At 69.9% G+C, this 230,686-nt stretch carries 203 protein-coding genes, 4 tRNA genes, 3 rRNA genes and 3 pseudogenes (2 of these 213 running past the window's edge); 135 read left to right on the top strand and 78 right to left on the bottom strand.

Annotation, left to right across the window (positions count from 1 at the left end):
* The 3 genes from QE416_RS03000 to QE416_RS02990 all read left to right on the top strand — a co-directional run.
* Positions 1 to 325, top strand: the end of a protein-coding gene (locus tag QE416_RS03000; RefSeq protein WP_307313375.1) for an amidase family protein. 1,502 nt of this gene lie to the left of the window's left edge; only the last 325 of its 1,827 coding nucleotides appear in the window; its start codon lies off the left edge, out of view; the stop codon is at positions 323 to 325.
* Between the two features lie 94 nt (positions 326 to 419).
* Positions 420 to 507: transfer RNA gene (locus tag QE416_RS02995), tRNA-Ser, on the top strand.
* A 278-nt stretch (positions 508 to 785) separates the two neighbouring features.
* A complete protein-coding gene (locus tag QE416_RS02990) occupies positions 786 to 2,309 on the top strand; it encodes a hypothetical protein (RefSeq protein WP_307313373.1) in 1,524 nt (507 codons plus the stop codon).
* 558 nt (positions 2,310 to 2,867) lie between these two features.
* Here QE416_RS02990 and QE416_RS02985 read toward each other — a convergent pair.
* Entirely contained in the window at positions 2,868 to 4,310 is a 1,443-nt protein-coding gene (locus tag QE416_RS02985; RefSeq protein WP_307313372.1) for a VCBS repeat domain-containing M23 family metallopeptidase, read from the bottom strand.
* A gap of 392 nt (positions 4,311 to 4,702) precedes the next feature.
* Here QE416_RS02985 and QE416_RS02980 point away from each other — a divergent pair, with 392 nt between their 5' ends.
* Together QE416_RS02980 and QE416_RS02975 are read left to right on the top strand one after the other, a co-directional pair.
* Positions 4,703 to 5,992: an LCP family protein gene (locus tag QE416_RS02980; RefSeq protein WP_210076911.1), complete on the top strand. Its 1,290-nt coding sequence runs from the start codon at positions 4,703 to 4,705 to the stop codon at positions 5,990 to 5,992.
* Positions 5,993 to 6,087: 95 nt separating this feature from the next.
* Positions 6,088 to 6,176 (top strand) — tRNA-Ser (locus QE416_RS02975).
* Positions 6,177 to 6,415: 239 nt separating this feature from the next.
* Here the strand turns inward: QE416_RS02975 and QE416_RS02970 are convergent.
* Positions 6,416 to 7,168, bottom strand: a complete 753-nt coding sequence (locus QE416_RS02970) for an FAD-binding oxidoreductase (protein WP_307313370.1) — start codon at positions 7,166 to 7,168, stop codon at positions 6,416 to 6,418.
* Positions 7,165 to 7,755, bottom strand: coding sequence for a molybdopterin-dependent oxidoreductase (locus QE416_RS02965; RefSeq protein ID WP_307313367.1), 591 nt, complete (start codon positions 7,753 to 7,755; stop codon positions 7,165 to 7,167). The genes QE416_RS02970 and QE416_RS02965 overlap by 4 nt, the downstream gene beginning before the upstream one ends.
* A gap of 240 nt (positions 7,756 to 7,995) precedes the next feature.
* Here QE416_RS02965 and QE416_RS02960 point away from each other — a divergent pair, with 240 nt between their 5' ends.
* Complete coding sequence (locus tag QE416_RS02960) at positions 7,996 to 8,883, top strand: DUF808 domain-containing protein (protein WP_307313366.1); 888 nt, start codon at positions 7,996 to 7,998, stop codon at positions 8,881 to 8,883.
* A 174-nt stretch (positions 8,884 to 9,057) separates the two neighbouring features.
* Here QE416_RS02960 and QE416_RS02955 read toward each other — a convergent pair whose 3' ends face one another.
* Complete coding sequence (locus QE416_RS02955; RefSeq protein ID WP_307313365.1) at positions 9,058 to 9,618, bottom strand: flavin reductase family protein; 561 nt, start codon at positions 9,616 to 9,618, stop codon at positions 9,058 to 9,060.
* Between the two features lie 247 nt (positions 9,619 to 9,865).
* Here QE416_RS02955 and QE416_RS02950 point away from each other — a divergent pair, with 247 nt between their 5' ends.
* The 14 genes from QE416_RS02950 to QE416_RS02885 all read left to right on the top strand — a co-directional run bounded on the left by QE416_RS02950 (position 9,866) and on the right by QE416_RS02885 (position 34,399).
* A complete protein-coding gene (locus tag QE416_RS02950) occupies positions 9,866 to 10,849 on the top strand; it encodes an ABC transporter substrate-binding protein (protein ID WP_307313363.1) in 984 nt (327 codons plus the stop codon).
* 123 nt (positions 10,850 to 10,972) lie between these two features.
* Entirely contained in the window at positions 10,973 to 12,583 is a 1,611-nt protein-coding gene (locus QE416_RS02945; protein ID WP_307313361.1) for a sugar ABC transporter ATP-binding protein, read from the top strand.
* On the top strand, positions 12,580 to 13,623 hold the full coding sequence (locus tag QE416_RS02940; protein WP_267788251.1) for an ABC transporter permease: 1,044 nt from the start codon (positions 12,580 to 12,582) through the stop codon (positions 13,621 to 13,623). The genes QE416_RS02945 and QE416_RS02940 overlap by 4 nt, the downstream gene beginning before the upstream one ends.
* Positions 13,623 to 14,642 carry a sugar ABC transporter permease YjfF gene (locus tag QE416_RS02935; RefSeq protein ID WP_210076919.1) on the top strand — a complete coding sequence of 340 codons (1,020 nt, stop codon included), beginning with the start codon at positions 13,623 to 13,625 and terminating at the stop codon, positions 14,640 to 14,642. The genes QE416_RS02940 and QE416_RS02935 overlap by 1 nt, the downstream gene beginning before the upstream one ends.
* Positions 14,643 to 14,719: 77 nt before the next feature.
* On the top strand, positions 14,720 to 16,255 hold the full coding sequence (locus QE416_RS02930; RefSeq protein WP_267788249.1) for a sugar ABC transporter ATP-binding protein: 1,536 nt from the start codon (positions 14,720 to 14,722) through the stop codon (positions 16,253 to 16,255).
* Positions 16,248 to 17,285: a LacI family DNA-binding transcriptional regulator gene (locus tag QE416_RS02925; RefSeq protein WP_210076921.1), complete on the top strand. Its 1,038-nt coding sequence runs from the start codon at positions 16,248 to 16,250 to the stop codon at positions 17,283 to 17,285. Before QE416_RS02930 ends, QE416_RS02925 begins: the two co-directional genes overlap by 8 nt.
* A gap of 216 nt (positions 17,286 to 17,501) precedes the next feature.
* Positions 17,502 to 21,830, top strand: coding sequence for a family 43 glycosylhydrolase (locus QE416_RS02920; RefSeq protein WP_307313356.1), 4,329 nt, complete (start codon positions 17,502 to 17,504; stop codon positions 21,828 to 21,830).
* A 239-nt stretch (positions 21,831 to 22,069) separates the two neighbouring features.
* Positions 22,070 to 26,227: a LamG-like jellyroll fold domain-containing protein gene (locus QE416_RS02915; RefSeq protein WP_307313354.1), complete on the top strand. Its 4,158-nt coding sequence runs from the start codon at positions 22,070 to 22,072 to the stop codon at positions 26,225 to 26,227.
* A gap of 184 nt (positions 26,228 to 26,411) precedes the next feature.
* Positions 26,412 to 27,413 carry a LacI family DNA-binding transcriptional regulator gene (locus tag QE416_RS02910; protein WP_210076923.1) on the top strand — a complete coding sequence of 334 codons (1,002 nt, stop codon included), beginning with the start codon at positions 26,412 to 26,414 and terminating at the stop codon, positions 27,411 to 27,413.
* Positions 27,414 to 27,513: 100 nt separating this feature from the next.
* The gene (locus QE416_RS02905; protein WP_210076924.1) at positions 27,514 to 28,755 is read left to right on the top strand and encodes an extracellular solute-binding protein; all 1,242 of its coding nucleotides are present in this window, start codon (positions 27,514 to 27,516) and stop codon (positions 28,753 to 28,755) included.
* 28 nt (positions 28,756 to 28,783) lie between these two features.
* Positions 28,784 to 29,758 (top strand): carbohydrate ABC transporter permease, encoded by a 975-nt coding sequence (locus QE416_RS02900; protein ID WP_307313351.1) that lies wholly within the window; start codon positions 28,784 to 28,786, stop codon positions 29,756 to 29,758.
* Positions 29,758 to 30,573, top strand: a complete 816-nt coding sequence (locus QE416_RS02895; RefSeq protein WP_210076926.1) for a carbohydrate ABC transporter permease — start codon at positions 29,758 to 29,760, stop codon at positions 30,571 to 30,573. Before QE416_RS02900 ends, QE416_RS02895 begins: the two co-directional genes overlap by 1 nt.
* A 17-nt stretch (positions 30,574 to 30,590) precedes the next feature.
* Positions 30,591 to 32,339 (top strand): amylo-alpha-1,6-glucosidase, encoded by a 1,749-nt coding sequence (locus tag QE416_RS02890; RefSeq protein ID WP_307313348.1) that lies wholly within the window; start codon positions 30,591 to 30,593, stop codon positions 32,337 to 32,339.
* Complete coding sequence (locus QE416_RS02885) at positions 32,336 to 34,399, top strand: TIM-barrel domain-containing protein (RefSeq protein WP_307313347.1); 2,064 nt, start codon at positions 32,336 to 32,338, stop codon at positions 34,397 to 34,399. Before QE416_RS02890 ends, QE416_RS02885 begins: the two co-directional genes overlap by 4 nt.
* Before the next feature lie 53 nt (positions 34,400 to 34,452).
* Here the strand turns inward: QE416_RS02885 and QE416_RS02880 are convergent, their stop codons facing one another.
* The gene (locus tag QE416_RS02880) at positions 34,453 to 35,979 is read right to left on the bottom strand and encodes a CitMHS family transporter (RefSeq protein ID WP_210076929.1); all 1,527 of its coding nucleotides are present in this window, start codon (positions 35,977 to 35,979) and stop codon (positions 34,453 to 34,455) included.
* Positions 35,980 to 36,138: 159 nt separating this feature from the next.
* Here QE416_RS02880 and QE416_RS02875 point away from each other — a divergent pair.
* The 3 genes and pseudogenes from QE416_RS02875 to QE416_RS02865 all read left to right on the top strand — a co-directional run.
* Positions 36,139 to 36,537 (top strand): annotated as a pseudogene (locus QE416_RS02875) (histidine kinase); the annotation flags it as partial.
* Between the two features lie 70 nt (positions 36,538 to 36,607).
* Entirely contained in the window at positions 36,608 to 37,753 is a 1,146-nt protein-coding gene (locus tag QE416_RS02870; protein WP_307313345.1) for a sensor histidine kinase, read from the top strand.
* A complete protein-coding gene (locus QE416_RS02865) occupies positions 37,750 to 38,400 on the top strand; it encodes a response regulator (RefSeq protein ID WP_307313343.1) in 651 nt (216 codons plus the stop codon). The genes QE416_RS02870 and QE416_RS02865 overlap by 4 nt, the downstream gene beginning before the upstream one ends.
* 64 nt (positions 38,401 to 38,464) lie before the next feature.
* Here the strand turns inward: QE416_RS02865 and QE416_RS02860 are convergent, their stop codons facing one another.
* The 5 genes from QE416_RS02860 to QE416_RS02840 all read right to left on the bottom strand — a co-directional run bounded on the left by QE416_RS02860 (position 38,465) and on the right by QE416_RS02840 (position 43,948).
* Positions 38,465 to 39,748 carry an alpha-amylase family protein gene (locus QE416_RS02860; RefSeq protein WP_307313341.1) on the bottom strand — a complete coding sequence of 428 codons (1,284 nt, stop codon included), beginning with the start codon at positions 39,746 to 39,748 and terminating at the stop codon, positions 38,465 to 38,467.
* Between the two features lie 108 nt (positions 39,749 to 39,856).
* Positions 39,857 to 40,669, bottom strand: a complete 813-nt coding sequence (locus tag QE416_RS02855; protein WP_307313340.1) for a glycosyltransferase family 2 protein — start codon at positions 40,667 to 40,669, stop codon at positions 39,857 to 39,859.
* Entirely contained in the window at positions 40,666 to 41,673 is a 1,008-nt protein-coding gene (locus QE416_RS02850) for a hypothetical protein (RefSeq protein WP_307313339.1), read from the bottom strand. Before QE416_RS02850 ends, QE416_RS02855 begins: the two co-directional genes overlap by 4 nt.
* Positions 41,667 to 42,803, bottom strand: coding sequence for a glycosyltransferase (locus QE416_RS02845; protein ID WP_307313336.1), 1,137 nt, complete (start codon positions 42,801 to 42,803; stop codon positions 41,667 to 41,669). Before QE416_RS02845 ends, QE416_RS02850 begins: the two co-directional genes overlap by 7 nt.
* Complete coding sequence (locus QE416_RS02840) at positions 42,800 to 43,948, bottom strand: glycosyltransferase (protein ID WP_307313333.1); 1,149 nt, start codon at positions 43,946 to 43,948, stop codon at positions 42,800 to 42,802. Before QE416_RS02840 ends, QE416_RS02845 begins: the two co-directional genes overlap by 4 nt.
* Positions 43,949 to 44,056: 108 nt before the next feature.
* Here QE416_RS02840 and QE416_RS02835 point away from each other — a divergent pair, with 108 nt between their 5' ends.
* The 17 genes and pseudogenes from QE416_RS02835 (at position 44,057) to QE416_RS02755 (ending at position 64,730) form a co-directional block, all read left to right on the top strand.
* On the top strand, positions 44,057 to 44,947 hold the full coding sequence (locus QE416_RS02835) for a WcbI family polysaccharide biosynthesis putative acetyltransferase (protein WP_307313331.1): 891 nt from the start codon (positions 44,057 to 44,059) through the stop codon (positions 44,945 to 44,947).
* Positions 44,944 to 45,945, top strand: coding sequence for a glycosyltransferase (locus tag QE416_RS02830; protein WP_307313328.1), 1,002 nt, complete (start codon positions 44,944 to 44,946; stop codon positions 45,943 to 45,945). Before QE416_RS02835 ends, QE416_RS02830 begins: the two co-directional genes overlap by 4 nt.
* Positions 45,942 to 47,264, top strand: a complete 1,323-nt coding sequence (locus tag QE416_RS02825) for a glycosyltransferase family 2 protein (RefSeq protein WP_307313326.1) — start codon at positions 45,942 to 45,944, stop codon at positions 47,262 to 47,264. The genes QE416_RS02830 and QE416_RS02825 overlap by 4 nt, the downstream gene beginning before the upstream one ends.
* A gap of 563 nt (positions 47,265 to 47,827) precedes the next feature.
* Positions 47,828 to 49,349, top strand: a 16S ribosomal RNA gene (locus tag QE416_RS02820).
* Positions 49,350 to 49,768: 419 nt separating this feature from the next.
* Positions 49,769 to 52,878 (top strand): 23S ribosomal RNA (locus QE416_RS02815).
* 102 nt (positions 52,879 to 52,980) lie between these two features.
* Positions 52,981 to 53,097: ribosomal RNA gene (rrf, locus tag QE416_RS02810) — 5S ribosomal RNA — on the top strand.
* The 16S, 23S and 5S rRNA genes sit together here, the layout of an rRNA operon.
* A gap of 161 nt (positions 53,098 to 53,258) precedes the next feature.
* Positions 53,259 to 54,125: a hypothetical protein gene (locus tag QE416_RS02805; protein WP_307313323.1), complete on the top strand. Its 867-nt coding sequence runs from the start codon at positions 53,259 to 53,261 to the stop codon at positions 54,123 to 54,125.
* Positions 54,122 to 54,919 (top strand): hypothetical protein, encoded by a 798-nt coding sequence (locus QE416_RS02800; RefSeq protein WP_258027990.1) that lies wholly within the window; start codon positions 54,122 to 54,124, stop codon positions 54,917 to 54,919. Before QE416_RS02805 ends, QE416_RS02800 begins: the two co-directional genes overlap by 4 nt.
* Positions 54,916 to 55,953, top strand: coding sequence for an HAD-IIA family hydrolase (locus QE416_RS02795; RefSeq protein ID WP_307313319.1), 1,038 nt, complete (start codon positions 54,916 to 54,918; stop codon positions 55,951 to 55,953). The genes QE416_RS02800 and QE416_RS02795 overlap by 4 nt, the downstream gene beginning before the upstream one ends.
* A gap of 18 nt (positions 55,954 to 55,971) precedes the next feature.
* On the top strand, positions 55,972 to 56,133 hold the full coding sequence (locus QE416_RS02790; RefSeq protein WP_180993495.1) for a hypothetical protein: 162 nt from the start codon (positions 55,972 to 55,974) through the stop codon (positions 56,131 to 56,133).
* The gene (locus tag QE416_RS02785) at positions 56,130 to 56,930 is read left to right on the top strand and encodes a TlyA family RNA methyltransferase (RefSeq protein WP_307313316.1); all 801 of its coding nucleotides are present in this window, start codon (positions 56,130 to 56,132) and stop codon (positions 56,928 to 56,930) included. Before QE416_RS02790 ends, QE416_RS02785 begins: the two co-directional genes overlap by 4 nt.
* Positions 56,927 to 57,848: pseudogene (locus QE416_RS02780) on the top strand (NAD kinase). Before QE416_RS02785 ends, QE416_RS02780 begins: the two are co-directional and overlap by 4 nt.
* Positions 57,845 to 59,539, top strand: a complete 1,695-nt coding sequence (recN, locus tag QE416_RS02775; RefSeq protein WP_307313314.1) for a DNA repair protein RecN — start codon at positions 57,845 to 57,847, stop codon at positions 59,537 to 59,539. The pseudogene QE416_RS02780 and the gene recN overlap by 4 nt, the downstream one beginning before the upstream one ends.
* 257 nt (positions 59,540 to 59,796) lie before the next feature.
* Positions 59,797 to 61,494: a CTP synthase gene (locus tag QE416_RS02770; protein ID WP_307317841.1), complete on the top strand. Its 1,698-nt coding sequence runs from the start codon at positions 59,797 to 59,799 to the stop codon at positions 61,492 to 61,494.
* A 1-nt stretch (position 61,495) separates the two neighbouring features.
* Complete coding sequence (locus QE416_RS02765) at positions 61,496 to 62,074, top strand: NUDIX hydrolase (protein ID WP_307313311.1); 579 nt, start codon at positions 61,496 to 61,498, stop codon at positions 62,072 to 62,074.
* 1 nt (position 62,075) lies between these two features.
* Entirely contained in the window at positions 62,076 to 63,005 is a 930-nt protein-coding gene (gene xerD, locus QE416_RS02760; RefSeq protein WP_307313308.1) for a site-specific tyrosine recombinase XerD, read from the top strand.
* A gap of 84 nt (positions 63,006 to 63,089) precedes the next feature.
* On the top strand, positions 63,090 to 64,730 hold the full coding sequence (locus tag QE416_RS02755; RefSeq protein WP_307313305.1) for an ABC-F family ATP-binding cassette domain-containing protein: 1,641 nt from the start codon (positions 63,090 to 63,092) through the stop codon (positions 64,728 to 64,730).
* 250 nt (positions 64,731 to 64,980) lie between these two features.
* Here the strand turns inward: QE416_RS02755 and QE416_RS02750 are convergent, their stop codons facing one another.
* The 7 genes from QE416_RS02750 to QE416_RS02720 all read right to left on the bottom strand — a co-directional run bounded on the left by QE416_RS02750 (position 64,981) and on the right by QE416_RS02720 (position 72,736).
* A complete protein-coding gene (locus QE416_RS02750; protein ID WP_210072800.1) occupies positions 64,981 to 65,325 on the bottom strand; it encodes a LysR family transcriptional regulator in 345 nt (114 codons plus the stop codon).
* Positions 65,326 to 65,443: 118 nt separating this feature from the next.
* Positions 65,444 to 66,997 (bottom strand): GMC family oxidoreductase, encoded by a 1,554-nt coding sequence (locus QE416_RS02745; protein WP_307313300.1) that lies wholly within the window; start codon positions 66,995 to 66,997, stop codon positions 65,444 to 65,446.
* Entirely contained in the window at positions 66,994 to 68,388 is a 1,395-nt protein-coding gene (locus tag QE416_RS02740) for an alpha/beta fold hydrolase (RefSeq protein ID WP_307313296.1), read from the bottom strand. The genes QE416_RS02745 and QE416_RS02740 overlap by 4 nt, the downstream gene beginning before the upstream one ends.
* 251 nt (positions 68,389 to 68,639) lie before the next feature.
* Positions 68,640 to 69,542: an SDR family oxidoreductase gene (locus tag QE416_RS02735; RefSeq protein ID WP_307313293.1), complete on the bottom strand. Its 903-nt coding sequence runs from the start codon at positions 69,540 to 69,542 to the stop codon at positions 68,640 to 68,642.
* 70 nt (positions 69,543 to 69,612) lie between these two features.
* Positions 69,613 to 70,608 carry a LacI family DNA-binding transcriptional regulator gene (locus QE416_RS02730; RefSeq protein WP_307313290.1) on the bottom strand — a complete coding sequence of 332 codons (996 nt, stop codon included), beginning with the start codon at positions 70,606 to 70,608 and terminating at the stop codon, positions 69,613 to 69,615.
* A gap of 122 nt (positions 70,609 to 70,730) precedes the next feature.
* Positions 70,731 to 71,885 carry a Gfo/Idh/MocA family protein gene (locus QE416_RS02725; protein WP_267788182.1) on the bottom strand — a complete coding sequence of 385 codons (1,155 nt, stop codon included), beginning with the start codon at positions 71,883 to 71,885 and terminating at the stop codon, positions 70,731 to 70,733.
* The gene (locus QE416_RS02720) at positions 71,882 to 72,736 is read right to left on the bottom strand and encodes a class I fructose-bisphosphate aldolase (protein ID WP_307313285.1); all 855 of its coding nucleotides are present in this window, start codon (positions 72,734 to 72,736) and stop codon (positions 71,882 to 71,884) included. The genes QE416_RS02725 and QE416_RS02720 overlap by 4 nt, the downstream gene beginning before the upstream one ends.
* Before the next feature lie 127 nt (positions 72,737 to 72,863).
* On the opposite strand from QE416_RS02720, the gene QE416_RS02715 reads away from it, so the two are divergent.
* The 10 genes from QE416_RS02715 (at position 72,864) to QE416_RS02670 (ending at position 85,406) form a co-directional block, all read left to right on the top strand.
* Positions 72,864 to 73,856: an aldose 1-epimerase family protein gene (locus QE416_RS02715; protein ID WP_307313282.1), complete on the top strand. Its 993-nt coding sequence runs from the start codon at positions 72,864 to 72,866 to the stop codon at positions 73,854 to 73,856.
* Positions 73,857 to 73,946: 90 nt separating this feature from the next.
* On the top strand, positions 73,947 to 75,167 hold the full coding sequence (locus QE416_RS02710; RefSeq protein ID WP_307313281.1) for a LacI family DNA-binding transcriptional regulator: 1,221 nt from the start codon (positions 73,947 to 73,949) through the stop codon (positions 75,165 to 75,167).
* Complete coding sequence (locus tag QE416_RS02705; RefSeq protein ID WP_307313279.1) at positions 75,164 to 76,201, top strand: class I mannose-6-phosphate isomerase; 1,038 nt, start codon at positions 75,164 to 75,166, stop codon at positions 76,199 to 76,201. The genes QE416_RS02710 and QE416_RS02705 overlap by 4 nt, the downstream gene beginning before the upstream one ends.
* A complete protein-coding gene (locus tag QE416_RS02700; protein WP_307313276.1) occupies positions 76,198 to 77,592 on the top strand; it encodes an L-fuculokinase in 1,395 nt (464 codons plus the stop codon). Before QE416_RS02705 ends, QE416_RS02700 begins: the two co-directional genes overlap by 4 nt.
* A 2-nt stretch (positions 77,593 to 77,594) precedes the next feature.
* Positions 77,595 to 78,374, top strand: coding sequence for an ATP-binding cassette domain-containing protein (locus QE416_RS02695; RefSeq protein ID WP_210072821.1), 780 nt, complete (start codon positions 77,595 to 77,597; stop codon positions 78,372 to 78,374).
* Positions 78,371 to 79,453: an ABC transporter permease gene (locus tag QE416_RS02690; protein ID WP_307313273.1), complete on the top strand. Its 1,083-nt coding sequence runs from the start codon at positions 78,371 to 78,373 to the stop codon at positions 79,451 to 79,453. Before QE416_RS02695 ends, QE416_RS02690 begins: the two co-directional genes overlap by 4 nt.
* Before the next feature lie 43 nt (positions 79,454 to 79,496).
* Positions 79,497 to 80,483: an ABC transporter substrate-binding protein gene (locus tag QE416_RS02685; protein ID WP_307313271.1), complete on the top strand. Its 987-nt coding sequence runs from the start codon at positions 79,497 to 79,499 to the stop codon at positions 80,481 to 80,483.
* 213 nt (positions 80,484 to 80,696) lie between these two features.
* Entirely contained in the window at positions 80,697 to 81,569 is an 873-nt protein-coding gene (locus tag QE416_RS02680) for a class II fructose-bisphosphate aldolase (RefSeq protein ID WP_307313268.1), read from the top strand.
* The gene (locus tag QE416_RS02675; RefSeq protein WP_307313264.1) at positions 81,566 to 82,564 is read left to right on the top strand and encodes a 1-phosphofructokinase family hexose kinase; all 999 of its coding nucleotides are present in this window, start codon (positions 81,566 to 81,568) and stop codon (positions 82,562 to 82,564) included. Before QE416_RS02680 ends, QE416_RS02675 begins: the two co-directional genes overlap by 4 nt.
* A 31-nt stretch (positions 82,565 to 82,595) precedes the next feature.
* Entirely contained in the window at positions 82,596 to 85,406 is a 2,811-nt protein-coding gene (locus QE416_RS02670; RefSeq protein ID WP_307313262.1) for an FAD-binding and (Fe-S)-binding domain-containing protein, read from the top strand.
* A 37-nt stretch (positions 85,407 to 85,443) separates the two neighbouring features.
* On the opposite strand, the gene QE416_RS02665 is transcribed toward QE416_RS02670, so the two are convergent.
* The 3 genes from QE416_RS02665 to QE416_RS02655 all read right to left on the bottom strand — a co-directional run bounded on the left by QE416_RS02665 (position 85,444) and on the right by QE416_RS02655 (position 87,813).
* Positions 85,444 to 86,544 (bottom strand): NAD(P)-dependent alcohol dehydrogenase, encoded by a 1,101-nt coding sequence (locus tag QE416_RS02665; RefSeq protein ID WP_210072832.1) that lies wholly within the window; start codon positions 86,542 to 86,544, stop codon positions 85,444 to 85,446.
* Positions 86,545 to 86,698: 154 nt separating this feature from the next.
* Positions 86,699 to 87,280: a hypothetical protein gene (locus QE416_RS02660; RefSeq protein WP_307313258.1), complete on the bottom strand. Its 582-nt coding sequence runs from the start codon at positions 87,278 to 87,280 to the stop codon at positions 86,699 to 86,701.
* Positions 87,277 to 87,813: an RNA polymerase sigma factor gene (locus QE416_RS02655; protein WP_307313256.1), complete on the bottom strand. Its 537-nt coding sequence runs from the start codon at positions 87,811 to 87,813 to the stop codon at positions 87,277 to 87,279. The genes QE416_RS02660 and QE416_RS02655 overlap by 4 nt, the downstream gene beginning before the upstream one ends.
* Positions 87,814 to 88,227: 414 nt before the next feature.
* Here QE416_RS02655 and QE416_RS02650 point away from each other — a divergent pair, with 414 nt between their 5' ends.
* Positions 88,228 to 88,563: a hypothetical protein gene (locus tag QE416_RS02650; protein ID WP_307313253.1), complete on the top strand. Its 336-nt coding sequence runs from the start codon at positions 88,228 to 88,230 to the stop codon at positions 88,561 to 88,563.
* 77 nt (positions 88,564 to 88,640) lie between these two features.
* Here QE416_RS02650 and QE416_RS02645 read toward each other — a convergent pair whose 3' ends face one another.
* Positions 88,641 to 89,882: an HAD-IA family hydrolase gene (locus tag QE416_RS02645; RefSeq protein ID WP_307313250.1), complete on the bottom strand. Its 1,242-nt coding sequence runs from the start codon at positions 89,880 to 89,882 to the stop codon at positions 88,641 to 88,643.
* Between the two features lie 74 nt (positions 89,883 to 89,956).
* Here QE416_RS02645 and QE416_RS02640 point away from each other — a divergent pair, with 74 nt between their 5' ends.
* The 7 genes from QE416_RS02640 to QE416_RS02610 all read left to right on the top strand — a co-directional run bounded on the left by QE416_RS02640 (position 89,957) and on the right by QE416_RS02610 (position 96,870).
* Positions 89,957 to 91,309: an FGGY family carbohydrate kinase gene (locus tag QE416_RS02640; RefSeq protein ID WP_307313247.1), complete on the top strand. Its 1,353-nt coding sequence runs from the start codon at positions 89,957 to 89,959 to the stop codon at positions 91,307 to 91,309.
* A gap of 49 nt (positions 91,310 to 91,358) precedes the next feature.
* On the top strand, positions 91,359 to 92,246 hold the full coding sequence (locus QE416_RS02635) for a hypothetical protein (protein ID WP_307313244.1): 888 nt from the start codon (positions 91,359 to 91,361) through the stop codon (positions 92,244 to 92,246).
* 162 nt (positions 92,247 to 92,408) lie between these two features.
* The gene (locus QE416_RS02630) at positions 92,409 to 93,380 is read left to right on the top strand and encodes a LacI family DNA-binding transcriptional regulator (RefSeq protein WP_307317839.1); all 972 of its coding nucleotides are present in this window, start codon (positions 92,409 to 92,411) and stop codon (positions 93,378 to 93,380) included.
* A gap of 308 nt (positions 93,381 to 93,688) precedes the next feature.
* A complete protein-coding gene (locus QE416_RS02625) occupies positions 93,689 to 94,333 on the top strand; it encodes a helix-turn-helix domain-containing protein (RefSeq protein ID WP_210072847.1) in 645 nt (214 codons plus the stop codon).
* A 22-nt stretch (positions 94,334 to 94,355) separates the two neighbouring features.
* Positions 94,356 to 94,817, top strand: coding sequence for a hypothetical protein (locus QE416_RS02620; protein ID WP_307313242.1), 462 nt, complete (start codon positions 94,356 to 94,358; stop codon positions 94,815 to 94,817).
* Positions 94,814 to 95,737, top strand: a complete 924-nt coding sequence (locus tag QE416_RS02615; protein ID WP_307313240.1) for a hypothetical protein — start codon at positions 94,814 to 94,816, stop codon at positions 95,735 to 95,737. Before QE416_RS02620 ends, QE416_RS02615 begins: the two co-directional genes overlap by 4 nt.
* The gene (locus tag QE416_RS02610) at positions 95,734 to 96,870 is read left to right on the top strand and encodes a S9 family peptidase (RefSeq protein WP_267788156.1); all 1,137 of its coding nucleotides are present in this window, start codon (positions 95,734 to 95,736) and stop codon (positions 96,868 to 96,870) included. Before QE416_RS02615 ends, QE416_RS02610 begins: the two co-directional genes overlap by 4 nt.
* Positions 96,871 to 96,901: 31 nt before the next feature.
* Here QE416_RS02610 and QE416_RS02605 read toward each other — a convergent pair whose 3' ends face one another.
* From QE416_RS02605 to QE416_RS02585, 5 genes are all read right to left on the bottom strand, one after another.
* The gene (locus tag QE416_RS02605) at positions 96,902 to 98,362 is read right to left on the bottom strand and encodes a mannitol dehydrogenase family protein (RefSeq protein WP_307313236.1); all 1,461 of its coding nucleotides are present in this window, start codon (positions 98,360 to 98,362) and stop codon (positions 96,902 to 96,904) included.
* Between the two features lie 122 nt (positions 98,363 to 98,484).
* Positions 98,485 to 99,471, bottom strand: coding sequence for an ABC transporter substrate-binding protein (locus QE416_RS02600; protein WP_307313233.1), 987 nt, complete (start codon positions 99,469 to 99,471; stop codon positions 98,485 to 98,487).
* 63 nt (positions 99,472 to 99,534) lie between these two features.
* Positions 99,535 to 100,620 (bottom strand): ABC transporter permease, encoded by a 1,086-nt coding sequence (locus tag QE416_RS02595; protein WP_307313231.1) that lies wholly within the window; start codon positions 100,618 to 100,620, stop codon positions 99,535 to 99,537.
* On the bottom strand, positions 100,617 to 101,393 hold the full coding sequence (locus QE416_RS02590) for an ATP-binding cassette domain-containing protein (RefSeq protein WP_103205786.1): 777 nt from the start codon (positions 101,391 to 101,393) through the stop codon (positions 100,617 to 100,619). The genes QE416_RS02595 and QE416_RS02590 overlap by 4 nt, the downstream gene beginning before the upstream one ends.
* Entirely contained in the window at positions 101,390 to 102,079 is a 690-nt protein-coding gene (locus QE416_RS02585) for a nucleoside/nucleotide kinase family protein (protein ID WP_267788149.1), read from the bottom strand. The genes QE416_RS02590 and QE416_RS02585 overlap by 4 nt, the downstream gene beginning before the upstream one ends.
* 234 nt (positions 102,080 to 102,313) lie before the next feature.
* On the opposite strand from QE416_RS02585, the gene QE416_RS02580 reads away from it, so the two are divergent.
* Positions 102,314 to 103,042: an SDR family oxidoreductase gene (locus QE416_RS02580; protein ID WP_307313228.1), complete on the top strand. Its 729-nt coding sequence runs from the start codon at positions 102,314 to 102,316 to the stop codon at positions 103,040 to 103,042.
* 598 nt (positions 103,043 to 103,640) lie between these two features.
* On the opposite strand, the gene QE416_RS02575 is transcribed toward QE416_RS02580, so the two are convergent.
* Entirely contained in the window at positions 103,641 to 104,888 is a 1,248-nt protein-coding gene (locus QE416_RS02575) for a D-arabinono-1,4-lactone oxidase (protein ID WP_307313226.1), read from the bottom strand.
* A 63-nt stretch (positions 104,889 to 104,951) separates the two neighbouring features.
* Complete coding sequence (locus tag QE416_RS02570; RefSeq protein WP_307313223.1) at positions 104,952 to 106,112, bottom strand: ROK family transcriptional regulator; 1,161 nt, start codon at positions 106,110 to 106,112, stop codon at positions 104,952 to 104,954.
* Between the two features lie 305 nt (positions 106,113 to 106,417).
* Between QE416_RS02570 and QE416_RS02565 the strand changes: the two genes are divergently transcribed.
* The 9 genes from QE416_RS02565 (at position 106,418) to QE416_RS02525 (ending at position 117,569) form a co-directional block, all read left to right on the top strand.
* Entirely contained in the window at positions 106,418 to 106,903 is a 486-nt protein-coding gene (locus tag QE416_RS02565) for a glutathione peroxidase (RefSeq protein WP_210072869.1), read from the top strand.
* A 28-nt stretch (positions 106,904 to 106,931) separates the two neighbouring features.
* The gene (locus tag QE416_RS02560; protein ID WP_307313218.1) at positions 106,932 to 107,828 is read left to right on the top strand and encodes an alpha/beta fold hydrolase; all 897 of its coding nucleotides are present in this window, start codon (positions 106,932 to 106,934) and stop codon (positions 107,826 to 107,828) included.
* Between the two features lie 101 nt (positions 107,829 to 107,929).
* Positions 107,930 to 109,117 (top strand): xylose isomerase, encoded by a 1,188-nt coding sequence (gene xylA, locus QE416_RS02555; protein WP_307313216.1) that lies wholly within the window; start codon positions 107,930 to 107,932, stop codon positions 109,115 to 109,117.
* 269 nt (positions 109,118 to 109,386) lie between these two features.
* Complete coding sequence (gene xylB, locus QE416_RS02550) at positions 109,387 to 110,778, top strand: xylulokinase (protein WP_307313213.1); 1,392 nt, start codon at positions 109,387 to 109,389, stop codon at positions 110,776 to 110,778.
* Between the two features lie 256 nt (positions 110,779 to 111,034).
* The gene (locus tag QE416_RS02545; protein ID WP_210072877.1) at positions 111,035 to 112,045 is read left to right on the top strand and encodes a LacI family DNA-binding transcriptional regulator; all 1,011 of its coding nucleotides are present in this window, start codon (positions 111,035 to 111,037) and stop codon (positions 112,043 to 112,045) included.
* Between the two features lie 174 nt (positions 112,046 to 112,219).
* Positions 112,220 to 112,936, top strand: a complete 717-nt coding sequence (locus QE416_RS02540) for an L-ribulose-5-phosphate 4-epimerase (RefSeq protein WP_307313210.1) — start codon at positions 112,220 to 112,222, stop codon at positions 112,934 to 112,936.
* Positions 112,933 to 114,504, top strand: a complete 1,572-nt coding sequence (locus tag QE416_RS02535; protein ID WP_307313208.1) for a xylulokinase — start codon at positions 112,933 to 112,935, stop codon at positions 114,502 to 114,504. The genes QE416_RS02540 and QE416_RS02535 overlap by 4 nt, the downstream gene beginning before the upstream one ends.
* A gap of 23 nt (positions 114,505 to 114,527) precedes the next feature.
* A complete protein-coding gene (gene araA / locus QE416_RS02530; RefSeq protein ID WP_307313206.1) occupies positions 114,528 to 116,039 on the top strand; it encodes an L-arabinose isomerase in 1,512 nt (503 codons plus the stop codon).
* A 447-nt stretch (positions 116,040 to 116,486) separates the two neighbouring features.
* Positions 116,487 to 117,569, top strand: a complete 1,083-nt coding sequence (locus QE416_RS02525; RefSeq protein ID WP_307313202.1) for an SDR family oxidoreductase — start codon at positions 116,487 to 116,489, stop codon at positions 117,567 to 117,569.
* Between the two features lie 36 nt (positions 117,570 to 117,605).
* On the opposite strand, the gene QE416_RS02520 is transcribed toward QE416_RS02525, so the two are convergent.
* Positions 117,606 to 119,066: a deoxyguanosinetriphosphate triphosphohydrolase family protein gene (locus tag QE416_RS02520; RefSeq protein WP_307313199.1), complete on the bottom strand. Its 1,461-nt coding sequence runs from the start codon at positions 119,064 to 119,066 to the stop codon at positions 117,606 to 117,608.
* A gap of 334 nt (positions 119,067 to 119,400) precedes the next feature.
* A complete protein-coding gene (locus tag QE416_RS02515; protein ID WP_307313196.1) occupies positions 119,401 to 120,342 on the bottom strand; it encodes a LysR family transcriptional regulator in 942 nt (313 codons plus the stop codon).
* A gap of 146 nt (positions 120,343 to 120,488) precedes the next feature.
* Between QE416_RS02515 and QE416_RS02510 the strand changes: the two genes are divergently transcribed.
* Positions 120,489 to 121,721 (top strand): cysteine desulfurase-like protein, encoded by a 1,233-nt coding sequence (locus tag QE416_RS02510; RefSeq protein ID WP_307313194.1) that lies wholly within the window; start codon positions 120,489 to 120,491, stop codon positions 121,719 to 121,721.
* Positions 121,722 to 121,807: 86 nt separating this feature from the next.
* Positions 121,808 to 122,656 carry an alpha/beta fold hydrolase gene (locus tag QE416_RS02505; protein WP_307313191.1) on the top strand — a complete coding sequence of 283 codons (849 nt, stop codon included), beginning with the start codon at positions 121,808 to 121,810 and terminating at the stop codon, positions 122,654 to 122,656.
* 114 nt (positions 122,657 to 122,770) lie between these two features.
* On the opposite strand, the gene QE416_RS02500 is transcribed toward QE416_RS02505, so the two are convergent.
* Genes QE416_RS02500 through QE416_RS02485 form a run of 4 tightly spaced genes read right to left on the bottom strand, consistent with a single transcriptional unit; the run spans position 122,771 to position 128,352 of the window.
* Complete coding sequence (locus QE416_RS02500) at positions 122,771 to 125,155, bottom strand: glycoside hydrolase family 3 N-terminal domain-containing protein (RefSeq protein WP_307313189.1); 2,385 nt, start codon at positions 125,153 to 125,155, stop codon at positions 122,771 to 122,773.
* A 7-nt stretch (positions 125,156 to 125,162) separates the two neighbouring features.
* Positions 125,163 to 126,047, bottom strand: coding sequence for a carbohydrate ABC transporter permease (locus tag QE416_RS02495; protein ID WP_210072896.1), 885 nt, complete (start codon positions 126,045 to 126,047; stop codon positions 125,163 to 125,165).
* The gene (locus QE416_RS02490; protein WP_307313187.1) at positions 126,044 to 127,057 is read right to left on the bottom strand and encodes a carbohydrate ABC transporter permease; all 1,014 of its coding nucleotides are present in this window, start codon (positions 127,055 to 127,057) and stop codon (positions 126,044 to 126,046) included. Before QE416_RS02490 ends, QE416_RS02495 begins: the two co-directional genes overlap by 4 nt.
* Before the next feature lie 11 nt (positions 127,058 to 127,068).
* Complete coding sequence (locus QE416_RS02485) at positions 127,069 to 128,352, bottom strand: extracellular solute-binding protein (protein ID WP_307313183.1); 1,284 nt, start codon at positions 128,350 to 128,352, stop codon at positions 127,069 to 127,071.
* A gap of 175 nt (positions 128,353 to 128,527) precedes the next feature.
* Here QE416_RS02485 and QE416_RS02480 point away from each other — a divergent pair, with 175 nt between their 5' ends.
* The 3 genes from QE416_RS02480 (at position 128,528) to mmuM (ending at position 131,065) form a co-directional block, all read left to right on the top strand.
* Positions 128,528 to 129,529 (top strand): LacI family DNA-binding transcriptional regulator, encoded by a 1,002-nt coding sequence (locus QE416_RS02480; RefSeq protein ID WP_307313180.1) that lies wholly within the window; start codon positions 128,528 to 128,530, stop codon positions 129,527 to 129,529.
* A 178-nt stretch (positions 129,530 to 129,707) separates the two neighbouring features.
* Positions 129,708 to 130,214, top strand: a complete 507-nt coding sequence (locus QE416_RS02475) for a MarR family winged helix-turn-helix transcriptional regulator (protein WP_210072902.1) — start codon at positions 129,708 to 129,710, stop codon at positions 130,212 to 130,214.
* On the top strand, positions 130,211 to 131,065 hold the full coding sequence (mmuM, locus tag QE416_RS02470; protein WP_307313176.1) for a homocysteine S-methyltransferase: 855 nt from the start codon (positions 130,211 to 130,213) through the stop codon (positions 131,063 to 131,065). Before QE416_RS02475 ends, mmuM begins: the two co-directional genes overlap by 4 nt.
* Positions 131,066 to 131,192: 127 nt before the next feature.
* On the opposite strand, the gene QE416_RS02465 is transcribed toward mmuM, so the two are convergent.
* On the bottom strand, positions 131,193 to 132,101 hold the full coding sequence (locus tag QE416_RS02465) for a hypothetical protein (protein WP_307313173.1): 909 nt from the start codon (positions 132,099 to 132,101) through the stop codon (positions 131,193 to 131,195).
* Between the two features lie 91 nt (positions 132,102 to 132,192).
* A complete protein-coding gene (locus tag QE416_RS02460; RefSeq protein WP_267788116.1) occupies positions 132,193 to 132,666 on the bottom strand; it encodes an Lrp/AsnC family transcriptional regulator in 474 nt (157 codons plus the stop codon).
* 155 nt (positions 132,667 to 132,821) lie between these two features.
* Here QE416_RS02460 and ald point away from each other — a divergent pair, with 155 nt between their 5' ends.
* A complete protein-coding gene (gene ald / locus QE416_RS02455) occupies positions 132,822 to 133,907 on the top strand; it encodes an alanine dehydrogenase (RefSeq protein WP_307313171.1) in 1,086 nt (361 codons plus the stop codon).
* Between the two features lie 39 nt (positions 133,908 to 133,946).
* On the opposite strand, the gene QE416_RS02450 is transcribed toward ald, so the two are convergent.
* Positions 133,947 to 134,630, bottom strand: a complete 684-nt coding sequence (locus tag QE416_RS02450) for a response regulator (RefSeq protein WP_210072912.1) — start codon at positions 134,628 to 134,630, stop codon at positions 133,947 to 133,949.
* Complete coding sequence (locus QE416_RS02445) at positions 134,627 to 136,231, bottom strand: ATP-binding protein (protein ID WP_307317838.1); 1,605 nt, start codon at positions 136,229 to 136,231, stop codon at positions 134,627 to 134,629. The genes QE416_RS02450 and QE416_RS02445 overlap by 4 nt, the downstream gene beginning before the upstream one ends.
* A gap of 135 nt (positions 136,232 to 136,366) precedes the next feature.
* Between QE416_RS02445 and QE416_RS02440 the strand changes: the two genes are divergently transcribed.
* Together QE416_RS02440 and QE416_RS02435 are read left to right on the top strand one after the other, a co-directional pair.
* Complete coding sequence (locus QE416_RS02440; RefSeq protein WP_307313166.1) at positions 136,367 to 137,821, top strand: cation:dicarboxylate symporter family transporter; 1,455 nt, start codon at positions 136,367 to 136,369, stop codon at positions 137,819 to 137,821.
* Positions 137,818 to 138,651: an aldolase/citrate lyase family protein gene (locus QE416_RS02435; RefSeq protein WP_267788110.1), complete on the top strand. Its 834-nt coding sequence runs from the start codon at positions 137,818 to 137,820 to the stop codon at positions 138,649 to 138,651. The genes QE416_RS02440 and QE416_RS02435 overlap by 4 nt, the downstream gene beginning before the upstream one ends.
* A 150-nt stretch (positions 138,652 to 138,801) precedes the next feature.
* On the opposite strand, the gene QE416_RS02430 is transcribed toward QE416_RS02435, so the two are convergent.
* The 4 genes from QE416_RS02430 to QE416_RS02415 are packed head-to-tail and all read right to left on the bottom strand — an operon-like array spanning position 138,802 to position 141,278.
* A complete protein-coding gene (locus QE416_RS02430) occupies positions 138,802 to 139,359 on the bottom strand; it encodes a DUF1992 domain-containing protein (protein WP_307313163.1) in 558 nt (185 codons plus the stop codon).
* Positions 139,356 to 140,288: an oxygenase MpaB family protein gene (locus QE416_RS02425; RefSeq protein ID WP_307313161.1), complete on the bottom strand. Its 933-nt coding sequence runs from the start codon at positions 140,286 to 140,288 to the stop codon at positions 139,356 to 139,358. Before QE416_RS02425 ends, QE416_RS02430 begins: the two co-directional genes overlap by 4 nt.
* Before the next feature lie 46 nt (positions 140,289 to 140,334).
* Positions 140,335 to 140,865, bottom strand: coding sequence for a hypothetical protein (locus tag QE416_RS02420; protein ID WP_267788104.1), 531 nt, complete (start codon positions 140,863 to 140,865; stop codon positions 140,335 to 140,337).
* A gap of 2 nt (positions 140,866 to 140,867) precedes the next feature.
* On the bottom strand, positions 140,868 to 141,278 hold the full coding sequence (locus QE416_RS02415) for a DUF4383 domain-containing protein (RefSeq protein WP_103205818.1): 411 nt from the start codon (positions 141,276 to 141,278) through the stop codon (positions 140,868 to 140,870).
* Positions 141,279 to 141,530: 252 nt separating this feature from the next.
* Between QE416_RS02415 and QE416_RS02410 the strand changes: the two genes are divergently transcribed.
* From QE416_RS02410 to QE416_RS02400, 3 genes are read left to right on the top strand one after another with little or no spacing between them, the layout of a single operon-like run.
* A complete protein-coding gene (locus QE416_RS02410; RefSeq protein ID WP_307313156.1) occupies positions 141,531 to 141,959 on the top strand; it encodes a YdeI/OmpD-associated family protein in 429 nt (142 codons plus the stop codon).
* 43 nt (positions 141,960 to 142,002) lie between these two features.
* Positions 142,003 to 142,641: an asparagine synthase gene (locus QE416_RS02405; protein ID WP_210072924.1), complete on the top strand. Its 639-nt coding sequence runs from the start codon at positions 142,003 to 142,005 to the stop codon at positions 142,639 to 142,641.
* A 54-nt stretch (positions 142,642 to 142,695) separates the two neighbouring features.
* Entirely contained in the window at positions 142,696 to 142,905 is a 210-nt protein-coding gene (locus tag QE416_RS02400; protein WP_307313154.1) for a hypothetical protein, read from the top strand.
* 98 nt (positions 142,906 to 143,003) lie between these two features.
* Here QE416_RS02400 and QE416_RS02395 read toward each other — a convergent pair.
* Positions 143,004 to 143,076: transfer RNA gene (locus tag QE416_RS02395), tRNA-Arg, on the bottom strand.
* A 150-nt stretch (positions 143,077 to 143,226) separates the two neighbouring features.
* On the opposite strand from QE416_RS02395, the gene QE416_RS02390 reads away from it, so the two are divergent.
* On the top strand, positions 143,227 to 144,723 hold the full coding sequence (locus QE416_RS02390) for an L-serine ammonia-lyase, iron-sulfur-dependent, subunit alpha (protein ID WP_307313152.1): 1,497 nt from the start codon (positions 143,227 to 143,229) through the stop codon (positions 144,721 to 144,723).
* Between the two features lie 15 nt (positions 144,724 to 144,738).
* Here QE416_RS02390 and QE416_RS02385 read toward each other — a convergent pair whose 3' ends face one another.
* On the bottom strand, positions 144,739 to 145,170 hold the full coding sequence (locus QE416_RS02385; protein WP_210073036.1) for a MarR family winged helix-turn-helix transcriptional regulator: 432 nt from the start codon (positions 145,168 to 145,170) through the stop codon (positions 144,739 to 144,741).
* 233 nt (positions 145,171 to 145,403) lie between these two features.
* Positions 145,404 to 146,024, bottom strand: a complete 621-nt coding sequence (locus QE416_RS02380) for a histidine phosphatase family protein (protein ID WP_307313150.1) — start codon at positions 146,022 to 146,024, stop codon at positions 145,404 to 145,406.
* Between the two features lie 327 nt (positions 146,025 to 146,351).
* Here QE416_RS02380 and QE416_RS02375 point away from each other — a divergent pair, with 327 nt between their 5' ends.
* Positions 146,352 to 147,776, top strand: a complete 1,425-nt coding sequence (locus QE416_RS02375; RefSeq protein ID WP_307313148.1) for an HNH endonuclease signature motif containing protein — start codon at positions 146,352 to 146,354, stop codon at positions 147,774 to 147,776.
* On the opposite strand, the gene QE416_RS02370 is transcribed toward QE416_RS02375, so the two are convergent.
* Positions 147,686 to 148,249: a GNAT family N-acetyltransferase gene (locus QE416_RS02370; RefSeq protein WP_307313146.1), complete on the bottom strand. Its 564-nt coding sequence runs from the start codon at positions 148,247 to 148,249 to the stop codon at positions 147,686 to 147,688. The genes QE416_RS02375 and QE416_RS02370 overlap by 91 nt on opposite strands.
* Positions 148,250 to 148,315: 66 nt before the next feature.
* On the opposite strand from QE416_RS02370, the gene QE416_RS02365 reads away from it, so the two are divergent.
* The 3 genes from QE416_RS02365 (at position 148,316) to QE416_RS02355 (ending at position 152,298) form a co-directional block, all read left to right on the top strand.
* Positions 148,316 to 149,125, top strand: coding sequence for a Cof-type HAD-IIB family hydrolase (locus QE416_RS02365; RefSeq protein WP_307313144.1), 810 nt, complete (start codon positions 148,316 to 148,318; stop codon positions 149,123 to 149,125).
* A gap of 175 nt (positions 149,126 to 149,300) precedes the next feature.
* Positions 149,301 to 150,752, top strand: a complete 1,452-nt coding sequence (locus QE416_RS02360) for an amino acid permease (RefSeq protein WP_267788096.1) — start codon at positions 149,301 to 149,303, stop codon at positions 150,750 to 150,752.
* A gap of 118 nt (positions 150,753 to 150,870) precedes the next feature.
* Positions 150,871 to 152,298, top strand: coding sequence for an NAD(P)/FAD-dependent oxidoreductase (locus QE416_RS02355; RefSeq protein ID WP_307313141.1), 1,428 nt, complete (start codon positions 150,871 to 150,873; stop codon positions 152,296 to 152,298).
* Here QE416_RS02355 and QE416_RS02350 read toward each other — a convergent pair.
* Together QE416_RS02350 and QE416_RS02345 are read right to left on the bottom strand one after the other, a co-directional pair.
* Positions 152,198 to 153,061 (bottom strand): sulfurtransferase, encoded by an 864-nt coding sequence (locus QE416_RS02350; protein ID WP_307313139.1) that lies wholly within the window; start codon positions 153,059 to 153,061, stop codon positions 152,198 to 152,200. The two genes, QE416_RS02355 and QE416_RS02350, sit on opposite strands and share 101 nt — an antisense overlap.
* Positions 153,062 to 153,065: 4 nt before the next feature.
* Positions 153,066 to 153,554, bottom strand: coding sequence for a DUF4188 domain-containing protein (locus tag QE416_RS02345; RefSeq protein ID WP_307313136.1), 489 nt, complete (start codon positions 153,552 to 153,554; stop codon positions 153,066 to 153,068).
* A 95-nt stretch (positions 153,555 to 153,649) separates the two neighbouring features.
* On the opposite strand from QE416_RS02345, the gene QE416_RS02340 reads away from it, so the two are divergent.
* Entirely contained in the window at positions 153,650 to 154,264 is a 615-nt protein-coding gene (locus tag QE416_RS02340) for a MerR family transcriptional regulator (RefSeq protein ID WP_267788092.1), read from the top strand.
* A 46-nt stretch (positions 154,265 to 154,310) separates the two neighbouring features.
* Positions 154,311 to 155,279: a GNAT family N-acetyltransferase gene (locus QE416_RS02335; RefSeq protein WP_307313132.1), complete on the top strand. Its 969-nt coding sequence runs from the start codon at positions 154,311 to 154,313 to the stop codon at positions 155,277 to 155,279.
* Between the two features lie 125 nt (positions 155,280 to 155,404).
* Here QE416_RS02335 and QE416_RS02330 read toward each other — a convergent pair whose 3' ends face one another.
* The 3 genes from QE416_RS02330 to QE416_RS02320 all read right to left on the bottom strand — a co-directional run bounded on the left by QE416_RS02330 (position 155,405) and on the right by QE416_RS02320 (position 157,498).
* Complete coding sequence (locus QE416_RS02330; RefSeq protein WP_210073057.1) at positions 155,405 to 155,626, bottom strand: hypothetical protein; 222 nt, start codon at positions 155,624 to 155,626, stop codon at positions 155,405 to 155,407.
* Positions 155,627 to 155,728: 102 nt separating this feature from the next.
* Positions 155,729 to 156,718 (bottom strand): DNA-3-methyladenine glycosylase, encoded by a 990-nt coding sequence (locus QE416_RS02325; RefSeq protein ID WP_267788089.1) that lies wholly within the window; start codon positions 156,716 to 156,718, stop codon positions 155,729 to 155,731.
* A 60-nt stretch (positions 156,719 to 156,778) separates the two neighbouring features.
* Entirely contained in the window at positions 156,779 to 157,498 is a 720-nt protein-coding gene (locus QE416_RS02320) for a winged helix-turn-helix domain-containing protein (RefSeq protein WP_267788087.1), read from the bottom strand.
* Positions 157,499 to 157,934: 436 nt separating this feature from the next.
* On the opposite strand from QE416_RS02320, the gene QE416_RS02315 reads away from it, so the two are divergent.
* From QE416_RS02315 to QE416_RS02285, 7 genes are all read left to right on the top strand, one after another.
* Positions 157,935 to 158,234 carry a GNAT family N-acetyltransferase gene (locus QE416_RS02315; protein ID WP_116239305.1) on the top strand — a complete coding sequence of 100 codons (300 nt, stop codon included), beginning with the start codon at positions 157,935 to 157,937 and terminating at the stop codon, positions 158,232 to 158,234.
* Between the two features lie 91 nt (positions 158,235 to 158,325).
* Complete coding sequence (locus QE416_RS02310) at positions 158,326 to 158,535, top strand: hypothetical protein (protein ID WP_103205833.1); 210 nt, start codon at positions 158,326 to 158,328, stop codon at positions 158,533 to 158,535.
* Position 158,536: 1 nt separating this feature from the next.
* Complete coding sequence (locus QE416_RS02305) at positions 158,537 to 158,854, top strand: hypothetical protein (RefSeq protein WP_210073061.1); 318 nt, start codon at positions 158,537 to 158,539, stop codon at positions 158,852 to 158,854.
* Positions 158,855 to 158,972: 118 nt separating this feature from the next.
* The gene (locus QE416_RS02300; protein WP_267788082.1) at positions 158,973 to 160,127 is read left to right on the top strand and encodes an exonuclease SbcCD subunit D; all 1,155 of its coding nucleotides are present in this window, start codon (positions 158,973 to 158,975) and stop codon (positions 160,125 to 160,127) included.
* The gene (locus QE416_RS02295) at positions 160,124 to 163,216 is read left to right on the top strand and encodes an SMC family ATPase (protein ID WP_307313126.1); all 3,093 of its coding nucleotides are present in this window, start codon (positions 160,124 to 160,126) and stop codon (positions 163,214 to 163,216) included. Before QE416_RS02300 ends, QE416_RS02295 begins: the two co-directional genes overlap by 4 nt.
* Before the next feature lie 104 nt (positions 163,217 to 163,320).
* The gene (locus tag QE416_RS02290; protein WP_210073067.1) at positions 163,321 to 163,503 is read left to right on the top strand and encodes a hypothetical protein; all 183 of its coding nucleotides are present in this window, start codon (positions 163,321 to 163,323) and stop codon (positions 163,501 to 163,503) included.
* Positions 163,504 to 163,584: 81 nt separating this feature from the next.
* The gene (locus QE416_RS02285; RefSeq protein WP_373458831.1) at positions 163,585 to 165,087 is read left to right on the top strand and encodes an MFS transporter; all 1,503 of its coding nucleotides are present in this window, start codon (positions 163,585 to 163,587) and stop codon (positions 165,085 to 165,087) included.
* A 24-nt stretch (positions 165,088 to 165,111) separates the two neighbouring features.
* Here QE416_RS02285 and QE416_RS02280 read toward each other — a convergent pair whose 3' ends face one another.
* The 4 genes from QE416_RS02280 to QE416_RS02265 all read right to left on the bottom strand — a co-directional run bounded on the left by QE416_RS02280 (position 165,112) and on the right by QE416_RS02265 (position 167,192).
* Complete coding sequence (locus QE416_RS02280; protein ID WP_307313121.1) at positions 165,112 to 165,669, bottom strand: nucleoside phosphorylase; 558 nt, start codon at positions 165,667 to 165,669, stop codon at positions 165,112 to 165,114.
* A 165-nt stretch (positions 165,670 to 165,834) separates the two neighbouring features.
* On the bottom strand, positions 165,835 to 166,779 hold the full coding sequence (locus QE416_RS02275; protein WP_307313120.1) for an aldo/keto reductase: 945 nt from the start codon (positions 166,777 to 166,779) through the stop codon (positions 165,835 to 165,837).
* Positions 166,780 to 166,854: 75 nt separating this feature from the next.
* Positions 166,855 to 166,998, bottom strand: coding sequence for a hypothetical protein (locus QE416_RS02270; protein ID WP_210073073.1), 144 nt, complete (start codon positions 166,996 to 166,998; stop codon positions 166,855 to 166,857).
* On the bottom strand, positions 166,995 to 167,192 hold the full coding sequence (locus tag QE416_RS02265; protein ID WP_210073075.1) for a hypothetical protein: 198 nt from the start codon (positions 167,190 to 167,192) through the stop codon (positions 166,995 to 166,997). Before QE416_RS02265 ends, QE416_RS02270 begins: the two co-directional genes overlap by 4 nt.
* A 100-nt stretch (positions 167,193 to 167,292) precedes the next feature.
* Here QE416_RS02265 and QE416_RS02260 point away from each other — a divergent pair, with 100 nt between their 5' ends.
* The gene (locus tag QE416_RS02260; RefSeq protein ID WP_267788071.1) at positions 167,293 to 167,790 is read left to right on the top strand and encodes a DUF427 domain-containing protein; all 498 of its coding nucleotides are present in this window, start codon (positions 167,293 to 167,295) and stop codon (positions 167,788 to 167,790) included.
* A 45-nt stretch (positions 167,791 to 167,835) separates the two neighbouring features.
* Here the strand turns inward: QE416_RS02260 and QE416_RS02255 are convergent, their stop codons facing one another.
* A complete protein-coding gene (locus tag QE416_RS02255) occupies positions 167,836 to 169,896 on the bottom strand; it encodes an NAD(+) synthase (RefSeq protein ID WP_267788069.1) in 2,061 nt (686 codons plus the stop codon).
* Positions 169,897 to 170,004: 108 nt separating this feature from the next.
* Here QE416_RS02255 and QE416_RS02250 point away from each other — a divergent pair, with 108 nt between their 5' ends.
* Positions 170,005 to 173,553 (top strand): bifunctional RecB family nuclease/DEAD/DEAH box helicase, encoded by a 3,549-nt coding sequence (locus tag QE416_RS02250; protein WP_307313119.1) that lies wholly within the window; start codon positions 170,005 to 170,007, stop codon positions 173,551 to 173,553.
* Here QE416_RS02250 and upp read toward each other — a convergent pair.
* The gene (gene upp / locus QE416_RS02245) at positions 173,538 to 174,170 is read right to left on the bottom strand and encodes a uracil phosphoribosyltransferase (RefSeq protein WP_267788065.1); all 633 of its coding nucleotides are present in this window, start codon (positions 174,168 to 174,170) and stop codon (positions 173,538 to 173,540) included. The two genes, QE416_RS02250 and upp, sit on opposite strands and share 16 nt — an antisense overlap.
* A gap of 87 nt (positions 174,171 to 174,257) precedes the next feature.
* Between upp and tadA the strand changes: the two genes are divergently transcribed.
* On the top strand, positions 174,258 to 174,689 hold the full coding sequence (gene tadA / locus QE416_RS02240; RefSeq protein ID WP_267789348.1) for a tRNA adenosine(34) deaminase TadA: 432 nt from the start codon (positions 174,258 to 174,260) through the stop codon (positions 174,687 to 174,689).
* Positions 174,690 to 174,693: 4 nt separating this feature from the next.
* On the opposite strand, the gene QE416_RS02235 is transcribed toward tadA, so the two are convergent.
* Positions 174,694 to 175,623, bottom strand: coding sequence for an LLM class F420-dependent oxidoreductase (locus QE416_RS02235; RefSeq protein ID WP_307313116.1), 930 nt, complete (start codon positions 175,621 to 175,623; stop codon positions 174,694 to 174,696).
* Between the two features lie 35 nt (positions 175,624 to 175,658).
* Complete coding sequence (locus QE416_RS02230; RefSeq protein ID WP_210073090.1) at positions 175,659 to 176,771, bottom strand: alpha/beta fold hydrolase; 1,113 nt, start codon at positions 176,769 to 176,771, stop codon at positions 175,659 to 175,661.
* Positions 176,772 to 176,893: 122 nt separating this feature from the next.
* Here QE416_RS02230 and proC point away from each other — a divergent pair, with 122 nt between their 5' ends.
* Positions 176,894 to 177,739 carry a pyrroline-5-carboxylate reductase gene (gene proC / locus QE416_RS02225; protein ID WP_210073092.1) on the top strand — a complete coding sequence of 282 codons (846 nt, stop codon included), beginning with the start codon at positions 176,894 to 176,896 and terminating at the stop codon, positions 177,737 to 177,739.
* A 2-nt stretch (positions 177,740 to 177,741) separates the two neighbouring features.
* A complete protein-coding gene (locus tag QE416_RS02220) occupies positions 177,742 to 178,029 on the top strand; it encodes a DUF1905 domain-containing protein (RefSeq protein ID WP_307313111.1) in 288 nt (95 codons plus the stop codon).
* A 15-nt stretch (positions 178,030 to 178,044) separates the two neighbouring features.
* Here QE416_RS02220 and QE416_RS02215 read toward each other — a convergent pair whose 3' ends face one another.
* Both QE416_RS02215 and QE416_RS02210 read right to left on the bottom strand, forming a co-directional pair.
* Positions 178,045 to 178,716, bottom strand: coding sequence for a TrkA family potassium uptake protein (locus tag QE416_RS02215; protein ID WP_056224009.1), 672 nt, complete (start codon positions 178,714 to 178,716; stop codon positions 178,045 to 178,047).
* Positions 178,709 to 180,151, bottom strand: coding sequence for a TrkH family potassium uptake protein (locus tag QE416_RS02210; protein ID WP_210073097.1), 1,443 nt, complete (start codon positions 180,149 to 180,151; stop codon positions 178,709 to 178,711). Before QE416_RS02210 ends, QE416_RS02215 begins: the two co-directional genes overlap by 8 nt.
* A 68-nt stretch (positions 180,152 to 180,219) precedes the next feature.
* Between QE416_RS02210 and QE416_RS02205 the strand changes: the two genes are divergently transcribed.
* From QE416_RS02205 to QE416_RS02170, 8 genes are all read left to right on the top strand, one after another.
* Positions 180,220 to 180,615 (top strand): helix-turn-helix transcriptional regulator, encoded by a 396-nt coding sequence (locus QE416_RS02205; RefSeq protein ID WP_307313106.1) that lies wholly within the window; start codon positions 180,220 to 180,222, stop codon positions 180,613 to 180,615.
* Between the two features lie 139 nt (positions 180,616 to 180,754).
* A complete protein-coding gene (locus QE416_RS02200) occupies positions 180,755 to 180,946 on the top strand; it encodes a helix-turn-helix domain-containing protein (protein WP_103205849.1) in 192 nt (63 codons plus the stop codon).
* Between the two features lie 82 nt (positions 180,947 to 181,028).
* Complete coding sequence (locus QE416_RS02195; protein ID WP_003792170.1) at positions 181,029 to 181,127, top strand: 30S ribosomal protein bS22; 99 nt, start codon at positions 181,029 to 181,031, stop codon at positions 181,125 to 181,127.
* A gap of 82 nt (positions 181,128 to 181,209) precedes the next feature.
* A complete protein-coding gene (locus QE416_RS02190) occupies positions 181,210 to 181,503 on the top strand; it encodes a rhodanese-like domain-containing protein (RefSeq protein ID WP_210073101.1) in 294 nt (97 codons plus the stop codon).
* Positions 181,504 to 181,569: 66 nt separating this feature from the next.
* Positions 181,570 to 181,848, top strand: coding sequence for a glutaredoxin family protein (locus QE416_RS02185; protein ID WP_210073103.1), 279 nt, complete (start codon positions 181,570 to 181,572; stop codon positions 181,846 to 181,848).
* Positions 181,845 to 182,147, top strand: coding sequence for a Dabb family protein (locus QE416_RS02180; protein ID WP_210073105.1), 303 nt, complete (start codon positions 181,845 to 181,847; stop codon positions 182,145 to 182,147). Before QE416_RS02185 ends, QE416_RS02180 begins: the two co-directional genes overlap by 4 nt.
* Positions 182,148 to 182,256: 109 nt before the next feature.
* Positions 182,257 to 184,029, top strand: a complete 1,773-nt coding sequence (locus tag QE416_RS02175) for a S8 family serine peptidase (protein WP_307313101.1) — start codon at positions 182,257 to 182,259, stop codon at positions 184,027 to 184,029.
* Between the two features lie 1,092 nt (positions 184,030 to 185,121).
* Positions 185,122 to 186,021, top strand: coding sequence for a hypothetical protein (locus tag QE416_RS02170; RefSeq protein WP_307313099.1), 900 nt, complete (start codon positions 185,122 to 185,124; stop codon positions 186,019 to 186,021).
* 41 nt (positions 186,022 to 186,062) lie between these two features.
* Here the strand turns inward: QE416_RS02170 and QE416_RS02165 are convergent, their stop codons facing one another.
* A complete protein-coding gene (locus tag QE416_RS02165) occupies positions 186,063 to 187,127 on the bottom strand; it encodes an ATP-binding cassette domain-containing protein (protein ID WP_307313097.1) in 1,065 nt (354 codons plus the stop codon).
* A 74-nt stretch (positions 187,128 to 187,201) separates the two neighbouring features.
* A complete protein-coding gene (gene aspS, locus QE416_RS02160; protein ID WP_210073114.1) occupies positions 187,202 to 188,539 on the bottom strand; it encodes an aspartate--tRNA(Asn) ligase in 1,338 nt (445 codons plus the stop codon).
* Positions 188,540 to 188,598: 59 nt separating this feature from the next.
* Between aspS and QE416_RS02155 the strand changes: the two genes are divergently transcribed.
* From QE416_RS02155 to ccsB, 7 genes are all read left to right on the top strand, one after another.
* Positions 188,599 to 188,988: a DUF6264 family protein gene (locus tag QE416_RS02155; RefSeq protein WP_324289908.1), complete on the top strand. Its 390-nt coding sequence runs from the start codon at positions 188,599 to 188,601 to the stop codon at positions 188,986 to 188,988.
* Positions 188,989 to 189,088: 100 nt separating this feature from the next.
* Positions 189,089 to 189,814 (top strand): DedA family protein, encoded by a 726-nt coding sequence (locus QE416_RS02150; protein ID WP_307313092.1) that lies wholly within the window; start codon positions 189,089 to 189,091, stop codon positions 189,812 to 189,814.
* An 85-nt stretch (positions 189,815 to 189,899) separates the two neighbouring features.
* Complete coding sequence (locus QE416_RS02145) at positions 189,900 to 190,544, top strand: histidine phosphatase family protein (protein ID WP_210073118.1); 645 nt, start codon at positions 189,900 to 189,902, stop codon at positions 190,542 to 190,544.
* Positions 190,544 to 191,149, top strand: coding sequence for a TlpA disulfide reductase family protein (locus tag QE416_RS02140; protein ID WP_210073120.1), 606 nt, complete (start codon positions 190,544 to 190,546; stop codon positions 191,147 to 191,149). Before QE416_RS02145 ends, QE416_RS02140 begins: the two co-directional genes overlap by 1 nt.
* Positions 191,146 to 191,895, top strand: a complete 750-nt coding sequence (locus tag QE416_RS02135; RefSeq protein ID WP_267788042.1) for a cytochrome c biogenesis CcdA family protein — start codon at positions 191,146 to 191,148, stop codon at positions 191,893 to 191,895. Before QE416_RS02140 ends, QE416_RS02135 begins: the two co-directional genes overlap by 4 nt.
* Positions 191,876 to 193,591, top strand: a complete 1,716-nt coding sequence (locus tag QE416_RS02130) for a cytochrome c biogenesis protein ResB (protein WP_307313085.1) — start codon at positions 191,876 to 191,878, stop codon at positions 193,589 to 193,591. Before QE416_RS02135 ends, QE416_RS02130 begins: the two co-directional genes overlap by 20 nt.
* Positions 193,592 to 193,595: 4 nt before the next feature.
* Entirely contained in the window at positions 193,596 to 194,606 is a 1,011-nt protein-coding gene (gene ccsB / locus QE416_RS02125) for a c-type cytochrome biogenesis protein CcsB (RefSeq protein WP_307313082.1), read from the top strand.
* A gap of 150 nt (positions 194,607 to 194,756) precedes the next feature.
* Here the strand turns inward: ccsB and QE416_RS02120 are convergent, their stop codons facing one another.
* The 3 genes from QE416_RS02120 to QE416_RS02110 form a co-directional block, all read right to left on the bottom strand.
* Entirely contained in the window at positions 194,757 to 195,566 is an 810-nt protein-coding gene (locus tag QE416_RS02120; RefSeq protein ID WP_307313081.1) for an endonuclease domain-containing protein, read from the bottom strand.
* Between the two features lie 320 nt (positions 195,567 to 195,886).
* Positions 195,887 to 197,932: a YhgE/Pip domain-containing protein gene (locus tag QE416_RS02115; protein WP_307313079.1), complete on the bottom strand. Its 2,046-nt coding sequence runs from the start codon at positions 197,930 to 197,932 to the stop codon at positions 195,887 to 195,889.
* The gene (locus QE416_RS02110; protein WP_307313077.1) at positions 197,929 to 200,811 is read right to left on the bottom strand and encodes an MMPL family transporter; all 2,883 of its coding nucleotides are present in this window, start codon (positions 200,809 to 200,811) and stop codon (positions 197,929 to 197,931) included. Before QE416_RS02110 ends, QE416_RS02115 begins: the two co-directional genes overlap by 4 nt.
* A gap of 116 nt (positions 200,812 to 200,927) precedes the next feature.
* Between QE416_RS02110 and QE416_RS02105 the strand changes: the two genes are divergently transcribed.
* Positions 200,928 to 201,554: a TetR/AcrR family transcriptional regulator gene (locus QE416_RS02105; protein ID WP_307313074.1), complete on the top strand. Its 627-nt coding sequence runs from the start codon at positions 200,928 to 200,930 to the stop codon at positions 201,552 to 201,554.
* Here QE416_RS02105 and QE416_RS02100 read toward each other — a convergent pair.
* Entirely contained in the window at positions 201,541 to 202,542 is a 1,002-nt protein-coding gene (locus QE416_RS02100) for an o-succinylbenzoate synthase (RefSeq protein ID WP_307313072.1), read from the bottom strand. The genes QE416_RS02105 and QE416_RS02100 overlap by 14 nt on opposite strands.
* Before the next feature lie 16 nt (positions 202,543 to 202,558).
* Complete coding sequence (locus tag QE416_RS02095) at positions 202,559 to 202,738, bottom strand: hypothetical protein (protein WP_267788030.1); 180 nt, start codon at positions 202,736 to 202,738, stop codon at positions 202,559 to 202,561.
* Between the two features lie 94 nt (positions 202,739 to 202,832).
* Between QE416_RS02095 and QE416_RS02090 the strand changes: the two genes are divergently transcribed.
* Entirely contained in the window at positions 202,833 to 203,630 is a 798-nt protein-coding gene (locus tag QE416_RS02090) for an LLM class F420-dependent oxidoreductase (RefSeq protein ID WP_307313070.1), read from the top strand.
* A 39-nt stretch (positions 203,631 to 203,669) separates the two neighbouring features.
* Here the strand turns inward: QE416_RS02090 and QE416_RS02085 are convergent, their stop codons facing one another.
* Together QE416_RS02085 and QE416_RS02080 are read right to left on the bottom strand one after the other, a co-directional pair.
* Positions 203,670 to 203,849 (bottom strand): hypothetical protein, encoded by a 180-nt coding sequence (locus tag QE416_RS02085; RefSeq protein WP_307313068.1) that lies wholly within the window; start codon positions 203,847 to 203,849, stop codon positions 203,670 to 203,672.
* A gap of 64 nt (positions 203,850 to 203,913) precedes the next feature.
* The gene (locus QE416_RS02080) at positions 203,914 to 205,035 is read right to left on the bottom strand and encodes a Fic family protein (RefSeq protein ID WP_307313067.1); all 1,122 of its coding nucleotides are present in this window, start codon (positions 205,033 to 205,035) and stop codon (positions 203,914 to 203,916) included.
* Between the two features lie 184 nt (positions 205,036 to 205,219).
* On the opposite strand from QE416_RS02080, the gene QE416_RS02075 reads away from it, so the two are divergent.
* The 3 genes from QE416_RS02075 to QE416_RS02065 are packed head-to-tail and all read left to right on the top strand — an operon-like array spanning position 205,220 to position 208,279.
* On the top strand, positions 205,220 to 206,122 hold the full coding sequence (locus QE416_RS02075; protein ID WP_307313066.1) for a 1,4-dihydroxy-2-naphthoyl-CoA synthase: 903 nt from the start codon (positions 205,220 to 205,222) through the stop codon (positions 206,120 to 206,122).
* 16 nt (positions 206,123 to 206,138) lie between these two features.
* The gene (locus tag QE416_RS02070) at positions 206,139 to 207,296 is read left to right on the top strand and encodes an AMP-binding protein (RefSeq protein WP_307313064.1); all 1,158 of its coding nucleotides are present in this window, start codon (positions 206,139 to 206,141) and stop codon (positions 207,294 to 207,296) included.
* An 11-nt stretch (positions 207,297 to 207,307) separates the two neighbouring features.
* Positions 207,308 to 208,279: a 1,4-dihydroxy-2-naphthoate polyprenyltransferase gene (locus tag QE416_RS02065; protein WP_307313062.1), complete on the top strand. Its 972-nt coding sequence runs from the start codon at positions 207,308 to 207,310 to the stop codon at positions 208,277 to 208,279.
* A 70-nt stretch (positions 208,280 to 208,349) separates the two neighbouring features.
* On the opposite strand, the gene QE416_RS02060 is transcribed toward QE416_RS02065, so the two are convergent.
* Positions 208,350 to 208,685 (bottom strand): DUF4229 domain-containing protein, encoded by a 336-nt coding sequence (locus tag QE416_RS02060; RefSeq protein WP_210073150.1) that lies wholly within the window; start codon positions 208,683 to 208,685, stop codon positions 208,350 to 208,352.
* A 109-nt stretch (positions 208,686 to 208,794) separates the two neighbouring features.
* Between QE416_RS02060 and QE416_RS02055 the strand changes: the two genes are divergently transcribed.
* The 3 genes and pseudogenes from QE416_RS02055 (at position 208,795) to QE416_RS02045 (ending at position 211,903) form a co-directional block, all read left to right on the top strand.
* Positions 208,795 to 209,211: a PLD nuclease N-terminal domain-containing protein gene (locus QE416_RS02055; RefSeq protein ID WP_210073152.1), complete on the top strand. Its 417-nt coding sequence runs from the start codon at positions 208,795 to 208,797 to the stop codon at positions 209,209 to 209,211.
* Positions 209,212 to 209,214: 3 nt separating this feature from the next.
* Positions 209,215 to 210,991, top strand: a pseudogene (gene menD, locus QE416_RS02050) (2-succinyl-5-enolpyruvyl-6-hydroxy-3-cyclohexene-1-carboxylic-acid synthase).
* Positions 210,992 to 211,045: 54 nt separating this feature from the next.
* Positions 211,046 to 211,903, top strand: a complete 858-nt coding sequence (locus QE416_RS02045) for a polyphosphate kinase 2 family protein (RefSeq protein ID WP_307313059.1) — start codon at positions 211,046 to 211,048, stop codon at positions 211,901 to 211,903.
* Position 211,904: 1 nt separating this feature from the next.
* Here the strand turns inward: QE416_RS02045 and QE416_RS02040 are convergent, their stop codons facing one another.
* The gene (locus QE416_RS02040; protein ID WP_210074136.1) at positions 211,905 to 213,119 is read right to left on the bottom strand and encodes an isochorismate synthase MenF; all 1,215 of its coding nucleotides are present in this window, start codon (positions 213,117 to 213,119) and stop codon (positions 211,905 to 211,907) included.
* A 168-nt stretch (positions 213,120 to 213,287) separates the two neighbouring features.
* Here QE416_RS02040 and QE416_RS02035 point away from each other — a divergent pair, with 168 nt between their 5' ends.
* From QE416_RS02035 to QE416_RS02020, 4 genes are all read left to right on the top strand, one after another.
* Complete coding sequence (locus QE416_RS02035) at positions 213,288 to 213,851, top strand: DUF402 domain-containing protein (protein WP_267788018.1); 564 nt, start codon at positions 213,288 to 213,290, stop codon at positions 213,849 to 213,851.
* Between the two features lie 9 nt (positions 213,852 to 213,860).
* Positions 213,861 to 214,580, top strand: coding sequence for a demethylmenaquinone methyltransferase (locus tag QE416_RS02030; protein WP_267788016.1), 720 nt, complete (start codon positions 213,861 to 213,863; stop codon positions 214,578 to 214,580).
* A 61-nt stretch (positions 214,581 to 214,641) separates the two neighbouring features.
* Entirely contained in the window at positions 214,642 to 215,703 is a 1,062-nt protein-coding gene (locus tag QE416_RS02025) for a polyprenyl synthetase family protein (RefSeq protein ID WP_307313058.1), read from the top strand.
* Between the two features lie 44 nt (positions 215,704 to 215,747).
* Positions 215,748 to 217,121 (top strand): FAD-dependent oxidoreductase, encoded by a 1,374-nt coding sequence (locus QE416_RS02020; protein WP_210073164.1) that lies wholly within the window; start codon positions 215,748 to 215,750, stop codon positions 217,119 to 217,121.
* A 109-nt stretch (positions 217,122 to 217,230) separates the two neighbouring features.
* Here the strand turns inward: QE416_RS02020 and QE416_RS02015 are convergent, their stop codons facing one another.
* Positions 217,231 to 218,574: a dicarboxylate/amino acid:cation symporter gene (locus QE416_RS02015; protein WP_307313056.1), complete on the bottom strand. Its 1,344-nt coding sequence runs from the start codon at positions 218,572 to 218,574 to the stop codon at positions 217,231 to 217,233.
* Positions 218,575 to 218,723: 149 nt separating this feature from the next.
* Here QE416_RS02015 and QE416_RS02010 point away from each other — a divergent pair, with 149 nt between their 5' ends.
* The 3 genes from QE416_RS02010 to QE416_RS02000 all read left to right on the top strand — a co-directional run bounded on the left by QE416_RS02010 (position 218,724) and on the right by QE416_RS02000 (position 221,513).
* Positions 218,724 to 219,428, top strand: a complete 705-nt coding sequence (locus QE416_RS02010; protein WP_307313055.1) for a FadR/GntR family transcriptional regulator — start codon at positions 218,724 to 218,726, stop codon at positions 219,426 to 219,428.
* A 193-nt stretch (positions 219,429 to 219,621) separates the two neighbouring features.
* On the top strand, positions 219,622 to 221,325 hold the full coding sequence (locus QE416_RS02005; protein ID WP_267788008.1) for an AMP-binding protein: 1,704 nt from the start codon (positions 219,622 to 219,624) through the stop codon (positions 221,323 to 221,325).
* Between the two features lie 47 nt (positions 221,326 to 221,372).
* Positions 221,373 to 221,513 carry a hypothetical protein gene (locus tag QE416_RS02000; RefSeq protein ID WP_210073172.1) on the top strand — a complete coding sequence of 47 codons (141 nt, stop codon included), beginning with the start codon at positions 221,373 to 221,375 and terminating at the stop codon, positions 221,511 to 221,513.
* A gap of 221 nt (positions 221,514 to 221,734) precedes the next feature.
* Here QE416_RS02000 and QE416_RS01995 read toward each other — a convergent pair whose 3' ends face one another.
* Positions 221,735 to 222,223 carry a YajQ family cyclic di-GMP-binding protein gene (locus tag QE416_RS01995; RefSeq protein WP_210073176.1) on the bottom strand — a complete coding sequence of 163 codons (489 nt, stop codon included), beginning with the start codon at positions 222,221 to 222,223 and terminating at the stop codon, positions 221,735 to 221,737.
* Between the two features lie 88 nt (positions 222,224 to 222,311).
* Between QE416_RS01995 and QE416_RS01990 the strand changes: the two genes are divergently transcribed.
* The 3 genes from QE416_RS01990 to QE416_RS01980 all read left to right on the top strand — a co-directional run bounded on the left by QE416_RS01990 (position 222,312) and on the right by QE416_RS01980 (position 223,863).
* Positions 222,312 to 222,812 carry an FBP domain-containing protein gene (locus QE416_RS01990; RefSeq protein WP_267788005.1) on the top strand — a complete coding sequence of 167 codons (501 nt, stop codon included), beginning with the start codon at positions 222,312 to 222,314 and terminating at the stop codon, positions 222,810 to 222,812.
* Positions 222,809 to 223,690 (top strand): PfkB family carbohydrate kinase, encoded by an 882-nt coding sequence (locus tag QE416_RS01985; protein WP_267788004.1) that lies wholly within the window; start codon positions 222,809 to 222,811, stop codon positions 223,688 to 223,690. Before QE416_RS01990 ends, QE416_RS01985 begins: the two co-directional genes overlap by 4 nt.
* A gap of 88 nt (positions 223,691 to 223,778) precedes the next feature.
* Positions 223,779 to 223,863, top strand: a tRNA-Tyr gene (locus tag QE416_RS01980).
* A 58-nt stretch (positions 223,864 to 223,921) separates the two neighbouring features.
* On the opposite strand, the gene QE416_RS01975 is transcribed toward QE416_RS01980, so the two are convergent.
* The 3 genes from QE416_RS01975 to aztA form a co-directional block, all read right to left on the bottom strand.
* The gene (locus tag QE416_RS01975; protein ID WP_210073182.1) at positions 223,922 to 224,269 is read right to left on the bottom strand and encodes a hypothetical protein; all 348 of its coding nucleotides are present in this window, start codon (positions 224,267 to 224,269) and stop codon (positions 223,922 to 223,924) included.
* A 90-nt stretch (positions 224,270 to 224,359) separates the two neighbouring features.
* On the bottom strand, positions 224,360 to 224,611 hold the full coding sequence (locus tag QE416_RS01970) for a hypothetical protein (RefSeq protein WP_307313054.1): 252 nt from the start codon (positions 224,609 to 224,611) through the stop codon (positions 224,360 to 224,362).
* Positions 224,612 to 225,277: 666 nt separating this feature from the next.
* On the bottom strand, positions 225,278 to 225,928 hold the full coding sequence (gene aztA, locus QE416_RS01965) for a zinc ABC transporter ATP-binding protein AztA (protein ID WP_267788000.1): 651 nt from the start codon (positions 225,926 to 225,928) through the stop codon (positions 225,278 to 225,280).
* Positions 225,929 to 225,983: 55 nt separating this feature from the next.
* Here aztA and aztB point away from each other — a divergent pair, with 55 nt between their 5' ends.
* From aztB to aztD, 4 genes are read left to right on the top strand one after another with little or no spacing between them, the layout of a single operon-like run.
* Positions 225,984 to 226,838: a zinc ABC transporter permease AztB gene (aztB, locus tag QE416_RS01960; RefSeq protein WP_267787998.1), complete on the top strand. Its 855-nt coding sequence runs from the start codon at positions 225,984 to 225,986 to the stop codon at positions 226,836 to 226,838.
* Between the two features lie 31 nt (positions 226,839 to 226,869).
* Complete coding sequence (locus QE416_RS01955; RefSeq protein WP_307313053.1) at positions 226,870 to 228,084, top strand: ABC transporter; 1,215 nt, start codon at positions 226,870 to 226,872, stop codon at positions 228,082 to 228,084.
* 1 nt (position 228,085) lies between these two features.
* A complete protein-coding gene (aztC, locus tag QE416_RS01950) occupies positions 228,086 to 228,985 on the top strand; it encodes a zinc ABC transporter substrate-binding protein AztC (protein ID WP_267787996.1) in 900 nt (299 codons plus the stop codon).
* A gap of 31 nt (positions 228,986 to 229,016) precedes the next feature.
* Entirely contained in the window at positions 229,017 to 230,219 is a 1,203-nt protein-coding gene (aztD, locus tag QE416_RS01945; RefSeq protein WP_307313050.1) for a zinc metallochaperone AztD, read from the top strand.
* A 42-nt stretch (positions 230,220 to 230,261) separates the two neighbouring features.
* Here the strand turns inward: aztD and QE416_RS01940 are convergent, their stop codons facing one another.
* A protein-coding gene (locus QE416_RS01940; RefSeq protein WP_307313048.1) for a LysR family transcriptional regulator crosses the window boundary here: on the bottom strand, positions 230,262 to 230,686 show its 3' end. 463 nt of this gene lie beyond the right edge of the window; 425 of the gene's 888 nt are visible here — the last part of the coding sequence; its start codon lies off the right edge, out of view; its stop codon occupies positions 230,262 to 230,264.

Raw genomic sequence — 230,686 nt, 5'->3', positions numbered from 1 at the left:
GTCGCACACCCTGCAGCTCGCCAAGGGCAAGCAGATCATGACCGATTTCATGAACGAGCAGAAGCTGGATGCCGTCATCTACCCCAGCGCGAACGCCTACACCGTCGTCTCGACCGCCAACATGCGCTTCAGCCCCAACACGGGCTTGCCGGCGGTGACGGTGCCGATGGGACAGGCCCTGACAAGTGGAGGAACCGCCGGTGGAGTGAATCTGGAATTCCTCGGTCGCGACTTCTCCGAGGGGCCGCTGCTCGGCTTCGCCTACGGCTTCGAGCAGGCGACCCACGCCCGCACGACGCCCGCTCTCTACGGCCCGCTCGGCTGAGCTGCGGCGGTGGCCCCGGGCGCGAAGTCGTCCGGGGCCACCGCTCGTCGCTGTGTGACGCCGCGTTCGCGGCTCGGTAGACTCGGTGCGTTCAGGAGGGTTGTCCGAGCGGCCGATGGACCTGGTCTTGAAAACCAGTGGGCAGCAATGTCCCGTGGGTTCGAATCCCACACCCTCCGCCAAATGCGCCCTATTCGAACCCCGTCCAAACGAAAGCTTGGGCGGGGTTTTGGCGTGGCGGGCTAGGTCGTCCGCCTGCATACGAAGCAGTACCGCTGAGGGGTTCAAACCGTCCGGGCCGATGAACAGCTTCTCGAATAGCCCCTGGTTGAGGAGTCGCCGCTCGGCGGGAACGGCGGCCGCGTACTGCTCGTGTTTCGGGGGCGCGGAATGTATCGCGCTATGGTCTCGGCGGTCTATGTGCCAAGGTGGGCTAATCGCGACAACTGGGGGTGTCACCGTGCGCGAACTATACGCATGTCAACTTGATATCGAGCAAGCGGAGAACGAAGCCTCGGTCATAGAGCTGACCCGCGAGTGGGTGGCGCGTGGGAGCGGGACGACGGTTGATGAACTTCGTAGCGCCGATGACGACTTGTTGAAGACCAAGGATGGCCATCAGATTCATCAGGCGCTCGGGTCCAATGACGCGGACGCATGGACTTGCTCGTGGCGGCGCCCGGATGAAACCGAACCAAATTTGGTGTGGCGGGTACTGCTCGCCTGCGGCGCCTCTCCCGAGAACAGTCAGCACACTCGCTTCTCGATTCGGATTCGGCTTGAGCGAGCTGGAGATGAATTCAGGTTGGTGCCGCTTGGCCACAGCTTTCGTGCGCCGGCAATCGTCCGAACGCTCCTTCGCGTCCACCATGTCACCGACAGCGATGTTGTCGTGGAACCTTCCTATAGGGTCAGGCGTGCTTCAGATGTAGCGGCGCTAGTCGACATGTTGAAATCGCCCGAGAGGACCTTGCCCGTGCTCGTCGTGACTCGTGGCCCGAGCCCGGAGCACGCAGTTGACGCAGGGGAGCTCGCGCGTCAGGTGGCTGGACTCGCACACGTCGAAGTCCTCTCAACACATTTGGCATCCCTCGCGCTTACAGATGCCGTAGGCCGTGACCTCAGCGTGTGGGGCGGCGGATTGCGGCTTTACTGGCCCGGTCTCGCCCTCACAGACGACCCCCCACGCCATCGGCTCTGGACCCGCGAGCGTCTATCTCATCAGCGCAATATCCCCCAATGGTTCCTCAGCTACCTCGGCGCCCTCGGTGCGGCAACAGTGCCCGAGCACCCCGTCGTCGAGATTGCTCGAGCGGAGCGGCGGGCCCAGGCGCTCGATAGCGGGGAGCTGCCGGACTGGGTGACCGAGTACATTGAGTCGCTGGAAGAAGAAACTCGGAGCGCTCGCTCTGAGGTATCGGACTTTCACCTGCAGGTATCTGGGCTTGAAGATCAGGTGCAGGATCTCAAAGGTCAGCTTGCCGACACGCGGCAATCCTTTAACACCTACCGAGAGCATCTTGACGTTAAAGAGAAGGAAGACGTCGATCTCGAGGCGCTTGATGTTGCGGCAGCATATCGGCTCGCGAGAGAGGAAGCGCCTTCCAACGTCGTCTTTCTTCCAGAGGTGGATGACTCCGTCGCTGCATTCTCCTCCTACAAACTTCCCCGCAGGTTGTACGAGGCTCTTACTGCTGTCAACGAGGTCGCCACAGCCTGGGCAGACAACGAGTTGAGCACTGGTTTTGGAGAGTTTTTCGCCAGCCGTGGGTACGAGTACTCGAAAAGTAACCCGGCAGCTACCGCAAAAAAGACCCGAAAGAGCTACCAGCGTCGCGTCGACGGTGAGCTCATGACCATGGAGCCACACCTCAAGGTCGATCAGTCCACGAGCCCTGACCAATGCCTCCGCATCTACTGGTGGCGTGACGATTCGGCGCGGCGCCTGGTGGTGGGTCATGTTGGGCGGCACCTGCCAGACTGATCGGCAATCAGCAAGCGTCGTCGCGGCCAGCGGTGCTGAGGTTGGATGGACCCTGCGTCCCCTCTGACCACGGCCGGAGGTAGAAAGGCGCCACCTCAAACGTTCTTCGGATTCGCATGACGCTGGCATCGTTCGTAGCCACATCGTGAAGGGTTTCAGCCGCCCGGTTGATCACGCGACGCTACCCAATCAAGGAGCCGCTTCGTCTCCCATGAGGGGTTCGAAAGCCATTGCGTTGGTTCCGCCACGCGAGAAGCGGGCCCCGTGGGGTCCGCTTCTCGCGTTCTGACCGGCTGAGCGGGATGAGAACACAGTTGGGTCCACGCCGCCGGAGGCTCCGCCGGGCGCAAAGCGGACGGTGGAGGGGCGGTGGGGAGAATCCCACACCCTCCGCGACGACGAAGGCAGGCCCGCGGGGGCCCGCCTTCGTTTTTTCACCTGGCTGAGCGGCACGAGACCGTCCACACCCGAGGCTCTCGCATCGGGATCGTCATGTTCTGCGCCGCCCGGAACGCATCTCTCGGCCGCACCTGTCGGCCCGGCCGAGAGATGCGCCGGTCAGCTCACGACGAGCAATCGGGGGTCGACGCTCGTGCCGCTGATGGATGTCCATGCGCTCGTGCCCGACTCGCTGATCCACCAGGCTCCCGCCCCCGTGTTCGGGAAGAACACGTCTGCCGTGCCGTTTCCGGTCACGTCTGCGAGCTGCAGGTCTTGCAGCGGTACGTTCGCGGTGTTCGTGATGGTCCATGCGGTGTTCCCGCCGTAAGAGACCCACCACCGTCCGTCGCGTCCGTTGGCCCAGAAGACGTCGTCCTTCCCATCGCCATTGAGATCGCCGAACTTCAGTTCCGCCCCCGGCACATTGGCAGAGTTGAGGATCTGCCACCCGGTGTTCCCGCCGTACGAGACCCACCAGTCGCCGTTCGGGTGCGCGTAGAACACGTCGCTCTTGCCATCTCCGTCGAAGTCTGCGATTCGCACATCCGTTGCCGGAACACCCGTGTTCAGAATCTGCCATCCGGTGTTCCCGCTATAGGAGACCCACCATTCGGAGTTGGTGGGGTTGGCGTAGAACACGTCAGCTTTTCCATCCCCGTTGAAGTCGCCCAACTGCAACTCCTGGCCGCCGAGGCTCGGAGCGCTGTTCATGACTGTCCAGCCGCTGGTGCCGCCATAGGAGACGAGCCAGTTGCCGTTCGGTTGCGGAGCGAAGACATCGTCTTTGCCGTCGCCGTTGAAGTCGGCGAACTGGAACAGCTTCGTATCGATGTTCGCGGTGTTCAGGATTCGCCATGGGGCGGAGCCGCCGTCGGATGCCCACCACTGGCCGTTGGGGTTGCCGTAGAAGACATCTGCTTTTCCGTTGCCGTCGAAGTCCGTCGAATTTGCGGATCTCGGCAGGCCACAGCCTGCGTAGAGCGCGAAGCCGGGGTAGTCGGGGCAGACATCGAAGCTGTCTGGAACGCCATCGCCGTCGCGATCCGGCGGGGGCGGTGTCGTCGGGGTGGAGTTGCTTCCCAGCCCAGGGAAGTCCATGCTCATGGCGGATCCCCGTGAGACGTTTCTGCCGCATGAGAAGGCATTGTTGGTGACGTTCGCGCCGTTCCGTTTGAGCTCGAAGTGCAGGTGGGCGCCGAAGGAGTTTCCGGTGTTGCCGACGATTCCGATCTGCTGACCCCGAGAGACCGTCTGCCCCTGAGCGACGGGTGGTGCGTCCCTCATGTGGGCATAGAGCGTGGTGTAGCCGCTCGCATGAGTGATGACGACGTAGTTGCCATAGCTGGTGCTGCCGTAGTTGACGACTCTCAGCGTCACGGTGCCGTCGAATGCGGCAACGATGGGAGTTCCGCCGTTGCCCGCGATGTCGACGCCCTGGTGATCCGATGGCCGTCCCTCGCACCGATCTCCGACGAGCCCGGTGACGGTTCCCGATACGGGATAGATCATCGCCCCGAACTCGGCATGTGCCGGCGGTGCGCTGGCGATCTGCGTCACCACTCCGACCGCTGCGAACATCATCGCTGCCGCGAGAGTCGCGGCCCTTCTTCGAATTGTCGGGCCCATGCGTCATCCTCTTTTATCGACGAGTAGCCCTCTTTCCACGGACATGACCCTGTGGGCGGATGGCGGGAGATCGCAGCTGCAGTCACGAACCTATCGACGCGCTGTCAGGCTTCTCTGTCGGAACTTTGGGGGACATGTGACGCCGACGCCTGCTGGGTCGTGCGCACGTTCGCGCGAGATCGCCCCGCGGCCCACCTCACCCGGGCGAAACGCCCGATCCTCACGGCATTCACAGATCGCGGTCCCTAGTATTACCCCGACCTCTCGCCGATTCGTCGAGGTCGACGTGCTGCCGGGCCGGTGGCATCCGTCTCGAAAGGACCCGAGTGAGCAAGACCTCCACCCCGCGCGGTCAGCGAACCGTCGCGCGTCACGGGCGACTCACGTCGCCGGGCCCTCTGTCTCAGCTGTTCCGCGGTGTGGCGATCGCCCTCGCCGTCCTCTTGGTCTCGGGCGGCGCCGTCCTCGCTTACGCCGCGGTCGACCTCACCCAGAGCTTCACCGCCGACGCGGTCGAGCTGAAGGGCCAGCCGGCCGTTCCGCCGGACCTCGGAGAGCTCAAGGGCGGCGTGAACATGCTCCTCGTCGGTACCGACGAATGCGAGCCGAGCTTCGCCCAGCTCTTCGGCGACCGTTGCACCGGCGCCGACTCCGAGGGCAGCCTCAACGACGTCAACATGCTCGTGCACATCTCTGACGCGCCTCGCCGCGTCACGGTCATCTCGTTCCCTCGCGACCTCATGGTGCCGATCCCCTCGTGCACCGACAAGGACGGCAACGAGACCTCCGCGATGAGCAAGCAGCAGATCAACTCCGCGTTCTCGTACGGCGGACTCTCGTGCGTCGTGCAGACCGTCTCTGAGCTGAGCGGTCTCGAGATCCCCTTCGCCGCGAAGGTGAGCTTCGGCGGCGTCATCAACATCACCGATGCGATCGGCGGCGTCGACGTCTGCATCGCCAACGGCATCAAGGACCGCTACACCGGCATCGACTGGCCCGCCGGCATGCGCACGGTGCAGGGCCTCGACGCTCTGCAGTTCCTCCGTACCCGGCACGGTGTCGGCGACGGCGGCGACCTGGGCCGCATCTCGAACCAGCAGCAGTACATGTCGCGTCTGGCGAACAAGCTCAAGAGCCAGGACGTGCTGTCGAACCCCGCGACGCTCTACAAGCTCGCCTCGACCGCGCTGCGCAACGTCGACCCCTCGACCTCGCTGACGAACCCGCTGACGCTCGTGCAGATCGCCTCCGCGGTCAAGGACGTGCCGTTCAACGAGATCGTGTTCATCCAGTACCCGACGTACACCGACCCCTCCAACCCCAACCGCGTCGTGCCCGACCGCACCGACGCCGACACGCTGTGGGCGGCTCTCTCGGCGAATCAGCCCCTCGAGCTGTCGGGCAATCTCAGCGACGGCAACGGCGTGGTCGTGGACAAGAATGCGACGCCGGCTCCCACCCAGACGCCCGCCCCGGTCGAGACCGCCAGCCCGACGCCGACCGCGACCTCTCAGGCCTCGCCCGCGCCCACGTCGGACGCGATCCAGCTGCCGAGCGGCATCGCCGGACAGACCGCCGCGCAGTCCACCTGCTCGAACGGAAACGTCCGCGGCTGAGTCTCGCCGCCCGGCATCTCGAACGTGGTTCGAATGCCGGGCGGCATCCGGTTAGTATGGACCGGTGTGCTCGCGCCGTCAGGCGCCGATCACTTGGAGACGTCGCATAGTCAGGCCTAGTGCACCACCCTGCTAAGGTGGAGTCCCCGTAAGGGGACCGAGGGTTCAAATCCCTCCGTCTCCGCAGAAAAAGCCCCGGCGCGCCGGGGCTTTTCTCGTTCCTGTCGTCCGCCCTGTCTGCCAAAGGGCGCGTCGGTCGAATGCAGGTACGGGCTCAGCCGGGGCAGCGGCGACGAGTTCCATCGCGCTCGCGTGCACGACGGCCGAGGCCACCTCTCCCCGCTTTCCGCAATGGGCTCGGCGGACGACGGATGCCGTGGCATCCCACCTCGAGAAGCCTGACGGTCAGACCGCCCCGGGGCATCACCGTCGAGCGGAGCCGTTCAGGCGCCTCCGAACCTCTCCGTTCGCACGTAGGGCGGGATCATGTCCGGCGTCGATGAGCCACCTCGCGACGGCCTCGACGAAGGGGGTCGGGCCGCAGACGTAGATGCGCGGCCGCTCGTGTGGGGAAAACGCGGCGCTGCGCAGGCTTTCGGGTGTCACTCGGCCGGGCGGTACCGACGACCCGGTCGGCGCGCGACGGGTGTAGACCATGTCCCGACGGAAGCGCTCGTCGGCGAGGGCGGTCAGCTCGTCCGCGAAGAACACGTCTCCGGGAGAACGCACCGAGTACAGCAGGCGGAACGGTGCGGGGTCGTTGCTCATCGCGTGCGAAGAAGCCATCGCGAAAAGGGGGACGACCCCCGAGCCGCCTGCGATCAGTTGCACGGGCGCGGGGTCGTCCGACGGTGTCCACACGAAGAACGCCCCCAGCGGACCGTGCACCTCGATCTGGTCTCCGGGGCGCAGATCGTGGACGAGGAACGGCGAGACCTCGCCGTCGGGTACCTCGTCAACGGCGAGGAGGAGCCGCGTGCCCGCGCCCGACGAGGCGAGCGAGTACGCCCGCGACGCCTGGTAGCCGTCGGGGGCGGTGAGGCGGACGTCGATGTGAGCGCCCGCGTCGTTGCCGGGCCAGGTGGGCACGTCGAGCTCGATGCGGCGCGCCGTCGGCGTCTCGGGGCGCGAGTCGACGACGGTCGCGACGTGCCAGGCGGGGGAGCGGCGGGTCACCCGTACCGCTCTTCCCGCCACGGGTCGCCGTGCGAGTGGTACCCGTTCTGCTCCCAGAACCCGGGTCTGTCGCTCGGCATCGTGACGAGCCCCTGCACCCACTTCGCGCTCTTCCAGAAGTACAGGTGGGGCACGAGCAACCGTGCGGGTCCCCCGTGCTCGGGGGTGAGGGGTGCCCCGTCGGCTTCGAAGGCGATCCAGCTCTTGCCGCCGAGCAGGTCGTCGAGCGCGATGTTCGTCGTGTAGCCGCCGAAGGAGTGCACCATCGCGTAGCGGTGCGAGGTCTCGACCTCGGCGAAGAGGCGGTCGAGGGAGACGCCCCGCCAGGGCATGTCAAGTTTGGTCCAATGCGTGACGCAGTGGATGTCGACGGTGATGTCCTCCACCCCGAGCGCCTCGAGTTCGGCGCGGGTCCAGCGGTGCACACCGTTCTCGGTACCGATCGCGAACTCCCACGTCTCGTCGGCGACGACGGGGGTCGGGCCGGCCGAGAGCACGGGCCAGTCGCCGACGAGCGTCTGCCCGGGCGGAAGCCGCGGATCGCGCTCCCGTCGCCGGCCCGAGAACCCTCGCGTGATGAACGACATACGACCCCCTGCTGCTTGTGTTGGCCTCACCCTAACCACGGGCGTGCGCGGAACACAGCGCCTGGACAGGAGGAGAATCGGCGAGCGGGGGACCTGACGCCGCGGAATGTCCTCCGCTGGCACCATCCCCTCGCGCGAAGCGACCCCGCGCGCCACCCCCGTCGAGGCGGTGCCCCCGCCCGATAGGGTCGTGCCTGCGGTGCGCGTGCGCCGTAGCCCTCGCACCCCCGGGAGAAGCGCATGTCGGTCGGTCTGCTCGCCGTTGTGGATGACATCCTCAGCGCCGCCATGCGCGCGAGCGCGAAGACGGCCGGCGTCGTGATCGACGATGCCGCCGTGACCCCGCAGTACGTGCAGGGGCTCACCCCCGCGCGTGAGCTGCCCGTGGTCTGGAAGATCGCGCTCGGCAGCATCATCAACAAGTACGTGATCATCATCCCGATCGCGCTGCTGCTCACCGCGTTCGCGCCGTGGGTGCTGCCGTATCTGCTCATCATCGGCGGCGGCTTCCTCTGCTTCGAGGGTGCCGAGAAGGTGCTCGAGTGGTTCGGCGTGAGCCACGGCGAGCACGGCGCCGACGAACCGCGCGACGAGAAGAAGCTCGTCCTCGGGGCCGTCCGCACCGACCTCATCCTCAGCACCGAGATCATGCTCATCGCCCTGTCGAGTCTCGACCCCGACTTCGGCATCTGGATGACGCTGGGGGCCCTGCTGGTCATCGGCCTGGCCATGACGGTGGTCGTCTACGGTGCGGTCGCGCTGCTGGTCAAGATCGACGACATCGGTCTGCGGTTCATGAAGAGCCCGTCGCGCGGGGTCCGTCGCTTCGGCGCCCGGGTCGTGGCATCCATGCCCGCGGTCTTCCGCGTGATCAGCGTCATCGGCACCGTCGCGATGCTGTGGGTCGGTGGGCACCTCGTGCTGCAGAACCTCGCCGAGACGCTGTGGTCGGGGCCCTACGACGTGGTCCATCTCGTCACGCACGCGATCGAGGCCGCCGGGCCCGTGATCGTATGGATCGTCGAGACCGCGATGTCGGCCGTCTTCGGCCTCGTCCTCGGCCTCGTGATCGTCGGCGTGGTGACTGTCATCTCGCGACTGACGCGACGCGGGGCCGCCGCGCACTGACGACGCGACGGCGGACGCGTCGTCGACCCGGCGCGGCGGTAGCCGACGAAATACGAGCTCACGACGGGTCGCTCCCGCGTCGAGATCACCGGCTCCTCGCGACGCGACTCGAGAGCGCGGGTCATGTCACGCGTTCGTGGTCGACTCGCGGTCTCGCCGCGGCGGACGACCGCGTCAGTCGAGTCGCGAGTGCTCGCCGAGGCGGTGCCACGCGCGGTTGTGATAGACCAGCGCCGCCCCCGGCTCGCCCGGCTCGAGGTCGCGCTCGACGTCGACCTGCAGGGCTTGAGCGGCGATGACCGTGGAGCCGCCGGCATCCATCCGGCTGACGATCTTGCATCGCAGCCAGGCGCGCACGCCGTGGTACACGGGTTCGCCGGTGGCCAGGCGCGACCAGGTGGAGGTGTCGGCGAAGCGGTCGAGGCCGCTGGTGGCTCCCGCGCGGGCGAGCGAGATGTCCTCGGCGTCGAGCAAGTGCACGACGATGGTGTCCGCGGCGATGATCGTCGGCGTCGCCGACGACAGGGCCGACACCGAGAAGATGAGCAGGGGCGGGTCAGTGCTCACCGACGACACCGATGAGGCGGTGAGGGCGACGGGGCCGTTCTCGCCGTACGCGGTGATGACGGCGATGCCGCCGGGGTGACCGCGGAAGGCCCTCTTGAAGTCGTCCGCCGAGACCGAGGTGCCGATGGCGGGGGTGCCCTCGGGGGCGCCGTGCGGAAGCGAAGTCATGTCTACGACGGTAAGCGCTTCTACCGGGGACCGGTCCTTCGGACGCAACACGGCGAAACGCTATCAGCGATCACGCGGAGGGATCGCGTCACGGTGTGAGGCTTCACATTTATCAATCCGTGATCTTCGGTGCGAGGTAATTGCTTGACACATCTCGTTCTGTGAGCGCTAACATTCACACACGGCCCACCCGAGGGGCTGCATCACATGACCGGCATCGGAGCCGGCGAAACGAGGAGGTTTCATCATGAAGGCGAACAAGATCATCGCGGGCATCGCGCTCGTCGGCGCGATCGCGTTCACGGCCACCGGCTGCGCCGGTGCGGGCGGCGGCGGAAACGCCGGCGGCGGAAGCGGCGACAAGATCACGGTCGGCTTCGCCCAGACCGGTTCCGAGAGCGGATGGCGCAGCGCCAACACCGAGTCGATGAAGGAGGCGTTCAGCGAGGCCAACGGCTTCAACCTCGTCTTCAACGCCGCCGACAACAAGCCCGAGGCGCAGATCGCCGCCGTCCGCAGCTTCATCAACCAGGGTGTCGACGCCATCGTGCTCGCCCCCATCGTGAGCGACGGCTGGGACGACGTCCTCAAAGAGGCGAAGGATGCCAACATCCCCGTCATCCTCGAAGACCGTACGGTCTCGGCATCCGACGACCTCTACGCGAGCTGGATCGGCCTCGACTTCAAGCAGGAGGGCGAGACCGCGGGCAAGTGGGTCGCCGACAACTTCGGCAAGACGCCCACCAACCTCGTCGTTCTCGAGGGCACCACGGGTTCGTCCGCCGCGACCGACCGCGCCACCGGCTTCAACGACGCGATCAAGGGCACCGACATCAAGGTCCTCGACTCGCAGACCGGTAACTTCACCCGCGCCGACGGCAAGACCGTCATGGAGGGCTTCCTGCAGAAGTACGGCTCGCAGATCAACCTGCTCTTCGCCCACAACGACGACATGGGCCTCGGCGCCCTCGAGGCGATCAAGGCGGCCGGTCTCAAGCCCGGCACCGACATCAAGATCGTCACCATCGACGCGGTGAAGGACGGCATGACCGCCCTCTCCAACGGCGAGTTCAACTACATCGTCGAGTGCAACCCGCTCCTCGGCGAGAAGACCGCCGAGGTCGTGAAGAAGGTCGTGGCCGGCGAGTCCGTCGACAAGAGCTACATCGTCGAGGACCAGGCGTTCGACCAGGAGCAGGCCAAGAAGGTCCTGGACAGCCGCCCCTACTGATCCGCAGGGATCTGTCGTCGACTCCCCTCGACGACACCCCGGCATCGACGGAACATCCTCCCCGGCGTGCGGGGTCGGTATCCACCGGCCCCGCACGCTCCCGATCCGAGAAAGCGATCGACAATGACAATCGAACGGGTCGCCGTGCAGACAGCCGAACGGGCAGCCGTGGTCGCGATGCGCGGCATCAGCATCCAGTTCCCCGGGGTGAAGGCGCTCGACGGCGTGGACTTCACCCTCTACGCCGGCGAAGTGCACTCCCTCATGGGAGAGAACGGCGCCGGAAAGTCCACCCTCATCAAGGCCCTGACCGGCGTGTACGGGATCGACGAAGGCGTCATCCGCGTCGGCGGGACCGAGCGTCAGTTCCGCGCCACCGCCGACGCCCAGGCCGCGGGCATCGCCACCGTCTATCAAGAGGTCAACCTCTGCCAGAACCTCACCGTCGGTGAGAACGTCATGCTCGGCAACGAGATCCGTCGCGCCGGCATGGTCGACTGGAAGGCCACGCACGCCGCGGCCGCCACCTACCTCGCCGAGCTGGGCGTGCACATCGATACCCGATCGATCCTGGCCAGCCACTCGATCGCCGTGCAGCAGCTTGTCGCGATCAGCCGCGCCATGGTCGTCGACACCAAGGTCCTCGTACTCGACGAGCCCACCTCGAGCCTCGACCGCGGTGAGGTCGAGCAGCTGTTCGGCGTCATCCGGGATCTGCGCGACCGCGGCGTGGCCATCCTCTTCGTCTCGCACTTCCTCGACCAGATCTACGAGATCTCCGACCGTCTCACGGTGCTGCGCAACGGCACCCTGGTGGGGGAGTACCCCGTCGCCGAACTCGGCCGCGAGCAGCTCGTCGCGAAGATGATCGGCCGCGAGCTCGGTGAGCTCGATGCGATCTCCGCCAGTGCCGAGAGACCGATCGACCGCACCGGAACCCCGGTGCTGCGCACTCTGTCGCTCGGGCGCAAGAACGCCCTCGAGCCGGTCGACCTCGACGTCTACCCGGGCGAGGTCGTGGGGCTGGCCGGGCTCCTGGGCTCCGGCCGCACCGAACTCGCCCGCCTGATCGCCGGCGCCGATCGGCCCGACGACGGCACCGTGCAGGTGTCCGGCTCGGGCGCGCGCACCGGGTCGCCCCGTCACGCTCTCGACCGCGGCATCGCGTTCTCGTCCGAGGACCGCCGTGCAGAGGGCATCGTCGGCGACCTGACCGTCGCCGAGAACATCGTGCTCGGCATCCAGGCCCGCCGGGGAGCGCTGCGCAAGATCAGCGCGGCCGAGAAGCAGGCGGTCGTCGAGGAGTACATCACCGCCCTCGGCGTGCGCCCGGCCGATCCCAACGCCCTCATCCGAAACCTCTCGGGCGGCAACCAGCAGAAGGTGCTGCTGGCACGATGGCTCGCCACCGCCCCCGAATTGCTCATCCTCGACGAACCCACCCGCGGCATCGACGTCGGTGCGAAGGCCGATATCCAACGCAAGGTCGCCGAGCTCGCCGAGAAGGGCCTCGCGGTCATCTTCATCTCGTCCGAACTCGAAGAGGTCCTGCGCCTCGCGCAGCGCGTGGCCGTGTTGCGCGACCGTCGTAAGATCGGCGAACTGGCCACCCGAGACGTCGACCTCGACGCCCTCGTGGCCTACATCGCCGAGGGGCAATCCGAGTCGGCGACCGCCGAAACGCCGCACGCCGCACCCGAGACACCGTCGTCCGATCGGGAGAAGATCGCATGAAGAAATTCCTCACCCACCGCCTCGTGTGGCCGATCGCGGCTCTGCTCGCGCTCATCGCCATCAACACGATCTCGCGGCCGTCCTTCCTGAGCATCACGGTGCAGAACGGTCAGTTCTACGGGTCGCTGATCGACATCCTGCGCAACAGCGCGCCCCTCATGCTCGTCGCCCTCGGGATGACCCTGGTCATCGCCACTCGCGGCATCGACCTCTCGGTCGGCGCGATCATGGCCGTCTCGGGGGCCGTCGCGCTCACCGTCATCGAGGCCTCGCCCGACCCCGGCAACCTCGGGGTGGTCTTCACCGCGATCGCCGCAGCGGTCGGCGTCGCCCTGATCCTCGGTGTCTGGAACGGCTTCCTCGTCTCGGTGCTCGGCATCCAGCCGATCATCGCGACACTGGTGCTCATGCTCGCCGGACGCGGGGTCGCCCTGCTCATCACGGGCGGCTTCATCACCACGATCAACAGCGATCCCTACAAGTTCATCGCCGGCGGGTACGTCTTCGGCCTCCCCTTCGCGTTCTTCGTCGCGATCTTCGCGGTGATCGTCGTCGGCATCCTCGAACGGCGAACGGCCCTCGGCATGCTGACCGAGGCGGTCGGCATCAACCCCGAGGCCAGCCGCCTGGCGGGTGTCCGCTCGCGCGGCATCATCTGGGGGGCCTACATCGCCAGCGGCGCCCTCGCGGGCATCGCGGGCATCCTCTACAGCTCGAACATCATGGCCGCCGACGCCAACGCCGCCGGTCTCTACATCGAACTGGATGCCATCCTCGCGGTCGTTCTGGGCGGTACCTCGCTCGCGGGGGGAAAGTTCAGCCTCGCCGGCACCGTCGTGGGCGTCTTCACCATCCAGACGCTGAAGAGCACCATCACCTTCCTCGGTGTTCCGCCCGCGGTCAGCCCCGTGTTCATGGCCGCGGCGGTACTCATCGTGGTGCTGCTGCAGTCGAAGCGCTTCCGTGCCTACTTCCACACGGCCGGGCGCAGCGCGCTCCGTCCGATCACCCGACGTCCTGACGCAAAGGTGCTGTCCTGATGGCCACTCTCACCGAAGAACGACGCTCGACGTCGTCGCCCGCGGTCTCGTACCGTCGCTTCCTCAGCCGTCACATCTCGTGGGTGCCCGTCTTCGCCGCGGTCGTCATCCTCGTCGTGATGATCGCCGGGGCCATGTGGTACTTCCCGAACTTCCAGCTGAACCGCATCATGTCGTCGATCCTGCTCGACAACGCCTACCTGCTCGTGCTCGCGGTGGGCATGACGTTCGTCATCCTCACCGGCGGCATCGATCTGTCGGTGGGAGCCGTGATGGCGTTCACCGGCATCCTGTGCGCGAAGATGCTCGGCGACGGCGTCCCGGTCGCGGTCGCCATCCCCGCGATGGTGCTTATCGGCGCGGCGATAGGCCTGCTGATCGGCGTGCTGGTGCAGTTCTTCGACGTGCAGCCCTTCATCGCGTCGCTGATCGGGATGTTCCTCGCTCGCGGCCTGGCCTTCGTCGTCAGCCTCGAATCGATCAAGGTCGACAACGAAGGGCTGCTGTGGCTGCAGTCGACGCGCTTCTCGTTCGCGGGCTGGTACATCACCCCGACCGGCATCATCGCGCTGCTGACCGTCGCGCTCGCCGCGTTCGTCCTGCGCTACACGCGTTTCGGACGCACGGTCTACGCGGTGGGCGGCAACGAGCAGTCGGCTCGCCTGATGGGCCTTCCCGTCGTCCGTGCCAAGCTGTCGGTCTACGTCATCAGCGGTGTGTGCGCGGGCCTGGCCGGTATCGTCCTGACCGCGTACTCGGGCGCCGGCTACCCCCTGAACGGCGTAGGCACCGAGCTGGACACCATCGCCGCGGTGGTCATCGGCGGCACGCTGCTGACCGGAGGCAGCGGGTTCGTCCTCGGCTCGATGATCGGCGTCTTCGTCTACGGGCTGATCCGCACGATCATCTCTTTCTCGGGAGCAGAACAGTCCTGGACGCGCATCACCGTGGGCGCCCTGCTGCTGCTGTTCGTGGTCGTGCAGCGCGTGATCGTGTCGCGCTCCGCCCTGAGTCGTTGACTTCCGGCCGGGGCGGCGCGGAACACGCTCCGCCTCGGTGTTAGCGCTCTCGCCCCGACGCGGGCATGATTGACCCCATGCCCGCCGCCGTCGCCCCGCCCCTTCTCGAGGTGCGCGGGGCGTCGGTGCGTTTCGGCGTCGAGTCGGCGCTCTCGGGCGTCGACTTCCGGCTGCAGGCCGGCGAGGTCCACTCGCTCATGGGCGAGAACGGTGCCGGCAAGTCGACGCTGATCAAGGCGATCACCGGAGCCCTCCGCCTCGACAGCGGCCAGATCCTCATCGAGGGCGCGCCCGTGCGACTGTCGTCCCCCGCCGAGGCGCAGGCGGCCGGCATCTCGACGGTCTACCAGGAGATCGATCTCCTCCCCAATCTCACGGTGGCCGAGAACATCTCCCTCGGCCGCGAGCCCCGCAAGTGGGGCATGATCGACCACGCCGCGATGCGTCGTCGGGCCACATCCGCCCTGGCGTCTCTGGGTGTCGAGGTGGATCCGGCCTCGATCCTGTCGTCGCATCCGCTGGCGATCCAGCAACTCGTCGCCATCGCTCGCGCGGTCTCGGTCGACGTCAAGGTGCTCGTCCTCGACGAGCCGACCTCGAGCCTCGACGCCGACGAGGTCGCCGAGCTCTTCCGGGTCATCCGCGAGCTGAAGGACACCGGCATCGCGGTCGTGTTCGTCTCGCACTTCCTCGACCAGGTCTACGAGATCTGCGACCGCGTCACGGTCCTGCGTGGGGGCCACCTCGTCGGTGAGTACGCCACGAGGGAGCTGTTGCGCATCGATCTCGTGGAGAAGATGCTCGGTGCCGCCGCGGACGTTCTCGCGCCCCTCGGCCAGCGCACCGTCGATGACAGCGAGGGTCCCGCTGTCGTCAGCGCGCGCGGCCTGAGTGCCGGCTCCCGACTGCGCGAGGCCGATCTCGATCTCGCCGAGGGGGAGGTGATCGGGGTCGCGGGTCTTCTCGGTTCCGGCCGAAGCGAGCTGGCCCGGGCGCTGACCGGCGTGGACCAGCCGGGATCGGGCGAGGTGCTCGTCGATGGTGTGTCGGCGCGATTCCGTTCGCCGCGTGAGGCCATGAGTCGCCGGATCGCCTATTCGTCCGAGAACCGTCGCACCGAGGGCGTCATCGGCGACCTGAGCGTCCTCGACAACATCAGCCTCGCGCTGCAGGCTCAGCGCGGAGTGCTGCGGAGAATGAGCACGGCGCGGCGTCGCGAACTGGCCACCAGCTGGGTCGAGGCTCTGCACATCCGCCCCGCCGACATCGATCGCCCGGTCTCGACGCTGTCGGGCGGCAACCAGCAGAAAGTGCTTCTCGCGCGCCTGCTCGCTCTCTCACCCCGCGTGATCGTCCTGGACGAGCCCACGCGGGGCATCGACGTGGGCGCCAAGGCGGAGATCCAGCGGCTCGTCGGTGAGCTGTCCGACAACGGGCTCTCGATCATCTACATCTCGGCCGAGCTCGACGAGGTGCTGCGCGTGGCGCACTTGGTGGCGGTCATGCGAGACGGAGTCCTCGCGCAGATCGTCCCCGCCGTCGATCTCACCCCCGATGCCCTCCTGGCTCTCGTGGCGGGGCACGAGAGTCCCGGTGAGGCGGTCCATGGCTGACGACAAAGCGGCGCGTACGGCGAACATCTTCGATGTGGCCCGCCTGGCGGGCGTCTCGCATCAGACGGTCTCGCGCGTCCTGAACAACATGCCGAACGTGCGCCCGGCCACGCGCGCGCGAGTCGAGCAGGCCATCGCGCAGCTGCGGTACAGCCCGTCGCCGGCCGCCCGGGCCCTCGTCACGCGCCGGACCCGAACCATCGGCCTCGTCACCCCGGGCAGCGTCGACTACGGCCCCTCGTCGATCGCGATGAACTTCAACTTCGCGGCCCGCGCCGCGCGGTACAACGTCGACGCCATCAGCTCCCCGCAGGGCGACGCCGTGGCGGTGAGAGCGGCCATCGACGGGCTCTTGAAGCAGCGAGTGGATGCCATCGTGCTCATCGTCGTGGACACCGAGGTGCTGGCATCCGTGCAGGCCCTCGACCTCGACATCCCGGTCGTGGCGTCGGCGACGACGAGTCGGCCGCACCCGCGCCTGGTCGCCATCGACCAGTACCGAGCGGCCCGGAGCGCGGTACGACACCTGCGCGAGGCGGGCTACGGCCCGATCCGCCACATCGCCGGCCCCGCTCGAAACCCCGACGCCGTCGAGCGCATCCGCGGGTGGCGCGAAGAGCTCGCGTCCTCGCGCAGCGAGTCGATGGACCTCGTGCACGGGGACTGGTCGGCCGAGAGCGGATACCGCATCGCCGGTGAGGCCGACATCGCCCCGGGCGAGGGCATCTTCGTCGCCAACGACCACATGGCGATCGGCGTGCTCTCGGCTCTGCGCGAGCGTGGGCTGCGCGTGCCGGAGGACGTCGGTGTCGTCGGCATCGACGATGTCCCGGAGGCGGCATTCCTCTACCCGTCCCTGACGACGGTGCGGCAGGACTTCGCGGCCCTCGGAGAGATCCTCATGCAGAAGGTGCTGCTGGCCGTCGAAGACCCCGACACCGTGAGCGAGAGCACCCCCCTTCCCACGCGACTCATCGTGCGCGACTCGGCGCCGACCGTACGTCCCACCGGCTCGCGTCGCTCGCGCTGATCGCGCCGACGCGTCCCGCGGGCGCGGATGCTCGAGCGATCGATGGGCCAGAGGGAGGTCTCGGCCGCGAAACGCGAGGCCGTGACATCGCTCCCACGGCCGGCGGGTGAGGCTGTTGACGTAACCATGCTGGTCATCGCGTGGTGTGAGCGCTAACATGCGAAGGGCCGTCGAAGACGACGGTTCCTGCAATGACGCACCCCGAGAGGACCCCCCGTGACCCCTCACGATCGATTGGCGACCCCGCGCCGCCGTTCCCGTTGGACGCTCGCCGTCCCGGTCATCGCCGCCCTGGTCGCGGCACCCCTCACCGTCCCCGCCATGGCCGGCGCGGTCGCCGCCGACGCGAGCCTCGTGGTGGCATACCCCCTCGACGAGACCACCGGCACCGTCGCCCACGACGCATCCGGCAACGGACGCGACGCCGCCTTCGAGGGCGGGCCGACGCTCACGGGCGCCGACGGCGTCCGTCTCGACGGCGACGACGATGACATCAAGCTGCCCGATGGCATCCTCGAGGGGCTCGATTCGATCACGGTCAGCACCGACGTCATCGTGCGCCCCGAGCAGAGCGGCAACTACTTCATCTGGGGCCTCGGCAATACCAAGGACTGGTACGGCAACGGCTACCTCTTCGCCACGGGCAATCCCGCGCGCACGGGAATCGCCCTGGGCAACTGGGAGACCGAGCAGAAGGCCGAGAGCGCCGATGCCCTCGAGCGCGGCGTCTGGAAGACGCTGACGTACACGCTCGATGCGGGGTCGAAGACGTCGCGTATGTACATCGACGGCGTGCAGATCGCCGAGAACAGCAACACCACCACGCTCCCGAGCATGATCGGCGGCGGTGCCACGACCGCGAACTACCTCGGTCGCTCCACCTACACCGCCGACAAGCGCCTGGCCGGAAGCCTCCGCGACTTCCGTATCTACGACCGCGCCCTCTCCGCCGCCGAGGTCAAAGCCCTCGTGAAGACGCCCGAAGACGGCGCAGCCGTGCAGTCGGCGCTCGGCGCACTGACGGTGACGAACGTCGACGACGTCCGCGGCAACCTCACCCTCCCCGGGTCGTCGCAGGGGCTCCCGGTCACCTGGACGACCTCGGACGCGAAGATCGTCACCGCCGACGGCGTCGTCACGCGCCCCGCGGACGACGCGACCGTGACGCTCACGGCATCCGTCACGAAGAACGCCGTCACCCAGACGCGCGACTTCTCCGCGACCGTCCGTAAGGCGGCGCAGATCGGGCCGTTCGAGGGGTACACCTTCGCGTACTTCACGGGCAACTCCGTCGCGGGCGAGAACATCTACTTCGCCGCCAGCAACGGAAACAACGCCCTGTCCTGGACCGAGCTCAACAACGGGCAGCCGACGCTCACCTCGACGTTCGGCGAGAAGGGCCTGCGCGATCCGTTCCTCATCCGCTCTCCGGAGGGCGACACGTTCTACCTGATCGCCACCGACCTCTCGATCGGCCGCGACGGAAACTGGGATCGCGCGCAGCGCACGGGGTCGAAGTACCTCGAGGTGTGGGAGTCGCACGACCTCGTCACCTGGAGCCCCCAGCGCCACGTCAAGGTCTCGCCGGACACGGCGGGGAACACGTGGGCGCCCGAGGCGTACTGGGATGAATCGCTGGGTGAGTACGTCGTCTTCTGGGCATCGAAGCTCTACCCCGAGAGCGACCCGAACCACACCTCGAACGTCGCCAACAGCATGCTGTACGCCACCACCCGCGACTTCGTCACCTTCAGCGACACCAAGGTCTGGCAGGGCGGTATGTCGCGGATCGACTCCACCGTCATCAAGGCCGACGGGGTCTACCAGCGCTTCACGAAGGATGAGGGCGCGGGCACCACCGGCTGCAGCGACATCATCCAGGAGAGCTCGTCGGTGCTGACGGCACCGCTCGACCAGTGGAAGCCCGTCACCTCGTGCATCGGTAAGAACGCGGGTACCGGCGCCGTCGAGGGGCCGAGCATCTTCAAGTCGAACCCCGGCGACGTCAATGGCGACAAGTACTACCTGTTCGTCGACGAGTACGGCGGACGCGGCTACATCCCGCTCGCGACCACCGACATCGCCAACCCGGACTGGCAGGTCCCGGCGTCGTACCGTCTGCCCGGCAGCCCGCGGCACGGCACCGTCATGCCCGTCACCCAGGCCGAGCTCACGGCGCTGCGTGCGAACCTTCCGCAGCCGCTCGCGGCCAACGAGAAGGGCGAGCTCCTGCGCTACGACTTCACCGACGGCTCCGGCTCGACCCTGCACGACCGCTCCGGTGCGGGGCGCGATGCGCAGATCAAGGGCAATGCCGTCTGGGATGACGCCGCCCTCACCTTCGACGGGACCGACGACTACGTCGATCTCCCCGACGACGTGCTGGCGGGGACGACCGACATCACGGTCCAGGCGGAGATGCGCGTCGACGCGGCGCAGAAGAACCCGTACTTCCTGTACGCGTTCGGCAACACCGCTCAGGACGGCACTGGCAACGGGTATCTGTTCGCAACGGGCGACAACCAGTTCCGCGGAGCGCTCACGACGGGCAACTGGTCGGGGGAGCAGAACGCGCAATCGGCGTCGGCTCTGCCGCGCGACCGGTGGGTGAACGTGACCTATACGCTCAGCGGCTCGACGGCACGTCTCTACCTCGACGGCCAGCAGGTCGCCGAGAACACCAACGTCACGGTGCGCCCCGGCGATATCGGCGGCGGTCGTACCCTCGCCAACTACATCGGGAAGTCGGTCTACAACGCCGACAACCTGCTCCGCGGCCAGGTGCGCGAGTTCGCGCTCTACAACCGCGCGCTGTCGGCCGACGAGATCGTCGCGCAGTCGGGCAACGGATCGATCCTCGGGGCGGTGAGCCTTCAGGACCCCAGCGTGCTGAAGGTCGCGCCGATGGTCGACGCCGACACCCGGACGGTGACGTTCCCGGTCAAGCCCGGCACCGACCTGACCACGTTGCGCCCGACCTTCGCCACCGCGACGGGAACGACCGCGACCCCGGCGTCGGGGACGCTGCGCAACCTCAGCTCACCGGTGACGGTCACGCTCAAGACGTCCGGCCAGGCCGACACGGCGTGGACGCTGACGGCCGTCGAGATGAAGAGCCCGGTCCTGCCGGGGCTGTACGCCGATCCGAACATCGCGGTGTTCGGTGACACGTATTACATCTACGCGACGACCGACGGTACCCCTGGCTGGGGCGGCAACACCTTCTACGTCTGGAAGTCCAAGAACCTCGTGGACTGGACGCGGTCGGACAAGCCGTTCCTGACCCTCGACGGCGCCGCGGGCAATGTCCCGTGGGCCACCGGCAACGCGTGGGCTCCGACGATCATCGAGAAGGGCGGGAAGTACTACTTCTACTTCAGCGGTCACGAGCCCACCGACAACCGCAAGGAGATCGGCGTCGCCGTGGCAGACAGCCCCGAGGGGCCGTTCACCGCGGAGTCGCGGCCGATGATCACCAACGCCGAGAGCGTCAACAGCGGTCAGGCGATCGACCCCGCGGCGTTCAAGGACCCCCGGACGGGCAAGTTCTACCTGTTCTGGGGCAACGGCCGGCCGGTCTACGGAGAGCTGTCCGACGACATGAAGAGCATCAAGGCGGGAACGATCAAGCCGATCAGCGGCCTGCCCGACTTCCGGGAGGGGCTCTTCATGAACTTCCGGGACGGCACGTACCACCTGACGTACTCGATCGACGACACCGGGTCGCCCGACTACCGCGTCGGCTACGCCACGTCGACGAGCATCGACGGACCGTGGACCTACCGCGGCATCCTGCTGCAGAAGGACCCCTCGCAGGGGATCCTCGGACCTGCGCACAGCTCGATCATCAACGTGCCGGGAACCGACGAGTGGTACATCGCGTACCACCGCTTCGCGATCCCCGGAGGGGGCGGAACCAACCGCGAGACGACGATCGACCGGGTCCCGATCGGTGCCGACGGGCTGTTCCAGACCGTGAAGCCGACGCTGACCAGCGTCGCTGCGCGCGAGGTTCCCACCGAGCCGAACCCCGAGCCGAGCCCGTCGCCGAGCGGCCCGCCCACGGCGAGCCCGTCTCCCACGCCGCCTCCAACCGGTACGCCCACGGCCCAGCCGACCGCCTCGCCGACGACACCGCCCCCGACGGCTCCGGCGGCCCCCTCGGTCTCGGTATCGGCGTCGACGGTCGAGCGCGGTGGCACGGTACGGGTCACGGTCACGGGCCTCGGAGCCGGTGAGCAGATCACCGCCGAGCTGCGCAGCACGCCGATCCGCATCGCCGGGATCCCCGTCGCCGATGCGGCGGGCCGGGTCAGCTTCGACGTTCGCATCCCCGCGGACCTCGAGGCGGGCGCGCACTCGATCGTGGTGTTCGCGGCGGACGGCTCGGTGATCCAGCGAGTGCCGATCACGGTCGTCCCGCGGGGTCAGCTCGCCGCGACCGGCGCGCAGGGTCCGTTGGGCGCATCGCTGCTCGCGGTCTTCCTCCTGGTCGGGGGAGCGTCGGTCTGGGCGATGCGTCGACCGCGGCGCACGGTGTCGTAAGCGCCCGAGAGGGACGACGAGAAGGGGTCCGGATGCCGCGGCATCCGGGCCCCTTCTCGTGTTTCGCTGACGCCGGGCGGCGCGTGCGGGAGTGCGGTCCGAGAGCACCCGTCGCGGGCGACGGCCGCGACAACGGCGAATCCCCTCTTGACCGTGTGGCGATACCGATCTACCGTGTGTGTCGAACCGGTTCGACAAATGAAGCGGTGATCCCCCTCAACGACGAGAGAAGAGTTTCCATGAGGCCGACTCGACGGCGTGCCGTACGCGCGCCCATCGCGACCGTCACGGCAGGGCTGGCCGTCGCCGCCCTTGCCATCGGTTCCCCCGCCCACCCCCAGGTCGCTCAGGCGGCACCCGCCGCCGATTCCGGCAGCCATGTCATCCTCGACTACGACTTCGACGCAGAGACAGCCGTCTCCTCGACCGTGAAGGACGAATCGGGCAAGGGACGCGACGGCGTGCTGACCAACCCGGGCTCGGCGCAGCTGGTCGACGGTCCGGCGGGAGGCAAGGCTCTGCATCTCTCCGGCGGCGCAGCCGGATCGAGCACGGCGCCGTTCATCACGGTTCCCTCGGGACTCTTCCAGGGGCTCAGCTCGACCACGATCTCGACGTGGGTCAAGTGGGATGGCGGTGACGCCTTCCAGTGGCTGTACACGCTCGGCAAAGACAAGGACAACGCCGCCTTCTACACCCCTCGCTTCCAGGGCGACGACAAGGCGCGCTCGAGCATCAAACCCACTGCTCAGGGCGAGGTGGGAGCTTCCGGATCGACGGCTCTGCCGTCCGGCGAGTGGCACCTGGTGACCACGACCATCGACTCCGAGGCGCTCGTGTACTACCTCGACGGCCTCGAGGTCAGCCGCACCCGGGTCGGAGCCGATGTGTCGACCGCTCTCTTCGACGCGTCTTCGCCCGACTCGGGCTTCATCGGTCAGCCCTTCTGGACCGGGGTCCACCCCTTCTTCGCCGGGGCGATCGACGACTTCCAGGTCTACGACACCGCTCTCTCGGCGGCCCAGGTACGCGCGCTCGCCAGCACCGCGGCACCGAAGCCCACCAAGGTGCTGCAGACGAGCGTCGACGTGCAGACCGACGTGGGTAAAGCCCCCGACCTTCCCGGGGTGAAGGCCGAGTTCGACGACGGTCAGCAGCGGCTCGCTCCCGTCACCTGGGCCCAGGTCCCGGCATCCTCCTACGCTCAGCGCGGCGTCTTCGTCGTCACCGGCACGGTAGACGGGACCGACACCGCGGTCACGGCCACCGTCCGGGTCACGACGCCCGACGAGTTCTCGATCGACGTCGGGGATCGCACCGGCGCATTCATGGGCGGCGCGTCGGGAACGCTCTACGGCCTGTACGGTCCCGGTCTGCCCTCGAACAACCTCATCGACGGCATCCAGCTGCGCACCGTCTCCACCAAGGCCCAGGACGGCCCCCAGCACCCCGGCGCCGACGCGCTCGAGGTGGTCAAGCCGCTCGCCGACTCCTCCAACGGTGACGTCTACATCTACATGACCGACATCAACCGCGGCTTCCCGTACGAGGTGCCCGGCGACGACGGCGCAGCGAAGGAGGCCTGGTACCTCGATTCGATCGGCGCGCAGGTCGACCAGGTGCTGCAACTGCCCGAGCAGTACCGCAAGCGCATCGTCTTCGTTCCCTTCAACGAGCCCGAGGGCAATATGTACGGCAACGGCGCTCAGTCGTTCTGGGGGCAGAGCTGGCTCGACAACCCCGACCGCTTCTTCAGCGCGTGGGATCGCGCCTATCGGCTCATCAAGAGCAAGATGCCCGACGCGCGCATCGGTGGGCCGAACACGAGTGTGCTGTTCGACCAGGACTACGGGTTCCTGCAGCACGCGATCGCCAACGACACGGTTCCGCAGGCGTTCACCTGGCACGAGCTGAGCAACCCCGCCACGATCCGCGACTCCGTCGCGAAGTACCGCGGATGGGAAGACGAGCTGTTCGCCGGCACGAAGTGGGCCGGTCAGCACCTGCCGATCAACGTCAACGAGTACGCGTTCAACTACCACACGTCGGTTCCCGCGCAGATGATCCAGTGGATCTCCGCGATCGAGGACTCCAAGATCGACGCGGACATCGCCTATTGGAACATCGACGGCAACCTCAGCGACTCGGCCGTCCAGTCCAACCGCGGCAACGGCCAGTGGTGGTTGCTCAACGCCTACGGCAACATGACCGGCGACACGGTCACCGTGCACCCGCCGCGTCCCGGAGAGAGCTACACGCTGCAGGGGGTGGCCACCGTGGACGACGCCGACAAGAAGGTGCATGCCCTCCTCGGCGGCAGCTCCGGCGATCAGAACGTCTACTTCGACCGTCTGCCCGACTATCTGTCGGGGACCGCTCACGTCCAGGTGCGCGACATCCGCTGGACCGGTCAGATCGGCGACTCGGGCGAGCCGCAGACGGTCGCCGAGTTCGACGCCCCCGTGACGAACGGCTCGCTCGGCCTCCGGTTCGGTCAGGGCGGCCTTCCGCAGCTGGGCACCGACTCGGCGTACGAGATCATCGTCACCCCGGGCCAGAACGCCTCGAGCCCGGCGCAGTCGCCGGTGTCGTGGCGCGGCGTCTACGAGGCGGAGGACGCCCGCTTCAGCGGAGCAACCCCCGAGATCAACGGTCCCGAAGGCACGCCGAGCAACGTGGGCGGCTTCTACACCTCGGGGACGAAGGACGTCGGGGGGATCCGCGGCGGATCGAACCTGCAGATCTCCTTCGACGTCGACGTGCCCGCAGCAGGCTCCTACGACCTCAGTGTTCTCGCCAGCGCGTACAACAAGGACCAGCTCAACCTCGCGCAGGGGCCGGTGAACATGTTCGTGACCGTGAACGGCGGCGCCGAACAGGAGATCTACGCGGAGCTCGGATACAAGTGGGTCGTCTGGAATCACAGTGACACGACGGTCGACCTGCAGGCAGGCAAGAACACCATCACCATCGCGGCGAAGAGTCTCGACGGGACCAAGCAGACCGTCGGTACGGCGATCATCGACAAGATCGACCTGACCCAGCCCAACCCCGGGTACACGCCCATCTACGAGGCCGAGAACGCCGTCCTGCACGGCGCCGCGGCGGCGTACGACAAGGCGGGCGTCTCGGGATCGGGGTACGTGCCCGTCGCGAGCGGCGAATCGGTCACGTTCTGGGTCTACAACGCCGACGACTCCGAGAAGTCCCTCGAGGTGAAGACCCTCGGAGGCGGCACCGCGACCCTGCGCGTCAACGGTGTGGACCTCGGTACGGTGTCCGACACCGCGGTGATCCCGGCCTTCCTCGTCGGCGGTATCAACAAGGTGGAGGTCGTCGGGTCGTCCGGGACCCTCGCCCTGGACCGCGTGGCGGTGCAGGCCTCGAAGAACGAGCTGGCCTCGCAGACCATCGAGGCGGAGGCCGGAACCCTCGCGGGCTCGGCGAAGGTTCAGGACCTCTCGCTCGCCAGCGGTGGCAAGGCGGTCGTCGGCATCGGCGGCGCCCCCGGCAACGGCAACACCCTCACCCAGAAGGTGACGGTCGCCCAGGCGGGGACCTACGCGATGACCCTGCGCTACTCGAACGAGGAGCAGTCGCCGTCCTCGCACTACAACCCCGATCCCGTGGCCCGTCGCGCCGACATCACCGTCAACGGCGGCCCGGTGCAGAAGGTGCTGTTCCCGCAGAGCTACAACGCCAACCAGTTCTGGGATCTGACGGTCGAGGTGCAGTTGCAGGTCGGGGAGAACTCGATCCGCTTCGCATCGGAGGAGCAGCCGGACTTCAACGGCGTCACCTACATCTCCGAGCGGTACCCGGCCCTGGGGCTGCGCTCCCAGTGGGCGCCGAACCTCGATCGGATGACGTTCACGGCCCTCCACCCCGATACGGCTTCGGCCCCGACCCTCTCGGCGGGGGTTTCCTCGGTCGCTCAGGGAGGGACGGTGACCGCGTCGGGCACGGGCTTCACCCCGGGAGAGAAGGTCGAGTTCGTCCTGCACTCCGACCCGATCGTGCTCGGTGAGGCGTCGGCGGATGCCGCGGGTGCCGTGTCGGCGACCTTGACGGTGCCCGTATCGGCGCCCGTCGGCGACCACCGGCTCATCGCGACGGGGGCGATCTCGCAGCGCTCGGCGACCACGTCTCTCGCGGTGACCGCCGCGAGCGCCGGCGGCTCGGGCGGGGGCGGAACGGGTGGTACCGGCTCCGGTGGGACCGGTGGCGGGGCGTCGTCGGTGGGAGCGGCGCCGTCGGGCGCCGGCGTCTCGGCCTCCGGATCGCTCGCCATGACGGGCTTCACCTTCGCCGGCTTCGGTGGTCTGCTCGTCGGGGCTGCGGCTCTCGCCGCGGGTGCCGCGCTCATCGCCCGCCGAAGGGAACGTGCGAGCAGCTGACGGCTCGATCGCAGGACGCCCCGGGGACCCGAGCCCCGGGGCGTCCTCGCGTCGTGCGCGGGCACCCGCAGCGGTGACCTGAAGGCGGATGAAATACCCGGCGTTCGACTGCAAAACTGTTTGCTGTGGTCCGATTACGGCGCTACACTAGTCGAACCGGTTCGATGATGAAGGGGGTGCAGAGATGACCACCATCGGTGACGTGGCCAAAGCTGCGGGCGTCTCACGCAGCACGGTCTCGTACGCGCTCTCGGGCAACCGTCCCATCTCGCGCGAGACGCGGGAGCGCATCGATGCCGCCATCTCCGAGCTCGGCTTCACCGTGAACGCGGGGGCGCGAGCTCTCGCCACCTCGCAGACCATGGTCCTCGGGCTGCTGCTGCAATTCCACGAGGACGAGTTCCCGCCGGCCATGCTGCAGTACATCCTGGCGGTGTCCGATGCGGCGCGCGAGCTCGGATACGACATCCTCATGGTCACCGATGGCGACGGTCCGGGGGCGATCCGTCGCATCACGTCGTCGAACATGGTCGACGGCGTCGTGCTCCTCGACGTCACGCACGACGATCCTCGCCTCGACGCGCTCCGCCAGGCGCGCCAGCCCGGCGCGCTCGTCGGTCTGCCGCGCGACACGGAGGGGCTTGACGTCTTCGACCTCGACTTCGGCGAGGCCGCGCGCCTCACCGTCGATCACCTCTACGGGCTCGGCCATCACGACATCGTGCTCGTCTCGCCCCCGCGGCACGTCTTCGAGCGCGGTGGCGCCTACGCATGGCGGTTCCGCGATGCCGCCCTCGAGCGGGCCGCGCGCTACGGGATCCGTATCCATGCCCACTACGGCGAGTCGCAGCAGCCCGCGATCGAGCGCAGTCTCAACGCGATCCTCGACACCCGAACCGACGCCACGGCGCTCATCGTGCACAACGATGCCTCGATCGCCGCGCTCCCCGGGGTGCTGCGCGAGCGCGGCACCGTGGTTCCCCGAGACCTGTCCGTCGTCAGCCTCTACTCGAGAGACTTCGGGCGCACCTTCCTGCTGCCGTACACGGCAGTCGAGACCTCCCCCGACGGTCTGGGACGCAAGGCGGTCCAGCACCTGGTCCGGCGCATCGCCGACCCCGACTACGGGCCCCCCGTCGTCGGGTTCATCGAGCCCGAGCTGACCGACCGGGGGAGCACCGCCTGACGGGGCGGAAGACGCGCCCCGTTCCGTCGGCCCCTCGTCGAACCGGTTCAACGCGTCGCTTGAACGACAACGTAGTCACATTTCAGAGAGGAAATCGCAAGTGAGCACGACAATCACCCGTACCCGCGCTCTCGGAGCGCTCGCCATCGGCGCCGTCGCCGTCGGTGTCCTGGCCGGTTGCTCCGGCGGAGGCTCCGGCGGATCCGGAGACTCCGGCGGCAGCTACACCTTCTGGGACCCGTACCCGCAGTACGACGCCACCTCGGACTGGGCCAAGGTCATCGACAAGTGCGCGGCCGACGCCGGAGTCACCGTCGAGCGCACCGGCTTCGACACGAGCGACCTGACCAGCAAGGCGCTTCTCGCCGGCCAGCAGGGCGACTCTCCGGACATCCTCCTCATCGACAACCCCGCGGTCTCGACGCTGGTCGAGGCCGGCATCGTCACCGCAACCGACGAGAACGGACTGCAGGTCGGCGACGTCGCCGAGAACATCCTCGGTGCGTCGGTCATCGACGGGAAGACGTACGGCGTCCCGATCGGGGCGAACACCCTCGCCCTGTACTACAACCCCACCGTCCTCAGCGCCGCCGGCGTCGATCCCTCCTCCATCAAGGATTGGTCGAGCCTCAACAGCGCGATCGAGAAGGTCGTGGCATCCGGCAAGAAGGGCATCACCTTCTCGGGTATCGGCACGGAAGAGGGCAGTTTCCAGTTCCTGCCGTGGTTCTGGGGTGCGGGTGCGGACCTGACGCAGCTCGACTCCTCGCAAGCGGTCTCCGCCGTGCAGCTGTGGACCGACTGGGTCAAGAAGGGCTGGGCGCCGAACTCGGTCATCAACAACACCCAGACCACCAGCTGGCAGGAATTCGAGACCGGTGACTTCGGCTTCGCCGAGAACGGCACCTGGCAGAAGGCGGGAGCGGCGAAGGCCGGTTACCAGGTCATCCCGATCCCGTCGGCCAAGGGCGGCGCAGCCCCCGCTCCCACCGGCGGTGAGTTCCTCACCCTGCCGGTCCAGAAGGACTCGGCCCGTTACGCCACCTCGGCCAAGATCGTCGAGTGCCTCACCAGCACGGCGAACGTGGTCGGCACCGATAACACGCTCAACTACATCGCGGCCACGCCCGAGGCGCAGAAGGAGCAGCTGGCGAAGGACCCCTCGCTCGAGCCCTGGGTCGAAGCCGTCGGCGCGGCCAAGGCCCGCACCGGAGACAACCTCGGTGTGAAGTACCCGATCATCTCCGAGCAGCTCTGGACCGCGGTGCAGAACTCCCTCACCGGCGCGCAGTCGCCGCAGGACGCCCTGAAGGCCGCCCAGCAGGCCGCCTCGTCCAAGTAATCCCATCCATCGAAAGGGGTACGCCGACATGACCGCGACGCAGATCACTGCCTCGACGGGCACCGGCGACGCCGGGAGGGCGGCGGCGCGGTCCGCCGTCCTCCCCACCCCCGGCGGCCGCCCGCGGCGCCGGGGCCAGTGGACGGCGTGGGCGTTCCTCGCCCCCGTCGTCATCTATCTGGTCGTCTTCTACGCCTATCCGCTTTATCGCAACCTCGACCTGAGCCTGCGCGACTACACCGTCCGCTCGTTCATCGACGGCAACGCCCCCTTCGTCTGGTTCGCCAACTACGTCGCCGTCTTCCAAGACGCCACGTTCTGGCCCGCGCTGGCGAACACGGCCACCTTCACGCTCGTCTCCATCGCGTTCCAGTACACGATCGGCATGGCGCTGGCAGTGTTCTTCTTCCAACGTTTCCCGCTGTCGGCCACGCTGCGCGCGCTGTTCCTCGTGCCGTGGCTGCTGCCGCTGCTGGTCTCGGCCTCCGCGTGGTCGTGGATGCTCAACTCGGACTCCGGAGTGGTCAACGCCGCGCTCGGGGCGGTGGGCATCGATCCGGTGAACTGGCTCACCTCCCCGCAGTGGGCACTGGTGTCCGTGCTGATCGCGAACATCTGGATCGGGGTGCCGTTCAACCTCGTCATCCTCTACAGCGGCCTGCAGAACATCTCGACCGACATCTACGAAGCGGCATCCATCGACGGGGCGAACGCGTTGCAGAAGTTCTGGCGCATCACCTTCCCGCTGCTGCGCCCCGTCTCGGCGATCACGATCCTGCTGGGGCTGGTCTACACGCTCAAGGTGTTCGACATCATCTGGATCATGACGCGAGGGGGCCCGGGCTCCAGCTCCACCACCTTCGCGATCTGGTCGTACCGGCTCGGCTTCGGGTCGGCCCTGCCCGACCTCAGCCCCGCGGCGGCCGTCGGCAACCTTCTCATCGTGATCGCCCTGGTCTTCGGGCTGATCTACATCCGCGCCCAGCGCCGTCTGGAGGTCTGATGAAGCGTCGACCGTGGTGGATCACCCTCGTGGGTGTGATCCTGACCGGGATCATGCTGTTCCCGATCTACTGGATGATCAACGTCTCGCTCACCCCCCAGGGCGATATGCGCAAGTCGCCGCCGGATCTGTTCCCCCTCGCCCCTACCTTCGAGGGATACCAGAGGGTGCTCTCCGACCAGTTGCCCTACCTCGGCACCAGCTTCGTGATCGGTGTCGGCACCGTGGTGCTGACGCTGGTGCTGTCGGCGCCGGCGGCCTACGCCTTGGCCAAGCTCCGTCCCCGGGGAGGCAACGTGCTCAGCTTCGCGTTGCTCATCGCGCAGATGATCCCCGGGATCATCATGGCGATGGGGTTCTACGGCATCTACCTCAATGCCGGGATCCTCAACACGGTGCCCGGGCTGATCCTCGCCGACTCCACCCTGGCGGTGCCCTTCGGGGTGCTGATCTTCACCGCCTTCATGCGGGGTATCCCCGATGAGCTCCTCGCCGCCGCCCGCATCGACGGGGCGGGCACCTGGCGCACGTTCCGGTCGATCGTCCTCCCGGTCAGCCGCAACTCGATCGTCACGGTCTCGCTGTTCGCGTTCCTGTGGTCGTGGTCCGACTTCATCTTCGCCTCGACACTGAACAGCGGCGGCAAGCTCCAGCCGATCACGATCGGCATCTACCGGTACATCGGCAACAACAACCAGGAGTGGAACGCCATCATGGCGACCGCCGTCGTGGCATCCATTCCCGCCGCCGTCCTGCTGATCCTCGCCCAGCGCTACGTGGCGGCCGGTGTGACCGCCGGCGCGGTCAAAGACTGACCCCTGAAAGGCCCCTCGTGTCCCTCTCTTCTCTGCCGTCTTTCGACGTGCGCGAAATCCCCTTCAGCCGTCGCGGTTCGTGGATGAACCTGTCTCCCGTGATCGGGCTGCACCGCCGCGTGCGCGACATCCATCTGGTCTCCCACCTCACCGGCATGCACGCGGTGCTGCGTCTGACGCTGAGCCGGGACGGTTCCTTCGTGGATGCCGAGACCGTGGCAGACCCCTCGGCTCTGTCGTGGCTGGTCGAGGGCGAGGTCGTGGCCTCGGCGGTGTTCGAGTCGAACGACGTGGTGCGGCTGGCGGGTACCGGGGTCGACCTCGTCCTGGCGGACGCGGCAGAGGAGCTCACCCCCTTCAGCGGCTCGTACTTCTTCCGAGAGCCCCGCGACCGATCGTGGGTCTTCACCTCGTACGAGACGGGCAGGCGCTACCGGGTGACCGTGCTGTCGGGGACCGCGGCGGCAGAGGGGGAGGAAGCCCTCGGGCAGAACGCCCGCTCGATCACCGTGGGCGGCGTGGCCGGCTGGGAGGTCGCGATCGAGCAGATCGAGAGCGCGGCCCCGGTGTTCACCTCTCTCGAGACCTTCGCCGAGGTGCAGCGGCGGGTCGCCGAGGAGTTCGAGGAGTATCTCGAGGCAGTGGCGGGCTGGCGGAGCGAGGACACACCCGCCGCGGCGCTCGCCGCCTACGTGCTGTGGTCGGCGACCGTCGTCCCCGCCGGCTTCGTCACGCGCGAGTCGGTGCTCATGTCGAAGCACTGGATGGACAAGGTCTGGAGCTGGGACCACACCTTCAACGCCCTGGCCCTCGCGCCCGGTGCGCCGGAGCTCGCCCTCGACCAGTTCCACGCCCCGTTCGACCACCAGGATGCCGCGGGTGCCCTGCCCGACTCGATCACCCACTCCGAGGTGCTCTACAACTTCGTCAAGCCCCCGATCCACGGGTGGGCGCTGACGCGGCTCCGTGAGCGGCTGCCCCGTCCCCTCGACCGGGCGGAGCTCGAAGCGGTGTACGCGCGGCTCGCGCGCTGGTCGCGGTTCTGGCTGGACTCCCGGACGGCGCCGGGTCGCTCGCTGCCCTACTACCAGCACGGCAACGACAGCGGCTGGGACAACTCCACCGCCTTCGACCACGACCGTGTCGTCGAGGCGCCCGACCTCGCCGCTTTTCTCGCGGTCCAGCTCGACGTCGTGGCAGATCTCGCCGACGAGCTCGGGCTCGACGAGGGCGCCCACTGGCGCGACGAGCGCGACCGGGTCGAGCGGGCGCTGCTGGCCGAGCTGCGCGACGAGGACGGCTTCTTCGCCGTCGGCTCCCTGAGCCGCACCCGCAGCAAGCGCACCAGCCTGCTCACCTTGCTGCCCGTGCTGGCCTCCCCGCGTCTTCCGGGCGACGTCGTCGACGCCCTGGCCTCCGGAATCGAGGCGCATCTCACCGAATGGGGGCCGGCGACCCAGCTCGTCGACACCTCGGAGTACGAGAGCGACGGCTACTGGAGGGGCCCCATCTGGGCCCCCTCGACGATGCTGATCGAGGAGGGGCTCCGCCGCGGGGGCCGGATCGGCCTCGCCGACACGATCAGCGAGAGGTTCCGGGCCCTGTGCGAGCGGTCCGGGTTCGCCGAGAACTTCGACGCCCTCACCGGTGAGGGGCTGCGCGATCGGGCCTACACCTGGACCGCGAGCGTGTACCTCGTCTTCGCCCACGATCACGTGGAGCGGCGCCGAGCCGAGGAGGCCGAGGGTATCGAGGCGCGGGCGTGAGCACCGTCACCGAGCACTTCTTCATCGAGGGCGACCGCCTCGTGTGGCGGGGCGATGGCGAGACCGTGGTGGTCGAGCCGTGGGGGCGAGACAGCGTGCGCGTGCGCGCGCGTCTCATGCACGACGTGCTCGATCACGACTGGGCGCTCCTGGCCGCCGATCCCGTGTCCGCGACGATCGAGATCGAGGGGGAACGGGCGACGCTGAGCAACGGGCGGCTGCGCGTGGTCGCGACCTCGCGCAGCGGCATCCAGCTGCAGACCGGATACCACCGCAACTTCTGCCACCTCGCCTTCTTCGACGCCTCGGGTCGCCTGCTCTTCGCCGAGAGGGACGCGGGAGGCTCGCTGGCGCTCGTCGCGCGCGAGCACCGCCCCATCGCGGGAGGCGACGTCAGGCTCACGGCGTCGTTCGACACCGCCGCGGACGAGCACCTGTACGGCATGGGGCAGTACCAGCAGGACGTGCTGGATCTGAAGGGCAGCTCCCTCGAGCTCGCCCACCGCAACTCGCAGTCGAGCGTGCCGTTCGTCATGTCGAGTCGTGGCTACGGCTTCCTGTGGCACAACCCCGCGATCGGGCGCGCGACGTTCGCGACCAACGGCACCCGGTGGGAGGCCGAGTCGACCGAGCAGCTCGACTACTGGGTGACCGCCGGCCAGACCCCGCGCGAGATCGCCCGGGCCTACGCGGATGCCACGGGGCACGCGCCGATGATGCCGGAGCGCGGGCTGGGGTTCTGGCAGTGCAAACTCCGGTACTCCTCGCAGGAGGAGCTGCTGTCGGTGGCTCGCGAGCATACGCGGCGCGGTCTTCCCCTCGACGTCATCGTCGCGGACTTCTTCCACTGGCCGAGGATGGGGGACTTCCGCTTCGAGCAGGAGTTCTGGCCGGATCCGGCGGCGATGGTGCGCGAGCTCGACGAGCTCGGCGTCGAACTCATGGTCTCGGTGTGGCCGCAGGTGTCGCTCGAGAGCGAGAACTACGCGCTCATGAAGAAGGAGAACCTGCTCGTGCGCGCCGAGCGCGGGCTCGACGTGCAGATGTCGTTCGAGGGGCCGAGTGCGTTCCTCGACGCCACCAACCCCCGCGCCCGCGACTTCGTGTGGCAGAAATGCCGCGACAACTATGCGCGCCACGGCATCCGCACCTTCTGGCTCGACGAAGCGGAGCCCGAGTTCGGTCTCTACGACTACGACAACTACCGGTATCACGCCGGTCCGGTGCCGCAGGTGGGAAACCTCTACCCCCAGCACTACGCTCGCGCTTTCGCCGAGGGGCAGTGGGGAGACGGCGAGACCGAGGTCGTGAACCTCCTGCGCGCCGCCTGGGCGGGGTCTCAGCGCTACGGCGCCCTGGTCTGGTCGGGCGACATCGCCTCGACCTTCGCTGCGTTGCGGGCGCAGATCACCGCCGGGATCCACATGGGGGTGGCGGGTATCCCGTGGTTCACCACCGACATCGGAGGCTTCCACCACGGCGACCCCGACGATGAGGGGTTCCGCGAGCTCCTGGTGCGCTGGTTCCAGTTCGGCGCGTTCAGCCCGGTGATGCGCCTGCACGGCGACCGCCTGCCGACGACCCCGGTGCACGCCGCCGACGGCTCGCGGCGGTCCCCGAGCGGCGGACCGAACGAGGTCTGGAGCTTCGGCGACCAGGTCACGCCGATCCTGGAGCGGTACCTGTTCGCGCGGGAGGCGTTGCGGCCCTACCTGCGAGAGGTGATGCGCGATGCGCACCGCGACGGGCAGCCCGTGCTGCGCGGGCTGTTCCACGAGTTCCCCGCCGACGAGCGCTCGTGGAGCGTGAAGGACCAGTACCTGCTCGGCGCCGACCTGCTCGTGGCCCCCGTTCTCGAGGCCGGCGCGCGCACCCGCTGCGTCCTGCTGCCCGAGGGGGCAGGCTGGACCGACCTGTGGACCGGCGCCGTGCACCTCGGCGGGGGAGAGGTCGAGGTCGAGGCTCCTGCCGACCGCGTCCCGCTGTTCGTCCGCGACGAAGCGCACCCCGAGATCTTCGAGGCCGTGCGTCGCGCTCTGCTTCCGTCGTCGGGACGGTGAACGACATGACCCCGGATGCCATGGCATCCGGGGTCATGTCGCTCGAGGTCGCGTCAGCGCAGCAGCGGCACCGCGCCCACGAGAACGCCCACGGCGAGCATCACCAGTGAGACGATCGTGGCGCGCCACAGCACCTTCTTGTGGTGGTCGCCGAGGTTGACGCCGGCGAGCGAGACGAGCAGCAGGATCGCGGGCACCAGCGGGCTCTGCAGGTGCACCGGCTGCCCGGTGATCGAGGCGCGGGCCATCTCGACCGGGGCGATGCCGTAGTTCGCTGCACTCTCGGCGAGCACGGGCAGGATGCCGAAGTAGAACGCATCGTTCGACATGAAGAACGTGAACGGGATCGACAGCACCCCGGTGATGACGGCGAGGAACGGGCCCATCGACGAGGGGATCACCTCGGTGATCCACGACGCCATCGCCGTGACCATGCCGGTGCCGTTGAGGACGCCGACCAGGACGCCGGCCGCCAGCACCATCGACACGACGCCGACGATCGAGGGCGCGTGAGCGACGATCTCGTCGGCCTGCGAGCGGAGCTTGGGGAAGTTGACGATGAGGGCGATCGCGGCGCCGACCATGAAGACGAAGGCCAGCGGGAACAGGTCCATGACCAGCAGCACCATGACCGCGGCCGTCAGGGCCAGGTTGAACCAGATGAGCTTCGGGCGCAGCGTCGCGCGGTTCGGGTCGAGCATGGTGTCGGCCATGGCGGTGTCGGCGGTGTCGACCAGTTGCGCGGCGGCGACGGCGTCGCGACCGCCGCGGACGGTGACGATGTTGCCGGTGCGCAGAGAGGCGACCGCGCCGGGCTTGGATTCGGCACCGCGGAAGATCTTCGGGGCGCCGAGTCGGCCGAAGCCGCCGGGCTCGTCGATCCTGGTGGTGTCGACGGTGCCGGCGAGACGCTTGCGCTCGGACAGCCCGAGGAACCAGGCGAAAGCGAGCGAGACGACCAGGCCGGCCAGCAGTGAGGGGATCATCGGCACGAAGACGTCGGTGGGCTGCAGGCCCAGGGCGGTCGCGGCGCGGACTGTCGGCCCACCCCACGGGACGATGTTCATCGTGCCGTTCATCAGGCCCGCGACGCAGGTGAGCACGACGGGACTCATACCCAGACGCAGGTACAGGGGCAGCATCGCCGAGGTCGTGATGATGAAGGTCGTCGAGCCGTCGCCGTCGAGCGAGACCGCCCCGGCGAGGATGGCCGTGCCCAGCACGATCTTGGCCGGGTCGTTGCCCAGCACGCGCGTGATCACGCGGATCAGCGGGTCGAACAGGCCGACGTCGATCATGATGCCGAAGTACATGATCGCGAACATCAGCAGCGCCGCGGTGGGCGCCATCTTGCTGATCGCGTCGATCACCATGTCGCCGAGGCCGAGACCCGCCCCGGCGATGAGACCGAAGACGGTGGGGACGACGATGAGAGCGACCATCGGGGTCAGGCGTCGGGTCATGATCAGGGCCATGAACGACAGGACCATGAGGAAGCCCAGGGCCACGAGCACCCCATCGGCGGGCGTGTAGGCCACCGGGTACTCGGCGGCGTCGGCCGCAAGGATCAGGGGGGTCATCGCGACTCCTTCGTCGTGACGGGCGCGGCTCTCGCACTCGATCCGGCGAGGTTACGCACGCCGAGCCTCCCGGCGCGTGCTTGCTCGCATTGCGGACGGTTATGCGCGTACCGTGTGTTCTGCGCATTTCGCGCACGAGAGTCGAGGCGGGAGGTGCGGATGCGGTTCGCCACGCGCATGCTGGTCGTGCAGGTCGCCACGCAGGTGGCCGTCGTCGCCGTGTGCACCGCCGTCTTCGCCTGGCTCGGCGTGCAGCAGCTGAAGGCCGAGGCCGATTCCTCGGCGCTGAACATCGCGCGGTCCGTCGCCGAAGCCCCCGAGGTGCGCGACCTCGTCGAGACCTACTCCGCCGATCCCGGGACCCCGGATGCCGCGGGCTTGCGCGACGGCCTGCTGCAGCGGTACGCCACCGACGTCACTACCCGCACGGAGGGCCTGTTCGTCGTGATCACCGACGATCACGGCATCCGTCTCGCCCACCCCGATCCCGACCGCCTCGGCGAGGTGGTGAGCACGAGCTTCGCGGACGCGCTCGCGGGGCGAGAGGTGGTCACGTGGGAGACGGGAACACTCGGCGAGTCAGCCCGCGCGAAGGTGCCGGTCTACGCGCCCGGCGGGGGGATCCCCGGTGGGGGAGGTGAGCGTGGGCTTCGAGCGGGCGAGCGTCTTCGACGACCTCCCGGCCCTGATCGGCGGGATCGCCGTCGCCGTGGCGCTCGCCGTGGCGATCGGCGCCGTGGTCGCCCTGTTCATGCGTCGCCGCCTCGAGCGGCTCACTCTCGGCGTCCAGCCCGAAGAACTCGTCTCGCTCGTCCAGACCCAGACCGCCGTTCTCGAAAGCGCCGATGAGGGGGTCGTCGCCCTCGACGACGCCGGCGTCGTGCGCGTGTGCACGGCCGCCGCCGAACGCCTTCTCGGAGTGAGGGATGCCGTGGGTCGGCCGGTGCGCGATCTCGGACTGCCCCCGGCGGTCGCCGCGGCTCTGTCGGGCACCGGGGCCTCGACCGGGCTCCCCCTGGGCGACCGCGTCGTGTTCATCGACGTGCGACCGGTGCGGCGCGGGGCCCGCTCCTTCGGCCGCGTGGCGACGCTGCGCGATCGCACCGACGTCATGGCCCTGTCGGGGCGGCTCGACAGCGTCCGCGCGATGAGCGATGCCCTGCGCGTGCAACGGCACGAGAACGCCAACCGGCTGCACGCGGCGGTGGGCCTGCTCGACGCGGGGCGCACCCACGAGGCGCGCTCCTTCCTCGCCGATCTCGTCGACCGGGGCTCGGTCGACTGGGCGGTGCCGGGGATCGACCTCGTGGCCGATGCGATGCTGCAGTCGTTCGTCGGTGCCAAGGCGCTCTCCGCCCGCGAGCGCGGGGTCGCTTTGCGCGTCGCCGATGATTCGTTCCTGGCGGATCCGATCGACGAGGTCGAAGACGTGGTCGCCGTGCTCGGCAACCTGATCGACAACGCCGTGACGGCGGCGGCGGCCGCGCCCGCGCCGCGAGAGGTCGAGGTGGCGGTGCTCGGCGACGGTGACGCGGTCGTCTTGACGGTGAGCGACACGGGGTCGGGGATCGCCGACCCCGAGGCGGTCTTCCTCCCGCGGGACAGGGGCGACGACCCCGCCGCCGTTCACGGCCTCGGCATCGGACTGCCCCTGTCGCGCGAATTCGCCCGCCGCCGCGGCGGCGAGGTGTGGGTCGTCGACCCGGGCGGCGACGGCCGTGGTGCGGTCGTGGCCGCCCGTCTGCCCAGCGTGATCCGAGAGGACCCTGCATGACCGACATCCGCGTCCTCGTCGTCGACGACGACTTCCGCGTCGCGGGACTCCACCGTGACGCCGTCGCCGCGCGCCCCGGCTTCGTGGCCCTCGAGCCCGCACGCACCGTGGGCGAGGCTCGAGCCGCGCTGGCCGCGCATCCCCCCGACCTCCTGCTCGCCGACGTCTACCTTCCCGACGGCGACGGGATCGAGCTCGTGCGGTCGGCCGGGGTCGATGCCTTCGTCCTCTCGGCGGCGACGGATGCCACGACCGTGCGCCGAGCCTTCACCGCGGGTGCGCTCGCCTTCCTCGTGAAGCCCTTCGACACGCGCGTGCTCGCGGAGCGCCTCGACCGGTACGCGCGCTACCGCAACCTGCTCTCGAGCTCGCGGCCCCTCACGCAGGACGACATCGATCGCGCGGCATCCGTCCTTCGCGGCGAGCGGGAGGGCGCCTCGCTCGCCCGGTCGGCGACCGAGCAGACGGTCCTCGCCGCCCTCGGGGCCGACGAGGCCTCGGCGACCGAGGTGGCCGAGCGCATCGGCGTCTCGCGCGCGACGGCGCAACGCCACCTCACCGCCCTCGCCGAGCGGGGACTCGTGCAGGTGAGCTTGCGCTACGGCACCACCGGGCGCCCCGAGCACCGCTTCCGCACCGGGAAGTAGGTACCGACCCGCCGCCCGCTCCGGGGGTGAGCACCGACGAGCTCCGGCTCCGATGCCCGAGCTGTCAGGCCTCCCACACCGCCCACCCGCGCGGCCCGAGCTCGATCCGCCCGTCCGAGGGCGTCCCTTCGCCGGCGACCAGGCTCCGTCCGTCCGCGATCGGCAGCGACACGGAGTCGTCGCCGATGTTGAGCACGACGACCACGGCGTCATCGCCCACCGCCGTCCGCAGAGCGAGCGCGGTGTTGGAGACCTCGATGACGTCGGTGTGTGCGCGCCACATCCAGGGCTTGCGTCGTCGTAGCGCGATCAGCGCCCGATGCGCCTGCAGGATGCGCTCGTCGGCCTGCACGTCCGCGGGCCGAGCGGGGAACTCCGGGCGCACCGCGTCGTCGCCGCCGAGCCGCTGCTCCTTCACCCCGGTCCACCCGAACTCGTCTCCGGCGTACACCGAGGGCGTGCCCGCGACCGTGAAGAGCACCGCGAGAGCGTGCGGCACGAGCTCCGCGCCGACCGCCGAGGCGATGCGCGTGACGTCGTGGTTGCCGACGAAGGTCTGCGGCGCGTAGGTGGCGAGCAGCTCGTCGTGTCGCTCGATGGCATGGCTGAGTTCGAAGAGGTTGCCGTCCGAGATCCCGTGCCAGATGCCCTGCCACAGCTCGTATTGCGTGAGCGAATCCATGCTCGACTCGCGGACGATGTCCGGCCCGTCGCCGTGGATGACCTCGCCGACGAACCACGCCTGGGGGAACCGTTCGCGTACGCGCGGCAGGACTCGGGCCCAGAACGACGACGGCACTGCGTAGGCGGCATCCAACCTCCACCCGTCGATCCCGCGCTCGAGCCAATGGTTCATGACCTCGACCACGAGATCGGCCGCCGCGGGCGAGGTGTGATCGAGCGCCACAAGCGCGTCGTGCCCCTCGAAGACCTCGGCCTCGAATCGGCCGTCGACCCACCGTCCACGGAACAGGCCCGCACCGTCCTGCGTCTGGTCGCGGAAAGCCGGGTGCGTGCGCCCGACGTGATGGAAGACCCCGTCGAGCAGGATCCGGATGCCGCGCTCCCGTGCCGCCGAGACGAGTCGGTCGAAGTCGCCGTCGTCGCCGAGCCTCGGGTCGATGCGGAAGTGATCGACGGTGTCGTAGCCGTGCGTCTCGGACGCGAACACGGGTCCGAGCAGCAGACCGTTCAAGCCGAGCTCGATGACGTGGTCGAGCCACGGCTCGAGACGCTCCAGGCGGTGCACCGGGGCGGCATCGGCATCCGCGCCGTCGCGGATCGGTGCGCCGACGAATCCCAGCGGGTAGAGGTGCCACCACAAGACGTGCTCGGTCCACGCGGGCATGGGTTCTCCTCGGCCCGGCGGGTCGGCACCGGGCCCTCCGACGCTATCCGGATGGGGTGGTCGGTCTCCGGGGGGTTGCGGGCGTCGTGTGCGCGCCCGACATCGCCGTCAGCGCACCCGGACCCAGTCGGATCCGCGGCGCTCGATCGCCCCCGCCGCCGCGAACGCCTCGAGCCACCCGCCCATCGGCCAGACGCCCCACCGATCGTGGAACGTGGCGCCGTTGCGGAGGATGTCGTCGAGGTGCTGCCACGGGGGAGAGGACACCGGATGCCATTGGTGGTAGGCATCCGCGCCGCCCACCCAGAACATGTCGACGCCGTTCGCGCGCGCGGTCCAGGCGAGATCGGTGTCCTCTGCGCCGTATCCCTCGTAGCCGGGGTGGAACCCCCCGATGCGTGCCCAGCTCGCGGGCGTGACGGCGAACGACAGCGACCAGAAGAGGTCGAACTCGCCCGGGGCGGCTCTGCGGGTCGTCCCGGGCGTCAGGGCCGGGCGGGCGCGGTGGGGGCGGGTGAGGAAGGGCAGATCGGATGCCGTTTCCGGTCGCTGCACGCTGCTCAGGTAGGTGACCGACCCGGAGAGCACGGCGTCGGGATGGCGCGCGGCCGCCGCACGATAGGCGGGGAGCAGGTCGGCTCCGGGGAGGCAGTCCACGTCGAGGAAGACGAGCAGTTCGGCACCGGCGTCGATCGCCGCAGCGGCAGCGTGGTTGCGGCCTTCGCCGACCCGGAGTCCGTGGGGCCCGGGCGGCACGTGCATCGCGAGGGTGCCGGCATCCGGAGTCTGCGTCGGCGGCGTCTCGTCGAGCCAGACCTCGACGCGCACGATGTCGTCGGCCACCTCCGCGAGCACCCGTCGCTGGCGTTCGAGATGCTCGCGTCGGGCGCGCGAGGCGACGGTCAGGACCGCGGTCTTCACGGGTGCACCGCGTCGATGGCCGCGGCCATGCGACCGGCCGCCCCTGCGGTCTGCCACCGTGACCACTCGGGGGCGTCCTGGGCGGCGCGCTCGACGAGATCGACCAGGGTGGCGGCGTCGGTACGGCTGTCGGCGCGACGGGCGAGCCCCCAACGCTCGAGCGTCTCCGCCGTGTCGTGCTGCTCGCCGAACGGTCGATCCTGGGCGAGGACCACGGCGCGGGCGTCGGCGGCTGCGAGGTCCGCGACGCTGTTCTGCCCGGCCGCGCTCACCACGACCGTGCTGCGGGTCAGCAGCGGCCACGGGTCGTCGATGCGAGAGGCCGCGTCGTGTCCGGCCGAGGTGACAGCCCATCCGCGGGCCCGCAGGCGACGCGAGAGGTCCTCGCGGACGTCGTCGTCGAGGACGCGCCCCAGCAGCAGCACCGAGCGCTCGTCCCGCGCCCCGACGCGCTCCCGGCCGTCGAAGCGGGAGATCCCACCGGTCCAGACCACGCGGTCGGTGCGCGCTCCGAGGGCCTCGGCCGAGACGGCGCCGCGTGCCCAGGGCGCCAGGATGCCGTCGGCGAGGTCGTAGGCCAGGGCGTGCGGCGCGTCGATGCGCGCCCCGGGCTGCGTCATCGCGAGGGTCCGAAGCCCCAGCAGTCGTGCGAACACGACCACCTCGACGCTGACGTCGACGACGAAAGCGGTCAGCGAGCGCTCCGCGGCGGTCGAGGCGATCGATGCCAGCCGGGCGCGGTGCCCCGGGTGGTCCAGCGGCGCCCAGTGCAGGTGTCCGCGCACGGTGGGGTCCGCGTCGCGGGGATCGGCGGGGGAGCCGTCCGGTCGCGTGTAGTCGTCGGCATCCGGGGGGAGTCGGATCCAGTCCACGTCGGCGGCGAGCCCGGCCGGGCGCGGCATCGACGAGAAGGCGACGACGGGTGTGCGCAGATGCGGGGTCACGGCGAGGAACCGTGCGACGTGGCCGTAGCCGTGATGGTGGACGTACCAGCCGATCACCACGACACCGCCGGCACCCGCCGGGTGATCGCAGGCTGCGCGACGTGCGCGAGCACGCGTTCGACCTCGCGGTAGCGCTGGGCGAGGGAGTGCTGGTCCACGGCCGCCTGTCGCGTCCGCGCGCGCGAGAGCGGGTCGCGGGTGCTGTCGGCGGCAAGGCTCGAGGCGGCCCTCGCGAGGGCGACGACGTCTCCCGGCGTGACCACGGCAGAACCCGGCATGCCGGCCAGTACCTCGGAGACCCCGCCGATGTCGAAGGCCGCCACCGGCGTGCCCGTGGCCAGTGCCTCGGCGATGACGAGCCCGAAGGGCTCCTCCCACATCGGCGTCACCAGAGCGACGGCCGAGGATCCGACCAGACGGCAGAGGTCGGGTTGGCGCAGCGGCCCGACGTAGCGGGCGTGCACGCCCAGGCGGGGGACGATCTCCTGCTCGAAGTAATCGACGTCGCCGATGCGCCCGGCGAGGACGATGTGCGCCCCGGCCTCGCGCGCCGCCTCGATGGCGAGGTGGGGGGCCTTCTCGGGAACGACCCGGCCGGACCAGACCCACGAGGGGCCGCCGCCACCGCACGTCCATTGATCGGTGTCGATGCCGTTCGGAAAGACGAAAGCGTCAACGCCCTCGACCGACCAGGCACGCGCGGTCGCCTGGCTCACGGCGAGGAAGCGGTGAGAGGCTTCGGCCACGTCGGCGGCCGCCTCGAGCAGGGGCTCGAGCGGCGGGGTGTGCAGAGTCGTGATGACGGGGATGTCCGCCTCGAGGCTCCAGCGGATGGGAGCCGGATGCAGGCTGTGGTTGTCGACGACGTCGTAGAGGTGGCGGTCGGCGATCAATCGGTCGCGGGCGGCGTCGAAGGCGCCGTCGACGGCGGCCGCGTAACCCAGCGGGTACTCGGTGTCGGAGGTGTGCTCCGGGCGCGTCCACTCCGGCGTCGGCAGCTGGAACTCGGGCACCTCGTCGAGGAAGTCGGAGCCCTCGGCCGCGCACAGCGTGACGTCGTGCCCCCGGGCGCGCAGCCAGCGCACGCGGTCCCAGACGGTCGCCTCCAGGCCCCCCGCGTGCGGCTGTCGAAGCGGGTAGCGCGACGGTGCGACCACGAGCACCCGCAGCGGTCGCTGTCCGCGGATCACGCGGCGACCTCGGCGGTGATGACGCGGCGATACACCTCGAGGTGCGCGTCGCGGACCTGTGCGAGCTGCTCCATACGCTCTGCCCGGCGGCGCTCGACCTCGGCCTCACGACGGGGGGAACCGGGCCGCGACCACGACTCGTCCGTGGCATCCACGATCGCCCGCGCGAGCGACACCGGTTCGCCCACGTCGAAGGCGTGGAAGTCGCCGGGATGCTGCGCGGCGATGTGCCCGATGCGCGTGGCGATCACCGGCACGGCCAGGTCGTAGCAGAGCTCCGCCCACCCCGACTGGGTGCCGTGGCGGTACGGGAGGACGCACGCGTCGAGGTCCGCGAGCCACCGGGCGAGTTCGTCGTCGTCGAGTCGGGCGCCGCGCTCGACGCGCACTCCGTCGGTGCTCGAGGCGAGCAGATCGATGGATGCCGCGGCCTCCTCGTCGCGGACCCGGTCGTTCATCCGCACGACGGCCTCGACGCGCGCGCCCTGGGCGCGCAGGTCGGCGACGGCGCGGACGAGCGTGGCGGTGGTGCCGACCCCGTCGATGTTGGGCCGCAGATCGCGAAGGTGGACGCCGACAAGGGTGACGTCGTGGGCCGATCCCGTGGGACGCGGGTCGTCGCCGAGCAAGGTGGGGTGGGCGATCACGGTCGTGGCGCGGTGGGTCATCTCTCGCACCTCGGCGTCGGCCGTGGCGGTGAGGGTGATCAGTTCGTCCGCGGCCGCCGCGAGCACGGCGAGCGATGCGCGGTGATCGTCCTGCGTGCTCAGCTGCGGGTTCTCCAGGTCGTGGACCGTGTAGACCAGCGGCCGACGCAGGCGTCGGAGCATCGCGACCGTGTCCTCGAGTTCCGCCGGGCTGTACGACTCGATCCCGAAATGCACGTGGACCAGATCGAAGTCCGCCGCATTCGCCTCGAGCCACGCCGGCAGCAGCACCTGCGGCGGCCACCACTGCCCGGCCGGAGCGCCCGGCGGAGGCGGGTCGGCGAGTAGCCGAACGCCCTCGGGATCCGCGATGGCGGTGACATAGGGGTGCGCTGAGGGAACGGCGGCGACCCGAAACGGGGGGACGACGGTGACGACGATCTTCTCTCCTCCTCGTGATTGCGTGCGTGACGGTGCGCGTATCGCATCGCCAGGCACATCGCAATGCAACGGGGCGGTTGGGACGACGACGACACCGACGGATACGTTCACATCATGGGTGCGGAGAGGGCAGGCGCGACAAGCCTTGCGGACCACGGCGACGCGGTGATAGCACGTCGTGTCCACTACGCCGAGTTCTTCGGCGACGCACCCGCCCCCGACGGCTACGGCGTCGTCGTCGGCAACTGCCAGGCCGAGTCCCTGCGGCTCGTCATCGCCTCCGAACAGCTGCCGGCCGTGCGGATCCCTGCCGTGCACGAGCTCGACGCCGCCGAAGCGTCCCGTCTGCACGCTCTGCTCGCGGGGGCGTCCTTCCTCGTGTCGCAGCCCATCCGCGACGACTACCGCGGCCTCCCGCTCGGCACCGCGCAGTTGCGGGCTTCGCTTCCTTCCGGCGCCCGCGTGGTGCTCGTTCCCGCTGTTCGCTTCGCGGGTCTGCACCCGTTCCAGGCGGTGCTCCGACTCCCCGCGTTCCCCGAGGACCCGCCCCTGGTGGCCTATCACGACGTCCGCACGGTCGCCGAAGCGGCCGGGCTGAGCGTGCCCGCGCACCTTCCCGCCTCGGCGGTTCGCGCTCTGGCCGACGCCTCCGTTGCGGAACTGCGTCGCCGCGAGGCCCTCGGCCTCGACGTCGCGGCATCCGACCTCTTCTCTCCCGTCGTCGAAGACCTCGCGCGCACGGTCAATCACCCCGGCAACGCCCTCTTCCTGCCCCTGGGGGAGCGCATCGTCGAGGCACTGGGCTCGCCCGGACGCGTCGTCGACCCGGGGCGGCCGATCCTCGCTTCGGTGCGCGCGCCGCTCGAATCGTGGGTCGTCGACGCGTGGAACCTCGACGCCGCACCTCGCCCCGAATGGATCGTGGCCGGCGAGACCGTCTCGGCCGACGCCGTGCGCCGCGCCCACCTCGCCTATTACGCGAAACGTCCCGCCCTCCTCGCCGCCGTCGTCGACCGTATGGCCCCGCTGCTGCGCACCTGGAGCGCCGCCGCATGAGTTCGAAGATCTCGATCCCGGATGCCACCCTCCCGGTGCTCCTCGTCCATCCCGGCCCGCACGGCGTCGCGGTCTACGCCCGGCAGATCGCGGCCGAAGTCGTGGCGGCGGAGCCGCACGCGCGGATCACGACCGTCGATGCTCTCGCCGCCCTCCCCGAAGGGACGCCGGTCCACGCTCACGTCACCGACCGCCTGTGGGGAGCATCGCCCGAGGAGGCGACGCACGCGCTCACGGGCCTCGCCGCCCGGCATCCGCTCACCGTGACGCTGCACGACGTGCCGCAGGAATCCGACGGCGAACGCAACCGCCCGCGGCGCCGAGCCTTCTATCGCGCCGTGACCGAGGCGTCGCGCGGGGTCGTCGTCAACAGCGCCCATGAGCGCGAACTGCTGCGCGAAGAGGGCGTCTTCGACGGCCCGGTCGCCGTCGTGCCTCTCCCGGTCGATTCCGTGGCCGTGCCGCTCGCAACGCCGGAGGTCGACGACTCCGTCGGCGTCCTCGGATACTTCTACCCCGGCAAGGGTCATGACGAGGCGCTCGAAGCCGCTGCCACCGCGGGGCTGACGCGACTGACCGTGCTCGGACGCGCCTCCGACGGCCACGCGGGCGATCTCGATGCCTTCGCGCGACTCGCCGGCGCGCGGGGGGTGTCGGTGGAAGTGACCGGGTGGCTCGACGACGCCGAGATGGCCGACCGGGTGCGTCGCATCGCCGTCCCGGTGATCGCGCACCGGCATGTCTCGGCGTCGGGCTCTCTGGCCTCGTGGATCGGCTGGGGACGCCGTCCTCTCGCCGTCCGCAACCGCTACAACGACGAGATGGCCGCGCTCAGGCCCGACACCGTCACCCTCGTCGAGCCGGACGCCCTCGCGGCGGCGATCTCAGCCGCCCGTGACGACGCACCCTCCACGTGGCACGGCCAGCACCCTGTGCCTTTCGGACGCGCTGACGCCGCCCGCGCGTACCTCCGCTGGTGGAGCGAGGTCACGTCATGACGGGGGACACCCCCTGGAACGACCGGATGCCATGGGTGCCGGGCAACCGCTGGGACCGGGTCGCACACCTCGAGCCCCAACCGCCGCGCGTGAGCGTCATCGTCACCCATTACGCTCAGCCGGCGGAACTCGCCCGCACCCTCAAGGCTCTCCGCCGACAGGATCACCCGCGCAACCGTCTCGAGATCATCGTCGCCGACGACGGCTCTCCCGAGGCGCCGTCGGTTCCCGAGGGCGTCCTGCTGGTTCGTCAGGAGGACCGCGGTTTCCGCGCGGCTGCCGCTCGAAACCTGGGAGCGGCGGCCGCGTCGGGCGATGTTCTCTGCTTCTTGGATGCCGACACCAGCCCGGAACCCGAGTACGTGCGACGGATCTCGCGTCTTCCCGCACTCCTGTCCGAGGCGGTGACGGTGGGGCGCCGTCGACACGCGGACTTCGCGGGCGTCCCGGCCCAGATCCCGGTCGAGGAATGCGGTCCCGCACGGGAACTCGTCGAACCGGCCTGGCTCCGAGACGCGTACCAGCGCAGCCAGAATCTCCTGCTCGCCGACGACCGGTCCTATCGGTATGTCATCAGCGCCGTCGTCGCCTGCTCCCGATCATTCTTCGACGAGGTGGGCGGTTTCGACGAGACCTTCTCGTCGTACGGAGGAGAGGATTGGGAATGGGCGCACCGGTGCTGGCAAGCCGGCGCGGTTCTCGCGCATGTTCCGGATGCCGTGGCCTGGCACGACGGCCCGGACTGGGCGGGCCGGGGGGACTCCGAGCGTGAGGCCGAGGGCAATCGGCAGTCGATTCAGTTGGTGACGAAGATCCCCGTCGATGGGTCAGCGGCACGAGGTCTCCTTCCCGCGATGCCCGACATCGAGGTACGCGTGCCGGTGACGACGACCGCGGCCGCGTTCGTGTGCGCCGACTCGCTCCTTGCGGCGCTGCCGAGAGCCGCTGTCGTGATGGCGCCGGTCCCGGATGCGGCCGCGCTGCGCGCTGACCCCCGCGTTCGCTCTGCCGTCACCGAGGACCCGCGCGTGAGGGTGGAGCTGGAGCACCCGGTGGTCGTGTTGCGTCCCGATGCGCTGAGCGATGCCCTCGCCGTCCTCGGCGAAGGTGACGTGGGACGAGTGCATCTGCGGTCTGCGGAGGGGGTGCCGCTCGGGTCGGCGACGAGCCGCCGGGCCCGCGCCAGGAGCACACGGTGGAGCACGAGGTCGGGGCACGCAGAGACCACTCGCGTCATCGAGGGCATGCACGTCCTGCGGGCGGAACCGTCGGTCGAAGCGTGGCTGGGCGGGTGGGGCGGAGCGCCTCGGTTCCTCTGAGCCCACCGACTTCCGCGGAATTTCGCGGAATGAGCTTCGCGACACGCCCGGGAAGCGCATGAGTTCGACCGAACCCGGGGTCGCACGTAAGCTTTTACATGTTCGCCCCACAGGGGAGAGCGGAGCGGCCGAAAGGCCCCGCGTCCTCTCAAGCGGCGAACCACCCCCAACACCAACACTTGAGAGTTTCGACTCTTTGGTCTACAGTTGGGATCCTGCCACTCGGCACACAAACTCAGTCTGACTGCTTCTTAGCGAAGCTCAATTGCGCTGGTTTGGTTGTCGAGTCCGCAGGTCAAATGAAGTGAACCGCCTCACGGGTAGGTCGAGAGATCGTTTCTGTGGGTGCGTCCGTTCCTTGAGAACTCAACAGCGTGCACTTGTCAAATGCCAATTTATTCCTCGTCGGTCTGACTTTTGTTGGATTGCGAGAAATTCCTTTGGATCAAAGACCAGCCCTTCCGGGGGTTGGCATATGAATTCGTCAGTTTTGATGTTTTCTCTTTGGTCAGTTTCAAACTCGCTATGACTGTCGTTTTCCCGGTGGTTGTATGCATTTCTTTTTTACGGAGAGTTTGATCCTGGCTCAGGATGAACGCTGGCGGCGTGCTTAACACATGCAAGTCGAACGGTGAAGCCAAGCTTGCTTGGTGGATCAGTGGCGAACGGGTGAGTAACACGTGAGCAACCTGCCCTGGACTCTGGGATAAGCGCTGGAAACGGCGTCTAATACTGGATATGAGACGTGATCGCATGGTCGTGTTTGGAAAGATTTTTCGGTCTGGGATGGGCTCGCGGCCTATCAGCTTGTTGGTGAGGTAATGGCTCACCAAGGCGTCGACGGGTAGCCGGCCTGAGAGGGTGACCGGCCACACTGGGACTGAGACACGGCCCAGACTCCTACGGGAGGCAGCAGTGGGGAATATTGCACAATGGGCGGAAGCCTGATGCAGCAACGCCGCGTGAGGGATGACGGCCTTCGGGTTGTAAACCTCTTTTAGCAGGGAAGAAGCGTAAGTGACGGTACCTGCAGAAAAAGCGCCGGCTAACTACGTGCCAGCAGCCGCGGTAATACGTAGGGCGCAAGCGTTATCCGGAATTATTGGGCGTAAAGAGCTCGTAGGCGGTTTGTCGCGTCTGCTGTGAAATCCCGAGGCTCAACCTCGGGCCTGCAGTGGGTACGGGCAGACTAGAGTGCGGTAGGGGAGATTGGAATTCCTGGTGTAGCGGTGGAATGCGCAGATATCAGGAGGAACACCGATGGCGAAGGCAGATCTCTGGGCCGTAACTGACGCTGAGGAGCGAAAGGGTGGGGAGCAAACAGGCTTAGATACCCTGGTAGTCCACCCCGTAAACGTTGGGAACTAGTTGTGGGGACCATTCCACGGTTTCCGTGACGCAGCTAACGCATTAAGTTCCCCGCCTGGGGAGTACGGCCGCAAGGCTAAAACTCAAAGGAATTGACGGGGACCCGCACAAGCGGCGGAGCATGCGGATTAATTCGATGCAACGCGAAGAACCTTACCAAGGCTTGACATATACGAGAACGGGCCAGAAATGGTCAACTCTTTGGACACTCGTAAACAGGTGGTGCATGGTTGTCGTCAGCTCGTGTCGTGAGATGTTGGGTTAAGTCCCGCAACGAGCGCAACCCTCGTTCTATGTTGCCAGCACGTAATGGTGGGAACTCATGGGATACTGCCGGGGTCAACTCGGAGGAAGGTGGGGATGACGTCAAATCATCATGCCCCTTATGTCTTGGGCTTCACGCATGCTACAATGGCCGGTACAAAGGGCTGCAATACCGTGAGGTGGAGCGAATCCCAAAAAGCCGGTCCCAGTTCGGATTGAGGTCTGCAACTCGACCTCATGAAGTCGGAGTCGCTAGTAATCGCAGATCAGCAACGCTGCGGTGAATACGTTCCCGGGTCTTGTACACACCGCCCGTCAAGTCATGAAAGTCGGTAACACCTGAAGCCGGTGGCCTAACCCTTGTGGAGGGAGCCGTCGAAGGTGGGATCGGTAATTAGGACTAAGTCGTAACAAGGTAGCCGTACCGGAAGGTGCGGCTGGATCACCTCCTTTCTAAGGAGCATCTGGCATCCGGGGTTTTCGAATCGTGGGTGTCCAGGCGCCAGTTCAACACCGAATGTGTGTTGCTGGTAGCTCATGGGTGGAACATTTGATGGGGTGCTCATGCCGATGGTTCGGGTCTAGTACGCAGCTTGCTGTGGGAACGGTTCGGGTTGGAGGGGTGGGTACATGCACGCTGTTGGGTCCTGAGGGGCCGGGCGCTGGTTGCGCTAGTCGGAAGGCTGGTGTGGTTGGTGGCTGTTCCTCGTGGGCCTTCCCTGCTGTCACGGTTGTGGCGTGTGGGGTGGGTACCGCCCGTACTTTGAGAACTACACAGTGGACGCGAGCATCTTCGACATGACTTTTTGGTTGTGTCGTGAAGATGATCTTAAAGATCATTAGTCAATTTTTTGACGATTCAACTCATGTGATTTCAAGTCTTTAAGAGCAAACGGTGGATGCCTTGGCATCTGGAGCCGAAGAAGGACGTAGCAATCTGCGATAAGCCTCGGGGAACTGATAAGCGAGTTTTGATCCGAGGATGTCCGAATGGGGAAACCCCGCCAGGGCGCGTGCGTACCTGGTGACTCCCGCCTGAATATATAGGGCGGGTAGAGGGAACGTGGGGAAGTGAAACATCTCAGTACCCACAGGAAGAGAAAGCAAAAGCGATTCCGTAAGTAGTGGCGAGCGAAACCGGAAGAGGCTAAACCTAGCGTGTGTGATAGCCGGCAGGCGTTGCATGTTGGGGGTTGCGGGACTTTTCTGATTGTTCTGCCGAATGATCGACGTGACAAGAGGGTATAGACGAACGGTTTTGAATGGCCGGTCATAGAGGGTGCGAACCCCGTAGTCGAAATGCCTGTTCTTGGCGTGAGAAGTATCCCAAGTAGCACGGGGCCCGAGAAATCCCGTGTGAATCTGTCAGGACCACCTGATAAGCCTAAATACTCCCAGATGACCGATAGCGGACAAGTACCGTGAGGGAAAGGTGAAAAGTACCCCGGGAGGGGAGTGAAATAGTACCTGAAACCGTTTGCTTACAAACCGTTGGAGCCTCCTTAGTAGGGGTGACAGCGTGCCTTTTGAAGAATGAGCCTGCGAGTTAGCGATACGTGGCGAGGTTAACCCGAGTGGGGTAGCCGTAGCGAAAGCGAGTCTGAATAGGGCGATTCAGTCGCGTGTCCTAGACCCGAAGCGAAGTGATCTATCCATGGCCAGGTTGAAGCGACGGTAAGACGTCGTGGAGGACCGAACCCACTTAGGTTGAAAACTGAGGGGATGAGCTGTGGATAGGGGTGAAAGGCCAATCAAACTTCGTGATAGCTGGTTCTCTCCGAAATGCATTTAGGTGCAGCGTTGCGTGTTTCTTGCCGGAGGTAGAGCTACTGGATGGCCGATGGGCCCTACAAGGTTACTGACGTCAGCCAAACTCCGAATGCCGGTAAGTGAGAGCGCAGCAGTGAGACTGTGGGGGATAAGCTTCATAGTCGAGAGGGAAACAACCCAGACCACCAACTAAGGTCCCTAAGCGCGTGCTAAGTGGGAAAGGATGTGGAGTTGCTTTGACAACCAGGAGGTTGGCTTAGAAGCAGCCACCCTTGAAAGAGTGCGTAATAGCTCACTGGTCAAGTGATTCCGCGCCGACAATGTAACGGGGCTCAAGCACGCCACCGAAGTTGTGGCATTGACATTTTTGGTAGGCCTTCGTGGTCCAGCCGTGTTGATGGGTAGGAGAGCGTCGTGTGGCGAGTGAAGCGGCGGGGTGACCCAGCCGTGGACGCTACACGAGTGAGAATGCAGGCATGAGTAGCGAAAGACGTGTGAGAAACACGTCCTCCGAAAGACCAAGGGTTCCAGGGTCAAGCTAATCTTCCCTGGGTAAGTCGGGACCTAAGGCGAGGCCGACAGGCGTAGTCGATGGACAACGGGTTGATATTCCCGTACCGGCGAAGAACCGCCCCAGTCAATCCAGTGGTGCTAAGAGTCCTAGCTCACGCTTTAGCGGATCCCTTCGGGGTGAGGCGGGTGTGTGTGAACGCTCGACCCCATGCTGGTGCGGCTAGCGTATTAACAGGTGTGACGCAGGAAGGTAGCCCAAGCCAGGCGATGGTAGTCCTGGTGCAAGTGCGTAGGCCGACTCTTAGGCAAATCCGGGAGTCATGAGGCTGAGACACGATGCGGATAAAAAGTGGGTGATCCTATGCTGCCAAGAAAAGCATCGACGCGAGGTTCTAGCCGCCCGTACCCCAAACCGACTCAGGTGGTCAGGTAGAGAATACCAAGGAGATCGAGAGAATCGTGGTTAAGGAACTCGGCAAAATGCCCCCGTAACTTCGGGAGAAGGGGGGCCATCCACTTATTAGGACTTGCTCCGAAAGGGTGTGGTGGCCGCAGAGACTAGTGGGTAGCGACTGTTTACTAAAAACACAGGTCCGTGCCAAGTCGCAAGACGATGTATACGGACTGACGCCTGCCCGGTGCTGGAAGGTTAAGAGGACCGGTTAGCCGTAAGGCGAAGCTGAGAATTTAAGCCCCAGTAAACGGCGGTGGTAACTATAACCATCCTAAGGTAGCGAAATTCCTTGTCGGGTAAGTTCCGACCTGCACGAATGGCGTAACGACTTCCCAACTGTCTCAACCGCGAACTCGGCGAAATTGCATTACGAGTAAAGATGCTCGTTACGCGCAGCAGGACGGAAAGACCCCGTGACCTTTACTACAGCTTGGTATTGGTGTTCGGTGTGGCTTGTGTAGGATAGGTGGGAGACGGTGAAGCATTCACGCCAGTGAGTGTGGAGTCATTGTTGAAATACCACTCTGGTCACTCTGGATATCTAACTTAGGACCGTGATCCGGTTCAGGGACAGTGCCTGGTGGGTAGTTTAACTGGGGCGGTTGCCTCCCAAAATGTAACGGAGGCGCCCAAAGGTTCCCTCAACCTGGTTGGCAATCAGGTGGCGAGTGTAAGTGCACAAGGGAGCTTGACTGTGAGACTGACAGGTCGAGCAGGGACGAAAGTCGGGACTAGTGATCCGGCAGTGGCTTGTGGAAGCGCTGTCGCTCAACGGATAAAAGGTACCTCGGGGATAACAGGCTGATCTTGCCCAAGAGTCCATATCGACGGCATGGTTTGGCACCTCGATGTCGGCTCGTCGCATCCTGGGGCTGGAGTAGGTCCCAAGGGTTGGGCTGTTCGCCCATTAAAGCGGTACGCGAGCTGGGTTTAGAACGTCGTGAGACAGTTCGGTCCCTATCCGCTGCGCGCGTAGGAAGTTTGAGAGGATCTGACCCTAGTACGAGAGGACCGGGTTGGACGAACCTCTGGTGTGTCAGTTGTTCCGCCAGGAGCACCGCTGATTAGCTACGTTCGGGATGGATAACCGCTGAAAGCATCTAAGCGGGAAGCCGGCCTCAAGATGAGACTTCCATACCTTTATGGTGAGAGGCTCCCAGCCAGACTACTGGGTTGATAGGCCGGATGTGGAAGCGTAGTAATACGTGAAGCTGACCGGTACTAATAAGCCGATGACTTGATAACACACCTGTTTTTGGTGCTTGCGTCCACTGAGTGGTTCTCGATGTACGGTCGGGAACTCAACAATGATCATGTCGTTGTTGGTTTGTGAAACATCAATAGTGTTTCGGCGGCCATAGCGAGAGGGAAACGCCCGGTTACATTCCGAACCCGGAAGCTAAGCCTCTCAGCGCCGATGGTACTGCAGGGGGGACCCTGTGGGAGAGTAGGACACCGCCGGACTTCTTTTCAGTCGAAATGGCCACCCAACGTTGGGTGGCCATTTCGCATTTGCGGGCACTTTTCCCCGGGAAGGACAGTCATGTCTACGGACGACGCGAACGATCGCAGGAGCAACGAAGGGCGCTCGGGCGACCGCGCGTCCGGGCGTGGACAGTCCTCCCGTGGCAACGATTCTTCGTCGCGGAGCGACCGCCCGTTCCGTCGCGACGGCGAAGGTTCGGGTCGTGCACGTCGTGAGGGTGACTCGCGTCCGTTCCGCCGTGAACACGATGGTGGCGCGCGCCCTTCCGGTCGCGACGGTGGCGGCACGGGTCGCCCCGCGCGTGACGGTGATCGTCCGGTTCGTCGCGATGGAGATCGGCCTGTTCGTCGGGATGGGGGTCGTCCGTTCCGTGGTGACGGGGATCGTCCGGTTCGTCGGGAGGGTGACCGTCCGGTTCGTCGGGAGGGTGACCGTCCGGTTCGTCGGGATGGTGACCGTCCGGTTCGTCGGGATGGGGATCGTCCGGTTCGTCGGGAGGGTGACCGTCCGGTTCGTCGGGATGGGGGTCGTCCGTTCCGTGGTGACGGGGATCGTCCGGTTCGTCGGGAGGGTGACCGTCCGGTTCGTCGGGAGGGTGACCGTCCGGTTCGTCGGGACGGGGATCGTCCGTTCCGTCGGGAGGGTGACCGTCCGGTTCGTCGTGATGGCGACCGGCCCGTGCGTCGGGATGGGGATCGGCCGTTCCGACGCGATGGCGAGCGGCCCGTTCGTCGTGACGGTGACCGTCCGGTGCGTCGCGACGGCGATCGCCCCGTGCGTCGGGACGGGGATCGTCCCGTCCGTCGTGACGGGGATTCCCGCGGCTTCTCCGGCACGGACCGTCGTCCGACGGGCGACCGTCGTCCGGGTGCCGGGGCGCCCCGCAGGTTCGATCGCGAGGACTCGCGGGCCACGCGGCCGCCTCAGGACCGTCGCGAGCGCGGCCCCGAGATCCCCGAGGAGATCACCGCCTACGATCTGCCGGGCGCGGCGCGCAACGAGTTGAAGACCCTCAGTAAGGACAACGCCGACAACGTCGCCCGCCACCTCGCGATGGCGGCTCGCGTGATCGACGAGGACCCGGAGCTCGCCCACCAGCACGCGCTGGCGGCATCCCGAAGCGCGGGACGCGTTGGCGTGGTCCGGGAGACGGTCGCCATCACTGCTTATGCGGTGGGGGACTTCGCCCTGGCGCTTCGCGAGCTGCGCACGCACCGCCGCATCACGGGCTCCGACGACCAGCTCCCGCTCATCGTCGATAGCGAGCGCGGTGTCGGTCGCCCGGATCGTGCGCTCGAGGAGGGTCGCGCGGTCGACCGGTCGACGTTGTCGGTCCCGGTGCGCGTGCAGCTGGCGATCGCCATGTCCGGCGCGCGACTCGACCTCGGCCAGGCTGATCGCGCTTTGCAAGAGCTCGAGATCCCCGAGGCCGACCCTGACCGCGCGTTCGAATGGAGCCCCGCGCTCTTCTCCGCTCGCGCTGCGGTGCTCGAAGAGCTCGGACGCGCGGACGAGGCCGAAGAGTGGGAGCGTCGCGCGTCGATCGCGGCCGACGCGCTCGACGCGGCTGCCGGTGTCGCCGACCGCGAGGTGATCGTCGTCGAGGAGATCGAGCTCATCGATGACGAAGGCGGTGTGGATGTGGCATCCGGAGTCATTCCCCTCGAGGAGGATCGAGAGGACTCGGTCGAGTCCGGAGGCGACGAGCACGTCGTCGACGTCGACGGAGAGAGTGCCCCCGTCGATGTGAACGCCGACGGAGTCGACGACGTGTCGAGTGACGAGGAAGACGCGCGATGATCTTCGGGCGCAGCACCCCTCCCCCGACGCCCCTCGACGGCATCGACGTCGTGCTGGCCGACCTGGACGGTGTCGTGTACGCCGGGCCGGGTGCTCTCCCGCACGCGGTCGACAGCCTGAACCGCGCCCAGCAGGAGGGGCGCCGGCTCGGGTACATCACCAACAATGCTTCGCGTACCGATGCGTCGGTGGCGGAGCACCTCACCTCGCTCGGGTTGCGTGTCGCGCCGGATGACGTCACGACCAGCCCGCAGGCGGCGATGCGTCTCATGCGCGATCTGGTTCCCGCGGGTTCGACCCTGCTGGTCGTCGGCGGAGAGGGCCTCGTCGTCGAGGTCGAGAAGGCGGGATTCGTCGTGACGCGCAGTGCGGACGACGATCCGGCCGCCGTCGTCCAGGGGTTCGCGCCGGACGTCGGGTGGGTCCATCTGGCGGAGGCGGCCTACGCTCTGGCCACACCGGTCGAACAGGGGGGCATCCCCTGGGTGGCGACCAACTCGGACTGGACCATTCCGCAGGCTCGTGGCATCGCACCGGGCAATGGCACGCTCGTGTCCGCCGTGCACACGGCCGTCGGCCGACTGGCGACGATCGCAGGCAAGCCCGAGCGGCCCATCTTCGACGTCGCCGTCGCCCGTACGGGCGCGCAGACGCCGCTGTTCATCGGCGACCGTCTCGACACCGACATCCAGGGCGCGCGCACCGCGGAGATGCGGTCCTTGCTGGTGCTGACGGGGATCGATCGTCCCAAGCAGATCCTCGCGGCACCGCCCTCGCAGCGCCCGGACTACATCGTTGAAGACCTCCGGCAGTTGTTCGAGCCGTACCCCGCCACGGTCGTCAAGGGCGAACGTACCCGCGTGGGCGATGCGATCGTCGAGATCGACGGCGTCGATCTGCGGATCGTGAACGACGGAGGCCGCCAGATCGACCTCCTGCGCGCGGGGGCCGCAGCCATCTGGAACAGCGGACGGGCGATCTTCGGCTTCCGGGTTCCCGAACAGCTCTACGCGGACCCGTTCCGCGTGCGCTGACGTCGTAGCATGGCATCCATGTCCGACAGCTCCGCCCCGGATGCCGCCGGGCTCATCGATCGGCTGCGCCTCATCGAGGAGCAGCCCCTCGACACCCGCGCGGCCGCCTACGCCGCCGTGCACGAGGAACTGGCTCGACGCCTCGAGTCCGCACCCGCCGATCCGTCCTCGCCGTCGTGACCTCGCGCCTCGACGCCGAACTCGCCGCGCGGGGACTCGCGCGCTCGCGCTCGCACGCGGCGCAGCTGATCTCGGGCGGCCTTGTGACCGTGAACGGACGCCCGGTGGTCAAAGCGGCGGCCCAGATCGAGGCCGAGAGCGTCATCGAGGTCGCCGGCGCGGACCACTACGTCAGCCGCGGCGCTCACAAGCTGCTCGCGGCTCTCGACGCCTTCGGCCTGGAGGTGCGGGATCGCGTCGCCCTCGACATGGGGGCATCGACGGGCGGCTTCACGCAGGTCCTCCGCGAACGTGGGGCGCGACCGGTGATGGCCGTGGATGTCGGGCACGGACAGTTATCCACCGTCATCGAGGCGGACCCCGACGTGGTGTCGGTCGAGGGGTATAACGTGCGGTTCATGACCGCCGACTCTCTCGCCCACGCCACCGGCGTCGCCGAGCGCGCCACCGTGGTGACGGGGGATCTCTCTTTCATCTCGCTGGAGCACGTGCTGCCCGCCGTGGTCGCCACGGCAGCACCCGATGCCGACATCGTGCTGCTTGTGAAGCCGCAATTCGAAGTGGGGCGTACGTCGGTGAAGGGCGGGCTCGTGACGGACCCGGCGCTGCGGTCGGATGCCGTGCACGGCGTCCTCTGGGCGGCATGGGATGCGGGGCTGAAGACCGCGGGTCTGATCGCGTCCCCCGTCGTCGGCACGCATGGCAACCAGGAGTACGTCGCGTGGTTCTCGGCCACTCGGGGCAGCGACCCCTCAGAATGGGAGAGCACCGTGACCCGACTGACCGGAAGCCGATGACCCCCAGCGATCGCCGAATCCTCCTCGTCGTCCACGCGCGCCGTGACGACACCGTCCATGCCGCCGAGCGCATCCTGACCGCCGTGCGGTCTGCCGGTGCCACACCGGTGGTGTCCGCGGAGGACCGGCCCGAACTGGCGGAGCGGCTTTCGCTCGACGGCGGTGCAGACCCTCGGCGTCGACGTGGGTATCGATGAGGTCGAGCTGGCGATCGTCCTGGGCGGCGACGGCACGATTCTGCGGGCGGCCGAGGTCGTCCGCGGCGGAACGGTCCCCATCCTCGGGATCAACATGGGCCACGTCGGCTTCCTCGCCGAGATCGAACGCGACGACATGGACGACGCCGTGCGCCGGGTGATCGACCGCGACTATGTCGTGGAAGAACGTCTCGCTCTCGCCGTGCGTGTCCTCGACGCCGACGACGAGGTCATCTTCGAGACCTGGGCCCTGAACGAGGCCACCGTCGAGAAGGCCAGCCGGGAGCGGATGCTCGAGGTCGTCATGGAGGTCGACGGACGACCGCTGTCGTCGTTCGGGTGCGACGGCATCGTCGTGGCGTCCCCGACCGGGTCGACCGCCTACAACTTCTCGGCCGGGGGGCCCGTCATCTGGCCGACGGTCGAGGCCATCGCCGTCGTCCCCCTCTCGGCACATGCTCTGTTCGCCCGCCCGCTGGTGGTCAGCCCCGACGCCATGGTGGCCGTCGAGGTGCTCGAGCGCACCAGCGGCAGCGGCATCCTGTGGTGCGACGGTCGTCGCTCGCACGAGCTGCCCCCGGGCGCCCGCGTGATGGTGCGCCGTTCGTCGCGCCCCGTCCGCCTCGCACGCCTTCACCCCGCGGCCTTCACCGACCGCCTCGTCCGCAAGTTCCGACTCCCGGTCACGGGGTGGCGTGGGATGCCGGGGGGTGCGGCGTGATCGAGGAGATGCGGCTGCGCGACCTCGGGGTCATCGCCGACGCGACGCTTCCGATCGGGCGGGGCTTCACCGCGATCACCGGTGAGACCGGCGCGGGAAAGACGATGGTGGTGACCGGCCTGGGACTGCTGCTCGGCCAGCGCGCGGATTCCGGCGCGGTGCGCAAGGGGGCGGCTCAGGCTGCCGTCGAAGGCGTGTGGCTCGTCCCCGAAGAAGGGGTGGTCGCCGCGCGCGTGCGCGAGGCCGGCGGTGACGTCGAGCCCGTCGGCGGCGGGTCCGCCGAGCTCTATCTCGGACGCACCGTCTCGAGCGAGGGGCGTGGCCGAGCCACCGTCGGCGGCCGTACGGCCCCCGCGGGGGTTCTCGCCGACCTGGCCGACGACCTCGTGGTCGTGCACGGGCAGTCCGACCAACTGCGTCTGAAGTCCTCGTCGGCCCAGCGCGACGCCCTCGACCGCTTCGGCGGTGAGCCCGTCGGCGCCGCTCGGACGGCGTACCGCGCCGCCTGGGACGTCTGGCGCAGGCTGGATGCCGAACTGACCACCCTCACCGCGGACCGCGATGAGCGGGCGCGCGAGGCGGAGCGACTGCGCGCGGCCATCGCCGAGATCGAGGCCGTGGCTCCCGTCGCCGGCGAGGAGGAGGAGCTGGCTCGCCGAGCCGAGCGCCTCGCCAACGCCGAGGACCTGCGCGTCGCCGCCGTGACGGCGCACGCCGCTCTGTCGAGCGAGGACGGCTCACCCGATGTCGTCACGCTTCTGGCAGAGGCCCGCCGAGCCCTCGAGCGGATCTCGGGTAGCGATGAGGCGCTCGCGGAGATCGGCGCGCTCGTCACCGATCTCGGGTACCGCGCGACCGATGCCTCCGACGCCCTGTCGGGCTACCTCGCCGATCTCGATGAGTCCGGCCCGCACGAGCTGGCCGCGGTGGACGAGCGGCGTGGCGTGATCGCGGGGCTCGTCCGCGCGCACGGTTCCGTGGACGCGGCGATCTCGTTGCTCGAGACGGGTTCGGCCCGCCTGGTCGAGCTCGACGACGACGGCGACCGTCTACAGAGGCTCGAGACGCAGCGCGACGCGGCCGCCGCCGAACTCGACGCCGCAGCGGAGGCGTTGACCGCCGCGCGACGCGAGGCCGCCGAACGGCTGAGCGCTGCCGTCACCGAGGAGCTGCACGCGCTCGCTCTTCCCGACGCCCGTCTGAGCGTCGACGTGGCGCCCGCGACCCCGGCCGGTCATGGCCGCGACGAGGTCGCGATCCTGCTCGCTCCGCACCCGGGCGCCGACCCTCGGCCCGTCTCGCGGGGGGCGTCGGGTGGAGAGTTGAGCCGTGTCATGCTCGCGATCGAGGTCGTCATCGCGGGTGTCGACCCCGTTCCGACCTTCGTCTTCGACGAGGTCGACGCCGGTATCGGCGGCGCAGCGGCGATCGAGGTCGGCCGTCGTCTCGCCCGGCTCGCCGAGTCTTCGCAGGTGATCGCGGTCACGCACCTCGCCCAGGTCGCGGCCTTCGCCGGGAACCACCTGACGGTCGTCAAGGGGAACGACGGAGCGGTCACGGCATCCAGTGTCCGACGCTTGGACGGTGCGGAACGCGAAGCCGAGATGGCCCGCCTGTTGTCGGGGCTCAGCGATTCGGATGCCGCTCTGACCCACGCCCGCGAGCTGCTGGAGACCGGGCGATCCCGATGAGGCGACCGACGAGGACGAGCCGGGCAGCCGGTGGCCCTCGTCGTCGACGGACGGGTCTGATCTGACATTCGCCGCCGGTCCGTTCTCTTCGGCGGCGACGTCGAGCTGATCCTTTCACCCACTGTGCGCTCGTCTCCACCGCTGTGGTCGGCACACGCCGACGCGGCATCGTCACGCGAACGTGACGTGGATGTCGGAGGGGGGTGCGACACTCGGAGTCGAACCCCCACACGCGACTGATAGGATCGAAGCCCGTGATGCAGACTTCGGACGCGGGACAATCAGACGGCACGACTTTCACGACGAAGCACATCTTCGTCACCGGAGGTGTCGTCTCCTCCCTGGGAAAGGGCCTGACGGCGGCAAGCCTCGGCAACCTCCTCACGGCTCGCGGTCTCCGCGTGGTCATGCAGAAGCTCGACCCGTATCTGAACGTCGATCCCGGAACGATGAACCCGTTCCAGCACGGAGAGGTCTTCGTCACCGATGACGGCGCCGAGACCGATCTCGACATCGGCCACTACGAGCGCTTCCTCGACATCGAGCTGAGCCAGGCGGCCAACGTCACCACCGGCCAGATCTACTCGCAGGTCATCGCGCGCGAGCGTCGGGGCGAGTACCTGGGCGACACCGTGCAGGTCATCCCGCACATCACCGACGAGATCAAACGTCGCATGCGCCTTCAGGCGAGCGAGCAGCCGCAGCCCGACGTCATCATCACCGAGATCGGCGGCACCGTCGGCGACATCGAGTCGCAGCCCTTCATCGAGTCGGCTCGTCAGATCCGCCACGAGCTCGGACGAAAGAACGTCTTCTTCGTGCACGTCTCGCTGGTCCCCTTCATGGGAGCCTCGGGAGAGCAGAAGACCAAGCCCACCCAGCACTCCGTCGCCACCCTGCGTTCGATCGGTATCCAGCCCGACGCGCTCGTGCTGCGCAGCGACCGGCCGGTCACCGAGTCGAACAAGCGCAAGATCGCGCTCATGTGCGACGTCGACGAAGATGCCGTGGTCAACGCGATCGACGTCCCGAGCATCTACGACATCCCCTCGATGCTGAACGACCAGGGCCTCGACGGGCACATCGTCGACGCCCTCGACCTCGACAAGGCGAGCGACGTCGACTGGTCGCGCTGGCAGCGCGTCCTGCAGGCGGTGCACAATCCCAAGCACGAGGCCACGATCGGTCTCGTCGGCAAGTACATCGACCTGCCCGACGCCTACCTCTCGGTCACCGAGGCCATCAAGGCCGGTGGTTTCGGCCAGGAGACCCACGTGAAGATCACGTGGATCCCCTCCGACCAGTGCGAGACGCCCGAGGGCGCCGCCAAGGCGCTGGGCGCGGTCGACGGCATCATCGTTCCGGGCGGCTTCGGCATCCGCGGCATCGAGGGCAAGCTCGGAGCCTTGCGCTTCGCGCGAGAGCAGGGCATCCCAACGCTCGGCATCTGCCTGGGCCTGCAGTGCATGGTCATCGAGTACGCGCGCACGGTCGCCGGTCTCGACGGGGCGTCGTCGAGCGAGTTCGATCCCGACACCGCGCACCCGGTCGTGGCGACGATGGCCGAGCAGGTCGACATCCTGCAGAGCGGCGACCTGGGCGGCACGATGCGCCTCGGGCTCTACCCGGCGGCCCTCTCGGAGGGATCCCTCGCCGCGGAGGTCTACGGATCGAGCACCATCTCGGAGCGCCACCGCCACCGCTACGAGGTCAACAACGCCTACCGCCAGCAGCTGAGCGACGCGGGCCTGGTGTTCTCGGGCGTGAACCCCGATCTCGACCTCGTCGAGTTCGTCGAGCTGCCGCGTGACGTGCACCCGTACTACATCGCCACCCAGGCCCACCCTGAATTGCGCTCGCGGCCGACCGAGCCGCACCCGCTCTTCCGCGGTCTCGTCGCGGCGGCGTTGGATCGTCACCGCTCGAGCGAGCTGTTCGACGTCGAAGAGGACTGACGTGGAGGAGCTGCGCGACGAGAAGGTCGACCTCGAGCTGGTCTCGACGGACCTCGTCTACGAAGGCGCCGTCTGGGACGTGCGCTCCGACACCGTGCGGTACGGCGACGGCGAGATGACCCGCCAGTACGTCGAGCACCCGGGTGCGGCCGCGATCGTCGCGCTCGACGACGACGAGAACGTCGTGCTCATTCAGCAGTACCGCCACCCCATCAAGGAACGCGACTGGGAGATCCCGGCCGGTCTCCTCGACGTGGCCGGCGAGCCTCCTCTCGAGACGGCGAAGCGCGAGCTGGCCGAGGAGGTCGACCTCGAGGCCGACCGCTGGCAGCATCTCGTGTCGATGCACACCACGCCCGGGGGAAACGACGAAGTCGTGCACCTCTTCCTCGCCCGCGGCCTGCGCGGCGTCGAGACCGACTACGAGCGCGAGCACGAGGAGTCCGACATGCGCGTCGAACGCGTGCCTCTCGCGGACGTGATCGACGGAGTGCTCGCGGGACGCCTGCGTAACGGCATCCTGGCCACGGGCGCTTTTGCCGCCGCAGAAGTGCTGCGCCGCGAGGCGTCCACCCGCTGACGTGGAACTCGAGCGGGCGGTCGAGGCCTACCTCCGGCACGTCGCGCTCGAGCGCGGTCTTTCCGACCACACGGTGTCGGCCTACCGCCGTGACCTCGCGGTGTACGTCGAGTGGCTTCGCGCGCGCGGCCTCGGGACCGTCGAAGAGGTGACTCCCGCCCTCGTCGCGGACTTCGCGGGGGAGCGGGCCTCGACGGAACCGCCGCCCGCGTCGTCGTCGCTCGCTCGTCTGCAGTCGTCGGTGCGCGGATTGCACCGGTTCCTTGTGCGGGAAGGTCGGGTCGACGCGGACCCGAGCGGCAGACTTCGACCCCCGAAAACCCCGCGGCGGCTCCCGAAGGCGCTGACCATCACGCAGATCGACGAGCTCCTGGATGCCGCAGGTCCCGCGCCGGGATCAGCGGACGCGTCCGCGGCGGAGCCGTCGGCGGTCCGCGACCGGGCCCTGCTCGAGCTGTTGTACGCGACCGGGGCGCGCGTCTCGGAGATCGTCCAGCTCGACGTCGACGACACCGCCCACGGAGACCTTCTGCGCGTGCGCGGAAAAGGCGACAAGGAGCGCGTGGTGCCGGTGGGGTCGTACGCGCAAGCCGCGATCGAGGCCTACCTCACCCGGGTACGCCCGGCCTGGGCGGCGAAGGCACGTGCGACGCCTCGGCTGTTCCTGGGCGTGCGCGGTGCCTCGCTGTCGCGCCAGAGTGCCTGGCTCATCATCCAGGCCGCGGCACAGCGCGCGGGACTGACGGCACACGTGTCGCCGCACACGCTGCGCCACTCCTTCGCCACCCACCTGTTGCAGGGCGGTGCCGACGTGCGGGTCGTGCAAGAACTGCTCGGTCATGCCTCGGTGTCGACGACGCAGATCTACACGCACGTGTCGGTCGACGCGCTCCGCGACGTGTACGCGACGTCTCACCCTCGGGCGAGGTAGGGACGGCATCCGGCGCCTTCGGCGGGTGAGGGGACCGGGGCGGTGCGGGTACGGGGCCCGACAGCGCCCTGAGACACTAGAGGGATGACCGCCACCCTCGTCGCACAGGGCCTCGCCGGGGGCCACGGACACCGCACGCTCTTCGACGGCGTCGACCTGACGGTCGCACCGGGAGACGTCGTCGGTGTGGTCGGGGCGAACGGGGCCGGTAAGTCGACTCTGCTGCGCCTGCTCGCCGGCGTCGACGAGCCGCAGGCGGGAACGGTCAGCCTCGCTCCCGCCGACGCGTTCGTCGGCTGGCTGCCGCAGGAACACGAGCGCGTGGCCGGAGAGACGGTCGCGCAGTACATCGCCCGACGGACGGGCGCCGCCGAGGCGACCCGCGAGATGGATGCCACGGCGGCAGCGCTCGGCGACCCTGCGGCTGTCGGAGCCGACGACGCCTACGCGACAGCCCTCGAACGATGGCTCGCAAGCGGCGCCGCCGACCTCGACGAGCGGATGCCGGTGGTGCTCGCCGACCTGGGGCTGGAGGTCGGTGCGGATGCCGAGATGACGGGTCTGTCCGGAGGCCAGGCCGCGCGCGTGGGTCTGGCAGCTCTGCTGCTGTCGCGTTTCGACATCGCCCTGCTTGATGAGCCGACCAACGACCTGGACCTCGACGGGCTGGAGCGTCTCGAGACGTTCGTGCGCGGGCTCCGCGGCGGCGTCGTGCTCGTGAGCCACGATCGCGAGTTCCTCGCCCGTTCGGTGACGCGCGTGCTGGAGCTCGACCTCGCGCAGAACTCCCACCGGGTCTACGGCGGCGGGTACGACGCGTACCTCGAGGAGCGCGCCACGCTGCGGCGTCAGGCGCGCGAGAAGTACGAGGAGTACGCCGACACCAAGGCCGACCTGGTCTCGCGCGCCCGCACGCAGCGGGAGTGGTCCAGTCAGGGCGTCCGTAACGCGATGAAGAAGTCGCCCGACAACGACAAGATCCGCCGCAAGGCCGCCACGGAATCGAGCGAGAAGCAGGCGCAGAAGGTGCGCCAGATGGAGAGCCGGATCGCCCGTCTCGACGAGGTCGAGGAACCGCGCAAGGAGTGGCAGCTCGAGTTCACGATCGGTTCGGCACCGCGGTCCAGCTCGGTCGTCTCGACCCTGTCGGGCGCGGTCTTCCGCCAGGGCGACTTCGCCCTCGGTCCTGTCTCGCTGCAGGTGAATGCGGGGGAGCGCATCGGTATCACGGGGCCGAACGGTGCCGGAAAGTCGACGCTGCTGCGTGGCATCCTGGGCCGTCAGACGCCGGACGAGGGGTCGGCGAGCCTGGGCGCGAGCGTCGAGATCGGCGAGATCGACCAGGCCCGGTCGCTGTTCGTGGGAGAGCGAGCGCTCGCGGAGACGTTCGAGGGGTTCGTGCCCGAGATGAACGCCGGCGAGGTGCGAACGCTGTTGGCCAAGTTCGGTCTCAAGGCCGACCACGTCACGCGTCCGGTCGACGGGCTGTCGCCGGGAGAGCGCACGCGCGCGGGGCTCGCTCTGCTGCAGGCGCGCGGGGTGAACGTGCTCGTGCTCGACGAGCCGACGAACCACCTCGACCTGCCGGCGATCGAGCAGCTCGAGCAGGCGTTGGAGTCGTACACGGGGACGCTGCTGCTGGTCACGCACGACCGACGCATGCTTGCGGCGGTGCAGACCGACCGTCGCTGGCGCGTCGAGGCGGGGCAGGTCACGGAGCTGTAGAGCGGTCAGGGCACCCGGCCCCGGTGCGCTGTCCGGCCTCGTCGAGCGTGCGCCGGCCGCCGGCCCCGGTGCGCTTGGCCGGCGGGGCCGACCGTGCCTCCGGGCAGCGGCCCCGGCCTAAGATCCGAGGCGCGGGGCGGACGCCGCCGAGCCCGCCGATACTTACGCAGAAACGCTTTCCACGCCTAGAAACGCGTGCAGCACGTGTTTCCGGGCGCAGATCGCGTTTATGCGTGGTGAGGGGGCCGAGTCAGCGGCCTTGGCGCTTCTTGTAGGGCTTGGGCTCGCCCTTCACGATCGGGGCGCGGCCCTTGCCCTTGTTCGCCTTCGCTTTGCCGCCGCCGGGAGCCTTCTGCCGGGGCGCCGCGGGAGGAGCATCGGCGATGCGACGGTGGGCCTCCTCGAGCAGCAGCTCACCGGCCGGCAGCAGCCGCGTGGGCGCCGTGCGCTGCACGAGGGGCTGGCCGACCTCCTCCTCGAGCTTGTCGACGGTGGTGTACAGCGAGGCAAGGGGGATACGCAGCTTGTCGGCCGCGCGCGGGAAGTGCAGCTCCTCTGCGAGGGCGGCGAACCGGACGAGGTGCTCGAGCTTCATGGCATCCATTCTCCCGTGTTGCGAGGTGCGGCGTTGAGCGTCCAGGACACGCCACCTCGCGCGGGGCGGAGGCGGCGTGTCCTGGACACTCGACGGGAGGGGACGACGGAGCCGCGGGTCAGGCGGCGGCCGCGGCGAGGAAGCGGTCGGCGGTGCGCAGCGACAGGGCCATGATCGTCAGCGCGGGGTTGGCCGCGATGGCGGAGGGGAAGACCGAGTTGTCGCAGATCCAGAGGTTCGGGATCTCGTGCGAGCGCCCGTCGGCGTCCACCACGCCGTCGGACGGGTCGTTCGACATGCGGCACGTGCCGATGGTGTGCGCGGTGCGGGCGAGGACCATGGTCTCGCGAGCCCCGGCGGCCTCCATCACCCGCAGCATGAACGCGGTGGCGTGCTTGTCGATCGCCTTCTCGTTCTCACCGGCGGTGAAGCTCACCCGAGCGCGGGGGATGCCGAACTCGTCGGTCTCGTCGACCAGCTCGAGCCTGTTGTCGTCCGACGGCAGGCAATCGGCGTTGACGCCGATACCGGCCATGAACCGTGACTGATCGAGCCGCTGCATGAGCTCGGGACCCCAGAGGCCGCCGCCGCGCACGAGCGTGGTCGAGAAGGTCAGGGGCATGACGCCGAGGCTCTGCACGAGGTAGCCGCCGGCGAAATCCGCATCGGCGGGACGCATCATGTCCTCGCTGATGAGCGACGAGGGGTATCCGCGGTGCCCGCGCACCGGCTCGTCGAACCGCCCCCACACCTGGGTGGCGCCGTGGGCGAGGAAGTTCCGGCCCACCTGCCCGCTGTCGTTCGCGAGGCCGGTGTGCAGCAGCAGGCGCGGCGTCTCGACGCCGCCACCGGCCAGAACGAGCGCGCGGCAGCGCTGGCGACGGTCGACGCCGTCCTTGCGGTACAGGACCGCCTCGACACGGCCGCGGGCGTCGAGCTCGATCCCGTGCACCATCGACTCGCTGCGGATCTCGGCGCCGGCCGCGACCGCCGCGGGCAGATATGTGTTCGCGGTGGAGGCCTTGGCATCCACCCGGCATCCCTGGTGGCATTCGCCGCAGTTCACGCAGGCGCCGCGCTCGCCGTGGTGGTCTTGCAGTCGTGCCCGCGTGAGCACCGCCGCGGGCGCGTCGGCCCAGCGGACGCCGAGGGCCTCGCAGCCCTTCGCGACGAGATTCGCCGGGGCGTTGCGCTTCGCCGGGGCGTAGGCGTATCGGCGCGACGGATCCCAGGGGTACGGGGTCGGTCCGGACACACCGATGTCGCCCTCGACGCGCTCGACGTAGGAGAGCAGTTCGTCGGGGTCGACCGGCCAGTCACGGCCCACACCCGACTCGGTGCGCAGCGCGAGGTCGCGGCGATCCGGGCGCGGGGTGAACGCGCCCCAGTGCAGCATCGAGCCGCCGACGCCGCGTCCGCTGTTGTTCGGGCCGAAGGCCGTGGGGTCGTCGCCGCCGCTGAGTCGCTCCGACATCCAGTTGATCTCGACGGCCTCGGTCTCGTCGGGGGTGAGGTCGTCGAGCGAGAAGTGCCGCCCCGCCTCCAGAGCCACGACGGTGAGTCCCTTGCGCGCCAGCTCGGCGGTGAGGGGGGCGCCGCCGGCACCGGTTCCGACCACCACGACATCGACGATCTCGTCGTCGGTGTAGGTGCGCATCGCTTCGAGGTTCATGCCGCGTCTCCCGTCGCGATCGTGCCGCCGACGTTCGCCGGCTCCCAGTCTTCGCGGCGTCCGAGACGCAGCTCCACGTATCCGCGGATGGGTCTGCCGCCGGTGGCGAAGCCGTCGTACCCGACGCGCGCCATGCTCGCCGGGTGGGCGAGCCACTGTCGGACGAGGTCGTTGCGCACGTCTTCGAGCCAGGCCTTGAGCTGGGCGGCGTCGAAGGTGCCCTCGGCATCCGACTCTCCCTCGACGGCGGCGCGGAAGGTCTCGGCCCGCTCGGCGGGATCGGTGGGCCAGGTGGCGGCCAGTTGGTCGAGCCCGGTGCGGTACGCCTCGACGTCGACGGGCAGGTCGGCGTTGCGCCAGCCGTCCCCTTCGCCGCGGGCGAGCTGCGCGTCGACGCGTCCGGCGATGTCGATGGCCGGCCCGTCCTGCGGAACGACGAGGTCGGCGATCTCGCGCAGCAGGGTCAGCTGCGCCAGGTTCAGCGCCGCGGGAGCGTAACCGCGGTCGTCGGGCATGCCACGGCGGGCCAGGATGCCGCGGACCCGGCCGTCGACGCGATCGCCCGCGATCAGACGGGCCCAGTCCTCCGGCACCACGGGTCCGACCCGCACCTCGTCCGCGATGAAGCGGGAGATCGCCTCGGCCGCCTCGGCCGGGCGCTCCAGCGGGATCATGTGCCCCGTGTCGGGGAGGGCCCTGAACCGCGCGCGGGGGTAGACGGAGGCGAGCAGCTCGGGCTGGGCGGACGCGCCGAGATCGGCGTCGTCGGTGCCGGCGAGCACGAGCACGGGCAGGTCGAGCGTTTGCACCTCGACGGTCGCGTCGACGCGGCTCCCCGTCTCGAGCCACGCGCGCCACGCGGTGGGCGAGGTGCGGCGGAGGTCTGCGAGGGCGAGCGAGTGCGCCCCGGCATCGAGGGGTTCGGCCGTGTTCTGGTCGATGAAGGTCTCGGCGTCGTGCTCGGAGATGGCTCCTTCGTCGACCCACGAGAGCATCCGCTCACGACGCTCCTCGTCCATGGGTTCGGGGCGTGGCGGAGAGGGCGCCATCAGCACCATGCCGCGCAGCCCGAAGAGAGGGGCCTCGCCGCGGAGCACGCGCGCTGCGACCAGAGCGGCGATCTTGCCGCCCATGCTGTGGCCGCCGAGCATCCACGGACCGTTCGCGTGCTCGGAGAGGTGCCGGACGACGTGGTCGACGGTCTCGTCGAGCGTGGCGTCAGGGGCGCTCGCGGCGGAGCCGAAACCGGGCAGGTCGATGCCCTGCACGCGCACGTCGCCCGCGAGCTCGTCGGCGAGACGGTCGAAGGATCCAGAGCTGGCCCCCAGCGCGTGCAGCAGGTACAGGGTGAGGGGTGCCCCGTCTGTGGCGGGAGCGGATTCGGTGGGCATGCACTCACGCTCGCTTACGAGAGGGGCCGCGGAGGGTCGCTTGCGCAACGGCACGATTTGCGCAAGCACCGCGGCGGGACGATCGGCGGTGCGGGGACCGCGTACCGAACTCCTGAGAAGCGGCGGCCCTCGCCGCGTGGTGCGGGGCCGCCACCCGGTATGCGAGGTCGGGCCGCGCGGACCTCAGGAGATTCGCACACGACGATCGCCCCGTCCGCACGCGGCGGGCCGGGGCGATCGGGGCGCACGGGTTACGGCGTGACCATGCCGCCGTTGACGTTCAGGGTCTCGCCCGAGACGTAGCTCGACTCCGCAGAGGCGAGGAAGACGAACGCCGGTGCGATCTCTGCGGGCTGACCGGCGCGCTGGTACGTGCTCTCGTCGTCGAAGTGCTCCATCTGGTCGTCGGAGACGCCCTGGCTCACCTGCAGCGCCGACCAGGTGGGCCCCGGGGCGACGACGTTGACCCGGATGCCGCGCGAGGCGAGCTGCTGCGCGAGGCCCTTCGACAGGTTGTTGATCGCGGCCTTGGTCGCGGCGTAGTCGAGGCGATCGGGCGCGGGAACATAGGCCTCGAGCGAGGCGGTGTTGATGATGGTGCCGCCCTCGGGAAGGTGGGCCAGCGCCGCCTTCGTGATCCAGAACGGGGCGAACACGTTCGTGCGGAAGGTCTGCTCGAACTGCTCGTCGGCGAGGTCGTCGACCTTGTCCACCATCACCTGCTTGCCGGCGTTGTTCACGACGATGTCGAGACCGCCGAGTGCCTCGGCGGTGCGGGCGACGAGCTCACGGCAGGCCGCGGGATCGGTGATGTCGGTCGCGATCGAGACGCCGGTGCGGCCGGCATCCCGGATCTGCTCGAGGATGTGGTCGGCGTCGCGCTGCTCGTCGGGCAGGTGCACGATCGCCACGTCGGCGCCTTCGCGGGCGAACGCGATCGCCACGGCGCCGCCGATGCCGGAGTCGCCGCCGGTGATGAGGGCCTTGCGGCCGACCAGGCGGCCGAGTCCGCGGTAGGTCTTCTCGCCCAGGTCGGGCACCGGAGTCATATCCGCCTGGACGCCGGGCTCGGGCTGGTGCTGCACGGGCGGCTCGACGCGCGCGTAACGAGTGACGGGATTGTCGAAGGTGAACTGATCGCGATCGGAGGTCATGTTCCGACGTTAGGCAGAGCCGGCGCCGCGGTGCGCGGCCTTGACGGGAGAGAGCGGATGCCACGCAGGCTCAGGACACCCCGCCCCGGTCGACGAGACGCGTCGACACGAGGTGCGTGTGGGATCCCGTCGCGGGGTCGGCTCCCCGCGCCAGCAGTGTCTCGGCGGCGCGCGTGCCGAGCTCCGTCACGTCGTAGTCGACGATGCGGATGCGGCGGGGGAGCAGGCGGGAGAGCTCGAAGTCGTCGAAGCCGGCGATGGCGACCTCGGCGCCGCGAGGCAGGATTGCCTCGAGAGCCCCGATCGTGACGCGGTTGTTCGCGCAGAAGACCGCCGTGGGCGGGTCGGCGGAGTCGAGGAGCCGGTGCACCGCGTCACGGGTGACGGCGGGGGTGTGCAACCCGTCGACGACCAGGGCGGGGTCGAGCGTGAGACCCGCGGCGGCGAAGGCCTCGCGTGCTCCGGCGAGGCGCTCGACCATCGTGTAGATCTCGGCGGAGTCGAGCAGGACGGCGATACGGCGGTGCCCGCTCTCGAGCAGCTCGGCGACGGCTGAGCGAGACCCGCCGCGGTTGTCGAGCAGGATCGCGTCGGCGGGGACGCCGCTGCCGGGACGGTCGAGGAAGACCACCGGCGTTCCCAGCTCGACCTCGCGGGAGAGGTAGGAGTGGTCGGACGCGGTGGGCACGACGATAAGGCCGCCGATCTGACGCTGGCACAGGTCGAGGGCGAGGGTGCGTTCCAGATCGGCATCCTCTTCGCTGGATGCCATGACCAGGTGCATGCGCTCGCGCGTGGCGATCGCCGAGACGGCGGCCGCGACCGCCATGTAGAACGTGTTCGAGAGGTCGGCGGCGACGAAACCGATCGTGTCGCGGTTGCCCGATCGCAGGCTGGCGGCGAGGGAGTTGCGGTGGTAGCCGAGCCGGCCGACCGATGCGAGCACTCGCTCGATCATGGCGGGGTCGACGTTCGGCTCCCCGTTGACCACGCGCGAGACGGTCTTCAGGCTCACCCCGGCGTCGGCGGCGACGTCGATCATGGTGGGCCGGCCGGTCTTGCGCATGCGTCTCCTCGGGTGGTGCCGCGCGGGGTCGGCACCCTTCGAGCATACGGATACCGCCGGTGGCGCCGGAGAACGAGGAAGAGGGGGTGCCCGCACGCGGCGGGCACCCCCTCTTCCCGTCGTCACGCCTCGGGCGTGACCTGCGCACCCGTCTCGTGCGAGGCGATCGCCGCGGCGAAGAGGCGGTGGGTCAACGCGGCCTCTTCGGGGCGGACGCAGCCGAACCCGTCACCGAGCTCACCGACGAACTCGGCGAGGAAGGCCGCCCACATCTGCAGGATGGCATCCGAGAACCCCGACTCGAAGTTCGGGCCGGTCACCGTCGGCCACACCGACTGGCTGCCCGCGTCGATGCTCTGCCAACTCTGCTCGCGGCCGATCCCGGGAACGTCGACGAAGGCGAACACCTCGACGCGCTTGGGGTTCTTGGTGCTGAAGCGCACGCCGCCCGACATGCCGATGGCTTCGAACTCCCACGTGTTCTTCTGCCCGGGCGCGATGCGCTTGGTCTCGGTGGTGAGGGGGAACGGGGCGCCGTCGTGGCGCGCCCACGAGTGGATGACCGCGTTGTCCCAGGTGTCGCAGGGCTGGAGCGTGCCGTCGGGGCCGGGACGCTCGGTGACGATGTCCTGCAGGATGCCGACGACCTTCTCGGGCGTCCATCCCAGGCGCAGCGGCACGTGCCACGTGTGCATGCCGAGGTCGTTGAGCACACCGGCGTCGCCGCAGAACTGCTTCTGCCGCTTCCAGTTGAGGGGCTTGTTCACATCGATGTCGCTCGAGTGCAGGAACGTGCATTTCGCCTCGACGATGCGGCCCAGCGCGCCGGAGCGGACGTAGTCGACCGCCCACTGCGCGCCGGGGAAGAACGGCATCTCGCTCGAGACGCGGACGAACGACCCGGGCGTTTCGTCGATCGCGGCGACCACCGCGTCGGCGGCTGCGCGGTCGATACCGAAGGGCTTCTCGGCGAGGAGCGCCTTGCCGGCGCGGACGGTGTCGACGTAGAGGCGCTCGTGCAGGTCGTGTCGCACGGCGATGTACACGACGTCGACGCGGGGGTCGGCGAGGAGCTCGTGGTGGTCGGTCGTGGTGAGCTGCACCGTGTCGATGCGCTCGAAGAACGACAGCGCCGCCGGGTTGATGTCGCAGACCGCGACGAGCTCGGGCTCGGCGGGGTGGTCGATGAGAGCGGGCCAGCGCCGAAGCGCCGCGGCGATCTCGCGCCCCATGAGGCCGCCGCCGATGATGCCGACGCCGATCTTCCTGCCGGTCATGCGCGGTCTCCTTCGTCGGTGCCGCCGATGAGGGCGAGGGCCTCGTCGACCGAGGCGTCGTCGTGCACCACGGCCATGAGGGCCGCGGTGATGCCGGCCGGGTCGCGGTGCTGGATGACGTTGCGACCGTAGACGATGCCGCGAGCACCCTGCTCGAGCACCGCCTTCGTGCGCTCGAGAAGCGTGCGGTCGTCGACCCGCCCCCCGCCGCGCACCAGCAGGGGGGTGTCGCCGGCGGCCTGGATGACCCGGTGGTACTCGGTGATGTCGTCGGTGGGGTCGGCCTTGATGAGGTCGGCACCGAGCTCGCGTGCCTGGCGGACGAGGGTGACGACCTTGGCGGTGTCGCCGTCGACGCCGTAGCCGCCGGTACCGGGCTTGGTCTGCATGACGAGCGGCTCGATCATGAGCGGCATCCCGTACTTCTCGGCGTCGCTGCGCAGGGCGAGGATCGAGCGGATGCACTGCTCGCGCACCTGCGGTTCGCCGAGCAGATCGAGCAGGTTCACGCACACGGCGACGGCGTCGAGGCGGACGGCGACCTCGATGGCATCCGGGACGTGGATGCTGTGCAGCGGCGTCTCGAGCGGGTCGCCGTAGACGTTGGCGATGTCGGTGCGCAGCACGAGTCCGGGCTTCTGCTTGCCGGGGACCGACTGCAGCAGCGGCGCCTGGCCGAGCGTGAGCTGCACGGCGTCGGGACCGGCGTCGACGAGGGTCGCGACGGTCTTCGCCATGTCTTCGATGCCGGTGAGGAACGAGTGTTCGTGGAAGGCGCCGTGGTCGACGGCGACGTCGAGGGCGCGGCCGGAGCGCGCGTTGAAGAGGCGGTTGAGGCGGGGTTTCGACATGGGGTGTGGGTCTCCGAAGCGTCGTGTCGGGGCGCGGCTCTGCGCTCGACGGTCAGTATGCGGGCGCAAGACAACGTTGTCAATCACTGCTAGCGTGAGCTGCGTCACGGCGAGGAAGGCGGGGCTCATGGGTGAGCTGTACGGGCGGTCGATCGAAGGCGCGCGACGGCGCGTGGGTTCTGCCACGGCCCTGGCGGCCGTGGAGGCGTCGGTGCGCACGGATGGGCCGGATGCCGGAACCCGGCGCCTGCGGCTCATCGCCGGCGACCTGGACGTCGAGCTGCTTCCCGACCGCGGGCTCGATCTCGGCCAGGTGCGACACCGCGGCGTGCCCCTGGCGTGGGTCTCGCCCACCGGTTGGCCGCGCCCGGGGGCGAGCGGTTTCGGCGCGGCGTTCGGCGGCGGTCTCGTAACCACCTGCGGGCTGCTCTCGTTCGGCCCGCCGTCGTTCGACGTCGAGGGGGAGCATCCGCAGCACGGTCGTTACAGCGGACTCTCGGCATCCGTCGTCCGGGCCGAGGCGGGGCATGACGCCGTGGTCGTCGAGGCCGTGGTGGTCGAGGCGACCGTTCTCGGTGCGCACCTCGAGCTGCGGCGGAGCGTGCGGCTCCCGCTCGGCGAGGGGCGCATCGAACTGCGCGACGAGATCGTGAACCGCGGCTCGCGCGAGGTCGAACCCATGGTGCTGTACCACGTGAACCTCGGCTGGCCGCTGGTGGACGCGGGCACGGTCCTGCGCTCGCCGGCGGAGAGCGTGCGCGCGCGCGACGTCGCCGCGGAGGCGGGGTTGTCGTCGTGGGCGGAGTTCCCCGAGCCGTCGGCGCGCTATCCCGAGCAGGTGTTCGCGCACGAACTGCCGACCGATCGCCGCGTGAGCGCCGAGGTGGTCGCGGCGTCGGGGCTCGGCATCCGGATCTCGTTCGACACCGCCCGGTTGCCGGGGATGTTCCAGTGGCGGGTCGCTCAGGAGGACGGGGTGGTGCTCGGGGTGGAGCCGGCCACGGCGCCGACGATCCTGGGTCGGGGTGATGCGCGAGCGCGCGGACTGCTGCGTCCGCTCGCGCCGGGCGCATCGTGGGACCTCGGTCTCGACATCGATGTCATTGAGCTCCATCCGTGACTTGACAACGTTGTCCCGTCGGGCTCATGCTGTCTCCATCGAGGCCCGCCCCAGGGTTCCCTCCCGAATGACAACGATGTCGGAGATGCGATGACGCACGATGAGCGACGGACCGCGACCGCGGTCGCCGAGGCCGCGACGGCCCGCCCGCGCGCTCGGCTCATCGACGTCGCGACGGCAGCGGGCGTGAGCCCCAAGACCGTGTCGCGCGTCATCAACGACGAAGCCGGAGTCCTGCCCGGAACCCGCGACCGCGTGCTGCAGATGGTGCGCGACCTGGGCTTCGTCCCCGACCGCAGCGCCCGCGAGCTCAAGCGTCGCGAGGCCGACACGATCGGCATCCTGATCGATGCGATCAGCGATCCGTTCTTCGCCGCCTTCGTGAGCGTGGTCGAAGAGCTCGCGATCGCCGAGGGCCTGAGCGTAATCTTCGCCAGCACCGGCTACGACGCGGCGCGTGAGACGGCCCAGCTCGACCGCTTGACCGGCCACCGTCTCGCCGGCCTCATCGTGGCGCCGGTCGCGGTCCCCGCCGCGGTCCTCGCGGGACTGCGCCACCGCTGCCCGGTGGTGACCGTCGACCGCGTGCGCTCCGGGATCGACTCCATCGTCATCGACGACTTCGGGGCCGCGGCCGAGGCCACCGCCGCCCTGCTCTCGCACGGCCACCGTCGCGTCGCCTTCATGGGCGAGGACGTGCCGTACCCCACGGTCAGCGACCGCCTCGCCGGGTACCGTTCGGCGCTCGAGGCGGCGGGCGTGGCGTTCGATCCCTCGCTCGTCGTCACCCACGAGCGATTCCGTGCGGGAGAGGCCGCCGAAGCCTCGCTCCTGCTCGGGCGCCCCGACGCTCCCACCGCCCTGCTGTGCGCGACGAGCCTCGCCGCGATCGCGACCGTTCGGGCGATCCGTGCGCGCGGACTCCGGATGCCGGCTCTCATCTCGTTCGGCGACTTCACCCTCGCCGAGGTGCTCGAACCGGGCATCACCTACGTCGACCACGACCCCCGTCTGCTCGGCGCGGCGGCCTTCCGGCGCCTGCGCCACCTGGCTCTGCACGCCGACGACGCCCCTACCCGCACGGTCGTGCCTACGCGCCTCGTGCCCCGCGGTTCGGGCGAGGTGCCCTTCGCCGGATCGGTCGAGCGCGGCGGAACCGGACCCGTCTCGGCATCCGCTCCGATGGCGTTGCATCCGTCCGATTCCGTGACCGCGGCGCGCACGTCGCCCGCGGCGGTCGCCCTCGTCCACCCCGAGCCGTCCGGCGCTGTCGCCGTCCCGGCCGCAGCCTCCCTGGGAGCCCCGTCATGAAGCCCGTCCTGCTGCCTCCCCATCCCGTGCAGCACTTCTACCTCGGCGGCGACCGCATCGCGGCGCTGCGGGGCATCGTCCCCGAGACCGACCGGCAGCCCGAGGAGTGGCTCGGATCGACCGTGTCGCGCTTCGGCTCCGACACGGTCGGTCTCGCCGTCACCGACGGCGGCGACTTCCTGCGCGACCTCGTCACCGCCGATCGCGCCTCGTGGGTGGGAGCGCGCGGGGGGCGGGATGCCGCCGACCTCGGCATCCTGGTCAAGCTCCTCGACGCGCGGCAGCGGCTTCCCGTCCACGTGCATCCGGGTCGGGAGTTCGCCACCGCGCACCTCGACTGCCCGTACGGCAAGACCGAGGCCTGGTACGTGCTCGAGACCGAGGACGACTGCGCCGTGCACGTCGGCTGGAACCAGACCGTCGACCGCGACGAGCTGGACCGTCGCCGCGACGCGCAGGACAGCGAGTGGATGCTCTCGCGCATGAACCGCGTGGTCGTGCGCCCCGGCATGGGTGTTCTCGTCCCCGCCGGCACCGTGCACGCGATCGACGGAGGCATCTTCGTCGCCGAGGTGCAGGAGCCCACCGACTTCTCGATCCTGCTGGAGTGGTCGGTCACGACCTCGACGCGCGAGGAGTCGCACCTCGACCTCGGATTCGACGCCGTGATGCCCGCGGTCTCGACCCAGAAGCTGGATGCCGGGGCCCTCGGCGCCCTGATCAGCACGACGGGCACGACGCCGGCGGGGGCGGACTTCCGCTCTCTCCTGCCCGCGGTCGCCGACCCCTACTTCCGCCTCTTCGACGCGGCGGGGGAGACCGCGGCGCGCGAAGCCGGGTTCACAGTGGTGCTGGTGCGCGAGGGATCCGGCGCGCTGGTGTCGGACGCCGGATCGATAGACATCGAGCGCGGTCAGGTCTACGCCGTGCCGTACGCCTTCGGTGCCTGGCGCCTGTCCGGCGAGGCCGAGGTTCTGATCGCCGCTCCCGGCGCCGGCTGGCCCGGCACCCTCCGCGGAGGTGAGGTGCGATGAGCGACTACGTCGTCGGCGTCGACATGGGCAGCACCAGTACGAAGCTGCTCGTCGCCACCCCCGAGGGTCGCCAGGTGCTCGTGGTGAGCCGCCCCTCGCCCTGGACCAACCTCGACCACGGTCGGGCCGAGATGCCCGCCCACCGCGCGATCGCCCTCGTTCGCGAGCTCGCCGCCGAGGCCGACGCCCGTCTGGGTAAGGGCTACCGCGTCCTCGCGCTCGGCGTCTCCGGCATGGCGGAGGCGGGGGTGCTGCTGGATGCCGCAGGCACCGCGCTCGCGCCGATCATGGCCTGGTTCGACCCGCGGGGGGCCGCCCAGATCGTCGCGACGCCCGAGGAGTTCCGCGCCGAGTTCCCCGGTCGTACCGGCTTGCCGGTGGGGCCGCTGGCCTCCATCGCCAAACTCCTGCACCTGCGCGACAGCGGGATCGAGCTCGCGGGGACGACGTTCCTCAACGTCCCCGAGTTCGTCGTGCACGCCCTCGGCGGCCCGCGGGTGGCCGAGTACTCGCTCGTCTCGCGCACCGGTCTCATCGATCAGGACGACAGCACCCCGTGGCAGGCCGCCCTCGACGTGCTGGGCGTCGACGAGTCGATCCTCGGTGCGCGCGTGAGCGCCGGAGAGGCCGTCGGCGTGCTGACCGACGACACGATGCCCGCGGGCTTCCGAGGCGCGGTCCTCACCATCGCCGGCCACGACCACCTGGTGTCCGCCGTCGCCGTCGGAGCCACGCACACCGGCCAGCTCTACGACTCCATGGGTACGGCCGAGGCCCTCGTGCGCGTGCTCGACGACACCCTCCCCTTCGCCGCGCGCGAGCGCCTCGCCCACGCCGGCATCAACTGCGTGCGCCACGTCATCCCGGGCAAGTACGTGCTGCTCGCGGGCACGAAGTCGGGTCTGCTCATGCGTCGCGTGCTCCAGCTGCTCGGGATCACGGATGCCACGGGCCGCGCGGTCGTCGACGAGGCCGCCCTCGCCCTTCCCGTCGACGGAACGCTCGCCGATGGGGGCCTCGAGGTCTCGGGCGCTCGCAACGACGACGGTGTTCTCAAGATCGTCGCCCAGAGCGACGGGCTCAGCCCCGCCGAACTGTTCGCGGCGAGCCTGCGCCACGGCAACGACATGCTCGCCGAGTGCATGGCGGCGATGGACCGCGAGGTGGCCCCGCCGACCTCGACGGTGCTGACCGGGGGCTGGTCGACCATGGCATCCGTCGTCCGCTCGCGTTCGGCGCTGCTGCCCGAGGTCACCGTCTCGACCCACGACGAGGGCACGGCCTACGGGGCGGCGCTGTTCGCCGCCTTCGCCGCCTCGACGGAACCGTTCGACACGGTCGCCTCGACCTTCCTGTCTTCGTCCCTCATCCTCACCAACGAAAGGAGCTGACGATGTCGTCAGTCACAACGGCCGTCCCGGTGCTGCAAGCACGCGGTCTCTCGCGCCAGTTCGGTCACGTCCGAGCCCTCAACAACGTGGACTTCGAGGTCTACCCCGGTGAGGTCACGGCGTTGATCGGCGACAACGGCGCCGGCAAATCCACCCTCGTGAAGGCCCTCTCGGGCAACCTCGCGGTCGACGAGGGCGAGATCCTCTTCGACGGCAAGCCGATCGAGATGAGCAACCCGCAGATCGCATCGTCACTGGGAATCGAGACGGTCTATCAGGACCTCGCTCTCGCTCCCCACCTCGACCCCGTGCAGAACATGTACCTCGGCCGCGAGATCCGCCGCCCCGGCCTCGCCGGAGCCCTCGGGTTCATGAAGACGAAGGACATGGCCGTGGCCTCGCGGGCCGCGTTCGACGAGCTCGGTGCCACCGTCCGCTCGCTCTCTTCGCCGGTGGGGGAGATGTCGGGCGGTCAGCGTCAGGCGATCGCGATCGCCCGCGCCGTCCACTGGGCCGGACGCCTCGTCTTCCTCGACGAACCGACCGCCGCCCTCGGTGTGCGCCAGACCAAGAACGTCCTCGAGACCATCCGGCGCGTGCGCGACAAGGGCATCGCGGTGGTCCTGATCTCGCACTCCATGCCGCACGTGATGGAGGTCTGCGATCGCATCCAGGTGCTGCGCCTGGGCACCCGCGTCGCGAACGTCGACGCGAAGAACACCTCCATGGAAGAACTCGTCGGGCTCATGACCGGCGCCGTCACGAAGGACGACTCCAAATGAGTACTCGGACACCCCCTACCGAGACCGTGGCCATCGGCACGTTCGAGGAGAACAAGCCCCGCTTCTTCACGGGACTGCTCAAGGCGCAGGCCTTCCAGATCCTGATCATCCTCATCGTCATCGTGCTGATCTTCAGCGCCCTGGCGCCGGACTCGTTCGCGCAGTGGTCGAACTTCCGCCTCATCATCCAGAACGCCTCGATCCTCGCGGTCCTGGGCGTCGGGATGACCTACATCATCATCACCTCGGGCATCGATCTCTCGATCGGCTCGGTGCTGGTGTTCTCGGGCGTCGTCTCGGCCCTGACGATGCGCGCACTCGGCGGTGAGGGCTGGGGCGTGGCGACCGTCGGCATCCTGGTCTCGATCCTCAGCGGCGTGTGCTGGGGCCTGTTGAACGGCTTCCTCATCGCCAAGGCGAAGATCCCGCCGCTCATCGTCACGCTGGGTTCGCTCGGTATGGCGCTCGGTCTCGCGCAGATCCTCACCGGCGGCGTCGACATCCGCGACGTCCCCACCGTCCTCACCGTCTCGATCGGCTACGGCAATGTCTTCGGGTCGCTCCCGATCATCAGCGTCATCGCGCTCGTGGTCGTGGTGATCGGCGCCGTCGTGCTGCACTTCACGAAGTTCGGGCTCTACACCTACGCCGTCGGCTCGAGCGAGCTGGCCGCCCGCCGCGTGGGCGTGAAGGTCGACCGCCACCTGATCTCGGTCTACACGCTGTCGGGCGCTCTCGCGGGTCTCGCCGGCATCCTGGCGCTGTCGCAGTTCTCGACCACCGCCATCGCCGGTCAGTCGCAGACCAACCTCAACGTGATCGCGGCCGTCGTGATCGGTGGCACCTCGCTGTTCGGCGGCGTGGGCACGATCTTCGGCACCGTGGTCGGCCTCTTCATCCCCGCCGTCCTGCAGAACGGCTTCGTCATCACCGGCGTGCAGCCCTTCTGGCAGCAGGTCGCGGTGGGCGCGGTGCTCATCACCGCCGTCTACGTCGACCAGGTGCGTCGCACCGCCGCGACCCGCGGCAACACCCAGAGCCTCTGGCGCAAGTTCGTCAGCGGAGGACGCCGCGGCTGAGGCCCGGCATCCGAAACCCCACCAAGAGAGAACGGTCATCACAATGCAGTGGAACAACAAGGTTCTCGCGTTCGCCACCCTCGGCGCCGCAGCCACCCTCGTACTCGCCGGGTGTTCCGGCGGCTCGTCGTCGGGCTCCGCCTCGGGCGGAGACGGCGGGTACAAGATCGCGTTCGTGCAGGGCGTCGCCGGAGATGAGTTCTACATCTCCATGCAGTGCGGCATCCAGTCCGAAGCCGCCAAAGAAGGCGCCACCGTCACCACCCAGGGCCCCGAGAAGTTCGACCCCACCCTGCAGAAGCCCATCGTCGACGCCGTCGTCGCCTCCAAGCCCGACGCCCTGCTGATCGCCCCCACGGATGTGTCGGCCATGCAGGCGCCGATCGCGGCGGCCGAGGCTGCCGGGATCAAGGTCGTCCTCGTCGACACGACGCTGGAAGACCCCTCGGGTGCCGTGTCGCAGATCTCGAGCGACAACGAGGGCGGCGGGGCTGCCGCGTTCAAGGCGATCCAGGATGCCAACCCCAACGGCGGCAAGGTGCTCGTCGTGTCGGTCGACCCCGGCATCTCGACCACAGACGCCCGAGCGAAGGGCTTCGAAGACGCCGTCGCAAAGGACAGCAAGTTCGAGTCGGTGGGTGTGCAGTACTCGCACAACGAGCCGTCGACGGCCGCCGAGATCGTGACGGCGGCGCTGCAGAAGGACCCCGACATCGTCGGCATCTTCGCCGCGAACCTGTTCGCCGCCGAGGGAAGCGCGACCGGCGTGCAGCAGGCCGGCAAGCAGGGTGCGGTCACCATCGTCGGCTTCGACGCCGGTCCCGCCCAGGTCAAGGCCCTCGAAGCCGGCACCGTCCAGGCCCTCGTCGCCCAGGAGCCCGCCACCATCGGCGAAGACGGCGTCAAGCAGGCCATCGCCGCGCTGAAGGGTGAGGCGACGGAGGAGAAGATCCAGACCGGCTTCACCATCCTCACGAAGGACAACATCACCACCGACGGCAAGGACGCGGTCTACAAGTCCAGCTGCTGATTCACCCGGATGCCGGGCCCCTCACGCCGACGCGGGGGTCCCGGCATCCACCCCCCGTCAGACGCCTCAGGGGGTCAGGACTCCTCGCTGTCCAGACCTTCACGTTCGGGCCCCTCGTCCTGTCGTGAGGGGCCGAGAACTGTCGCCGCGGGATGTCCCAGGCGACAGAGAACGACCCCTCACGCGGAGGGGCGACCCGAGAGAGAGACCGCCGTGCCGCTGGCCGCCATGCCCGAACTGCTCGCCGCGCACCGCGCGGTCGGAGCCTTCAACTTCATCACCCTCGAGGTCGCCGAGGCCATCGTCGCCGGGGCCGAGGCCGCCGGGGCGGGCGTGATCCTCCAGCTCTCGCAGAACGCCATCGCGTTCCACGGCGGCATCGGTCCCGCGGGAGCCGCCGCTCTGCGACTGGCCGACGCCGCGTCCGTGCCGGTCGTCGTGCACCTCGACCACGCCACCGACGAGCCGCTCGTCGACGAGGCGTTGACGGTCGGGATCCGGTCGGTGATGTTCGACGCCGCCCATCTGACGGATGCCGAGAACCTCGAGCGCACCGCCGCCGTCGCCGCCCGTGCGCACGCCGCGGGAGCCTGGGTCGAGGCCGAGCTCGGCGAGATCGGCGGCAAGGGCGCCCACGCCCCGGGCGTACGGACCGACGTCGCCGAGGCCGCGCGATTCGTCGAGGCCACCGGGGTCGACGCCCTGGCCGTGGCCGTGGGCAGCGAGCACGCGATGCGCGAACGCAGCGCCCTGCTCGATGAGACCCTCATCGCGGAACTCGCCGCGGCTCTGCCCGTGCCTCTCGTCCTGCACGGCTCCAGCGGGGTCGCCGACGCCGGGATCGACGGCGCCGTGCGCGCGGGCATGCGCAAGATCAACATCGGCACGCACCTGAACACCGTGCTGACCGCGGCCGTGCGCGACGAGCTCGAGCGGGATCCGGATGCCATCGACCCCCGCCGCTGGCTCGCCCCGGGGCGCGCGGCGGTCGCCGCGGAGGTGCGGCGCCTGCTCGACGTCATCACCGGGCGCGTCGCGACCGGCGTCGACGGCACCGGTCTCGGCGCCGCGGGGATCCGCGCGTGAGCGGCATCGTCACGCTGACCGCCGCGGGGGCGATCGATGCCACGTACCGCGTCGGCACCCTGCGCCGCGGTGCTTTCGCCCGCGCCGACAGCTACACCCGCGAGGTGAGCGGCAAGGGCGTCAACGTTTCGGCCGCCCTCGCCGCGGGAGGAGCCCGCACCGCCGCCGTGGTCGTGCTCGGTGCCGACGACGTGCGCTTCGCCCGGTGCGGACTCACCGCCCCGCTGCTGCGCATCGTCGAAGTGCCCGGCGCCACCCGCGTGAACACCTCGATCATCGACGCCGAGGGGGCGACCACCAAGGTCAACGCGCCCACCCCGCCGCTGTCGTCGGGGGCCTGGGCGGCCACGCTCGCGGCGCTGCGCGAAGAGCTGGCGCTCCAGACCGCCACGTGGCTCGTGATCTCGGGGAGCCTGCCGAAGCTCTCCGGATCCGAAGAGCTGGTCGAGCTGGCAGCCGTCCGCGCGGCCGCTGAGGAACACGGTGCGCGGGTCGCGGTCGACACGAGCGGGCCGGCGCTCGACGCGCTCCTCGCCGAGCCCGCGGGCATCGACCTGCTCACCCCGAACGCCGAAGAGCTGTCCGCCGCGGTGGGGCGCCCCCTCGCCACACTCGGCGAGGTCATCGCCGCCGCCCGGGAGACCGTCGAGCGCGGTGTCACCACGGTGCTCGCGAGCCTCGGCGCCGACGGGCTCGTCGCCGTGACCGCCGACCGCGCCGTGTTCGCGCGGGCCGATGCCCCCTTCGTCGCCAACACCGCGGGAGCGGGCGATGCCGCCCTCGCCGGCTTCCTCCTCGGGCTGACGCGCGAAGCCACCGCCACCGCCGCGGGAGACGACCCCCTCGCCGTCGCCGCCGCGTCGGCGGCCGAGTGGGGAGCGCACGCCGTCGCGCACGCCTCGACCCTGGTCGCGGGACCGCCGCACGGCATCCGGGCTCTCGTCGAAACCGATCCGGACCTGACGCGGGTCCTCACCCCGGAGGGCGAGGAGTGATGTCCCTGTCGCACCGTTCGAAGGACGACGCATGACCCTCGCCACCCCCGAGATCGCTCCCGAGATCGCCGCGGCCGTCGCCGACGTCTCGCGCATCCGCACGCGCGCGATCGACCGCGTCGCCTACGCCAACGACGCCTCGCACTATCTACTGACCCCGGATGCCGTCGTCGTCGCCGCCGACGCGGCGGAGGTCGCCGGGGTGCTGCGCGCAGCCACGGAGTCGGGAACCCCCGTGACCTTCCGCTCCGGCGGCACGAGCCTGTCGGGGCAGTCGTCGGGTACCGGGCTCCTCGTCGACGTGCGCCAGGGCTTCGGGCGCATCGACGTGCTCGACGGCGGCCGGCGCGTGCGCTCGCAGCCCGGGGCGACCGTGCGTCAGGTCAACGCGTGGCTGCTGCGGCACGGCCACCGTCTCGGTCCCGACCCGGCGAGCGAGGCCGCGTGCACCATCGGCGGAGTCGTCGCGAACAACTCCAGCGGCATGGCGTGCGGAACCGTCGAGAGCTCGTACCGCACGCTCGAGGGGCTCGTGCTCGTGCTGGCCTCGGGGACCGTCGTCGACACCGCGGAGCCCGACGCCGACGCCCTGCTGCGCGAGCGTGAGCCGGCCCTCGTCGAGGGCTTGATGCGTCTGCGGGAGCGGGTCGTGAGCAACCCGGCGAGCGTCGCCCTCATCGAGCGGCAGTTCGCGATGAAGAACACCATGGGCTACGCCCTCAACGCCTTCCTCGACTTCGATACGCCCGCGGCGCTGCTCGCGCATCTGGTCGTGGGGTCGGAGGGGACGCTCGCGTTCGTCGCCGAGGCGACCTTCCGCACCGTGCCGATCCGTCCCGCGATCGCCACCACCCTCGCGGTGTTCCCGACTCTCGACGCGGCGACCCGGTCCCTGCCGGCGCTGGTGGCGACGGGCGCGGCGACGTTGGAGCTGATGGATGCCACTTCGCTCCGCGTCGGACAGCGCCTGGCCGGGACGCCCGCCGCCATTCACGGATTCGAGGCGACCACGCAGGCGGCCCTGCTGGTGGAGTACCACGCCGACGATGCTCCCGCGCTGAGGGAGCTCGCCGGCGCGGGCGCGCGCGTGCTCGCCGAGGAGCCCCTGCTCGACGCGGCCGTGTTCTCGAGCGACCCCGTGCAACGGGCCGCCGCCTGGACCTTCCGCAAGGGCCTGTACGCCTCGGTCGCCGGTGCCCGGCCGAGCGGCACGACGGCTCTGCTCGAAGACGTGGTCGTGCCGGTCGAACGTCTCGCCGACACCTGCGAGGGGCTGCAGGAGCTGTTCGCGCGTTTCGGCTATGCCGACAGCGTCATCTTCGGCCACGCCAAGGACGGCAACATCCACTTCATGCTCACCGACCGGTTCGAGGGCGCCAAGGCTCTCGGCCGTTTCGAGGGCTTCACCGACGCGATGGTCGACCTCGTGCTGGAGGCGGGGGGCAACCTCAAGGCCGAGCACGGCACGGGTCGGGCGATGGCCCCCTATGTGCGCCGGCAGTACGGCGACGAGCTGTACGAGGTGATCGTGGGGCTGAAGCGTCTGCTCGATCCGCGCGGCATCCTGAATCCGGGCGTGATCGTCGACGACGACCCCGGCGCGCACATGCGCCACTTGAAGGCGCCGGTGTCGATCGAGCCCGAGGCCGACCGGTGCGTGGAGTGCGGGTACTGCGAGCCGGTATGCCCGAGCCGATCGCTCACCCTCACGCCGCGCCAGCGCATCGTGGTGCGACGCGCCTCGACCGCGGCCCGCGAGCGCGGCGACGGCGCCCTCGTCGCGGAGCTGGAGAAGGACTACGACTACGACGGCGTGCAGACCTGCGCCGTCGACGGGATGTGCCAGACGGCATGCCCGGTGCTCATTAACACCGGGACGCTTATGAAGCGCTTCCGGCGGGAGGATGCCAATCCCGTGCTCGCCGCCGGATGGTCGGCCGCGGCGGCGGGATGGGGGGCGGTGACGCGGGCGGGGTCTGTCGCCCTCACGGTCGCCGACAAGGTGCCGCTCCCGCTCGTCCGGACGGCGACGGATGCCGCCCGCGCGGTGCTCGGCACCGACACGGTGCCGCGGTACTCGGCGGAGCTGCCCGCCGGCGGGTCGTCTCGGCGGTCTCTGGGCGCGCGGGTCGGCGCGGTGGGTGTGGAGCCCGCGGCGGTGTTCCTCCCCGCGTGCGTGGGCAGCATGTTCGGTCCGGCCGAGGGCATCGGCGCGACGGCGGCCTTCGTCCGGCTTCTAGAGCGCGCCGGGGTCGCGGCGGTCGTGCCCGACGGCATCGACGCGTTGTGCTGCGGGACGCCGTGGTCGTCCAAGGGCTATGCGAAGGGCCACGCCACCATGTCGGCCCGCGTGCGTGCCGCCGTCCGCGAGGCCACCCGCGACGGTGCACTGCCGGTCGTGTGCGACGCGTCGAGCTGCACCGAGGGGTTCGCGGCGACGCTGCGCGAGGACGGCATCCGAGTGGTGGATGCCGTGGCCTTCGCCGCCGCCGAGCTGCTGCCCGTGCTGTCGCCGACCCCGGTGGCGGAGCTCCTGGCGCTGCACCCGACGTGCTCCTCGAAGCAACTCGGCATCGACCCCGCCCTCCGCGCGATCGGCGAGGTGGTGGCATCCGAGGTGCGTGTTCCCGATGCGTGGGGCTGCTGTGCCTACGCGGGGGACCGCGGCATGCTGCACCCCGAGTTGACGGAGGCCGCGACCGCCCCCGAGGCGTCGGAGGTCGCCGCGTGGGGCGCGGACGCCTTCGCGTCGTGCAACCGCACCTGCGAGCTGGGCATGACCAAGGCGACAGGGGAGTCGTACGTGCACGTGCTGGAGCTGCTGGAGAAGGCGACGCGGTGAGGGGACGCGCTCGAACGGGCGCGTCCCCTCTCGTCGCTCACTGCGAGGCGGGCAGCTCCGCGGCGCTGTCGCGGTCGGCATCCAGGGTGCTGCTGTCGATCACGAAGCGGAAGCGGATGTCGTTGGCGACCATCTCGTCGAAGGCCTCGTTCACCTGCTGCACGGGGATGACCTTCACCTCGGCGGCGATGCCGTGCTCGGCGGCGAAGTCGAGCACTTCCTGCGTCTCGGCGATGCTGCCGATCAGCGAGCCGGCGATCGTGATGCGGTTCATCGAGACGAAGCCGAAGTCGATGCCCTCCTCGTGGATGGGCTCGAGCATGCCGACCGTCACCAGCGCACCGTCGTGGCGGATGAGCGACAGGTAGGGCTTCATGTCGAACGGCGTCGGGATGGTCGACAGGACGAAGTCGATGCTCGAGGCGTGGGCCTCGACGGCATCCTCGTCGGTCATGTCGATCACGTCGTCGGCGCCGAGGGCCCGCACGGCGTCGGCCTTGTCGGGGCTGGTGGTCAGCGCGATCACGCGGTCGGCGCCGCGCGCCTTCGCCAGCTGCACGGCGAGGTGGCCGAGCCCGCCGAGGCCGGCGACGGCGACGACGCTGCCGGGACCGATGTTCCAGTGCGCCAGCGGCGACCACGTCGTGACCCCCGCGCACAGCAGCGGAGCCGCCTGCTCGAGCGGGATGGCATCGGGGATGCGCAGCACGAAGTGCTCGTTGACGACGATCTCGTCGGAGTAGCCGCCGAGGGTGACGTTCCCGGTGTCGGGATCCTGGCCGTTGTACGTGAAGATCGCGGGCGGGTTCTGGTACTGCTCCTCGTCCACGCCGCGCTGGGACTCGTCGCCCCAATAGACGAGGCAGCCGACGCCCACGCGGTCGCCGACGGCGTAACGGGTCACCGCGGAGCCCACCTCGGCGACGGTTCCGGCGATCTCGTGCCCCGGGAGGCAGGGCCAGAGCGTCGCGAGGGCGCCGCCGAACTCGTCGCGCGCCTGGTGCACGTCGGAGTGGCAGACGCCGCAGTAGGCGATGTCGATGCGCACGTCTTCGGGGCCCACCTCGCGGCGGTCGAAGGTGAAGGGCGCCAGGGGGGTGTTCTTGTCAGGGGTGGCGTAGCCGATGTTGCGGGACATGATTTTCCTCAGGTCGGGGCGAGTGCGTCCCCAAACGGTAGGAAAAGCCCCTGACGAGAAACGGCCCCTGGTGTTTACGACGGATACCGGTAGCATTTGCGGCCGGCCGGGCCCCCCGACGGACGTGAGAGGGCATGCCGCGACGCGACACGGGTCACCTCGTCGTCGGCGAGGGGAATGCCCGGGCGTAGATCTGGCGGAGCGCGTCTGTAGCCGGGCCGCTGTCGCAGTCGGAGATGTACTCATCGGCGGAGGCGATGAGGTACGACTCTCCGGCCACGAACAGACCTGCGCCGTCGGGATTGGCGGGATCGTGCTGCTGGGGAACGGTCAGCGTGCGTCCGGGGGATCCGGCGAACACCCGGGTCACCTCGAGGGTGACGTCGTCGCCGACGACGGTGATCGCGGTGGCCTCGTAGGCGGTGTCGGAGTCGCGCAGGCTCTCGACGCTCGTGGGCGCGCAGGACGCAGAGGTCTCGGAGGGTCCGGGGGCTTGCACGGCGGGCGTGGCGACGAGGCCGGCGATGAGCAGGCCGGCGGCAGCGGTCGCGGCGGCTCCGATGGAGGCTCCGGCGAACAGGCGACGCCGACGCCGGGGGGCCGGTGCGCCGGTGCCGCCGAGACCGTCGCGCTCCGCAGCGGCGACGATGCGCCGGATACGTGCATCATCGAGGGGCTGCTGCCCGCGGCCGGGGTCTGCGTCGCGGAGCAGTGCTCTCAGGTCGTCGTCGTTCATCGGTCTCCTCCTTTCGTGGTGGTGGGGCGGTGGGGTCGGTCCATTTCCTGTCTGAGCTTCTTCTTGGCTCGATGCAGGCGGATGGTGGCGGCGTTGACGGAGATGTCGAGGACCGTCGCGATCTCGGGGGGTGCGAGCTCTTCCCATGCCCACAGGCGCAGCACTTCCGCGTCGGTCGTGGAGAGTCGGGCCAGGGCGTTTCGCAGGCAGCCCGCTCGGGGATCTTCCTCGGGCCCGGCATCGACGGCGTCGGCGGGTGGGTCGATGGTCGTGATCTTCTCGACGACGCGCCACTGGCGCCGTGTCGACCGTTCGGCGGTGCGCAGACAATTGCGCGCGGTGACGTACAGCCAGGGCAGGGGCTCATCGGGCACATCGTCGAAGCGCCGCCAGAGGACGAGCATGGTCTCGGAGAAGACGTCTTCGGCGGTCTGCGGCTCGGTGCGTCGTCGCAGAAATCGCAGAACGGCGTCACCGTGCGTGCGTACGAGCGACTCGTACGCACGAGAGCGGTCCGGAGAGAAAGGCTGCACACCTTCATCATGTCCGGCCGCGGCGGTTTCTTTCACGGCGGACGAAGCGCACCCGCAGGCGCCCTCGGCTCTCGCCGACCGTTCCCAGGAAACCTCCAGGAAGTTTTCTCGCGGATCGTGAAAGACGGATCGCGGTCACGGCCATTCCCTCGGTACAGGCCGCGATCATCACTCGTCCACCAGGGGCGGGGCGCGGCATACCGACCGAAAGGTGCAGCTCATGCGCATTCGAACCCTCACCGCCGTGACCGCGTCGATCCTCGCCGTGGGCCTGATCAGCACCGCGGTGCCGCCGCCTACGCCGCCGCCCAGGCAACCCCCGCCTCCGATCAGAGCACCTTCATCGACGGCGTCCCCGCCCCGCAGGACGACACCTTCATCGACGGTGTCCCCACCCCGAGCCAGGATGAAGACGTGACCCCCGACAACGAACAGGGCATCGTGCTCGACGGTCAGCCCGCCCCGCTGTTCCTCACTTCCGCCGATCTCGCCAAGGGCCCCGTGACGCTGGCGCCGGGTCAGTCGCTGATCGTCGTGCTCGACACCGAGAACGGCGGCAGGTTCACCGGCACCGGCGGCACCGAAGACAACGCCGTGGCCACGTTCGACGCGGCCACCACCGGCGCCACCGACGACGACGCCTCGTTCAACGCCGCATTCTCCGGCGAGAAGGTCGGCACCACCAAGGGGTGGATCGCCGGCGCCGACGGACAGCGCACCACGTTCGACATCATCGTCGCCGCCTCCTGACAGCGGCTCATCCGAGGGTCGGCGGAGTCATCCGCCGGCCCTCGTCGCTGTCGTAACGGCGGCCTCTTCGCACCGGCTCAGGCCGGCACCAGTCGCAGCGCCCCGGATGCCGCGACCTCGAGGCGCACGGCATCCAGTCCGTCCACCACGAGGTCGGCACTCAGCTCATCCTCGGTCGTCGTGCCGGTCAGGGCGAGGACGGCGCACCCCGCCGCGCGGGCCGCGGCGATGCCGGCGGGCGCATCCTCGACGACGAGGCAGCGCCCCGGGGGGACACCGAGGCGTGTCGCGGCCGTGAGGAACGGCTCGGGGTGAGGCTTGCCGTTCTCGACGTCGTCGACCGTGACGAACACCGCGGGCCGCTCGTAACCGGCCGCTTCCAGTCGGGCGGTGGCGATCGGCACCGACCCCGACGTCACGATCGCCCGGCGCTCGGCGGGCACCGACGCGAAGAACACGGCGGCGCCGCGGACGGGCGCCAGGCCCACGGCATCCGTCACCTCTAGCTCGGTGACGTGGGCGAGCGCCTCGGTGTGGCGGTCGGCGGGCAGCAACAGGCCGACGAGCGTGCGCGCGGGCTGGCCGTGATTGGCGTGCAGGGCCTTCATGGACACACCGAAGTGTTCGGCGAAACGGCGCCATGACCGCACCACGGATGCCGTGGAGTCCACCAGCGTGCCGTCGAGGTCGAAGAGCACGGCGTCGAACTCGCGCGTGAAGATCTCGGCGCCCGCATCGATCTGCCGCCGGATCCCCAGCGACGGCAGGACGCGGGCCAGCTGCTGCGCCGTCGACAGCTCGGCATCGACGGCGGTGACCGGGATCGAGGGGGCCACGGGGGCGGTGTCGGGGCGGTGCGCGTCGCGAGAGGCCCCGCGCGAGGAGCGACGGGATGCCAGTACGGCGGGGTCTCCGTCGACGTGCACGACGTGGGGATCGGCGGGGGCGAGGGCGGCGACCAGCGCGTCCCACTCGGTGCCGCCCGAAAGCTCCGCGGTGAAGGGGGCGACGACCACCACGCGGCCGGCCGTGGCCAGGGCGTCGGCGGCGGTGGCCCGGAGGGCGGCGTAGCGCCCGGCGCGGATCGCGGGGGCGTGCGTCGAGGTGAGCCAGTGCGCGCCCAGCACCTCTTCGGGCAGCGCGTCGAGCAACGGCGTGGTCACGCTGTCGAGGTCGACGAGCGGCGCGCGCAGGGTCTCGGCGATCGCCCGCCCGAGCGTGCTCTTGCCGCTGCCGGCGGTTCCGGCGACGACGACGGCGAGCGGATCGGGTATTTGACACGGCGACGGCATACCCCCACCATAGACGTAGCAAGTCACCGGTGTCATGCTTGAAATTCCGGGACTCGGAGAAGTTCCGGAAAGGACGGCCGCTCATGCGAGACACCGGTGACATGGTTGCGAGGTCGGCGCGCCTGCACGGCGGACTCGACCTCGGCAGCACCGCGATCAAGATGCTCGTCATCGCCGACGACGGCAGCGAGATCGCCGGCGCCCAGGTGCCCACGCCGTGGCGCGTCGGCGAGGGCGGGACCACCGACATCGTCGCCGACGAGTTGCTCGACGCGATCCGGACGCTGATCGCTCTGATCGATACGCAACTCGCTCCGCTCGCCTCCGCCCCGCTCGCCTCGCTCGCCGTCGCGGGCATGGGCGAGACCGGCATCCTCATCGACGCCGAAGGCCGGGCCGTCGCACCCGGCTTCGCGTGGTTCGACCCGCGCGGGCTCGCGCAGATCGCCGCATTCCCCGCCGTGGTGCGCGAGGAGTTCGCGGGGCGGACGGGTCTGCCGCTCGGTGCCCAGGTGAGTGTCGCCAAGCTCGCGTGGCTGCGCGATCAGGGCACCGACCTCACGGGCCTGCGGTGGCTCGATCTCCCGGAGTTCGTCGTCGCGGCACTCGGGGGCGACACCGCCCTCGAGCTCTCGCTCGCCTCGCGCACCGGCCTCATCGACCAGGACTCCGGCGCCGCCTGGCCCGCGATGCTCGACGCGCTGGGCGTCACCGCCGACCTCCTGCCGCCGCTGCGCGGGGGCGGACTGCCCTGGGGCACGGCATCCGGTGCCTTCGGCTCCCGTGTCGCCGGGGCCGCTCTCACGGTCGCCGGCCACGACCACCTCGTCGCCGCGCAAGCCAACGGGACCCTGGATGCCGACGGCTACCACGTCTCGCTCGGCACCGCCGAGGTGCTGCTGCGGGTGCTCGACGCGCCGCTGGGCTTCGCGGCGCGTCAGCGCCTGGCGGACGCGCTCATCAACGAGGTGCGCCACGTCGTGCCCGGTCAGCACGTGCTCGTCGCGGGCGTGAAGACCGGACTGCTGCTGCGCCGGGTCCTGCACGCCGCCGGCATCAGCGACCGCGCCGGCCGGGATGCCCTCGACGCCGCGGCCATGGCGTTGCCCCTCGAAGGGGAGCTGCCCGCGGGGGCCGTCGAGGTCACCGGCGCCCGAAACGACGACGGCGTGCTGCGCCTGACCCTCCACGCCGAGGCATCACCCGCCGAGATCTTCCAGGCGGCGCTGCGTCACAGCAACGACGAGGTCGCCCAGCTCATCGCCGCGATGGACCGCGAAGTCGCTCCTGCCACCCACTCCACCCTGACCGGCGGTTGGGCGGGAATGGCTTCGGTCCGCCGCGCCCGCGCCGAGGTGCTGCCGAAACCGTCCCTGTCCACCCGCGAGCAGGACGTCGCGTGGGGAGCCGCCGACATGGCGCGGCGCCTCGTCTCGGCATCCGTCCCCTCCTGACCAGACCCCCGCGCGGACCCGCGCGCGAAGACCCCAGAGAAGAGAGATCATGAACGAACTCACCACGCTCGAGCGCCGTGCGCTCCAGTCGATCAGCACCGCCGACGGCCACATGCTCATCGTCGCCGCCGATCAGCGCAACGGCATGAAGGCCGCCATCAAGGACGCCCCGAACGGCTCCGAAGCGATCACGCGCGAGGAGCTCGCCGAGGTGAAGGCCGACCTCGTGCGCCACCTCGCCAACCACGCCCCCGCGATCCTGCTCGACCCCGAGGTCGCCCTGCCCCAGATCGTCGACGACGGCGTTCTCGACCGCGAGACCGGCCTCGTCGTCGGCCTCGACGCCTCGGGATTCGAGACCGTGGACGCGCTGAAGTACACGCGCTTCGTGCCGGGTGTGACGCCCCGCACCGTCCGTGACATGGGCGGCACCGTGGCGAAGATGCTCTATTACACGCGCCCCGACAAGCAGGATGCCGACTCCCGCGTCGCGCAGGAGATCCGCGACCTGGTCGCCGCGTGCGAGGCCGAGGGGCTGCTGCTCATCGTCGAGCTGCTGACCTACCAGCTCGAGGGCGAGAGCGACGAGGAGTACCGCGCGAAGTTCGCCGACCTCGTGGTCGACGGCGCCGCGCTCGCCGTCGCCTGCGGCGCGAAGATCCTCAAGCTGCAGTACCCCGGCTCGGCCGAGGCCAGTGCCCGCGTGACCGAGGTCGCCCAGGGGGTGCCGTGGGCGGTGCTGTCGGCCGGCGTCGATCACGAGACCTTCATCGAGCAGGTGCGCACCGCCGTCGCGAACGGCGCCTCGGGTGCGATGGCCGGCCGGTCGCTGTGGAAGGACAGCCTCTCGATCGACGCCGACCGCCGCGAGGAGCTGCTCACCGGTCGTGCCCTGCCGCGCCTGCGCGAGCTCGCCGACGCGGTCGACGGCTGCTGACGTGACCACGCCCGCCCGGGACGCGGCGAGCTGCCCGCGGGTGCACGCGGGGGAGCGTCGTCGCGGGCCCGGGCGGGCGGGTTCCACCCGCCGCCGGATAGGGTGGCCTGTCGGAGCAGCCCCCCGTCCGAACCCCTATCCCGGAGGTGCCTCGTGACCACCATGCGCGATGTCGCCCTGCGCGCCGGGGTGAGCACCAAGACCGTGTCGCGTGTCTTCAACGACGACCCCCACGTGCTGCCCGACACCCGCGCCCTCGTCGAGGCCGCGATGCGCGAGCTCAACTATGTGCCCAACGCCCTCGCGACGACCTTCCGCGCGGGGCGCGCCTCGGTCATCGGGGTGGCCGTTCCCGATGTCGTCGACCCGTTCTTCGCCGCGATCGCGCGCTCCGTCGAGGACACCGCGCGACGCCGGGGGCTTTCGACCCTCGTGACCAGCCTCGGCGAAGACCCGGCCGACGAGCGGCCCGCCCTCGAGTCCCTCCTCGGCCGTCAGCTCACGGGCCTGGTCATCGCGCCGGTCGGCACCGACCACTCCTGGCTCGAACGCTGGCGCGGCCACACCCCGATCGTGTTCGTCGACCGCGCCCCGGTGGGCCTTCACACCGACACCTTCACCGAGAACGACGAAGCCGGCGCGCACGCGGCCACGGCCCATCTGCTCTCGCACGGTCACCGCCGCATCGCCTACGTCGGCGACATGGTGCACCTCTCGACCGAGACCAAGCGCGTCGAGGGCTGGCGGCGAGCGCTGCGCGAAGCCGGGGTCGACGTCGATGAGCAGCTCATCGCCTCGCAGGTGTCGGACCGTGAGTCCGCGGCATCCGCCCTCGAACGCCTGCGCGCGCTCTCGGACCCGCCCACCGCCGTGTTCTCCGCGAACGCCCGCTCGTCGATGGCCCTCGTGCACGTGCTGCGCGGGCAGGCGATGCCGTTCGTCGGCTTCGGCGATTTCCCGATGGCCGACACCCTGACCCCCTCGGTCACGGTGGTGGACCAGGATCCGCGCCGTATCGGTGCGCTGGCGGCCGAGCGCGTCTTCGCGCGCCTCCAGCCCGACGCCGGTCTCGGCCTCGATGAGCTGACGGTGATCGACGTGTCGCTCATCGAACGGGAGTCCTGCGCGCTGTGAGGCGCTCCCGCGACTCAGAGGTGCGGTGACCGCCCCCCGGACCTCTCGGCGACTCGCGGGGTCTCGCCCGGCTGGGCGACGCTCTGCCCCGAACCGGAGAGCGAACGGGCGCGGCACCCCCCAATGGTGCCGCGCCCATCGCCGACGGACCGGAAAGCCTCTTCCGACCTCTCGCACGCGAGGGTTCCCCCACGGACGCCTCGCGTGCGGTCTTCATCCATACAAGCACAGGGCTTCGTAAATAGCACCCGGCCTCGGGTCGTAAATACGATCATCCGGTGGCGGTCGAGGGCGTCTACGATCGAAACGTGGGTCGCGGCGCCGTCGGACCACCCTCGCGGTACTCCCGTCGAGTGGTGGCGAATGTGGACCGCCTGCGTCGGGCGAAAGGCCTGACGGTGGGTGAGTTGATCAGTCGCGCCGGAATGACGAAGAGCTATTACCAGTCGCGTGCCGGCTTCTCGCTGCCCTACAACACCAACGACATCGAAGCGCTCGCCGCCGCCCTCGGGGTGTCCCCCGAAGAGGTCGCGAACCCCGAGTCGGCTCCGCGGGTCGAGATGCGGGTTCCCGCGGGCCCGCTCGCCGCGCGAGTCCGCCGGCTCGTCGCCAGCCAGGCGGCCCGCGAGAGCGATCTCGTCGATCACCTCGACGAGATCGATCCCGCGTCGGCCGAGAGCGCCCGGGCTCTGCTGGCCGCGGCCACCAACACGGTCGTGCTCGACGAGGAGGTGCTTCGCCTCATCACGCAGTGGGCCGACGTCCCCACCGAGTACCTCACCGACTACACCGACGACGCCGTCACCGACCGCACCGATGCCGAGCTCGAGCTGCGCGACGCCATGCGCGAAGCCGGAGCCAGCAGCATCCAGTTCCGCGCCCTGGGGGAGATGTCGCCCGACGCCCTCCGCGCGATCGCCCACTCCCTGCGCGGGAGGCCGCCCGCGACATGATCGGCCGTAAGGGGGGACGGGGATGACGGAGACGGACGAGACGCTCGATCGCGTGAACGCGCGCGTGGAGCACGCGCTTCAGCGTGCCGGCCTGACCCCCGGAATGACCTTCGACGAGGTCGTCCACGCGGTGGAGCGGGCACTGGAGATCCGCCTGCGCGTCGTGCGAGAGGTCGACACCACGGGGTGGGGGACGCTGACCGGCTTCCTCACCTATTTCGCCGACCGGCGCGAGGGCAGCATCCACGTTCGGGCCTCGGATGCCGTGATCTACAGCCAGTTCGCCGCCTCCCACGAACTGGGGCACCTGCTCGACGACGCGCACTGCTCGGGCGCCCTGCACGAGCGCTCGTCGGTCTCGCCTCACGACAACCCGCGACTGACCACGCCCGAGTACGAGGCGGAGCTGGTCGCCGAGCACGTCGCGCACCGCATCGCCCGTCTGCTGTACGCCTCGCCGAGGGTGGCCGAGTCGTCGTGGTGACCGTGATGCTCATCGACGCGGCGCTCGCGGGCCTGCTGCTCGTGGTCGTGCTGCGGGCGCGGGTCGCCTGGCGTCAGCCCCGAGCGCGCATCGCCTGGCTTGCCGCACTCGTCGGCTCGATTGCCCTGCTCACCCAGGGCACGATCATCCCGCTCGGCCTTCTCGACGGCCTGCTCGGTGGCACGAACGTCCTCAAGCTCGTGCAGAACGTGCTCACGATGGTGGCGCTGTGGCTCGGCATCCAGGCCGGAACCGCTCCGGTGACGGCGCGCATCCGCACGCTGCGGTGGGGGTTCCCCGGGTTGCTCGCCGCCCTCTTCGCCGTCGTCTTCTTCGTCGCGATGCCCGAGCGCGGGACGTCCTCGTTCCGCTTCCTCGAGGACTTGGCGGTGACCTCCACCGGGGCCTGGGCGTACGGGGTGCTGCACATGGCGGGCATCGCCCTCGTCGGCCTGCTGCTGTTGCGCTCGGCCCGCGGGTCGCTGCCGAGAACGCGCGTGTTCTTCCGCGTCGGGGCCGTCGGGATCGTGCTCGGGTGTCTGAGCGAGATCCTCGATCTCACGCTGACGCGTTTCTTCGAGCCCGACGCCGTGGTCAGCGCACTGTTCGACCCCCTGTTCTACCTCGGCGTCGTGTCGTTCGTGGTGGGCATCTTCGTGGCATCCCGCACGACGGCGAAGATCCGTCGACGGGGCGAGGACCTGCTCGCGCGGCTCGAGCCGATCGCGCGCGAACGCGGTGTGCACTCGTTCCCGGGGCTCCCCGCGGACGCCGTCACCGACACGCGCCTGCACGCCCTGCGTGTCGCCGTCGAGGACGACGCGATCGCCACCTCGACGCCGCTCGCCCCCGCGCAGCGCGCCCTGCTCGACGACATCGACGCCCACCTGACCCGCCGAACCACCGGAGCCCGTTCATGATCCGTTCCCTCGCCGTCGGAACCGGCGTCGCCGCCGCGACCGTCGCCGTCGCCCACACGGCCCTCGCCGGCTACGTCGCCCGCCGCCTCATCGCGCCCAAGGCGCCGAAGGTCTACGCCCCGATCACGCTCGCGGGCGACACCGTCACCGTGCCCGCCACGCCGGAGAGCCGCGAGCCGGGAACCTACGGTCTGTGGCTCGATGACGGCCGGCACGTCGTCGTGGGCGAGCCGCTCCGCATCGAGAGGGACCGTGTCATGCGTGCGCTCGCGTCGCGGCCGGACGGGCTCGAAGACGGGGATGCCGTCGCCACCTGGACCTCGCAGAGCATCGGCGCCCCCGAAGAGGTCGGCCCCACCCGCCATGTCTCCGTGCCCCTGCGCCGCGGCGGTGTCGCGGAGGCCTGGGAGATCGGCGACCGCGAGAGCACGGACGGCCGATGGACGATCCATGTGCACGGCCTGCGCTCGAGCCGCAACGGCGCTCTGCGCTCCGCCCCGGCGGCCGTGGAGGCGGGCTGGATGTCGCTCGTCGTGTCGTACGCCGGCGACGAGGAGTGCGCCCCCGCGGACTCCCTCCCCTCGACGCTCGGCACGCGCGAGTGGCGCGATGTCGACGATGCGATCTCTTATGCGATCGAGCAGGGAGCGCGGGAGATCGTGCTGGTCGCGTGGTCGATGGGCGGGACGATCGCGATGCTCGCGCTCGAGCAGTCGGCGCACCGCGACCGGGTCACGGCCCTCGTGCTCGTCGCCCCCGCCCTCGACTGGACGCGCGTCGTCGAGAACGCCGTCGCGGGTGCTCGCCTCCCGCGCTCGGTCGCCGGCGCGTCGATGCGCATCCTCGGCAGCAGCCTCGGCGCGAAGGCGCTGGGACTGATCGAAGCGGTGGACGCTCCGGCGCTCAACTGGGTCGACGGGCCGCGTCCGGCACCCCGGGTGCCCACGCTGATCGTGCACAGCCTCCGCGACCCGGTGGTGCCGGTGAGCGGGTCGCTCGCCTACGTGAAACGGCATCCGGGTGCCGAGCTCGTCGCGTTCGACGCGACCGGTCACTGCAACGAGGCGAACCAGGACCCCGCGCGCTTCCACGACGCGATCGCCGGATTCCTGCGGGGCCTCACCCGCGACTGAGGGGCGGGACCCGGCGACTCGTGCGCGGTGATCAGGCCGTCAGCGCGGCGATCGCGCCGCGGGCGCCGCGCTCGGCGAGCGACGCGCGGGCCGACAGGTAGGCCTCGCGCAGACGGGCGTCGCGACCGAGGTCACCGAACACCGGAGCGTAGTCGAGGAGCGCCGCGGGATCATCGGTGACGATCGCGCGGAGCTCGTTGAGGCGGCTGTCGACGGCGGGAGTCTCCTCGCCCGTCTCGGTGCGGCCCTCGAGGAACACGCTCCACCCCGCGAGCACGAGGGCGCAGTGATCGATGCTCCCGCCCGAGGCGAGCTGTTCGCGGACGACGGGCAGCAGGAACTTGGGCAGGCGGTCGGAGCCGTCCACGACCTGACGCGCGAGGGTGTCGCGGATCGCCTCGCTGCCGAAGCGGGCGAGGAGCTGGTCGCAGTACGCGTCGAGGTCGATGCCCGGCACGGGTCGGAGCGTCGGGATCGCTTCCTCGTGCATGTACCCCCGCAGGAAGTCGACGAACAGCGGGTCGGTGCACACCTCGTGCACGTAGTGCGCCCCCGACAGGATCCCGAGATAGCTCATCGCCTGGTGCGAGGCGTTGAGCAGCCGCAGCTTCATCAGCTCGTAGGGCTCGACGTCGTCGACGAGTTGCACACCGACCTCGTCGAACGGCGGTCGGCCGGCGGGAAAGGCGTCTTCGAGCACCCACTGCTCGAACGACTCGCTTCTCACGGGCCAGCGGTCCCGGATGCCGAACTCCTCGGCGACCGCGGCGCGCGTCTCGTCGGTGGTGACCGGGGTGATGCGATCGACCATCGAGTTCGGGAACGACACGTTCTTGGAGATCCAGCGACCCAGCTCGGGGTCGAGACGCTCGGCGAAGCCGCGGAGGGCGGCGCGGGCCACGCGTCCGTTGCCCTGGATGTTGTCGCACGACATCACGGTGAAGGCCGGGATGCCGGCATCCCGCCGCCGACGAAGACCCTCGGTGAGCAGGCCCATGACGCTGCGGGGAGGGACGGCGCCGTCGAGATCGGCGAGGGTCGCCTCGTCGCGCGGCGCGTACTCGCCCGTCGCATCGTCGACGCCGTACCCGCCCTCGGTGATGGTGAGCGAGACGATCGCGGTGTCGGGATCGGCGAGCTTGGCGGCGACGGCCTCGGGGTCGTCGGGCACGAAGAGATACTCGACGATCGATCCGACGACGCGCGCAGCAGAGGTGCTGTCGGGCGCGGTGGTGACGAGCGTGTAGAGGTCGTCTTGCGCAGCGAGCGCGTCGCGCATGGCCGCATCGACCGACAGGACCCCGACTCCGCACAGACCCCATTCGGTGTGGCCGGCTTCGAGCAGTCGGTCGAGGTACATGGCCTCGTGCGCCCGGTGGAAGCCGCCCACACCGAAGTGCACGATGCGCGGGCGCACGGCCGACCTGTCGTACGTCGGAACGGAGACGTTTGCCGCGAGGGAGGGGAGGGCGGCGGCGGTGAGGTCGGTCATGCGGGGCTCCGTGTGTCGGGAAAGGGGGCGAGCGGGTCTGGTGCGGAACCCGCCCCAGACCGAGATCAGAAGTGTGGATGCCGGGACCCGGGCAGTCGCTCCGGGTCCCGGCATCCGGGGTGTTAGCAGGAGGACTTGTAGACCGCGTCCTTGCCGTCGGTGGTGATGTTGTCCTTCGTGAGGATGGTGAAGCCGGTCTGGATCTTGGCTTCGGTGGTTTCGCCCTTGAGGGCGGCGATGGCCTGCTTGACGCCGTCTTCGCCGATGGTGGCGGGCTCCTGGGCGACGAGGGCCTGGACGGTGCCGGCTTCGAGGGCCTTGACCTGGGCGGGGCCGGCGTCGAAGCCGACGATGGTGACGGAGCCCTGCTTGCCGGCCTGCTGCACGCCGGTGGCGGAGCCCTCGGCGGCGAACAGGTTCGCGGCGAAGATGCCGACGATGTCGGGGTCCTTCTGGAGGGCGGCGGTGACGATCTCGGCGGCGGTGGAGGGCTCGTTGTGCGAGTACTGCACGCCGACGGATTCGAACTTCGAGTCCTTCTTGACGGCGTCTTCGAAGCCCTGGGCGCGGGCGTCGGTGGTGGAGACACCGGGGTCGGTGGAGACGACGAGGACCTTGCCGCCGTTGGGGTTCGCCTTCTGGATCGCCTCGAAGGCTGCGGCTCCGCCGCCTTCGTTGTCGGAGGAGATCTGCGACACGGCTCCGGAGGGGTCTTCGAGGGTGGTGTCGACGAGGACGACCTTGATGCCCGCGGCCTCGGCTGCGGCGATCGGCGCCTGCATGGCCGAGACGTCGGTCGGGGCGATGAGAAGGGCGTCGGGCTTGGAGGCGACGACGGCGTCGACGATGGGCTTCTGCAGGGTGGGGTCGAACTTCTCGGGGCCCTGGGTGGTGACGGTGGCGCCTTCTTTGGCGGCTTCGGACTGGATGCCGCACTGCATGGAGATGTAGAACTCATCTCCGGCGACGCCCTGCACGAACGCGATCTTGTACCCGTCGGCACCGCCGGACGCACCGCCCGAGGCCGAGCCGCCCGAGCAGCCCGCGAGGGTCAGCGTCGCCGCCACACCGAAGACCGTCAGGGCGGTCGCCTTGTTGTTCCACTTCATTGTGTTCACCGTTCTTTGTTCGGGTTGGTAAGGGGGTTGAGAGGGAAGGGATGCCGCAGCGGTTCAGCCGCGCCGGCCTCCGCTGAGGAACTTGCGCCAGAGGCCCTGCGAATTGCCGCGGGTCGCGGCCGTCCGGCGGACCTGGTCGACGTAGACCGCCGCGATCAGCACCGCGCCCACCGCGACCTGCTGCCAGAAGGGCTGCACGCCGGTGATGACGAAGCCGTTCTGCAGCACCGCGGGGATGAACAGGCCGACGACCGTGCCCATGATCGTGCCGACGCCGCCGAAGAGCGACGTTCCGCCGATCACGACGGCCGCGATCACGTTGAGGTTGGTCTGCGACTGACCGGCGATGGCGGTGGTCGAGAACTGCGAGAGCGACAGGATGCCGCCGAGCCCCGCCAGGGCGCCCGAGATCGTGTAGATCTTGATGAGCTGGGCGTCGACCTTCACGCCGACCCGTCGGGCGGCGATCTCGCTCGAGCCCACCGCCAGCGTGTAGAGACCGAAGCGCGTGAAGTGCAGCACGACCGCGCCGATCAGGACGACGACCAGCGCGATGACGCTGATGATCGGGACGGAGCCGAAGACGTTGCCGTAGCCGATCGAGACGGTGAGGACGGTGGGGACGTCGCGGATGTCGACGCCGCCGGTGAGGATCTGCGCGAGACCGAGGGCCATGCCGAGCGAACCCAGGGTCACGATGAGCGGCGGGATCTTCGCCTTCGCGATGAGGAAGCCGTTGAACAGGCCCCAGCACACGCCGCTGAGGACGGCGACGATGATTCCGACGGTCGCGACGCCCCAGCCCTCACCGCCCATCGCCCTCATGGCGAGCGCCGAGACGACGCCGGAGAACACCAGTACCGAGCCGACGGAGAGATCGATGCCGGCCGTGATGATCACGTAGGTCATGCCCACCGCGAGCACGGCGAGGATCGAGGCGTTCTGGATGATGAGGCGGAAGTTCGACCACTGCGCGAACGAATCGGGAGCGATGATGCTGAAGACGATGATGATCGCCAGCAGCACCAGGAGGATCTGGAACGCCTGGGTCCGCAGGGTCGCGACGACGGGGTTCGTCTTCTTGTTGTCGTCGAACGTGCCGATCGCGACGGTCTCGGTCGGGGGAGTCTTGAGGCTCACTTCTGGTCGTCCTTCGTGACGGCGCCGGTCATGAGCCCGACGAGTTCTTCCATGGAGGTGTTCTTGGCGTCGACGTTCGCGACCCGGGTGCCCAGGCGCAGCACCTGGATGCGGTCGGATACGTCGATGACGTGCGGCATCGAGTGCGAGATGAAGACGACGGCGATGCCCTTGTCGCGCACGCGCCGGATGGTCTCGAGGACGTTCTTGGTCTGGCGCACACCGAGGGCCGCGGTCGGCTCGTCGAGGAACACCACGCGAGACGCCCAGTGCACGGCGCGGGCGATCGCGATCGCCTGACGCTGACCGCCCGACATCTCGCCGACGGGCGAGGTGAGGGAACGCACCGTGGCGCCGAGCTCGTCGAACGCCGCGCGGGAGGCCTTCGCCATGTCCTTGGTCTTCATGAAGCCCAGGGCCCCCGCCACACCGGGGCGACGGATCTCGCGGCCGAGGTACATGTTCTGCACCGGGTCGAGGTGGGGCGCGAGAGCGAGGTCCTGATAGACCGTCTCGATCCCGAGCGACGATGCGATCTGCGGGTTCGACATGTCGATCGGCTTGCCGTCGAAGAGGATCTCGCCCTCATCGACCGCGAGGTTGCCCGACAGGGCCTTCACGAGGGTGGATTTGCCGGCGCCGTTGTCGCCGATGAGGGCGGTGACCTCACCGGGGTAGACCTCGAAGTCCACGTTGTTGAGGGCGCGGACGGATCCGAACTGACGCGACAGGCCGCGCGCCTGCAGCACGGGCACGGTCGTGGTGGTGCTCATGAGGAAGCTCCTTCGTGGGGACCGACGGGGGCATCGGAGACGGTGACGATGAGATCGGCGCGGTGGCGGCCGCGTTCGACGACGAGCGCGTTACGCTCATCGACCTCGCGGACCCAGGCGACGGCCTCGTCGTGGGGGTGGTCGTGGGAGAGGCGGCGGGCTATCAGTCGCTCGCGGCGGGCGTGCGCCTCGATGTCGAGGAACCACACCTCGTCGAGGCGGGGAGCCACGGCATCCCACCCGAACTCGTCGTGCAGGAGGTAGTTGCCCTCGGTGATGATGAGCGGCACGTCGGCGGGCACGAGGACCGCCGAGCCGATGGACTCCTCGAGTCCGCGGTCGAAGCGCGGGGCGTACACGGCGTGACCGGCGCGGATGCGATCGAGCAGGGCGACGTAGCCGTCGACGTCGAAGGTGTCGGGCGCACCCTTGCGGTCGCGTCGGCCGAGCCGGAGGAGTTCCTCGTTGGCGAGGTGGAAGCCGTCCATGCCGACCAGGACCGCGTCGTCGCCGAGAGCGGCGAGAAGGGCGTCGCTCACGGTGGACTTGCCCGCGCCGGGCGTTCCGCACAGACCCAGCACGCGACGCTCGCCGGTGGCCACCAGCTGCCGTGCACGCTCGACGAGGTCGTCGAGGTGCACGGCTGCGGCCGTGGTCGGCGCGGCGTTCTCCGAGGTGGGGGTCACGGCGGTGTGGTCCTTCCGGGGACGCCGCACGTCGAGTGTGCTGCGTCGATGAAGCGGTTCCGGCGAGCGATCGCCGGTCGAACTCCGGTTACGCTAAGCCCACCGTGACACCGGTGTCAACACCCGTGATCAATTCGTCATGACACCGAAGTCATCCGCGTGATTCTGTGGTTATCATGGGCCGCGACGACATCGCCGTCGTCCTCGCCTCCAGGACCTTCGAAAGAGCCCTCCATGACCGAATTCACCGATCGCACCATCCTCGTCACCGGAGCCGGCGGCGGCATCGGCGGAGCGACCGTCCGCCATCTCGTCGCCGCCGGAGCGACGGTGCTCGCCGCCGGTCGCGACGCCGACAGCGTCACTGCGATCTCCGCCGAGACCGGAGCCGAGCCCGTCGTCTTCGACCTCGAGTCGGAGGAGCAGATCCGCACCGCGATCGAGGGACGAGACCTGTACGGCGTCGTCAACTGCGGCGGCTGGGGCGGCGAGATCGCCACGCCGATGGAGACCGACATCGACGTGTTCGACAAGGTCATGCGCATCAACGCCCGCGGGTCGCTGCTGGTCACCAAGTACGCCTCGCGCGAGATGATCCGCGTGGGCAAGGGCGGCGCGATCGTCAACGTCTCGAGCCAGGCGAGCCTCGTCGCCCTCACCGGCCACATCTCGTACGGCTCGTCGAAGGCCGCCCTCGACAACATCACGCGCGTCTCGGCCCTCGAGCTCGGCGGCTACGGCATCCGCGTCAACAGCGTGAACCCGACGGTCGTCATGACCCCCATGTCGGCCTGGTACTGGGGGCGCCCCGACATCGAGGGTCCCTTCCTCGAGGCCATGCCGCTGCACAAGTGGGCCACCGAGGACGACATCGCCGCCCCCATCGTCTTCTTGCTCGGCGACGGTGCCGGCATGATCTCAGGCGTCTCGCTCCCCATCGACGGCGGCTACTCCAGCCGCTGATCCCGGATGCCACGCAGGCGGCGCCGCGGTGGGCGGCGTCGCTTTCGCGGTTCGGGGCGGGCGCGTCGCGTATCCTCCGGGATTTGCGCAAACTCAGTCGGGTTTCCGGCCTTGGGGGCTGATTTTGTGTGGGTTGCTGAGTGTGTGCGGATTGCTGAGTGTGTGCGGGCGCCGAGTGTGGGCGTCGCGCATCCTCTGGGATTTGCGTGAGCTCAGTCGGGTTTCGGGCCTTGGGGCTGATTTTGTGTGGGTTGCTGATTTTGTGCGGATTGCTGAGTGTGTGCGGGCGCCGAGTGTGGGCGTCGCGCATCCTCTGGGATTTGCACGAGCTCAGTCGGGTTTCAGGCCTTGGGGCTGATTTTGTGCGGGGCGCTGAGTGTGTGCGGGCACCGAGCGCGGGCGTTGCGCATCCTCTGGGATTTGCGCAAGCTCACTCCGGGTTCGGGCCTTGCGGCTGACTTTGTCCGGATTGCTGAGTGTGCGCGGGCACCGAGTGCGGGCGTTGCGCATCCTCTGGGATTTGCGCGAACTCAGTCGGGTTTCAGGCCTCGGGGCTGATTTTGTACGGATTGCTGAGCTTGCGCGGGCCCGTCCCGGGCTACAAGCCCAGGGTCCGCCGCAGGTAGTCGTTGCGGAAGACACCGCGCGGGTCTACCTCGCGCGCCACGGCGAGGAAGTCGCCCGAGCGGGGGAGGGTCGACAGGATCCGCTCGCCGGGCATCGTGAACGCCTTGCCCCAGTGCGGGCGGGCGTCGAAGGGTGCGAGCGCCTGCTCGATCGTGGGGAGCACCGCCAGGACGCCGTCGGTGTCGTTGCGCCACGTGAAGTGGATGACCATGACATCGCGCTGGTACGCCGGGCTCAGCCACAGCTCGTCGGCCGCGACCGTGCGCAGCTCGGTCACGAGCAGCTGATCGTCGAACGTCGAGGCGAGGGCTCGCACGGCCGCCAGGGCCTCGCGCGCGGAGGCGAGGGGCACGAAGTACTCGCTCTGGATCTCGTCGCCATCGCTCGGCAGGGCGTCGGCACGGAAGTGCGGAAGGCGCGTGTGCCACGGGCCGGGCGTGCCGCGCGGGGTGGTGTTGTCGACCGTGCGGATGCGGCCGAGGTGGATGTCGTCGCCGACGGCTCGGCCGCCGATCTCCTCGACCCACGACGGCGCGCCATCGTCGCTCTTCGCCCACACGAGGTCGTGCTCGGGATCGCCCCAGGTCGTGAAGACGCTCACGCTGCGCGAGCCGCCGAACACCCCCTCGATGTCTCCGACGATGTCTTCCCAGGCGACGCCGGTGTAGGCCTGCTGCGTGACCTCGTACGTGGGTTTGGTCTGCAGCTCGACGGCGGTGACGACGCCGAGGGCGCCGAGGCTGAGGGCGGCGGCGCCGAACCACTCGTGCGTGTGATCGATACGGTGCGTGCGGCCGTCGGCATCCATGATCTCGACGGCGCGGAGGGCGCTGGAGAGGTTTCCGTTGCGCACGCCCGAGCCGTGGGTGCCGGTGGCGGTGGCCCCCACGATCGAGATGTGGGGGAGCGAGCCGAGGTTGTGCAGCGCCCGCCCCTCGGCCTCGAGGACGGGCGCGAGTTGCGCGAAAGTGACGAGTCCCTCGACGCGCACGCGGTCGCCCACCATCTCGACCCGCGTCGGCAGGCGTTCGAGCGACACCAGGGACGCATCGGAGTCGGCTACGTCGTTGAAGGTGTGCCGCGTGGCCTGTACGCGCAGAGTGGGGGCGGATGCCACCACCTCGGCGAGCTCGTCGACGTCGCCGGGCAGCAGCACTTCGGTCGCGCGGTAGCGGTGGTTGCCCGACCAGGTGGAGCCGGCGTCACGTCGTTGGGTCACGCCTCCATCTTGCACCGCGCCGCCGACATCGGGGCCGGTACGCCGACGTGTTCGCCGCAGCGCTCAGCGTCCCGGGAAGAGCTGCGCCTCGAACACCGCCTCGGCCGCGCCCACGAGCAGGCGGTCCTCGCCCAGCTCGGCGACGGCGAGGCGCAGACCCTCGGCGCAGGCCGGGACGGTCTGGGCGCGCACGGCGGCGTCGAGGGCGTCGAGGTCGCGAGCGGCCAGGACCGCAAGGAACCCGCCCAGCACGATCACCGCCGGGTTCAACACGTTGGCGGCGTTCGCGAGCGCCGTCGCGAGGATGCGCCGCTGCCGGGCGACTTCAGCATGAGCGGCGGGGTCGGTGGTGGATGCCAGGGCGGCAGCCAGGGCTGCATCGTCACCGCCCTCGAGGCCCACGGCCGCGAGCAGGAAGGCGCGGCTGACCTCGTCTTCGAGCACGCCGTCGGGTGCGCGCCGATCGGCCGTGTCGGCGATGCCGGGCCGGTTCTGGCCGAACTCCCCGGCGTACCCGCCCTCGCCGCCGAGCGGGACGCCGCCGACGATCACCGCGCCGCCGATGCCGCTCGCTCCGCCGTTGAGGTAGACGACGTCGTGCGCGCCGCGCGCGGCCCCGAAGAGGTACTCGGCGAGGGCGCCGAGGGCTGCGTCGTTGCCGACGTGGGCGCGGAAGCCGGTGGCGTCGGCGAGCATGACGCCGATCCGCGCCTCGATCCAGCCGAGGTGGGGCGCCTCCCGGACGACGCCGTCCGACGCGCGGACCGGCCCGGGGACGGCGGCGCCCACCCCGACGATCCGGGTGTTCGCGAGCGGTCCGCGGTGCCACGCCGACAGGCGATCGGCGACGAGTTCGGCGACGCGCCTCGGGGTCAGCAGGGCAGTCTGCTCGATGCGTTCCCGCACGACGACGGTGCCGTCCAGGCTGATCGCGCCGACGTCGAGCGCGTCGACCTCGGGGTTGACCGCGAGGGCGACGACACGGGGGTCCGGCGTCACGATGGGCGACGGTCGGCCGACCCGGCCCTGGGCGTCGGAGGCGCGCTCGACGACGAGTCCCGCGCGCTGCAATTCGCCCACGAGGTCGGCGATGGTCGAGCGGTTGAGTCCCGTCGCCTCGGTGAGGGCGGCGCGGGAGCGGGGGCCCTCGCGATGCACCGTGCGCAGCACGAGCGCGAGGTTGGCGCGGCGCATGCCGTCGCCCCGGCTGCCCGCGATGACCATGGGACCACTGTGCCATGGGCGAACGCCGCGGTGCGGCTGCGCGCCGCTCCGGCCGAGCCTCGGCTCCGCGCCGATTCGGCAGAAACGCGATCCGCTCGCAGAAACGCGGTGTCCACGTGTTTCCGCGCGCGGATCGCGTTTATGCGCGGGGCGAGGCCTGGTGCGGGGCGAGGCCTGGTGCGGGGCGAGGCCTGGCGCGGGGCGCGGGCCTGGTGCGGGGCGCCGCCCGGGGCGCTGCTCCGGATCGGCGCGCCGGGCGCCGGGATTCCCACCCCGGGCAAAGCGGACGGTGCCAGGATCGGAGCATGGACCTCTCCGGCATCCCGATCACGACCATCCGCGGCGAGCAGACGACCTTCGGCGCGTTGACCGACGGCAAGGCCGCCCTGGTGGTGAACGTCGCTTCGCGCTGTGGTCTCGCGGGTCAGTACGAAACCCTCGAGGCGCTGCACAAGCAGTACGGCGACCGCGGCTTCACGGTCATCGGCTTCCCCAGCAACCAGTTCCTGCAGGAGCTCAGCGACGACGACAAGATCGCCGAGTACTGCTCCGCGACGTGGGGTGTGACGTTCCCGATGTCGGAGAAGGTGAAGATCAACGGGCGCAACGCCCATCCGCTCTACAAGGAGCTGACCTCGACCCCGGATGCCGAGGGCAAGACCGGCCGCATCTCGTGGAACTTCGAGAAGTTCGTCGTCGCCCCCGACGGGCGCGTGACCCGTTTCAGCCCGCGTACGCAGCCCGATGCCCCCGAGGTCGTCGCCGCGATCGAAGACGCGCTCCCGCGCTGAGCGGGATCCGAACCGCGAAGGAGTCTCCGTGGCAGATGCCGTCGTCCTCGTTTCCGGTGGCGCCGCCGTCACTCCGTACACCGACCCGGAACGCGCCGCGGCGACGGGCCTGGCCGCGGGCAACACGCTCACCGCTCTGCGCGAGCACTTCGTCTCCGCCGGCGTCGCGGTCTTCACCGCCCCCGCCCGGATGGGAGTGGGGACGGTCGAGCGGGATGCCGGGTGGCAGGGCTTCGACGACGTGCCCCTCGTCCTGCCGGCCGAGGTGACGGTCAACGCGGTCGGGGCCGTCGACGACGCGGGTGTCGCGCTCGCCGCGTTCGTCCGCTGGCTCCGCGACGAGCACGGGCTCGGGAGCGTCGATCTCGTCGGACACTCGATGGGCGGACTGTTCTCTCGGGCGGCGATCCGCGAGCTCCGAACCGACGGACCGCGCGTCGACCGGCTCGTGACGCTGGGAACGCCGTGGGACGGTGCTGTCCTCGGCGACGCCGTGGCGGGAGACCTCACCCCCGCCGATGCCCACGGCGACCCCGCGACGACGGCGATCCTGGAGCAGACGCTCGCGTACGCGGCGGCCAACTCGCAAGGGGCAGCCGAGCAGGTATCGCGCCGTTTTCTGCGGGGGTGGAATCAGACGCAGGCGGGTGTGCTCGACGGCATCCCCGTCACGGCGATCGGCGCGGGTCACTTCGCGGCCGCGACCGAGCCCGCGCAGCTCTGGCCGCACGACGGGCTGGTCTCGCTGCGAAGCGGCCGGGCCGACGACGTCCCCCTCGAGGTGGTGCCCGTCATCGACCGGCACTCGTTCCCCGACCACGTCCACAGCATCTTCTTCGCCGACGGGTTCGGACTGCCCTGGGAGCGCGCCCTCACCTGGGATCCCGCGGTGTTCGCCGTCGTGGACTCGGCCCTGGGAATCTGAGCCGAGCGCTGGACGCCACGGCATCCGGGGTATATGTTGTGAGCACCAACAAACCCGAGGTGCGTCACCGCGTGCCCGTGCGTCCATGCGAAGGAGCAGGAATGCCCACCCCCACCCGCGATGACAAGTTCTCGTTCGGACTCTGGACCGTCGGCTACAACGGCACCGACCCCTTCGGCGGCCCCACGCGTGAGCCCCTCGACGTCGTGCACGTCGTCGAGAAGCTCGCCGAGCTCGGCGCCTACGGCCTGACCTTCCACGACGACGACCTCTTCGCCTTCGGCTCCACCGACGCCGAGCGCCAGAAGCAGATCGACCGCCTCAAGGGCGCGATGAAGGACACCGGCATCATCACGCCGATGGTCACCACCAACCTCTTCTCCGCCCCCGTCTTCAAGGACGGCGGCTTCACCTCCAACGACCGCCAGGTGCGCCGGTTCGCGCTGCGCAAGGTGCTGCGCAACCTCGACCTCGCCGCCGAGCTGGGCGCCAAGACCTTCGTCATGTGGGGTGGCCGCGAGGGCGCCGAGTACGACTCCGCGAAGGACATCCGCCAGGCGCTCGAGCGCTACCGCGAGGCCGTCAACCTGCTCGGCGACTACGTGACCGACAAGGGCTACGACATCCGCTTCGCGATCGAGCCCAAGCCGAACGAGCCCCGCGGCGACATCCTGCTGCCCACGCTCGGCCACGCGATCGCCTTCATCGACTCGCTCGAGCGTCCCGAGCTGGTGGGCCTGAACCCCGAGGTCGGTCACGAGCAGATGGCGGGCCTGAACTTCGCCGCCGGCATCGCCCAGGCGCTGTATCACGGCAAGCTCTTCCACATCGACCTCAACGGCCAGCGCGGCATCAAGTACGACCAGGACCTCGTGTTCGGCCACGGCGATCTGCACAACGCCTTCGCCCTGGTCGACCTGCTCGAGAACGGCGGCCCCGGCGGGGTCCCCGCGTACGACGGCCCCCGTCACTTCGACTACAAGCCTTCTCGCACCGAGGACGAGACGGGTGTCTGGGACTCGGTCTCGGCCAACATGAACACCTACCTGCTGCTCAAGGAGCGCGCCGCGGCCTTCCGCGCCGACCCCGAGGTGCAGGAGGCGCTCGAGGCCGCCAAGGTCGCCGAACTCGCCCAGCCGACGCTCAACGAGGGCGAGACCTACGACGACTTCCTCGCCGACCGCTCGGCCTACGAGGACTTCGACACCGACGCCTACCTCGGCGGCAAGGGCTTCGGCTTCGTCCGCCTGCAGCAGCTCGCCACCGAGCACCTGCTCGGCGCGCGCTGAGCCTCTCGGGCCTGGATGCCGCGGCATCCAGGCCCGTCCCGGCTCGCCGTCGGCGCGGGCATCACGCCCGTTCCGGCGCCGCGCACCCGCGTTGAGTGTCAAGAACACCCGGACGATTTCGAAATCACTCCGGGTGTTTTGGACACTCAACGGAGGGGTTGGGGCTCGGGCAGGGCCCCGGCCCCGCCCCGGCGCGTTACGGGCTGCGGCCCAGAGACAAAACCACACGAGCCGCGCCGACGGAGGCGTGGCGGACAGAAGGGCAGAGCATGGCGCTCGTCATGGGAGTCGACTCGTCGACGCAGTCGTGCAAGGTCGTCGTCGTCGACGCCGAGACCGGGAAGCTCGTGCGCGAGGGGCGCGCCTCGCACCCTGCCGGGACCTCGGTCGACCCCGAGGCCTGGTGGAAGGCGCTCCAGGATGCCATCGCCCAGGCGGGTGGTCTCGACGACGTCGCGGCGGTGTCGATCGCGGGTCAGCAGCACGGCATGGTCGTCCTGGATGCGGAGGGCGCGGTGATCCGCGACGCGCTGCTGTGGAACGACACCCGCTCGGCGCAGGCCGCTCGCGACCTCATCGACGAGGTGGGCGCGGAGGCGTTCGCCGAGCGCACGGGCGCCGTGCCGGTCGCCTCGTTCACCGGCACCAAGCTCCGTTGGTTGCGCGACGCCGAGCCCGACAACGCCGCGCGAGTCGCCGCCGTCGCACTCCCGCATGACTGGTTGACCTGGCGTCTGCGCGGCTTCGGCCCGGGGAACGCCGTTCTCGAGGAGCTGGTCACCGACCGCTCCGATGCGTCGGGCACCGCCTACTGGGGCGCCGACGGCTACGACCTCGACCTCTTCCGTCGCGCTCTCGGCCACGATGCGCTGCTGCCGCGCGTGTTGGGGCCCTGGGAGAGCGCCGGCACGTTGACGGGTGGCGCACTGGTCGGCCCCGGTGCGGGCGACAACGCCGGCGCCGCTCTGGGATTGGGGGCGGGTCCGGGTGATGTCGTGGTGTCGCTGGGGACGTCGGGCACGGTGTTCGCCGTCGCCGAGGCCCCCACGCGTGACACGACGGGCGCCGTCGCCGGTTTCGCAGATGCGACCGGCCGTTTCCTGCCGCTCGTCGCGACGCTGAACGCGGCGCGCGTGCTCGACGCGATCGCGGGTCTCCTCGGCGTGACCCACGAGGAGCTCGGCGCCCTCGCCCTGCAGGCCGAGCCGGGCGCCGGCGGTGTCGTGCTCGTTCCCTGGTTCGAAGGGGAGCGCACGCCCAACCTCCCGAACGCCAAAGCCTCCCTGAACGGGCTGACCCTGGCATCCACGAACCGACCGAACCTGGCTCGCGCCGCGATCGAGGGCATGCTCAGCGGGCTGGCGGCCGGACTCGAGGCGATCCAGGCGCAGGGCGTCGAGGTGCGGCGGATCCTGCTCGTCGGCGGGGCGGCAGCCAATGCGGGTGTCGCGCGGATCGCCGCCGAGGTGTTCGACGCCGACATCGTCGTGCCGGCCGCGGGGGAGTATGTCGCCCTCGGCGCGGCGAGACAGGCCGCGGGCGTTCTCGCGGGTGGTCCGATCGAATGGACGGTCGCGACGACACGCGCGGTCGAATCAAACCACCGAGAGCTGATCCGCCGCAACTACGAGTCAATCGCCGCCCTTCGTGCGCGAGAGTAGACGCGGGCCCGTCGGCGTCTTGTAAGGGGGGCGTCGGCGGGTTCGCCCCGTCTACGGGAGCGGTCTCATCGGGGATGGCGCGGACGCTTTCCCCCGCCTGTCGAAGTCGTCGTCCCGCTTCTACCGTCGCGCCGTGACCCGCCTTCGTCTGCATGCGCCCGCGATGGGGGATCCCGGTGCGCGGTGGCATCGCGCCATCGCACAGCGAGCGGCGTCGGTGAACCGAGGGGGGTGCGCGCCGCTACTGTGAGGGACCATGAGCGGCGAGGTCGGGGGCAAGCGCATCGGCGTGCGCGAGGTCGCGGCCGCCGCGGGGGTCTCGACGCAGACCGTCTCGCGTGTGCTCAACGGCTACGCCGGCATCCGTGACAGCACGCGCGAGCGCGTTCTCGCCGCGGTGGCCGACCTCGATTACCGCGTGAACAATGCCGCGCGAGCGCTCGGCACGAGTTTGACGCGCACGGTGGGGGTCGTGGCATCCGATGCCGTCCTGCACGGGCCCTCGGCGGGCATCGCCGCTCTCGAACGGGCGGCGCGGGCGCGCGGGCGGTGGATCTCGACCGCGTACACCGACTCCGACGACCCCGCCGACATCGACGCCGCGGTGCGGCACCTGCTCGCCCAGGGAGTCGACGGGGTCGTGCTGGTCGCAGCGCACGGGGTCACTCCTCTCGAGGGGTACGACGTACCGATCGTGCCGCTGTACGGCGCCTCGGGCACCCGCCAACGCGATGCGGCTGCCCTCGTCGTGGATCATCTCGCCGACCTCGGACATCGCTCGATCGTCGAGCTCGCCGGACCCTCCGACTGGCGCGAAGCCCTCGCCCGCACCGCGGGGGTCGCCGACGCCGTGACCCGTCGGGGGCTGTCGCTCGTCGGCCGTGTCGAGGGGGATTGGAGCGCGGCCTCGGGCTCGGCGCTTGCGGCTGAGGTCGCCGCGCGGGTCGCCGCGGGGGCCACGGCTGTGGCGGTCGCCAACGACCAGATGGCGTTGGGGCTCGTCGCCGGTCTCGCTGCGCGAGGGGTGCGCGTTCCCGCGGACGTCTCGGTGACCGGGTTCGACGACAACCCGGATGCCGCTTTCTACACGCCCGCGCTCACCACGGTGCGCCTCGACGTCGAGGGCGAGGCCGAGTACGCGGTGGCCGCTGTGCTCGGGCATGCGGCGGAGCTCCCGGCGGAGCCGGAGTTGGTGGTGCGGGACTCCACGGCCCCTGCGGGTGGTCTCCGCTCGCGACACGGGTCGGTGACCGAGCGAAACTCCTGAGTTTCGGGGTCGAGGCTGCGGGGAAGCCTCGAAATCGTCGGGTGGGGCGGGCGGGCTCCTTGATCGCTCAGGAGTTCGGCTCATGAAGCTCTCGCGCCGCGGCGATGTTACCGGTAACATTGCGATGCGAGGGCGCCGCGCCCCGCCACCCGAACCACCGTCGAAGGAGACCGCGTGTCCGACGCCGCCCCGTTCACGCCCGAGGTGCAGCAGGCGATCGACGCCGTGCGCGCCGACGTCGCCAAGCTGCACGCCGAGCTCGTGCGCTACAACCTCATCGTCTGGACCGGCGGCAACGTCTCGGGTCGCGTGCCGGGTGCCGACCTGTTCGTCATCAAGCCCTCGGGCGTCTCGTACGACGACCTCGCTCCCGAGAACATGATCCTCTGCGACCTCGACGGCAACGCCATCCCCGGCACCCTCGGTTCCGAGCGCAGCCCCTCGAGCGACACCGCGGCCCACGCCTACGTCTACCGCAACATGTCCGAGGTCGGCGGTGTCGTGCACACGCACTCGACCTACGGCGTCGCGTGGGCGGCCCGTGGCGAAGAGATCCCCTGCGTCATCACGGCGATGGCCGACGAGTTCGGCGGTCCCATCCCGGTCGGCCCCTTCGCGATCATCGGTGACGACTCGATCGGTCGCGGCATCGTCGAGACCCTGCGCGGCCACCGCTCGCGCGGCGTCATCATGCAGAACCACGGCCCCTTCACGATCGGCACGAACGCGAAGGATGCCGTGAAGGCCGCCGTCATGCTCGAAGACGTCGCCCGTACCGTGCACATCGCGCGCGAGGCGGGCCCCCTCATCCCGATCCCGCAGGACAAGATCGACGCCCTCTACAACCGCTACCAGAACGTCTACGGACAGAGCACGGACGACCGCCGATGAACGCGCACATCACTGACGGCCGGGCCAGCCTCGGCATCGAGCTCGGCTCCACCCGCATCAAGGCGTGCCTGATCGGCCCCGATGCCGAGGTGCTGGCGACCGGATCCCACGAGTGGGAGAACGTCTACGCCGATAAGCTCTGGACCTACTCGCTGGATGCCGTGTGGTCGGGTCTGCAGGCCGCGTACGCCGCACTGGTCGCCGACGTGCAGCAGCGCTTCGGCGTCACTCCCGAGCGCTACGCCGCGATGGGTGTGTCGGCGATGATGCACGGCTACCTCGCGTTCGACGCCGAGGGCGAGCTGCTCGCCCCCTTCCGCACGTGGCGCAACACCAACACCGGCGTCGCCGCCGCCGAGCTCACCGAGCTACTGGGCGTGAACATTCCGCTGCGGTGGTCGATCGCACACCTGCACCAGGCCGTCGTCGATGCCGAGCCCCACGTGCCCGAGATCCGCTTCCTCACCACCCTCGCCGGCTACGTGCACGGGAAGCTCACCGGCGAGAAGGTGCTGGGCGTGGGGGATGCCTCGGGTATGTTCCCCATCGACTCCGCGACCCGCGACTACGACGCCGAGCTCGTCGCCCGCTACGACGCGCTCGCCGCGGGGCGGATCCCCGCCCTCGAAGCCTTGCTGCCGAAGGTGCTCGTCGCCGGTACGGCCGCGGGCGCCCTCACCCCGGAGGGAGCCCAGCTCCTCGACCCGACCGGAACCCTGCGTCCCGGCATCCCGTTCGCTCCTCCCGAGGGCGACGCGGGCACCGGCATGGTCGCAACCTGCGCCGTCGCTCCCCGCACGGGCAACGTCAGTGCCGGCACGAGCATCTTCGCGATGGTCGTGCTCGAGCGCCCGTTGAGCCGGGTGCACCACGAGCTCGACCTCGTCACGACGCCGTCGGGCGATGCGGTCGCCATGGTCCACTGCAATAACGGCGCGAGCGAGCTCGCCGCCTGGGCGGACATGTTCACCGCGTTCGCCGCCGCGGCCGGCACCCCGGTGACGCCGGATGCCACGTACACGGCGCTCTTCGAGGCGGCGCTGAACGGCGAGGCCGACGCCGGCGGGCTCCTCGCGTACAACCACCTCGCCGGAGAGCCCATCGCGGGCCTCGACGAGGGGCGCCCGCTCGTGGTGCGCACGCCCGACAGCCGCCTGACCTTGCCGAACTTCATGCGCGCGCAGCTGTACGGCGTCTTCGGCACGCTCGCGCTCGGCATGGACGTCCTCCACGGCGAAGGCGTGCAGCTCGACAAGATGTACGCGCACGGCGGCATGTTCCGCACTGCGGGAGTGGCCCAGCGCTTCCTCGCGGCGGCTCTCGACGCACCCGTCGCCGTCGCCGAGACGGCCTCCGAGGGCGGCGCGTGGGGCATGGCCGTGCTCGCGGCCTACGTCGCCGACGAGTCGGGTCGCGACCTCGACACGTGGCTGCGCGAGACGGTGTTCGCCACCGCCCCGATCGTCACCGCCGAGCCCGAACCCGCCGATGTCGCCGGCTTCTCGTCCTACCTCGACCGCTATCGCGCCGGACTCGCCGTCGAGGCCGCCGCCGTGGCATCCCTTTGAAGACCCCTCACGAAGGAAAAGACATGACCCGCACTCCCCTCAAGAACGACCTCGGCGGCTACGAGGTCTGGTTCGTCACCGGCAGCCAGAACCTCTACGGCGAAGAGACGCTGAAGCAGGTCGCCGAGCAGTCGCAGGCCGTGGTCGAGGGCCTTTCCGGCCTGCCGGTGAAGGTCGTCTGGAAGCCCGTGCTGAAGGACTCCGACAGCATCCGACGCATGGCGCTGGAGATCAACGGCCGCGACGACGTCATCGGCGTGATCGCCTGGATGCACACCTTCAGCCCCGCGAAGATGTGGATCTCGGGGCTCGACGCCCTGCAGAAGCCGCTGCTGCACCTGCACACGCAGGCCAACGTCGAGCTGCCGTGGAACGACATCGACTTCGACTTCATGAACCTCAACCAGGCCGCCCACGGCGACCGCGAGTTCGGGTACATCCAGACGCGTCTGGGAGTCGCGCGCAAGACCGTCGTCGGTCACGTCTCGAACCCGGCCGTGCGCCAGCAGATCGAGGACTGGGAGCGCGCCGCCGCCGGCTGGACCGCCGCCCGCACCCTCAAGCTCGCCCGCTTCGGCGACAACATGCGCTTCGTCGCCGTCACCGAGGGCGACAAGACCGAGGCCGAGCTGCGCTTCGGCGTCCAGGTGAACACCTGGGGCGTCAACGAGCTCGTCGAGGCCGTCGAGCAGGCTTCGGAGGCCGACATCGACGCCCTCGTGCAGGAGTACGTCGACAGCTACGACGTCGTCGACGAACTGCTCCCCGGGGGCGCGCGCCACCAGTCGCTGCGCGACGGTGCGGCGATCGAGCTGGGCCTGCGCTCGTTCCTCGAGCAGGGCGGATTCGGCGCTTTCACCACCTCGTTCGAAGACCTCGGCGCGCTCAAGCAGCTGCCGGGTCTCGCGGTGCAGCGCCTCATGGCCGAGGGGTACGGCTTCGGCGCCGAGGGCGACTGGAAGACGGCGATCCTCGTGCGCGTCGCGAACGTGATGGGCGCGGGCCTTCCCGGAGGTGCCTCGCTCATGGAGGACTACACCTACGACCTCGTCCCCGGGCAGGAGCGCATCCTCGGCGCGCACATGCTCGAGGTCTCGCCCTCGCTGACGTCGAAGAAGCCTCGCCTCGAGATCCACGAGCTCGGCATCGGCGGCAAGGACGACCCGGTGCGCCTGGTCTTCACCGCCGACGCGGGTCCCGCGCTCGTCGTCGCGATGAGCGACATGCGCGACCGCTTCCGCCTGGTGGCCAACGTCGTCGAGAACGTCGACGCGCCCGACCTGCCGAAGCTGCCCGTGGGCCGCGCGGTCTGGAAGCCCGCCCCCGACTTCGCGACCTCTGCCGGCTGCTGGCTCGCCGCCGGTGCCGCTCACCACACCGTCATGACGACGGCCGTGGGCATCGAGGTGTTCCGCGACTTCGCCGAGATCGCGAAGACCGAGCTCGTCGTCATCGACGAGGACACCACGGTCCGCGGCTTCCAGAGCGAGCTGCGCTGGAACCAGGCGTACTACCGCCTGGCCCAGGGCCTCTGATCCCCGCCGCCCCGGGAGCGCGAGCCCCGGGGCGGTGCGGCACGTGCCCGTTCCGTTCGCTCGGAACGCGCCCCGCTCGCCGAGGTGCCCCTTACCGCCTCGGCGAGCGGACCGTGCCCCGGATCCCTGGTGGCGGTGGGCTGCCCGGGATCCGGGGCACATCTCGTTCGCGGGGTGCGCGCTCCGCGCGTGAGCGCCCCGTCCCGGTCTCGGTGGGTTCGTGTCCCGGATCGTGCGGCCTTCAGGGTGCTCGGGCCGCCTTTTTCGGGACATGGATGCCGTGGCATCCGGGGTCGCGGCGTAAGCCGACCGATCAGGGCGACGCCGTCGGGGCGTAGGACGCCGGCGCCGCGCGGGGGCGGCCGAAGCGGCACGGACCTGGGGAGCGACGAGCAGGCGAGGAATACCCGCCGAGCAACCACGGTTGCCCCTCGTTCACCTCGACCGATGGGAACCCTCGTTTTGACTGACTCCTCACATGCCCTCGTGGTGGGCGCGACCGGTATCGCCGGCGGCGCCCTGCTGGATCGACTGATCGACGACGGCTGGGAGGTGACGGCGCTGTCGCGACGGCCCGGGGCGGCACGACCGGGAGTGACCTGGCGGTCGGCGGATCTGCGCTCGCTCGAGGCGCTGACGTCGGCGCTGCGGGGTGTCCCTCTCACGCACGTCTTCTTCACCGCGTGGTCGCGGCAAGACACCGAGGCCGAGAACATCGCCGTCAACGGCGGAATGGTGCGCGATCTGCTCGCGGCGCTCGCCGACGCGCCGGTGCGGCACATCGCTCTGATGACCGGGTTGAAGCACTATCTCGGCCCGTTCGAGGCCTACGGCCAGGGCGAGATGCCCGACACCCCCTTCCACGAGGACGAGCCGCGCCTCGACGTCGACAACTTCTACTACGCGCAAGAGGATGAGCTCTTCGCCGCGGCCCAGCGTCAGGGATTCACCTGGTCGGTGCACCGCTCGCACACCGTGCTCGGGCACGCGGTCGGCAACGCGATGAACATGGGCCTCACGATCGCCGTGGCCGCGGCGATCAGCCGTCACACGGGTCGCCCGCTCGTCTTCCCCGGCAGCGAGACGCAGTGGAACGGCCTCACCGATGTGACCGATGCCGATCTGTTGGCGAATCAGATGGTGTGGGCGGCGACTCATCCCGAGGGTGCCGACGAGGCGTTCAACACGGCCAACGGCGACGTGTTCCGCTGGCGCTGGATGTGGCCGCGAATCGCCGCAGACCTCGGCGTGGAGGCCGAGGGCTTCGACACCTCCCCCCGACCGTTCGCGCAGCAGATGGCCGACGCGGCACCGGTGTGGGCCGAGATCGTCGAGCAGCACGGTCTCGTCGAGCCCGACCTGGAGCGCGTCGCGTCGTGGTGGCACACGGATGCCGATCTCGGACGCGAGATCGAGGTGATGACCGACATGTCGAAGAGCCGCCTGGCGGGCTTCACCGAGCATCACCGCACGCGCGACTCGTTCACGCGCTTGTTCGAGCGGTATCGTGCGGCGCGCCTGATCCCCTGAGGTCGCAGACGCCTTGGCATCCGCCGGCGCTCGGCCCTACAGCCGCTGCCCCAGCGCCCACAGGCGGTCGGCACGCCCCGAGATCGCCTCCGACAGCGCGAAGGCCTGAGAGTCGGTGAGCGATGCCACGTAGTCGACGATCCCGCGCGAGCGCGCGAGGCGTTCGGCGTCGGCATCCGAAGGGCGACGTTCCGCGGGCAGGGTCGCGTACTGCTCGCGGGCCAGGGCGATGAGTTCGCGCAGACGCCGCGGGGTGCGCGCGCGATCGAGGTCGTCGTCGAGCCACTCGCCCAGCGCCCGCACCGACCGCGCGAGGATGCGACTCATGCCGCGCTGCTGGATCGCCAGATCGGGGCGGCTCAGCACGAAGCGCTTGTGCACGAATTTCAGCACCTCGACGTGGTGCCAGGCCCAGGGTGACAGCACGACCGGCCCCGCTCGGGGGGTGTCGAGGGGGCGCAGACGCGCCGACTCCTGGAACCGGCGGATCCAGCGATCGGTGAAGGCGGCGAGGCGGCGCTCGGCCGTCAGCGAGCCGTCGAAGGGGCGCGCGAGCAGGTCGGTGACCATCTCGGCATCCACGTCGCTGACGGCGGCGAGGAAGGCCTCGTCGTCGGCGATCCATGGGTCGTCGCGGCGCATCTTCCGACGCAGGCGCTCGAGACCGGCCCCGGGCATGAGCTCGGCGCGCACCTCCGTGTCGTCGCGGTCGCGCCACTCGAGCACGTCGTCGAGCCAGCCGCGGAACTCCGCCGCGATGGGCGCGTGGTCGAGGATCCCCGCTCGGTAGAAGTCGTCGACGTCGTGCACCGAGTACGCGATGTCGTCGGCGAGATCCATCACGGCGCCCTCGATGCTCTGGCGCAGGGGCTCGGCATCGACCCCGTGCCGGGCCTCGACGAGGTCTTCGAGGTCGAGGTCGTACGCCGAGTACTTGTGCATCCGGTACGCGCCGTCGGGAGAGCGACGGATGCCGCGGGGCGGGCCGATCCGCTCGACGTCGGCCGCGTCGACCGACGGCGCCCACGGGTACTTCGCCGAGGCGGTGCGCACGGCCGCGGTGAGGTTGAGTCCGCGGGGGGCGTTCTCGACGACGTCGAGAGCGGTGAGGATGCGGTAGGTCTGCGCGTTGCCCTCGAAGCCGTCGGGCAGGCCCAGTTCCTCGCGCGCGAGGCGGTCGAGGGTGGTCTCGCCGAGGTGGCCGAAGGGCGGGTGCCCGAGGTCGTGGGCGTAGGCGGCGGCCTCGACGACCGTGGCGTTGCAGACGTCGCCCTCGCCGGCCTGCCGCGAGCGCGTGTTGAGCTGCAGGGCGACGACGCGCGCGATCGCGCTGACCTTGAGCGTGTGGGTCAGTCGATTGTGCACGGGTGCCCCGCCGATCGACGGCGACACGACCTGCGTCACCGCCGACAGGCGCGAGAAGTACGGCGAGAACTGAATGCGCTCCAGGTCGATCGACCACGGGTCGGCGCGAGCGTCGTCGTGGTCGGGATGCACGCGGGATGCCGGGTTGCCGACGACGGCGCCCTTGGTCGACGTTCACGCGCTCCGGGCGCGCGGCGAATGCCGGGGGAGTGGTCTCGTTGTGGAGCAAAGCGGTCCTCTCGCGGCGTCGACGTCGTGGATCCACGCTAACGCGCCGTCTCGGCCGTGTCGTTCCCCGTTGACGGCGGGGGTTCTGGCGGCGAGGGCTCTCCTGCGTGGGGGGAGAGAGACGGTCGCCGCTCCCGCGGCACCCCGTCGGTCTCTTGCGGGGTGGCCTTCAGCTCGGCAGGGGGCTGCGGTCGGGTTGTGGAAGGCGGAGTCCCGCGGCGGGCCGAATCGCAGAAAGTCACCCCTGGCGGGAGGTCTCGATCGTCCTCTCTGCGGCATCCAGGCCGGCCCGCAGTCCCTCGATGAACCCCGGAAGGAAGGGGGGCTGGAACGACGGGCGCGTGACCACCAGGATCTCCCGATGCCAGGGCTCGATCCCGGCAGGAGGGGGCACGATCTGTACGCGAAGGCCCCGCTCGAGTCCCGCGGCGACGACGGTGGCGGGCACCACGCTGACCGCGAGGCCCTCGCTCGCAAGAGTCAGCAGGCAATTCGGGTCCGAGCTCTCGAAGGCCACGTGGAAACGAAAGCGCAAGCGCTCCGACCACGAGCCCAGAAGACGTCGATCTCCCAGAGAGCGATGCCCGAGGGCCCAATCCTTGTCGACCAGTTCCTCGAATGTCAGACCCGCCTCCGGCGCGGCCACCAGCAGCATGGGCTCCCTGTGCACCAGCGTCACCGTCAGCGGATCGTCGGCCAGCGGCGAGTCTGCGGGCAGGTACCGGTAGCCGACGAGCAGATCGAGCGCCCCGGATCGCACAAGGGGGATGGCATCCGGCGTCTCCATTTCGCGAACGTTCACACGCGGCCAGGAAGGGTCCTTCTGCAGGGACGAGAAGACGCGCGGAAGCAGGTACTGCAGTGCCGTTCCGTGCGTTCCCAGCGTGAGATCGGGGGCCTCGGAGCGGCTTATCGAACGCAGGCTGTCGGAGAATTCGGAGTTGGCGATCAGCAGCGGACCGGTGGCCGCCAAGAGGGCGCGGCCGGCGGCCGTGATGGCGATCCGACTCCCGGGTCGGCGGACGAGCAGTTCCACCCCCAACGCCCGTTCGAGTCCGGCGATGTGCTGGGTGATCGCCGACGGCACGTATCCCAGTTCAGCGGCTGCGGCCGCCATGGAACTGTGTTCCACGACCGCCGTGAAGCTGCGCAACCAGCGGAGGTTCATCGGGTCATTCATGAAGTGTGAACTCTCCCTTTAGAAAGCATCAGTTTACGCGAACGGGGCGAGCGGCCACGATGGACGACAGCGTCGCTCGTTGCCCCGGCCGGGGGACAGAGCCCGCCCCCCGATGCACCGGTCATGCACCCCGCGAAAGAAGAGTCATGAAGCCCTCCACGGTCCCCTCGACGCTGGATGTCGACGACATCCGTTCGCACTTCCCCGCGCTTCGTGGCGGCACCGCGTTCGTCGACAGCCCCGGCGGGACGCAGACTCCGACCAGCGTCGCTGCCGCCATCGGCGAGGCGCTTCTCGCTCCGCTCGCCAACCGGGGTCTCGTCACTCAAGCCGAACGCAACGCCACGAGCATCGTCGAGGCGTGCCGGTCCGCACTCGGAGATTTCTTGAACGTCCCGAGCCAGACGGTCGTCTTCGGACGAAGCGCGACGGCGCTCACGTTCGATCTTTCTCGTGCCATCTCGCGGACGTGGAAGGCCGGTGACGAGGTGGTCGTCACCCGGTTGGACCACAACTCCAATGTGCAGCCCTGGCTGATCGCGGCCGAACGCACCGGAGTGACCGTTCGATGGGTGGACTTCGACCCGGCGACCGGAGAGCTGTCGACGGATGCCGTTCGCGAGCAGCTCTCGGAGCGCACCAGGCTGGTGGCGGTCACCGCCGCATCCAACGTCCTCGGCACCATGCCGGACATCCCCCGGATCGCCGAGGCGGTCCATGGCGTCGGAGCGCTGTTGTACGTCGACGGCGTGCACTACGCCGCACACGCGCTGGTGGATGTCCCGGCGCTCGGCGCGGACTTCTTCGTCTGCTCCCCGTACAAGTTCCTCGGCCCGCACTGTGCGGCCGTCACGATGCGATCGGATCTTCTCGGCCAGCTGCAGCCCGACAAGCTGGCGACCTCGCCGAACACCGATCCCGAAAGATACGAGCTCGGCACCCTGCCCTATGAGCTGATGGCCGGCACGACGGCCGCGGTCGATTTCATCGCCGCGATCGGCGGCCCCGAGGGAACCCGCCGCGAACGCCTCGTCCGAGCGGTCGAAGCGATCGACGAGCACGAGACCGATCTGCGAGAAGTCATCGAGACCGGCTTCGCCGTCTTCGACGACCTCACCGTGCACTCGCGTGCCGCGCGTCGGTCTCCGACCCTGTTCGTCTCGGTCGCGGGCGGTCGCGATCAGGAACTCGCCCGTTTTCTCGCGAGCCGCGACATCAATGCCCCGGCCAGTCACTTCTACGCCATCGAGGCCTCACGACGACTCGGACTCGGCGATGGTGGTGCTCTCCGTGTCGGGCTTGCGCCATACAACACGCGGGATGACGCCGACCGGCTCCTGAACGCGACGGCGGACTTCCTGGCATCCCGCCGGCCGTGAAAACCCGAACCCGGCGCCCACGCCGGGCGGCACCGTAGTGACCGTGGCGCTCGCCGGGAAAACGCAGCTCCCTCTTATACGCCTCGATGCTGACCGACGCAATCGTCCGAGTCGCCGAGCGCTCGAAAAGTACCCGGGTTAGCGTTGCGAACATGACGCTGAATCATGTTCGACGCGGGAGTGGCAGCCCACTGCTGCTGGTGCACGGCCTGGGCGCAGGCTGGCGATCCTGGACTCCGATCCTCGATGAGCTGGCCCGGCACCGTGAGGTCATCGCCATCGACCTGCCGGGATTCGGTGAGACACCGCCGCTGCCCGGTGACGTCTCGATCGCCACGCTGGCCGACTCCGTCGCGGACTTCATCCGCGAGCAGGGACTGGAGGGGGTCTCAACCGTCGGGCAGTCGATGGGCGGCCGAATCGTGCTCGAGCTTGCGCGGCGCGGAGTGGGCGGGGACAGCGTCGCTTTGGACCCTGGCGGGTTCTGGAGTCCCCGCGAGCGCGCTGTCTTCGCCGCCACGCTGCGGCCGTCGATCGTGCTGATTCGCGCATTGCGCGGCGTTCTGCCCGCCTTGCTCAGTAACCCCGTCGGACGGACGGTGCTTCTGGCGCAATTGTCAGCGCGACCGTGGGTCCTTTCGCGGGAAACGGTGCTGCCGGACGTGCGCGGACTGGCCGATTCCCCCTCGGTCGGAGCCGCCATGAACGCCCTCACCAAGGGCCCCCTGCAACAGGGCGCCCCCGCGGGCACGGTACCCGGCCGGGTCACGATCGGGTGGGGTCGGCGCGACCTGGTGACCGTGCCCAAACAGGCTGATCGCGCCATCCACCTGTTCCCCGACGCTTCGCTGCACTGGTTCGAACGATGCGGCCACTTTCCGCAGTGGGACGTTCCCCACGAAGCGACACGACTCATCCTCGACAGCACCAGCTGAAGCGCGGGGCTGCGTGCGTCACCGGTCGCCACTGCTCGCCGCGCGGTTCCGAGCAGGTGCAAGAACCGGTGCGAGAGCCGATGCGGTGGTCTGTCTCGCACCCCGCCCGCGCCGTCAGCCCCGCCGCACCTCGACCTCGACGATCCGCGCGTCCTCGACGCCCAGCTCGTACGTCGGCCCGACGATCCGCAGCGCCACCGCCTCGTCGGTGTCGGCGCACGAGGACCCGAGCCGCAGCTCCACCTCGCCCGCCTCGACGACGCGCCGCATCGAACGGTCGCTGTAGGCCAGCCGCGAGGCGGGCACGGTGAAGCGCACCTCGGCGCTTTCGCCGGGCGCGAGCTCGACCCGCGCGTACGCCACGAGCTGCGCCACCGGGCGTGTGACGCTGGCCACCGCGCGGTGCGCGTACACCTGCACGACGTCCGCCCCGCGCCGGTCTCCGGTGTTCGTCACGCGCGCTGACACGGTGAACGCGTCACCGGCGCGCACCTCGGCAGAAGCTCCGGATGCCGGCACACCGGCGCCCCGCTCGACTCTCAGGCCGACGCCCTCGGCGGGTGCCGCTCCGGCGGACGCGACCCCGTCCGCCCGCAGCTCCCCGCGCGCGAACGACGTGTACGACAGCCCGAAGCCGAACGGACGCACGGGCGTCGAGTCGGTGCTCGTGACCCCCGAGGGCCCGCCGAGCAGCGGATGCAGGTACGAGTACGGCTGCGCGCCTGCCGAACGGGGGAGCGAGACGGGCAGACGGCCCGAGGGAGTGGCATCCCCCGCCAACAGCGCTGCCAGCGCCGGCGCGCCCTCCTCACCGGGGAAGAAGGCCTGCAGCACCGCGGCGGGACCGCCCGCGGTGTCGAGCGCCCAGTCCAGGGCGTACGGACGGCCCGTCAGCAGGACGAGTACGACAGGGGTTCCCGTGGACACGACCGCCTCGACGAGCTGGCGTTGCACGCCCGGCAGGTCGAGGGAGTCGGCGTCGTTGCCCTCGCCGACGGTTCCGCGCCCGAAGAGCCCGGCGCGGTCGCCGACGACGACGATCGCCACCTCGGCGTCGCGGGCGAGGGCGGCCGCCGTGTCCAGACCCGAGAGATCGGTCCCCTCGACCGTGCATCCCTCGGCGTACGCGATCTCGCCGAAACGCTCGACGAGGGCTTCGCGCACGGTCGGCAGTGAGAAGCCGAGCGGGAAGCTCGGGTGGTGAGCGAGCACGTGGTTCGCGAACGAGTAGCAGCCCATCAGCGCGTCGGTACTGTCGGCGTTCGGGCCGATCAGCGCGATCCGTCCGGGTGAGGCGAGCGGCAGCACGCCCTCGTTGCGCAAGAGTACGACGGACTCCTCGGCCAGACGGCGCGCGAGCGCGCGGTGCTCGGCGTCGTCGAGGTCGACCGCGGTCGGGGCCGCGGAGAAGTCGGCATCCAGCAGCCCGAGATCCTCCTTCTCGGCCAGCACGCGCAGGACGGCACGGTCGACCACGGCTTCGGGGAGGGCTCCGGATGCCACCCGCTCGGCCAGGTGCGGATACGCGTCGGGCCCCGGGAGTTCGACGTCGATCCCCGCCTCGAGGGCGAGTTGCGCGGCCTCGCCGCGGTCGGCCGCGATCCCGTGCATCGATCGGAGGAACTCCACGGCGAAGTAGTCGGAGACGACCGTGCCGTCGAAGCCCCAGCGTCGGCGCAGCAGATCCGTCAACAGCTCGGGGTTCGAGGCCACCGGTACGCCGTCGATCTCGGTGTACGAGTTCATGACGCTGCGCACCCCGCCGTCGCGCACGGCCATCTCGAACGGGGGGAGGAAGACATCCTGCAGCTCGCGCCGACCGGCCGACACGGGTGCGTGGTTGCGGCCGGCGCGTGAGGCGGAGTAGCCCACGAAGTGCTTGAGCGTCGCGTGCACGCCCGCCGCCTGCAGCCCGCGCACGTAGGCCGTTCCGATGGTCCCGACGACGTAGGGGTCCTCGGCGATGCACTCGTCGACCCGGCCCCATCGGGCGTCGCGTACGACGTCGAGCACCGGCGCCAGGCCCTGGTGAACCCCCACCTCGCGCATCGATCGACCGATCGCGGATGCCATGAGTTCCACGGCATCCGGATCGAAAGAGGCTCCCCAGGCGAGGGGGGTGGGGAAGGTCGCCGCCTTCCACGCCGCGAACCCGGTCAGGCACTCCTCGTGGACGAGCGCCGGGATGCCCAGACGCGTCTCGTCCTGCAGGCGGCGCTGTTCGCCCCACAGCCAGGCGGCGCGCTCGACGGGGTCGACGGGCCGCGTGCCGTAGACGCGCGTGAGGTGGCCGAGACCGTGAGCGGTGGCATCCACGTAGGCGGTGGAGGTGACCTTCTCGCCCGAGAGCGGGGCGACGACCTCGTCGCCCTGGTCGACCCAGTACCCGACGAGCTGGGCGAGCTTCTCGTCGAGGGTCATGTCGGCCACGAGGGCCTTCACCCGAGGGGTGATCCCCCGTGTGCGGGCAGCGCCGACGTCGGTGTTCTGAATGGTCATCGTGGGATCAGCCCTTCACGGCACCGGTGAGTCCGCCCACGATCCGTCGCTCGAACACGCTGAAGAACAGCAGAGCGGGGATCATCGACAGAGAGGTGAAAGCGAGTACTCGGGCGGTGTCGACCGAGTACTGCGAGGCGAACGCCTGGGTGCCCAGCGGCAGCGTGTAGGCGGCCTCGTTGTTGAGGATGAACAGCGGCAGCATGTACGAGTTCCAGCTGTTGACGAAGGCCAGGATGCCGACCGTCACCACCGCGGGCACCGCGAGAGGCAGCACCATGCGCCAGAAGAAGCCGAGGCGGCCGAGCCCGTCGATCGAGGCGGCCTCCTGCAGCTCGCTCGGAATGGCGGCAAGGAACGGCGACAGGATGATGATCGTCAGGGGCAGGGCGAAAGCGATCTGCGGCACGATGACGCCCGCGAGCGAGTTCGTCAGACCGAGATTGCGCACCAGGATGTACAGGGGCGTGATCGCGACGGTCATCGGGAACATCAGGCCCGCGGTGAACAGGGCGTAGACGGCTCCGCGCCCGCGGAAGCGGTACCGGGCCAGGCCGTAGGCCGCCATCATGCCCAGCGCGACGACGAACGCCGTCGTCGCGATCGCGGCGATCGCGGAGTTGCCGACCTGGCCCCAGAACGCGGGGCTCGCGAGCACGTCGGCGTAGTTCTGCCAGTTCCAGGTGGTGGGAAAGCCCGAGGGATCCACGGTGATCTCGGCGTTCGAGCGGAAGCCGCCGAGGATGATGTAGACCACCGGGGCGAGCATCATCCCGATCAGCAGCAGGGCGACGAAGCCGACGAGCACCGAGCTGCCGCGGTTCGCTCCGGCGGGGCGTCGGCGCGGGGTCCTCCCGCCGCGAGGGGTGACGAGGGTGGCGGTGGCGGTCATTTCGAACCTCCCGTGAGAGCGCCGGCCGTGTCGCGCCGCAGCACGAAGCGCTGATAGACGAGGGCGACGGCGAGCGAGATGAGGAACATCACCACGGCCACGGCGCTGCCGTACCCGAAGCTGCCGGCATTGCGGCCGTTGGCGACCATGTAGGTGGCCATCGTGGAGGTCCCCGCCGTGGAGGCGACGTACTGACCCCAGACGATCCAGACGAGGTCGAACAGCTGGAGGGAGCCGATGATCGACAGGAACGCCCAGATGCGGATCGTCGGTCCCATGAGGGGCAGGACGATGTGGCGCTGGATCTGCCAGTACGAGGCACCGTCGATCGCGGCGGCCTCGCTCAGCTCCTCGGGAATGCCCTGGAGACCGGCGAGGAAGAGGATCACGGCGAAGCCGATGTACTTCCACGTGATGATGATGAGCAGCGTCCAGATCGCCAGCGCCGGATCGGAGATCCAGTCCGCGCGGAGCGAGCCGAGCCCGATCTTCTCCAGAGCCCCGTTGAGCGCGCCGCCCGACTGCAGCATGAGGCCCCAACCGAGACCCACGACGACCTCGGAGATGACGTAGGGCACGAAGATCAGCACGCGGATGAGCGACTGCGCGCGCATCTTGCGATTCAGCAGCAGCGCGAGGCCCAGCGCGAGAGGTCCCTGCAGCACGAGGGATCCGACGACGATGAACGCGTTGTGGCCGAGGGCTTCGTGGAAGGCCGGGTCGGTGAGGATGGTGATGTAGTTTCGCAGCCCCACGAAGTCGACGGGAGCGCCGAAGCCCGACCACTTGTAGAAGCCGTAGTAGGCGGCGAGGGCGACGGGCAGGATGACGAACGACACGAACACCACCAGAGCGGGGCCCAGGAGGATCGCGAGTTCGCCGCGGATGCGCCAGTTCTCGAGCCGCCGCCGCGCGGTCGGCCGCCCGGCCGAGGGGGCGCGTGTGGCGCCCTCCCCGGCCGGGCGGCCTGACCCGGCGTCGGTCGCCGAGGTGGCGAGCTGGGTGGTCATGGTCGGCGTCCTCAGCGGGAAGCGGCGGCGTTGACGGCGTCGACGATGCCCTGCGGGCTGCCCTTGCCGGCGAACAGGTCGACGACGGCGACGTTCAGGGCGTTGCCGACGTTCTGTCCGTACAGGGTGTCGAGCCAGACCGAGACGTAGGGGGCGTCGGTGTACGCCTTCAGCGCGGACTGCAGGGCGGGGGTGGTGACGGCATCCGTCGCCTCGCTCGAGGCGGGGATGGTCTGGAAGGCCGCGGCGTACTTCTCCTGGTTCTCCTTGTTGACGAGGAAGTTCAGGAAGTCGGTGCACTGCGCCGGGGCGTTGACCCAGCACGAGTAGCCGTCGACGCCGCCCATGATCGCGCCCTCTTCGCCCTTGCCGCCGGGAACCTCGGGGAAGGGGAACCAACCGAGGTCGGCGAGGGGCTTCTCATCGGGCGTGAGCGAGGCGATCACGCCGGGGTTCCAGGCACCCATGAGTTCCATGGCGGCCTGGTGGTTGGCGAGCAGGCCCGCCGACGAACCGGCACCCTGCTGGGCCGCCGTGGTGAGGAAGCCGTCGTTGAAGGGCTGGGTCTTCAGGAACGACTCGAGGTTCTCACCCGCCTGCAGCCAGCACGGGTCGTCGAAGCTGCGGCTCTGCGCCGCGGTGTCCAGGACGTCCTTCGAGCAGGCGCGCAGCGCGAAGTTGTAGTACCAGTGGGCCGCGGGCCAGGCGTCCTTCGCGCCCACGGCGATCGGGGCGACGCCCGTGGCGCGGATCTTCGCGTCGGCGGCCTGCAACTCGTCGATCGTCTCGGGGGCGGCGGAGACGCCGGCCGCGGACAGGAGATCCTGCGAGGTGAAGATGCCCGAGGGGAGCACGGCGACGGGCATGCCGTAGTTCTTGCCGTCGACCTCGAAGGCGCCGAGCGAGTTGCCGAGAGCGGTCTTGACCTCGGGCGAGATCTTGTCGGTGAGGTCCATCGCCTGGCCGGCCGCGACGATGTCGGCGAGCTTGCCGCCGCCGCGAGCCATGAACAGGTCGGGGGCGTCGCCCGAGTTGAGGGCGGTCTGGAGCTTGCCGTCCATCTCTTCGTTCTGCAGGGCCTGGATCTCGATCGTGACGCCGGGATTCGCCGCCTCGAACGCCGCGGCCGTGTCCTCCCAGTACTTCTTGCCGTCACCCGTGGTGGAGTTGTGCCACAGCGTCAGCGTGACCGAACCGTCGGCGTTCTGGCCGCCGCCGCCCGCGGCGCAGCCACCGAGGGCGAGTGTTCCGGCGACGGCGAGGGCCGCTCCGGCGAGGATTTTGCGCGTGTTCATGTGATTCCCGTTTCTCTTCGTCGAGGTGCGCCGTGGGACGCGTCGGTGTTCGGCTGCTTCGCCGTTCGTGCGCTTCTCGGGGTCTGCTGCCCGCCGAGGTGTGAGCAGTGTCGCCCGGGGCTCGCGCGAACGTCAAACGTTTTCGAAAATGTTTTCCACGCTATGGTCGGATGCCATGACGAGGCGCGCGACCATCCACGACGTCGCCGCGGCGGCCGGGGTCTCGGTGGCCACGGTGTCGAAGGCGGTGAACGGGCGCTACGGGGTGTCGCCCGAGACCGTGGGGCGGGTCCTGGACGCCGTGAAGACCCTCGGGTACGAGTCGAGCCTCGTCGCCAGCAGCATGCGCTCGCGCCGGACGGGCGTGATCGGCGTGCTCGTGGCCGACATCGAGCCGTTCTCCGCCGAGATCCTCAAGGGAGTCGGGGGAGCCCTGTCCGACACCGGGTACGACCTCTTGGCCTACACGGGCGCGCGTCGCGACGGCGAGGGCTGGGAGCGCCGCTCGCTGAGCCGGCTGAGCGGCACGCTCATCGATGCGGCGATCATCGTCACGCCCACGGTCGTCAACGTCTCGGGAGAGGTGCCCATCGTGGCCATCGACCCGCACACGGGCCGGGGAGACCTGCCGACCGTCGAGTCCGACAGCTACACCGGCGCGCAGCAGGCCGTGCACTATCTCGTGCAGCTCGGTCACCGGCGCACCGGCTTCATCGCGGGGCGGCCCGATCTGCGCTCCGCGGTCGCCCGCGCCTCGGGGTACCGCGCGGGGCTCGCCGCCGCGGGGATCCCGTTCGACTCCGCGCTGGTCGGCGTCGGACGCTACGAGCAGGACGTCGCGCGCGAAGCCGCCGAGGCCATGCTCTCGCTCGACGACCCGCCCACGGCGGTGTTCGCCGCGAATGATCTCTCGGCGCTGTCGATCATCGAGGTCGCCGCCGCGCGGGGGTTGAGCGTGCCCGGCGATCTGTCGGTGGTCGGTTTCGACGACGTGCCCGAGGCCGCCCGCGCGCAACCCGCCCTGACCACGGTCCGCCAGCCGATGAAGCGCCTCGGCGCCGAGGCCGTGCGGATGGTGCTCGCGCTGCTGGCCGGGGAGACCCTGCCCGAGACGCACATCGAACTCCCGACGCGCCTCGTCGCGCGGGCGACGACCGCGCCGCCGCGCTCGCGCTGAACCGCGTGGGGCCCCGGCATCCGGTGCCCGCCCGCGTCGAGTGTCCATGACACGCCGCGCGGGACCGTGCCGACGCGGCGTGTTCTGGACACCCGACGAGTTCCTTCCCGGGGCGCGCGAAACGCCCGCTCCGCCCGTCGCGCGCCGCACCACCCCGCGGCTCGGGTACCGTCGAGGTGTGCCCACTGCCAGCAGTAAAGACGACGAGGTCGACCTCCTCATCGACGCCTGGTCGCAGTTGCTGCCCGACGTCGACCTGACGCCCCTCGACGTGATGTCGCGCCTGCGCCGCGCGGCCTTCCACCTGTCGAAGCTCCGCGCCAAAGCCTTCGCCAGCGCCGACATCGCCGTCTGGGAGTTCGACGTTCTCGCCGTGCTCCGCCGCGCCGGCACCGAGCTCAGCGCAACGCGCCTGATCACAGCGACCATGATCGGCAGCGCCGCCATGACGAACCGCCTCGACAAGCTCGCCGAGCGCGGACTCGTCAATCGCCGCCCCAACCCCTCCGACGGCCGCGCGATCCTCGTCGCGATCACCGCCGAGGGCATCGAGCGCGTGGACGCGGCGATGACCGAGCTCGTCCGCCTCGAAGCCGACGCGCTCCGCGATGTCAGCCGACACGACCAGGCCCTTCTCGCGAGCGCTCTGCGCGTGCTCGCGGCGGGCGAGACGCACGAGGCGTGATCGACCTCGTCGCCACCGTGACCCGACGCCCCGTCGTCCTCGACGGCGGCCTGGGCACCCTGCTCGAGGCGCGCGGCAACGACGTCACCTCCGCGCTGTGGTCGGCCCGCGTGCTGCGAGACGAGCCCCACGAGGTGCGCGCGGCCCACGCCGAGTTCGTCGCCGCGGGAGCCGAGGTCGTCATCACCGCCTCGTACCAGCTGAGTTTCGGGGGAGTGATCCCGGATGCCGAGGTCGAGGCGCTCCTGCGCCGCTCGGTGTCTCTCGCGCGAGAGGCCGGCGATGTGGCGGTCGCGGCCTCCGTCGGCCCGGTGGGTGCCCTGCGCGCCGACGGCAGTGAGTACACCGGCTCCTACGGGCTGAGTCTCGACGAGCTGCGCAGCGCCCATCGACGCCGCCTGCACGTTCTCGCCGAATCGGGTGCCGACCTCCTCGCCGTCGAGACCATCCCCTCCGTTCTCGAAGTGGAGGCGCTCGCCCTCGAACTCGATGATCTCGGTGTCCCCGCCTTCGTCAGCGTCTCCGCCGACAGCACCGGTTACGCGCACCGAGGCGCCCGCGCCGAGGCCCTGCGCACCGCGGCATCGGTCTCGAGCGTGCTCGCCGTGGGCGTCAACTGCTGCGCGCCCGAGACGGTGCTTCCCGCGCTCGCCGAGGCTCCCGGCATCCCGCTCCTGGCGTACCCGAACACCGGTGAGAGGTGGGACGCCGCCACACGCACCTGGCATGGCGGTACGGCGCCCCTGGCCGACGCGGCACCTTCGTGGGTCGCCGCCGGCGCGCGTCTGGTGGGCGGGTGCTGCCGCTCGACGCCCGCCGACATCGCGGCGATCGCGGCCGCGGTGCGCTGAGGCCGCGATCGGGTGCGCAGCCCGACGGTTCGGGGCTCTCGGTTGCTCTCGGACCTGTTGCGGAGCAGCCGTGCGACGGCACCGGTCGATGACGCGGCCGAGGCAACGCGCGTGCGGGTGCGAGCGCTCAGACGGTGATCCGCGGCCGCCGCCGGGGTGTCGCGTCGGTGAGCAACTCGACCTCCTCGGGGCGCCAGCCGTAGTCGGCGGCCAAGCGCTCCCGCAGCGCGGATATCGCCGACGGCACAGAGATCTCCACGCCGTGCAGCGAGTCGACGGTCGAGGGGTCGAGATCTCGCGCGGCCCGGCGCAGATCGAGCAGCAGAACGCGGACGCGTTCGCGGCCGAAGGCGGCGGTGGCGAGATTCCAGTCGCCGATCGAGATCGAGGCCCCCCGGCGGCGGCCCCCGGCGGTGGCACCCGCGGAGGGCAGGCCGATGATGACGATCGAGACGCCGGTCAACAGCATCGCCGAGATGCCGGCCACGATGACACCGGTGGGGGAGAACACGGGGTCGAACGAGTCGCTCTCGAGCGAGAGGATGCCGCGAGCCGTGGAGTACAGCGCGTATGCGCCCATCGCGGTGGTGAGCACGAAGCGGGATCGGCGGGGCAGCGCGCTCGCCCGGAACGCCAGGACGGCGCAGAGGCCGCAGGCGAGGGCGAGGGTGAACGCCTTGATCGTCGTGACCGCGGCGGGCGCGAGGGTGAAGCCCAGGGCGGCCACGGCGGCGACGGCCACCGCGATCGGCAGGGATCGGGTGAGGGGGCGATCGGGCGTCACGACGAGGGCGGCGCACAGCAGTGCGGGGGCGAGGATCATCGTGGTGTCGGCGGCGATCCGGGTCAGGTCTCCGGCTCCGTTCGACGCCATGATGTCCAGCACTGCCGCACCGACCGAGACCGCTCCCGAGAGGGCTCCGACCCTCAGGAACACACCGAGAGCGCCCGCGCTGCCGATGCGCGGGAGGATCACGCAGATCACTCCGATCGCCAACACCACGCACATGACGGCTACGCCGATCGACAGCACCATGAAACCCCCCGGGGTCTCATCATGGCGGCGCCGTCTGGTACGCCGGCCGTCTTGACGGCGGCCGTGCCGGGGACTATCGACCCGGGCGGGGTCAGTCGAAATCCGCCGCCAGGGCGTTGCGGTGGTACTCGAAGATGATGCTCGTGCGGGTGGAGGCCACGCTGTGCCGGGCCGAGAGGTGGTCGACGACGAAGCGGCGCACGGCCGAGGAATCGTCGACCGCGATGTGCACGAGGAAGTCGTCCGCCCCGCCCAGGAAGAACAGCTGGATCACGTCCGGATGGCGGCGGATCTCGTGCGCGAACGCGCGAATGCTCTCCTGACGCTGCCCCGGTCGTAGCGTCACGCCCACGATCGCCTGCAGGCCCCGGCCGAGACGGCTCTGGTCGACGGCGGCGTGGAAGCCGGTGAGCAGACCGCGGTCGATGAGCCCCCGCAGACGGGTATGAGCGGTGGATGCCGCGACCCCGAGCGCCTCGGCGAGCGCGGCGTTCGTCATGCGGGCGTCGGCGGACAGCAGCTCTATCATCCGGGCGTCGAGCGGGTGCAGATCGTCCCCGGCCATCGCAGATCCTTCGTTTCAGAGGACCGAAGAAGCCCTCGGTATCCGATGATATCGCCGTCCTCGCCGTAGATACCGACCTTTCTTCGGGGAAACACCACGGAAACACGCTCTTCTGCGATTCTCTCCGCAACGCTCATCCGCTCGAGGAGGAACCCATGCGCGTCTGCGTGCCCACCGAGATCAAGAACAACGAGAACCGCGTCGCGATGACACCCGCGGGAGTCGATGCGCTCGTCCACCGCGGCCACAAGGTGCTCGTCCAGGCGGGCGCGGGCGAGGGCAGCGGCTTCGCCGACGAGCAGTACCGCGCCGCGGGCGCCGAGATCGTCGCCACCGCCGACGAGACCTGGGCACGCGCCGAACTCCTGGTCAAGGTCAAGGAGCCCATCGCCCCCGAATACCGGTTCCTGCGCGCCGATCTCACCCTCTTCACCTACCTGCACCTCGCCGCCGATCGGCCGCTGACCGATGCGCTCATGGCCGCGGGGACCACGGGCGTCGCCTACGAGACCGTGCAGACCGCCGATCGCGCCCTGCCGTTGCTGGCGCCGATGAGCGAGGTCGCCGGACGCCTGTCGATCATCGAGGGCGCCCACCACCTGCTGCGCGCCTCGGGTGGCCGGGGTCTGCTCCCCGGCGGTGTGCCCGGCACCCCGCGGGCCAAGGTGGTCGTCATCGGCGGCGGCGTCGCCGGCGAGCACGCCGCGGCGAACGCTCTCGGTCTCGGTGCCCGTGTGACGGTCGTCGACATCTCGCTGCCCAAGCTGCGTCAGCTCGAGGAGCGCTTCGGCGGCGCGATCGAGACCCGCGCCTCGACCCGCCTCGAGATCGCCGAGCAGCTCGCCGACGCCGACCTCGTCATCGGCTCGGTGCTCATTCCCGGTGCCGCCGCGCCCAAGCTCGTCACCGACGACATGGTCGCGGCGATGAAGCCCGGCTCGGTCCTCGTCGACATCGCGATCGACCAGGGCGGCTGTTTCGAGGGCTCGCGTCCCACGACGCACGACGAGCCGACCTTCCGCGTCCACGATTCGCTGTACTACTGCGTCGCGAACATGCCCGGCGCGGTGCCGCACACCTCGACCCGGGCCCTGTCGAACGCCACCCTGCCCTACATCACACGCATCGCCGACCGGGGGTGGGAGGCCGCGGCATCCGCCGATCCCGCCCTGGCCAAGGGCCTGAACGTACGCGCCGGCGTCGTGGTGAACGAGGGCGTACGCGCGGCGTTCGACCTCTGACCCACGTCCCCGCGGACACTCGACGAGGGCGGGCCGCCGCTAGCCGCGGAGCCAGGCGTAGGTGATCTCGGGGCGGCCCTGGCCGCCGTAGCGGGGTTCGCGGCGGACGCGACCGACGTCGGCGAGGTGCTCGAGGTAGCGCCGGGCGGTGACGCGCGACATGCCCTCGCTCTCGCCGACCTCGGTCGAGGACACGGCGCCGGAGGCCGTGCGCACGCGCTCCGCCACGGCCTGCAGCGTCTCGTCGCTCAGGCCCTTCGGCAGGGTCGGGGCAGCGATGGTCCGAAGCGTGCCCAGCAGCGCGTCGACCTCGGACTGCGTCGCCTCTCCCGCCGCGCGATCCAGGCCCTCGACGTAGGACCGGTACGCCTCGAGACGCTCGCGGAACGCGGCGAACGCGAAGGGCTTGATGAGGTATTGCACGACGCCGATCGAGACCGCCGCGCGCACGGTCGCGGCATCTCGGACCGCGGTGACGGCGATGATGTCAACGCGAGACCCCATCGCGCGCACGCGTCGGGCGACGTCGAGACCGGTGCCGTCGGGCATCGTCATGTCGAGAAGGACGAGGTCGATACGGCGCTCGGGATCGCTCAGGGCGGTGAGCGCCGCGCGGGCTCCCGCGGCATGACCGGCGACCTCGAAACCGGGCACTCGAGCGACGTAGGCGGAATGCAGCTCCAACGCCAGCGCGTCGTCGTCGACGACCAGCACCCTGATCACGGCGCCACCGCCTCGGCGACGGCGGGAAGGAAAACGCGCACGGTCGTGGGGTCCTCCACCACCTGCAGCGTGCCGCCGTGCGCCGCGACGATGTCGCGCACGAGGGCGAGACCGACACCGCGGCCTCCGGGGGAGTGCGCCGGCTTGGTGGACGCGCCGAACGCGAAGGGATCGGCGAGCGCGGGGTCGAACCCGGTGCCGCTGTCGGACACCTCGAGCACCACGTCGCCTCCGCCTGCGCGAAGCGCCGCGTGCACCCAGCGGGGTTCGGCGCCGGCCGCCGCGGCATCCAGAGCGTTGTCGACGAGGTTTCCCACCACCGTCACCGCCTCGGCCGCGGGGAGCGGCAGCGCGGGCGTCGGCTCGGCGACGTCGAGGTCGAGGTGCACGCCGCGCTCGGCGGCCTCGTCGAGTTTGCCCAGCAGCAGGGCGACCACCACGGCGTCCTCGTCGTCCGAGACCAGGCGGTCGGCGAGCTCCTGACGTTCGCCGGTCGAGGCCACGATCAGGCGGCGGGCTTCGTCGATGCGCCCGAGCTCGAGCAGGGCCAGCAGCGCGTGCAGGCGGTTGCCGTGTTCGTGGGTCTGCGAACGCAGGGTGTCGCTGAGCGTGCGGACGCCCTCGAGCTCGCCGAGCAGCGCCTGCAGCTCCGACCGGTCGCGCAAGGTCATGACCCGACCGCGTTCCGGAGCGCGCCGGCCCGCCAGATCGCGCGCCTCTTCCTGGTTGACCAGCAGCACCCGCTCCCCGTTGACGACGGTTTCTTCGACCATGCGTCGACCGCTCGCGATGGCCTCGGCGAGACCGGCGTCCATCTCGATCTCGCGGGGGTCGAGCGATACCTGCCCCGAGCGGGCCGGGGGCAGGCCCAGCAGGTCGGCGGCCTCGTCGTTGTAGAGCACGATGCGCCCGGCGCGGTCGGTGACCACGAGCCCCTCGCGCAGTGAGTGCAGCACCGTCTCGTAGCTCTCGACGAGACGCGACAACTCGGCGGGCGTGTACGAGCCGGTCACGCGTCGTGCGCTCTGTCGGACGTAGAGGGCTCCCAGTATCCCCATGCCGACGATGGCGGCGGATGCCAGGACGATCAGCGGTGCGCGAGCGGCGAGGTCCTGCTGCACGGCGCCGAGCGTGACGCCGACGGCGACCAGGCCCACGATGTCGCCGCTCTCGTCGCCCCCGTCGCGGATCGGGACGATGGTGCGCACCGAGGGCCCGAGGGTTCCGTCGTAGACCTCGGTGTGCGTCTGGCCGGCAAGCGCCTCCGATCGCGAACCGAGGTACTGCTCGCCGATCTCGGACCTGTTGCGGTGGGTGAGACGGATGCCGTCGGGCGTCATGATCGTGACGAACGACAGGTCGGCGTCGGGGAGGATCTGCTCGACCATCGGCTGCAGGGCGCCGGAGTCGCGCCGCACGACCAGAGCGGCGACGTCGGGCTCGTGCGCGAGGGTCTCGGCGACGGAGCGGGTGACCTTCTCGGCCTCGCGCTGACCGGAGTCGCTCAACTGCACCGACAGCAGCGCCGCCAGCACGCCGGCGACGAGCACGACGACGCCCAGGGACACCAACGCCAGGCGTCCACCCACGCTCAGTCTCATCACCACGCCCTTCTCGCGCTTGCCGTGAACAATACGACCACAAATCGCCGACGCGTCCGGCGTCGATCAAAGTCGTCACATCGACCGGCGCCCCCGCCGGACTCAACAAAGGCGTTAGAAAAGGGGAAGTCGCTCATGGCACTCTCACTCCGCACCACACGCGACGGCAGGCCGCGCAAGAAGATCGACCGCAACCACTGGCTCTACATCTCCGTCATCGTCGCGGTCGTGGCCGGTGTCATCGTGGGCCTGGTCGCCCCGCAGTTCGCCACGGCCCTCGAGCCCGTCGGCAAGGGCTTCGTCAGCCTCATCAAGATGATGATCGCCCCGGTCATCTTCTGCACGATCGTCGTGGGAATCGGCTCGATCGCCAAGGCCTCCACGGTCGGCAAGATCGGCGGCCTGGCGATGGTCTACTTCCTCGTCATGTCGTCGTTCGCCCTGATCATCGGCCTCGTCGTCGGCAACATCATCCACCCGGGCGAGGGACTGAACATCGCGGGCGCCCAGTACGACGCCCCCGCGGCCGAGGCGACCTCCACCCAGGAGTTCATCCTGGGCATCATCCCCACCACGTTCTTCTCCGCCTTCACCGGCGGCAGCATCCTCCAGGTGCTGTTCATCGCCCTTCTCGTCGGCTTCGCCCTGCAGGGCATGGGCGAGCGCGGCGCGCGCATGGTCGAGGGCATCCGTAACTTCCAGGTGCTCGTCTTCCGCATCCTCGGCATGATCCTGTGGCTCGCCCCCATCGGCGCCTTCGGTGCCATCGCCGCCGTCGTCGGCAAGACCGGGTTCCAGGCCGTGATCAGCCTCGGCATCCTGATGGGCGCCTTCTACATCACGTGCTTCCTCTTCATCGCCGTGGTGCTCGGCACGCTGCTGTACGTCGTGACCCGCGTCAACATCTTCACGCTGATGAAGTACCTGGGCCGCGAGTACCTGCTCATCGTCGGTACCTCGTCGTCCGAGGCCGCTCTTCCCCGCCTCATCGCCAAGATGGAGCACCTCGGTGTCTCGAAGCCCGTCGTGGGCATCACCGTCCCGACCGGGTACTCCTTCAACCTCGACGGCACGGCGATCTACCTCACGATGGCCTCGCTGTTCATCGCCACCGCGATGGGCTCGCCCATGTCGATCGGTGAGCAGATCGGTCTCATGATCTTCATGATCATCGCCTCGAAGGGCGCGGCCGGCGTCACCGGTGCCGGTCTCGCCACCCTCGCCGGTGGTCTGTCGGCCTACCGCCCCGACCTGGTCGACGGCGTCGGCGTCATCGTCGGCATCGACCGCTTCATGTCCGAGGCCCGCGCCGTCACCAACTTCACGGGCAACGCGGTGGCCACGATGCTCATCGGCGTGTGGACCAAGCAGTACGACGGCCAGCGCGTCCGCGAGGTGCTCGCCGGCAACATCCCCTTCGACGAGAGTCTGATGACCGGCCACGACCACTCGGCGACCCCCGCGGCGGATGCCAAGGAGCAGGCGTCGGCGGAGGCCGGCACGGGTCCCGCGGCCACCGTCGACACGCAGTCGCTCGACGCCTTCCGCGCTCAGGCGGAGGCGGAGGCCGCGGCACGGGGTCGCTCGTGACTCTGACGCACGACACCTCGGCGGGGGCGGCTTCGGCCGCCCCCGCCCCGGCGCGTGTCGACCTCGCGCGCACCTGGATGCTCCGCTCGCCGCTGGCGGGCGGTCTCGAGACCGCGGCCGACGTACTCGTGATCGACCTCGAAGACGGCCTCCCCGCGGGGCGAAAGGCCGAGGGCCGGGACCGCGCTCGGCGGGCCGCTGTCGACGCCCCGGTGTGGTTGCGCATCAGCGCCGCCGGGACGCGCGACGGAGAAGCCGATCTCGCGCTGGGCCGTGACCTCGACGATCGCCTGGCCGGGGTCGTCCTGGCCATGTGCGCCGGTCCCGACGACGTGGCTCACGTCGCGGCATCCCTTCCGGCCGGCACCCCGATCGTCGCGATGGTCGAGTCGGCAGCGGCGCTGCTGGCGGCACCGGCCATCGCCGCCCACCCCGCGACCCGTCGCCTCGCTTTCGGCACGGGCGACTTTCGTCGCGACACCGGGATGACCGCCGACCGCATCGCGCTGTCGTGGCCGCGCGCCCAGCTCGTCGTCGCCTCGGCCGCGGCGGGTATCGCGGGACCCATCGACGGTCCGTGCGGCCCGGTCGAGCAGGCTCGGGATGCCGCCCTCCACGCCGTCGCGATGGGCTTCACCGGCACGCTCGCGCTGAGGGATGCCGCCATTCCCGGCGCCCACGCCGGCTTCACACCCGCACCCGCCGACGTGGAAGCCGCCCGGTCGCTGCTGTCGACGACTCCCGATGGTCCCGTCGACGGCTCGTACGCGCCGGCACTCGCTCGGGCCCGGGCGCTGCTCGAGCGCGCGGAGGCGCTGGCAGCGCTCTGACGGCGCGGCTCTTTCTCCCCCCCCCCCCCCCCCGACCGCCCCGCGACATCGCACGGTCCTCCCGAGACGACGCGGCGTGCACATGCCGAAGCGGGTGCGCAGGCGCCGATCGTGTGATCCGGACGTCAGCCGGGGCGAAAGCGACGCCGGTCAGGAGCGCCGGAACCAGCGCCGCCGTCGTTCCGGCGCCGCCCATGCCGCCGCCTCCACGCGTGCGCGACGTCGTTCGATCCAGGCCGCCACCTCGGCCTCGACGTCCACCGTCGGCGTCACCACGGGCGGGCCGCCCTGGAGCTGCCGCCGAGCCTCGACCACGCGGCGGTTGAAGTCTTCGACCGCCTCGCGCACCTCGGGCTCGCGGGCGATGGCATCCAGTCGCTCCGCCAATTCGGCGTGCTCGACGCGCAGGGTCAACGCCGGAGGGCCGAGACCGGTGAGCTGTTCGGTCTCGATCTTGCGACGGATCCACCAGTCGGGGTCGTGCGAGGTGCCGAGGTCGGGGAGAGGCTTGCCGGCGCCGGGGAGGTTGTCGAACTCACCGCGGCGGATCGCCTGTTGGATCGAGGTCTCGACGAAGGCGGCGCGCTCGGCAGCGGTCGAGCCCCGCGAGGGTCCCTCGGGTTCGGCGGGTTCGGGCGCGAGACCGGCCTCGCGCAGCTTCCGGTCGAGCCGGTAGCGTTCCGCGGCCTGGCGGGCGTCGTCGCTCACGCGGCCTCCCGTCCGTCACGCTCCAGCCGGGCCAGTCGCAGCCGCGCCATGTCCTGGGCGCGGGGGCCCGAGCCCAGCGCGCGCTCGGTGACACGCAGGATCACGCGAGTCAGCGTCAACACGGGAAGAGGCCAACGCCGCACCCCGAGCATCTTCCGGTAACGACGGGGGATGGTTGCCACCGCTGCGGCGAACAGCACGCGGTAGGACAGACCCATGAGCCCGGGGAACGGCGGCTTGCGCAGGAACCTCACCACGTCGGCCACGCGTTCGTCGCCGCGCAGCTCGCCACGGTCGGCGAAGCCGTCGATCTCGGCGCGGAGATCTCGTCTGGTGAGGGGCGGGTCGACGAGCCGCATGAGTCGACCGGCGGTGGCCCAATCGGAGACGTACGCGTCGGGTCCGCCGGGAATGGGCGTGCGCGACACCTCGTGTCCGGCGAGGAACGCGTCGGTGAAGGCGAGGTGCACCCATCGGACGAGGTCCGCCGCCTCGGCGGTGTACGCGCGTTCGCTTCCGTCGCCGCCGACGTACTCGCCCTTCACGCGGCGGTGAAACCTCCCTACGCGTGCGGTCTCGGCATCCGCCTGCGTCCTCGACCCGTACGTCAGCGTGATGACCCAGCGCACGGTGCCGGTGAGGCGACCGATCGGATCCTCGCGATAGCGCGACCAGTCGTGCACGCCGGCGAGCGCTCCCGGGTGCAGGGCCTGGAGAAGAAGGGCCCGGATGCCGGCCACGAGCGTGCCCATCCCGGCGTGCACGGTCCACGCGGGGCCGTTCTCGACGAAGTAGCCGGTGTCGTCTCCATCGGCGATCGCGCGGACGTAGGGGGCCATGCCGGTGGGATCTCCCGCGAGAGCGACGAGGATCTTGCCGCGCAGCGACTGGATCCAGCCGGGAGCGGAAGAGGAGGCGTCGATCGTCACCCTTCCAGCGTGCCACCGTCTGAGCGGGTGGGCTCCGTGAGAGGGATCAGTGTCCCTCGTGCGAGATGACGGGAACGGTGCCGTCGTCGCGCAGGAGGACGGCGTTCTGCGTGGCCCCGAGAGCGGGGGTGACGACCACGGCGATGACCGCGGCGGCGACGAGCAGTCCGACGACGCTCATCGGCTGGGCGGTGCGCGTCGGATTCGGACCGCGGCTCACTCGGCGAAGATGAACGGCCGCGGTGGCACCCACGACGACGAGCAGGGCGCACGCCGCCGTGACGCCGAGGATGCTCGTGTGAGCGGGAGCTGCGAACATCAGGCCCGCCGTGAGGGCGAGGGCGACGAGCGCTCCCGCCAACGTGATGCGGGGGACGACGAGACGGCCCGTCGACAGTGTGGCCGCTCCCCACGCGAGGCAGGCCAGACCGAGGACCACCATCCCGATCCCGAGGCCGCTTGCGACGGCCCCGGAATCGGGACGGATGATGGCACCCGCGCCGAGGGCGGCGGTGATGAGACCGGCCCCCCACGCGGATACGGAGGGCCACGACCTCACGAAGGTCGCAGCAGTCATGCTCAGACCGCCGCGGTACGCGGGACGTTGCGCTCGGTGCCGAGGCCGACACCCAGCAGCACGACGGCGCTGGCGAGGTGGAGGAAGTGGTCGGGCACGTTCAGCGCGAGGATGTTCGCGGCGGTGCCCACGAGGAAGAAGCCCACGATGCCGAGGAGCAGGTAGACGGCGCCGACGGTCGTGTTGACGCCCTTCGCTGCGCGAGCGTTGGCGAGACCGGCGACCAGCAGTGCGGCACCGATCAGGAGGTGGGCGATGTTGTGGAGCGGGTTGACCTCGAAGATGCCGAGGAGTAGTCCGCCCTGTGTGGCGATGAAACCGACCCCGCCGGTGACGGCGAAGCCGAGCAGACCGACGAGCAGGTAGACAGCGCCGAAGACGGTGGCCACGAGACGGTTGGGTGATGAGCTCATGATGAACCTCCCAGAGTGTTGGCAGCGACCGTCCGGCCGCCTCATCACATCTTCGGAGACAACGCTCGATTCGGATTGGGCTTTGCGCACACCTGGGTGTTTCCTGTATGCATCCGGAAATGACAGAAGGCCCCCGAGTACTCTCCGAGGCCCTCCGCAACGAAACCGACCATAGGCAGTCCCGCCGCGCGGATGGAGGGGATTGCATTTAGGCCGTTGTTCACTTATTCGACTGTCTGACACACTCCGGCCATGCGTTTCGATACGACCCTTCGGCAAACGGGCAACAACACGGGGATCGAGGTGCCGCCCGAGGTGGTCGACGCTCTGGGCGGTGGAAGGCGCGCCGCGGTCATCGTGGACGTGAACGGGTTCACGTTCTCCAGCACGATCGGTGCGATGGGCGGGAAATCCCTCATTCCGTTCTCCGCGGACAAGCGCGCCGCCACGGGATTGTCGGGAGGGGATGCCATCTCCATCGATCTCGCCCTCGACACCGCGCCCCGCACGGTGGAAATTCCCGACGACCTGGCTGCGGCCCTTTCCGACGCGGGAATGCGCGCGAAATTCGACGCCCTCTCGCCGAGCGCGCGCAAAGCGCACGTGACGAGCGTCGATGCAGCGAAGGCCGCCGGCACCCGCGCCCGTCGCATCGCAGCCGTGGTGGCGAAGCTCACCTGAGCGATCGACGCGCCCCGGACGATAGCCTGGACGGGGAGGTCACGTGGGGCGCACGAAGGAGGCCATCGCCGAGGGGCTGTCGATCGCGACAGCCGCGGCGCGGCTCGCTGTGCGCAACCGGATTCTCGTCGACACCATCGCCCGCGGGGGCCACTTCGACGGCGAGGTCTTCGCCGAGCTGGCCCGCGAGACGCTGCGCTCCCTCGCCGACGAGCAGGACCAGGCGGCGGAGCGGGTCACCCATCAGCGCAAGCGCGCGTGGGGCCGGTTCTCGGACTCGTCGGGCACCCACGATTACCGCGACCGTGACACGCGCAACCTGCGTCGTCGTGCCAAGCAGTCCCGCGGTGTCGCCAAGGAGCTGCGCGCCCTCGCCGACGATCCCGAGCGGGTCAAGGTCCTCGTCGCCGACGCCCGTATCGCGGCGTGGGGCGACGTCGAGGCGAACCTCAGCCAGCGTCTCGACGTCGAGGGCATGACCGCGGACGCCGATCCGGATTACGCCCGAATGCGCAAGGCGCGCATGGACGCGCTCCGCATGGTCGACCTCGCGCGTCTCGCCTCGCAGGCGAAACGTCGAGCGAAGGACCGGGCTGCTGCCGACGAGGCGGGGGCGACGAAAGATTCACCCGAGCCCGAGACGCACAAGGGCGGCAAGAAGAAGAAGTCCGCCGCGCGCTGACTCCGGTTCCGCGCGCGCCCGGGGTAGCCTCGGCGCCAACGGAAGGCGGATGCCATGGCACGACGACGATCGGGACGCGCGAAGCGCGTCGCTCGGCCGGGGTACGCCCTGGTCGCGGTGAGTGCACGCGACGCGAACGGCTTCGTGCACCACTACGACGAGATCGAGACGCCGCTCGGTTCCCTCCACGAGGCCGTCGCGATCCTTCAGCTGCACTCGACCGCGATGGATGCGGCTCATGCGGAGGAGGCGGCCTCGGCCTGAGGTCCCGCGGACCGGCCGGGTTGTCGGCATCCGGGCAGAGAAAAAGCCCCGGCGGAATTTCTTCACGCCGGGGCTTCTCTTACTGTCTCAACACAGTGTGCGCCCGAAGGGACTCGAACCCCTAACCTTCTGATCCGTAGTCAGATGCTCTATCCATTGAGCTACGGGCGCAGGGCCTCCGCGCGAAACGGCGCGCAGGCCGTGGTCCAGCATAGCCGGACCCATCGGAGACGTCTAATCGGCCCGGAACGGCGTGCATCCCGGGCGTGGCGCAGCGGTGACGAGCAGGTGTCGCGACGGGGCGCGACGTACGCTGGCCGCATGAGCGCATACACCTCCGCGTTCGAGCTGTTCTCCATCGGGATCGGACCCTCGAGCTCCCACACCGTCGGCCCCATGAAGGCCGCCCTCCATTTCGTCGCGAGACTCGAGGATGCCGGCGTCCTCGAGCGGGTGGCATCCGTCTCGTGCGCGCTGTACGGCTCGCTCGGAGCGACCGGCATCGGCCACGGCACCCCCGACGCGGTCGTCGCGGGCCTGCAGGGGCTGGACCCCGAGACCGTCGATCCGGATGCCGTCCGGCGGGCGTGGTCGGACTGGCCCGAGGGGCAGAGCCTGGCGCTCGCGGGCCGGCACGAGATCCCGTTCGGCAAGACCGACATCGCCCTCGAGCCGCGCACCCGACTGCCCGGCCACCCGAACGCGATGACGCTCGTCGCGCGAGACGGGGACGGCGCCGTCGTCTCGGAGGACACGTTCTACTCGATCGGCGGCGGCTTCATCCGTCGCGAGGGCGAGCCCGCGCGCGTGGCCGCGACACCGGTGCCGCTCGACTTCGACGACGCGGCGACCCTCATCGAACTGTGCGACGAGCGCGGCATCACGATCGCCGAGGCGGCACGCCTGAACGAAGCCGCGCTCCGCTCCGACGAGGAGATCGCGGCTGGGTTGGATCGCATCTGGGATGCCATGGCGGCGTGCGTGAACGCCGGGCTCGAGAACGATGGTGTGCTGCCCGGCATCCTGAAGGTGAAGAGGCGAGCCGCGGTCATCCGGGGCCAGCTTGATGCCATCGAGGCCGAGGGGCACCGAGAGCTTCCGGGGGAGTGGCTGGGCGCTTTCGCGCTCGCGGTCAACGAGGAGAACGCGGCCGGTGGGCGCGTCGTCACGGCCCCCACCAACGGTGCCGCGGGGATTCTGCCCGCGGTGGCGATGTACTGGTGGCGGTTCTTGGCCGACTCGGGTCTCGGTGCCGGCAACGCGGTCACGCCCTACGGCGAGCTCGTGGGCAGTGCGCTGCTCGGCTACGACGGGCACGCGGTGACGCGCGGGGAGGTGGCGGAGTGGGACGACGGCGACGTGGCGGAGGCCAATCGTCGGCGCGGCATCCGTCGGTTCCTGCTCACCGCGACGGCGCTGGGTTCGCTTTTCAAGGCGAACGCCTCGATCTCGGGCGCCGAAGGCGGGTGTCAGGCCGAGGTCGGCTCAGCCTGCGCGATGGCCGCGGGGGGCCTCACCGCGGTGATGGGCGGGACGAACCGGCAGATCGAGAACGCCGCCGAGATCGCGATGGAGCATCACCTCGGGCTCACGTGCGACCCGGTGGGCGGTCTCGTGCAGATCCCCTGCATCGAGCGCAACGCGATCGCGGCGTCCACGGCTGTGACGGCGGCGCGGCTCGCCCTGCGCGGTGACGGGTCGCATTACGTGTCGTTGGACGCCGTCGTGGAGACGATGCGTCAGACCGGCATCGACATGTCGACGAAGTACAAGGAGACCAGCGAGGGCGGCCTGGCGGTGAACGTCATCGAGTGCTGAGGCGCCGGCTCGGGGTCAGTCTCGCCCGCGCAGCTTCGCGGTGAGGGTGTGCAGCTGAGCGAGCTCGTCGTTGTCGAGGCGGGCCATGCGCTCGGCGATCGAGCGACCGTGCGCCGCGGCGAGGCGGCGGAAGGCGACGGCCCCGTCCTCGGTGGCGGTGACCAGGGATCCGCGGCCGTCCTCGGGATCGGCGCACTTGGTCAGCAGACCCCGTGACACCATGCGCTCGACCAGTCGCGAGACGCTGGGCTGGCTGATGAGCATGTTGCCGGTCACGTCGCGCAAACGCGCCGTCATGCGGGGCGCCCGCGTGACGGTGAGGAGCACGTCGTACTCGGCCTGGGTCAGTTCGGTGCTGTCGAAATCCGACCGGATGTCCTCGAAGACTTCGTGCTGAGCGCGAAAGAGGCTCTCCCAGGCCTGCACGGCGAGACGGCGATCGGTCATACGTTCAGCGTAGGGCCGTCGGCGACCCGTTCGCCGCGCGTGCCGAGCAAGAGTAAGGGCCGGTCGGAGAGGCTTCCGACCGGCCCTTGTCCCTGCACCAAGAGTGTCCTGCAATCACATGTCGGTAGCTGCCACAGCAAAACAACTACCGTGCATGCACTCTATAACGGTGAGGTAACGGAGGGGAAGGGGCTGTCGTTATATTTTCGTGATCACTTTCGAGCGGTCCGACCTCAGCGGCCGCGCACGTGATTCCACTGCGTGATGACCTCGGAGCCGTGCTCGAAGCCGAGCTCGCTGACGGCGGAGGTTCCCAGCACGAAGTACCGGCCGCCCGCGGCCGTCAGACCCAGCCACGTGCCGGCGAGGGCGCGGAGGAAGTGCGCGTGCGAGAACACCAGCACCTGTTCTCCCGCGCGCACGCGCGGTCGCAGGTCGTCGAGGAGGGACTCGGCGCGAGCCGTGACCTGTTCCACCGTCTCGCCCGGGGTGGCGCCGGCGGGGGCGCCCGCCTGCCAGATCGTCCACGGGCGGCCCAGCTGCTCGATGATCTCCGGCGTGGTCAGTCCCTCGAACGCGCCGTAATCCCACTCGACGAGGCGCGGCTCCGGCTGCGCGTCGGGGTAGCCCGCACGACGGGCGGTCTCGACGGCGCGCTGCAGGGGGCTCGTGAGCACGAGGTCGTAACGGCGGGTCGCCAGGAGGGTGCCCGCCAGCTCGGCCTTGTAGGCGCCCGTCTCGGTGAGGGGGATGTCGGTGAGGCCGGTGTGCTTGCCGGTGCGGCTCCACTCGGTCTCGCCGTGGCGGACGAGCACGAGGCGCCCGTCGGGTTCGGTCAGATCGTCGTCCTTCACGTCTTCATCCTGCCTCGTGAGCGCCCGCGCGGGGCATCCGCGGGCGCGGAACGGACGAAGGGCCGGTCGGGAGATTCCCGACCGGCCCTTTCCTGCACCAGAGTGTCCTGCAATCACATGTCGGTAGTCGCCACAGCAAAACAACTACCGTGCGAGCACTCTATAACGGTGAGGTAACGGGGTGGAAGGGGTTCGTCGGCGTTCATTTCTCTTTCATAGGTCGCGCTCGTAGCGGCCCCTTCTCCCCAGCTGCGGCGTCTCGCAATTCCTCCCCGCAAGGCCTCTTCCGGCCCTGAGGATGTCGGAGGTGCTCGCTAGCATGCACACATGCACTCGCCGACGCCCGATCCCGCCGAATCCGCGGGTTCGAGCGTGCGCGAGGCACTCGTGGCCGAGGCCCTCGCTGCCGATGCCGCCCTCGCCGCGGCCGAGGCTCGACGCACGCGGGCATATGCCGCTCTCGGTCAATACGGTCTGACGCGCGCCGCCGAGCAGAGGGCGTCGGTGCGGGCGTCCGACATGGCGATGAGAGAGATCGCGTCGGAGGTGGCCGCGATGAAGCACCTCTCCGACCGGACGGTGCAGACGCACATCGGTCGCGCGCTGCAGCTCGTCGACGACTACCCGACGGTCGTCGACGCCTGGGAGGCGGGTGCGCTCACCCGAGCCCATGTGCGGATCGTGACGGATGCCGGAGCCGCCCTCCCCGAAGATCGTGTGCCGGAGTTCGACGCGCTCGCCGCGAGGCTCGCCGCCGAGCTCAGCCCCGGGCGGTTGCGCTCGCGGTTGGCCGCGCTCGCCGAGAAGCTCAACCCGACGACGCTGACCGAGCGGCACCAGCGGGGCCGCGAGACAAGGTGCGTCCGCGTGGTGCCGGGTGTGGACGGCATGTCCGACCTCATCGCGACCCTTCCTACCGTGCTCGCGGTGGGGATCTACGACCGGCTGACGCTGCAGAGTCGCGCTCTGATCGACGCGCGAGAAAGCGGCGGGCTGCGGGGTATGAGCGGCGCGGCGGCGGCCGGGCTGCCCGTCGGGTCGGCCGCAGATGCGACCGCCGTGCCGTCCTCCGGGCCCGCCGCCGCGGCATCCGCTCTCGACGAACGCACGACCGATCAGCTGCGCGCCGACATCCTGGCCGATCTGCTCCTCGCCGCCGCTCCGGTTGCCGACCCCACGCGCTCCGGGGACGGCCCCGGTGTACTCGGCGCGATCCGCGCCCGCGTGCAGGTCGTCGTGCCGGCCCTGTCGATGCTGCGGCCCGAAGAGGAAAACCTCGACCCCGCGGAACTCGTCGGTCACGGTCCCATCGATGCCGAGACCGCCCGCAGCCTCGCCGCATCCACGACCGTTCCGTGGGACCGTGTCATCACCCACCCGATCTCGGGATGCGTGCTCTTCACCGACACGTACCAGCGGTCTTCGGCAATCGACCGCCACCTCCGCGCCCGCGACCGGCGCTGCCGGTGGCCCGGTTGCGCCGTTCCCGCCGTGCGGTGCGAGGTCGATCACACCATCGATTGGGCGTCGGGGGGAACCACTCGCGTCGACAACCTCGCCCACCTCTGCCAACGGCATCACTCGCAGAAGCAATTCACCCGCTGGAAGGTGACGCAGAGAGCGGGCGGCATCCTGGAATGGACCTCTCCGTCCGGTCGTGTCTACGCGGACGAACCGCTGCCGTACGCGCCCGCCGTGCGATTTCTGCCCGACGATCCCTCGCCGCCCGACGACGAGCCAGCTCCGTTGTGAGAAGTGCCGTCGAACTCGCCCAGGGCCAGCGGGCGCGACCAGGCCATCTCGCGCTCGAGCTGGCCCGTGCTCCGGAACAAGCGCACCTGATGGGTGTCAGCCAGCACCGCGGCCAGGTCGTCCGGATCGGCGGGGTGAAATCCCACGCCCTGCCAGAAGGGCCCCGAACGACGGCTGAACAACCATGCGCGCGAAGCCCCCTCCTCGGCGGCCCGCGCGAGAGCGAAGCGTGCCAGGCCGGTGCCGCGCCCCCGAGAACGCCCTTCCGGGATGACCGCCACGCTGCGGATGAGGGCGTGACGGCCGTCGCCGCTCAGCTCGTACCCGGTGCTGCCGACCACGGCGCCGGCGGGGTCGCGCTCGACCCACAGGCGGACGCCCGCCGCATCGAGACCGCTCAGGGTGAGATCGACGCCCCCGAGGAAGTGCGTCAACGCTCCGACGTCATCCGGTCGGCACCGTTCGAGGCTCATTCTCCGAGTCAATCAGCCCTCCCGCCGAGCGCGAACCGCGCGCCGCCCGCCTGGGAGGATGGGACCGTGACCCACGACATCCGCCTCATCGCCGTCGACATGGACGGCACCCTGCTCGATGGCGAGGGGAACGTCCCTGCGCCCCTGTGGGAGCTCCTGCCGCGGCTGGCGGAGCGCGGCGTCGCCTTCGTTCCCGCCTCGGGGCGGCAGCTCGCCACACTGCAGCGCTCGTTCGGCGACGCGGCCGGCGAGATGACGTTCATCGCCGAGAACGGTGCCTACGTCGTGAGCAAGGGCGTCGAGGTGTCATCCGACACCATCGATCGCGAGATCGTCGAGCGCGTCATCCGGCACCTTCGCGACCTCGTTCAGCGGGGGTTCGATCTGGGCGTCGTGCTGTGCGGAAAGCGTTCGGCGTACATCGAGCGCAGAGACGATGCCTTCCGTGCCGAGGCCGACACGTACTACGCGGCTCTCGAAGCCGTCGATGACGTGCTCGCGGTCGACGACGACGTTCTGAAGATCGCGATCTACGATTTCGCCGTCGCCGAGCACAGCGTCGCGCCCGCCCTCGAAGAGGTCGCCCGCACGCACCGGGTCGTGGTGTCGGGGCGCCACTGGGTCGACATCATGAACCTCGACGTCGACAAGGGTGCGGCCCTGCGCCGCCTGCAGCACGCGCTCGACGTGACGCCGGCACAGACGGCCGCGTTCGGCGACTACCTGAACGACCTTGAGATGCTGGATGCCGCGGACTGGTCGTACGCGATGCGCGAGGCCCACCCCGAGGTCGTCGCCCGCGCCCGCTACCGCGCTCCCTCGAACCTCGACCACGGCGTGCTCACCACGATCGACGAGCTGTTCCCCGACGCCTGAGCGCTCGGGCACCCGGCGCCTTCCGCGCCGTCGCGAGGTCGGGGAGGGTCTCGGCGGGGTCTTCGAGCTCCACCGGCGGGCGGAGGTGCCCGATGAGCGTCGCCAGCGGTCATGAACTACTCTGACCTGCGGTCGCCCGAAACACGCGGGCTCGACGACGAATGCGAGAAGCCCCATGAACCGACCCTCGGGTCCCTCCGTCGAGACCGCCGGGTCGTCCGAGCCGCGGCAGCTCCGCCGGGCGATGAGCGCTCGGCACCTCGTCATGATCGCTCTCGGCGGTGTCATCGGGTCGGGGCTGTTCCTCAGCTCGGGATACACGATCGCGCAGGCGGGTCCGCTGGGCGCCGTGCTCGCGTACCTGCTCGGCGCGTTCGTCGTGTGGCTGGTCATGGTGTGCCTGGGTGAGCTCGCGGTGACCTATCCCGTCTCGGGCTCGATCCACATCTACGCGGCCCGCACCATGGGACCCGCGACCGGCTTCGCCACGGCATGGCTGTACTGGTTGTGCTGGGTGGTCGCTCTCGGCTCGGAGTTCACGGCATCCGGGATCCTCATGCAGCGATGGTTCCCGAACGTCGACGTGTGGGTGTGGTGCGTCGTCTTCGCCGCCATCCTGTTCACCCTCAACGCGATCTCGGCCCGCGTGTTCGGCGAGACGGAGTTCTGGTTCGCCCTCGTCAAGGTGCTCGCGATCGTGGCGCTCATCGTCCTCGGCGGCATGGCGATCTTCGGCTTCACCCCGCTGTCGTCCGAGCCGCACGAGGCGGTGCTGTTGAGCAACTTCGTCACGCCCGAGGGGCTGCTGCCCGCCGGTCTCGGCGGGGTGCTCATCACCTCGCTCGCGGTGTTCTACGCCTTCAGCGGCGCCGAGATCGTCGGAGTCGCGGCGGGGGAGACCAAGGATCCGGCCCGCAACATCCCCCGAGCCCTGCGTTCGACCGTGCTGCGCTTGCTCGTGCTGTTCGTCGGCTCGATCGTCGTCATCGCCGCGCTCCTCCCGTACGACAAGGCGGGAGTGAGCGAGAGCCCGTTCGTCGAGGTCTTCGACATCGTGGGCGTGCCCTACGCCGCCGACATCATGAACTTCGTCGTCATCACCGCCCTGCTCTCGGTCGGCAACAGCGGGCTGTACTCGTGCGCGCGCATGCTGTTCTCGCTCGCCGAGGAGGGGTACGCGCCGCGCGCCTTCACGAAGCTCACGCGCCGTGGCATCCCGATGGTGGCGCTGCTGGTCAGCCTCGCGATCGGACTGGTGTCGCTCGTGACGAGCGTCGTCGCCGCCGAGACGGTGTACATCGTGCTCGTCTCGATCGCCGGCTTCGCGGCGGTGGCGGTGTGGATGGCGATCGTCGCCGCGCAATTCTTCCACCGGCGCCAGTTCCTGCGCGAGGGCGGCGACCTGTCGACCCTCGCCTATCGCACGCCGATGTACCCGCTGGTGCCGATCCTCGCGTTCGTGCTGCTCACCGCGTCGATCGTGGCGATCGCATTCGACCCGAACCAGGTCGCGGCGCTGTACTTCGGCATCCCGTTCGTGGGCCTGTGCTACCTGTTCTTCTGGCTGCGGTACGGACGTAAGGGCCTCACCCCCACGCGCCGCGACGAAGAGGCGCCCCTCGCCTGAGTCGAGACGGGCTGTACGCGGCGTCTAGTCCGCCCACTCCCGAGCGCCGGAATGGCGGATGCCGGGACCCCGCCGCCCGCAGTAGCGTCGCCGCAACACCGAGCACGCGGGAGGGCCCATGGAAACCGTCGATACCGTCGTGGTCGGGGCGGGGGTGTCGGGGCTCGCCGCCGCTCGCCTGATCGCGCGGGGTGGACGCCGGGTCGTCGTGCTCGAGGCCCGCGACCGCGTGGGCGGACGCGTCTTCACCGACCGCTCCGGCGGGCACGTCACCGACCGCGGCGCCTCGTGGATCCACGGCATCGTCGACAGCCCGGTCGCCGAGGCCGCCCGAGCCTTCGGCATGCCGATGGTCGAGTTCACCGTCGGCGGGTACCAGCCCGATTCCCGGCCCCTCGCCTACTTCGACGCCCGCGGAAAGCGACTCGGCTCCGACGCGGTGCGGCAGTACGCCGCCGATATCCGCGCGCTCAACGCGACGCTGACCGAGGTCATCGGCCGGGCGGAGCCCGAGGCGACCTATGCCGAGGCGGTCGAGCGGGCTCTCGCCGCGCAGGACTGGGCGGACGAACGCAAAGAACGCGTGCGCGAGTACAACGACCGCCGGGCCCAGGAGCAGTACGGCGTCGGCATGAGCGAGCTCGGTGCGCACGGCCTCGACGACGACACCGTCAACGGCGACGAAGTGGTGTTTCCCCGCGGCTACGACGAACTCGCGACCCATCTCGCCGCGGGCCTCGACGTACGCCTCGAGCACGTAGTCTCGCGCGTCCAGCGTTCGAGCGCCGGCGTCGTGGTCGAGACGGATCGCGGAGCCTTCTCGGCGCGCGAGGTGGTCGTGACGGTCCCGGTCGGAGTCCTGCACGCGGGCGATCTGTCGATCGAGCCCCCTCTCCCCGGAGCGCATCGGCGAGCCCTCGGGCTGCTTCGCATGAACGCGTTCGAGAAGATCGTCCTGCGTTTCGCCGAGCGGTTCTGGGACGCCGGGGTCTACGGCATCCGTCAGCTCGGCGACGAGGGGGAGTGGTGGCACTCCTGGTACGACCTCGGTCGACTCCACGACGAGCCCGCTCTGCTGACCTTCGCGGCCGGTCCCGCCGCGGTCGCCACGCGCACCTGGACCGATGACGAGATCGTCGCCTCGACGATGGTCCAGTTGCGCCGGCTCTACGGCGATGCCGTTCCCGAGCCCGAGAGCGCGGTCGTCACGCGCTGGCAGGACGACCCCTTCTCACGCGGGTCGTATGCGTTCATGCTCCCCGGTTCCGTCGGAGCCGACCACGACGATCTCGCCGAGCCCATCGACGGCGTCCTGCACCTCGCCGGGGAGGCGACCTGGGGTGACGACCCCGCGACGGTCCCCGGCGCGCTGCTCTCGGGGCACCGGGCGGCGCAGAACGTGCTCGGTGCCGAGATCCCCGTCAGCGACCTCTGGGCCGAGGCCGTCAGCGCGGGTCGGGTCCCGTCGCGACCGGGAGCTCGGGGTGGTTCGACCACTGGCTCCACGAGCCCGGGAACAGCCGCGGTTCGAAGCCCGCGAGGCTGAGCGCGACGGCCTGGTGCGCCGCGGTCACCCCCGAGCCGCAGTAAACGCCGACGCTCGCGCCCTCCCGGGCACCGAGCATGCGGAATCGCGACCGCAGGTCGTCGGGCGAGCGGAACCGTCCGTCGTCGCTCACGTTCTCTATGGTCGGCGCGCTCACCGCTCCCGGAACGTGTCCTGCCCGAGGATCGATCGGCTCGGTCTCCCCGCGGTACCGCTCGCCGGCTCGCGCGTCGAGAAGGAGTCCGTCGACCGCGAATCCGGCGACGTCCTCGAGTGCGAGCGACGGCAGAGCCCCGTAGGAGAGCTCGACGGATCCGGGCGCGGGGTCTTCGGCATCCCCTTCCTCCAACCGATGGCCCGCATCGGTCCACGCGCGCAGGGCGCCGTCGAGCAGACGCACGTCGGCGAACCCGGCGTAGCGCAGGAGCCACCAGGCCCGGGCGCTCGCCATGTTCTTCGCGTCGTCGTAGACCACGACGGTGTCGCCGGGATCGATTCCCCAGCGGCGGGCCGTCGCCTGCAGGTCGTCGATGGAGGGGAGCGGATGCCGCCCCTCGGTGACGGGAGCGTCATGGTCGGCGAGGTCGTGATTGAGGGCGACGTACAGCGCCCCGGGGATGTGGCCCGAGCGGTAGTCCGGGCGCCCGTCGGGGCGGTCGAGGCGCCACCGCACGTCGAGCAGGCGGACGGGTCCACCGTCGTCGTAGCGGCCGGTGGCCAGGGCGTCGTGCAACTCTTCGGCGGTGGTGAGGATCGCGGCCATGCGTTCAGTCTGCCGTCTCGCCGTCCGCGGCGCCGCTCCGGGTTCGTCCGTCGGCGACTCGGGCCTGCGCCCGGTCGTGACGCGAGGCCACGGGGACGATCGTCGTCGCCTTCGGAAGGCCCATGGGCGGGGTGGCGACGTAGATGGTCTCGGCGCGTTCGACGACGTGCGTCTCGTGCCAGATGCCGACGGCGCCGGGCGCCGAGCGGGCGCGCTTGTTGAAGCGCGTCCACGCCGGCCGGTGCTCCTGCGACGGCGCCGACGCGTAGGCATAGAGCTTGTCGAGCGACGACCAGTACTGCACGAGGTAGGGCCCGCGAGAGCCGAGCAGCATCGTGAACCCGAGCAGCCCCGACTCGGGGTCGGTGGCCAGCTCGGTCAGCATCTTGGGCATGTCGCTCATCAGCGGCATCCACTGGTCCGGTCTCCACCACTTGTTGATGGTCATGCCGATGTGGAAGACGACGAGCTCGTCGTCCCACTGATGGGTCATTCGGCCGGGATGAATAGCTGGCATGGCTCGTCCTCACTCGATAGTGTCACTATCCAGTGTTGGATAAAGTGACTATCCAGTCAAGAGGGGGGTGCATGCGGATCTCGGAACTGGCGGAACGCAGCGGAGTGCCCGTCGCCACGATCAAGTACTACCTCCGCGAGAAGGTCCTGCCCGAGGGGGAACGGTCGTCGCCGACGCAGGCGTCGTACGGCGAGGCGCACCTCCGGCGTCTCGGGGTCATCCGCGCCCTGGTCGATGCAGGAGTCGGCATCGCGGGGGTGCGCAGGGTCGTCGCCGTTCTCGAAGACCCGCCCGAGAACCCCTACGACCTGCTCGGCGCCGCCAACGCCGCAGTCACGCCGGCCTTTCCGGAGGGCATGGACCTGCGCGAGGCGAACGCGCTGCTGACGCGGATGGGGGGATCGCCGCAAGCGTGTTTCCCCGACCAGGTCGCGGCCGTCGCCCACGCGCTCTCCGCTCTCGAGCGAGCGGGCTTCACGGTGCCGCCGTCCGTCATGGATGCCTACCTCGAGCACTTGTCTGCCCTCGCCGAGGCCGAATTGGCTGCAACTCCCGACACCTCGCTCGAGGATGCCGTGCGTTATGTCGTGCTGGGAACGGCGCTCGTCGAGCCACTCATCCTCGCCCTGCGGCGCGCGGCCGAGCAGATCGCGGCCTCGCGACGCTTCGGGGCGCCAGGGGACTAGGCGCGGGCCGGGATCGAGCGCCGCGCCGGCGTTGTACGGTCGAGGGATGCCCGTCACCGTGCACCGTTCGCCCGTCGCCGACATGGCCCCGCTCACGCTCTACCGCATCCTGTGGATGCGTGTGGCTGTCTTCGTCGTCGAGCAGGAGGCCGCGTACCCCGAGATCGACGGGCGCGACATCGAGCCCGGTGCGGAACTGTTCTGGGCGGCGGACGGCGACGACGTCCTCGCCACGCTCCGCGTGCTCCGCGAGCCCGCCAATACACGCATCGGACGCGTCGCCACCGCTCCCAAAGCTCGAGGCCGCGGCATCGCCGCCGACCTCATGCGCGCGGCGATCGAACTCCTGGATGCCGAGGCCCCCGGCATCCCGATCCTGCTCGATGCCCAGGCCCACCTCGCATCCTGGTACGGGAGGTTCGGTTTCGTCGTCTCGGGAGCGCCCTTCGCCGAGGACGGGATCCCGCACGTGCCCATGCGGCGCACGCACCTCGCCACCGAGCGCCTGGTCCTGCGGGAGTGGACGCGCTCCGACGACGATCGAGCCTTCCTCTTCGACATGTACCGCCGGCCCGAGGTGCGGCAGTACCTCGGCAACGGTCGGGTCATGGCGGATCCGGTCGAGGTCGATGGCCTGCTCGACCGCTGGCAAGGGCTCGGCGAGGGGATCCTCGGCGTGCGGGCCGTCGAGACCGCCGGCGGTGAGCGGGTGGGCTCGGTGCTGCTGAAGCGCATTCCGTGGTCGAAGACCGTCGCGGGCGGTCGCGACGAGGAGATCGAGATCGGCTGGCACCTCCATCCCGATGCGTGGCGACACGGGTACGCGACCGAGTCGGCAGGCGCGGTGCTCTCCCTGGCTCATCGGCACGGGATCGATCGGGTCATCGCGGTGACCAACCCGGCGAACACCGCCTCCGGCGGCGTGGCCGAGCGCATCGGCATGGGCGCCGAGGGCGTGACGCGGGACTACTACGACGCGACGTGCAAGCTCTACGTCTCGGACGGGCGCGTGTAGGGTCGTCCTCCCGCCGGTCGAGAAGCAGGCCTCGAGTGGCCCGAAGACCTCGCCGACGCTCGACGACGTCTTCGGGACTCCCCATCGAGGACCGTGTCCGCCGGCGGTGTCCTATCGGTAAGACCTCAGAGCTGGATGCCGTTGTCTTCGTCGTTCACGCCGACATTGCGGCCGCGACTCGATTCGTAGGCGATCAGCCACCCGACCGACACCGCGGCGGCGATGACGATGCCGAGCCAGACGTTCTGCCAGACCAGGCCGAACAGCACGCCCAGACCGAGCAGCAGCAGACTCCCGAGCACCCAATAGGTGCGTCCGCGCGGCCAGCCCGTTCCTGTCTGCATCATGCGCCCCAGCCTAGGGGAGGGCTTCGTCGCCCTCTCCGACGGCGACCATCCAGGCGGTCCCGAAGCGATCGACCAGAGTCACCGGCGCGGTGGACGGCGACCTCAACGGTCGCGGTGGTCTTCGGGATGAAGGCGCGGGCCGCGGCGCGGCTCGAGCGCCGAGCCGGCGTAGATGAGACGGATGACGCGCTGACGGTGCCCCGCAAAGGGTTCGAGCAACTCGAGCATGCCGTCGTCGTCGGTGCGGTGCCCCGTGAGGGCGAAACCCACCTGGTGCGCGAGATGGTAGTCGCCGACGCTCACGGCATCCGGATCGCCGAAAGCGCGGATCCGCGTCTCGGCACTCGTCCAGATGCCCACCCCGCGCAGGCTGATGAAGACGCGGTCGCGGGCCTCGCCGTCGGAGGCCGCGCTCGCCGCGCGCACGATCGAGGCGCCCCGACGCGACGTCTCGACGATGGTGCGGGACTGCGGCGGCTCTAGACCGGCGCGATGCCACGCCCACGAGGGGACGAGTCGCCAGCCGTCGATGTCGGGCGGGGCGAACATGGGGCGCGGGGTCGGCCCGGGGGCGCGCTCGCCGTACCAGGTGACGATGCTCCGCCAGGCGGAGAAGGCCTGCAGGCTCGTGACCTTCTGCTCCATGATCGCGCTGACGAGCGCGTCGAAGACGAGGTCGGTCCGGCCGATGCGCAGATCGGGGTGCCGGCGATGCCACTCGGAGACGGACGGATGCCGCGACGCGTCGAACCCGTCGGGATCGTCGTCGCGGCCGCACAGGGCGGGCAGCTGGTCGAGGGCCCACTCGGATCCCGCTCCCCACGCGGCGGCGCGAACGGTGCCGTTCGCCGTCTGTCGCAGGGCGACGGTCGCGACTCCCATCGGGGTGCGGCTGGCCCTCCAGACGATGCCTCCTGCCGAGAGGGGAAGCGATGCGGCGAAGGTGGGGTCGTTTCGTCCGTGACGCTGTGCGAGGACGGCGCGGCCCACATCCGTGGGTACTGCCGGCCGGTACTCCGACTCGATCGGCTTCTCGACCGGGCCGCCGAGCTCGCGCGACGCGTGCCGCGTGCGCACCCCGGTCGATCTCATGCCGTCACCCTACGTCGCCCCACCGACATCGCGGCTCCGGGCGACCGGTCGAGCCGTCGCTCAGAAGCGGTCGGGCGAAGGCGTTCCGTGGCCGTAGCGGATCGACACGTCGGCGTGACGGTCGAAGCGGTACCCGACGCCGCGCACGGTGCGCACGATGTCCTCGTACACGCCGAGCTTGGCGCGCAGACGCCGCACGTGCACGTCGATGGTGCGCTCGCCCGGGGCGTCGTCGTCGGTCGAGCCCTCCCACAGCGAGGCCACGAGCTCGGTGCGCTCGATCGTGCGGCCCTCGCGGAGCACGAGGTACTGCAGCAGCTCGAACTCCTTGAACGTGAAGGCGGCAGACTCGCCGTCGATGAGCACGCGCTTGCGCGAGATGTCGACCACGACGCCGCCGGGCGCGCGATCCTCCTCGGCGGGCTCGTCCTTCGTGCGGGCGACAGCGGACGGCTCGTGCAGCGCGAGGCGCACGACGTCGACATCGCGGCCGCCCGAGCCGACGGGGGCGAGGGCGACCGTGGCGTAGGTCTCGGCGGCGGGGGCCAGCTCGCCGAGAGTGCGACGCAGGGCCTCGACGAGGGTTCCGAGGCTGACGCCCGCGGCGGCGGCCTTCGCCTCGTCGATGCCGACGTACAGAGCGAATCCGCGCGGGGCGGTCGTCGCGGGAGCGGCGGGGCGCGGGGCGGGTGCTGCCGGGCTGGCCGCGGCCGGGGTTGCGGCGCGGGCGGCGAGGGGGCGGATGGCGGCGGGGCGGTCGAGAACAGCGGAGATCGACATGAGGAGAAAGTCCTTGAGAGTGTGAACCCGGGCGTCAGACACAGCGGGGTTCGACGGGAGGTAGAGGCCGAGGGGCCGGAGCGCGGTGACCGGAGTGCGCGTGATCGACGCGGACGTCAGGAGACCGGGGGATGACGTCGGTGTTCAGAAACCGAGGTGATCCGGGCGAGGGTCGCTGTTAGCGGCACATTCGACAACACATCGCAACGCGGCCGGGCATCATCATGCCGGCAGTCCTGTTCGCCTCCCGGGCGGACAGAGAACGCGCGTTGAGAGTCATGGGGGGATTATGACGCAGGACGTCGGACTTCGTCAAATCGCACGAGGTGCTCGAGTGTGGAGCATCCTGCTCAGATCGGATGGCTTCCAGAGGCCTCGGACCGTGCAATCTGCGCTAACGGAGCCAGGGGGTCGTCATCGGCGTAGCCTCTCGACCATGGCCGATCTGCTTTTCGCCGACGACAAGACCGCGTCCCGCTACACCCTGCACAACGGGGACGACCTCGTCTCCGTGCTCGACTACCGCGACGACGGACGCACCGTCGCTCTCACGCGCGCGTTCACCATCCCCACCTTCCGCGGCCACGGGTACGCGGCCGTGATCACGGAGCGGGCGGTCGATGCGATCGAGGCGGCGGGCGACCGTGAGATCCTGCCCGTCTGCTGGTACGTGGGGGAGTGGTTCGAGTCGCACCCCGAGCGCGCGGGCCTGCTGCACCAGCGCCCCGCGGGCTGAATCCGGCGCCTACGCAGCCCGTGCGCGGTCGTCAACCCCTGCCCGGTCGGATGCCGGTGAGACGAAGCTGTATCCGGAGAAAGGGGAAGTCATGACAGACGACCGCGACCTGCCCGAGGGCGTCATCGACGCCGACCCCGCCGGTGGCTGGGAGAGCGGCGCCGTCGCAGACGGCGAGACCGCAGAACAGAACGAGCACGCGAAGGGCTCGCCGCGACTGAACGACGCGGAGCCCTCGGACCCCATCGAGGGGGATGCCGCCAGCCAGGGCATCGACCCCGATCTGAGCACGGAGGACTGACATGTCGGATGACACCCGGGCGCCCCAGCCCAGCAGCGGCCCCGACGGCGGCGCCGACGCGGCGGACTCGGTGGGCGGCGCTGTCCACCAGGACCGCAAGCTCTCGCACCCCGATGAGCAGTCGGAACCGGCGATGGACATGCATGCGACCGACGACACCGCCCGTATCCAGGGCGTCGTCGTGCAGACGCGTGCCGACGTCGGAGACAAGAGCGAGGAGCGGATCGCCGACGTGCTGCGCCAGCGCTTCCTCGACATCGGTCTCGACCTGGGCGACGACCGTATCCGGGCCCTGGCCGCCGAGGTCGCCGGCTCCTGATCCAGCGGTAGCGCCTCACCCCGGGAACACCCGGCGGTGAGGCGTTTTCGCGTCTGCGGGGAGAGTGGTCGGGCGTTTGCTGCGAGCCGATGTCGGAGGGGCGACGTACCGTGTCTGCATGCGGATCCTGCACACCTCCGACTGGCACATCGGGCGCTCCTTCCACGGGCACTCGACGCTCGACGCACTGGGCAGCGTCCTCGAAGCCCTCGTCACGCAGGTCCGCGAGCACGCGGTCGACGTGGTGATCGTCGCGGGCGATGTCTTCGACTCCGCCGCCCCCTCCGCGGCCTGCTACCCGGTCCTCTCTTCCACCTTGGCGGCGCTCGCCGATGCCGGCGCACGGGTCGTCGTCACGAGCGGCAACCACGATTCCGCCGCCCGCCTCGGTTTCCAGTCCGCTCTCCTTCGGAAGGAGATCACGGTCGTCACCGATCCGCGTTCCGTCGGCACCCCGGTGACCGTCGACGACGAGCACGGTCCCGTTCACATCTACGGCATCCCGTACCTCGAGCCCGCCATCGTGCGCCATCTCTGGGACGGCGTCGAGCTGCGCAGCCAGGCGCAGACGATGCAGCACGCACTCGACCTCGTCCGCGCCGACCTCGGCGAACGCGGCGGGCGCTCGGTGGTCGCGGCGCACTGCTTCGCCGCGGGGGTCGATGCCACCCCGGGAGTCGAACGAGAGATCCGACAGGGCGGCCTCGACGTCGTCCCGCTCCCCGCGTTCGACGGGCCCGACTACGTCGCCCTCGGCCACATCCACGGTCGTCAGCAGTTGTCCGATCGCGTCCGTTATGCCGGCGCCCCGGTGCACTACAGCTTCGGCGAGGCAGGAAAACCCCGTGGTTCGTGGCTCGTCGACCTCGACGCCGAGGGGCTGGCCGACGTGACCTGGCTCGATCTGCCGGTGCCCCGTCCGCTCGTGACGCTTCGCGCCCGCCTCGACGAGCTGCTCACCGACGAGAGCTTCGCAGGCCACGACGAGCACTGGGTGCGCGCCGAGTACACCGATTCCACGCCTCAGCCCGATCCGATGCGGCGACTGCAGTCGCGCTTCCCCTGGTGCGCGACGGTGGTCCATCTGCCCGCCGAGACGCAAGCCGACGACGGCGCCGGGTACGCGCGACGTGTGCGCGCCGCACGCGACGACGCGGAGATCGTCGAGACGTTCCTCGCTCACGTCCGTGAAGGAGAGGGGGCGTCCGAAGCCGAACGTGCGCTCATCCGCGACGTGCTCGACGCGCGGTCCGTCGCGGAGGCGAACGCATGAAGCTCCACAGCCTCGTCCTCGAAGGGTTCGGTCCGTTCCTCGAGGCGCAGACGGTCGACTTCGACGCGTTCACGCCAGACGGCATCTTCCTCATCACGGGACGCACGGGCGCCGGCAAATCGAGCGTGCTCGACGGTGTCTGCTACGCCCTCTACGGAGGCGTGCCGCGATACGACGGCGCCGACCGCCGGTTGCGCAGCGACCATTGCGGACCCGACGACCCCACGCGCGTCACGCTCGAGTTCAGCGCGGAGGGGGAGCGGTGGCGCATCACCCGCTCGCCCGAGTTCGAACGTCCGAAACGGCGCGGTGGCGGGACGACGAAAGAACCGCACCGCGCCCTCCTCGAGATCCTCGCCCCCGAGGGCTGGACCGGCGTGGCCGCACGGCCCGTCGACGTCGCCGCGCGCCTCGACGAGATCCTGGGCCTGACCCAGCAGCAGTTCCTGCAGGTCATCCTGCTGGCGCAGAACCGGTTCGCCCGATTCCTGCTCGCCAAGAACGACGAGCGCCTGAGCCTGCTGCGAACGCTCTTCGGTACGCGCTCCTTCGAGCAGTACGCGGCGAACCTCGAAGAGCGTCGCAAGAGCGCGGCGCAACGTCTCGCTGCCGAGGGCGTCGAGGTGGCGACGCTCCTCGACGAGGCGGAGCGTCTTGCCGGTGAACTCGAGCCCGAAGACGACCTCGTCGCCGCCGAGATCGCCGAGACCCCGGCAGGTGCACCCGTCAGCGTGAGCGAACGGCTCGCCCGCGTCGTTCGAGCCGTGGAACGCGCCGACTATCGCGTCGAGACCGCCGCGCGAGAGCGTGACGACAGCGATGCGCGACTCGATCGGGCCTTGGCCGCTCAGCGGGAAGCGGCCACGCTCCACGAACGCCAGCAGGACCGATCGCGACTGCGGGACCGTCTGGCGGTTCTCGAGGCGGACGAGCCGCGCATCACCGCCGCGCGCGAAGAATCGCGCTGCGCGGCCGAAGCCGAGACGATGCGGGCCGCGATCGATGCGGCCGAGATCGCACGGAAGGCGCTCGCCTCCGCCCTGGACGCCGCCGACACGGCGAAAGAGAAGGCGGGGCGGCTCGCGGAACCGCGTAGCGCGGACGCCGCCGTCGAACCCTCGACGGACACGATGGCAGGCCCCGTCCCTTCCGGCGGAGCCGCCCTCGATCGGGCCGTTCTCGTCGCCCGCGACGACGAGCTCACCGCGCTGCTCGCGCGGGGACAGTCCGCCCTGAACGCCGAAGCCGAGCTCGACGTCCTCGAGGCGGAGCTCGATCGGCTCACGACCCTGGTCGCCCGGACCGCCACCGATCGCGATGCCCTCGTCGAGGGCCGAGCGGAGGTTCCCGAGGCCCTGCGTGCTCTCGACGAGCGCCTCGAGCAGCTCGCCGGCGCCGAGACCCGCATGGCCACCGCGACGAGCGCGCGTGACGACCTGGTTCGCCGCGTGCAGGCCGCGCGCCGTGCGGCGCAGCTGCAAGACGAACGCGATCAGGCCGATCTCGCATCCCTGGTGCGCGCCGACGAGGTACAGCGCGCCGTCGAGTCGTGGACCAGCCTCCTGCGTCGCCGACTCCAAGGCGCGGCCGTCGAGCTGGCCCATGACCTCGTCGACGGAGAGCCGTGCGCCGTGTGCGGTGCACGGGAACACCCCGCTCCCGCTCGCGGCGACGAAGAGCCCGTGACCGATGACGAGATCACCGCCGCAGAGGACCGCAAGAACGCGGCGGTCGAGCAGGACCGACTCGCCTCCGACGCGGCTCGCGTCGCGCGTGACGCTCACGCTCTCGCCGCGGCCCTCGCGGGCGGAGAAAGCGTCGAAGCCCTCGAGGAGAGGTTCGCTCAGACCGATGCGGCGCTCGCGGCGGCCTCGGCCGAGGTCGCCGAGCGCGAGAGCCTCCGGGCGGAACGGGCGCGCGTGGCCGACCTCGATGCGGCGGTCGCCTCGCGTATCGACGCTCTCGCGAGCAGGCTCGCGAGCACGCAACAGGATCTCGCTCTGGCCGAGCAGAGGGTGACGGGTCTTCGTAGCGAGGTGGCCGCCGCGCGGGGAGACTTCGACAGCGTGACCGCGCGCCAGCGCGATCTGCGTTCCCGGCGAGATGCGGTGCGCGAATTGGTCGCGGCAAGAGACGCGGTCGAGGCGGCGACCGCGCACGAGCTCGAGGCGGCGGATACCGTCGCGTCGCGCGTGAGAGAGAGCTCCTTCGCCGACGTCGACGCCGTGGTCCGGGCGCTCCGGCCGGCAGCCGATCGCCGTCGCCTCGATACCGCCATCGCCGAACACGATGCGGCGAGTGCCTCGATTCGCCAGCGGCTGCTCGAGCTCGAGCTCCTTCTGGTCGATGCCCCCGATGAGCCCGTCGACCCCGCTCCGTACGTCGAGGCCGTCGCCCGGGCCCGTGAGGTCGTCCAGCGCACCACCGCTGCGCACGCGTCCGCTCGAGCTCTTGCGGAGCGGCTGAGAGGGCTCGCCCAGCGCGCCGACGACGCGCACGCGGCTGTGGCGGCGCTTTCCGACGAGCACGCCGTGATCGCTCGACTTGCCGATACCGTCGCCGGGCGTGCGCCGAACACACGTCGCATGACCCTCGAGACCTTCGTGCTCGCCGCCGAGCTCGAAGAGATCGTCGCCGCTGCCAATCTCCGTCTCGATCACATGTCATCCGGTCGCTACCGTCTGCAGCACAGCGACGCGCTGGCAGCCCGCGGTGCGGCGAGCGGACTGGGACTCGAGGTGGTCGACGCATTCACGGGCCAGAGCCGACCCCCGCAATCGCTGTCGGGTGGCGAGACGTTCCTCACCTCCTTGGCCCTGGCCCTCGGCCTCGCCGAGGTCGTGACGGCGCGAGCGGGCGGCATCCGACTCGACACGCTCTTCATCGACGAAGGCTTCGGCTCGCTCGACGACGACACGCTCGATCTCGCCATGCGCACCCTCGACGAGTTGCGGCAGGGCGGCCGGACCGTCGGGGTGATCAGCCATGTTGCGGCGATGAAAGACCAGCTCCCCGCGCAGCTCCATGTCGCGGCCACGCCGCGTGGGCCGAGCGTGATCCGGCAGGACGCCCCGGCGCTGATCGGCTGACGCCGAGATCGGGACTCGAACCCGCGTCCGCTCGGATGGTGCGGGATCGCGGGGCACGGCGCCCCGCCGGGCGGTTCAACAGGCTCCCGCTCTAGGCTGGGCTCATGCGCAAGAGCACCCTGTGGACCATCCTCGGCGTCGTCGTCGCCGTGATCATCGCGTGGGTGCTCGTGAACATCCTGTTCTCGCTCATCGCGTTCGTCTTCCGCTTGATCGCCGTCGCGGTCGTCGCATTCATCGTGTTCCTCGTGCTGCGGGCGGTCTTCGCCCGCAGAGACGTCGACTGACGCGTTCGGTCGCGGGAGCCGCGGCGCCCCGCGGCGCAAGCCCGGAGGCGGTGTCCGAGACCCGGAGTACCGTCGGCAGCGATGACTCCTCCTCCCTCCGCGTCCACGGATTCCGCCCATCCCCCCACACGTGACATCGTGCTGTCGCAGAAGCACCGGTGGCGTGCCTACTGGGTGGCGGTCGCTGTCGCCGCGCTCACGATCCTCGACCTCACGAAGGTCAACGTCGCGCTCCCGTCCATCGAAGCGGCGCTGAACGCCGGACCCACCGAGCTGCAGCTCGTGGTGTCGGGCTACATCCTCACCTTCGGTCTGGTGCTGGTCCCGGCCGGGCGCCTGGGAGACCTCCGGTCGCGGCGCATGCTCTTCCTCGTCGGCCTCTCGCTGTTCCTGGTCACGAGCCTCGCGTGCGCCCTCGCGCCGAACACGACCGTGCTCCTCGTCGCGCGCTTGCTGCAGGGCGTTGCGGCCGGCATCCAGATGCCTCAGGTTCTCGGTCTCGTGCAGCAGCTGTTCCAGGGCAAGGAGCGCGGCCGCGCCTTCGGTCTGTTCGGTGCGACGATCGGCATCGCGACGGCCTTCGGCCCCACCCTGGGCGGTCTGCTCATCGCCCTGGGCGGAGACACCGACGGCTGGCGGCTCATCTTTTGGATCAACGTCCCGCTCGTGGCGATCGTCATCGCGCTGGCGGCGTGGCTGCTGCCCGACACCCGAACCAGGTCCCACCGCAAGCTCGATCTCGATCCGGTCGGCGTCGCGCTCTTCGCGTTGACGATCCTGTCGTTGATGTGGCCGTTCCTGTTCACCACGGGGAGCCCCGATGACAACCCGCACCGTTGGTGGTTCCTGGTGGCGTCCGTGATCTTCGCCGCGGGGTTCGTGTTCTGGGAACGTCGATACGGGGAGCGGGGACGGATGCCGCTCATACCCTTCGCGATCTTCTCGCTCTCGTCTTATCGCAACGGTGTGCTCATCTCGACCGCCTACTTCTCCGCGATCCCCGCCATGTTCCTCTTGGGAACGCTCTTCCTCCAGGGAGGCCTGGGCCTGGAGCCCGTGTTCGCCGGTATGGTCACGATCGGTTTCGCCGTGGCATCCGCGTGGAGTTCGTGGATCGGCGGCAACCTCGTCACTCGCCTGGGGCGTCCGCTCGTGGTCTGGGGAATCGTGGGCATGGTGGCGACGGCGGGCGGGCTCGTGCTCGTCGCGCTCTTCACGCCGCCCGGATGGACACCCTGGGCGATGGCGGCGGTGATGACCTTCGGTGGCTTCGCCGGCGGTCTCGTCATCTCGCCCAATCAGACGCTCACCCTCGCCGACATCCCGGTCAAGAGCGGCGGCGTCGCGGGATCCGTGGGTCAACTGGGCCAGCGCATCGGCACGGCCGTCGGCACGGCGATCGCCCTCGCCCTGTTCTACGCGACGGTCTACCGCGAGCAGGGGAGCGTCGATGACGCGGCGGTGCTGTACCACGACGCCTACGCGTCGGGGATGATCACGGTGGGCATCTTCCTCGCGCTCGCGCTCGTCGTCGGCGTCACCGATCTCGCGGGGCGGGCGCGGTCGGGGTCGCAGACGCCCTAGGCGCGTGCGATCCCCGGGGCGGAATCAGACGCCGTAGCGGGCGCGGATCTCCGCGCGCAGCTCGTGGCTGCACCGCTCCACGACGTCGTCCCACAGCTCGGTGGCGCCGTCCTGCGCGCGATCCGACACGGCGCGCAGGATGCGGATGGGCACGCCGAACTGGCGGGCGACCCAGATGAGCGCGTACGACTCCATGTCGACCAGGCGGGCACCGAGACCGCGAATGAGGCGCACGGCCTCCGCATCGTCGACGAAGTGGTCGCCGGTCGCGATGACGACGCCCTCGGACCCGGTCTCGACACGGGAGGGCAGCGACACATGCTCTCCGAAGGTGCCGTCCAGGCCCTTCACGTCGTGCTGGATCGCAGCCGCGATGTCGTAGATGCCGCCCTCGACGTCGTCATCGATCTCTCCCGCCGTGCCGACGACGACGATCTCGTCGTAGTCGCCCTCGCAGAGCGCACGCGTCAGCGCGTAAGCCGCGGGAATCTTGCCCACCCCGGTGAGCAGACGATCGAAACCGGGGATCTCCGCCTCGAAGGCGGTGAGTTCGGACGCATGGGCGGCGACGAGGAGCTTCACGTCCTCATTTTCGCCCACGGCGGGTGTCGGCGTAGCGAGTCCCATCGCGAGGAACGCCCGCCGTAGGGGGAACACGCTGCGCGCGGATCCCGGTACGGCGGGCGTTCCTCGGTCGAGGGGGCGAAGGCGTGGGCTGTGCCCGCGCATCCCCCCCCCGCGCCCTGCTCAGCCCTGGGCGGGCTCGGACACGGCCGAGAGGTGCGCGATCTCGTCGGCCGTCAGCTCGAGAGAGGCGCTGGCGAGGAGGTCGGCGACCTGCTCCACCTTCGAGGCGCTCGCGATGGGAGCGGCAACGCTCGGCTGGGCCCGCAGCCAGGCCAGGGCGGTGGTGGCGATGGAGGCGCCGTGCGCATCGCCGACCTCTTCGAGCGCGTCGATCAGCGCCAGTCCGGCCGGAGTGGCCAGCTTCGCGGCGCCTTCCGCCCGAGGCGAGGTGCCGGTGGCATCCGACGAACGGTACTTGCCGGTGAGGAATCCGCTCGCGAGCGCGTAGTACGGAACGAGCGACATGCCGTACCGCTCGGCCACGGGCACGATCTCGCTCTCGACATCGGTGCGGTGCACGAGGTTGTAGTGAGGCTGAACGGCGACCGGGAGATCTGCTCCGGAGGCCTCGGCGAGCGAGATCCATTCGCCGATGCGCGCCGCGGTGTAGTTCGACACCGCCACGTAGCGCACGAGCCCGTCGCTGACGAGGTCGGCGAAGCCGGCGACGGTCTCTTCGAGGGGCGTCTCGGCGTCATCGAAGTGGGCGTAGTAGAGGTCGATGGTGTCGATTCCGAGGCGCTTCAGCGAGGCTTCCGCCGCGGCTCGGATGTTCTTCGCGCCCAGTCCGCGGAACTCGGGGTGCTGGCTGACCTTGGTGGCCACCACGACGTTCTCGGGCTTGCGGGAGGCGAGCCACTCGCCGATGAGGGTCTCACTCTCGCCGCCCGAGTTGCCGGGCATCCAGGCGCTGTAGGCATCGGCGGTGTCGATGAAATTGCCACCCCCGGCATGGAAGGAGTCGAGCACCGCGAACGAGGTGTCTCGGTCGGCGGTCCAGCCGAAGACGTTGCCGCCCAGTGAGAGGGGGAGGATGTCGAGGTCGCTGCGTCCGATACGCGTCATGATGCCCTTCCTGTCGAAATCGGTGACAGGGAGGTCAACGATCGTCGTCGGAGGGCATTCCCACGACGCGCGGGTTCAGCTGCCTCCGGAGAGGATGCCGATCAGCCCGCTGACGAGGAGCCACAGGCCGATGCCGGCGCCGGCGATCCAGATGACGACGGTGCCCGCGGGGTACTTCTTCTTCCCGTCGGGGCCGCCCGGGGTCTCGGGAGCGCTCACGAGCGCACCATCGTGATGATCGAGACGATGAGCACGGCGAGACCTCCGATGACGGCGATGGCGGCGATGACGGGCCCTCCGCCGGCGAGGTAGGCGGCGACGCCCAGGGCGAGGAAGAGCACGGCCAGCACGATGCCGACGATCTGGTAGACGCGATAGCGCCGCCCGACCGGCGTCGTCCTGTGTTCGCTCACTGTTCCCCCTCGACTTCCAGGCTACCGAAAACCTGTGCGCTTCCTGAGCCGGTATCCGGGGAATCGCCCGAGTGTCCAGATCGCGGCGTAGCGTGGGCGCATGCCGCGCCCCGTACCCGACCCCGTCCGCCCCGGTCAGGAATCCGTGTGGGACTACCCTCGGCCCCCGCGGCTGGAGCGCGTCCGCAAGCGCGTGCAGATCGACTTCGGCGGCGTGCGCATCGCCGACACCGACGACGTCGTCCGGGTGCTCGAGACCAGTCATCCGCCCGTGTACTACGTGCCGATCGCCGCGTTCGGCGATGCCCTCACCCTCGGAGAAGGCGCCTCGTTCTGCGAGTTCAAAGGCGGCGCCCGGTACTTCGACGTGCACGGGGGAGGGGGAGCGGTTGCGCCGCGCGCCGCCTGGAACTACCCGCACCCCATGCCGGGGTACGAGCTGCTCGAGGACCGCGTGGCCGTCTACGCGGGCCCCATGGACCGCGTCGTTCTCGGCGGCGAGACGGTGAAACCGCAGCCCGGCGGGTTCTACGGCGGCTGGGTCACGAGCGACCTCGCGGGGCCGTTCAAGGGCGTCCCCGGTTCGATGGGCTGGTAGTCCGCGTCGCCAGGGCCGGGGCGTGCCCCGAGCGGATGCCGTGGCTCAGTCGCCGCGGAAGGCCTGCGGCACCGCCGCGTGCAGGTCGGCGAGCCACGCGCGAGCGTTGCCGTCGGAGGGGGCGCGCCAGTCTCCGCGCGGAGAGAGCGAACCGGCGGGCGACACCTTCGGCCCGTTCGGGATCGCGGTGCGCTTGAACTGCGCGAACCCGAAGAAGCGCTTCAGGAACACCTCGAGCCATCTCGCCACGGTGACGAGGTCGTACGCCGGGCGCTCTTCTTCGGGGTAGCCGGGCGGCCAGGCGCCGGCATCCGGATCATTCCAGGCGTGCGCCGCGAGGAAGGCGATCTTCGACGGCCGGAACCCGAAGCGCAGGACGTGGTACAGCGTGAAATCGTGCAGGTTGTAGGGGCCGATGCGGTCCTCGGTGGACTGCATGCGGCCGTCCTGCCCCGCGGGCACCAGCTCGGGGCTGATCTCGGTGTCGAGCACGGCCTGCAGCACCTGGACCGTGTCGTCGCTGAGCTCTCCCGAGGAGATCACCCAGCGGATGAGGTGCTGGATGAGGGTCTTCGGCACCCCGGGGTTCACCGAGTAGTGGCTCATCTGATCGCCCACGCCGTAGGTGGACCACCCGAGCGCGATCTCGGACAGGTCGCCGGTGCCGACGACGATCCCGTCGTTCTGGTTCGCGAGACGGAAGAGGTAGTCGGTGCGCAGCCCCGCCTGCACGTTCTCGAAGGTGACGTCGTGCACGGGTCGTCCCGCGGCGAAGGGGTGTCCCATGCGCGAGAGCATCTCGGTCGCCGCGGGGCGGATGTCGATCTCTTCGATCGAGGCGCCGACGGCCTCCGCCAGGGCGATCGCGTTGCGCTTGGTCTTCTCGCTCGTCGCGAAGCCGGGGAGCGTGTAGGTGAGGATGTCGCTACGCGGACGCCCCATCCGGTCCATGGCGCGCGCGATGACGAGAAGGGCGTGCGTGGAGTCGAGTCCGCCGCTCACCCCGAGCACCGGCCGCGGGTTGCCGATGGCCTGCAGGCGCTGGACGAGCCCCGACACCTGGATGTTGAAGGCCTCGTAGCAGTCCTGCGCGAGGCGAGCGGGGTCGTCGGGGACGAACGGGAAGCGGTCGACGGCACGGCGCAGACCGAGATCGGTCGCCGGTGGAGCGAGCTCGAACGGCACCGTGCGGAATGCGGGGGCCGTGGTGCGGCGGTTGTCGTCGAACGTGCCCTGGCGCAGGCGATCCTGACGGAGCCGGTCGAGATCGACGTCGGCGACGCTGCGCCGCGGCCCGTCGGGGAAGCGCTCGGTCGTGTCGAGCAGCTGGCCGCTCTCGTAGATCATGGTCTGGCCGTCCCAAGAGACGTCGTTGGTCGACTCGCCCTGGCCCGCGGCCGCGTAGGCGTAGACGGCGAGGCACCGCATCGACTGCGATTGCGAGAGCAGGTTGCGGTCGTCGGCGCGCCCGATCGTGATGGGGCTGCCCGAGAGGTTCGCGAGCACCGTGGCCCCGGCCAGTGCCGCCCCCGATGACGGCGGGATCGGAACCCAGACGTCTTCGCACACCTCGGCGTGCAGGGTCAGACCGGGCACGTCGACCGCATCGAACAGAAGGTCGGGCCCGAACGGCACCGTCTGGCCCGCGACGCGGATGTGCTGCCCGGCCTGGTCGTCGCCGCGGGCGTACCAGCGGTGCTCGTAGAACTCGCGGTACGTGGGCAGGTACGCCTTCGGGGCGACGCCGAGCACCCGGCCCCGGTGGATCACGACCGCGCAATTGAACAGGCGGTTGCCCTGGCGCAGCGGCGCGCCCACCAGCAGCACCGGAAGGAGGTCTGCGGATGCCAGGAGCAGGCGCTCGAGGGCGGTCTCGACGGCGTCGAGCAGGGGATCCTGCATGACGAGGTCGTCGATCGCATAGCCGGTCAGGCACAGCTCGGGGAAGACCGCGACGGCGACCCCCTCGGCGTCGCAGGCGCGCGCCGATTGGAGCACGGCGTCGGCGTTCGTGGCGGGGTCGGCGACCGCGACGGGGATCGTGCACGCGGCGACGCGCGCGAACCCGTGCCGGTACACGTTCTCGAACGGCAGATCGGTGATCACCCCCTCAGTCTGTCAGCACCCTCCGACGGTGGGCAGTCCGGTTGCGAGAGCGACCTCCCCGTGGACGGTCGGCGGCCGATGTCGGCGGCCCCGGTTAGCGTGAACACCATGCGGTACATCGAGCAAGACGGGCGGATCGTCTGGAGCGCCAGCGACCTCAAGGCGGCGGCCGAGTGCGAATTCGCGTGGCTGCGCGCGATCGACGCCAAGATCGGACGCACCGCCCCCGTCGACGACCCCGAAGACGCCACCCTCGAGCGCGCGGCGCGGCTGGGTACGGCACACGAGCTGCGCGTGCTCGACGACGACCGCGCCCGCTTCGGCTCGGCGGTGCGCGAGATCCCCGCGGCGCGACCATCCGACGCCGAGGCGCTCGCCGAAGCCGTGCGCCTGACCGACGAGGCCCTCGCCGACCCGTCCATCGAGGTGGTCTATCAGGCCGCGTTCGCCACCGAGGAATTCGTCGGGTTCGCCGACTTCCTCGTGCGCGAGCCCGAGGCGTCGTCCGATGGAACACGCCGATGGATCGTGCAAGACACCAAGCTGGCGCGCCGCGCGCGCGTGACGGCGCTCATGCAGCTCGCCGCCTATGTCGATCAGCTCGATCGTCTCGGCGTGCCGCGCTCCGACGAGGTGCAGCTGCTGCTCGGCGACGGGTCGACGAGCACGCATCGCGTCGACGATCTGCTCCCGGTCTTCGGCCTCCGCCGCGAGCGCCTGCGCGCCCTGATCGCCGACCGCCGTGTCGACCTCGGTACCGCCGGACCCGTGATCGCCTGGGGCGACCCGCGCGGCGATCTCGGGGTCATCGCGTGCGGCCGATGCGCCACGTGCGAGCTCGAGGTCGTTGCCCACCGCGACCTTCTGCTCGTCGCGGGCATGCGGCCCGTCCAGCGCGACCGGTTGCGGGCGGGCGGCACCGAGACGATCGATCAGTTGGCGGTCGCGCCCGCGCCGCCCGCGGCCATGAGCGTCGACACCTTCGTCTCATTGCGCACGCAGGCGCGCCTGCAGCTCGAGAGCCCGGCCGGCATCCCGGGCGCCGACCAGCCCGCCCACGCGGTGCCCACGTTCGAGATCGTCGCGCCCAAGTCGCTGGGCGTGCTCCCGCGGCCCGACCACGGCGACCTCTTCTTCGACTTCGAGGGCGACCCGCTGTACACCGAGGGCGTCGGCGAGCACTGGGGCATCGACTACCTCTTCGGGTGGGTCGACACCCGCGAGGTCTACGGAGCGCTCTGGGCGCACACCTTCGACGAAGAGCGAGCCGCCCTCGAGCGTTTCCTCGACATGGTCGCGCTGCGACGCCAGCGGCACCCGGGCATGCACATCTACCACTACGCCCCCTACGAGCCGACACACCTGCTCACGATGGCCGCCCGCTACGGCGTCCGCGAGGCCGACGTGGATCGGCTCCTGCGCGACGGCGTCTTCGTCGACCTCTACCCGGTCGTGCGTCGAGCGCTGCGGGTGGGGTCGCGCTCGTACTCGATCAAGAAGCTCGAGCCCCTGTACATGGGCGACGACGTGCGTACGAGCGACGTGCAGCGCGGCGACGACTCGATCGTGAAGTACGTCGAGGCCCGCGCGCTCGCTGCCGACGGCGATGCGGTCGCGGCGCAGCGCGTGCTCGACGACCTGGCCGACTACAACCGCTACGACTGCGTCTCGACGCGGCGCCTGCGCGACTGGCTCGTCGATCGCGCGCGCGAGTCGGGGGCTGTCCCCGCGCGCGGAGCCGAGCCCGACGAGCAGGCCTACGAGCCGTCGCCCCGCGCGACGGCCCTTCAGCGCTGGGCGGGCGATGCGGCGGAACCCGACGCGACCGCACTCCGTCTCGCCGCGGCCGCGATCGACTACTACCCGCGCGAAGAGAAGACCTACTGGGCCACGCACTTCCTGCGTCTGCGCGAGCCGCTCTCGGTTTGGGAAGAGACCCGTGACGTCGTCGTGGTCGACGCGGCACGCTCGCGCGTCGTCGCCGATTGGCACTTCCCCGAGTCGGGCCGCGGATCGGAGCGCCGTCTCGTCGAGCTCCGCGGCGAGGTCGCACCCGGCACGCGCGTGAGCGTGGACGGCGAGCCCTTCGCGGTCTACGACCTTCCCGCGCCCTTCCCGCTCGAGACGCGCCCCCGATGGATCCACGGTGCGCGCCGAGTGACGGTGCGCGAAGTGCTCGACGACGGAGCGATCGTCGAAGAGACCGCCGTCGACGGCGCGACCTGGCGCGACCTGCCGCTCGCCCTCACCCCGCCCGCACCCCCGCGCGCCGGGAATCAGCAGAAAGCGATCGACGCATGGGCCGACGGAGTCCTCGCCGCCGCCCCCGGGATCCCCGACGGCGCGGCCGCCGACATCCTGCGTCGCGTCCCGCCGCGCACGCTGTCGGGGGCACTCTCCCCGGTCACGAGCGTCGACGGCGCGACCGGCGACGACGAGGTCACCGCCATCGCGCGCAGCGTCGCCGACCTCGACCACAGCTATCTCGCCGTCCAAGGCCCTCCCGGCACGGGCAAGACCTACGTGGGCTCGCACGTCATCGCGCGCCTCGTCGCCGAGCGCGGCTACCGCATCGGGGTCGTGGCGCAATCCCACGCGACCATCGAGCACATGCTCGATCAGGTCATCGCGGCCGGGGTGCCGGCATCCCGAGTCGGGAAGGCGCCGAAAGATCCGAGTGCCCCGCACGCTTTCACGGTGCTGCCCAAGAACGGCGTGGCGTCGTTCACCGCCGAGAACGCCTCCACCGGCTTCGTCGTCGGGGGGACCGCCTGGGATTTCAGCCACGAGGCTCGTATCCCGCGCGGGAGCCTCGATCTGCTCGTGATCGACGAGGCGGGGCAGTTCTCGCTCGCCTCCACCATCGCGGTGTCGCTCGCGGCGCAGCGTCTCCTGCTGCTGGGCGACCCGCAGCAGCTGCCGCAGGTCAGTCAGGGTACGCACCCCGAACCCGTCGACACCTCGGCCCTGGGGTGGATCATCGACGGTGCCGAGGTGGTGCCGGACGAGTTCGGCTACTTCCTTGCGCGCACGCGCCGTATGCACCCCGCCGTCGCCGAGCCGGTCTCACGGCTGTCGTACGAGGGGCGTCTCGCCTCGCACCCCTCCACCGCTCTGCGCCGTCTCGACGGCGTCGACCCCGGCGTCCACCCTCGTCCCGTGCGGCACCGCGGCAACTCGACGTTCTCGAACGAAGAGGCCGCTGAGGTCGCGCGCCTGGTGTCCGAACTCGTGGGGCGCGAGTGGACGGGCGCCGAGGGGGGAGCGGGGGACTCCGCCGTCGTGCATGCTCCCCGGTCGCTGCGAGCCGACGACATCATCGTCATCACCCCCTACAACGCACAACAGGTCGCCGTCGAAGAGGCCCTGGCCGCCGCGGGCTTCGCCGACGTCCCGGTCGGGACGGTCGACCGTTTCCAGGGCAAAGAAGCGGTCGTCGCGATCCTGACCCTCGCCGCGTCGTCGGGCCGGGAGGCTCCGCGCGGCCTGGAGTTCCTGCTGCTGCGCAATCGCATCAACGTCGCGATCTCACGCGCGATGCAGGCCGCCTACGTGGTGTACTCGCCCGCTCTGCTCGACGATCTCCCGCGGACCCCCGAAGGGGTCGCGCGGCTCAGCGGGTTCGCTCGATTGGTGGGCGCTCAGGCCGTGCCGTAGAGACGGTCGCCGGCGTCACCGAGACCGGGCACGATGTAGCCCTTCTCGTTGAGGCGCTCGTCGACGGCGCCGAGCACGAGAGTGACGTCGTGGCCCTCGACCTGCTTCTCGATCGCCGCAACGCCCTCGGGCGCGCCCAGCAGGCAGATCGCGGTGACGTCCTGCGCGCCACGCGCGAACAGGAACTTGATGGCCGCGCCGAGCGAGCCGCCGGTGGCGAGCATCGGGTCGAGCACGAAGCACTGGCGGTCGCTGAGGTCGTCGGGCAGGCGCTCGGCGTAGGTCGTCGGCTCGAAGGTCTCTTCGTCGCGGACCATGCCGAGGAATCCGACCTCGGCGGTGGGCAGGAGCTTCACCATGCCCTCGAGCATGCCGAGGCCGGCGCGCAGGATGGGCACCACGATCGGCCGGGGCTCACTGATTCTCACACCCATCGTCTTGGTGACCGGGGTCTGGATCTCGATCGGGTCGACGCGCACGTTGCGGGTCGCCTCATACGCGAGGAGCGTCACGAGCTCCTCGGTGAGCTGGCGGAACACCGGCGACGACGTCTGCACGTCACGCAGCACCGTGAGCTTGTGGGTGATGAGCGGGTGGTCGGCGACGTGGACACGCATAGGCTCAAGGCTAACCGTTTCCCCCGCACCCCACCGCCGTCGATTCTCGGAGCTCCCGTGACGCCCACCGCCGCAGACCTCGCCGCGATGCGGCGGGCCTTCGAGCTCGCCGACGCCGCCGAAGTCGACGGCGACGTCCCGGTGGGAGCCGTCGTCGTCGACTCCACCGGCCGGATCATCGGCGAGGGTCGCAACCTCCGCGAGGCCACGGGCGACCCCACCGCGCACGCCGAGGTCGTGGCGCTGCGCGAGGCCGCCCGTAACCGAAGTTCGTGGCACCTGGCGGAGTGCACGCTCGTGGTCACCCTCGAGCCGTGCGTGATGTGCGCGGGGGCGATCCTGCAGGCGCGCGTCGAGCGCGTCGTCTTCGGGTCGTGGGATGCCAAGGCGGGAGCCGCGGGATCCATGTACGACGTCCTGCGCGATCGGCGTCTTCCCCACCGCGTCGAGGTGGTCGGCGGGGTCGACGAGGAGCGGGCCGCCGCACAGCTCCGGGCGTTCTTCGAGAACCGCCGCTGAGTGCTCAGCGCGGGAGGAGCGGCAGGACCTCGGCGCCGATCTGATCGGCGTGATCGACGTCGCGCAAGTCCATGAGCTGGAAGTAGACCCGCTCCGCGCCGAGGGCCCGCAGCCTTTCCACCTTCTCGGCGACCTGCTCGGGTGTGCCGACGATGTTCGTACCGTCGTCGAACTCCGCGCGCGTGCGGCCGATCGCCTGAGCGCGCCGCTCGATCGCGGCCTCGTCCGAGCCGACGATGGTCGGCAGCGCGACCGAGAGCTTCAGCGTCCGCGGGTCGCGGCCGATCGTCTCGCACGCGGCGCGGACGACGGCGAACTTTTCGGCCACGACGTCTTCCGCGACGAAGCCGATGTTGAACTCCGTGGCGTACTTCGCGGCGAGAGCGGGGGTGCGCTTCGGGCCGCCGCCGCCCACGATCACCGGCACCGGCGACTGCACCGGCTTCGGCAGCGCGGGCGCTTCGTCGAGCGCGTAGTGCTCTCCGCGGAACGAGAAGGTGTCGGCATCCGGAGTCGACCAGAGACCCGTGACGACCTCGAGCTGTTCTTCGAGCAGGTCGAAGCGCTTCGCCGGGAAGGGGATGCCATAGGCCGCGTGCTCGCGCTCGAACCAGCCCGTGCCGAGGCCCAGCTCGACGCGTCCGCCCGACATGGCGTCGACCTGTGCGACCTGGATCGCGAGGATCGCGGGGACGCGGTACGTCACCGACGACACGAGCGTGCCCAGGCGGATGCGAGAGGTCTCGCGCGCGAGGCCGGCGAGGGTCGTCCACGCGTCGGTGGGGCCCGGTCGGGGATCGCCCGGGCCCATGCGCAGGTAGTGGTCCGAGCGGAAGAAGCCGTCGAGGCCGTGCTGTTCCGCCGAGCGCGCGAAAGCGAGTTGATCGTCGTAGGAGAAGCCCTGCTGGGGCTCGGTGAACAGGCAGTACTCCACGGGGGCCTCCGGGGGACGGGCGAGTCGGGGACGGGTCAGTCGGCCGAGCGCAGGATGATCGCCTCGGTCGGCGGCGCCGGATCGGCGGGCCGACCGACGTAGCCGATGTGCGTCAGCAGCGCTCGGCGGAACTGCGCCGGGCGCTCGAGGTGCACGGAGTGTCCGGCCCCCTCGACGGGGACCTCGGTGACCTCGCCGCCCTTGTCCGCGTAGGCGGAGAGCACGTCGCGCGTCTGGGAGACCATCGGCTGTGCGGGGGCGACATCGGCGCCGGGCCAGTCGGGGACCACTCCGAGCGCGCCCAGGTGGTTGACGTCCGAGAACGAGGCGTCCGAGACGATCGCGTCGGCGGTGCCGTAGATCCACAGGATCGCGGGCTTGTCTTCGAGGTCGACGATGCCCGAGACGTCGAAGTACTTCGGCGCCAGCGCGTTGAGCACGCCGGTCGTGCCGGGGGCGAAGCCCGGCCAGGTCGAGGTGACGACCGAGTCGCCCGGGTAGTTGCCGGTGGCCGTGGAGGTCGACAGCATCGCTTCCACCCACACGTCCTCGTGCTCGCTCCGGTAGCCCGCGGCGACGTAGCCGGAGCGGAACACCGCGCGCGGCGAGGTCGGGGCCTCGTCGGTGGTGTCGTGGTCGATGAGTCGCTGGACGAAGTCGGGGTTCGCCGCCCCCGCACCGGCGCCGGCGTCCTCATCGTTCAGACGAGATCCGTCACGCCGCGTGCCGCCGAAGCCGTAGGGGGAGATGGGCGACTGCAGCGTGAGAGAGAGAACGGGGTGATCGAGCGCGTACTGCAGCACGACGGCCCCGCCCATCGACCAGCCGACGAGATGAGCGGAGGCGATGCCGAGGGCTTCGAGCGTCGCGTGGAGATCGTCGCTGAAGTCGCGGACGCCGCGGGTGGCGTCGATGGGGCTGTGCTCGGTGCGACCGAAGCCGCGCAGGTCGACGGCGACGACGCGCAGCTCGCTCGGCAGGTCCTGCATGATCTCCTGCCAGAGCAGCGAGGAGGCGACGTTGCCGTGCACGAAGACGACCGTGTGCTCGGGGGCGGTGGCGGGGTCGTCGCCGACGCGCTCGAGCACGTTCACCCCCAGCCGGTCGGTCTCGACCAGGCGCGCGGTGATGCCGTCGAAGAGAGTCATCGCTAGTCCTCCGTATCGCTCGCCGGTGCTCCGGCACACCGTTTCCCGACTCTAACGCGCGCCCCTCTCGGTCGCACTCAGACTCACCCCGCCGCGAGAGTCCGGTTCGTAGACTGGCTCGCATGACGGATGCCACGACCTCGCTGCCCCCGATCGCGATCCTCGGAGCCGGCTCCATGGGAGGCGCGATCCTCCGCGGCCTCGTCGCGGCCGGACTCACCGGGGGAGGGGTGACGGCGACCAACCGTTCGATCGCGAAGGCCGCCGAACTCGCCGACCTCGACGGGGTGACCAGCGTCGCCCTCGAGGCGAATCCGGCGGGAAACACCGACGCCGTCGCCGCCGCCGACATCGTGCTGGTGGGAGTCAAGCCCGCGATGGTGCCCGACCTGCTCGACGAGATCGCCCCGCATCTGCGCCCCGGCGCGATCGTGGTGAGCCTCGCCGCGGGCGTCACGCTCGACACGTTCGCCGCTCGTCTCGGCGAGGGCGTCGCCACCCTGCGCTCGATGCCGAACACCCCCTCGCTGGTCGGAAAGGGAGTCACCGGCCTCGCCGCCGGACCCGCGGCCTCCGCCGCCGACATCGCCGTCGTCCGGGCGCTCTTCGAGACCGTGGGCTCGGTCCTGGAGGTCCCCGAGTCGCAGATCGATGCCCTCTCGACCATCTCGGGCTCCGGTCCCGCCTACGTCTTCCTCCTCGTCGAGGACTTCACCCGGGCCGCCGTGCGGATGGGCTTCGACGACGACCAGGCGCGCCTGCTCGCGGAGCAGACCTTCATCGGGGCCGCAGCTCTCATGGCATCCGCCGATGTCGATCCCGCCGAGCTGCGTCGCCGCGTCACCAGCCCGAAGGGCACCACCGAGCGCGCCGTGGCCGTCCTGCAGGACGCCCGACTCGACGACGCCTTCACCACCGCCGCCGAAGCCGCCCTCGCCCGCGCGAAAGAACTGGCCGCCGGGAGCTGACCGTGCACCTGCGGTTCACCGGGACGATCTGGTACTGGCGCGGCCCCGCGCCGTTCCACTTCGTCTCGGTGCCCGAAGCCGAGGCCGCGATGATCGCCGAGATCGCCCCCGTCGTGACTTACGGGTGGGGGATGATCCCGGCATCCGTGACGATCGGCCGCACCACCGCGACCATCGCGCTCTGGCCGAAGGACGGCGGTTACGTCGTGCCGGTCAAGAAAGCACTTCAGGATGCCGAGGGGCTCGCCGTCGACGACGAGGTCGAGGTCGCGCTCGACATCGACGCCTGAGGCGGGCGCCGCGGCTCAGCGATCGAGCGAGGCGAACCGCTCGATGTCGGAGTTGGTCCCCGACACGATGATGAGGTCGTGGTTGGTGACGACCGTGTTGGCCTCGGCGTAGCGGAACGGCCGGCCGGGGCTCTTCACCCCCACCACGGTGACGTTGTACTTCGACCGCACGCCGGACTCGTTGAGGCCCACGCCGCGCACGAGCTTGGGCGGATACATCTTGGCGAGCACGAAATCGTCGTCGAAACGGATGAAGTCGAGCATCCGTCCACTGACCAGGTGGGCCACGCGCTCGCCGGCCTCGGCCTCGGGGTAGATGACGTGGTTGGCGCCGACGCGGGCGAGGATCTTGCCGTGCGACTGCGAGACGGCCTTGGCCCAGATCTGCGGCACCTTGAGGTCGACGAGGTTGGCGGTGATGAGCACCGACGCCTCGATCAGCGAGCCGACGGCGACCACAGCGACCTGGAAGTCCTGGGCGCCGATCTGCCGCAGGGCGTCGATGTTGCGCGCGTCGGCCTGGACGGCGTGCGTGACGCGCTCGGACCACTTCTGCACGAGCTCGAGGTTGCCATCGACGGCCAGGACCTCGCGGTCGAGTCGGTCGAGCTCGCCGGCGCAGGCGGCGCCGAAGCGGCCGAGTCCGATCACCAGGACGGGCGCGTCACTGCGGATGCGTTCAACCAACGATGGGCCTTTCCACGGGGAGCGCGTACAGCTGCGACCGGGACGACGCAGCCACTGCCGCAGCGAGTGTCACTGTACCAATGCGCCCCATGAACATCGTGGCCGCCATCACGTACTTCGCGGCTTCGGGGAGCTCGGCGGTGAGGCCCGTCGACAGGCCGACGGTGGCGAAAGCCGAGACGACATCGAACAGCACGTGCTCGATGGGGGCGTCGGTGATGCGGCTGATGGTGACCGTCGAGATCGCGACGATGGTCGCGCCCCACGCGACGACGGAGAGGGCGACCCGCTGCACGTCGCTCGGGATGCGGCGACCGAAGGCCTGCACCGAGGGGCGGCCCTTGGCCTCGGAGAACACCGCCAGCGCCAGCACGGCCAGGGTCGTGACCTTGATGCCGCCCGCGGTGGAAGCGGATCCGCCGCCGACGAACATGAGCATCGATCCCACGATCAGGGTGGCCCCGTTGAGGTCGCCGATGTTGATGACGCTGAACCCGCCGGAGCGTGTCATGGCCGAGAGGAAGAACGCCTGGAAGGTGGTGTCCCACGCATCCATGCTTCCGAATGTGAGGGGGTTGTCGTATTCCAGCAGCAGAATGACCCCGGCTCCGGCGAAGAACAACACGACGGTGGTGATGATGGTGAGCTTCGCGTGCAGGGACCACAGGCGGAAGCGCCAGTAGTGCCGCCACAGCGTGAAGATCACCGGAAAGCCGATCGAGCCGAGGAAGACCCCGGCCATGAGCACCGTGAGCAGGAAGTAGTCCTGAGCGAAGGGTGTGAGGCCGTCGGCGTTGGGCACAAAGCCCGTGTTCGTGAACGCCATCGCCGCGTAGTACGGCGCCTCCCAGAGCGCCACGAGCGGGCTGATCCCGCCGACGACGAGCGAGGGGTAGATGAGGACGGTGAGTCCCGCCTCGATCACGAGCGTGGACAGCGCCACGGTGCGCAGCAGCTGGCCGACCTCGCCGAGACGCACGGTCTGCCCCTCGTTCACCGGACCGCCGTGCACACGCAGGGGGTTGCTGTCGCCGGCGGCGATCAGCTTCGCGCGAAGCCCCAGGCGCTTGGAGATCACCAGCCCGAGGATCGAGGCGAGGGTCAGCACACCGAGGGCGCCGACGTTGACGCCGATGTAGGTGATGACGCGTCCGAGGGGGGAGAAGTCGGAGTACATGTTCAGCGTCGACAATCCGGTGACGCAGATCGTCGAGACGGCGGTGAAGAGCGCGTCGGCGAAGGGGAGGCGCACACCGGTCGCCGAGGCGGCGGGCAGAGAGAAGAGCGCCGTGAACAGGGCGATGAGCGTCACGAACACCAGCACCGCGAAACGCGCGGGGGACGCGGTCGTGAGATTGCGTAATCGGTCCCATGCCTCGAAGGCGATGCGACGCAGTCGCACGGCCAGTCGAGCCTCGTTCGGCGTCGCCGCCATGCGCCGCTCCCTTCGGTGCCCGAACCCGAATCATGGTACTCGGGCCGGGGCGCCGCTAATCTGATGCCATGGCGGACATCTTCGACGTGATCGCTGACGGAACGCGTCGCGACATCCTTCAGCTGCTCCTCGACCGGGCAACCGGTGGTGAACGGGGGACGAGCGTCTCGCAGATCGTCGCCGCTCTCGGTGTGAGTCAGCCGACCGTCTCCAAGCACCTGAAGGTGCTGCGCGAGGCGGAGCTCGTCTCCGTGCGCGAAGAGGGACAGCACCGCTACTACAGCCTCGCGGTCGCCCCTCTCGACGAGGTCGACGACTGGCTCGTCCCGTTCTTCTCCATCGATGACGACCACGAACCGGCCCTTCCCGATTCGGCGATGCACGCCGCCGAGGTCGTGGGCCGCGCCGCCGCGTCGGTGAAGCACTCCTTCTCGACCGCGTTCCGCAAGCTGCCGGGGCGATGAGCCCGCGGATGCCGCGGAATCCCGGCATCCGCTCATCACATTCGTCACAGTGGGCCCATAGGTTTACAGCCGTCCCAGCCAGACCCTAGAGTGTGCTCAGCATCAGGAGGGTGAGTTCACCCGGAACGAGGGGTGAACGATGGCCGAGTTGCCGGACGTGCGGTTCTTGACGGTCGCCGAGGTCGCGGAACTCATGCGCGTCTCGAAGATGACGGTCTACCGTCTCGTCCACGCGGGCGAGCTCCCGGCGGTGCGGTTCGGACGCAGCTACCGGGTGCCCGAATCGGCCGTCGCCGATGCCGTGCAACGACCGGTGTCCGACGTCGGCTAGACTGATCCGAGGCTTTTTTTCAACGCCTGCTGTTCCCGGGGGCCGAAATCGGCACCCAGACCCCGACTTAGTGAGGTTTTCCGTGGGTTCTGTCATCAAGAAGCGCCGTAAGCGCATGGCGAAGAAGAAGCACCGCAAGCTGCTTCGCAAGACTCGTCACCAGCGCCGCAACAAGAAGTAAAGCGGCCACCACACCGAGCGCCTGTCCGATTCGCGACGGGCGCTTCGTGTATCCGGTGCCGTTCGTCTCTCCGGAGGTAAGCATGCAGTCCATCTCGGTCCACGACCTGCACGCGGGGCGTGAACGCCCCCTGATCGACGTGCGCGAGGAGCACGAGTTCGCCGCGGGTCACGTTCCCGGCGCCGTGAATCTTCCGATGTCGACCATCGGCGAGCACCTCGAGGAACTCCCCGGAGAGCCGTTCGACGTGATCTGCCAGGCCGGCGGTCGCTCGGCGCGGGTCGTCGAAGCCCTCACGGCGCGCGGACACGATGCGACCAACGTCGAGGGTGGCACGGGCGAGTGGATCGCCTCGGGCTACGACGTCGAGTCCTGACCAGCGAGCGGACACGCGCGTCGCGCACCGGCTCTCGCCCTTCCCCCGCCTTCTAGGATGGTCAGGGTGACGACTCTCACGCTGATCGGAAAGCCCGACTGCCACCTCTGCGATGTGGCGGAGCAGATCGTCGAGACGGTCGTGGGTGAGCTCCCCGAGCGAGCCGCCGACCGCGTCACGATCGAGCAGGCCTCGATCGCCGACGATGCCGCCCTCTACGACAAGTGGTGGGAGAAAATCCCCGTCGTCCTCATCGACGGGGAGCTTCACGCGCACTGGCGCGTCTCGGCCGACCGTCTCCGCGCCGCCCTCCTCGCGGCAGACACCCAAGGAGCCTCCGCGTGAGCATCCGTCACATCGTCCTCTGGAAGCTCTCGGCGGACGACGCCGACACGCGTGCGCTGCACGCGGAGCAGATCGCTGAGCGCTTGTCGGCCCTCGACGGGGTCATCGACGAGATCCAGCACATCGAGGTGGGGCGCAACGTCGTCAACCCGCAGTCGAACTGGGACGTCGCTCTGGTCAGCGAGTTCGCCGACGTCGACGCGCTCGAGCGCTACCAGGTGCATCCCGCCCACCAGGAGGTCGCGGCCTTCGTGCGCTCCGTCGTGGCGGAGCGGTCTTCGGTCGACTACCCGTTCTGAGCGGGCTCGGCCCCGACGGGGGCTTTCTTTTGCCCGTTTGTGATAACGGTTCTCAATATCGATAAGCTCTCGATCGGTTCACCCGAGCCACTGATCGAGAAAGCTGTCCATGCCCCCACGCCTCCGTCGTCGACCGACGACTTCCCTGGCCGTTCTGCTGCTCTCAGCAGCGGTCGCATCCACCGCCTGCAGCGCCCCGCCGTCGGCATCCACCGGTTCCCCCGACGGTCGACGAATCCTCGTGTCGACCGCTCCGGGATGGGCCTCCGCCGCCCCCGAGGCGTCGCTCGACGCGCGCTTGACGGCGACCGTGCTGCTCACCGACTCGGCGACGGCCGCGGAGGCGAGTGCGGCGCGCTCGTGGCTCGAAACGGCCGGAATCGAGATCGTCCGAGACCGTGAGAGCATCCGCGCGCTCTCGGTGACCGGGCCGGCGTCGGCGTTCGCCTCGGCCTTCGACACCTCCTTCGGTGAGACGACCGTGGACGGTCGCGCGGCGTTCGCTCCCACCCGCGATCTGTCCGTTCCTCGCGAGGCCGGTGCCATCGAGTCCGTCGCCGGTCTCGTCGATACCGACGCGATGAGCCCCAGCACCGACGCCGCGCCCGTGCGCAGCGACGATTGCGCCGCGTACTGGGGGCAGACGCTCTCGTCGTCGTGGCCGTCGTCGGTCCAGGTCGAGCATCGCTCGAACGCGCTGTGCGGGTACGGGCCCACGCAACTGCGCGCGATCCACCAGCTCCCGGCGGATGCGCGCGGCGCGGGAGCGACCGTGGCGATCGTCGGAGTCTTCGACGATGACACGGTCGCCGCGAACACCGACGCGTACTTCGCGCGGGAGGGTCTGCCCGCTCTCCGGGAGGGGCAGTACACCCACCACGCTTCCGCGAACCCGGACGTCACCCGCTGCGGAGGTCCCTCGGCGTGGACCGTCGAGCAGCATCTCGACGTGCAGGCGGTGCGCGCGATGGCCCCTGACGCCGACATCGTCTACTGGGGGGCCGACGACTGCCTCGCCGCGACGCTCTATCTGCGCGTCCTCGACGCCGTCGAAGCCCCCGTCACCCCGAGTGTGATCTCGCTCTCGTTCGGCGGGCCCGAAGAGCTCGACACCGATGCCGACCGCACCCTGCTGAACCGCGTGCTGGTCGAAGCCGCGTCCCGCGGTGTGTCGGTCTTCGCCTCGAGCGGCAACGACGGCGACTACTCCCTCGCCGGCGACCACCACGACGAGACCGACGTGGCGACGCCGGCCTCCAGCCCGTACGTCACCGCGGTGGGCGGGGCCAGCATCGGCCTCGACGCCGACAATCGCATCGCCGTCGAATCCGGGTGGGAGGTGCAGACCCGCTTCGCCCAGAACGGTGGCATCATCCCGCCGGGCTTCCTCTACGGCGCCGGAGGCGGGGAGTCGGCCTTCTACCCGCGCCCCAGTTGGCAGAGCGAGCGCATCGCGCACGCGGGATCGGGGCGACTCGTCCCCGACGTCGCCTCGCTCGCCGATCCCAACACGGGCTTCACCGTCGCGGTGCCGCGTGACGGGGCACTGTCGTACGAGGCCCACGGCGGCACGAGCCTGGCAACGCCGATGGTCGCGAGCATGGTCGCGATCGCCAAGGCGCGCACCGGGGTGGAGGTCGGTCTTGCCGCGCCCTTCCTGTACGCCCTGGCCGGGTCGAGCGCGATTCGCGACGTCGTTCCCGCGTCAGCCGGCACGTGGTACCGCCGCGACGAGAGCACCGGTCAGCTGTGGCTCGAGACCCTCTACCTGTGGGACACCCGGCCCCAGTCCCTGCAGACCGCGGCCGGGTGGGACCCGGTCACCGGTGTCGGCATTCCGAACGGCGCCGACTTCCTCGATCGATTCGGAGCAGACCAGTGACCCCGCGACCCCGTACCCGGTTTCTCGCCGCCATCGTCGGTGCCCTCATCACGGCAGCCGCCGTCGCGGGCGCCGTCCCCGCGAACGGAGCGGTGTCGATCCCCTCGACCTCGGCCTCCGGCATCCAGATCCTCGATGCCGACGGCGGTGCGCTCCAGCAGCCCGCGCCCCTCAGCGAATGGACCAGCGGGGCGACCGTCGACAACTCCCTCTCGGAGGCCGGAGACGTGCTGAAGCTCAACACCACCCGCGCGACCGGGTTGACCGCCCGAGCGGCCTCTGACGGAGCGCAGACGAGAATCGACAGCGGCCTGTTCCAGCTGCGCGACCGCGTCCCTGTCGCCTTCACCGGTCTGCGTGCCAGCTGCGGGACCGACGGGAGCACGTCGGTGACCTTCGACACGCTGACGGTCGACGGCAAGGACGTCTTGAATCCGTCGAAGCTGTCGGCGGGATACACGGTCGCGTTGCCGACGTCCGCCACGTGGGGGGCGACGCGGCTGGTCGTCGCAGAACGCACCATCGACCGCGGTCGAGCCCAGGTGACGGCCCTGCGGATCGAGGCCGAAGCGGGGTGGTCGGAGATCTGGCGCGTGCGTCTCGGCGTGGTGGCGTGTGCTCCCGCGGCTTCTGCGTCGCCCGCCCTCGTCTCGGGCGTCACCGTCACAGCACCGAACGGGGCCGCGCTGATCCCGGGCGCTCCCCGCCTGGAGGCCGAAGGCTCGGTCGCCGCGCAGGCGGTGAGCGGATCGGCCCCGGCGTCGTCCGCTGCAGACGTCTCCGTCGCTCACGCGGCCGACGGGTCGAGCGCGGTGTCGGTGGGATCGTTCCGCCAGGTGCCGGATACATCCTCCGTCGGCGAGTACATGTGGTCGGCCCTGCGCGTCTACGGCCTGCGTCTTTCGGTGGACGGCGACGGCTCGTCGCGCGTGAGCTTCGCCGACACCGGATCCGCCGTCTTCGTCAACGGGATCTGGATCAACACGGGAACCGACCTCTACACGGGCCTGGATGCCACGGGCTCGCCGCGCGTGCGCGTGCACCTGAACGAGCGCGTCACGCAGAGGCGACGGCAGCGTACTGATCACCGCGTTGCGCTACGAGGACCTCACGGGCGCCTACCCCGCGGTCAGCCTCGGCGTCGTGCGGTGGTCTCCCGCGGCGGCCGCGCCGACGCCCACCCCCGAGCCGTCGACGACCAGCGCGCCACCGCTCCCTCCGCGTTACGCCTTCGCCGTCGACGCCGTGGGCCCCTCGGCCATCGCACCTGCTTTCGTGTCCGCACCCGGGGAGACGAAGGCCGCGCACGCCGCTTCAGCCGACGCCGATGCGCAGACGGTCACCGACGGTTTCGCCGGCCAGATCAGCGTGCGGGGGATCGAGACAGCCAGCTCCGCCGGGGCGGCTTCGGTGGGGGTGGACGACCTCGTCCTGTACCCCGGGACGGCGATGGAGGTGTCGCTGCGGGACCTGCGCCTGCAGGTCACGTCGACCGGTACGACGCTGACCACCGGTGGCGGTACGGTCGCCGGGCAGACGATTCCTGCGGGGGCGGTGCCGGCGGGGACCCGCTTCGCCGTGGCGGGGCGGACGGCGGTCGTCACGCTGAACGCGCAGGCGGTCGACGGACAGGCGCAGACCGCTGTGGCGCTCCAAGTGGATGACCGTCGCGGCCTCGGCGCGCTCGTGCGCGTCGGCGTCGTCGCGGCCGACGCTCCGCAGAACTCGTCGGATCCGGGATCCGGGAGCCAGCCGGCACCGCAGCCTCGACCCTCGGACGGCTCGTCCCCCGAGCAATTGACGCCCGGCCCGATCGGCAAGGACGACGTGCGCGCCCCCGGCGGTGTCGCGGCATCGACGTCGGGAGCGTTGGCGAAGACCGGTGCGGATGTCTCGGCCGTTCCCGGGCTGATCGTCGCGGGGGCGTTCGCGGCCGTCGGTGGCGCGGTCCTGATCGTGTTCACCCGACGCCGTCGCCAGGGACGCCGCTGAGGGGAGGGGGCTCCGGTAGCGCACCGGAGCCCCCTTCTCGGTCAGCCGATCGGGCGAACGGTCGCCGGCACGATCGCGAGCGCGAGGCGTACCGCGTCCCGGTCCTCGAGTCGTCGTCCCGGAGCGTGCTCGACGACGACGCGGCTTCCATCGCTGGTGAGAACCGTCGAACGGCGGACGCTGCCGAGGAAGGTCGAGTCCTCGACCACTCCATCGACCCCGGGCGAATCCGCTCCGACCAGCAGGACGTTCTCGGGGCGCACGACGACCTCACAGTGACCGTCGTGCGCGGACTCCGCGAGCGGGAGCTCCTGGCCCCACACCTCGACGGTCAGACCTTCGACGATCCCCGGGACCGCGCTCACCGGTCCGAGGACCTCGGCTACCGCGGCATCCGCGATGCGCGCATAGACCTCGTCGGGACCGCCCGCGGCCGCGATGCGACCCCGGTCCATGACGACGAGGTGGTCAGCGACGGCCGCGGCCTCGGCGGTGTCTCGCGTCGCCCAGAGGGTCGTGACACCTCGGTCGCGGAGCTCGCGGACCAGCCGGTCCCGCATCTCGGCGCGCGCGGTCGTGTGCAGCGCCGCGAGCGCATCGTCGAGGAGGAGGGCCCGGGGCCGCCCGGCCAGCGTGCGCGCCAGCGCCCAGCGTTGCCGATCACCGAGCGAGAGGCGGTGCACGCTCTTGTCGGCGGAGCCGAGGCCCAGGAGGTCGAGGAGCCGATCGGTCTCTTTCTCGGGGTCGTCATCGCCGGCGTGCCGAGCCGCTGCGACGACCGCCGCGCGGACGCGTCCGAACCGCGCGACGGGCGTGCGGTCGCGAACCTCCGGGATGCGCCGCGCTGCAGCCCCCGAGCGTCCCTCGACCGTCACCGTGCCGGCATCCGGTCGTTGCGTGCCGCTCACGACGCGCAGCAGGGTCGAGGCACCGCAGCCCGACGGCCCGACGACGGCGACGATCGTGCCGGGGGCGACATCGAGATCGATGCCGCGGAGGACCGGTACTCCGGCGCGTTCGCGGTGCACGCCCCGGAGCGAGATGGACCACCCCGAGCCCGGCGACTCCCCGACGGGTGTCGGATCCACGGGGGTGACGGCGACCATTTGCTCACGCTAAAGAGAGCGCATGACGCACGAACGCCCGGGGGGTGAACCCCGGGCGTCGTCCACTCGAACCTTTACGGAGCGAGGCGGGTGGGTCCGCGGAAGAGGAACGTGACCTCGCGGATCGACGACTCGCCGAGCATCAGCATCAGGATGCGCGCGAGGCCCATGCCGAAGCCACCGTGCGGCGGGGCGCCGAAGCGGAAGAAGTCGAGGTAGAAGTCTAGGTGCTCGGGGTCGAGACCCTTCTCTTTCGCCTGCTCGATCAGCACGTCGACGCGGTGCTCGCGCTGGGCGCCGGTCGTGATCTCGACGCCGTTGAACAGCAGGTCGTACGACTTGGTGAGACCGGTCTCTTCGTCGCGCATGTGGTAGAAGGCGCGGATCTCGGGGTGGTAGTCGGTGATGAACACGAACGGGTGGCCGAAGGTCTCGCGCACGTGCGCGGCGATCTGCCGCTCGCCCTCGGGGTCGAGGTCGCCGTCGGTGCGGGGGATGTCGTAGCCGCGGGCGGCGACGATCTCGCGGGCCTCTGCCAGCGGGATGCGCGGGAACGGCACGGCGGGCACCTCGACCTCGACGCCGAACAGCTCGCGGATCTCGTCGCCGTGCTTGTCGGCCACGGCCTGGAACGCCGTGTGCAGGAGCTCCTCCTGCATCCGGGCGACGTCCTCGTGGGAGTCGATCCAGCTGATCTCGGCGTCGATGGAGGTGAACTCGGTCGCGTGACGGCTGGTGAACGAGGGGTCGGCGCGGAAGGCGGGCGCGATCTCGAAGATCTTGCCGAAGCCGGCGACCTGGGCCATCTGCTTGAAGAACTGCGGGCTCTGCGCGAGGTAGGCCGTCTTGTCCTCGAAGTAGGGCACCTCGAACAGCTCGGCGTTGGACTCCGAGGGGGATGCCATGAGCTTGGGGGAGTGCACCTCGATGTAGTCGCGCTCCACCCAGTACGTGCGCATGGCGTGCTCGAGGGTCGTCTGCACGCGGAAGATGAGGTTGTTGCGGCGCTGACGCAGGTCGATGAAGCGCCAGTCCATGCGCTTGTCGGGGCTGCTGTCGGCGGCGATCGGGGTCTCGGGGTTCGCGGCGGCCGCGATCTCGAGCTCGCCGACCTTGATCTCGACGCCGCCGAGCTTGACGCGCTCGTCGTGCTTGAGCTCGCCACGCACGGTCAGGAACGTGCCGGTCGCGAGGGCCCCGATCGTCTCGGTCAAGGCGAGGGCGGCGGCATCCTGCTCCGTCTCTTCGGAGGGACGCGTCGCCGGGTTGACCAACTGCACGGCGCCGGTCTCGTCGCGCAGGACGACGAACTGCACCTTCTTCTGGTCGCGCACGGTTTCGACCCATCCCGACACCTCGACGGGGCCGGCGGGGAGGGATTTCAGCTGGTTGACCAGGACGCGTTCGCTCACGATCGACCAGTCTACGTGCGTGGTCCTCACCCGACCCGGCGCAAACCTACGATGGGGGCGTGACCTTCTCGATGCCGCCCGAGTCGTTCCGTACGCTTCGGCCGGAACCGGCGGCGCGCACCTCACGCGGGTGGGACGTCGCCCTCACAATCGTGCTGCTCGTGCTGCTGCCGCTTCTGGCGCTCGCCGCCTCGTACGCCGGGGTGCTCCTGGCGTTCGCGTCCGACGCCTGCGGCTCGACGACCTGCAACACCGGGCTGATGAACATCGGCTTCTGGACGGCGGTCATCTCGCCCTGGGTCGTCCTCGTGATCGGCGTGATCGTCGCGATCGTGCGACTCGTTCGTCGTCGCCTCGCGTTCTGGGTGCCGCTGGTCACCGTCGTCGCCGTCGTCGCGGTCTGGTTCGTCGCCGCAGCCCTCGTGGGCGCCGGGGTCTCGGCATCCTGATCCGCTCGGGGGCAACCCCCAGGTAGGGCGGGCACACGCGACCTACCCTGGGAGCGGGCGTCCGCACCGGGCGGCCGATCACCGAGCGCGAAGGCACCCGATGACCGACACCACCCTCTCTCTCGCCCCGATGCGGTCGACTTCCGGCTCCGGGGGCGAACAGTCCTGGCTGACGTCGCTCGCGGACTGGACCGTCTCGCTCATGGAGATCATCGGCCCCGTCGGCGCCGGTGTCGCCATCGCCCTCGAGAACCTCTTCCCCCCGCTGCCCAGCGAGGTCGTGCTGCCGATGGCGGGGCTCACCGCCAGCCGCGGCTCCTTCACGCTGTTCGAGGCGCTGCTGTGGACGACGGTCGGCTCGGTCGTCGGCGCGTTCATGCTCTACGGCCTGGGTCGCTGGCTCGGCGCGGCGCGACTGCGCGCGTTCGCCGCGAAGATGCCGCTCCTGCACCCCGAAGACGTCGACCGCACGATCGCGTGGTTCGAGCGGCACGGGGGCAAGGCGGTGTTCTTCGGGCGGATGATTCCGATCTTCCGCAGCCTCATCTCGATCCCCGCCGGGGTGGCGAAGATGCCGCTGTGGCGCTTCGGCCTGCTCACCGGTGCGGGCAGCCTCATCTGGAACACGATCTTCGTGCTCTCGGGTTTCCTGCTGGGCGAGAACTGGCACATCGTCGAGGAGTACGCCTCGATCCTTCAGTACGTGGTCATCGCCGCCGTCGCGATCGGCGTCGCGTGGTTCGTCTTCTCGCGCGTGCGCTCGCTGCTCGCCTCGCAGCGCGCGGGCGACCGCGACGAGGCCGCATCCGCCCGACGCGACGCCTGAGGGGCTGACCACGGGGTATCTCCACGTCGAAGCAACCGGCATCCGGACTCAGTCAGACCACAGAACCCGCCCGTAGACTGGCGACGTGCCCGCCGACCGCCTTCATCTCGTGCGCCACGGAGAGGTCCACAACCCCCGTCGCGTGCTCTACGGTCGGCTTCCCGGATTCGGTCTGAGCGTCGACGGACGCCGGATGGCGCGCCAGGCGGCCGAGTACGTAAGGGGCCTCGAACGCCCGGTCGACGCTCTCGTGGTCTCGCCGCTCCAGCGCACGCGGGAGTCGGCCGAGCCCTTCGAGGAGCTGTTCGGCATCGAGCCCTACATCGACGACCGGGTCATCGAGCCGACCAATGTCTTCGAGGGCCGGCGCATGAAACAGGCCCTGGCGAATCCGCTCAACTGGCGGCACCTGAGCCGCCCGGCCGTTCCCAGCTGGGGCGAGCCGTACGAGCGCATCGTGGCTCGCATGACAGACGCGATGACCGACGCGTGGAACCGCGTTCCCTCGGGCGACGTCGTCGTCGTGTCGCACCAACTCCCCATCTGGGTGACGCACCTCGCCCTGTCCCACCAACCCACCCGCCACGACCCCCGCAAGCGCCGCTGCGCGCTGTCGAGCGTGACGAGCTTCGAGCGGCGAGACGGCGCTGACGGCTCGCCGCGCTGGGTCGAGGTGGCGTACGCCGAGCCGGCGAGCACCGCCGGAGCCGTCGACGTAGGAGCCGTCTGATGCGCAGAATCCTCACCGCCGCGGCGTCGATCGCCGCTGCGGCCGCCCTCGTCGTGGGTCTGTCCGCGTGCTCGGAAGACCCGCTCGCCGCGCAGTACCGCGAGGGCGACAACAAGGGCTACATCGCGGCCAACGGCTTCCAGACCGATGAGATTGCTCCGGAGAACCGCACGGAGCCCGTGGAGTTCGCCGGCACCCTCGACAACGGCTCCGCCGTCTCGAGCGCCGACTTCGCCGGCAAGGTGCTCGTCGTCAACTTCTGGTACGCCACGTGCGGTCCGTGCATCATCGAGGCCCCGCGCCTCGAGCAGGCCTACCAGAGCTTCCAGGGGCAGGACGTGGCTTTCCTCGGCATCAACACCTACGACCAGCCGGCCACCGCCCTGTCGTTCGCGCGCGACCACGGGGTGTCGTACTCCAGCGCCATGGCCGTCGGCGACGCCCAGCTCAAGCTCGCGTTCACCGGTGCGACGCCGCTGAACGCCACTCCCACGACCCTCGTGCTCGACAAGCAGGGTCGTGTCGCCGCCCGCATCGTCGGCGAGCTGCCCGAGGCCTCGATCCTCGAGTCGATCGTGCGCACGCTGGTCGCGGAGAACGCGTGAACCCGGGCGCCCTCGTCTTCGACGGGGCGCTGTGGATCGCCGTTCCCATCGCCCTCGCCGCCGGCCTCATCTCGTTCCTCTCGCCCTGCGTCCTGCCGCTCGTGCCGGGCTACCTCGGCTATATCGGCGGTGCCGTCGCACCGCGCGGGGGTTCGGCATCCGCCTCCGGAAAAGGCCGCCTGCTCGGCGGGACCCTCCTGTTCATCGCCGGGTTCACCCTGGTGTTCATGGCGATCAACGTCCTCGGCGGAGCGCTCGGCCGCTTCTTCATCGAGTACGCCGACCTCATCACCCGCGTCATGGGCGTCGTCATCATCATCATGGGACTGGTCTTCATCGGTCTCTTCGGCCTCGCGCAGCGCTCGGTACGGATGCAGTCCCGTGGCAACCTCGGCCTCATCGGTGCCCCGCTGCTGGGCATCGCCCTCGGCATCGGCTGGACGCCCTGCATCGGCCCGACGCTCACGGCGATCCTGTCGGTGTCGTACAACCTGGGAGACCCCGGCCGAGCCGCGCTCCTGGGGCTGGCGTATTCGCTGGGTCTCGGCATCCCTTTCGTGCTCCTCGCCCTCGGATTCGGGTGGGCGACCAAGTCGGTGGCGTTCGTGCGCACGCACATCCGCGTGGTGAACCTCATCGGCGGAGCACTGCTGATCGTGCTCGGCCTGCTCATGGTGACCGGGTTCTGGGGCCAGTGGATGTCGACCCTGCAGGGGGTGATCGGCAATGTCCAGCTCCCGCTCTGATCGTTCCGACCGAGGTAACACCGTGACCGACCCGCTGCGCCCCTCCGACCACGCCGACTCGACGGCCGACGAGGTCACCCAGCCGCGCCTCGGGGTCGTCGGGTGGCTGCGCTGGGGGTGGCGTCAGCTGACGTCGATGCGCACCGCCCTCGTGCTGCTGCTGCTGCTCGCGATCGCGGCCGTTCCGGGCTCCCTCGTGCCGCAGCGCACCGCCGACCCCAACGGCGTCACGCAGTACTTCACCGACAACTCCGACCTCGCGCCGGTGCTCGACAAACTGAGCCTGTTCGACGTGTACAGCTCACCGTGGTTCTCGGCCATCTACCTGCTGCTGTTCATCTCGCTCATCGGGTGCGTGCTGCCGCGCACCAAGCACCACTGGAAGGCCCTGCGCTCGCAGCCTCCCCGCACCCCCGCTCGCCTCTCGCGGCTGGACGACCACCGCACCCGCACGCTCGAGGTGGAGGGCGACGCGGATGCCGCGGCCGCGGCCGCCGTGGACAGCGCCGCGACCCAGCTCCGCAAGAGCGGTTACCGCGTGGCCCGCTACGACTCGCGGGGCAGTTTCTCGGTGTCGGCGGAGCGCGGTTACCTGCGCGAGACCGGAAATCTGCTGTTCCACGGCGCACTCGTGGGCGTGCTGATCGCCGTGGGCGTCGGCGGCGGCTTCACCTACACCGGCCAGCGCGTGCTCGTGGAAGGGCAGGCGTTCAGCAACAGCCTGCTCGACTACTCCTCCTTCAATCCCGGTCGCTTCGTCGGCGGCGACACCCTCACGCCGTACTCGATGACCCTCGACAAGTTCGACGTCACCTACGTTCCGCCCGGGCAGCCCGGTTCGGGGCAGGCCGGCAACTTCGTCGCGCACGTGACGACCCAGGCTCCCGGCGGCGACGCACAAGACGGCGAAGTGCGGGTCAACCACCCCCTCGACGTGCAGGGCGATCGCGTGTACCTCCTCGGCAACGGCTATGCCCCGACCGTCACCATCCACAACGCCCAGGGCGAAGAGGTGTTCCACGACTCGGTCGCCTTCCTGCCCCAGGATGCCAACATGACCTCGCTCGGCGTGATCAAGGTGGCCGACGGGCTCCCGCAGCAGCTCGGTCTGCTCGGCTTCTTCTACCCGACGATGGACGTGCTGGATTCGGGGGCCCTGACCTCGACGTACGGTGCGCTAGAGTACCCGACGCTCACGTTGCGCGTGTACGAGGGTGACCTCGGCATCGACGACGGCACGCCCCGGTCGGTGTATACGCTCGACCCCTCCGGCATGACCCAGATCGCCGGCGGCGACAGCGGTAACCCGGCGATCCAGCTCATGCCGGGCCAGACCGAGGACCTTCCCAACGGCCTCGGCACGATCACCTTCGAGAACGAGGCTCCGGCGGGAGCCGTGGGCTACGAGCAGTCGGTGAAACGCTTCGCCTCGCTGTCGATCCACCGCGATCTCGCCGGCCCCTGGGTGCTGGGCTTCGCGCTGCTGGCCCTGTTCGGTCTGCTCGCCGCACTCTTCGTGCCGCGCCGACGCATGTGGGTCAAGGCGACCCCGCGCGACGGCGTCGTCGAGATCGAGTACGCCGGCCTCGCCCGCGGTGAAGACCCGACCCTCGCGGCCGCCGTCGACCAGCTCGCCGACAAGCACGGTGCGACCCTTCCCACCCAGAGCCACCCCGACACCGGAAAAGTAGACTGACACCATGCCCGGAACCGACCCGCTTCTCCTCGACGAGATCTCCCTCCTCCTGGTGTGGACGGCGGTCGCCATCTACGTGCTGGCGTTCTTCGCCTACGCCATCGACCTCGCGCGTCGCTCCGACCTCGCGCTGAAGGCGAAAGACGAGGTGGTCGCGCGCGAGCTCGTCACCGCGGGCGGCGGGGGAGTGATCTCCTCCGGCTCCGGGTCAACGGCATCCGGGACCTCCTCCGGCCAGCCCCGGTACCTCTGGGCTCGCCTCGGAACCGTGCTCACGGCGCTCGGCTTCGTGTTCCACCTCGTCGCGACGGTGTTGCGCGGTGTCGCCGCCGGACGCGTGCCGTGGTCGAACATGTACGAGTTCGCCCTGACCGGTCTGCTGCTGATCATCGCGGTGTACCTCACTGTGCTGACCCGGTACGACCTGCGATTCCTGGGGTCGCTCATGACCGGCCTCGCGGTGCTGCTGCTGGGCGGGGCGACCCTCGCCTTCCACGTCGAGGTCGTGCCTCTGGCCGACCCGCTCAAGTCGGTCTGGCTCGTCGTGCACGTGTTCGTCGCGAGCTTGGCGACGGCGTTGTTCGCTCTGGCGTTCGGCTTGTCGGTCGTCCAGCTCATCCAGACGCGGCGTGAGCGCAAGCTCGCGGAAGCCCCCGCCGATGCCGAGACGAAGCGCAGCTTCCTGCGTACGGTTCCGAACGCCGATGCGCTCGAGTCGCTCGCCTACCGTTTCGCGATCGTCGGGTTCATCTTCTGGACCTTCACCCTGATCGCCGGCTCCATCTGGGCCAATGACGCGTGGGGCCGGTTCTGGGGCTTCGACACGAAGGAAGTCTGGACCTTCGTCATCTGGGTGCTGTACGCCGGATACATCCACGCCCGCGCCACCCGCGGGTGGCGCGGCACCCGCTCGGCCTGGCTGTCGATCATCGGTTTCACCGCGGTGCTGTTCAACTTCACGATCGTCAACGTCTTCTTCAAGGGCCTGCACGCCTACAGCGGCCTGACGACCTGACGCGGGCGCGCGCGCCGCGCGGGCGCGCCCGCCGTGCCCGTCCCCCTGTTGAGTGTCCAAAACACAAGGACGATTTTCGAATCCGTCCGGGTGTTCTGGACACTCAACGTGCGTTTGGGCGGCTGCACGCACCATGTGGGCGGCGGGTGATCATGAGGGCGCGACGGCGCCCGACCAGCCCCGCGACATCAGAGCTCGTCGCGTCGGGTCGACGACACGGGCGTAGGGTTCGCGAAGGTGGTGGTCGAGCACGCGGATGAGGATCCAGCCCTGTCCGGCGATGGCCGGCCACCGGTCGGCATCCCGTCGGAACTGCGTCAGGTCGGCATGCTGACGCCCGTCATACTCCACCGCGACACGGTAGGCGGGGTAGGCCATGTCGAGGCGGGCGACGAAGCCCCCCGCTGCGTCGCGGAGCACCCAGTTCAGCTCGGGCTCCGGCAGGCCCGCGCGCACGATCACAAGACGGACGGCTGATTCGCGAGGTGACTCGGCTCCCGCACGAAGGAACGGTACTGCCGCTGCCAGCGCCTTCGCACCCCGGCGGCGCGGGCGCTCGGCGGCCTCGACCAGGTCTGCGTGATCAGCGAGACCGGCCGTCAGGAGCGCATCGCCCGCGGCGACGAGGTGGTCCTCCCCGAGGGAAGGGGCGAGTTGCGCCCACGTCTCGGCGGGGTTCCCGACGGGAAGGCCGTGGCGCAGCGTCAGGAGGTCGGGCGACATTTCGAGTCGGTGCCCGATGATGCCTCGCGTGCGGGGCTCCCGCCCGGGCGCGATCGCCGATACGTGCAGGTGTTCCGGCGCGGGGCCGGGCAGCGGCACGCCCCACAGCAGCGCCGCGGTTTGATGGCTGAAGAACTGCGCCCCGGTGAGCCTGGGCTCGTAAGCGCGGCATCGGTCGACGGTGGTGGCGAGATCCATCGAGGTGCGCGTCCCATGGAACGGTGCGCTGAGGTCCATCGCCGTCAGCCGATCGGGCGGAACCCCGAGCCGTTTAGCCTCGCGCACGGTGAAGGACGTCCCGAGTTCTACGGGGAGTGGTCGGCGTCGCACGCACCCACTTCAGCGCGTGGCGGCGTGGGCCCGCGTGCCTCACGGGCCCGATTGTGGACGGTTCCAAGAACGCGGGTGCCGGGGAGGAGTCGCCACGCGCGGCCGTCGACGCTCATGCCCGCCTGTTGAGTGTCCAAAACACCCGGACGGTTTCGAAATTCGTCCGGGTGTTTTGGACACTCAACAGGCGGGAGCGGGAGCGGGAGCGGGGGCGCGACCCGGGCCGGTCAGCCCGCGGTCGCGACCGCGGTCCGCGCCGACACCGTGCGGCGACGCACCACCACCAGCGTCGTCACCACCAGCGCCAGCACCGCCCAGACCACCAGACCCGCGGCTCCCGCTCCCACGCCGCCGACGGCCGAGAGGGCGCCGAGCATCGCGTTGTAGGCGGGGGAGGTCGGCAACAGCGTGGCGAAGGCCGCGAGCACCGGCGGCACCGTCGAGACGATGCTGGTCGCCAGAGCCAGCGCTCCGACGATCGCCGCGACCCAGCGCCCCGCGCCACCGAACAGCGCGACCAGCGCCTGGTTGACGGCCGCGAAGGTCACGCCGGCGACGATGCAGATCATCGCGAACCGGGCCCAGTCGCCCCAGTCGTAGTCCGAGGCGACCTGCACCACGCCCGCGACCAGCAGTCCCTGCACGGCTCCGACGATCGCGGCGGGGGTGAAGCCGCGCAGCGCGACGAGCGCCGAGGGGCGACGGCTGGTGAGGGCGCGGGCCGAGACCGCCTGGAACACCACGAACGAGGCGAGAGCGCCGAACCACAGCACGGCCATCGCCAGCAGCGGCACCGCCGCGACACCGAACAGCGAGTTGCTGCTTCCCGTCGCCGAGACGGGGTCGGCGACGACGTCGGCGAGGTTCGTGGCCTGGGCGTCGGTGTAGGTGGGCAGCTTCGACACCGCGGCGTCCAGACCGTCGGCGAGCGACGTCGTGCCCGTCGCGACCTGGTTGACGCCGTCCGCGAGCTGGGCGGCTCCGGTCTGTGCGTCGGAGGCTCCGGATGCCACCTGCCCGGCGCCCGAGGCCAGGGCCGAGGCTCCCGTGCCGAACTGGCGGGCGCCGTCGGCGAGCTTCGTGGCTCCGCCGGCGATGCCGTCCGTGCCGCCGGCGATGGTGGTGATGCCCTTCGCGGCGTCGTAGCCGCCGTCGGCGAGCTTCTGGTTCGCCTCGGCGAGGGCGCTGAAACCGGCGGGGAGTTTGGAGGCCCCCGCCGAGAGGTCGCCGATCTGCGTCACCGCCTGTTTCGCCTTCGGCAGGGCCGCGTTGGCGTTGTCGGATGCCGTGCGCAGAGCCGCGCACTGCTCGGGGGTGCCGGTGCAGTCGTCGGCCGCTTTCTGGAGGGCGGCCGCGGCGTCGGTGAGAGCGGAGCTGATCTGCGGCGCCGCGTTCGCCAGCTGTTGCGCGTTCTGGGCGAAGCTCGGCGGGATCTGCGCGGCGAGGGCGCCGATCTGCTTCGCCAGTTCGGCGTTGCCGTCGGCGAGCTTCGTGACCCCTGCCGCCGCCGAGCGCGTTCCCCCGGCCAGTGCTTCCGCGCCGCTCGAGAGCTGGTCTGCGCCGCTGGCGAGAGGACCGGCTCCCGCGGCGAGCTTCGCGGCGCCGTCGGACAGACCGGTTGCGCCGGTGGAGAGCTGCCCCAGCCCGTCGCGGAGGCTCCCGGCGCCGTCGGCCGCTCGAGAGGCCCCGTCGGCGAGCTGGTGGGCGCCGCTCGCGGCCGTGCCGAGCTGGTCGCTCAGGGTGGTGAACCCGAGGAAGACGTTCTTCAGGTACTGCGACGACAGCGTGCTGCCGTAGACGTCGGAGGCGGTGGATGCCAGCGCCCCGGTGATCGCGCCGTCGACGACGCGCGCGTTGGGTGCCGTCTGCACACCGATCGTGGCCTTCTCGGGCGTCTCGCCCGGTCGGGTGGAGAGCGAGGCGGCCGTGAAGTTCTCGGGGATCGTGACGACGGCGGTGTACGTGCCGTCCTTCAGGCCGGCCGCGGCGTCTTCGTCGTTCGAGATGACCCAGTCGATGTTGCTCGGCTGGTCATCGGCTCCCTTGACGAGGCCACCGGTCAGCTGTCGCCCGAGAGGGACGAGCTGACCGTTGAGTTCCACGGCCTTGTCGTCGTTGACGATCGCGGCCGTGATGTTCTCGAGGCGGTCGGTGGGCTTGTACAGCGCGCCGACGAGGATGCCGCCGATGACGGCGGGCAGCAGCAGCACACCGATGAGCGTGAGCCAGGTGACGGGGCGGCGCGAACGGGAGCGCTCGACGGGGAGAGTCATGCGAACACCTCGGAGAGATCGGCGAAGGTTTCGGGTTCGGAGCGGTGGCGACGCGGGGTCGGCAGGGCGAGGGTCGTGACGTCGGGGCGCTGCGCTTGGGCGAGCAGGGCGAGAGCCGGGCGTTCGTCGCGGGCCGACACGATGAGCGTGAAGGGCGACGAGGCGTCGTCGCTGCGCTCGCGCGCAGCGGTTGCGGCTCGGCGAAGCACCTGGGCCACGTCTTCCCGGGCATCGTCGTCGAGGCGGTCGATGTCCGACACCAGCACGACCCGCGTGCCGCGGGAGGCGGCTCGGGCGATGTCGGCCGCGGCTTCGGTGGGGTCGTCCAGCAGGGCGACGCCGACGCGCGAGCGCACGGCCCCGGCGCGCTCGGGTACGAGGAGCCCGTCGACGCGCAGGCGTCCATCGATCTGCGACAGCCGTCCCGACAGGGCGAGCAGCAGGGCTCGCGTCGTGCGGGTCTCACCGGTCACGAGCAGGGTTTCGCCGTAGGGCAGTCGCAGCGACACGTCCGAGAAGACCGGCTCCTCGGCATCCGTGGATCCGACCGTGCGCAGGTCGTCGGCGGCGATCGCGATCGAGGGCTCGCTCGGCCAGTCGGCCAGGCGCACCTCGCGTTCGACCGCTTCGCCTTCGACGTCGAGCTTCGGCAGCAACCGGTCGAGCCAGCGGGGCATCCACCACGCTTTCGCGCCCAGCAGCGCGAGGATCGCCGGCACCAGTGTCATGCGTACCAGGAATGCGTCGACCGCGACGCCCACGGCCAGGCCCAGGGCGATCGGCTTGAGGCTCGAGTCCCCCTCGGGTACGAAGGCGACGAAGACGGCGAACATGATGACGGCGGCGGCGACGACCACGCGGGCGGATGCCGAGAACCCGCTGCGGACGGCTCCGAGGGCGACCTCGCGCGGCGTGCGGCCTTCGCGATCGGCGTGCACGTAGTCCTCGCGCATGCGCGAGACGAGGAACACCTGGTAGTCCATCGCGAGCCCGAACAGCACGCCCATGACGACGATGGGCATGAAGCTGATAATCGGTCCGACCTTGGCCACGTGCAGAGCGTCGGCGAACCAGCCCCACTCGAACACCGCCGCCACGACGCCGAACGACGCGGCGACGGACAGCAGATAGCCGCCGGCGGCCGTCAGCGGCACCCAGACCGAGCGGAACACGATCATCAGCAGCACGAGCGACAGCCCCACCACGAACAGACCGAAAGGCAGCAGGGCGGCGCCCAGCTGGTCGGAGATGTCGATCGTGACGGCGGTGTAGCCGGTGACGAGCAGGTGCACGCCGAACTGGTCGTACAAGCGCGGTTCGGCGGCGCGGAGCTCGCGCACGAGGTCGGCGGTGCGCGGGTCGTCGGGGGCCGTCTCGGGCACGATCTGCACGATGCCGGTGTCGGCCGTCGCGTTGGGGGTGGCCAGGGCCACCTTGGCGACCCCCGGGATCTTCGCGATCTCGTCACCGATGCTCGTCATGAGATTCAGCGGGTCGTTCGAGGTGACGATCGTGCCGGTCATGATGAGCGGGCCGTTGGCGCCGGGGCCGAAGTACTCGTCGGTCAGCTCGTACGCCACGCGCGCCTCGTCGCCCTGGGGTAGTTGACCGGCGTTGGGCAGGGTGAGGGCGAGCGAGGCCGCGGGGATCGCGGTCACACCGAGCAGGCCGATCACCGCGACGGTGGTGACGACCGGATGCCGCGTCACCAGCCCCACCCAGCGCTGGGCGGGGCCTGTCCGTCCGGCGCGCGAAGCCGCCGCGGTGGTCTCCCTCTCGCGCTCCGCGTCGGCGTCGGCTTCCTGCGGGGGCGACATGCCGCGTCGGCGGCGCGCGGCCTTCGACCGGCTGTACCCCCAACCCACGACGCGGTGTCCGGCGAACCCGAGGAACGCGGGGGTGAGCGTCAGACCCACGCACACCGCGATCGCCACGGCGACGGAGGCCGCGATGCCCATGGTCGTCAGGAACGGGATGCCGGCGAAGCTCAGCCCGATGAGCGCGATGAGCACCGTGATACCGGCGAACACGACGGCCGACCCCGCGGTGCCGACGGCGCGGGCGGTCGACTCCTCGGGGTCCATCCCCGCGCGGGTCTGGTCCTGATGTCGCGACACGATGAACAGGGCGTAGTCGATGCCGACCGCCAGGCCCAGCATGACCGCCAGCAGCGGGGTGGTCGACGACACGGTGGCGAACCCGGTCGCGATGAAGATGAGGCCGATCGACAGCGCGACGCCGAGGATCGCGGTGGCCAACGGCATCCCGGCCACCAGGAACGAGCGGAACGTCACCATGAGCACGAGTGCGGCGATCAGTACGCCGAGTGCCTCGGTCAGCGAGGCGCCGGGGATCTCGGTGGCGAAGAGCTGGCCGCCCAGGATCGCCTGGGACCCCGAGGGGAGCTCCTGCCCCAGGGCGGTGGTCGCGTCCCGCAGGGCGTCCTTGGTGGCGGCGGGCACCTCGGTCGATTCGCCGGCGAACTGGATTCGGACGATCGCGGCTCGGCCGTCGTCGGAGATCCCGCCCGAAATGCGTGCGTCGTAGGGGTCGGTGACGGCTTCGACGAAGTCGAGTCGACCGATATCGGTCGACGCCTTCTGGACGGCATCCTGATAGTTCTGGTCGCGCACGCTCGTGCCGTCGGCCGAGACGACGATGATCTGGGCGCTCGCCCCGCTGACCTGGGGGAAGGTGCGCCCGAGCATCTCGAGACCGGCCTGCGACTCGGTTCCCGGGATCGAGAAGGTGTTGTCGGTGCCCTTGGCGAACACGGCGACGCCGCCGCCCGCGATCACGAGGATCAGCAGCCAGCCCGTCAGCACGCGCCAAGGGTGGCGGAACGACCAGCGGCCCAGGGTGTACAGGAATGTCGACACGGCGGCTCCCACGATCGGTGAACGAGTCGATACATCACCGTATCGGATACATCAATGTATCGTAGACCTCGTGGGTGGGACCCCGGCTGGACGTCCACCTAGAACAGGAGACGCGGATGACCGACACCGCCCCCGCCCCCTCGCGACGACGCGAGAACACCCGCACGCGTCTCATGGACGCCGCCGCCGAGATGTTCGCCGAGGTCGGCATCGACGCAGCCTCGGTGGAGGCGATCTGCGACCGGGCCGGCTTCACGCGCGGCGCCTTCTACTCGAACTTCGCCTCGAAAGAAGAGCTCTTCCTCGCCCTGTGCGCGCGCTCCGCCGAGTCGACGATCGCCGCCGTGCGCGAGCGCGTCACCTCGATCGAGGACCGGGGCCTGGATGCCGCGGGCGAGGTCCTGCATCTCGTGCAGGAGGTGCTCGAGGTCGCGGGAGAAGACCGGCTCGACGTTCTGCTGGGCGCCGAGACGCGCGTGCAGGCGCTGCGCAACCCGGAGTTCGCCGCCGCCTATCTCTCGTCGAACGGCGCGCTGTGCGAGAGCGTCACGCAACTCGTCCGCGACATCGCCGAGGCGCGGGGACTGACCCTTCGACTGCCGGCCGACGCCGCGACCGAGCTTCTGCTGTCGGCATGGATCTCGACGGCCGAGACCGCCGTCATGACGGGGACGTCTCCCTCCGCCTCGCGCGCTCAGCTCGGGGAGAGGCTCGCGCAGATCGTGCGACTCATCCTCGAGTGACCTCGACGAGCGCGTAGCAGCGACGCAGGCGATCCATCCACCAGTCGCGACGTTCCTCGCTCGCCTCCACCCGGTCGAGATCGGCGCTTCGCGGGCGGGGACGCTCGAGCGACAGCACCCCGTCGCGCGCAACAAGAGGGGATGCCACGACGTCGGCCGTGAACAGCGCGGCGGTGCCGAGGCCGCAGTCGTAGTCGAGGTCGGGCAACGAGGCCGCAAGAGCCACGCCCATCGACAGACCGATCGACGTGTCGAGCGCGCTGGAGACGACGGCCGGGAGCCCCGCGTGCGCGACGATTTCTCTAGCTGCGTGCACGCCGCCGAGAGGCTGGGCCTTGATGACGAGCAGATCGGCGGCGCCCGCGCGGGCCACCCGAAGAGGATCGGCGGCCTTGCGCACGCTCTCGTCGGCCGCGATCGGGATGTCGAGGTAGCCGACCCGCTCGCGAAGCTCGGCCAGCTCGTCGACCTCGGCGCACGGCTGCTCGACGTACTCGAGATCGAATTCCGCCAATGCGTGGATGGCGCGCTCGGCCTCGTCGACGTTCCACGCGCCGTTGGCGTCGACGCGCACCCGCCCCTCGGGGCCCATCGCCTCGCGGACCGCTCGTACGCGCGCGACGTCGTCGGCGAGCGTCTGGCCCGCCTCGGCGACCTTGACCTTGACCGTGCGGCATCCGTCGTAGCGGGCGAGGATCCTCGGCACCTCGGATGCCGCGACAGCGGGCATGGTGGCGTTGACGGCCACGAGGTCGCGCACGGCGGGCGGTGACGGACGCCACCCGAAGTCGATGGCTCCGGCGAGCCAGGTCGCGGCCTCGACGTCGGCGTACTCGACGAACGGCGAGAACTCCGCCCAGCCCTGGGGCCCCTCGAACAGGAGCGCCTCTCGCGTCTCGATCCCCCGGAAGCGGGCGGCGAGCGGAAGAGAGACGACGCGCGCCGACGCGAGGATGTCGGAGAGCGGGGGGAGGGCGACGGTGCTCATGCCCTCATCCTGCCGCTCAGCGCGGTCCGAAGCCGCCGAACCCGCCGAACCAGGACGTCTGGCGCTCGACCGTGTAGGACGATAGGTCCTTCTGCGAATCGAGCGATTGCCGAGCGTTCTCAGCCTGCTCGTGCGTGCGGCGCGGACCGAAGAGGTAGTCGCGCAGCCGCGCGAGCTTCGACACGTTCTTCGTCATGGTGACTCCGATCGTCGGTAGCCCTCCACGCTACGTGCGATCGACCCCGCGGTCCACCCGTCCCGGCGCACGGGCACGGGCATAGGCTGACGCCATGCTCTTCGATACCCCCGTCCGGCTCGGCGTGCAGATCCAGCCGCAGCACGTGCAGTATTCCGACATCCGCGACGCCGTCCTCCGTCTGGAAGAGATGGGCGTCGACGTCCTGTTCAATTGGGACCACTTCTATCCCCTCTACGGTGACCCCGAGGGCGAGCACTTCGAGTCGTGGACCATGCTCTCCGCCTGGGCCGAGCAGACCGAGCGCGTCGAGTTCGGCGCGCTCGTCAACTGCAACAGCTACCGCAATCCCGACCTGCAGGCCGACATGGCCCGCACCGTCGACCACATCAGCAAGAAGGGCGGCGACACGGGTCGCTTCGTCTTCGGCACCGGCTCGGGCTGGTTCCAGCGCGATTACGACGAGTACGGCTACGACTTCGGCACCGCCGGTTCGCGGCTCAACGCCCTGGCGACCGACCTCGACCGGGTCGTCGCGCGGTGGGGCAAGCTCAACCCGGCGCCCACCCGCAAGATCCCCGTCATGATCGGCGGCAAGGGCGAGCAGAAGACCCTGCGCATCGTCGCCCGTCACGCCGACATCTGGCACAGCTTCGTCACCCCCGACGAGCTGCCGCACAAGTTCGGGGTGATCGAGAAGTGGGCCGAGGCCGAGCAGCGCGACCTGTCGGGCCTCGTCGTCTCGAACGAGCTGAAGGACCGCGACGAAGACGTCGCCGACGCCCTCTACGACGCCGGCACGCGCCTGTTCACCCTCGGCTTCGGCGGTCCGGACTGGGACTACTCGCTCGTCGAGCGCTGGCTGCGCTGGCGCGACAGCAAGAACGCGTGACGACGACGGCGCCCCGGCGATGTCGGGGCGCCGTCGCGGTCACGGCTTGAACTGCGCGCCTCCGGACGTCCCCGTCCAGTTCTTCGCGGCCTCGCCCTTGTAGTACGCGGTCTCGCTCTGGTGGTTCAGCGACCGCCGCGCGTCCTCGGACTGCTCGTGTGCGGGCGCTCCGAGGAAGTACTCGCGGATGCGGCCCAGTATCGACACCTTCTTCGCCATGATGACTCCGATCGTCGGGTCGTTCAGGCTACGCGCCGGCGCTTCCGTGAGCAACGCTTCTCGGTCAGTCGTCCGCGAGCATACGAGGCAGATATCCGAGAGTGTCGAGTCGCCGAATGAGGCGTATGGCGATGGGGCCGCGCGCCAAAGAGAGTCGGTAGAAGCGCGGCCCCTCCTCCGCCTGTTGCAGCAGGTTTCTGTCACGTAACCCCCTAATGAATCGCGAACGGTGGGAGGGGGATCCGGGCACGACGTGTTCGATGTCACCGGACTTGATCACGCCCTGTTCCAGCGCGATGCGGAGCGCGTCGTGCTCCTGCGCTGCGATCAACCCATCTCTTCGCATGCTGTCTAGAGCGGGGCCGACCACTTCGCCGATGACGAAGGCATGGCGCTGGAGATCGACGAGCCGTGAAACATCATCTCCGATGCCGCGGACGAAGAACTCCGCCCACACGACGGTTCCTGCATCACTCAGATCATCGGCCGCTTCAAGCGCGGAAATGTACGCGTCGCGATCGTTGCCGAACACGGCCGTGGGGTTCAGCGCGCTGTAGCCACGCGTCGCGAAGATCGTTTTTCGGAGCATCGCATATGTGAAGAGGCGGGAGACTCGGCCGTTGCCGTTACGGAACGGGTGGATCCATACAAACCGATGGTGCGCGATGGCGATCTGGAGCATCTGCTCGTGCAGCGGGCGGTCGTCGTTGGCGAAGTCGAGCAGGGAGCTCATCTCGGCGTGTACGGTGACCCAACTGGGTGGTCTGTGCGCCGACTCGGTGATCGCGACCTCCCGGTCTCGATATGAGCCGGGAGTGGGGTCACCTTCTCGGATGAGACCGTCCACCACTCGGAGGTGCAGCTCACGGACGAAGGCATGGGTAAGCGGTGCGTGAGCATCGAGACCGTCGATGAATCGCACCGCCGCGGCAATGTTCGTGATCTCGCGCTGCGGGTCCGACCGCGAGTCTGCTCGCTCGATCGCCTCGTACACCGTGGTGTGGTTGCCTTCGATGCGCGCGGAGACGACACTCATGACGAAGTCGAACAGCCGATGGAGTTCCACGTAGGTGTCGTACGGTGTGTCACCCGTTCCGATATCGGCCCGCAGCCGTTCTATCTCGAACAGCGTGGCCACCAGTTCGGATCCGAAGTCGAGTCGGGGGATCACGTACTTGTCTTTCATGATGACCCCTTCTTGCGTCTACGTCTCATGTTATTTGCTCGACGACCTCTTCGCCGCTTTAATTCGCGCGGTAGTGCGCGAGGTGGGTGGCGCAATAATTTGCGTGACCCTGCGGAGACAAATTGCGTTGGGTGCGCGGGGAACGTGCGGGCCACCACGACGCACGCCGTTCTAGGCTGATCACGTGACCGTCTCCGAGCTCTTCGATCCCGCGGAATGGACCCTGGCGCCCGGCGCCGCGGACTACACCGACATCACCGCCCACGTGACGCACGATGGGCGCGTCGCGCGCATCGCATTCGACCGACCCGAGGTGCGCAACGCCTTCCGGCCGCACACCGTCGACGAGCTGTACCGCGCCCTCGACATCGCTCGCCAGGACCACCGCATCGGCGTCGTCCTGCTCACCGGCAACGGTCCGAGCCCGAAGGACGGCGGGTGGGCGTTCTGCTCCGGCGGCGACCAGCGCATCCGCGGCCGCGACGGCTACAAGTATTCGACCGACGAGACCACCGTGCACGATCCCGGTCGCGCCGGACGCCTGCACATCCTCGAGGTGCAGCGCCTCATCCGTTTCATGCCGAAGGTCGTCATCGCCGTGGTTCCGGGCTGGGCCGCCGGAGGCGGGCACTCGCTCAACGTCGTCTGCGACCTCTCGATCGCGAGCGCCGAGCACGCCCGTTTCAAGCAGACGGATGCCGATGTCGGCTCGTTCGACGCGGGCTACGGCTCCGCGTACTTCGCGCGCCAGATCGGGCAGAAGTTCGCGCGCGAGATCTTCTTCCTCGCCGAGGAGTACTCGGCCGAGCGCGCCTACGAGATGGGCGCGGTCAACCGCGTCGTGCCCCACGCGGATCTCGAGCGCGAAGCCCTGTCGATGGCGCGGACCATCCTGACGAAGTCGCCCACCGCGATCCGCATGCTCAAGTACGCGTTCAACGCCGTCGACGACGGCCTGGTCGGCCAGCAGCTCTTCGCGGGCGAGGCCACGCGTCTCGCCTACGGCACCGACGAAGCCGCCGAGGGCCGCGACTCTTTCCTCGAGAAGCGAGACCCCGACTGGTCCGACGTGCCGTGGCACTACTGATCGCTGGGACCCGCGCGTGAGGCTCGACCCGCCGGCATCCGACGACCCGCGCGACGTGCTGCGGGCGTTGCGCGCGGCCGTCCTCGGCGCCGGGCCGGCCGTCGCCCTCGGCGGCGCGGTCCTGCCCCGCGAGGTCCCGCCGGGTACCGCCGCGGTCGTGACGACCTCGGGCTCGACGGGCGTGCCGAAGTCGGTCGTGATCGGCCGCAACGCCCTCATCGCCAGCGCGTACGCCACGGCTGCCCGCATCGGGGAGGGCGCGTGGCTGCTCGCGGTCCCGGCGAGCTACGTCGCGGGCGTCCAGGTGATCGTGCGGGCGCTCCTCGCCGATCGCGAGCCCGCGGTCGTCGCCGGCCCTTTCCGCCCGGAGCCCTTCGCCGCCGCAGCCCTCGGCATGGCCTCGCACCTCGACGGAGCCCGCGTCCCCAGCTATACCTCGCTCGTTCCGGCGCAATTGCAAAGACTCCTGGATGCCGCCGAGCACGACGCCACCGTCGCCCAGGCGCTGCGTTCGTTCGAGGCGATCCTCATCGGGGGGCAAGCACTCGCCCCCTCGGTACGCGAGCGTGCCGAGGCCGTGGGGGCGCGCATCGTGCGCACCTACGGCTCGAGCGAGACCAGCGGTGGGTGCGTCTACGACGGGGTGCCCCTCGACGGCGTCGACGTGGCGATCGTCGACGGAGAGGTACGCCTTTCGGGACCGACTCTCGCCGAGGGGTACCTCGGCGATCCCGAGCGCACGGCATCCGTGTTCCCCCGAGTCGACGGCACCCGCTGGTACCGCACGGGCGACGGGGGCGAGATCGTGCACGGCGTCCTGCAGGTGACCGGTCGTCTCGACAACGTCATCGTCTCGGGGGGCGTCAACGTCTCGCTGGACCGGGTCGAAGCCGCCGTGCGCGGCATCGCGGGACTGGAATCCGCCGTCGTCGTGCCGATCCCGGATGCGACATGGGGGCAGGGGTCCGCCGTGGTGGTGCCCGGGATCGCGCCGGGCCGCGAACACGACCTGCTCGCCACGATCCGCGAGGTCGTCGGCGTGGCCGTCGGAGCGCCCGCGCGGCCGGCCCGCGTCGTCGCGGTCGACGAGCTCCCGACGCTGCGCTCCGGTAAGCCCGACCGCGCGACTCTGCGGCGCTTCGTCGGCGAAGGCGCGCCGAACCCGCGGGATTAGACTGACCCCTCGTGGCAGCACAGTCTCGCAAGCGTCCGAACACCGCCAAGACGCGTCGTCCCGGCGGCAACCCGCAGAAGGCGAAGACGGGTGCTCCGCAGGCCGTCGCCCCGGCGACCGCGCGCGACTGGATCGCCGCGGCGCGCCTGCGCACGCTGCCCCTCGCCATCACCCCGGTGCTGATCGGTACCGGAGCGGCCACGCTCGTCGACGACGACCTGCACTGGGTCATCGCGCTCGCCTGTCTGGCCGTCGCCTTCGCCTTGCAGATCGGCGTGAACTACGCGAACGACTACTCGGACGGCATTCGCGGCACCGACGACGTGCGCGTCGGGCCGGGCCGCCTGACCGGCGGGAAGAAGGCGAAGCCGCGGACCGTGCTGATCGTCGCGCTGTCGTTCTTCGCGCTCGCCGCGGTGATCGGGCTCGCCCTGGTGATTCGGACGGGGCAGTGGTGGCTCCTCCTGGTGGGCGCCGTCTGCATCGTCGCCGCGTGGTTCTACACCGGCGGCAAACGCCCGTACGGCTACAACGCGATGGGCGAGATCTTCGTCTTCGTCTTCTTCGGCCTCGTCGCCACCCTCGGTACGACGTGGTTGCAGGTGCTGTCGCTGCCGCAGGAGGCGTGGTTCGGCGCGGTCTCGGCGGGTCTGCTCGCGTGCGCCGTGCTGCTGGCCAACAATCTGCGCGACATCGACCAGGACCGCCTCGCCGCAAAGCGCACGCTCTCGGTGCTCATCGGGCGGCGGGCGACCCAGGTGCTGTTCACGGTCTTCGTGCTGGTGCCCTTCGGCATCGCTGCGTTCCTGGCGCAGGTGTACCCGCTGGCGTGGTTGGAGGGGATCCCCCTGCTCGGCGGTCTCGCGGCGATCCTCATCGTGTGGACCTACCGTGTCCCGCGCGAGCTCATCACGGCGCTCCAGGTGACGAGCTTCACGTCGGTGGCCTACGGCGCGATCCTGTTCGCAGCGTTCGCGGTCTGACGACGCCTCGCGCGGAGCGGCCGTCGGGCATCGGCGCGAGAACCGGGCTGCCGAAACCCTCGAGGGGCGATCAGCCGCGCGGAGCCTCGCCCGCCGCGCTCGGATCCTCGGCGACGTCGGTGCGCGTGGCATCGACCACCGCATCTTCGGCGTCGGCGTCGGTCTGAGCGCCGGTCCGGCGACCGGTCGCGGTGCGCTGGGCGCGTCGCTCGGCGAGACCGCCGGTGACCTGGTCGAGCGGACGACGCAGGAACAGCGTCGACAGGCTCAACCCGATCAGAGCGGCGAAGATCGCGGCGAGCCACGGCAGCTCCTGGAACACCGGGAACAGCAGCAGGATGCCGAGGGGCACGAGGAAGGCGAGCAATCGCAGCACCGTGTAGACGAGGGCCGAACGAGCACGCATGTCCTCATTCTACGGCGGACGCCTCGGCGCCCATCCCGGGTCGTTCGACGGCGGAAGATCGCGTGCCGGCTCCGGGCCGCTGCCCAGCCGGCGCACGTAGAATCGGGTCATGGCACGGTTGCTTCTCATCCTGGCGCTCGTGGCGACCGTCTTCTGGGTCTACACGATCGTGGATTGCGCCGTGCAGAGCCCTGCTCGTCACCGCGGCGTCAGCAAGCCCGCGTGGTTGGCGATCGTCATCCTCCTTCCGGTGCTCGGCGGCATCCTGTGGTTCGCGATCGGCCGAGGCCGCGCGACCCAGACGGTCGTGCGACGCGCCCCCGACGACGACCCCGAGTTCCTGGGGCGCATGACCGCGTCGGCACGCGCCGAGCAGGACGAGCGGATCCGCCGTCTCGAAGAAGAGCTGTCACAGCTCGATTCCGAGGCCGACGACCCGCAGCCGCCGAAGAAGACGACCGACCCCGGTGACACCCCCGGCAAGGGCGACGACGACACCCGCGATCAGCGCGGCGCCGTCGGCTGAACCATGCCCCTCGACACCCGGCGCGCGGCCGCGCCGGCCACCGACGCCGCTGCTGCCCTTCTCGCCGGGCTGGTCTCGCGCGGCGTCCGACACCTCGTCGTGAGCCCCGGATCGCGCTCCCAGGCCCTGGCGTTGGTCGCCGCCGAGCTCGAGCGCCAGGGACTCGTGCACCTGCACGTGCGCATCGACGAGCGCGTCGCGGGCTTCACCGCCCTCGGCATCGGACGAGAGACCGGGATGCCGGCGGTCGTGGTCTGCACCTCCGGCACCGCCGTGGCCAACCTCGTCCCGGCCGCTCTCGAGGCGCATCACGCCGGGGTGCCCCTGCTTCTACTGACCGCCGATCGACCGCCCGAGCTCCGCGGCGTGGGTGCGAATCAGACAACTCGACAGCCGGGGCTGTTCCGCTCCGCCGTCCGCCTCGAAGCCGACCTCGCGGTCCCCGCGGTGATCGACGGCGACGCGACCTCGGAGCAGACGGCCGAGCTCGACGCCGTGGCGGCTTCCGCGCTCGCCGCGGCTCTCGGGGAGGGCGCTCGAGCAGCCGGCCCCGTGCACCTGAACGTGCCGTTCCGCGAGCCGCTCGCGGGCGCGGCTCCGTCGTGGTTGGCCGAGCGGGCGGCATCCGGTGCTCACCCCGCCGAGGATGACGCCGACGGATCCGGAGCGCTGTACCAGGGCGGCGGAGGCATCGGCGAGGCCGATGTGGCGCCCGAGGTCGAGGCGGCGTACGTGATCGAGCCCGGGCCGCGGACGGTCGTGATCGCGGGCGCCGATGCGGGCGCCGCCGCGGAGCAGGTGGCCCACGACGGGGGCTTCCCCCTCATCGCCGAGATCGTCAGCGGTTCGCGCTTCGGGCGGCAGATCGTGCACGGCTACCGAGCGCTCGTGGACGACCCCGCGCTGGGCGGGCGTGTCGAACGCGTCGTCGTGTTCGGGCGCCCCACGCTCAGCCGCGAAGTGACCCGTTTGCTCATGCGCGACGACGTCGAGGTGCTCGCGGTGCGCGGACCCGGTGAACCGGTCAACCTCAACGGCACGACGCAGGCCGTCGACGCCGTGCGCGTCGGATCGGGCGAGAACGACCGCGCGTGGCTGGGGGAGTGGATGCGCGCCTCTCGCGCCCGCGCCGTCGACCTCTCGCCGCCCGCCCCCGACGCCGACGGACTCGCCTCCGCCGTACCGCACGAGCGGCTCGGGGCGATCAACGCCGAGGTCGAGGTCATGCGCGCGCCCCTCGATCGCCCCGCCTTGGTCGACGCCCTCTGGCGGGCGACCTGGCCGCACGACCGTCTCGTCTTCGGTTCGTCGCGCATCGTGCGTGTCGCCGACGAGGTGCTCGGCGGCAAGAAGGTCGCCGTGCACTCCAACCGGGGGCTCGCGGGGCATCGACGGGACGATCGCGACGGCCACCGGTGTCGCTCTGGCCAGCCAGGTCGAGGAGCGCCCCGGTGTGACGCGCCTGCTGCTCGGCGATCTCGCCTTCCTCCACGACATCGGCGCGCTGATGCTGCCTCCCGGCGAGACCGAACCGCGCCTGCAGGTCGTCGTCGGAAACGACGGCGGGGGCACGATCTTCGACGGTCTCGAGGTGGCCGAGGTCGCCGGCGACGACGCGATGGCCCGCGTGCAGTACACCCCGCACACGGCCCGTCTCGAGCAGCTCGCCCTCGCCTTCGGGTGGGAGTACCACCGCTGTACCACGCGCGTCGCACTCGACCAGGTGCTGACTGCCCCTACCGGCGGCCGGCAGCTGATCGAGGTCCCCCTCCCGCGCTGAATCCGGGCCGTCAACGGGTGGCGATCATCCCGGATGCCGCGGCAGCATGAGCCTATGAGCTCGAAGAATCGCTGGTCCATGCCCGCCGCCGACGCCCTGCGGGTGGAGCCCGGGTTCCGCCTCGTCGACATCGACCCCCGCTCGACGCCCGGCTACGACGGCGACAAGAACGACGGCCGAGCCGACCTCGAGGCGGGCCGCGCACCGCTCGAGGGACTGCAGGAGCGTCTCTTCGCGCAGAGCGTCGCGGGAACCGCCACGGGTTCGGTGCTGCTCGTGCTGCAGGCGATGGACACCGCCGGCAAGGGCGGGATCGTGCGGCACGTCGTCGGAGCGGTCGACCCGCAGGGCGTGGAGCTTGCCTCGTTCAAGAAGCCCACCGCCGAAGAGCTCGAGCACGACTTCCTCTGGCGCATCGAGAAGCGGTTGCCGGATGCCGGTCGCCTCGGCGTCTTCGACCGATCCCACTACGAGGACGTGCTGATCGGACGGGTGCGCGAACTCGCCCCGCCCGAGGAGATCGAGCGCCGCTACGGCGCCATCGTGTCGTTCGAAGCGCAGGCGGCCGAGATGGGCATCCGCGTGGTCAAGGTCATGCTCCACATCTCGAAGGACGAGCAGCGCGAGCGCCTCGGCGAACGGCTCGCGCGCCCCGACAAGCACTGGAAGTACAACCCGTCCGACGTCGATGAGCGAAAGCTCTGGGACGCCTACATGGACGCGTACCAGGTCGCGATCGAACGCACGTCGACGCCGATCGCTCCCTGGCACGTCGTTCCTGCGGACCGCAAGTGGTACGCCCGCCTCGCCGTTCAGCAGTTGCTGATCGACGCCCTCGAAGACATCGACCCGCAGTGGCCCGCGGCAGACTATGACGTCGAGGTCGAGAAGCAGCGGCTCGCGAACTCCTGAGTCAGGCCAGCGCCTCCACGATCGGGCGGAACTTCACGCGCGTCTCGAGCAGCTCCGACTCCGGCACGCTGTCGGCGACGATGCCCGCTCCGGCGTAGGCGGTGATCGGCGCGGTGGGCGACGAGGGGGCGGCGCGATCGATCTGCGCGCATCGCAGAGCGATCGCCCACTCGCCGTCGCCCGAGGCAGCGGTCCAGCCGACCGCGCCGGCGTAGCGGCCGCGGTCGAAGGGCTCGAGGCGACGGATGACGTCCATGGCCGCGGCGGTGGGCGTACCCGCGACCGCGGCCGTCGGGTGCAGGACCGAGAGCAGGTCGAGGGACGAAGCATCCTCGCTCAGCTCGCCCTCGACATCGGTGGCGAGGTGCCAGACGTTCGGGAGTTTGAGAGTGAAGGGCTCGTCGGCGGCGGCCAGGGCCGAGGTATGGGGAGCGAGGGCTTTCAAGACGCTCTGCACGGCGAACCGGTGTTCGTCCTGGTCCTTCGTGCTCCGGGCGAGAGCGACGGATGCCGCGACATCGGCGTCGGCGTCGCCGCCGCGCGCCACGGTGCCGGCGAGGACGCGAGCGGTGACGGTTCCGCCCGAGACGGTGACGAGGGTCTCGGGGCTCGCGCCGATCAGGCCGTCGACGGCGAAGACCCAGCAGTCCGGGTACCCCTCGAGGAGGGAGCGGACGAGGCGTCGCAGGTCGGAGCCGGCGGGAACGGTTCCGGTGATGTCGCGCGCCAGGACGACCTTGCCCACCTCGCGGCGACCGATCGCCTCGATTCCCTGGCGGACGGCATCCTGATATCCCTCCGCCGTCTGCAGGCCCGGGCCGAGAGTCGCGGACCAGTGCGGACCGAAGGGGGAGCGGGGTGGGAGCTCGGGTTCGGGCTCGTCGGGGGTGTCGTCGAAAGCGAGGCGGGTCACCCAGGCACGCCCGCTGTGACGTCCGACGATCATGCCGGGGACGCGCAGGACGTTCTCGCGCTCGGACTGCGGATCGAACACGAACGACCCGAAGGCCACGAGACCGGTTCCGGGAAGCTGCACGGGGTCGTCGACCTCCGCCGCGGCCGCGATCGCACGCCAGCGCTCCGAGACGGTGGCATCGCCGGGCTGCTCCCCGGTGTAGCGCAGCGTGAGCAGGTCGCCGAAGGCGGCGAGGGACTCGCCGCGACGACTCCAGAACAAGGGGTCGTAGGGGGTGGTGTAGGCCAGGACATCGTCCATGGGGGGCAGCTCGCGCGTGATCACGCGCAGGCGCGGCACGACGTCTTCCGCGGGTTCCAGCACGTGTTTCAGCGTAGACCCGCGTCCGGCGGGCCGGAGGGACGCGGCACCGCGATGCTTCGGCGTCGAGCGAGACGCCGGCGCCCGAGCGCGTTTTAGACTCCGAGCATGGATCCTCGACCCGCCCCCGGCACCCGCCTGATGTTCGAGTGGCGCAAGTGGGACGGCTCGCCGCACTGGGTCCAGGACAGCGTGTACCTCGGTTCCGACCAGTGGGGCGAGTGGTTCGGCCAGCAGGTGGGGTGGCGCAGTGCCCGCCCCGGAGCCGAGTTCGTGTGCCGTCAACCCAATGTGACGCTGGTTCCCGCAACGGGCGACTGGGCCTTCACGCACAACGCCGACCCGCACCCGGTGGCCGTCTACATCGACCTCGGGTGGGACGTGCGGTGGCACGACGACGGCGTGCCCCGCGGCATCGACATGGATCTCGACGTCGTCCGCCGCACCGACGACCGGGGCACCTGGATCGACGACCGCGACGAGTGGGACGAGCATCGCGTGCAGTACGGCTATCCCGCGCAGATCGTCGCGCACCTGGAGGCGACCGCCCTCGACCTCGAACGCCGTGTGCTCGCGCGCGAGGCCCCATTCTCGGACGACGTGACCGGCCCCTGGCTCGAACGTCTCGCCGCCATGGCAACCCCCGAAGACCCCTCGAGCCCGCGCGCCTAGAATCGACGGGTGAGCAGCGACCCCAACCGCGCCGACCTCGGCAAAGACCCGCAGCGTGTCAGTGGCATGTTCGACCAGGTCGCGGCCGCATACGACCGCACCAACTCCGTGCTGAGCCTCGGCAACGACCGCTTCTGGCGCGTCGCGACCTTGCGCGCGGTCGCCCCGCAGCGCGGGGAGCGCATCCTCGACCTCGCGGCCGGCACCGGCACCTCGTCGATGGCATTCGTGCCGAGCGGGGCGCACGTCGTCGCCGCCGACTTCTCGCGCGGCATGATCGAGGAGGGCCGTCGCCGTCACGGAGACGTGCCGAACCTCGAGTTCGTGCAGGCCGACGCCACCGACCTGCCCTTCGCCGACGGCGAGTTCGACGCCGTGACGATGTCGTTCGGCCTGCGCAACGTCATCGACCCGCGTCGAGCGCTGCGCGAGTTGCGGCGCGTCACGCGCCCCGGCGGTCGCATCGTGGTGTGCGAGTTCTCGCACCCGCCGTCCCGCGCCTTCAACGGCTTGTACCGCTTCTACAACGACCGGGTCCTGCCGATCGTCGCGAAGGCGGTGAGCTCGAACGCCGAGGCCTACGACTACCTCAACGAGTCGATCCGCGACTGGCCCGATCAGCCGACGTTGGCCGGATGGATGAGAGACGCCGGGTGGGACGACGTGGCCTACCGCAACCTCACCTTCGGCATCGTCGCGCTGCATCGCGGCATCCGTCCGGCTTCGTAACCCCTGTCAACCGTCGAGATACCGTCGGCGGGCCTGCGGCGCGCCAGGATAGGCTGAAACCGTGACCCCGAGACCGCCCGCGGCCGGCACCCGCCTGTCGGGCAAGCTGGGCCTGAGTGACCGCATCTTCGCCGGCCTGCGTTCGCGTACCCTCCTCTCCACCGTCGAGGCGGGACTCGCGCGTGTCGAGACCGAGCTCGAGGGCGAGGTGCGCAGCGCCGACAAGCTCGCCGACGTCACCGCCCGTTACCTCTACGAGGCCGGGGGCAAGCGTGTGCGCCCCATGCTCGCGATCCTCACCGCGCAGCTCGGTCAGGGCACGACCAAGGAGGTCGTCGAGGTGGCCGCGGCCCTCGAGCTGACCCACCTCGGTTCGCTCTACCACGACGACGTCATGGACGGCGCCGACAAGCGTCGCGGTGTGCCCAGTGCGCAGACGGTGTGGGGAAACAACATCGCCATCCTCACCGGCGACCTTCTCTTCGCCCGCGCCAGCCAGCTCATGGCCCGCCGCGGTGAGCGAGCGATCCAGCTGCAGGCCGACACCTTCGAGCGCCTCGTCCTCGGGCAGATGCACGAGACCGTGGGGCCGCAAGAGGGCGACGAGCCCGTCGATTTCTACCTCCAGGTGCTCGCCGACAAGACGGGGTCGCTGATCGCTGCCGCCGCGCAGTCGGGCGTCATCTACTCCGGTGCGCCGAAAGAGTTCGAAGAGCCCATGGTCGTCTTCGGCGAGAAGGCCGGTGTGGCCTTCCAACTGCTCGACGACGTGATCGACCTGTCGCCCGATCCCTCCGAGACGGGCAAGGTCCCCGGAACCGACCTGCGCGCGGGCGTGCCGACCATGCCGTACCTGCTGCTCGGGCACCGTTCCGACGCGGCATCCGCCGATCTTCGTGCGCGTATCGACGAGGGCCAGCAACGCATCGCCGCCGGAGCCGACCCCTCTGTGCTCGACGGCGCGCTCGCCGAGCTCCGCGAGCACGACACGACGCACGAGACCCTGCGCCTCGCGCACCAGTGGTCGCAAGAGGCGATCGACGCCCTCGCACCGCTTCCCGACGGTGCCGTGCGCGAAGCGCTGACGCGCTTCGCCCGCGCCGTGGCCGATCGCTCGGCCTGACCCCTTTCCGCCCCACCCCCCCCGATCGCGATCGAGAGGAACCCATGACGAAGCTGCGCCTCGCCATCGTCGGAGCCGGTCCCGCCGGCATCTACGCCGCCGACATCCTGCTGAAGTCCGAGCGTCAGTTCGACGTGTCGATCGACCTGTTCGAGCAACTGCCCGCGCCCTACGGTCTCGTGCGCTACGGCGTCGCCCCCGACCACCCGCGCATCAAGGGCGTCGTCACCGCGCTGCGCGAGGTTCTCGACCGCGGTGACATCCGCATCTTCGGCAACGTGCGCTTCGGCGAGGACATCACCCTCGACGACCTCAAGCAGCACTACAACGCCGTCATCTTCTCGACCGGCGCGATCCGCGACGCCGACCTCGACATCCCCGGCATCGACGCCGACGGCTCGTACGGCGCCGCCGACTTCGTCAGCTGGTTCGACGGCCACCCCGACGTGCCGCGCGAGTGGCCTCTCGAGGCGGAGTCGGTCGCCGTCATCGGCAACGGGAACGTCGCTCTCGACGTGACCCGCATGCTGGCCAAGCACGCCGACGACCTGCTGCCCACCGAGGTACCCGACAACGTCTACCAGGGGCTCAAGGCCTCGCCCGTCACCGACGTGCACGTCTTCGGCCGCCGCGGTCCCGCGCAAGTGAAGTTCACCCCTCTCGAACTGCGCGAACTGGGCGAGCTGCGCGATGTCGACATGGTCGTCTACGACGAGGACTTCGACTACGACGAGGCGTCCCTGGCCGCGATCCAGACCAACAAGCAGGTCAAGGTCATCGACCGTGTGCTGCAGCAGTGGCGCACCCGCCCGGGCGTGAACAACTCCGGCGGAGAAGCATCGCGTCGCCTGCACCTGCACTTCTGGGCGAAGCCCGTCGAGGTCGTCAAGGATGCCGCGGGTCGGGTCGCCGCGTTCCGGTACGAGCGCACCCGGCCCGACGCCGAGGGCGGTGTCGTCGGAACCGGCGAGATCCGCGAGGTGCCGATCCAGGCCCTGTACCGCGCCGTCGGCTACTTCGGCTCACCGCTGAAAGGCGTTCCCTTCGACGAGAAGCACGGTGTCATCCCCAACCACGAGGGCCAGGTGCTCGCCGCCGACTCGAACTCGCGCCTGCCCGGCGTCTACGCCACGGGCTGGATCAAGCGCGGCCCCGTCGGCCTCATCGGGCACACCAAGTCGGATGCCATGGAGACGGTGCGCCACGTCATCAACGACGCCGGTGAGTGGTGGCAGCCCGCGCACCCCGAAGAAGAGGCGATCCCCGCCCTGCTCGAGGAGCGCGGCGTGCGCTGGACCGACCTCGACGGCTGGCACCGCCTCGACGAGCACGAGGTCGCCCTCGGTGCCCCGCACGAGCGCGCGCGCATCAAGGTCGTCCCGCGCGACGAGATGATCGCGATCTCGCGCGGCGAGTAGACCTCTCGATCGAACCGCCCCGTCTTCGGACGGGGCGGTTCGTCGTTCGTGCGCTCACCGCCGTCCGGCTGTGCAAGCCCACGACGGCGGCGACTGCGCTCGGTGGGGGTCAGTCGGCGCGGTCGGCGGCCGCGTACTTGTCGGAGAGCGCCTCTTCGTCGATCTCTTCGGAGGCCACTGTCTTGCGTCCGGCGTAGACGTCCCGATCGATCTCGTCGGTGGCGTCGGCGACCAGCATGGCCACCATCGTGTCGCCGTTGACGTTCAGGAATGTCCGGAAGACGCCGGTGAACCAGTCGACGGCGATCAACAGGCCGACCGCTTGGAGCGGCAGCCCGAGCGAGGTGGCGAGGAAGGTCGCGGCGACGGCGAAGCCGCCCGGCACGGTGATCGTGCCCATGTTGAGCATGATCGCCAGGGCCATGCCGAGAACGACCTGGCCGGGGGTCAGCTCGACCCGGGACGCCTGCGCGAGGAAGAGGATGACGATCGTGTAGTTCAGCACCGCGCCGTAGGAGCCCATGGTCAGACCGACCGACAGCGTGAAGTTGGCCACCCGCTGGCTGACGCCCACCTTCTCGACGGTGTTCTTCAGCACGGTGGGAAAGGTCACCGCGGAACTCGTGGTGGTGACCGCGATGATCGTCTGCTCCGCGAGCTTGCCCGGCAGGGCGGCCGGGTTGAGCCGGGTACGCAGGGCCACGACGATCACGAACAGCACCGTCACGATGATCACGCCGACGAGGGTGGAGCCGAGGTACGACAGCGCGCTGGTGACGACGGCGAAGCCCACGTCGCCGGCGAGGGCGGCAAGCAGGCAGAACACGCCGATCGGGGCGATGCGCATGACCAGACGGATCATGCCGAGCACGATCTGCTGCAGCTGGTCGAGCAGGGTGAGCACGAGACGGTTGCCGGTCGTGCGCACGTACCCGTTCAGGGCCAGGCCGAACAGCAGCGAGAACACGATGATGGGCAGCATGCTCGCGGTCGACATGGCGTTGAAGATGTTGGTGGAGACGAAGCCCAGGACGGTCTCCTGCCAGCCGGCCGGCGTGGCGGATTCCTGCAGGGCAGGGTCGACGGCGCCGGAGTAGTCGATGCCGGCACCGGGTTGGAGCAGGGTGGCCAGTGCCCATCCGATCACGGCCGCGACGATCGAGAACCCGATCATCCACGCGAACGTGCGTCCGGCCATGCGCCCCATGCCCGACCCCGTCATCGAGCCCGTCGCGACGATGACGGACGCCATCACCAGCGGCACGATCGCCATCTGGATGAGGCGGATGAACAGGTCTCCGACGAACTTCAGGTTCGCCGCCCACTCGCCGGTGAGCAGTCCGAAGACGATGCCCAGGACCGCCGCGAGCGCGATGAGGCTCGCCGGGTGACGGAGGATCCGCCAGGTGGTCGCGAGACCGCGACGACCGTTCGTGCTGTTCTCCGTGGTCATAGCCGCTCCTCCGCCGTTGCCCGTGGTCGGTCCAATTGTGTGCTTCGGTCGTTTCGTCGACCCGGTTCGGGTGTTTCGGGGTCGTTACGGTCTGACCAATCTGTGCAGAGCGAGAGGCGCCGCCTGGGAGGATGGGGGCGGGAGGGCCGATGAGCGATCACGCAGCACTCGCGCCGCTGGAGCGGCACGGCGGGTCGGTGCACGAAGAGATCGTGGCGCGCCTGCACGCTCTGATCCTGGCGGGGGTGCTCAAGCCCGGCGACCGGCTGGCCACCGAGCGCGAGTTGGCCGAGCAGTTGGTCGTCTCGCGCTCCGCGGTGCGCGAGGCGCTGCTGCGTCTGCAGTCGGCCGGTCTGGTCGAACGCCGTCATGGCAGCGGGACGCGCGTGAGCGCTCGCGTTCCGATCTCTGCGGCCCTGGCGTCGTGGGGTGACGACGAGCAGACGTCGATCGCCGCGGCATCCGAGTTCCGAACCGTCGTCGAGCCGCAGATCGCCCGTCTCGCTGCGACCCGGATCGACGACGCGCAACTCGACGAGCTCGAGGCGGTCGTCGCCGAGTCGAGCACCGTGCTCGACGGGCAGCGGTCGGTGCAGCTCGACATCGCGTTCCACGCGGGGGTCGCCGCGGCCACACGCAACCCTCTGCTGGCCTCTCTCAGCGAGCTGACCGTGTCGTGGACGCTCGAGGCCCGGCTCTTCTCGCACGTCGCCGCCGACGGCCGTCGACTCTCGCACGAGGGGCATGCCCGCGTCCTGCGAGCCCTGCGGGCGGCGAATCCGGATGCCGCGGAAGCGGCGATGCGTGTGCACCTCGACGAGATCGCCGACCTGGCGCAGCGCGTGCGCGACTGATCGGCGGCACCCCGCTCCGGTATCGGCGCACAGGCTCCGGGCAGTTGTCTGCGGAGGCAGACGGTCGGCGTCGACCCCACCTCGGTTATCCCGACGAGTCCTCCGCCGGGCTGCGTCCCTAGCGAGGCGCGTCGAACCGGGGGGAGTAGCGTCGTCACGTCGACTCGAATGGGCCGACGATCGAAGGAGCACCATGATCCCCACCGACGCGTCCGCCACCGAGCGCTACCGGGCCGCGAGAGACGAACTCCTCGCCGCGCGGACCGCCCCCGAGCAGGCGGCGTCCTTCCGCTGGCCGACCTTCGAGGGTGCGTTCAACTGGGCGATCGACTGGTTCGACCCGATGGCGCGCGGAAACGACGCGCCCGCCCTCATCGTCGTCGACGACGACGGCACCCACCACCAGCGCACGTTCGACGAGCTGGCGCGCCGTTCCGACCAGGTCGCGGCATGGTTGGCATCCCGCGGCGTCCGTCGCGGCGAGTCGGTGCTGCTGATGCTCGACAATCGCGTCGAGCTCTGGGAGGCGATGCTCGCGATCATGAAGATCGGCGGGGTCATCGCCCCGACCACCACGGCCCTCGGCCGGGTCGATCTTACCGACCGCATCGCGCGCGCCGAGATCCGTCACGTCGTCGTCGGCGCAGCCGATGCCGACAAGTTCCACGACCTGCCCGAGGGACTCGGCCGTATCGTCGTGGGCGGCGAATACGCCGGCTGGGCGACGTACGACGACGCCTTCCAGACGGATGCCGAGCCGGCCCGGCATCCGGGGACCACCGCAGACGACCGCCTGCTGCTCTATTTCACCTCGGGCACCACCTCGAAGCCCAAGCTCGTCGAGCACACGCATTCGTCGTACCCGGTCGGCCACCTCAGCACGATGTACTGGCTCGGGCTGCAGCCCGGCGACGTGCACCTCGCGATCAGCTCGCCCGGGTGGGCCAAGCACGCGTGGAGCCTGTTCTTCGCGCCGTGGATCGCGGGGGCGACCGTGCTCGCCCTGAACTACTCGCGCTTCTCGGCCGAGCGGCTGCTCTCGGAGCTCGAGAACGACCGCGTCACGACCTTCTGCGCGCCGCCGACCGTGTGGCGCATGCTCATCCAGGCCGATCTCACCGGGCGCCGCGGCGCGCTTCGCGAGGTCGTGTCAGCGGGCGAGCCGCTCAACCCCGAGGTCATCGCCTCGGTGCAGCGCGCATGGGGCCTCGATATCCGTGATGGCTACGGCCAGACCGAGATGACCGCCGTGGTGGCGAACACGCCGAACGCCCAGCTCGTGCCCGGTTCGATGGGTCGCCCGCTGCCCGGCTGCCCCGTGGTGCTCGTCGACCCGGTCACGGGCGAGCGCGGCGACGAGGGCGAGATCTGCATCGATCTCGCCGAACGGCCCGTCAACCTCATGACCGGCTACGTGGGCGATCCCGAGCGCAACGCCGAGGCTTTCGCCGACGGTCTGTTCCACACCGGCGATGTCGCGAGACGCGACGAGACCGGCAGCATCACGTACATCGGGCGCACCGACGACGTGTTCAAGGCGTCCGACTACAAGATCAGCCCGTTCGAGCTGGAGAGCGTGCTCATCGAGCACCCCGCAGTGATGGAGGCCGCCGTCGTGCCCGCCCCCGACGAGCTGCGGCTCGCCGTGCCGAAGGCCTACATCGTGCTGGCCGCGGGCCACGAGGCGGGCGAAGAGGTCGCGCTCGACATCCTCCGCTTCGCGCGCGAGCGGCTCGCGCCGTTCCAGCGTGTGCGCCGTGTCGAGTTCTTCGAGCTGCCGAAGACGATCTCGGGCAAGATCCGCCGCGTCGAACTCCGCCAGCGCGAGGAGGCCGTCGCCCGCGGCGAGGTCGCGCACGAAGAGTGGACGGATGCCGCCCTGCGGGGCGACCGCTGACGCGCAACCCCCTCGCCGCGGTCGCGTCGGCGTGTGAGCATCGAAGTATGGAAAAGGATCAGAAGCAGCCGTTCGAAAACCCTTCCGTCGACGACGACAGCGACATGCCTTCTCACATGGAGGAGCGAAACATCGGTCGGGAGACCGAGCGCGAGATCACGCAGATGATCAACGGCATCGAGGGCTGATCGACTCGGGGTGGTCGATCTTTCGGCTACTCCATCGAGGAACAGGGTCGTTCAGACCGGTTCCGTCGTGCGAATGAGGCCGCAGGTCACGCACGACCACGCCACGAGAAAGCGCTCGTCGTCGAGGACCTCGAACCGCAACACGTCGCCGCAGGTCGGACAACGCGGGTATCCGTCGGGAACGCTCATCGCGTGACCACGGCCTCGCTCCGACTCGGGGCTTACCGGTAGTTCGTGAACTGCAGGTCGACGTCGAGATCGGCGGCCTTCAGGAGGCGCTGGACTTCCTGCAGGTCATCGCGCGACTTCGACTGCACGCGCAGCTCATCGCCCTGGATCTGCGACTTGACGCCCTTGGGGCCCTCGTCGCGGATGATCTTGTTGACCTTCTTCGCGTTCTCTTGCGAGATGCCCTCCTTGAGCGTGGAGGTGATGCGGTACTCCTTGCCGCTTTGCACGGGCTCGCCGGTCTCGAGGCTCTTGAGCGAGATGCCGCGCTTGATGAGCTTGGTCTGGAAGACGTCGAGCACGGCGTTGGCGCGCTCCTCGGAGTTCGCCTTGATGACGATCGACTCGCCGCTCCAGGCGATGGAGGCATCGGTGCCCTTGAAGTCGTACCGCTGCTCCACCTCTTTATGCGCCTGATTGAGCGCGTTGTCGGCTTCCTGCCGGTCGATCTTGGAGACGATGTCGAACGAAGAATCAGCCATGGATTGATTCTATTCGCGGCCCCCGCGTCGACACCCCCTCGACATCGTCCGCCCCATGCGGGTAGAGGCGCTCGTAGACTCGGATGCCATGCGAGCACTCACGGAACAAGAGGTGCGGGGGGCGTTCGTCAACGCCACCGCCGAAGAGTTGCGAGTCGTGGCGCTTCCGCTCGACTTCGTGCTGACGGACTGGGATCACCTCGACTTCCTGGCCTGGCGCGATCCGCGCACGCGCGGGCGGGGCTACGTCCTCACCGAAACCGACGGAGAACCCGCCGCGATCGTGCTGCGCGCGGCCGAGGGCCAGTCCCGGGCGCGCTCGGCGATGTGCAACCTCTGCCACACGATGCAGCCCGGCGACCAGGTGTCGCTGTTCACGGCGCGCAAGGCCGGTGAAGCGGGTGAGCACGGCGACACCGTCGGTACCTACATCTGCGCCGACATGTCGTGCCACGAGACCGTGCGCCTGGCCGCCCCCCTGGCGCCGAGCGAGATCCGCGCGAGCGTCGACCGCAAGATCGACGGCACCAAGCGCCGCACCGAGGACTTCGTCAGCCGCGTGCTCGACACCGCCGAGGTCTCGCGGTGACCGGGCGGGTCGTCGTCATCGGCGACGCGTTGATCGATGAGATCCGCGACGAGACCGGTGTGCGCGAGTTCGTCGGCGGAGCGGGACTCAACGTGGCGGTGGGACTGTCGCGGCTGGGGGTACCGGCTTCGCTCATCGCCATGGTCGGCGACGATGCGGCGGGGGAGCAAATCCGCGCCTTCCTGCACGAGCACGACGTCGAGCTGCTCGCGAGCCCCGCGAAGCACGGGTCTTCGCGCGCCGTGAGCACGCGCTCGCCGGGTGGCGAGCCCGAGTACGTCTTCAACGAGGCGGCACAGAACCGACGTGTGGCGTACGGAGAGGCCGAGCGCGCCGCGATCGCGGCCGCCCCGATGGTCGTCGTGAGCTGCTTCCCCTTCGACGACCCCGAGCAGACCTCCCTGCTGGTGGAGGCGACGGCGTCGCTCTCGATGCCCCTCGCGATCGACCCCAACCCGCGCAGCGGCATGTTGCGGGACCGCGCCGAGTTCGTCCGCGGCTTCGAGCGGGCGGCATCCGGAGCTCTTCTCGTGAAGGTCGGCGAGGACGACGCGCAACTGCTGTACGGCGGGCCCCTCGACGACCTGCGCGCACGGCTGGTCGACCTGGGCGTCGGCGCGGTGCTCGCCACCTATGGCGCGGGTGGCGCGGCGATCGATGCGGCCGGCACCTCGGTGTCGCATCCGATCGCGGATCTTCCCGGGCGCATCGTCGACACGATGGGCGGGGGAGACGCGGTGCTCGCCACCACCGCCGCCCTCGTGCGCGACCGACTGCCCGCGGATGCTCGGGAGTGGGATGCCGTGCTCTCGCGCGCCATGGACGTCGCCGCCGCGACCTGCCGGCACGAAGGCGCCCTGCTGCGCACGCCCGAGTGAGCGGGATGGTTTCGAGCATCCCTCGCGGGATAGTAGAGTGGTCTATCGCGCCTCCGGTCGACTGAGAAAGCCGGACGGGTGCGCACCTGGCGAGTTACCCAAGCGGCCAAAGGGATCTGACTGTAAATCAGACTGCATTGCATTCGGGGGTTCGAATCCCTCACTCGCCACCACCATCAGAAAAGGGCACCCGGATCGGGTGCCCTTTTCTTGTTCCCCAGCGTTGCGGGCTCAGCCTGCTGCGAGGAGCGCTTTCGACTTCGCCTCGAGGAAGCTCACGAGCGCGCCGAGCACGTTCACCTCGTTGCCGAGGTTGACCAGGGCGACGGCGCCGAGCTCGATGGTGGCGTCGCGCGCCTCCATGGTCGCCTTCCAACTGCCGTCCCCGCCGGTGATGGGCTGCAAGTACGTGATGGTCTTCGCCTCGGTGAGGTCGACAACGATGAGTCCGGAGTCCGGGTCGGTCTCGTCCTCCTGATCGAGGACGCGGATATCGCTGCCGGTGAGATAGCCGAGCGCGCGGAACTCGGTCAGCCACGCCTCGAGGAGGGACTTGTCGAGCAAAGTTCGTACCGGCATGGGCCTCTCCGATTCATTCGCACGAATATGGCGCGCCCCCACATTATGCGGGGTGATGAGAGAAGTCGACCGACGGGCCTCGAGGTGGTATCAGGCGGCGCGGACGGGGCGACCGGCGGGACGTGCCGCGCGGACAGGTGCGTGGGTCGCCTGCTCGGCGGCCTCCCACGTGTGGGTGTCAATCACGAGACCCGAGGCGGCGTTCGCCTGGTCGGCGAGGGACCGGAGGTATTCGCCCACGAGCTGCTCGGGCTCGACGGCATCGAAGACGAACCGCAGGGGAATGGAGGGCTGGAGCCAGATCGTGGAGCGGCCGGCTTCTTCTCGGGGGTGCCGGTCCACGTCAGGGTGAACGATTCACCGCGGCGGAGCTTGGTCGAGGTGATCACCTTGATGTAACCCATCAGGCGATCGGGCAGAACGATCGGGTCCTTGTCGGATCCGTAGAACAACGTGGCCATGGCGATCTCCTTCGCTCGGGGTCGACGGGCTGATCATTAAGGTAGCACGTATTTCACAAACTTAATTAATTCTGCAAAATATTCAGGATGTTCACTATGGTGGAGTTGTGGCCGGCCGGGCCATGAAGGAGGAGGTGGTGGAATGACTCAGTCCTCCGCGTTGACCATGGCGCTCGACGAGTACGTCGAAGCGCGTGACGAGATGGCCGCGCAGGCACGCGCCGACCTCGGTGTGAGCGAGCTGGAGGCTGCGGCTCTCTGCTGCATCTGCGACGAGCCCGGCATCCGCCCCTCCCACCTCCGCTCTCGGCTGGGGGTGACTCCTGCCGGGGTGACCACCCTCGTCGACCGGCTCATCGGCCGAGATGGGGTCTGCTGCGCCGTGAGCTCGACGCCGACGATCGGCGCGTCAACCACATTTACCTCGAGATCGACCTCGAGGTCGAGCCGTGGAACGGTCTCCGCCGGTTCTCGAGCGAGGTCGAGGCGGCCGTTCTGTCGGAACCGCGCGAGGCTGCCGAGGCTGCCGCGGCTCTACTCCGCCGCATCACGGAGCGGGTTCGTACGCGGGTCTGAGGCGACCGGCCTCGAGGTGGATCACCTGGTCCGCCTCCGCGATCAGCCGTTCGTCGTGGCTGACGCACACTGCCGTCGCGCCGCGGCGGATCTCTTCCTCGATCGCCGCGCGGTTGAGCTCCGCGCTCGCCGTGTCGAGCCCGGTGGTCGGTTCGTCGAGCAGCAGGATCTCGGCCTGTCGGGCGAGGCCTTGTGCCAACAGGGCGCGCTGACGCTGTCCTCCGGACAGGGATGAGAACGGATGCCGACCCAGGTGCGCGATGTCGAGTCGCCGCATCGAGAGGTCGACCACTTTCCGATCCTCGCGCGTCAGGCGGCGGAGGGGGCCGATGCGACCCCACGCCCCCACGGTCACGACATCGCGAACGGTGAGGGGGAGGTGTTCTCCCACGGCTGCTCGCTGGGGGACGAAGGCGCGTGACTGATCGCCGAACTCGATAGCCCCGGATGCCGGTATGCGGGCACCCGCGAGAACTTCGAGCAGCGTCGACTTGCCCGCACCGTTGGGCCCGACGATCACGGTGAGGGCCGCGCGGGGGAGGTCGAGGTCGACGTCGTCGAGGGCAACCGTCCCGGGGAACTCGACGCGCAGACCGCGGGCACGCAGGGCGGGAGTCGTCATATCTCCATCATACGAGTTTGATAACCGTTCTCACTTAACGCTACGGTCGAACACCGTGTCCTGGCTCACCGATCCCTTCTCGCTCGAGTTCGTGCAGCGTGCCCTCCTGGGCGGCGTGCTCGTCGCGGTGCTCTGCGCGGTGGCCGGCACCTGGGTGATCGTCCGGGGCATGGCGTTCCTCGGCGAGGCGCTCGCGCACGGCATGCTCCCCGGTGTGGCCCTGGCCACCGTGCTCGGCGTGCCCGTGCTCATCGGGGCGGCCGCCAGCGCCGTGGTGATGAGCCTCGGCATCGGTGCCGTGCAGCGGCGTGCAAAGCTCTCGTACGACACGAGCATCGGCCTGTTGTTCGTCGGCATGCTCGCACTCGGCGTGATCGTGATCTCGCACGCGGGAAGCTTCGCGACCGATGCCACGGCCATCCTGTTCGGCGACATCCTCGCCATCACGAGCGCCGATCTCGTCGTCCTGGCCATCGCGGTCGTCGTCGGGATCGCTGCCGCGACCCTGACGCACCGCTCGCTCGTCGCCCTCGCGATCGACGAGCGCGTCGCGCGGGTGCTCGGACTCGGCCCGCGTCTGGCGCAGACGGTACTGGTGGGTCTGGTGACACTCGCCGTGGTGGCTTCGTACCAGGCCGTCGGCTCGCTGCTGGTGGTGGGGCTGCTCGTCGCTCCCGCCGTGGCGGCGAGGCAGTGGACCGAACGCATCCCCTCGACCATGGTGCTCGCGGCCGGTATCGGCGCGGCCGCCGTCGCGGTCGGGCTCCTCGTTTCGTGGCACGCCGCGACGGCCGCCGGAGCGACGATCGCCGCCACCGCGATCGCCGCCGCCGGCGTCTCGTGGCTGCTGCGACTCGCCACGGACCAGGCCCGTCGTCGCTTTCCCACGACGATCGCCGTACCCGCCTGACTTCCCTTCCCGCTCCACCGGAAAAGACCCCATGCTTCATCCCACTCGATCTCTCGCGCCCCTCGGCGCGCTCCTGCTCCTGGCCCTGGCGGGCTGTGCCGCGCCGTCCGCGCCGTCCGCCCCGACAGCGACTGCCGAGAGCGACGCTCACGGCCAGATCGACGGCGCCGCAGAGCTGGCCGAGCCCGCGCTCGGGCTCACCTCGATCGACGCCGACGGTCGGGTCTCGCACCTCGACCTCCTCGACGAGTCGACGGCCGACCTCGGAACCGTCCGCGCGCCCGCGGCGGTGCATTCCGACGGTCGCTACCTCTTCTCTGCCGCTGCCGACGGCGTCTCGATCGTCGACAGCGGAGTGTGGACGTGGGATCACGTCGACCACTTCCACTACTACCGGGCACCCGCACGGGTGATCGGCGAGGTCGCGGGCGATGGCGTGGCCACGGTGGCGACCTCCAACTCGTCGACCACGGGCGGCACGGGGGTGTTCTTCCCCGACTCCGGCGAGGCGGTCCTGCTCGACACCGAGGCGCTGTCGAAGGGCGAAGTAGCCGAGAAGTTCCGCGTCACCACGGAGCCGGGCGCAGGTCTCGTCGTCCCCGCCGGGTCGTTCGCGGCCATCGCCTCCGCGGGCGAGGTATCGCTGCACGCGGCAGACGGAACCGCGATCGGGGTGACGACCCCGTGCGCCGAACCCGCGGGCACCATCACGACACGCGTCGGAGCGGTGATCGGCTGCCGGGACGGCGCCGTGCTCGTGAGCGTCAACGGCGAGCAGCCGGTCGCCGAGGTCGTTCCGTATCCGTCCGGGGCCACCGCGCCCCGCGCCACGGGCTTCCACAACCGGGAGGGTCGACCGAGCGTCGCCGCTCTCGCGGGCGACGCCGGAATCTGGATCCTCGACACCCGTGAGCGCGCGTGGACGCTGCTTCCCGCCCCCGAGCCGCTCGTGCAGGTCACGGCGGTCGACGACAAGAACGCGAACGTCCTCGCCCTGACTGCGGGCGGTCGGGTGCTCGTGCTCGACGGTGACACCGGCGCGGTGCGCGCGGCATCCGCCCCTCTGGTCTCGGAGAGCCTCGCCGCGGGACTGCCCGTGACCCTGATCGCCGACCAGCAGCGTGCGTACCTCAACGGGCCGGCCGAGAACCGCATGTGGGAGCTCGACTTCGCCGACGATGCGCGGGTGGCGCGCGAGTTCGCCCCCGAGCGCACGCCGCTCTTCTTCGCAGAGACGGGACGCTGACATGCGCCGCACCCTCGCCGCCCTCGCCGCGGCTGCTCTCCTGTGCCTCACCGGATGCGCCGGTTCCGCGGCATCCGATCGACCTCTGGTCGTGGTGACCACGAACATCCTCGGCGACGTCGTGTCGAAGCTGGCGGGCGACGACGTCGAGGTCCTGACCCTCATGCGCCCGGGCGCCGACCCGCATTCGTTCGAGATCTCCGCCGCCGAGGCCGCGCGCATGCGTTCCGCCGACCTGCTGGTCGCCAACGGACTCGGTCTCGAGGAGGGGCTGCAACAGCACCTCGACGCCGCGTCCGCCGACGGGGTGCGCACCATCGTCGCGGGCGACGCCGTCCGTGTGCTGCCGTACACCTCCGCCGACGCAGACGGGGCCGACGACCCGCACTTCTGGACCGACCCCGCGCAGATGATCGCCGTGGTGGACCGGCTCACTCCCGCGCTCGAGAGCCTCGGCGGGGCCGCCGTCACCGAGCGCTCCGCCGGCTACCGCGCGCAGCTCGAGACGCTGGACGCGGACATGACCGCGGCTTTCTCCGCGATCCCGGCCGAGCGTCGTGCCCTCGTCACCAACCACCACGTGTTCGGCTACCTCGCCGATCGCTTCGACTTCCGCCTCATCGGGGCGGTGATCCCCGGCGGGACGACCCTCGCCGCTCCGAGTACGAGCGACCTCGCCGACCTCGTCGCGGCCATCGACGAGGCGAAGGTGCCGACGATCTTCGCCGAGTCCTCGTCTCCCGACCGGCTCGTACGCGCGCTCGCCGAAGAAGCCGACCGCCACGTCGAGGTGACCGAGCTGTTCACCGAGTCGCTCACCGACGCCTCGGGCGACGCCCCCGACTACCTGACCATGATGCGCGTCAACACGGAGCGCATCGCCACCGGGCTCTCGCCCTGACGAGACCCGCCCACCGAAGAAAGAGACACCCATGCGCAGCTTCTCCCTGCCCCGCGCGGGCCTGGTCGCCCTCGCGATCGGCGCCACCGTCACCCTGTCGGCCTGCGCCGGCGGCACCGCCCCCGGGTCCGCGTCCCCGGATTCGACCGTCGCAGCCGAGGCGGCCACGCGTGTGGCGTTGTCGTACCCCGGCGGCATCCTGGTGCTCGACGGTCAGACCCTCGAGACCGTCGGCGACTTCTCGTCGGAGGAGTTCACCCGCCTGAACTCCGCCGGCGACGGCCAGCACATCATGGTGACCATGAGCGAGGGGTTCCAGGTTCTGGATGCCGGGACCTCGGCCGCCGAGCCCGAGCTCACCGACCTCGTCTTCCCGGCGTCGAAGCCCGGTCACGTGGTGACGCACGGAGGAAAGACGGTGCTCTACGCCGACGGCACGAGCGACTCGACGATCTTCGACACCGATGCGCTGCTGGCATCCACCGAGTCCCTTCCCGAGGTCGAGACGGTTCCGGGCGTCGAGGCGCACCACGGGGTATCGATCGTGCTCGAGGACGGCTCGTTCGTGACCACCGTGGGCAACGCCAACGGTCGTACGGGCATCGTCGTGAAGGATTCCTCGGGTGCGACCATCGCCGAGAACGCGGCCTGCCCGGGCGTGCACGGTGAAGGCACCGCCAAGGACGAGGTCGTCGTCTTCGGGTGCGACAACGGCGCTCTCGTGCTCGACGAGGGTCAGATCACCAAGATCGAGGCCCCCGACCAGCCGTACGGACGCTCGGGCAACATGTTCGTGAGCGAGACCAGCCCGCTCGTGCTCGGCGACTACAAGGACGACCGCGACGCCGAGGGGTACCTGCTGCACCGCGTCTCCGTCGTCGACACGGCCGCCAAGACGCAGACCGTCATCGACATGCCCGCAGGGGCCGAGTACACCTTCCGCGACCTGGCGCGCGGTCCGCAGGATCTGGGATACGTCCTGGCCTCCGACGGTGCGATCCACGTGCTCGACCTCGAGAAGGGGGCGTTCACCGACGCCTTCCCCGTGATCGACGCGTGGGAGGGCCCGGTCGAGTGGCAGGACGCCCACCCCGCGATCAAGGTCTCGGGTGACATCGCCTACGTGACCGAGCCCGCGAAGAACGCCGTGCACGCGGTCGATCTCACCACCGGCGCGGTCGTGAAGAGCGTCACCCTCGATCACACGCCGAACGAGATCGCGCTCACGAAGTAAGCGTCCGCTCGCAGACGGGAGTGATCGTCTGCGAGAGGCGCCCTATCGGCCGCCCCGGTCGTACGCCACCTGCAGTGCTTCGCGCACCGCGCGTACGCCGGGGCGGTCGGCCGTTCCGCGGCGGACGGCCGTGAACACCTCGCGTCGCGGCTGCCCGGGCAGGCCCACGAGTCGCACGGGAGGCGTCTCGCCCGCGAAGACGAGATCGGGGATCATGCCGACGGCATGACCGGATGCCACGAGCCGGGCGTGCGCGGTGAGGTCGGCCATCTCGAAGCGCACGTCGGGCTCGAACCCGGCGGCGCGGCACTGCTGCGTCGCCCACTGACGGGCGGCGGTGCCCACCGGCTCCATGACCCAGGCGCGCTCGCGCAGGTCCTCCAGGCTCTGCGCCGGATCGTCGCTCGAGACGGCCAGACGGATGGCATCCCGCCCCAGCAGGCTGCGCTCGAGCCCCTCGCGATGCT

Source organism: Microbacterium sp. SORGH_AS_0421 (assembly GCF_030818635.1).
GTDB lineage: Bacteria > Actinomycetota > Actinomycetes > Actinomycetales > Microbacteriaceae > Microbacterium.
This window is presented reverse-complemented; position numbering and strand designations above follow the sequence as displayed.

Coding starts and splice junctions, on each gene's coding strand:
- QE416_RS02965 (WP_307313367.1), bottom strand. CDS start 7,755: ATGTCGTTCATCACGCGAGGGTTCTCGGGCCGGCGACGGGAGCGCGAT.
- QE416_RS02960 (WP_307313366.1), top strand. CDS start 7,996: ATGTCGGTCGGTCTGCTCGCCGTTGTGGATGACATCCTCAGCGCCGCC.
- QE416_RS02955 (WP_307313365.1), bottom strand. CDS start 9,618: ATGACTTCGCTTCCGCACGGCGCCCCCGAGGGCACCCCCGCCATCGGC.
- QE416_RS02950 (WP_307313363.1), top strand. CDS start 9,866: ATGAAGGCGAACAAGATCATCGCGGGCATCGCGCTCGTCGGCGCGATC.
- QE416_RS02945 (WP_307313361.1), top strand. CDS start 10,973: ATGACAATCGAACGGGTCGCCGTGCAGACAGCCGAACGGGCAGCCGTG.
- QE416_RS02940 (WP_267788251.1), top strand. CDS start 12,580: ATGAAGAAATTCCTCACCCACCGCCTCGTGTGGCCGATCGCGGCTCTG.
- QE416_RS02935 (WP_210076919.1), top strand. CDS start 13,623: ATGGCCACTCTCACCGAAGAACGACGCTCGACGTCGTCGCCCGCGGTC.
- QE416_RS02930 (WP_267788249.1), top strand. CDS start 14,720: ATGCCCGCCGCCGTCGCCCCGCCCCTTCTCGAGGTGCGCGGGGCGTCG.
- QE416_RS02925 (WP_210076921.1), top strand. CDS start 16,248: ATGGCTGACGACAAAGCGGCGCGTACGGCGAACATCTTCGATGTGGCC.
- QE416_RS02915 (WP_307313354.1), top strand. CDS start 22,070: ATGAGGCCGACTCGACGGCGTGCCGTACGCGCGCCCATCGCGACCGTC.
- QE416_RS02910 (WP_210076923.1), top strand. CDS start 26,412: ATGACCACCATCGGTGACGTGGCCAAAGCTGCGGGCGTCTCACGCAGC.
- QE416_RS02900 (WP_307313351.1), top strand. CDS start 28,784: ATGACCGCGACGCAGATCACTGCCTCGACGGGCACCGGCGACGCCGGG.
- QE416_RS02895 (WP_210076926.1), top strand. CDS start 29,758: ATGAAGCGTCGACCGTGGTGGATCACCCTCGTGGGTGTGATCCTGACC.
- QE416_RS02880 (WP_210076929.1), bottom strand. CDS start 35,979: ATGACCCCCCTGATCCTTGCGGCCGACGCCGCCGAGTACCCGGTGGCC.
- QE416_RS02865 (WP_307313343.1), top strand. CDS start 37,750: ATGACCGACATCCGCGTCCTCGTCGTCGACGACGACTTCCGCGTCGCG.
- QE416_RS02860 (WP_307313341.1), bottom strand. CDS start 39,748: ATGCCCGCGTGGACCGAGCACGTCTTGTGGTGGCACCTCTACCCGCTG.
- QE416_RS02830 (WP_307313328.1), top strand. CDS start 44,944: ATGAGTTCGAAGATCTCGATCCCGGATGCCACCCTCCCGGTGCTCCTC.
- QE416_RS02825 (WP_307313326.1), top strand. CDS start 45,942: ATGACGGGGGACACCCCCTGGAACGACCGGATGCCATGGGTGCCGGGC.
- QE416_RS02795 (WP_307313319.1), top strand. CDS start 54,916: ATGATCTTCGGGCGCAGCACCCCTCCCCCGACGCCCCTCGACGGCATC.
- QE416_RS02790 (WP_180993495.1), top strand. CDS start 55,972: ATGTCCGACAGCTCCGCCCCGGATGCCGCCGGGCTCATCGATCGGCTG.
- QE416_RS02770 (WP_307317841.1), top strand. CDS start 59,797: ATGCAGACTTCGGACGCGGGACAATCAGACGGCACGACTTTCACGACG.
- QE416_RS02755 (WP_307313305.1), top strand. CDS start 63,090: ATGACCGCCACCCTCGTCGCACAGGGCCTCGCCGGGGGCCACGGACAC.
- QE416_RS02750 (WP_210072800.1), bottom strand. CDS start 65,325: ATGAAGCTCGAGCACCTCGTCCGGTTCGCCGCCCTCGCAGAGGAGCTG.
- QE416_RS02745 (WP_307313300.1), bottom strand. CDS start 66,997: ATGAACCTCGAAGCGATGCGCACCTACACCGACGACGAGATCGTCGAT.
- QE416_RS02740 (WP_307313296.1), bottom strand. CDS start 68,388: ATGCCCACCGAATCCGCTCCCGCCACAGACGGGGCACCCCTCACCCTG.
- QE416_RS02735 (WP_307313293.1), bottom strand. CDS start 69,542: ATGACCTCCGATCGCGATCAGTTCACCTTCGACAATCCCGTCACTCGT.
- QE416_RS02730 (WP_307313290.1), bottom strand. CDS start 70,608: ATGCGCAAGACCGGCCGGCCCACCATGATCGACGTCGCCGCCGACGCC.
- QE416_RS02725 (WP_267788182.1), bottom strand. CDS start 71,885: ATGACCGGCAGGAAGATCGGCGTCGGCATCATCGGCGGCGGCCTCATG.
- QE416_RS02720 (WP_307313285.1), bottom strand. CDS start 72,736: ATGTCGAAACCCCGCCTCAACCGCCTCTTCAACGCGCGCTCCGGCCGC.
- QE416_RS02715 (WP_307313282.1), top strand. CDS start 72,864: ATGGGTGAGCTGTACGGGCGGTCGATCGAAGGCGCGCGACGGCGCGTG.
- QE416_RS02710 (WP_307313281.1), top strand. CDS start 73,947: ATGACGCACGATGAGCGACGGACCGCGACCGCGGTCGCCGAGGCCGCG.
- QE416_RS02705 (WP_307313279.1), top strand. CDS start 75,164: ATGAAGCCCGTCCTGCTGCCTCCCCATCCCGTGCAGCACTTCTACCTC.
- QE416_RS02700 (WP_307313276.1), top strand. CDS start 76,198: ATGAGCGACTACGTCGTCGGCGTCGACATGGGCAGCACCAGTACGAAG.
- QE416_RS02695 (WP_210072821.1), top strand. CDS start 77,595: ATGTCGTCAGTCACAACGGCCGTCCCGGTGCTGCAAGCACGCGGTCTC.
- QE416_RS02690 (WP_307313273.1), top strand. CDS start 78,371: ATGAGTACTCGGACACCCCCTACCGAGACCGTGGCCATCGGCACGTTC.
- QE416_RS02685 (WP_307313271.1), top strand. CDS start 79,497: ATGCAGTGGAACAACAAGGTTCTCGCGTTCGCCACCCTCGGCGCCGCA.
- QE416_RS02670 (WP_307313262.1), top strand. CDS start 82,596: ATGACCCTCGCCACCCCCGAGATCGCTCCCGAGATCGCCGCGGCCGTC.
- QE416_RS02665 (WP_210072832.1), bottom strand. CDS start 86,544: ATGTCCCGCAACATCGGCTACGCCACCCCTGACAAGAACACCCCCCTG.
- QE416_RS02660 (WP_307313258.1), bottom strand. CDS start 87,280: ATGAACGACGACGACCTGAGAGCACTGCTCCGCGACGCAGACCCCGGC.
- QE416_RS02640 (WP_307313247.1), top strand. CDS start 89,957: ATGGTTGCGAGGTCGGCGCGCCTGCACGGCGGACTCGACCTCGGCAGC.
- QE416_RS02635 (WP_307313244.1), top strand. CDS start 91,359: ATGAACGAACTCACCACGCTCGAGCGCCGTGCGCTCCAGTCGATCAGC.
- QE416_RS02630 (WP_307317839.1), top strand. CDS start 92,409: ATGCGCGATGTCGCCCTGCGCGCCGGGGTGAGCACCAAGACCGTGTCG.
- QE416_RS02620 (WP_307313242.1), top strand. CDS start 94,356: ATGACGGAGACGGACGAGACGCTCGATCGCGTGAACGCGCGCGTGGAG.
- QE416_RS02610 (WP_267788156.1), top strand. CDS start 95,734: ATGATCCGTTCCCTCGCCGTCGGAACCGGCGTCGCCGCCGCGACCGTC.
- QE416_RS02605 (WP_307313236.1), bottom strand. CDS start 98,362: ATGACCGACCTCACCGCCGCCGCCCTCCCCTCCCTCGCGGCAAACGTC.
- QE416_RS02600 (WP_307313233.1), bottom strand. CDS start 99,471: ATGAAGTGGAACAACAAGGCGACCGCCCTGACGGTCTTCGGTGTGGCG.
- QE416_RS02590 (WP_103205786.1), bottom strand. CDS start 101,393: ATGAGCACCACCACGACCGTGCCCGTGCTGCAGGCGCGCGGCCTGTCG.
- QE416_RS02580 (WP_307313228.1), top strand. CDS start 102,314: ATGACCGAATTCACCGATCGCACCATCCTCGTCACCGGAGCCGGCGGC.
- QE416_RS02570 (WP_307313223.1), bottom strand. CDS start 106,112: ATGGTCATCGCGGGCAGCCGGGGCGACGGCATGCGCCGCGCCAACCTC.
- QE416_RS02565 (WP_210072869.1), top strand. CDS start 106,418: ATGGACCTCTCCGGCATCCCGATCACGACCATCCGCGGCGAGCAGACG.
- xylA (WP_307313216.1), top strand. CDS start 107,930: ATGCCCACCCCCACCCGCGATGACAAGTTCTCGTTCGGACTCTGGACC.
- xylB (WP_307313213.1), top strand. CDS start 109,387: ATGGCGCTCGTCATGGGAGTCGACTCGTCGACGCAGTCGTGCAAGGTC.
- QE416_RS02545 (WP_210072877.1), top strand. CDS start 111,035: ATGAGCGGCGAGGTCGGGGGCAAGCGCATCGGCGTGCGCGAGGTCGCG.
- QE416_RS02535 (WP_307313208.1), top strand. CDS start 112,933: ATGAACGCGCACATCACTGACGGCCGGGCCAGCCTCGGCATCGAGCTC.
- araA (WP_307313206.1), top strand. CDS start 114,528: ATGACCCGCACTCCCCTCAAGAACGACCTCGGCGGCTACGAGGTCTGG.
- QE416_RS02525 (WP_307313202.1), top strand. CDS start 116,487: ATGGGAACCCTCGTTTTGACTGACTCCTCACATGCCCTCGTGGTGGGC.
- QE416_RS02515 (WP_307313196.1), bottom strand. CDS start 120,342: ATGAATGACCCGATGAACCTCCGCTGGTTGCGCAGCTTCACGGCGGTC.
- QE416_RS02510 (WP_307313194.1), top strand. CDS start 120,489: ATGAAGCCCTCCACGGTCCCCTCGACGCTGGATGTCGACGACATCCGT.
- QE416_RS02505 (WP_307313191.1), top strand. CDS start 121,808: ATGCTGACCGACGCAATCGTCCGAGTCGCCGAGCGCTCGAAAAGTACC.
- QE416_RS02500 (WP_307313189.1), bottom strand. CDS start 125,155: ATGACCATTCAGAACACCGACGTCGGCGCTGCCCGCACACGGGGGATC.
- QE416_RS02495 (WP_210072896.1), bottom strand. CDS start 126,047: ATGACCGCCACCGCCACCCTCGTCACCCCTCGCGGCGGGAGGACCCCG.
- QE416_RS02490 (WP_307313187.1), bottom strand. CDS start 127,057: ATGACCACCCAGCTCGCCACCTCGGCGACCGACGCCGGGTCAGGCCGC.
- QE416_RS02485 (WP_307313183.1), bottom strand. CDS start 128,352: ATGAACACGCGCAAAATCCTCGCCGGAGCGGCCCTCGCCGTCGCCGGA.
- QE416_RS02480 (WP_307313180.1), top strand. CDS start 128,528: ATGACGAGGCGCGCGACCATCCACGACGTCGCCGCGGCGGCCGGGGTC.
- QE416_RS02465 (WP_307313173.1), bottom strand. CDS start 132,101: ATGGTGCTGTCGATCGGCGTAGCCGTCATGTGCGTGGTGTTGGCGATC.
- QE416_RS02460 (WP_267788116.1), bottom strand. CDS start 132,666: ATGGCCGGGGACGATCTGCACCCGCTCGACGCCCGGATGATAGAGCTG.
- ald (WP_307313171.1), top strand. CDS start 132,822: ATGCGCGTCTGCGTGCCCACCGAGATCAAGAACAACGAGAACCGCGTC.
- QE416_RS02445 (WP_307317838.1), bottom strand. CDS start 136,231: ATGAGACTGAGCGTGGGTGGACGCCTGGCGTTGGTGTCCCTGGGCGTC.
- QE416_RS02440 (WP_307313166.1), top strand. CDS start 136,367: ATGGCACTCTCACTCCGCACCACACGCGACGGCAGGCCGCGCAAGAAG.
- QE416_RS02420 (WP_267788104.1), bottom strand. CDS start 140,865: ATGACTGCTGCGACCTTCGTGAGGTCGTGGCCCTCCGTATCCGCGTGG.
- QE416_RS02415 (WP_103205818.1), bottom strand. CDS start 141,278: ATGAGCTCATCACCCAACCGTCTCGTGGCCACCGTCTTCGGCGCTGTC.
- QE416_RS02410 (WP_307313156.1), top strand. CDS start 141,531: ATGCGTTTCGATACGACCCTTCGGCAAACGGGCAACAACACGGGGATC.
- QE416_RS02400 (WP_307313154.1), top strand. CDS start 142,696: ATGGCACGACGACGATCGGGACGCGCGAAGCGCGTCGCTCGGCCGGGG.
- QE416_RS02390 (WP_307313152.1), top strand. CDS start 143,227: ATGAGCGCATACACCTCCGCGTTCGAGCTGTTCTCCATCGGGATCGGA.
- QE416_RS02385 (WP_210073036.1), bottom strand. CDS start 145,170: ATGACCGATCGCCGTCTCGCCGTGCAGGCCTGGGAGAGCCTCTTTCGC.
- QE416_RS02375 (WP_307313148.1), top strand. CDS start 146,352: ATGCACTCGCCGACGCCCGATCCCGCCGAATCCGCGGGTTCGAGCGTG.
- QE416_RS02370 (WP_307313146.1), bottom strand. CDS start 148,249: ATGAGCCTCGAACGGTGCCGACCGGATGACGTCGGAGCGTTGACGCAC.
- QE416_RS02360 (WP_267788096.1), top strand. CDS start 149,301: ATGAACCGACCCTCGGGTCCCTCCGTCGAGACCGCCGGGTCGTCCGAG.
- QE416_RS02355 (WP_307313141.1), top strand. CDS start 150,871: ATGGAAACCGTCGATACCGTCGTGGTCGGGGCGGGGGTGTCGGGGCTC.
- QE416_RS02350 (WP_307313139.1), bottom strand. CDS start 153,061: ATGGCCGCGATCCTCACCACCGCCGAAGAGTTGCACGACGCCCTGGCC.
- QE416_RS02345 (WP_307313136.1), bottom strand. CDS start 153,554: ATGACCCATCAGTGGGACGACGAGCTCGTCGTCTTCCACATCGGCATG.
- QE416_RS02340 (WP_267788092.1), top strand. CDS start 153,650: ATGCGGATCTCGGAACTGGCGGAACGCAGCGGAGTGCCCGTCGCCACG.
- QE416_RS02335 (WP_307313132.1), top strand. CDS start 154,311: ATGCCCGTCACCGTGCACCGTTCGCCCGTCGCCGACATGGCCCCGCTC.
- QE416_RS02330 (WP_210073057.1), bottom strand. CDS start 155,626: ATGATGCAGACAGGAACGGGCTGGCCGCGCGGACGCACCTATTGGGTG.
- QE416_RS02325 (WP_267788089.1), bottom strand. CDS start 156,718: ATGAGATCGACCGGGGTGCGCACGCGGCACGCGTCGCGCGAGCTCGGC.
- QE416_RS02320 (WP_267788087.1), bottom strand. CDS start 157,498: ATGTCGATCTCCGCTGTTCTCGACCGCCCCGCCGCCATCCGCCCCCTC.
- QE416_RS02315 (WP_116239305.1), top strand. CDS start 157,935: ATGGCCGATCTGCTTTTCGCCGACGACAAGACCGCGTCCCGCTACACC.
- QE416_RS02310 (WP_103205833.1), top strand. CDS start 158,326: ATGACAGACGACCGCGACCTGCCCGAGGGCGTCATCGACGCCGACCCC.
- QE416_RS02305 (WP_210073061.1), top strand. CDS start 158,537: ATGTCGGATGACACCCGGGCGCCCCAGCCCAGCAGCGGCCCCGACGGC.
- QE416_RS02300 (WP_267788082.1), top strand. CDS start 158,973: ATGCGGATCCTGCACACCTCCGACTGGCACATCGGGCGCTCCTTCCAC.
- QE416_RS02295 (WP_307313126.1), top strand. CDS start 160,124: ATGAAGCTCCACAGCCTCGTCCTCGAAGGGTTCGGTCCGTTCCTCGAG.
- QE416_RS02290 (WP_210073067.1), top strand. CDS start 163,321: ATGCGCAAGAGCACCCTGTGGACCATCCTCGGCGTCGTCGTCGCCGTG.
- QE416_RS02285 (WP_373458831.1), top strand. CDS start 163,585: ATGACTCCTCCTCCCTCCGCGTCCACGGATTCCGCCCATCCCCCCACA.
- QE416_RS02275 (WP_307313120.1), bottom strand. CDS start 166,779: ATGACGCGTATCGGACGCAGCGACCTCGACATCCTCCCCCTCTCACTG.
- QE416_RS02260 (WP_267788071.1), top strand. CDS start 167,293: ATGCCGCGCCCCGTACCCGACCCCGTCCGCCCCGGTCAGGAATCCGTG.
- QE416_RS02250 (WP_307313119.1), top strand. CDS start 170,005: ATGCGGTACATCGAGCAAGACGGGCGGATCGTCTGGAGCGCCAGCGAC.
- upp (WP_267788065.1), bottom strand. CDS start 174,170: ATGCGTGTCCACGTCGCCGACCACCCGCTCATCACCCACAAGCTCACG.
- tadA (WP_267789348.1), top strand. CDS start 174,258: ATGCGGCGGGCCTTCGAGCTCGCCGACGCCGCCGAAGTCGACGGCGAC.
- QE416_RS02230 (WP_210073090.1), bottom strand. CDS start 176,771: ATGACTCTCTTCGACGGCATCACCGCGCGCCTGGTCGAGACCGACCGG.
- proC (WP_210073092.1), top strand. CDS start 176,894: ATGACGGATGCCACGACCTCGCTGCCCCCGATCGCGATCCTCGGAGCC.
- QE416_RS02210 (WP_210073097.1), bottom strand. CDS start 180,151: ATGGCGGCGACGCCGAACGAGGCTCGACTGGCCGTGCGACTGCGTCGC.
- QE416_RS02205 (WP_307313106.1), top strand. CDS start 180,220: ATGGCGGACATCTTCGACGTGATCGCTGACGGAACGCGTCGCGACATC.
- QE416_RS02200 (WP_103205849.1), top strand. CDS start 180,755: ATGGCCGAGTTGCCGGACGTGCGGTTCTTGACGGTCGCCGAGGTCGCG.
- QE416_RS02190 (WP_210073101.1), top strand. CDS start 181,210: ATGCAGTCCATCTCGGTCCACGACCTGCACGCGGGGCGTGAACGCCCC.
- QE416_RS02175 (WP_307313101.1), top strand. CDS start 182,257: ATGCCCCCACGCCTCCGTCGTCGACCGACGACTTCCCTGGCCGTTCTG.
- QE416_RS02165 (WP_307313097.1), bottom strand. CDS start 187,127: ATGGTCGCCGTCACCCCCGTGGATCCGACACCCGTCGGGGAGTCGCCG.
- QE416_RS02150 (WP_307313092.1), top strand. CDS start 189,089: ATGACCGACACCACCCTCTCTCTCGCCCCGATGCGGTCGACTTCCGGC.
- QE416_RS02140 (WP_210073120.1), top strand. CDS start 190,544: ATGCGCAGAATCCTCACCGCCGCGGCGTCGATCGCCGCTGCGGCCGCC.
- QE416_RS02130 (WP_307313085.1), top strand. CDS start 191,876: ATGTCCAGCTCCCGCTCTGATCGTTCCGACCGAGGTAACACCGTGACC.
- ccsB (WP_307313082.1), top strand. CDS start 193,596: ATGCCCGGAACCGACCCGCTTCTCCTCGACGAGATCTCCCTCCTCCTG.
- QE416_RS02120 (WP_307313081.1), bottom strand. CDS start 195,566: ATGGACCTCAGCGCACCGTTCCATGGGACGCGCACCTCGATGGATCTC.
- QE416_RS02115 (WP_307313079.1), bottom strand. CDS start 197,932: ATGACTCTCCCCGTCGAGCGCTCCCGTTCGCGCCGCCCCGTCACCTGG.
- QE416_RS02105 (WP_307313074.1), top strand. CDS start 200,928: ATGACCGACACCGCCCCCGCCCCCTCGCGACGACGCGAGAACACCCGC.
- QE416_RS02100 (WP_307313072.1), bottom strand. CDS start 202,542: ATGAGCACCGTCGCCCTCCCCCCGCTCTCCGACATCCTCGCGTCGGCG.
- QE416_RS02095 (WP_267788030.1), bottom strand. CDS start 202,738: ATGACGAAGAACGTGTCGAAGCTCGCGCGGCTGCGCGACTACCTCTTC.
- QE416_RS02090 (WP_307313070.1), top strand. CDS start 202,833: ATGCTCTTCGATACCCCCGTCCGGCTCGGCGTGCAGATCCAGCCGCAG.
- QE416_RS02085 (WP_307313068.1), bottom strand. CDS start 203,849: ATGGCGAAGAAGGTGTCGATACTGGGCCGCATCCGCGAGTACTTCCTC.
- QE416_RS02080 (WP_307313067.1), bottom strand. CDS start 205,035: ATGAAAGACAAGTACGTGATCCCCCGACTCGACTTCGGATCCGAACTG.
- QE416_RS02060 (WP_210073150.1), bottom strand. CDS start 208,685: ATGCGTGCTCGTTCGGCCCTCGTCTACACGGTGCTGCGATTGCTCGCC.
- QE416_RS02055 (WP_210073152.1), top strand. CDS start 208,795: ATGGCACGGTTGCTTCTCATCCTGGCGCTCGTGGCGACCGTCTTCTGG.
- QE416_RS02045 (WP_307313059.1), top strand. CDS start 211,046: ATGAGCTCGAAGAATCGCTGGTCCATGCCCGCCGCCGACGCCCTGCGG.
- QE416_RS02040 (WP_210074136.1), bottom strand. CDS start 213,119: ATGGACGATGTCCTGGCCTACACCACCCCCTACGACCCCTTGTTCTGG.
- QE416_RS02035 (WP_267788018.1), top strand. CDS start 213,288: ATGGATCCTCGACCCGCCCCCGGCACCCGCCTGATGTTCGAGTGGCGC.
- QE416_RS02020 (WP_210073164.1), top strand. CDS start 215,748: ATGACGAAGCTGCGCCTCGCCATCGTCGGAGCCGGTCCCGCCGGCATC.
- QE416_RS02015 (WP_307313056.1), bottom strand. CDS start 218,574: ATGACCACGGAGAACAGCACGAACGGTCGTCGCGGTCTCGCGACCACC.
- QE416_RS02010 (WP_307313055.1), top strand. CDS start 218,724: ATGAGCGATCACGCAGCACTCGCGCCGCTGGAGCGGCACGGCGGGTCG.
- QE416_RS02005 (WP_267788008.1), top strand. CDS start 219,622: ATGATCCCCACCGACGCGTCCGCCACCGAGCGCTACCGGGCCGCGAGA.
- QE416_RS02000 (WP_210073172.1), top strand. CDS start 221,373: ATGGAAAAGGATCAGAAGCAGCCGTTCGAAAACCCTTCCGTCGACGAC.
- QE416_RS01995 (WP_210073176.1), bottom strand. CDS start 222,223: ATGGCTGATTCTTCGTTCGACATCGTCTCCAAGATCGACCGGCAGGAA.
- QE416_RS01990 (WP_267788005.1), top strand. CDS start 222,312: ATGCGAGCACTCACGGAACAAGAGGTGCGGGGGGCGTTCGTCAACGCC.
- QE416_RS01975 (WP_210073182.1), bottom strand. CDS start 224,269: ATGCCGGTACGAACTTTGCTCGACAAGTCCCTCCTCGAGGCGTGGCTG.
- aztA (WP_267788000.1), bottom strand. CDS start 225,928: ATGACGACTCCCGCCCTGCGTGCCCGCGGTCTGCGCGTCGAGTTCCCC.
- QE416_RS01955 (WP_307313053.1), top strand. CDS start 226,870: ATGCTTCATCCCACTCGATCTCTCGCGCCCCTCGGCGCGCTCCTGCTC.
- aztC (WP_267787996.1), top strand. CDS start 228,086: ATGCGCCGCACCCTCGCCGCCCTCGCCGCGGCTGCTCTCCTGTGCCTC.
- aztD (WP_307313050.1), top strand. CDS start 229,017: ATGCGCAGCTTCTCCCTGCCCCGCGCGGGCCTGGTCGCCCTCGCGATC.